This window comes from Streptomyces rectiverticillatus (assembly GCF_013394065.1).
Taxonomy (GTDB): domain Bacteria; phylum Actinomycetota; class Actinomycetes; order Streptomycetales; family Streptomycetaceae; genus Streptomyces; species Streptomyces rectiverticillatus.
In genome coordinates this window covers 5,705,448-5,936,133 of the sequence record NZ_CP040752.1, presented here as the reverse complement: position 1 = coordinate 5,936,133, position 230,686 = coordinate 5,705,448, and the positions used below count along the sequence as shown (strand labels likewise).

Genomic DNA, 230,686 nt, shown 5'->3' with positions numbered 1-230,686 from the left:
GACTCGTTGAAAACTGCGGGCCGGGGGGCGGGGATCGGGGTGGTGGGCACGACGATGCCGTCGAGACGGTGGTCCTCCAGGTATCCGCGCAGCAGCCGGTCGAGGTGTGCCCCCTGGTCGAGGGCTGCCGCGTAGGCGTCCTCGGTGCCCCCGCCGGCCAGGCCGCGCACCAGCTCAGCGACGTCGGAGCCGGCCACGCGCGCGGCGACATCGTGGAACCGCAGCGAGGTGGCGTGTGTCGCGAGGTAGCGATCGACACCGCGGGAGGTCTCGTACAGCAGGATCGGCAACCCGCACTTACCCGACACCTCCCACGTCCCATCGGGCAGGTCGCTCTCGACGATCCGGGCGCCTGCCTCTTCCAACACGGCAAGCCGGGCCTCGAACGCGGCTCGGAGCGCACTCGTCATGCCCTGACGAAACGTCGGTCGGGGGGAGGCCAGTCGCACCCCCCGCAGCCCCGGGCCTCGGCCTGCCGCCGGTGTGCCGGGTGAGCAACGGATGACGGCGTCCAGGACTCGGACGTCATCGACGCTGCGCGCCAGCACACCGACGGTGTCCCGCGTCCAGGACACCGTCACGACGCCCTCCGTCCGGTAGGCGCCCACGGTGGGCCGGAACCCGACCAATCCGCACAGCGCGGCCGGCAACCGCACCGAGCAGCCCGTCTCGGTACCCAGGGCCGCCGTCACCACCCCTGCGGCCACCGCGGCAGCCGAACCCCCGCTGCTGCCACCGGCGATCCGATCCGGCCGCACGGGATTGCCTACCAGCCCGAAGGTCGCGTTGTCGCTGGTCACTCCCAGGGCCAGCTCGTGCATGTTGGTCTTGCCCAGTACCACCGCCCCCGCCTCACGCAACACCCGTACCGCCGGGGCGTCGAGTGGAGGCCGGTGCGTACGGAGAGCCGGTGTTCCCGCTGTGGTGGCGAACCCGGCGGTATCGATGTTGTCCTTCACCGCCAGCACCACGCCCCGCAGCGGCAGCTCCGGCCTCTCACCGCAGTGGTCGAGCCGCTCGGCGGCGTCGAACGCCGCTTCCGTGTCCACCTGCGTGAAGGCGCGCAGGCGGCGGTGTCGGAGCTCGGCCTCCGCAGACCGGCGGACCTGCCCCACCACCGTGGAGCTGCCCCGCGCCACCGCCTCGATCACCTCCGCGACCGTGCGCGTATCCGCGTTCACGAGGCGCCTCCCCGGAGTTGTGGACCCGATGGCTCGGGACGCACGCGGGCACTGCCCTGAACCCTGACCATCACTCGCCTCCTGGGGTGGCTGGGATGCCATGCCGACGGGTCGCCGTGGCGGGAACCGGCGCGTCGCCCCCTACAGGACACGGGGGTGCCGGAGGACGACGGCGGCGTTGTGCCCGCCGAACCCGAAGGAGGTACTGACGGCGGTGTCGGCGCGGTACTCGCGAGGGGTCTTCGTGACGAGATCGATGTGGAAGGCGGGATCGGCGTGATCGGTGTGGGCGGTGGGAGGTACAAGGCCGCGTTCGAGGCTAAGGACGGTCAACGCGGCCTCGATCGCGCCTGCAGCGCCCAGCGCGTGGCCGAGACTGCCTTTGACGGAAGTGACGAGCGGCCTGTGAGGGAAGAGGCGTCCGATCATGAGAGCTTCGGCGGCATCACCGAGTCGGGTGCCGGTGGCGTGAGCGTTGACGTGCCCGATCGCCCCGGGAGCGAGGCGCGCATGCCGGAGGGCGGCCTCGACGGCCTGCTGGGCTCCGGCGGCGTCCGGGCGGGGGGAAGTGGGGTGATGGGCGTCGGTGCTCTGTCCGCAGCCGGCAAGAACCGCGCGGACGGGTGCCTTGCGGGCCCGAGCGGTCTCGGCGCGTTCGAGTACGAGGACGGCCGCACCCTCGGCGACGACCAGGCCCGAACGGTCGGGAGCGAAGGGACGGGACACGGCGGCGGGGTCGTTGTTGCTGACGGCCAAGGCCCCGCAGCGGTGGAACGCGGTGACGACAAGCGGGGTGGTACCCGCTTCGGCGCCTCCGGCGAGGACGATGTCGCACTGACCGGTGACGAGCAGGTCGTGCGCCACGGCCAGGGCGGTGGTGCCGGTGGCGCAGGCAGTGACGGGGGCGAGACTGGGGCCGCGGGCGCCGACGGCGAGTGCGACCTCACCACAGGGGGTGTTGGCCAGGAGCATCGGAAGGCAGGCGGCGGAAACCCAGCCAGGACCGTGGTCGGTCAGCTTGCCCAGTTGGTCGTGCCAGACCGCGGCGCCACCAAGGCTGGATCCGATGACGACACCGACGCGCGGACCCTCCCACGTGCCGGGGTCGAGGCCGGCCGCAGCAATCGCCTCCCGAGCTGCTGCCAAGGCGAGTTGCGAGCTGCGGTCCAGACGCCACAGGGCCATGGGGTCAACGGCATGCTCGACGTCCGGGGCACGGCAACTGAAGGTGACGGGCATTCCGGCCAGGGCCGGGTCGGTGGCGGCCGTGGAATCGCCCCGGCACACCCCTTCCCAAGTTGCTTCGATTCCGGAGCCGGCAGGGGTCACCGCGCCCAGGCCGGTGACGACCACGTGCGTCATGAGCTTCCTTCGGTGGGGGCGTTCCGATCCGGCGGTCGTACCTGCCCGGTGTCCGGGCCGGAGGTGCTTCTCAGCAAGCGGCGGCGGCGGAGGCCAGCGACATGCTCGGAAGGAGCTCGGTGTCCCCCTCGGTGTGCTCACTCACGATGACCGAGAGTTCGGCCACGGCGAGCGATTCCAACCCCACGTCGGTGAAGGTCGCCTCCGGGCGCATCCTGTCCCGCGCCACCCCGAACCTGGTCGCCAGCATTTCGGTGAGCTCGTGGTACGTCATGGTGACTGGTCCTATCGTCAGTGGGACAACGGGTTCCGACCGGGTTCCGACCTCCGACAAAAGGTCATCCCGAAAGACAAATGGATAAGTAATCAGTTCATTCCCATTTGCCTGGTCGAGGCGTGCGGGTCGCAACATAGCGGACCCTCGGGCGGTTATGTCAATGCCCCGGCCTCTCGCACGACGGGCCCATCGGGGCGACGATGTCAACGCCTCTGGGCTGCGATGCCACAGACGGGTGATCGTCGGTAGTTCAGGGGCCTTACCAGCGGATATTGGTGCACGATCACGAGCAGCGCCGCACCGCTTTCACTTCGACCGGTCCGCGGCGATCGCTCACTGCCTGAGCCACCGGGCGGGCAGCACCCGACCAACCCATGGAAGTATCGGATGGATTCCGAGTTGGACCCCCAGTTGACCCAGGAATACCTCGACCGGATCGGCGTCACGACCATCCGCGCTCCACAGCAGGAATTCCTCAGCGAGTTGCAGGAACGGCACCTGATGTCGGTTCCGTACGAGAACCTCGGCATGCATCTGGGAGAGCCCGCGCTGTTGGGCGATGGCGCCATCGACAAGGTAGTACGACAACGGCGCGGCGGCGGCTGCCAGGAGTTGAACGGCGCGGCGCTCTCGTCCCTCCTGCGTGCTCTCGGATTCCGAATCACCTTGCTGAGCGCCTACATGTTCAACGGCGGCCGCCCGAGTTTCGCGCTCTGCCACCCCTTGATCGTCGTCGACTGCACGTACCCGTGGTTCGTTGATGTCGGGTTGGGCGTATTCGGCCCTCGCCATCCGCTGCGGATGGATCTGACCGGCCCTCAGCACGATCCGCAGGGCACCTTCGAGTTCGTCGCCGGCCCTGACGGAGACACCGATCTCCTGCGCAACGGGTCTCCCATCCTCCGGATCGAGGATCGTCCCCGGGTTGAGAAGGATTTCATGCCCGGATTCTGGTGGGTCTGGAGTTCTCCTGAGTCCTACCACCGCACTCACGTGTACTGCACACGATTGACCGAGAACGGATCGCTCGCCCTGCGCGGCGATGTGCTGACCCGCATTGAGGGCACGCAGAAGGAATGGACCGCTTTGGCGGAATCCGAGCTCGCACCGGCCTACGAAAAGTACTTCGGAATGACGTTGGACCGGCTGCCACCCCTTTACCGGCAGAACTGAAGACCACACCGAGCTGTGTCCGCGCCCTCCGTCTGCTCTCTGCTCCGTGCGACGCAATGCGGCTCCATGGGGGCTGACTCGTCTCTCCCCGCCCAGGACAGGATCATCCATCATGACCTACGACGAGCTCGCCGAAGTGCTGGCTACCACGTTCCGAGTGGACCGGGAGCAGATGAGCCCTGCGGCGACCTTCGCCGAAGTGGGCCTCGAGTCCCTCGCTTTGGCCGAGCTCTCGGCCATCATCGGCGTTCGCACGGCCCGGGACATCGAGCTCCATCCGGCCATGCCCTTGCTCTCCGCGACCGGCAACTCCTGAACCGACGTCGAGAGGCGAGGAAAACCGTGCTGGCGATCCCCACCACCGAGCTGGGTGCCGGCGGTCCCGTCGTCGGCGTGCAAGGGCTCGGCTGCATGCCCATGAGCGGCTGCTACGGCAGCACTGATGCCGCCGAGGCGATGGCCACCCTGCAGCGCGCTCTGGAGCTGGGCGTCACGCTCCTCGACACCGCCGACATGTACGGCTTCGGAGGCAACGAAGAACTCATCGGCCCGTTCGTCCGGGCGCACCGCGATGACGTGGTGCTCGCCACGAAGTTCGGCGTCGAGCGGAGCGAGGGTGACCATCTGCGCTATGTGGTCCGCAACGATCCGGCGTACATCCGCCGGGCCGTGAACGCGAGTCTTCGCCGCCTCGGTGTGGAGCACATCGACGTGTACTACATGCACCGCCGTAACCCGCGGATTCCGCTGGCGGAGTCGGTGGGCGCCATGGCGGAGCTGGTCCGGGCCGGCAAGGTGCGGCACCTGGGCCTGTCCGAGGTCAGCGGCGACGAGTTGCGCGAGGCACACGCGGTTCACCCGATCGCGGCTCTGCAGTCGGAATGGTCCGTGTTCTCGCGCGACGTCGAACACGGCGCGGTACCGGCCGCGGCCGAGCTGGGCGTGGCGCTCGTGCCGTACTCGACACTCGCGCGAGGCTTCCTGGCCGGGACGTTCGGCAACGCCGATGACCTTCCGGTGAACGACCCCCGGCACTACCAGCCACGCTTCACGGGCGACAACGCCGCACACAACGAGGCGCTGCTGTTGCCCATGCGGAAGATCGCCTCAGCGCACGGAGTGACCCCGGCACAGGTGGCACTGGCCTGGGTGCATCAGCAGGCGCACGTACACGGGTTGACCGTGGTGCCGATTCCCGGTACCCGCAAGCACAGTCGCCTGAAGGAGAACACTTCGGCGACGGCACTGACGCTGAGCACGGAAGAACTAGCCGACCTGGACCCGATCGCGGACCGGGTGGCGGGCGACCGTTACGCGGACATGAGCAGCGTCTCGCGCTGACCGCGGCCCGGACGGTCCCGCAACCAACTGAGGGGACTGCTTGCAGTCGCCTTGAAGCGCGTTCCACAACCCGATCTAAGTTCGTATCCCCGGCGGCCTTCGGAGAGACGAACCCGTGCCGGTACCGATATGGCCGAGCTACACCGTGGTGTAGCTGATGCGGAACAGGTCCTGGGCTCGTTCCAAGTCCCGGTCCGTGCGCAGCTGGACCTCCAGGTCGCCCGTCCCGTGGTGGCCGAGCACCGTGACGTCCCGGGTGAATCCAGGGACGAGGTCGACCTCCTTGGGGTTGGCCTTGAGGTAGACGAGCAGTTTGTCCTTCTGCGGCGGAGCAGACGCAGGCAAAGTTCCGCAGCCGCTGGTACGCGCGGTAGGTCTTGCGCTGCACCTTGGTGATGTCATCGCCGAGACCCAGCAGGGCCTGGTCAACCTCCGCGAACAGCTCCTGCATCGCCCCCTTGAACACAGGAGCCCCGGGTGCCCCGGCCTCACTTGGCCGGCGGGTGCGCGGCACCGCCGTCTGAGCGGCGACGGAGGCGACCGTCTCCAGCCCGAAGTGGTCCTCCCCGAAGAAGCGGTAGCGGACCAGATCAATACTGCGCCGATACTCGCGGATAGCGTGCATGTCGTAGCGAGTGAAGTCACCGGCGACGCAGATCAGCCGGGGTGCGCTCCACAACACCTGGTCTGCGGCCGCCGCTCCGAGCCGGTCGCGGACCGGGGCTGGCTGGATTCCTTGATGAAAACCCTGGGGCGTCACCCAGAAAACCTGCCACTGACCCGCCCCCTTCCACACCCCTCACCAGCAAGGAGAACCCCAATGAAAATCGCAGTCCTGGGCACCGGCGGCGGTGGCCGCGCCCACGCCGCCAAGTTCGCCGACCTCGGCCACGAGGTCTACGTCGGCACCCGCGACGTCGAGGCCACCCTCGCCCGCAATGGTGCCACCCAATTCGACGTCACGGCGCGGCCCCGACGCCCTCGCCGCGTCGCAGTACGAGGGCGGCGTTGAAACCACCGTGACCGCGCGCGAGCACCAGCACATGCTCGTACCGGCCGACGCGCGGGGCGTCCCGGACTAGGTCGATCGAGTATTGCCGCGGGAGGCGTCGGACATTCTCCGTCGGCGGCAGTAGGCCGTCCCGCATCGCGAGCAGGGCTGTGACGACATCCAGCGGTCCGCCGCCGGAAAAGAGGCGACCGGTTGCTGCTTTCGGCGCCGTCACCGGGACGGCCATGGGCCCGAAGATGCCGCTGATTGCGTTTGCTTCCGCGATGTCCTGCTCAAGCGTGCCTGCGGCGTCTGCGAACACGGCGTCAATCTGAGAAGGGCCGATTCCCGCGTCTGCCATCGCCAGTTCTGCTGAACGACGCAAACCCGGCAGTCTCAACGAGCCCGGAGCCGGGTCGAAAGTCGCCGCATAGCCGGCGAGCTCACCGTAAGCGCTTCGTCCTCGGCGACGGGCCCTGTCGGCATTCTCCAGAAGCAGCATTGCGCCGCCTTCGCCAGGGATGTAGCCGTTCGCCCGCTCGTCGAACGGCAGATAGCCCTCGTCCACCGAGCAGGCTGAGCTGACCTTCCCACTCGCGATCATCGAGACCCAGCCCAGCGGATCGAGCGCTGAGTCGACGCCACCGCAGAGTATCAATGGAACGCCGCTGCGAACGGCCCGGCGAGCCTCGCCGATCGCGTCGAGCCCGCCGGCCTGTTCGGCAGACAGCGTGCAGCTGGAACCGCGCAGACCATGGCGGATCGAAATCTGGCCGGTGTTGACCGCGTAGAACCAGGCGATGCTGCCGTACACGCTGACCTCGTCGGGGTCTTGTGACCACAGGCGCTGCATGTCCCCGTGGATGTAGGCAAGGCCGCCGATCGCGTTCGCGGTGACGGCGCCGATATCGAACTCGCCGAACTCCTCCGGTGTCACTTGTGCGTCTTCGAGGGTTTGCGAAGCCGCGGCGAGGGCGTGGCGGGTGGAAGCGCAGGGCTTCTTGGGGCTGCTCGGCGCGTTCCATCAGTTCGCCCGCGAGCAAGGCGGTGTCTTCGATGCCCGCGGCGTCGGCCCGCAGGTGGAGCTGGAACGAGAGTCGGAAGAGGGCGCGGTCTCGAGCTTCCCAGGCCAGCGCGGCGAGATCATTTCTCTGTGCGTGTTCGGGCAGTGCACTCCAGAGCGAAGCAGGGGCAGTCGCGGTCGCGCGGCTCGATCGTCCGTGGTGGTCGAGATAGTCGGCAAGGCGGAAATGAGGTTCCGCGTGAACTGCCTGACCGGGACGGGGGGCGTACCGGATTGAGGGGACTGGTCGCACTGCGGCAGGGCTGTTGAAGTGTGGAGAGGGTTTGGTCGAACCAATCTTCCGTCAGGCCATCCCGTTCGTCATCGGTGAGGTAGCCGCCGGCGGCCAGTTCCAGCAGCGTGCGAGGCAGTGCTCCGCTGCATCCGATCCGGCGGGCGTCCCTAGCTGCGTGGATCACGGCCTGCGCGGCGGCCGGGGCGGTCGTGTGGCGCTCCATGAGGGCGAAGGCGGCGGAGAGGTACTGCACGATCCGTCCGTCTCCGGCTCGCTGAAGTGCCTCTGCCAGCCGGGTCTTCTCGACCGACAGGTCGACGTGGATCGGGCCGGACCACGTGCCCAGCAGGTGTAGTGGTAGACCCAGCAGCCATGTGGGCCCCGCCGGCACCGGACGGCTTCGGCCAGTGGTACGGCGCACCAGCCACGGGGGTCAGGCGGCACCGGCGAGATAGGGGCTCGACTTCGACCGAAGGTGGGCTCAGGCTCCCCAAGGCAGAACGGGCCCACGCCGGACGTCGCTCTGCACGCCCAGGTGGGTGACACCAGCCACCCAATAGAGGAGAAGCAGCGGACAGGTGTCGAGCCACCTGTCCATCGTCCCCGGATCGAACTGTCCCCGGGCGGGAGCAAGTTCAGTGTCCTGCATCTGGTCCCGAACCGCCCTGTCAACTCAGCCTGGTCGTCCTTGCTCGACTGCCACGGCAAGGCCAGGGCTACCACGTTCGTAAGCCGTGCCCGAGCGCCGTTGTGGGCACCCAGTGGGCACCTGTCTCCGTCGAGGACGCGCCCGTCGGTGGCGCCCAGAAGCCTCCGTGTTCTGGACGATCCCGGAGAGGCCCTGGAGCAGGTCGCTGACGCTGAAGAGATTGCCCGTGTGTAGTCTCTGGTCCAGTCGATAGCGTGGTGCACCAATCCTGGCAGAGCCGCAAGACAGCACAAGTGCGCTATGACCTCCGCCGTCGCCGCGTCGCCCTACGGTTCCGGCACGTGGTCCGCCTCCGAGTGCCTCTCCTGGTCGATGAACGGGCCGGTGGTTCGGCGGCCGCGCTCCCCGTCATCGGGGCTGAAGTTGAGCGTGGGCCGACGGAAGCCGCCCTGGAATCGGATCCAGCGGCCGGGGGCGTTACGGGCTCCTCGATCAATCCAGGACGGCTCTCACGCTATGCCTTCGGTACGCGGACGGTTGCCTGCCACTGCTATGCGTGTCATCACCGACTGGCCGTGCGCCATCCGTCACTATTGCGACAACGTCTCGCATGCTCGTGAACTAGGCATTTGCGGGCGATGAAGCTGCCCGATGTGATAAATCGCCGCCGCGTCACTGCCCTCGCTTCAGGTCACCGCACCAAGTGACGCCAATTCGGAGAACGGTCACCCGATCGCTCGTAGAAGTCCGCACGGTGAACCACTCCGGCTCGCCCCGTATTCAGCATGCAACCGGAGTTGACCGTGATCGAAGTCGCCGCGACCGCTACCGTAGCGCTGCCTGATCTTGTACGCGAGGTCGTCACCCCTGCTGCGGCAGCCGAAATCCTTGAGAAGACTCGCATGCACGGTTGCAACCCACGCAAGCTGGATTCCTCTCACGCCCGGCGGCTCGCTCGTGACATGTGCAACGGTAGCTGGGACGACTACAACCCCGACGTCCTGTCTCTGTGCGGTCATGGAGCCGCAATTCAGGGACAGCACCGCCTCGAGGCGGTCGTCATCAGCAAGACGCCCCGCAGCTTCCTTGTCGCCCGGGACCTGCCACACCAGACAGCCACCACTATGGACTGCGGCAAGGCGCGCTCCGCTGCCACAGCGCTGTCCCTGGTGGGTGTCGCGCGGCACCGCAAGGACATCTCGTCGACCGTCCGGCTGCTGCGACTCTACGACGCCGAACGCAAGAAGGTCGCCTGGCCCGCGTGGCGATCGGTCGTCTACACCAACGCCGAGATCGTAAGATTCTTCCAGTCGGAGTACCCCAACCTTCCGGACTTCCTGCCGCTGATGACCGCTCTGAAGAGCGGCGTGTACTCCGCCCCCGCAGCGTCACTGGCATGCGCGTACCTGGTCCACCGGGACGGCGGGAGCACCTCGCACGCGGACGACTTCTTCCAGGGCCTGATCTCCGGAGCCCACCTGGACACAGCCGACCCCAGATGGGTTGTCCGCCGATACTTTCAGACTCCGGCCCGGCCACGGCGCGGCAATACTGTCAGCTCACTTCAGCTGGGGCTGCTGCTCAAGACCTGGAATCTATGGATCTCTGACGGGGTCTGGGAGATGGCGTACTTCCGACCCAACGAGCGTATGCCCGAAGTCGTCCGCGCTGGCTCGGCGCGCAGATTCACTGAGGTGCATCACGAATCAGCCGACCCGGACAGTAGTAAAATGCCCTTGTCACCACGTCGCACTGCACGCCAGGCCCGTGTGCCCGACCAGAACACCAATACGGCTCAGGTACGCTCCTGAACCATCCGTGCCGGGCTTCCTCGGGATCGAGTCGGGGCAGCGTCAGGGCCACAAGGCGGCAGCCGCCACCGGCGCCTGGAGTACATCCGCGTCACCTGGAGCGGGACCGCGAGCGTCGAAGGCGCCGCCCCGGCGTTTGGCTTGTCGAGCTCGAAGGGCTACAGCCTTGTCCGCCGCGGGGAATTCCCCTGCCGCGTGCGGCCGATAGGCCGCACCGCCCGCGTCGTCACTGCCTCGCTCCTCCGCGTACTCGGGATGGTCGAGTCGGAGTGCAACGGAGCCTCCGGCACAAGCCAAATCCGCCTTGATCAACTGTACGACGACGCGCCGCCGGAGCAAGCCGACGGGGTCCTCACATGTCACAGCCCCTATGAGCGGGGTCCTGGCTGTAACTGTCTGACCAGGTCGAAGACCTCCGGGGCCGCATAGCGCTTGAGGCAACGGACGATTTCGCGACGGGTCTTACAACGCCTAACACAATGAGTTGATCTGTCTGAGGGTGATGTCTTGGTCGTAGCCACGGTCGGCGAAGAGGGAGTCCGACTTCCTGCGGGGATGGCCGACGCGTCCCCGCACCGGCGGGATGGCGTCGAGCAGGGGCAGCGTCTGGGTGACGTCGTTGCGGTTGCCGCCAGTGAGGAGGACCGCGAGCAGGGTGCTGCGGCCGTCGATATCAGGTGGTGCTTGGAGCCGGCCCGGCCCCGGTCGACCGGCGACGGGCCCGTACGGCCCCCCTTACGCCCGGACGTGGCTGGAGTCGATGACGCACCGCGACCAGTCCAGCTTTGCCGCAGCATTCAGCTCGGCCAGCAGGATCTCGTGAAGGCGCTGCCAGACCCCGGCCTCGTTCCAGTCCCGCAGCCGCTGCCAGCCCGTCATGTCCGACCCGAAGCCCGGCTCCTGGGGCAGATACTCCCACTGGATGCCCGTGCACAGCACGTACAGGCCACCGCACAGGACCTCCCAGTCCGGCAACGGCTTGCAGCCCGGGTACCGGAACCGACGCTCCCTGCCCGGCAGCAGCGGCTCGATCCGTCCCCACAGCTCATCCGACACGATCCACGGTGACGCCCCCACGATGCGGACAACGCTCAACTCACCGACCGGACAAACCCATCAGCGCCGCCCCACCTCATTGTGTTAGGCGTTGTTACGCAGGGCGAATCCAGCAACCGGGTCCTCGGGGCCAGTCGCCGCAGCAGCGCGGCGGGCTGCCCGGTGTGTTCGCTAGACCTCAATCATCTCAGCGCGCGTCATCACCCGTGATCGGAGAGTCCCCCCACCGAATCCACTGCCGGGCCGACCTGCCGACGCATCCTCGCTCCCCATGCGTTCCCCTTCGTCTCCCGCATTCACACACCTGCACCACATTTGACAGGTCGTCGCCTGGTGGTCACAGGGCCCTCACGTCTGCCGGAGGGGGCATCATGCCGGCCTTGAACCAGCTCATCGCTTGGGCCATCGACGGCACCGCAGCATTGCGTAAGGCACCTGCGGCCTTGGTCATCTAGCGCCCGACTCGCAGCGTTACGCCACCTCGCGGCTCCCGCAACCCCCTCCAGGAGGCAGTCGAACCCACCAGGTAAGCTGGGATATTTTGATGCGTAATAACGCTTATACTACGAGGTGATGTAGTATGCGGGAAGCCTGGAGTCACCGGGGGGTACGCTCAGGATGGACGACACCGGCGACCTCGTAGCAGACGCGGCCATGCCGGCCATTGCCCGCGCATCGCGCGGATGGCCCCAGGCTGACCTCGCATCAGAGATGGCGCGCCACGCAGAGGGCAAGGCGGTCTCGCAGGGGTACGTAAGTCGGGCCGAAGCCGGCCAGCTCATCGTACGCGGCGAGCACCTGGCCCTTTTTGCGACAGCTCTCAGGTACACGCCGCAGATGCTATGTCGCACCGCTGACAACGGCGGGGCAGGTGTTGGGGTCGTGCACCATCGAAAGCGTGCTTCCATGGGCGCGTTGACGCTCCGGCGCGTCCACGCAATGCCGGCCGTCACCGTTTCCAGGTGGAGGCATTGGTCACGGCTGACGATGATGGCGGCAAGCATCGGCTCCGCGCCATCCCGGTCGACGACTTCGATACGGCGGCGGACGCCGCAGAGACACCGCGCCTGGAGTGGAAGGTTCCTTTCGGTCCTCTCTCCAACGTCGTTGACGTGCTTGAGGCTGCGGGCGCCCTGCTCGTGGTGCGTGATCTGAAGTCACGTGAACTCGACGCTGTCAGCCAATGACATCCGGGCCAGCGGCCGTTGTTTCTCCTCAACTCGACCGTCCCGGGAGACCGATTCCGCTTCAGCCTCGCGCACGAGCTCGGGCACGTCGTGATGCACACTGGGCCTGGGGACCCACGCCTCCAAGAGCAACAAGCAGACCAGTTCGCAGCAGAGTTCCTCATGCCTCACGGGTCTGTCCTGGCCGATCTCCGCACCGGGGTGGGCTGCCGCGGCTGCTGGAACTCAAGAACCGCTGGGGAGTGCCGATGATGGCACTCACCCGGCGCGCCAAGTCCCTAGGCACTCTCACCGAATGGCAATACCCCTCGCTCATGGTGGAGATGTCCGCCCTGGGCCACCGCACCAATGAACCCGTGTCCATCGAACGCGAAACCCCTTACCACCTCGCCGAAGCCGTCACCCGACTGACGCACCAGCACCACCTCGACCTGTCCCAGGCAGCCCACCCGACCGGCCTGGAACTCGAGGAGTTCACCGAGATCTACTCGTGTCCTTCTCCACCCGGACGCCCCTGGGGCTCCGGGCTCACCAACAGGTAGGTGACCATGGCCAACCCACCACTCCCCGGCCGCACGCCCGCTCTGCGGGTTCTCGACGCGTCGGTACCGGCCACGCCGCTGCTACAGGGGCGTGTACTGCTGCACGAGAACGCACGCTTCGTCCCCCAGATGCGGGCCCCGCTCGACGATGACCTCGGCGGCATCGTCATGACCGGGGAAAAGGCAGGTGAACGCGCGTACCAGCTCCGAGCGTCCGGCTACGACGGCGCTATGCTGATCGACACCACCGCATACAAGACCCACACGGCAACCGCCGAGGAACCCTTCTTCCTGGACAGCGGCGATCTCTTCGGCACGGTCGACACGGTGCTCCAGTTGCAGAAGGCGCGGGGCGCCAGCGCCGCCCTGACCCCAACCGGGTACATTCCCCCTGGCGCTTCCAAGGTCCTCGAAACCGTCATCCGTCAAGCTCAGCTCATCGAGCGCGCAGACACGGTCATCAGTCTCCCCCTCAGCACGGTCTGGCTGACCGACGAATACATCTCCCAGCTGATCGCCGGGTGCGAGCGCATTCCGCACCCCAAGGCCATCACGCTGTTTCGCCAGTTCAACCCCATGGAACAGTCGAAGACTGTTCCCGCCAACCTGCGTCGCCTCGTCGCGGCACGGCCGGACATCGCCCTGCTGCGGAGCGATCTAGCAGCGCTGGACGCATTCGTCCATGGCGCCCTGTTCTCCGGCATCGGCGCCGACAGCACCAGCCGGCACAGCATCCCGCCGGGGGAAGTGACACTGGTCAGCAACAAGAAGAACCCTGGACCGATCTACCCCTACGTGTTGATGCCGAGCCTGATGACCTTCAAGGGCACGCGGTCCCTGGCGCGGATCTATGCGAATGATCCGCCGGCAACCTGCGACTGCGGTGTATGCGAGGGCCGCGGACTCGACCGGTTCAACGATCCCGGCAGGGAGGCACGACGCGAGTCCGAGAATCACAACATCAGCACCTGGAGCGACTGGATGCTCCAAAGCGTGGCCCGAAAGCCCGGGCTTGATCGCAAGACGTGGTGGCGGGACAAGTGTACTGCCGCCGTAGCTCAGTGCGCCCTAGAGAACCAGCGCCTGGGGCTGTCCGCAAACTCCAAGGCGGGTTTCAGCGTCCCGGACCACCTGCGGGCCTGGGCGACCCTACCCCTCAACCCGTGAGGCCAGCGCTCACCGGCACAACTGATCGTACGCCTCTTCAAGAAACTGCCAGCCCGCTGCTGTGTGCCGACGCCGTACGAACGGCCGAGGCGGCACCACGACCTCAACGTCGCGGCCCGTCGCCACAAGCAACCCGATCCCGTAGAACACGGCCTCCATCACCGCGTCGTCACGACGCCTGAGCGGCCGGTCCACCATGACTGCCCGAGCACAGAAAGGAGTGAACCATTCGGCCTTCTCCTTAGCTGCCGCCCAACTGCCCCCGGGCACTACAGCCAGATCCACGTACAGAGGGTGTGTTGCCTCACGCACAATCGCACCGACGTGTCTCATCAGCGCGCCGCTTGGTACCTGCCGCAGCACACGCTTCTCCCGGTCGCTGAGGGAAGCCCTCTCGACCGGCTCCCCCAACGGCAGGTTCATCAACAGCTCAAGTACGTGGAGCCTGTCCAGCCTCGCCATGCCCGCACGCGCACGCCGCTCGCATTCCTGCCCCTGCCGCCGATAGGCCACCACAGCTTCGACGCCGAACTTATTGAACATTCCGATGTCCGCGCCCGGAGGGAACAGCGTGTCAGGCGTCGCCACACGAGAGATCACCTCTGCCGGACCCGGCGACGCCACAGCCATGCCTCTCCCCTCGCCCCAAGGAAGACAATCCTTCTAGCAGGACTGCGCCCTTACCTACCGGTAGGAAACCTTTCACGGAAAGGGCAGCCGCACCAGCGCTAGAAGATTATCGGCGTTACTCTCGCCGCCATTCCAGTACGCGGCCTAACCGGGACCCCACTGTCCAGGTCACGGGTGCCGCCCCCACGCCGCCAAGCCAGGTTAGTGGGAGCCGCCCCAGCACCACGGGCTGAGCAACTGCGATGACCCTAATGCGGGGCCAGCCCGCTCCACAATGGTCAAATCGCCACGCACCCCGATCCCATTCCGGCTGTAGTCGCTCACGTACGGAGTTCCCCGCGGACCATGCTCCCCCACCACAAACGCATCTGCGGTGTCACCACAGACCACGCCTGCGGCGCCCAGCGTCCGCCTGCCCCATCCCCCGATCAGCTGCGAGCCGGTGCACAACGAGACCACTCTGCCAGCACCTGCCTGTCAGGGGCCTCAGTGACCATCACGTGTCACGTTGCTGTCACCAACACCATCGACACACCTGAACCACGAAGACCCCACCAGCGTGAACGGCAGCGATCTGGACCACGTGGACACCAGCAGACGCTTCCGCCTACATGTGCCAGGTGGTGCCGAGTGCGGGGCCGACGACCAGGACGGGCCCGTCCTCGGGGCCGTCGGTCCGGTACTGGAGGGGCTGCGGGGTCTGCTTCTCGCTCACCCGCGCCACGCTATCCGACGGCCCGGAAGGGCGATCAGGGCGTGGTCGTGGACACCACAAAAACCCGCGGGTACTTCGGGTCGTCGAGGTTGGCGGTGATCTCCAGGGAGGGCTTGGGCTTGTCCTGGTCGACGGTGATGCCTGCCCAGCGGTGCTCGCCGCCCAGGTCCCAGCCGACCTCGGCGGCCTCGTCCTCGTCGATGGTGACCTCGCCGTCCTCAAGCTCGGAGGCGCTGGTGCCGACGTCGGAGAGCCACTTGTCGAACCTCTCGCGCGTGGTCGTGAACTGCAGGAAGAGCGAGCTCGCCTTCCACGCGTTGGTCTCGTAGCTGGCGACGTCCTCCGCGTAGGGCGGGACGGTCACCTCGTAGAGGCGGCGCTGGAGCCGGGTGGGCCAGCCTTCCTCCAGGCCGGACGCGGCCGCCTGCTCCTTCTTGGATTCGCTGCCGCCGCGGCTCTGCATCGCGGAGATGTAGAGGTAGCCGGCGGGGATGGCGATGAGCAGGAAGACGATGACGGCCTTCAGGCAGCGGCGGCGGAAGCCGCCGTCCGGCTGCCCGGGGCTGTGCGGCGGCACCGTGCGCTCGGGGTGTTCCGTGGTGGCCATCAAGCGCGACCCGCCCTCGCGTACCGCTCGTAGCGCTCGACGCGGCGGCGGTTGGCGCGCCGGAAGCGGCGGGCGACGAGCCGGGCCAGGTCCGCGGCGCCGACCATGCCGGCCTCGGGGCCGAGCTGGGCCTTGACGATGCGGGCCTCGGGGCGGTAGCCGCGGCCGGTGAGGTGGCGGCGGAAGGCGTCCCGGGCGGGGCCGATCAGCAGGTCGTCGGCGGCGCTGACGCCGCCGCCGATGACGAAGCAGGAGGGGTCGAGGGCGGCGGCGAGGTTGGCGATGCCGACGCCGAGCCACTGGCCGATGTCCTGCAGCAGCTCGACGCACATGGCGTCGCCGGAGCGGGCCAGCTCGGTGATGAGGGGGCCGGTGATCTCGTGGATGTTGCCGCCGACGCGGTCGATGATCCCGTACGCGACGGGGGACTCGGCCGCGGCCAGCTCGCGGGCCTCGCGCACCAGCGCGTTGCCGGAGCTGTACTGCTCCCAGCAGCCGCGGTTGCCGCACGGGCAGCGGTGGCCGCCGGGCACGACCTGCATGTGGCCGAACTCGCCGGCGACGCCGAACTTGCCGCGCTTGACCTGGCCGTCCTCGAGGATCGCGCCGCCGATGCCCGTACCGAGAGTGATCATGACGAGGTGGTCCTCGCCGCGGCCTGCGCCGAAGCGCCACTCCGCCCAGGCGGCGGTGTTGGCGTCGTTGTCGACCATGACGGGGACGGCGAGGCGGCCGGCGAGGCGGTCGCGCAGCGGCTCGTTGCGCCAGGACAGGTGCGGGGCGAACAGGACGCGGTTGCGGTCGGCGTCGACCCAGCCGGCCGCGCCGATGCCCACGGCGTGGACGTCGTGCCGGTCGGAGAGGTCGAGGACCAGCTCGACGATGGTGTCCTCGACGACCTTGGGGCTCTTGGACTTGTCCGGCGTCTCGGTGCGGACCTTCTCCAGGATGGTGCCGTCGGCGTCGACGACGCCCGCCATCACCTTGGTGCCGCCGATGTCGATGCCGACGGTGGGGACGCGCGGAGCGGTCAGGTGCGAGCGGCGCTCGCGCGTGCCGACGGTCCGGAGCACGGTGGCCCTCGCCGCGCCCCGGTGGAGGTCGCGATACATGCTCATGACACCACCGCCACGGCGTGGAGCTGTGCGGTCCTACGGTCGCTCCGGTTGCGTGCTCGCAAGAGTCGTCGTCCCTGCGGTGGTCTCGGGAGGTCTCCGCCTCGTGGATACGGTCGTGGCCGATTGTGCCTCAAGGAAGCGTTGCGTACCGCATCGCGGGAAGCGGGCCCGCCACCGGCGGACCCGCTCGGTGAGAGCTGTGTCACCCCTCGCCGGAGACGACCGGTTTGCCGCCGATCACGTCCGGTCCGGGGGCCCGCTGCAGCTCGTGGCTGAGCTGTTCCAGCTCGCTGCCGCCCGCCATCTGGCGGGTGAGCTCGTCGAGGGCGATCTCCGACTTGGCGTGGCTGCCGGCCATCGCGCCGCGCTTGAGCAGCACGAAGCGGTCACCGACCAGATACGCGTGGTGCGGGTTGTGGGTGATCAACACCACGCCCAGGCCGGCGTCGCGCGCCGCGGCCACGTACTTCAGGACCACGCCCGACTGCTTGACGCCGAGCGCCGCGGTCGGCTCGTCGAGGACGAGCACCTTCGCGCCGAAGTAGACCGCCCGCGCGATGGCCACGCACTGCCGCTCACCGCCGGAGAGGGTGCCGATGGGCTGGTCGACGTCGCGCAGGTCGATGCCCATGCGCAGCAGCTCGCTGCGCGTGGTCTCGCGCATGTGCTGCACGTCGAGCCGTTTGAAGGGGCCTGCGCCCTTCGTCGGCTCGGAGCCGAGGAAGAAGTTGCGCCAGACCGGCATGAGCGGGACGACCGCGAGGTCCTGGTAGACCGTGGCGATGCCGCGGTCGAGGGCCTCGCGGGGGGAGGCGAGCTTCGTCTCCTCGCCCTCGATCTCGAAGCTGCCGGCGTCGTGCTGGTGCAGACCCGCGACGATCTTGATCAGGGTGGACTTGCCGGCGCCGTTGTCGCCGAGCACACAGGTGATCTCGCCCGCGTGGACCTCCAGGGAGACCCCTTCGAGGGCGCGGATGCTCCCGTAGAACTTGCTGACGCCGGTCAGCTTGACCAGGGCAGGGGCAGCACTCATTTGCGGGCCTCCGCCCTCTTGCGCACCCAGGCGTTCAGCAGCGTCGCCAGGAGCAGCATCGCGCCCAGGAAGAACTTGAACCAGTCGGGGTTCCACTGTGCGTAGACGATGCCCTTGCTGGCCATGCCGAAGATGAACGCGCCGACCGCGGAGCCGATGGCGGAGCCGTAGCCGCCGGTCATCAGGCAGCCGCCGATGACGGCCGCGATGATGTAGAGGAGTTCGTTGCCGACGCCCTCGCCGGACTGCACCACGTCGTACGACATGAGCAGGTGCTGGCCGGAGATCCAGGCGCAGAAGGCGACCGCCATATACAGGGCGATCTTGGTGCCCTTGACGGGGACGCCGACCGCGCGGGCCGCGTCGGAGTTGCCGCCCACCGCGAAGATCCAGTTGCCGGCGCGGGTGCGCAGCAGGACCCAGGTGGCCAGGGCCACCAGGCCGAGCCACCACAGGATGGTGACCTGGAGGTCCACGCCGCCGATCGTCAGGTGCGAGGCGAAGACCGCGCGGGCGGACTCGAAGCCCTCCATGTCCCCGATGGTCTTGGTGGAGACGGTGCCGCCGATCAGCTTGGTGAAGCCCAGGTTCAGACCGGTCAGCATCAGGAAGGTGGCCAGCGTGATGATGAAGCTGGGCAGCTTGGTGCGGGTGAGCACGAAGCCGTTGAAGAAGCCGACGGCGAGCATGGCGAGCAGCGAGACGCCGGCGCCGACCCAGACGTTGGCCGTCATCTGGTAGCTGAACATCGAGGAGACCAGCGCGGCGCTGGTCACCATCACACCGGCCGACAGGTCGAACTCGCCGCCGATCATCAGCAGTGCCACGGGCACGGCCATGATGCCGATGGTGGAGGAGGCGTAGAGCACCGTCGACAGGCTCGACGTCTGCAGGAAGCTGTCGGCGACGACCGAGAAGAAGACGAAGACCGCGACCGCGCCGACGACCGCACCGAGCTCGGGGCGGCCGAGCAGCCGGCGCAGGTGCGAGCGGTGCATCAGCCGTTCGTCGGGGGCGTCCTGGACGGGGGCCGTTGCGGGGGCGCTCATCGCGTGCCCCGCTTGGCGTACTCGGCGAGGGTCTTGGCGTCGTCCTTGGTGATGATCTGCGGGCCGGTCAGGACCGGGCGGCCGCCGCCGAGCATGTCGCGGTTGTAGCGGTAGAGCCAGAGCAGGTCGACGGCCTCGTAGCCCTGCAGGTACGGGTCCTGGTCGACGGCGAAGCCGAGCTTGCCGGACTGCAGGTCCTTGGCGACCTGGCCGTTGAGGTCGAAGGTGTCGACCTCGGCCTTGCTGCCGGCCTGCTCGGCGGCCTTGACGGCGGTGGGGGCGAAGGGCGCGCCGAGCGTGACGACGGCGTCGATGTCCTTGTCGGACTGCAGCTTCGCCTCGATGGACGACTGCACGCCGGGCATGTTCGTGCCCTCGACGTAGAGGTTCTGCACCTCGCCCTTGAAGGACTTCTTCACGCCGTCGCAACGCTGCTCGTGGCCGACGTTGCCCTGCTCGTGCAGGACGCAGACCGCCTTCTTCTTGCCGCGCTCGTTGAGCTGCTCGCCGACGGCCTCGCCCGCGACGACCTCGTCCTGGCCGATGTGGGTGAGCGCGCCGAACTCCTTGGACTTGTCGGAGCCCGAGTTCACGGTGACCACCGGGATGCCGGCCTTCTTGGCCTTGGCCACGACGTCCTTCATGGCGTCGGGCTTGGCGAGCGTGACGATCAGGCCGTCGACCTTCTGGTCGATCATGGCCTGCACGCTCTGCGCCTGCTTGTTGCCCTCGGCGTCGTGCGCGTAGAGGAAGTTGATGTTGTCCTTCGCGGCCGCCTGCTTGGCGCCGCTCTGGACGATGTCCCAGAAGTTGTCGCCATCGCCCGAGTGGGTGACCATCGCGAAGGTCCAGCGGGGCGTGTCGACCGCGGCGCGGCCCTGAGCGGCCTTGGCGGCCCGCTCCTCCGCGCGCTTGCCGCCCGTAGCGCTGCACCCCGCCAGGGTGGCGCCGAGCACCGCTGCCAGCACGGCGCTCACCGCACGTACGCCTGTCCGAACCCTTGCCACGAGGAGTTGCCCTTCTCACTGTCTGTCACGGTGCGGCCGGACCCCGATTCCACGATTCCACGGGCCCAACCGCCCAAGTATCCGTCACCATCCGTCACCGCTGACCGCGGGGGCTTCAGCGGGTACCGCCGGGGGCTGCTGCATGTGGGTGGAGTTCTAGTGGCGGGCGCCCCACCGCGTCAAGGCTTTGTCCGAACATTCTGACGGCATGACGTACGGCATGACGTAACGGAGCGGGCCGCTACGAGCGGACCAGCAGCTGGAACTCGAAGGAGTAGCGCGAGGCCCGGTAGACGTGCGAGCCGTACTCGACGGCGCGCCCCGTGTCGTCGTACGTCGTCCGCTCCATCGTCAGCAGCGGCGCTCCCTCCGGCTCGGCCAGCCGCTCGCCCTCCTCGGCGGTCGCGGCACGGGCGCCGACCGTCTGCCGGGCGCTGTGCAGCGTGATGCCGGCGGCACGGATGAGGCGGTAGAGGCCGGTCTCCTCCAGGCGGGCGGGGCCGGCGTCGAGGAGGCCCACGGGCAGGTGGTTGCACAGGTGGGCCATGGGCTCGCCGTGCGCGAGGCGCAGCCGCTCGATCCGCAGGACCTCGGTGCCCTCGGGGACGCCGAGGGCGGCGGCGACACCCGCCGTGGCGGCCTCGGTCTCGTGGCGCAGTACCCGGGTGGCGGGGTGCTGGCCCGCGGCTTCGAGGTCGTCGTAGAGGCTGCTGAGCTCCAGGGGGCGCTTGACCTGGCTGTGCAGCACCTGGGTACCGACGCCGCGGCGGCGGATGAGCAGGCCCTTGTCCACCAGCGACTGGATGGCCTGCCGGACGGTGGGCCGGGACAGGCCGAGCCGCGCGGCGAGGTCGATCTCATTGCCGAGCAGGCTGCCGGGGGCGAGCCTGCCCTGCTCGATTGCCGCTTCGAGCTGCTGGGACAGCTGGTAGTAGAGCGGGACGGGGCTGCTGCGGTCCAGGCTGAACTGGAGGGGTGGTTGGTTCGCCACGAAGGGAGCCTAGCCGTGGGACCGGATGACGGGAAGTTCGTAGGTCAGGTTGTCCGGACATGCAACGGTGCGTATCCGGCGTTACCGATACGAGTGACCGCGGCGTCAACCTCATGCCCCTTGCAGGCGTCTTGTGCAATACAGATGTCAGTACTGATGTCACTGGATATCCACTGATTTTCACCTATGCCTCCTACCTCCTACGGGGGCCGGTGAGGGGAGATGGGCTGCGCCGTGGAAGAGCTGGCTCTGGGGGTGGCGCTCGGCTTCAGCGCGGGGATCAGCCCGGGCCCGCTGCTCGCGCTGGTGCTGTCGGGGACCCTGCGCGGCGGGCTCGGCGTCGGGCTGCGGGTGGCGGCCGTGCCGCTGCTCACCGACCTGCCGGTGATCGTGCTGGCCGTGACCGTGCTGGCCGTGCTGCCCAAGCGGGCGATCGCCGGCGGCGGCGTGCTCGGCGGCCTCTTCCTCGCCTGGCTGGCCGTCTCGACCCTGCGCGAGGCCCGTACGGCCGAGGTGCCCGAGGTGAGCGACACCGCGGAGGCCCGGGTCCGCGGCCGGCGGACCCTGTGGCAGGGCGCGCTCGTCAACCTCCTCAGCCCGCACCCGTGGATGTTCTGGCTGACGACGGGGGCGCCGCTGCTCGTGGCCGCCTGGCGCGACGGCCCGCCCGGCGCCGGCGGCTTCCTCTTCGGCTTCTACGGGCTGCTGGTCGGCAGCAAGGCCGCGCTCGCCGTCGTGGTCGCCCGGGCGCGGCACCGGATCGGCACCCGCGGCTACCGGCTGCTGCTCGGCGGCTCGGGCGTACTGCTGCTGGCGGCCTCGGCCGTACTGCTGGTGGAGTTCGGCTCCGCACTGACGGCGTAGCCCGTCTGGTTCCGACAGCAGTCCGATAGAGACGCAAAAGTTCGATTCTGCCCCGATCGCTCAACCTCGGTCCCGGTCCGGTGAGTTTTTCCGACTGACAAGAGACCGTGACGGGGGGACAACCCATGAACCACGGAAACGATCACCGCACCCTCCCGGACGGCGGCGGGGCGGACTCCGGCCTCGCGCGCATCCGGCTCCACGACCAGCGGGAGGCCGCCGAGGAGGAGCTGCTGCGGCCCGTCCACGCATGGATGTCCGAGCACGTCGCCCGGCCCCACCCCGACCTCGGCCGCCGCGGGGCGGTCTGCCCGTTCGTGCCGCTCTCGCAGCGGCTCGGGCTGATCCGCTACGCGCTCGCCGAGCCACCGGTGCGCGACGAGGCCGGGCTCGTGGCCGCCGTCGCCGCGCTCAAGGCGCACTGGCTGGCCATGGAGCCGCGCAGCGGCCCGCACACCATCGACAAGACCATAGTCCTGGTCCTGCCCGGGGTGGCGGCCGCGACGGTGGTCCGCGTCCACGACCGGCTCAAGCCGGAGTTCGTGGCGGAGGGGATGATGCTCGGCGAGTTCTTCCCCGGGCACCCGGGGCCGGGCCTGCACAACCCCGACTTCCGCCCGCTGCACAGCGACACCCCGCTGCTCGTCGCCCGCAGCATGGTCGGCAACGACCTGCCGTTCCTGGCCGAGCAGCGCTACCCGGCCGCGCGGCGCGCCGGATTCGTCGAGTCCTTCCTCAGGCACCAGCCGGGGGCGAGCCCCGGCGCCCGGCAGCGGGCCCGCGCCGAACTGGAGCGCGCCCGCGACGAGCTGGGGCACCCGCCGCCCGCCTGAGGCCGGGGGCGGCCGGGCATCCTCAGAAGCGGACGGGCAGCCGGTGCGGGCCCCTGATGAGGAGCCCCTCGCGCCAGGTGAGGGCGTCCGGGTGGGCGTCCAGGGCGAGATCCGGGCAGCGCTCCAGCAGAGAGCCGATGGCGATCCGGGCCTCCAGGCGGGCCAGCGGGGCGCCGAGGCAGTAGTGGATGCCGTGGCCGAAGGCCACGTGACCGCGGGCGTCGCGGCGGATGTCGAACCGGCCGCCGTCCCGGAAGCGGGCCGGATCGCGGTCGGCGTCGGCCAGCACGGGCAGCACGAGCTCGCCGCCGCCGGGTATGGGCGTGCCGCCGATCTCCACGGGCTCGGTGGTGAAGCGGTACGTGGGGGTCTCCAGCGGCCCGTCGTAGCGCAGCATCTCCTCGACGGCGTTGTCCAGCAGGCCGGGGTCGGCGCGCAGGGCGGCCAGCTGGTCGGGGTGCTGCAAGAGGGCGAGGACGCCGTTCGAGATCAGGTTGGCCGTGGTCTCGTGGCCGGCGACGAGGAGCAGCCACGCCATGCCGAGGAGCTCCTCGGGCGAGAGCCGGTCGCCGTCCTCGTCCGCGGTGCTGATCAGGGCGCTCATCAGGTCGTCACCGGGCTCGTGGCGCTTGGCGGCGATGAGCCCGTTCAGATAGGCGGTGACCTCGCGGGAGACGATCGCCTTCTCCTCGGCCGGCCCCGCACCGACGCCGACGTTCGACCAGTGGCGGAAGGCCTTGCGGTCGAGGGACGGCACGCCGAGCAGGTCGCAGATGACGCCCATGGGCAGCGGGAAGGACAGGGCCTCCACCAGGTCGGCGCGGCGGCCGGGCGCCGCCAGCATGGCGTCGAGCAGCTCGTCCGTCATCTGCTGCACGCGGGGCGCCATCTCCTCGACGCGCCGCGGCGTGAACTCCTTGGCGACGAGCTTGCGCAGCCGGGTGTGGTCCGGTGCGTCCAGGACCAGCATGTTCGGCCCGGCGGAGGCCCGGATCAGGCCGATGTCCGAGGCGGCCTTCGCCCAGTCCTTCGTCAGCCGGGGGTCGTTGAGCGTGGCGCGCACCTCGTCGTAGCCGACGACGAGCCAGGCCTCGGCGCCCTCGGGCATGCGCACGCGGTGTACGGGTCCCTGCTCGCGCAGGCCGGCGTAGACCCGGTGCGGATGCCGGGCGAACTCCTCCCCCAAGGCCTCGAGATCGACGATCGCCCCTGCTTCGGCCGCTCCCATGGCGTCCCCCCTCGCTCCGGAAGATCATCATGGATTGCGGAGAGTGATCGACTCAAGGGCGTTTTCCGGACAGCCGTTCGACTTCCGGCCAGGAGCGGAGGGTGGCGACACGGGCCCGGGCGCCGGCCGGTCCTCCGGTGTCGTTGACGACGTGACGCAGCGTGCAGTCGCCGTCGAGCGAGACGGCGACGAGGCTGTGAAAGCGCACGCCGGGCCTGCGGGGCGCCGCGAAGGCGCGTTCGGCCGCGAGCCCGGGCGCGGCCGTGAAGTGGCAGTAGCTGCCCAGGCCCCAGGCCTCGTGGCGGGTCACGGAGGGGGCGACCCGGTAGGCGGGGTAGCCCGTGGCCCGGCCGTCGCTCCAGGCGGCGCGGCCGGGCGGGTCGTAGGGCAGCTCGTTCTGGAAGAAGTACGTGCGGCCGCCGTCGCCGTTCCACAGCGTCTGGTGCCGCTGGTAATGCTCCACGAACAGGCCGTACATCGTGACGTCCTCGCCGTCGACGACCAGCCCCTCGGCGGCGCTGTTGACGGTCCATCCGACCCCGCGGCCGTGGTCGGCGCGCCACAGCCACAGGTTGTCGCCGATCACGTCCGAGCTGTGCACCGCCAGGCTCCTGACGGCCCGTCCGGGACCGGCGCCGCCGATGCGGAAGAAGACGTCGTGCAGCGAGACGGGGTCGGCGGCGTGGCGGCGCCGGGCACCGGGTGGGCCGATCTCCATCAGCACCGGGGAGGCCGCGCGCCCCGCGTCGACGAGCAGGCCGGCGATGCGGACGCCGTCGACGTCGGCGACGGTCAGGGCGGCGGTGCCCCGGTCGGGCACGAGCGTGGCGAGCCCCAGGCCGAGGACGACGGTGCCGGGGCGGGTGACGCGCAGGGGCCGGTCGAGGTGGTGGACGCCGGGCGTGATCAGCAGGTCCCTGCCCCGCGCGAGCGCTTCGTTGATCCGGGCCGCGCCGGTCCCCGGCCGGACGACGAAGAAGCGGCCGAGCGGGCGGGAGGCGCCGGGCCCGGCCGCCCCGCCGGACCAGGTGGTGCCCCGGACGGCCCTGCGCAGGGCGGGGACGAAGACTTGGTAGGCGCCCGACCGGTCGATGTACAGGAAGGGCTTCTCGCGGACGGCGGGGGTGCGCTCGACGCTGGTGCGGGGCGGGTCGGGGAAGGTCGTCGGCGGGGCGCCCCGCACCCCGGCGAACACCATGTTCCAGATGGCGCCGGACCAGCCGCCGCGGAGCTCGCTGTTGCGCGTGAGCCACTGCTGCTGGGTTCCCGAGAGCACCCGCCCGTCGATCAGCGAGTCGGCGGTGAACCCGCCGCTCGACCAGCCGCCGTCGTCCAGGCGGAGGTCGCCCCGCAGGTGCATACGGCGGTAGGGGGCGGCCTGGGAGACGGCCCAGCGGTCGGCGCCGGAGGCGGGGGTGACGGAGAGGTTCTCGGCGGCGCGCCAGAAGTTCTGCGTCGCGTTGCCCTTGAACCAGTCGGCCTCGGCGTGCACCGCGCCCCTGACCGTGACGTCGTCGGGCCGCAGTCCCAGGCCCGCCACCTGCGTGTAGAAGCCGACGTTGACGTCCACGTCGTAGGTGCCCGGCTTGAACAGCAGCGCCTCGCGGCCGGGCCCGAACTGGGCGCGCTCCTGCCGCCGGAAGACCTCGTCCAGCGTGCGCTGGATCCGCTGCCGGGGCATGGCCGGGTCGAAGACGTGGACCCCGGGCCCGAGGTCGGGGGCGCCGGGTGCACGAGGCGCGGCAGACGCGCCGGGCACGGCAGACGCAGCGGGCAGCGCGGACGCGGCGGGCGCCGCGGGCGGCTGTTCCGGGGCGAGGGCGAGGGCGAGGCAGGCGGTGGCCACGGCGGCGAGGGCGAGGGTGCCGAGCCGGGCTCGGCACCCCGCGGGCCGGGTTCTGGACAAGGGCCGGTGTCTCCTCACACGTCGGTCGACTGCCCGGTGACCGGATCAACTCGTTTTCGAGCGTGAGGAGACGTTTGGTGAGCGGAATCCGCTCGGATGGCGCTGAGGTGACGACCGATCAGCAGCTGAAGTTGATCAGATTGAACGTCGCGTAGTGGTCGCCGGTGTAGTAGTCCTCGTGGTTCCCCTGGCCGGTGACGATGCGGCGGGCACCGCGGTCGGGCGAGCCGGGGGTCTTGACCGTGTACTCGTGGTAGTAGCCCGAGTCGTGCTTGGGCAGCACGCCCTCGCGGTTGGAGAAGACGGTGCCGTCCTTGGGGTACGGGAACGGGCCGCCGGCGTCGATCAGGCGCAGCGTGTCGTGGGCCTGGGACGGCAGGGCCGACTTGCAGATGTCGCCGACGGCCTTCACGGCGGCCGGTGCAGGCGCGGTGGCGGCCACGGGGGCCGCCGGGGCGGCGAGCGGCGCGGCGACGGCAGGGCCGCCGGCGAACAGGGCCGAGGCCAGCGCGGCGAGGACGGCCGTGCGGGCGAAGCGCGAAGGGCGCAGTGTGCGATGGGGGGTTGCCTTCATGAGGCCAGCATGACGCGCGTAGCGGTTGTCATGTCAACGACAACGCCGACAGTTTTCCAGGAGTTAACCGGGGACGCGATCCGGACGGGCGGAATCGTTGCTTCAGAGAGGCGCCGAGCGGGGTCTTTGCCTCAGAGGCAAAACTTTTGCCTTTCAGGCAGGAACGGTCCTATACCGGAAGCATGACACCGCTGCCCGACGAGCCCGCGGCCGACCTGCCCACCGTGGCCCCGCGCCTGCGTGACCTGCGCACCCGCAGTGGGCTGACCCTGGAGGCCGCCGCCGCCCGCGTCGGCCTCTCCCCCGCCCACCTCTCCCGGCTGGAGACCGGCCGGCGGACGCCGTCGCTGCCGATGCTGCTGGCCCTGGCCCGTACCTACGGAACAACGGTATCGGACCTGCTGGGCGAGGCGGCGCCGGAGCGCGATCCCATCGTGCGCGCGAGCCACATGGAGCCGCAGCGGGCCGGGGGCTGGACGTACTGGCGGGCCGGCGGCTCCGGCCGCGCCATGCAGGCCCTGCGCCTGCACGTGCCGCCGGAGGCGGGCGGCCAGGCGGAGCTGGTGCGCATCCATCCGGGCGAGGAGTGGCTGTACGTCACGGGCGGGCGGCTGCGCCTCACCCTGGGCGGGAGCACCCACCTCCTGGACCCGGGCGACGCCGCCCACTTCGACTCGCTCACCCCGCACCGCATCGCCGCCGCGTCGCGCGGCGGGGCCGACCTGCTGTTCATGCACACGCTGCTGCAGAGCGGCGCGACCGAGCTGTGCCTCGGGGGCGCCGCGCCCACTCGGAGGGACATGCCGTGAACGACGCCGTGAACGACGCATCCGCGCACACCGGCAAGCACATGGACGAGGAGGACCGGGCCCCCATGGGGATGACGGTCCGCGTCGTCATCTACCTCGTGGCCGTCCACTTCTTCGCCGGCTTCCTCTTCCTTCTCTTCTATCTCGCCGGAGGGTGAGACCGGGCCCGGGCATGCTCCGGGACTACGATCGCGGGAGGCAGCACGCGGACCGTCCCGGGACAGGAAGGCGGAGCGATGACCCGTACGGCCCAGGAAGTACTGGCGGACGCGGTGCGGGGGCTCGCCCCCGGCGAGGGCGCCAACCGGCTCGTCCCGCTGATCGCCGCCGGCGAGGCCCCGCGCGAAGTGATCGCCGCGTTCGCCCTGGAGCAGCATCACGTCATCGCCGCCGACCGGCGCAGCTTCGCGCACCTCGCCGGGCGCGCGGCGGGGGATCCGGCCGCGGCCCGGTTCTTCGCGTCCCTCGCCCAGGGGGAGGACCTCGCCCTGCCCCTGCTGGGGCCGCTGGCGCTCGCGTGCAGGCTGGACGAGGAGGCCGTCCGTTCCCACGAGCCGCGCCCGGGCTGCCAGGCCTACCCGTCGTACGTGGCCTGGCTCGCGCTCAACGCCGAGCCCGTGGACGTGGTGGTCGCCCTGACCGCCAACTTCGCGGCGTGGGGCGGCTACTGCGCCGCCGTCGGTGCGGCCCTGCGCGAGCACTACGGCTTCGACAACCCCGCGTGCGGCTTCTTCGACTTCTTCGCCGGTCCCGCCCCCGAGGTGGAGGAGCGGTCCGTCGAGGCCGTGGAGGCCGGCCTGGCGGGCGGGCGGCTGTCCGAGCCGCTGGCCCACCGTTACGGACGGCTGCTCCAGGCCTACGAGTTGATGTTCTGGGACGGACTCGCTGCACGGTGAAACCATGCCCGCAGCCCGGGCAATGCGGCCGTGGTGGAAGGCGGGACGGCCCTGTTCATGAGCCGTCCGCTGTGAGGCCCTTGAGGCTCTCCCCGTTCAGGCTGCGCGCCCCCGCCTCCGTCAGCGAGCCGTGGACGCGCAGCCGTGCCACGCCCCCGTCCGGGTGGATGTCCACGCGCACGTGGGTCGCCACCGGGGCGCCGTCCAGGGGGAACCGGTGCACCGCGTCGGGCTGGAGGCGGGTGCGGGGCACGATCACCGTCCAGCCGGTGGAGCCGCCGGCAGGGTCGGCGCCGGAGGCCGGGTCGGCGCCGGAGGCCGCGTCGAGGACGGACACCTCCGCCCAGCCCGCGGCATTGCCCTTGTAGCAGCCGGTGTCGATCTCCACGGCGCGCAGCACGGCCTGCCCGGCGAGGCGGTAGCGGACCCAGTCGTGTCCCCGGTCGCGGCGGCGGCGCGTCTCCCAGCCGTCGTCCATCTTCCGCGAACGGCCCGGCAGGACGGTGTTGAGCGGGGAGGAGTAGAAGCGGTCCGAGGCATCCTCGGGGCGCCCGCCGTTCTCCAGCGCGGCGAGGTCATAGGTGCCGAGGGCGGCGAGCCAGGCCGGGTCGGGGCGCACCTCGCCGTGCACCCGCAGCCGCGCGATGCCGCCGTCGGGGTACTGGCACAGCCTCAGGTGGGTGAAGCGCTTCTCGGAGCCGACGGCGAAGCCGTTGGCCGCGTGGCCGCCGACGGGCGTGCGCGGCACGAGGACCGTCCACTCGACGTCGTCGGCGAGGAGTTCGCCCGGCGAGGGCGTGCCCGGGAGTCCGGCGGCCTCGACGGAGACGGCCTGCGGGTGGTTGCCGCGGAAGTGAGCGGTGTCGACGACGATGCCGCGGATCACGCCGGGCGCGCCGAGGCGGATCAGCGCCCAGTCGTGGTCGTCGTCCGCGGGGTGCGGCCGGCCGGCGTCCGGCCCGCGCCGGCGGCGGGTCTCCCAGCCGTCCATGACCTTGCCCTTGTGGCCGAAGAGGGCGGGGTCGAAGTGCGCGGGGGCGGGGGTGAGGAGGTTCTCGCGGTCGGCGAAGAACTCGTCGTTGGCGGCGACGACGCTGCCGCCGAGGCGGCGGTCGGCGAGGTCGGGCAGGGAGGTGAAGGGGAGGTCCGCGGTGCGGTAGTCGGCGTACGGGTCCCCGCCCGCGTACGGTGCGGCGCCGCCCGCGAAGGAGGGTATGCCGGTGCCGCCGGGGCTGCCGTCCGGTGTGCTCGTCATGCGCTGCGCTGCCTTTCGAGGAGGAGGCCGGCGGGCCGCTCGGCGAGGGCGCCGTCGTGGGCGATCCTGCGGCCGCGCAGCCAGGTGGACCGCACGACGCCGTGGAGGGTCTTCCCGGCGTAGGCGGTGACGTGGTTGCGGTGGTGGAGTGCGCCCGGGTCGACCGTGAAGGCGGCCTCGGGGGCGAGGACGGTGAAGTCCGCGTCGCGGCCCGGCTCGACGGCTCCCTTGCGGTGCAGGCCGGCGAGGGCCGCGGGGCCGGTGGACATCCAGCGGGCGACGTCGCCCAGGGTGTGCCCGCGGCGGCGGGCCGCGGTCCAGACGGCGGGGAGGCCGAGCTGCAGGGACGCGATGCCGCCCCAGGCGGTGCCGAAGTCGGGGACCTTGAGGTCGGTGGTGCAGGGTGAGTGGTCGGAGACGACGCAGTCGATCGTGCCGTCGGCCAGGGCCGCCCACAGCGCGTCCTGGTTGGCGGCCTCGCGGATGGGCGGGCAGCACTTGAACTCGGTGGCCCCGTCGGGGACTTCCTCGGCCGTCAGCGTCAGGAAGTGCGGGCAGGTCTCGGCGGTGACCGCGACGCCCTCCGCCTTCGCCGCGGCGATCACCGGAAGGGCGTCGGAGGACGACAGGTGCAGGATGTGCACGCGGGTGCCCAGGCGCCGGGAGATGGCGACGAGGCGGGCGACGGCCTCGTTCTCCGCGGCGCGGGGGCGGGAGGCGAGGAAGTCGGCGTAGCGCGGGCCGCCGCGCTGCGGGGCGCGCTCCAGGTGGGCGGGGTCCTCGGCGTGCACGATCAGCAGGCCGTCCAGCCCGGCGACGCGCGCCGCGACCGCCTCCAGGTCGCCGGGGCCGAGGGCGGGGAACTCCTCGACGCCCGACGGCGACAGGAACGCCTTGAAGCCGAAGACGCCCGCGTCGTGCAGGGGGCGCAGGTCGCCCGTGTTCCCCGGCACGGCGCCGCCCCAGAAGCCGACGTCCACATGGGCGCTGGGGCGCGCCACGTCCTGCTTCACCCGCAGGTGGGCGACGGTGGTGGTGGGCGGGATGCTGTTGAGCGGCATGTCGAGGAGCGTGGTGACGCCGCCGGCCGCGGCGGCGCGCGTGGCCGTCCGGAAGCCCTCCCAGGCGGTGCGGCCCGGGTCGTTCACGTGCACGTGGGTGTCCACGAGGCCGGGGAGCAGGGCGTCGTCGCCCAGGTCCGCCACGGCGGCCCCCGGGGGCGGCTGCGCTTCGTACGGGCGGACCGCGGTGATCGTGCCGCCGGCGACGGCGACCGAGGCCGGGCGGGTGCCCTCCGGCGTGACGACGCGCGTCGAGCGCAGCACCAGGTCCTCCGTGGACACGCCGGCCACGTCCCCTCCCGGAAATTCAACGTTCTGTTGAACGACGGTGGGGGCAGTCTTCTGTCGCTCCCCTCACCCGTCAAGACCTCCGGGGGCGGAGGGGGGCCGCGGGAGCCCGGTAGGCTGCTCCCACCCCGTACCCGAAAGGACCCGCCCGTGCCCCCGTCCGCCGAGCCCCGCACCCCCGCCCCCAGCGGAGGCGTCCAGTCCCTGGAGCGCGCCTTCGACCTGCTGGAGCGGATGGCCGACGCGGGCGGCGAGGTCGGGCTGAGCGAGCTGGCCACGAGCAGCGGGCTGCCGCTGCCGACCATCCACCGGCTGATGCGCACGCTGGTCGCCTGCGGCTACGTCCGCCAGCAGCCGAACCGGCGGTACGCGCTCGGGCCGCGGCTCATCCGCCTCGGCGAGAGCGCCTCCCGCCTCCTCGGCACATGGGCGCGCCCCCACCTGGCGCGGCTGGTCGAGGAGACCGGCGAGACGGCGAACATGGCGCTGCTCGACGGCGACGAGGTCGTCTACGTGGCCCAGGTGCCCTCGCGGCACTCGGTGCGGATGTTCACCGAGGTCGGGCGGCGCGTGCTGCCGCACACCACCGGCGTGGGCAAGGCCCTGCTGGCGCAGAGCGCCGACGAGGAGGTGCGCTCGATCCTCGCCCGCACGGGGATGCCGGCCGCCACCGAGAAGACCATCACCACGCCCGAGGGCTTCCTGGAGGCGCTCGGGCGCGTCCGCGAGAACGGCTTCGCCGTGGACGACAACGAGCAGGAGATCGGCGTGCGGTGCCTGGCGGTGCCGGTGCCGGACTCCCCCACGACGGCGGCCATCTCCATCTCCGGCCCGGCGGGCCGCGTCACGGACGCGGCGACGGAGCGCATCGTCCCCCTCCTGAAGGAGGTCGCGGCGGCCCTGTCGACGGACCTCGCCGGAGCGAGCACCGGGCTCGCTTGACCCGCGTGCCCGCCGAGGGCACCTGACGGCGACTGACCGCCGCGCCCGCACACCGGGCCGTGGCAACGACGGCAGGCCTGCGGCTTGGCGCCGTCGCGACCGAAGAGCAGCGCCGAGCATCGACCACCGAAGCAGTTGCCCATCCCGAGCGCCCGGCTCAACAATCTCCCGCCGTCGCGGCGCGCCACCACAACGGCGGAGTTCGGCGGTGCCGCGCCCACGGCAAGCGCGGCGTCGCCGGAGCGGCCGGTTGTGGCTGAGTGCCGGGCCGGTCGCTCCTCCCGTCGTCGCGGTGCTACGTGCCGTCTCTCGGTGGGGGGACGCCGGCGTCCGGTGCGGGTGGTGCGAAGCGGTCCACCGCTTCTCTGAGGTCCGACAGGGTCGGCGACAGTGCGCTCACCGAGCCCACCGCCCCTGCGACCAGCAGCAGCGAGCGTCGCAGGCGCGAGATCTCCGGGTCGCCGGCCCGGGCCATCGCGTCGAGCGCCGCCAGCTCGTCCTCCGCGGCGTCGCGGTCGGGTAACGGCGCGGGGTGGCCCGCGAGCGCCCGGCGGAGCCGGGAGACCGCTCCCCGCAGCTCGCTCACCCTCGGATCTCCGGCCACTACGGCGCCTTCCGCCACGGCACTCCCCCTCCCACGCGCTCGCGCGGATCAGTTAACGCCACTTTCCGTACAGAGCGCCATACGCACAGCGAAATGAAGTCCGGAGGTCGCACGCACGGGTGATGGGCGGTCGCCCGTCGCACCGCCGTCAGCGATGCGATATGCAGGGGCCATGACACCCTCCTCACCCCCGGTCGCCGGGCTGCTGCTCGCCGCGGGCGGCGGACGGCGCCTGGGCGGGCGCCCCAAGGCCCTGCTCACGCTGCACGGCCGCCCGCTCGTGGAGCACGCGGCACGGGCCCTGCACGACGGCGGCTGCGCACCGGTGTACGTGGTGCTGGGCGCGGCGGCCGCGGAAGTGCGCGTACACGCCGGCCTCACCCACTGCACCTTGGTGGACAACCCCGACTGGCCGGACGGCATGGGCTCGTCGCTCCGGGCGGGCCTCGCGGCGGTCACCGCCTCGGACGCGGGGGCCGTGCTCGTCACCCTCGTCGATCAGCCGCGCGTCGGCGCCGCGGCGGTGTCCCGCGTGCTGGCCGCGCACCGCTCGGGCGCGCAGCTCGCCGCGGCCTCGTACGGCGGCGAGCGCGGCCACCCGGTGCTGTTCGCGCGCCCGCACTGGCAGGGCGTGGCCCGCGCGGCGTCCGGTGACCGCGGCGCCCGCACGTACCTGCGCGAGCACGCCGCGGCCGTGACGCTCGTGGAGTGCGGGGACGTCGCGGGGCCGGAGGACGTCGACACCCCGGTGGACCTGAGGCTGCTGGGCCGAGGCGGGCCGCCGATGGGCTGAGGCGGCCCGCTCAAAACCGCCGTCCGGCAACACCGCCCCACCCCCGCCCCATTGAACTTCCACTATGAGGAAACTAGCCTCCGGAAACACACACCACTGTCGCAGAGGGAGTGACCCACCCATGTCCGCACCAGCTCCGTCCTCCCCGGCCACCGTCACCGCCCGGCACCTGGAGCGGCAGGAGGAGGTCCTCACGGAGCCCGCGCTCGCCTTCGTCGCCGAGCTGCACCGCCGCTTCACGCCCCGCCGCGACGAACTCCTCGCCCGCCGGGCGGAGCGCCGTGCCGAGATCGCCCGCACCGGCACGCTCGACTTCCTCGCCGGGACCCGCGCCGTCCGCGAGGACTCCACCTGGCGCGTCGCCCCCGCGCCGCCCGCCCTGGAGGACCGCCGGGTGGAGATCACGGGTCCGACGGACCGCAAGATGACGGTCAACGCCCTCAACTCCGGCGCCCGCGTATGGCTCGCGGACTTCGAGGACGCCTCCGCGCCCACGTGGGAGAACGTCGTCCTGGGCCAGCTCAACCTGATCGACGCGTTCGAGCGGCGCATCGACTTCACCGACGCCCGGGGCAAGGCGTACGCGCTGCGGCCCGCCGGGGAGCTCGCGACCGTCGTCGTCCGCCCGCGCGGCTGGCACCTGGACGAGCGCCACGTCACCGTGGACGGCCGCCCCGTGCCGGGCGCCCTGGTCGACTTCGGCCTGTACTTCTTCCACAACGCCCACCGCCTGCTCGGCCTCGGCAAGGGCCCGTACTTCTACCTCCCCAAGACCGAGTCGCACCTGGAGGCCCGCCTGTGGAACGACGTCTTCGTCTTCGCCCAGGAGTACGCGGGCCTGCCGCGGGGGACCGTCCGCGCCACCGTGCTGATCGAGACGATCACCGCCGCGTACGAGATGGAGGAGATCCTCTACGAACTCCGCGACCACGCCTCGGGCCTCAACGCCGGCCGCTGGGACTACCTCTTCTCCCTCATCAAGAACTTCCGTGACGGCGGCGCCCGGTTCGTGCTGCCCGACCGCAACGCCGTGACGATGACGGCCCCGTTCATGCGCGCCTACACCGATCTCCTGGTGCGCACGTGCCACCGGCGCGGCGCGCACGCGATCGGCGGGATGGCCGCGTTCATCCCCTCGCGCAAGGACCCGGCGGTCAACGAGGCCGCGTTCGAGAAGGTCCGGGCCGACAAGGACCGCGAGGCGCGGGACGGCTTCGACGGCTCGTGGGTCGCCCACCCCGACCTCGTACCCGTCGCCCGCGCCTCCTTCGACGCCGTCCTCGGCGACCGCCCGCACCAGAAGGACCTGCTGCGCGAGGACGTCCGTGTGACGGCCGATCAGCTCATCGCCGTGGACTCGCTCGACGCCCGTCCGACCTTCGCGGGCCTGCGCAACGCCGTGGCCGTCGGCACCCGCTACATCGAGGCGTGGCTGCGCGGCCTGGGCGCCGTCGCCATCTTCAACCTGATGGAGGACGCGGCCACCGCCGAGATCTCGCGCTCGCAGATCTGGCAGTGGACCGCGGCCGGCGTCGTCCTCGACAACGGCGAGAAGGTCACGGCCGGGCTCGTCCGCGCGGTCGCCGCCGAGGAGCTCGCCGCGATCCGCGAGGGGGAGGGCGAGGAGGCGTTCGCGGCCGGCAAGTGGCAGCAGGCCCACGACCTGCTGCTGAAGGTCGCCCTGGACGAGGACTACGCGGAGTTCCTCACCCTGCCCGCGTACGAGCTGCTGGACTGAGGGCGCCGAGGCCACCGGGGCCTCACATCACGGCGCCCAGCGCGACGAAGCCGCAGATCAGCACCGACAGGAGCACCAGCAGCGGCCAGACGAAGCGCAAGTACTTGTCGTAGCCGACCTTCGCCAGCGCCACCCCGCCCATGATGACGGCGGTCGTCGGCACCCACAGGTTCATCACGCCGCTCGCCGACTGCCAGGCCGTGACCACCACGGAGCGCGGGACGCCCGCGAAGTCGGCGAGCGGGGCGAGGACGGGCATGGCGAGGGTGGCGTGGCCGGAGGTCGAGGGGATGAGGAAGGCCAGCGGGAGGTTGACGACGTAGACGAGGATCGCGAAGACCACGGCGGGCGTGCCGGAGACGGTGCTCTCGACGGTGTGCAGCACCGTGTCGATGATCTTCGCGTTCGTCATCACCACCGTGACGCCGCGGGCGAGGACGATGACCAGGGCGGGGGCGATGAAGTCGGCCGCGCCTTGCACGATCGTGGCGCTCAGCCGCTGTTCGCCCAGCCGGGCCAGCAGCCCGATCAGCACGGCGGCGACGATGAACAGCGCCGCAAGCTGGGCGAAGGACCAGCCCAGCTCCCACGCGTACGGGGTGGCGTCGGCCTCGCCGGTCAGGGCGCTCGCCCAGGGGATCACCGAGAAGATCATGAAGGCGAAGACCAGGGCCACCGCCACGAGCACGGCCTTCTGCAGCCCCGTCAGCTCCGGCGGCTCCGCGGCGGCCTCCGCCGCCAGCTCCCGGTCCCCCGGCAGAAAGCCTGTCAGGGAGCGGTCGGGGGCGGTGCGCACCCGGTGCGCGTACCGCAGGACGTAGCCGATGGTGACGGCCGTCAGGACGATCCACATGGTGAAGCGCAGGGCGATGCCGTCGCCCAGCGAGACATCGGCGGCCGAGGAGGCCACGCCCGTGGAGAAGGGGTTGACGGTCGAGGCGAGCACGCCGACGCCCGCGCCGAGGATGATCGTGCCGGTGGCGACCATCCGGTCGTAGCCGAGCGCGAGCATGAGGGGCACGATCAGCCCGTAGAAGCCGAGGGTCTCCTCGGCGAAGCCCTCGACGGTGCCCAGGAGCGAGAAGACGGTCATGACGCCGGCGATCAGCAGGGCGCCGCGGGTACGCAGCCGGTGGGCGAGGCGTTCGATGCCGCGGTCCAGGGCTCCGGTGGCGAAGACGACGGTGATGAACGCGCCGATCGCGAGGACGAAGAGGAAGACGCCGGCGCTGCCGTAGAGCGCGCCGACCGCGTCGGGGGCCACCTCGCCGGTGGCGGTGTCGCGGATGCCGTAGAGGCCGTTGGCGGGGGCGAGGAAGAGGTCGCCGAGCCGGTGCACGAAGCCGCCGGGCGCGGCCTCGTGGTGGTAGGTGCCCTGAATCGGGCGGCCCTCGGCGTTGCGCCTGTAGGTGCCGGCGGGGATGACGAAGGTCAGGATCCAGACGGCGATCGTCACGGCCGCGAGGACGGTCAGCGCGCTGGGGAAGACGAAGCCGCGGCGCCCGCCCGGCGCTTCGGGGCCGCCGGGTGCTGCGTCCTCGGCTTCCGCGTCCACGACGGAACCCCTCTCCGCACTGAGGGTGGTCAATTTGACCTTATTGTCGCGAAACGCGGTGCCGGGTCCTAGTCGCCACGCACGGGTGACGGTGACGGTGACGGCTCCAGTGGCGGCTCCGGTGACTTCTCGTCATGCCGACGCCTCCCCAGGTGGTTGAAGGCGAGGTTGAGCACCACCGCGGTCAGACAGCCCGCGCTCACCCCCGAGTCCAGGAGCGTCCGCAGCGTCTCGGGGACGCCGGCGCCGTCGTAGAACGTCCGCGAGACCACCGGTATCGTGCCGACGCCCAGCGAGGCCGCCGCCACCAGCAGGTTGTCCCCCTTGTCGAGGCCGGCGCCCAGCAGGACCTGGATGCCGCTTACCGCCACCGTGCCGAACAGCACGATCCCCGCCCCGCCGAGTACCGGCCGCGGCACGACCGCGATGAGCGAGGCGAAGGCGGGACTCAGACCGAGCAGGACGAACATGGCCCCGCACGTGGCGACCACGAAGCGGCTGCGCACCCGGGTGATCGCCACCAGGCCGATGTTCTGCGCGAACGCGCTGTTGGCGAAGCCGTTGAAGAATGGGCTGACGGCGGTGCCGAGCGTGTCCGCGCGCAGGCCGCGCGCTATCGTCCGCTCGTCCGCCGGACGGCCCACCACCTGGCCGAGCGCCAGCATGTCGGCGGTGCTCTCCGTCATGCACACCAGCATGAGCACGCACATCGACACGATCGCCGAGAGCGTGAACTGCGGGGCCCCGAAGTGGAACGGCGACGGGAAACCGACGAGGCGGGCGTGCGCGGCGGGCCCGAAGTCGACCGCCCCCATGGGGACGGCGATCAGCGTGCCCGCGGCCAGCCCCAGCAGGATCGCGATCTGCCGCAGGAACCCCCGCAGCACGCGGCGCAGCACGAGGACGATCACGAGGGTGGCCGCGGCCAGGCCGAGCCCGGTCGGCGTGGCGGGCCGGCCCGGGTCGCCGCCCTGGATCCAGCCGAAGGCCACCGGCAGGAGGGTGAGGCCTATCAGCGTGATGACGGTGCCGCTCACCAGCGGCGGGAAGAAGCGCACGAGCTTGCAGAACCAGGGTGCCAGGACGAAGCCCAGGGCCCCGGCCACCATCACGGCGCCGAAGATGACGGGCAGGGCGTCCCTCTTGTCGGCCTGGGCGTCGGCCACGGCGATCATGGGCGCGACGCCGGCGAACGAGACCCCGTTGACGAAGGGCATCCGTGCCCCGACCTTCCAGAACCCGATGGTCTGGAGCAAGGTCGCTATGCCCGCCGTGAAGAGGGCCGCGCCGACGAGGAAGGTCGTCTGGAGCGGGGAGAGCCCGAGGTACGCGCCGAGGACGAGCGGTGGCGCGACGACGCCGGCGTAGCTGGCGGCGACGTGCTGCAGCCCACCGGCGAGCAGCCGCCCCGGCCGGAGCACCTCGTCGACGGGGTGAACGGCACCCTCGGTGCAGGTGGCCTCGGCTTTGTCTACGGCCACGACGTGCCTCCTTCGCTCGCGTTTGCGGCGGGCTGAGTTGCCCCCGTCCGGGCCCTTGGCTCCGCCGCCACGGCACGCCGCGCAGCCACGAACCCGGCGGTGCCGTACGAGCCCGAGGCGGGCTCGGCACCGCCGGACACCACCGCGGTGGCCGATCGCCGTCGCGGCGGAGGGGAGGGTGCGAACCCGCCCCCTCCACCGGCCGGGGCAAGGGCCGGACCAGGCCCTTGGATCCGCCGCCACGGCGGAGGTCGGCGACCGCGGGCCCGGCCGAGGGCCGTCCCCCTCGGCCGGGGGTTCAGGGGGCGGCGGCGATCCGGGCCAGGCGGCGGGACTGCTCGCGCGCCCCGCGGGCCACCTCGTCCTCGTCGACGGTCACGAGCCGGCCGTTCTCGACCACGGGCCGGCCGTTGACGAGGGACAGGGTGACGGGCGCGGGGGCGCCGAGGACGAGCGCGGCGACGGGGTCGGCGATGCTCGAGTGGCCGAGCCCGTCGAGCTTCCACAGCACCAGGTCGGCGAGCTTGCCGGGTTCCAGCGAGCCGATCCCGTCCGCCCGGCCGAGGACCTGCGCGCCGCCGTACGTGCCGAGCCGCAGGGCCTGACGGACGTTCAGGGCCTTCTCCCCGCCGGCGAGCCGGTGGACGAGCAGGGCGTTGCGCAGTTCGGTGTGCAGCTCGCCGGACTCGTTGGAGGCGGTGCCGTCGACGCCGAGGCCGACGGGGACGCCGGCGCGCAGCAGGTCGGGCACGCGGGCGGTGCCGGCCGCGATCCGGGCGTTGGAGGATGGGCAGTGGGCGACCCCCGTGCCGGTGCGGGCGAAGGCCGCGATGTCGGCGTCGTTCATGTGGATGCAGTGAGCCATCCACACGTCCTCGCCGAGCCAGCCCGTGGACTCGAAGTAGTCCGTCGGGCCCATGCCGAACTTCTCCTTGCAGTACTGCTCCTCCTCGACGGTCTCGGAGCCGTGCGTGTGCAGGCGCACGCCCTTGCGGCGGGCGAGCGCGGCGGCTTCGCGCAGCAGCTCGGTGGTGACGGAGAAGGGCGAGCACGGCGCGACGCCGATGCGCAGCATGGAGTCGAAGGCGGGGTCGTGGTGGGTGTCGACGGCCTCCTCGGTGGCGGCGAGCGCGGCCTCGGTGGTCTCGACGGCGAAGTCGGGCGGCAGCCCGCCGTCGGAGGCGCCGAGGTCCATCGAGCCGCGCGTGGGGTGGAAGCGGACGCCCGTCTCGCGGGCCGCGCGGATCTCGGCGCCGAGGAGGTCACCGGCGCCCTTGGGGAAGACGTAGTGGTGGTCCATCGCGGTGGTGACGCCGCCGCGGACCATCATCGCGAGGGAGCCGCGCGCGGCCGCGTACACCATGGGTTCGTCGATGCGGGCCCAGGTGGGGTAGAGGGCGACGAGCCAGTCGAAGAGGTTGCAGTCCTGGGCGAGGCCGCGGGTGAGCCACTGGTAGAAGTGGTGGTGGGTGTTGACCAGGCCGGGGGTGGCCAGGTGGCCGGTGCCGTCGACGCGCCGGACGACGCCGGTGAGGCCCTCGGGCGCGGGCCCGGGGCCCACGGTTTCGATACGGTTGCCGGCGACGACGACGTGGCCCGAGGCGTGCTCGGTGTCGTCGGCGTCGACGGTGGCGATCGCGCAGTTCTCGATGACGATGCGCTCGGTGGCGCGGTGCGCGGTGACGTGGTGCGCGGTGACGTGGTGCGTGGTGCCGTCGGCTGTTCCTGCGGGGGGTGCGGCCACGGGGAGTCCTCGCTGTCGGTTCACGGAAGGTTCGTCAGGTCCTGCGGCACGGCGGCCTCCGCGCCGTCGCGCAGGACGGTGGCCTCTATGAGGCCGTAGGGGCGGTCGGCCGCGTAGTAGACCTCGTTGTCGTTCTTGAGGCCGAACGGTTCGAGGTCGGCCAGGAAGTGGTGCTTGTTGGGGAGGGAGAGCCGGATCTCGTCGATGCCGGGGCCGTGTTCGACGGCTCGTGAGCCCATGGCGTAGAGGGTCTGCTGCAGGGAGAGGGAGTAGGTCTCGGCGAAGGCGGCCAGCAGGTGGCCGCGGGTCCGTTCCCAGCTGCCGTCCCAGTCGGGCGGCGCAGCCCCGTCACTGCCGCCACCGCCACCATTACCGTCACCGCCGTCCCAGGCGTGCCGCCACCAGGCGTTGACCTCGGTGGCGAGGATCCGGTCGCGGGTCTCGGGGAGGGTGGTGTAGCGGTCCTTGACGTATCCGTGGAACTCGGAGTCGGTGGTGTTCATGACCGTGAGGCCCTTGAGGCCGGAGAGGACCTGCCACCGCCCGCCCGCGCCGTCGAAGCTGACCTGCGCGGTGCGGGCCTCCCGGCCGCGGCGGACGAAGGAGTGCGCGGCCGGGCCGGGCGTGGGGATGCGGTCCCAGCCGTACTCCTCGACGCGGATCCGGGCGGTGCGGATCGGCTCCTGGCCGGTGACGAAGTGGCGCGCCAGCCGCACGGCGAAGTCCTCGGGCGAGGCTATGCCGTACTCCTTGGCGAAGGCGAACACGGTGTTCTTGGTGGTGTCCGTCGGCAGGACGCGGGCGTTGGAGCCGGAGAGGTGGACCTCGTCCATGGCACCGGAGAGGGCTATGGAGATGTTGAGGTCCCTGATGCGGTGGACGGGCCCGTCGCGGGTGACCCGCACGACGCGGGTTTCGGCTTTGCCGTACTGGTTCTGGCCGAGAACGGTGGGCATGTGTGCTAGCTCCCTCGGTACACGGAATAGCCGAACGGACTGAGCAGCAGCGGTACGTGGTGGTGCTCGCCCGGCGCGACGGCGAAGGCCACCGCCACCTCCGGGAAGAACGCTTCCCGCCCGGCGGTCCCCCGGGCGGCGTACGGCCCCACGTCGAACCGGAGCCGTACGTGGGTCGTGCCCCGCGGTGGCGGCGGGAGCCCCCGGCAGCGCCCGTCCGCGTCCGTCACCGAGGTGCCGAACGCCGTCCAGGTCCCGTCGGCGCCGCTCCGTGCGGAGAGCTCGACGGCGACGCCCTCGGCGGGGCGGCCGGTGGCCGTGTCCAGGACGTGCGTGGACACGGAGGCGGACGCGGCGGAGACGGCCGGTGCGGTGGCGCTCATGGGCGGGCTCCTTCCTGCTCGCGTGCGTACGGGCCGGCCGGGTCCTCCAGCAGCCGGGCCAGCCGGATGCGGTTGATCTTGCCGAGTTCCTGCCGCACGATCTCGCGTTCGCGTTCCGGCGTGTTGTCGATGCGGTAACGGATCGCGTCGAGCATGTGTGCGGCGTCGAGGCCGGTGGCGCAGATCAGGAAGACGTGCCCGAACTTGTCCTGGTAGGCCAGGTTGAGTGCACGCATCTCGGCGCGGAGCCCGGGCGCGGCCTGCGCCATGCCGCGCTGCTCGCGGGCGGAGGCGGGATCGCCCGGCTCCGGGCGCCCGATCGGCGGGTGCGCCGCCATGGCCTCAGCCAGCCCGCCCGCGGTCAGTGCGGCCGTCGCCGCGTCACTCGCGGCGTAGAGCGCCTCGGCGGTGGGGTAGGGGCGCCCGCCGAGGACCGCGTCCGCCCATGCTCGGCCGGCACAGATCGCCTGCAGCGCGGCGCGGGCCGCGCCGTCGCCGGCCGCGTTGAACCGGGCGAGACCCGGCGTGGTCGGACTCGAAGACACGGGCGCCTCCGTGGTGGGGACGGGCTGCGCATGACTCTCGGGCTGCGCATAGCTAACGCCCCTCGGAACGCCGCGTCAACAGTTTGTTGAAGAACTCGGCTCCCGTGTCCGGCGTCCGGGCCCGGGATCCGAGGCGTCCAGGGCGGCGTCCAGGGCGGCGCAGAGCCAGTCGTAGGCGGCGCCGGGGGTCGGTTCCGGCGGGCCGGACGGCGGGGAGGTCAGTTCGGCGACGAGTTGCCAGTAGTGGTCGATGCGGGGCTCCGCGGCGAGTTGGGCGCCGAGGCTGCGGCGGAAGGCGGCCGTGTCCCGGGTGCCGCGGGCGCGGGCGTGGGCGGAGACGAAGCAGTCGAGCGCCTCGCCCGGGCGCGGCGCCCGCTGCGCCCTCAGGTCCGGCGCCGCCAGCGCGAAGGCCTCGCGGAGACCGTCGTAGAGCACGGCGGGGCGGTAGCCCTTGCCGGTCCGGTGGACCTCGGGCTGACCGCGGTCGTCGCCCGTGCAGGGGCCGGAGGTGAAGGCGTGCAGCCGGGCGAAGGCCAGGACCTGGGCCGGGGTCGGGTCGTCGGGCAGCTGCGGCACGGCCTCTTCGACGATCGCGGAGACCAGCCGGGCCGGGAGCCGCGGGGGCAGCCAGCGCCGCCAGAAGCCCGCCATCGCGGCCGTACTGGGCGGGGTGGACACGGCGCCGATCAGGCGCAGCCGCCCGGCGCGCTCCCCGGGCGGGCAGTCCTGGAGCAGCCGGAGGGCGGCCTCCCGCCAGCGCAGGGCCGTCAGCTGCGAGCCGAGTTCCCGCAGTTTGCCCGCGACGACGTCCTCCAGCGCGTCTTCCAGCACGTCGCCCCTCTCGAGGACCCGGCCGACGTCCGGGACCGGCACGTCGAGCGTGCGCAGGGAGCGGATCAGGCGGAGCCGGTCGAGCGCCTCGGGGCCGTACCGGCGGTGGCCGCCGCCGCTGCGGGCGGCTTCGGGCAGCAGGCCGCGGTCGGAGTAGAAGCGGACGGTCTTGACGGTGACGCCCGCGCGCTCGGCGAGCTCGCCGATGCTCCACGTGACGTCGGGGGACACGGCTCGGACCTCCCTCGGGGTCTCAGGGAGCTCTTACCGTACCGGCGGGTACGGACGGCCTGCCGGTCGGCCTGCCTGCCTGTCGGTCGGCCTGCGGTCCTAGCGCGAACCTCCGGACCCGCCGGACCCGCCCTCGCGATTGAGGTAGTTGTAGACCGTGAAGCGGCTGACGCCGAGCGCCGCGGCCACGGTCTCCACGCCGTGGCGCAGGGAGAAGGCGCCGCGCTCCTCCAGCGTGCGCACCACCGACTGCTTGGTCCTGCGGTCGAGTTCGGCCAGGGGCCTGCCGTGGCGGCGCTCCAGGTCGGCCAGGATGTGGTCGAGCGAGGCCGACAGGCGCGGCAGCCTCACGGCGACGACCTCGCGCCCCTCCCAGGACAGCATCACGTCGTCCGCCGCGGCCTGTCCGGGATCGACCATCTCCCCGCCCATGGCGTCGACCAGCGGCGCGACGGCGGCGCGGAGCGGGTGTGCGGCCGCCTCCCCCGTCACGGCGTCCCCTCCTCGTCGTCGACCACGCTGACCTGCAGTGACACCCGCGTGGCGCCGGCCCGCAGCGACGTGCTCAGCACCTGCTGCACGGCGGCGAGTACGGCGTCGCCGCCGCCCTCCGCGGAGTTCCCGAAGGGGCCGACGTCCACGGCGTCGAGACCGGCGCCCTGCAGGGCGTCCCGGGCGGCCTCGGCGTGGGGCGGCACCCGGTCGAGATCGAACGGTTCGGTCGTGAACTCCACTCGCAATCGCACGGTGGCCAACCTACTCGCCTTGACAGGGGCGGGGAACGGCAGCACGATTCCGTAAAGCAGAAATCTACTTCCACTATACGGAAAGCTGGTGAGATGGAATGCCTCTCCCCCGACACCGCTTCGCCGTCAACCTCTCGATGCTGTTCACCGAACTGCCGCTCCTGGAACGGCCCGCGGCGGCCGCGGCGGCGGGCTTCCGGGCCGTCGAGATGTGGTGGCCCTGGCCCGCGACGCCCACGCCGGAGGCGCGCGAACTCGACGCGCTGCGCGGGGCGCTGCGGGATGCCGGTACGCAGCTGGTGTGCCTGAACTTCTACGCCGGGCGGCTGCCCGGGCCCGACCGGGGAGCGCTCTCGCTGCCGGGGGCGGAATCCGGCCGCTTCCGCGCCAACGTCGGCGTCGCGGCGGACTTCGCGGCATCGCTGGGGTGCACGGCGCTCAACGCCCTGTACGGCAACCGCGTCGCGGCCACGGACGCCGGGGCCCAGGACGCGCTCGCCCTGGAGAACCTCGTCCTGGCGGCGCGGGCGGCCGGCCGGGTGGGCGCGACGCTCCTGATCGAGGCGCTCAACCCCGTGGAGTCCCCCGCGTACCCGATCACCGGTTCGGCGCGCGCCGTGGAGCTCGCGGGGCGGGTCAACGAGGCCTCGGGGCTCGGCAACGCGAGGTTCCTGATGGACCTCTACCACGTGGCGATGGCGGGCGAGGACCCGGCCGCGGCCATATCCGCGTACGCCGCCGCGCACACGGGCCACGTCCAACTGGCGGACGCCCCGGGCCGGGGCGAACCGGGCACGGGGACGCTGGACGTCCCCGTACTCCTCAAGCGCCTCGAACAGTCCGGGTACGACGGCTGGGTGGGCCTGGAGTACCGCCCGTCCGGCCCGAGCGGGGGTGCGTTCGGCTGGCTGGACGGGACACGGTGACCGGCACCGCCGAAAGCCGGCGCCGGGGTTTCCCGCCGCTGCGTACCCGGCGAGCGCGACGCAATGACCGCTCCCCCGGCACTCCCGCCGCCCGGCTCGGCACCGCCGAAAGCCGCCGTCGCGGCTTCGCGCCGCTGCGGCGGAAAGAAGTGTTCGGCGCAGCCGACGCGATGACCGGCCACCGCCGCCCCGGCCGCCCGGCCGCCCGAGGCCGGCGTCGTGGCGGGAGCAAGTGTTTGGCGCAGTCGGCGCGATGGCCTGCCTCCAGGCGGTCCGGGGGCGTCCCGGTGCTCGCTCCAGGTCATCCCCCTGACAGCCGTCCCCCTCCTCCCCTCCCCTCCGCCGAAAGGAAATCCCCGTGCTCTCTCCCTCCTCCCTCCCCCGCGTCGCGTGGATCGGTCTCGGGATCATGGGGCTGCCCATGGCTTCGAACCTTCTCAAGGCCGGGTACGAGGTCACCGGTCATACCCTCGAACAGGCCGGGCTCGACCGCCTCGCGGCCGTGGGCGGTACGCCCGCCGGCTCCGTCGCGGCGGCCGTCCGCGGCGCCGACGTCGTCGTCACCATGCTTCCTGCCTCACCGGAGGTGGAAGCCGTGGCGCACGGCGAGCACGGCGTCCTCGCGCACGCCGCGCCCGGCACGCTGTTCGTCGACATGTCGTCCGTCACCCCCCGGACGTCCGTCGAGCTCGCGGAGGCCGCCGCCCGCAGGGGCATCCGCGTTCTGGACGCGCCCGTGTCCGGCGGCGAGCCCGGCGCCGTCGAGGGTGTGCTGTCGATCATGGCGGGCGGGGAGCGGGCCGACTTCGAGCGGGCCCTGCCGCTCTTCCGTGTCCTCGGCACGACGGTCGTGCTGTGCGGCCCGCACGGGGCCGGCCAGACCGTGAAGGCCGCCAACCAGCTGATCGTGGCCGCGAACATCCAGGCGTGCGCCGAAGCCGTGGTCTTCCTGGAGAAGTCCGGCGTGAACCTGGAAGCCGCACTGGACGTGCTCGCCGGCGGGCTGGCCGGCTCCGCCGTGCTCAGCCGCAAGCGACACAACTTCCTCACCCGGCACTATCCGCCGGGCTTCCGGATCGACCTGCACCACAAGGACATGGGCATCGTCACGGACGCCGCCCGCGCGGTCGGCGCCGCCGTCCCGGTGGGCGCGCTCGTCGCGAGCCTGGTGGCCGCGGCGCGCGCCCAGGGCGACGGCGGGCTGGACCACTCGGCGCTGCTGCGCGGCGTCGAGCGGCTCTCCGGCATCGAGCGGACCTACGGCGCCGGACAGCCCTCCGGCGCCGACCAGCCGCCCGCCTCCTCCGAGGCCGGGAGGGCGCGGCGATGACGACGATGCCCGCCATGCACGCCGCGGTCCACATCCTCAAGGACGAAGGCGTGGACGTCGCCTTCGGCTGCCCGGGCGCCGCGATCCTGCCGCTCTACCAGGCGCTGGAAGCCGTGGGCGGCATCGAGCACCTGATCGTCCGTCACGAGGCGGGGGCCACGCACATGGCCGACGGCTGGGCGCGCACCAACGGCAGGCCCGGCGTCGCCATCGCCACCTCTGGCCCGGGCGGCACCAACTTCGTCACCGGCCTGTACACCGCGTTCGCCGACTCCGTCCCGATGGTGTGCATCACCGGGCAGGCGGTCTCCTCCAAGCTCCACCAGGAGGCGTTCCAGGCCGTCGACATCGTGGAGATCGTCCGGCCGGTCACCAAGCGGGCCGTACAGGTCAAGGAGGCGGCGCAGATCCCGTGGGCCTTCCGGGAGGCGTTCCGCACCGCGCGCGAGGGGCGCCCCGGCCCCGTACTGATCGACATCCCCGTGGACGTCGCCCGCCGCGAGATCCGCTACGACCCCGCGCTGGACACGCGGCTGCCGGTGCCCGTCGTCGCGCCGCACCCGCCGCGCGTGGAGGCCGCGCTCGACCTGCTCCTGGCCGCCGAGCGGCCGCTCGTCCTGGCCGGCGGCGGGGTGATCCTCTCCGGGGCGGCGGACGAGCTGCGGGAGCTGGTGGAGTTCCTGGGGGTGCCGTTCCAGGTGACGCTCATGGGCAAGGGGGCCGTCGAGGACGACCACGAGCTGCACATGGGGACCACCGGCATCCAGACCTCGCAGCGGTACGCCAACGCCTCCTTCCTGGAGTCGGACTTCGTCCTGGCCGTAGGCGCCCGCTTCGGCGACCGGCACACGGGGGCGGACCTCTCCGTCTACCGGGGGCGGCGGTCCTTCGTCCACGTCGACGTCGACCCCTCCCAGCTCGGCAAGGTCTTCGAGCCGGACCTGGGGGTCGTCTCCGACGCGAAGCTGTTCCTCGCCGCCCTGCTCGCCGCCGCGAAGGCCCGCCGCCCGGCCGGTGCCGGGCACGGCGCCGCGCACGCTGCCGGGCACGGCGCACAGCACGACACGCGGCGCGGCGCCTGGGCCACGCGCTGCCGGGAGCTGAAACGCACGCTCACCCGCCGCGAGGACTTCGCCACCGTCCCCGTGAAGGCGCCCCGCGTCTACAAGGAGATCAACGAGATCTTCGGCGCGGACACTTGGTTCGTCACGGCCATCGGCCTGTACCAGATCTGGGGCGGCCAGCATCAGAAGGCCCACCGGCCGCGCCACTACCAGGTCTGCGGGCAGGCGGGCCCGCTCGGCTGGGAGGTTCCGGCCGCGATCGGCGTCAAGAAGGCGCTGCAGGGCATGGGCAGGGGCGCGGAGGAAGTCGTCGGCGTGGTCGGCGACTACGGCTTCCAGTTCACGGTGGAGGAGCTCGCGGTGGCCGCGCAGTACGACGTCCCGTTCGTGCTGATCATGCTGAACAACGCCTACCTGGGCCTGATCCGCCAGGCCTCGGCCGGCTACGGGATGAACTACCAGGTGGACGTCCACTACGACGAGAGGGGCACGGACCACGTCAAGCTGATGGAGGCGTACGGCTGTTCGGGGCGGCGGGTGACGGACCCCGGGGAGATCCGGCCGGCGATCGAGTGGGCGCGCAAGGAGGCCGTCGCGACCTCGCGGCCCGTCCTGGTGGAGGTCATGATCGAGCGCGAGGCGGACACCCCGCACGGCCCGGACATCGACGCCGTCCGCGAGAGCGAACCCGTACCGGAGTTCTAGCGCACGACGAGCGTATGCGCCCTCGCACTCGGCGGCGACACGTGAGGCGCGGGGGGCGCGTCCGCCCGCTTCGGCATTCGCTCCCCCGGCGCGCCCGCATCGTGGACGATGGGCCCGTACCCCTCTACTCACGGACCCGTTGCTGGAGCCGAATATGGCCAAGAGCGTGCCGGTTCACTGCCCGACGTGCCGTCGCGAGCACTCCTTCACCCCGCCCACCTTCCCCTGCGCGTGCGGTGCGCCGCTCACGCTGCCGGTGCAGGCGGACGCCTCCCCCGAGTTATTGGCGCACCGCACCTGGCGCGACGCGTGGGTGGCCGTCCGCTGTCCCTCCTGCGACCGGCAGGACCAGTGGCCGCGGCCGGAATTCGGCTGCTCCTGCGGCACGGTGGTGCGCCTGCCCGTCCGCTCGCCGGCACCCGGGGACGGGGATGCGGACGCCGGCAGCGACGGCGGCGACGGCAGCGGGGACGGCGACGCCGGAACCGGAGCCGGAACCGGTGAGCAGCACGCCGCGGCGCAGCGCCCCGCCTTCCGGCCGGTGCCCATCCGGACCGCCGACGACGCACTGGCCGCCGCCGAGCGCTACCTGACGTGGCTGGGCTGCACGAGTGTCACCCGGCCGGGAGATCCGGAGGCCGCCGGCGTCGACCTGCGCGCGGGCGCCCTCGTCGCCCGGGTCGACCCGTCCACCGTGCCCACCTCGCTGCGCGCGGTCGAGTGCCTGTGGCTGCACGCCATGGTGGACTCCGCGTCCGGCGCCTTCTTCTCCCTCGCCGGCTACGCCCACGAGGCCCGCTCCCGGGCGGACGACCTGCGGCTTCCCCTGTTCGTGATGGACCTGACCGGCACTCCGCAGCCGCTGAACGGCCCGGCCGACGAGCTCGTCGAGCGCGGGCCCGCGTGAGCCGCCCGCACCGCCAAGCTCAATTTTTCCTCTGAACCACGCCCGTACGATGGCGAGTTCGGTGCCCGCGGGCGGAGACTTCGTACCGGGCCCGCGAAACATACGGGGGATCGCGGGCCCCTCCATCTCACGGGCGGAGCCCGGCACCTTCCTGCCGACCGCCCTGCCTCCCGGTGCCGGCGGTCACGCGTTCCGCCGGCCCGGTCCGGACCGGACCGGGCCGGGCCGGACCGGGCCGCAGCTCAGGCTTCCCCGGAGCCCCCGGAGCTCGCCACCAGGCTCATCCCCTGCTCGCGCAGCTCCACCTTGCGCACCTTGCCGCTGACCGTCATGGGGAACGCGTCCAGGATCCGCAGATAGCGCGGGATCTTGTAGTGCGCGAGCCGGCCGCGGCAGAAGCGGACGAGCTCGTCGCGGGTGAGGGGCCGCTCGGGGTCGCGGAGTATGACGCAGGCCATGATCTCCTCGCCGTACTTCTCGTCGGGCACCCCGATGACCTGTACGTCGGAGATCTTGGGGTGGGTGTAGAGGAACTCCTCGATCTCCCGCGGGTAGACGTTCTCCCCGCCCCTGATGATCATGTCCTTGATGCGGCCGACGATCCGCACGTAGCCGTCCTCGTCCATCACGGCGAGGTCGCCGGTGTGCATCCAGCGCTCGGCGTCGACGGCCTCGGCGGTGCGCTCCGGCTCGTCCCAGTAGCCGAGCATCACCGAATAGCCGCGCGTGCACAGCTCGCCCGGCTCGCCGCGGCCGACGGTCTCCCCCGTCTCCGGGTCGACGACCTTCACCTCGATGTGCGGCAGCACCCGGCCTACGGTTCCGGTGCGCCGCGCGATGTCGTCGTCGCGCCGGGTCTGGGTGGAGACCGGCGAGGTCTCGGTCATGCCGTAGCAGATGGCCACCTCGGACATGTGCATCTCGCCCATGACCCGCTTCATCACCTCGGTCGGGCACGGCGAGCCGGCCATGATGCCGGTGCGCAGCGAGGAGAGGTCGTACGTGGCGAAGTCGGGCAGCTCCAGCTCGGCGATGAACATGGTGGGGACGCCGTAGAGGGAGGTGCAGCGCTCGCGCTCGACGGCGTGCAGGGCGGCGGTGGCGTCGAAGGCCGGGGCCGGGATGACGGCGCAGGCGCCGTGGCTGGTGACGGCGAGATTGCCCATGACCATGCCGAAGCAGTGGTAGAAGGGCACGGGCAGGCAGACCCGGTCGGCCTCGGTGTAGCCGAGGAGCTCGCCCACGAAGTAGCCGTTGTTGAGGATGTTGTGGTGGGAGAGGGTGGCGCCCTTGGCGAAGCCCGTGGTCCCGGAGGTGTACTGGATGTTGACCGGGTCGTGGCAGCTCAGCTGCGCCTCGCGCTCGGCGAGCCGCTCGCGGGGCACGGTTTCCCCGATCCGGACGAGGCCCGCCCAGGTGGGGTCGCCGATGTAGACGACGTCGCGCAGCGCGGGGCAGTCGGCCCGGACCTGTTCGACCATGCGGCGGTAGTCGCCGGCCTTGTGCTCGACGGAGGCGACGAGCACGCCGATGCCGGCCTGGCGCAGCACGTAACCCAGCTCGTGGACGCGGTAGGCCGGGTTGATGTTGACCATGATCGCGCCGATGCGCGCCGTGGCGTACTGGACCATGACCCACTCGGGGCAGTTGACCGCCCAGATGCCCACGCGGTCGCCCTTGGCCACCCCCTTGGCCAGCAGCCCCAGGGCGATCTCCTCGACGGCCCGCCCGAACTCGGCGTAGGTCCAGCGGCGTCCGCTGGGGACGTCGACGAGGGCGTCACGGTCGCCGAAACGCTCGATGGTGAACGCGAGATCGGCACCGATGGTGTCGTCGATCAGCGGGATGGAGGTACTCCCGGCCGCGTACGAGGGTGTGGTCACCGGTGGTCTTCCTCTCGGTACTCGTCTCCGCCGCCGCGCGCGGTGCGCTCGCGCAGTTCGATGCGGCGGATCTTGCCGGACACGGTCTTGGGCAGCTCGGCGAACTCCAGTCGCCGGATGCGCTTGTACGGGGCGAGCGCGGCCCGCGAGTGGGCGAACAGGGCCTTGGCGGTCCCGGGGCCGGGCTCCCAGCCCTCGGCGAGGACGACGTACGCCTTGGGCACGGAGAGCCGCAGCGGGTCGGGAGCGGGGACGACGGCGGCCTCGGCGACGGCCTCGTGCTCCAGGAGCGCGCTCTCCAGCTCGAACGGGGACACCTTGTAATCGCTGGACTTGAACACGTCGTCGCTTCTGCCCACGTAGGTGATGTACCCGTCCGCGTCGCGGGAGCCGATGTCGCCGGTGCGGTAGTAGCCGCCGGCCATGACCTCCGCGGTGCGCTCCGGGTCGCCCGCGTAGCCCGTCATGACGCCGACCGGATGCCCGGACAGGTCGAGGGCGATCTCGCCCTCGGCTGCCGGTTCGCCCGTGCCGGGGTCGAGGAGGACGACGCAGAAGCCGGGGCTGGGGCGGCCCATGGAGCCGACCTTCAAGGGCTGACCGGGCGGGTTCGCGATCTGCACGGTCGTCTCGGTCTGCCCGAAGCCGTCGCGGATCGTCACGCCCCAGGCCCGCCGTACGGTCTCGATGACCTCGGGGTTGAGGGGCTCGCCCGCGGCCACGGCCTCGCGGGGCGGCGTGCGCAGCCCGCTGAGGTCGGCCTGGATGAGCATCCGCCACACGGTCGGCGGGGCGCAGAAGCTCGTCACGCCCGCCCGGTCCATCTCGGCCATGAGGCGGACGGAGTCGAAGCGGGTGTAGTTGTGCACGAAGACGGTGGCTTCGGCGTTCCAGGGGGCGAAGAGGCTGGACCAGGCGTGCTTGGCCCAGCCGGGCGAGGAGATGTTGAGGTGGACGTCGCCGGGCCGGAGCCCGATCCAGTACATGGTCGTCAGATGGCCCACGGGGTAGGAGATGTGGGTGTGTTCGACGAGCTTGGGGCGGGCTGTGGTGCCGGAGGTGAAGTAGAGCAGGAGGGGGTCGTCGGCGCGGGTGGGGCCGTCGGGGGTGAAGGTGTCGTCGGCGTGGGCGGCGTCGGCGTAGGGGATCCATGCCTCGCCGGGGTGAGGGACCCGTCGCTCGCCGGAGTAGGGGATCCGTCCCTCGCCGGCGTGGGAGATCCCTCCCTCGTCGGCGCGGGGGATCCGTCCTTCGTCGGCCTGGGAGATCCCTCCCTCGTCGGCGTGGGAGGGATCTCCCTCCCCTGTCCGCTCCCCGGCCGCGATCCGGGTGTAAGCACCGGGCACGTCCGCGAACTTGGCCGTGTCCTCGGCCCGTACGAGCACGTGGGAGACCCGTCCGCGCTCGACGCGGTCGACGAGGTCGGCCGTGCCCAGCAGCGGGGTGGCCGGGATGACCACGGCGCGCAGCTTCATCGCGGCCAGCGCGGTCTCCCACAGCTCGGCCTGGTTGCCGAGCATGACGAGGATCCGGTCACCGGCGCGTACGCCCTGCCCGCGCAGCCAGTTGGCGACCCGGTTCGAGCGGCGGCGCAGGTCGTCGAAGGACAGCCTGACCCCGGTGCCGTCCTCCTCGGCGATCCACAGGGCGGTGCGGCCGTTGCCCTCGGCGACGGCGTCGAACCAGTCCAGCGCCCAGTTGAACTCCGCGGGGCGGGGCCAGGCGAAGCCCTCGTACGCGGCCTGCCAGTCCTCGCGGTGCGCGAGCAGGAAGTCCCGGGCGGCGCGGAACTCCGCGGCGGAGCCCGGCGCTCCGGCGGCGTCCCCTGCGTTCCTCGGCTTCGATGACGTCACGTGTCCTCCAGATTGCGGGGCGCATCGCGGGCCCGCACGGTTAGCATCGTGCGACGGTGATCTGAGTCTCACCACCCCCGAACGGGGGTGGCCGCATTTCAGGGATACGGAGATTCCACCTCCGGATCCGGGACGGAGAGGCAGCGATGGGAGATCCGGACGGGACGGCCGAGGTGCGGGCGGCGCTGATGCGGATGCGCAAGGGCGCGGGACTGCCGGTCGCCTTCGGCGGACTGCTCACGGGAACACGGCAGTTCCGAATATCGGACATGACCGGGACGACGACGCCGGTCCTGCGCGGACTGGCGATCCGCACGGGCAGCGGACTGGGCGGCAAGGCGGCCGCCCTCACCCGCCCGCTGTCCGTGACCGACTACCACTCCTCGCACGTCATCACGCACGAGTACGACGCGGCGGTGGCGGCCGAGGGTCTGCGCTCCGTGCTCGCGGTGCCCGTGGTCGTACGGGGCCGGGTGCGCGGCGTGCTCTACGGCGCCCTGCGGCGCCCGCTCACCCTCGGGGACCGCTCCCTGACCGCCGCCGTCGACGCGGCGCGCGAGCTGGAACAGGCTCTCGCCGTCCAGGACGAGGTGCAGCGGCTGCTGTCCGTGGCCCATCAGCCCACCACCGCCGACCCGGCGATGTGGGAGGAGGTCCGCGAGGCGCACGGCGAATTGCGCGCTCTGGCACAGCGTGTCACGGACCAGCGCCTGCGCCAGGAGTTGCTCGCGGCGTGCGGACGCCTCGCGGCGGCCTCCTCCGCGGACCCGGCGGTACGGCGCGCGGGGCCCGGCGTGGACCTGTCGCCGCGCGAAGTGGACGTCCTCGCGTGCGTGGCGACGGGCGCGACGAACGCGACGGCGGCGGACCGGCTGGGCCTGCGCCCGGAAACGGTCAAGAGCTACCTCCGGTCGAGCATGCGGAAGCTGGGGGTGCACACGCGCCTGGAGGCGGTGGTCGCGGCGCGGCGGGCGGGTCTGCTGCCGTAACCGTTCACGCTTTCGCACCCTCGTTCACCCACCGCTCCCGGACTGTCAAGGAAACGTCAAAGGAGTGGCACCGAGGGTCAACAGGCTGTCAAGGAGGAGCTCGGCGGGGTTCGGTACGGGCATAGCGTGAACGGCGGCGCCGCGGCGCCGTCAGCGACGCTCCCATCCGACACCTCCCGAGCTTCCGAGGACCGTCATGCACCTGAGCCGTACCCCCGCCGAAGCCGCCGCAGTCGCCGCCGCCTCCGGCACGGCCGCCGAGAGTCCGCAGGCCGGCGACGGGGAACCCTCTGAACCCTCCCATCCCGCCGGCCGCGCCCCCGAGCAGCCGCTGTACGTGCCCGTGCGGCGCTGCACGTGCGGCTTCGCCCTGCGGGTCTTCCGCTCCCCCCTCGGCACGAGGACCGCCGTCGCCTTCACCACCGAGCGACGGCTTTCGGCCGTTCTGGGCCCCGACCAGCCTTCGGTCCGCCTGGCCCTGCCGGCCGTACGGGCCCTGGCGGCACCTCTCGGCGTAGCCACCGTCTCGGTGGACCCCCAACTGACGGCTCCACCGGTACGAACGGCTCCGGCGGATCCGGCTGATCCGCCGCTGACGACTCTTCCGGGCTGACTCGGCGGACCGGGCTGAGCCGGTGGACCGGGCCGACCCGGTGGGCGTGGTTGACCGGGTGGGCGTGGTTGACCCGGTTGCCGTCCGGGTGGGGCGGGTGCGCCGGCGAGGTCGGGGGTGCGCGGCACGGCCGGGGGTGCGCCGCGCGGCCGGGTTGCACCGCCGGGGACACTCATGGTCGCGGCCGACGTGTGCCCGGCACGGCTTCCCTGCGTCGCCAGGGGGACTCATGGTCTCGGCCGACGTATGCCCGGCACCCGCTTCCTGCGTCGCAGGGGACACTCACGGTCTCGGTCGGCATGTGCCCGGCACCCACTTCCCTGCGTCGCCGGGGGGACTCCGCCGCGCGAGGGTGCGTCCGGCACCGCCGGTCTGCACCGCGGGGGTTTCTCGCCGTCGCGGCGGAGGAGCCTTGCCCGGCGGCAAGAACGCCGGCCCGGGCGACGGAGGGGGCTCCCCCGCCGCGCGAGGGTGCGTCCGGCACCGCCGCTGCATCGCCGGGGTTCCTCACCGTCACGGCGGAGGGGTCTTGCCTGGCGGCAAGAATCTCGACCCGGGCGACGGAGGGGGCTTCCTCCTGCGGCCGACTTGTCCACCGGGCCACCTGCCGCCTGGGCGCCCGGGCGCCTTATCCAGCGGCAGCCCGGCCGACTGGCCGCGGCCGGAAAGCCCGCCGCGACGGCGACCAGCCACCACGGCGCAGCCCGGCGGTGCCGGACACACCCCGCCCCGGCCTCGCCGACGCCAGGCAAGTCCACCGCTCTCTCGCTCCCTTCCCTTGCCGCAGGCAAGAGATCCGTCGCAGAGGCGAGCAACCTCCCGCGGCACAGCCCGGCGGTGCCGAAGACACCCCGACCTCACCCGCACCGGCAAACCCACCACGCCCTCACCCCCTTGCCGCAGGCAAGAAAACCGCCGCAGCGGCGAGCAACCCCCGCGGAGCGGACCGGCGGTGCCCGAACCGGCCCGACCGCGTCGGCACCGCAGGGAGCCCACCCCGCACAGCAGCCACACCCCACACACAGCCAGCCCCACGCCGCTCCACAATCCCCCCGAAGGAGACCCCATGGCCATGCCGACCGCCCCCGTATCCCCGCCACCCCCGTCGAGCACACCCGCCGCGCCGGTGTGGCCCGCTTCCACGCGGGAGGCGCCCGGCGGCGGGCTCTCCGTGGGCGGGGTGCCGCTGGGCGAGATCGCCGACCGGTTCGGTACGCCCGTCTACGTCATGGACGAGGACGAGGTCCGGGCCCGCGCCCGCGCCTGGCGCACGGCTCTCCCCGGTGCCGACGTCGCCTACGCAGGCAAGGCGTTCCTCTCCCGCGCGATGATCCGCTGGATCGAGGCGGAGGGGCTGAGCCTGGACGTCTGCTCCGCCGGCGAGCTCGAACTGGCCGCGCACAGCGGCTTCCCCGCCGAGCGGATCGTGCTGCACGGCAACGCCAAGAGCCCCGACGACGTGCGGGCCGCCCTGCGCCTGGGTGTGGGCCGGATCGTCATCGACGGCACGGGCGAGATCGCCCGGCTCGCGGCCCTCGTGCCGCCGGGCGCCCGCCAGCGGGTGCTGCTGCGGGTCGTGCCGGGCGTGTCCGCGGGGGCGCACGCGGCCGTGCGGACGGGGGTGGAGGGCCAGAAGTTCGGCGTACCGGTCGCCGGCGGCGAGGCCGAGGAGGCGGTGGAGCGGCTCCTCGGCCGGCCACGGCTGGAGCTGGCGGGCCTGCACTGTCACCTCGGCTCGCAGATCGCGGGCCTGGGCCCGTACGTGACCGCCGTGCGCCGGCTCGTCCCGCTGCTGGCCCGCATCCGCGACCGGCACGGGGTGACCTTCCCCGAGCTGGACCTCGGCGGCGGCTTCGCCATCGCCTACCGCGAGGGCGACCCGGCCGTGGACCCGCGCACGTACGCCGAGCGGATCGGATCTGAACTCGCCCTGCAGTGCGCCCGGTTCGGACTCCCGCGGCCGCGGCTGACCGTAGAGCCCGGGCGGTGGATAGCGGGCCCGGCGGGTGTCGCGCTCTACCGGGTGCTGTCGGTGAAGACCACGGCTGGCCGGACGTTCGTGGCCGTAGACGGGGGCATGAGCGACAACCCGCGCCCGGCCCTGTACGGGGTCCGCTACACGGTCCGGCCGGCCGGGCGCACATCGGCGGCGCCCGCCCGCACGGTGACGGTGGTGGGGCGGCACTGCGAGGCGGGTGACGTGCTCGCCGAGGACGTGGAGCTCCCCGGCGACCTGCGGCCGGGCGACGTGCTGGCGGTGCCGGCGTCGGGCGCGTACCAGCTGTCGATGGCTTCGGCGTACAACCTCGTCGGCCGACCGCCGGTGGCCGCGGTGTCCGGGGGCCGAGCCCGGCTGCTCGTACGCCGCGAAACGCTGGACGACCTGCGCAGCCGGGACGTCGGCGAGTAGGGAGGACCGGCAGGGTCCGGGGCCGGGCTGGGGCTGAGGTTCGGCCTCGGGCTCGGGGCTCGGCCTCGGGCTCGGGGCTCGGCCTCGGGCTCGGGCTGAGGCCGGGTCCAGGGCCAGGGCCGCGACCGTCAGACGACCGGCATGACGCGTAGATCGTGGGCGGTGCCGGGCGCGGCCATGGCCAGGACCCGGGCGGCTTCCTCCTCCAGCCCGGCCCGGTCCGCGGGGCGGATCTCCTCGAACGGCTCGACCACGAGCGTCGTGGTCTCCGGGACGGCCCGGTCGAGGCGCCACACGGCGCGGATGAACCCGTCGAGGACGACGGTGGGCGCGGCCCGGTTGACACGCCGGACGCGGCGCAGGTGCGCGGGGGCGGCGATGCGGGCGCGGTCGGCGTGCGAGAGGGAGATGTTGTCGAACTCGGGCAGGAAACGCACCGGGGCCGGCGTGCCGGGATCGGGCAGCGGGGCGTCGGGCAGGTCGAGGAGTTCGGTGCCGTTCTCGTCGCGGAAGGTGCGCAGGCCGGGGCGGAGCCCGTCGACGACGCCGCGCAGCCCGGTCAGGCCGCACCACTGCTGCATGTCCTTGACGGAGGCGGGGCCGAAGGCGGCGAGATAGCGCAGGAGGGTGGCGCCGAGGTCGGGCGCGGGGGCGGAGGCCGGGCGGTCGCCGAGCCAGTGGTCGGCAGTGGTGTGGGCGGCGGGCCCGCTGCGGCCCCACAGCCCGCGCGGGGGCACCTGGACGAGCGGCAGGAGCGTCCGGGCCGCCATCGCCAGGTCCTGAGGGGCGTGATCCGGCCACACCCGGGTGAGTGCCAGGCCGAGGTGGTGGAAGGTGTACGGGCGCTCGGCGACGAGCCGGGCGGCGAACGCGGCCACGGCCTCCAGGTCGACGCCGCCGAGGCGCTTGCCGTGGTTGCCCTGGAAGGAGCGCTCCTGCACGACCTGGAAGAGGCTGCGCAGGGCGCGGCAGTCGCGGGCTCTGACCAGGTGGATCGTCGAGCGCATCACGGGGATGCGGACGGCCGCGCGCGAGGTGAGGAGGCCGGAGAGCTCCTCGGGGTCGAAGCCGTCGAGGCGGGCGGCGAGCGCGTAGTACGGGTCCTGGGGCGACTGCGCCTGGAGGCCGACCAGGTGTTCCACGGCGTCGAGGACCGGCAGCGCGGTGCGGCGCAGCAGCAGCTGGCGCTCCAGGAGAGCACGATTGAGGGCGCGGACGGTCAGAATCGGGGACCCGCTGGTTGTCATGTGATCAAGCTAGGCCGGGTTGCGCACACATCCGGTCCCGAACCGCACCGCGCGACCGAATTCGGCATGTATATCCTGTGCCTGGTCCTGCTAACAGCGCGAGGGAGTGCACCCGTGTCCGAAAACCCTCCGCGGAGCAGGCGCCCCACGCCCCGGAAGCACTCCCGGCTCCGCCCGGCGAACGGCCGGACGACCAGCCGCACGGACGGCGCCGCCGGCACGCCTCCGCCGCCCCCGCCCATGGAGGGCGCGGGCAGCATCGTGCACGCCGCGGTCTACCGCGACGGCCACCGCACCGCGACACCGGACTCGCTGGCGGACACCTACCGCCGGCTGCGCGAGCAGCCCGACAGCATGGCCTGGATCGGCCTGCAGCGCCCCACCGAGGGGGAACTCCTCTCCCTCGCCGAGGAGTTCGGCCTCCACGAGCTCGCCGTCGAGGACGCCCTGGAGGCCCACCAGCGCCCCAAGCTGGAACGCTACGGCGACACCCTCTTCGTCGTCCTGCGCGCAGCGCGCTACCTGGACGCCCCCGAGGAGGTCGACTTCGGCGAACTGCACGTCTTCGTCGGCCCCGACTTCGTGATCACCGTCCGGCACGGCGCGGCCCCGGACCTCTCGGCCGTCCGCCACCGCATGGAGGCCACCCCGGAGCTGCTGGCCCTGGGCCCGGAGGCAGTGCTGTACGCGATCCTCGACGCCGTGGTCGACGGCTACGCCCCCGTCGTGGCGGGCGTGCAGAACGACATCGACGAGATCGAGACCGAGGTCTTCAGCGGCGACCCCGCCGTCTCCCGCCGCATCTACGAACTCGCCCGCGAGATGGTCGAGTTCCAGCGCGCCACCCGCCCCCTGGTCGGCATGCTCCACGGCCTGATGGCGGGCTTCACCAAATACGGAACCGACGACGAACTCCAGCGCTACCTCCGCGACGTCGCCGACCACGTCACCCACACCAGCGAACGCGTCGACGGCTTCCGCTCGGCCCTGGCCGACATCCTCCAGGTCAACGCCACCCTCGTCACCCAGCAGCAGAACGCCGAGATGCGCGCCCTGGCGGAAGCAGGCTTCGAACAGAACGAAGAGATCAAGAAGATCTCCTCCTGGGCGGCCATCCTCTTCGCCCCGACCCTGGTCGGCACCATCTACGGCATGAACTTCACCCACATGCCGGAACTCACCTGGACCTTCGGCTACCCCTTCGCCATCACCCTGATGGCCCTGGTCTGCGTCAGCCTCTACTTCATCTTCAAGCGGCGGGACTGGCTGTAGGGCAGGCGAGACAGAAACACCGAGCAAGCAGCTTTGCATTTGCGAACATTCCCGAAATGGCTATTCCGGGGCCGGAGGGAGCCCGGGGCGAGTTCACACCACTGGGAAGTGAGACGTCATCGCCGCCGGTAGTCCCTCCCCACCTCTCGTGCGGGCGGCACCACCCTGCGGGCCCCGACCTCACCGATGGAGCCGCTCAATCACCAGGCCGAGTCACCGAGGTTCTGCGCATCGAGTGATGAACCCACTGTTGACTAGGTAGAGTTCGGGACCACTGGATCCGCGATGTCGGGTGGTGGGGTGGGCAGGAAATTCTTCATCGCCTTAGGGAGTGGCAAGTACTGCCACCTTCCGAAGGAAGAACAACTGGCTTCTGTCCCTACGGATGTGCGGGCAACAACCGAACTGTTCCAGGACTTCGGCTACGAGCTGGCGCTCCCAGGGTTGGGAGACTACGAAAGTGCCGACCAGGTACGTCGCAAGCTGACCCATTGGTCGTCCGACGTAGACCTGGCGGCTGATGACGTCGTCGTCATGTACTTCGCAGGTCACGGGTCCGTGGAGGAACGAGACCGGCACTACTTGCTCTGCTGGGACTCGCTGGAGGACGATCTCGTCTCCAGCGCCCTTGCAACCGAGGACCTGGTCCGCATCCTCTGTCGCGGGGAACTACGCCACCTGCTGCTGATCCTCGACACATGCTCGGCAGGGGTCGGAAACGCAGACGCCGCTGCGGTCGCGCTGCAAACGATCGCCTACCGGACCACCTCCGACCGAGCGTCCACCGGCCTGTGGTTCCTGGGCTCGGCCCGGCACAAGGACATCGCAGAGGACGGCCAGTTCGTCACGGCTCTGGTCAAAGCTGTCGAAACGACCGCAGAAAGAACCGGGCAACGCCAGCAGTACCTGGATCTCACCGAACTCGTCAAAGCGATCAACGAACAGTTCGACGCCGTGGGCACCGGCCAGCGTGCCGAGTTGGCCAGCAGCCTCGTGACCGGTCTGGCACCGTTCCTGGCCAACTCGAACTACCGGGATGAACTGCCGCCTTTGGGCTCCGATCTCCAGGTCCAGCGACGGGTGGCCGATCGTGACCTGAACGAACACTTCGGTCCTCGATCAAGGGGAGTGGAGTTCGAGTCCGAACAGGGCCTGTACTTCAGCGGCCGGATCCAGGTGTTGTCCGAACTGGTGGAGTGGCTCACCTCTGCCCGGGGCGACGGGCACGGCAGAGTGGTAACCGGCAGCCCAGGCTGCGGAAAGTCGGCGGTGCTCGGACGAATCGTCGCCCTTTCGGACACCGCGTACCGATCGCGTCTGGATCTCTACGATGTCGTCCCGTCGACCGTGCCTCCTGCAGGATGCGTGTCGGCCGCTGTCCATGCCCGGCATAAGCGGCTGGAGGAGGTGGTCGAACGCATCGCCATTGCACTGGACACCCAAACTGACGGCCCCGCAGCCCTGCTGCAGGAGCTGACCCGGCGTGGTCGTCAGGGGCCACCCATCATCGTCGTCGTGGACGCCGTGGACGAGGCCGGGTCGGATACCGCAGCAGACGCCGGCGGTCACGGAGAGCCTCGTCGAATCACGCGCGAGCTACTGCGCCCCATGTCGGAGATTCCCGGCGTGCGCCTACTAGTGGGCGCACGCCACGAACTTGTGGGGCCGCTGGGCCACACGTTCACAATTATGGACCTAGATCAGCACAGCTATCGGGCGACGCAGGAGGACGTGTCCGGCTACGTAGCGAGAGTGCTGCTCGCCGACGACGAACCTGACATTCCGACGCCCTACCGAGGGCAGGCCGACCGCGCCCGTACGGTCGCTTGCGCCGTAGCAGAAAAGGCGGCCGGCGTCTACCTCTACGCAAGAACTACGGCGCGCACTCTGCGCTCCGACAGGTCCCCCGTTGACACCAACCGCCTCGGATGGGCGGATGACTTGCCCAGTGAGATCGGCGAAGCCTTCGACGACTATCTGGCCCGCTTCGGCCCGGACGAGCTCCGAGTGCGCCGCATGCTACTCGCGCTGGCCTTCTCCGAGGGTAAGGGGCTGCCTCGAGGCCGGGTGTGGACCACGCTCAGCTCCGTGATCTCGGGGGTTCCCTGCACTGAAGCAGACGTGACCTGGGCGCTGGATGTGGCGGAAGCCTATGTTGCCGAGGTCATTGACGATGACCAAAGGTCTGCATACCGCCTATACCACAAAGCCCTTGCCGAGCATCTACGCGCCACCTCAGACCGGACGGCCGAGCAAGTCCAGAGGTTGATCGTTCGGGCCCTGCAGTCGCTGGTCACCAAGCCACGCGACGGCCCACCGGACTGGTTCGGCGCCGTCGGTTACGTCCGACGGCATCTGGCGACTCACGCAGCCGCCGGTGGGGTGCTGTCCGAGCTGGTGGAGGATCCGGGCTTCCTGCTGGCCAGTGATCCACGCTCGCTATTGACCGCCTTCGCCTCCATCGAGGGCGACACTGCACGGTGGATCCGTAGTGCATACGAGCAGGTGGCGCATCGGCTGACCCCGGAGCGACCACTCGGTGACCGAGCTGCGGAACTACAGCTCTCGGCGCGCCGGTGCGAGGCCGATCTGCTGGCGGACAGCATCGAAAACCTCTCCCTGGAGCGCCCCTGGGCTGCGAACTGGGCCTGGTGGTCGACAAGTGGCGTCCACCGGCTACTCGCCGGTCACACCAGGACCGTGAGCTGTGTCGCCGTCGGCTCGTTAGATGGTCGGCCGATCACGGTGACCGGCAGTATCGACGGTACGGCACGGATCTGGGACCTGACCGCTCAGCAACAGATCGGCGATCCGATGTACGTCGGCATCGCTGTGAGCGCCGTGGCTATCGGTGATCTGGGCGACTACACCGTGGCTTTCACCGGCGGTGAGGACGGCACGGTCACGGTCTGGGACCTGTCGGCCGGCCAAGAATACGGAGCGCCTCTTCGCGGGCACACCAACCGAGTGGCCAGTATCGCGGTGGGGGCCCTCCACGGTCATCCGGTCGTACTCTCCGCCAGCGCGGACGGAACCGCGCGGTTGTGGGACCTCCAGGACCGGCGCCAGTTGGGTGGCGAACTGACCGAGCACCGTCGTTCCGTACTTGCGGCCTGCCTCGGTGAACTCGACGGAAGGCCGATCGCCGTCACCGGCGGGGACGACAAGGCCGTGTACATCTGGGACCTGTCAGAGGTGGTGAAGGGCGGGAACGCCCGCGTGGACGGCAGTCCGCTCATCGGCCCTGCGATGGGCGTATCCGCAGTGTGCGTCAGCGAAGTCGACGGTCGGACCATCGCCCTGGTGGGCGACCAGGCAGGAATGCTCAGCCGTTGGGACCTGCATGACCGCCGTCAGGTCGGGGAGCCGGTCAGCGCGCACGTCTACTACAACCGAAGTGGTGTGGCCTCGGCCACCGCCGGCCGCTTGGGAGGTCGCCCAGTGGCAGTCACGTGCGGGCGTATGGAGGCACGGGTGTGGGACATCCGAACCCTTCAACAGCTCGGGCCGCCTCTGCGCGGTCACGTCGACGACATCACAGCAGCGGCGCTGTTCGATGAGGGGGATGTCGCCCTCACCGTGACGGTGAGCGAGGATAGGACAGCACGGATCTGGGACCTGACGGCGGACCAACCCGCGGAAGGCCACGCCAGACCGGTCCTGACGACGGCCTACCACTCGTACCGGGGCCAAGACCTCGCCGTCACCGGGGGTGAAGACGGATCCGCTCGTCTGTGGGACATGGCCACCGGCCAGGAGTGCGGTTCCCCGCTCGAAGGCCACACCGGCCAGGTCCTGGCTGTCGCAGCAAGCGAGGTGGGCGGTTCACTCATCGTGGCCACCGGCGGGTCAGACACCACCGTTCGATTGTGGGAACCGCTCCGCGCCGGAGCGCTGTTCGACCCGCTGCTCGGGCACACCAATGCGGTGCGTTGCGCCGCCTTCGGCGAGCTCGACGGACGGTCCATCCTGCTCACTGGCAGCGACGACGGAACAGTACGCCTCTGGGACACGCGGGACGGCAGCGAGCTCTGTCCGCCCCTGGCTGGACACATCGGAGGCATCCGGTACCTAGCGGTCCGAAGCGGCGGACAAACGCTCGAGGTCGCCCTCTGCACCTCGTTGTCCCACGGGTACTTGTGGCGCATAGGCTCAGGTCCTGACCGCCCTGTGACAGCGCTCCATGCCCATTTTGACGCGTCTGCCATCACGTCCGCCGCCCGGACTGTAGGAGTCGGATTCCATCAGGGGCGCCCCGTCGTTGTTGTGATCCTGGACGGAAACGCCGCCCACGCCCTGGACATGGAGACCTCCGCCGCCATCGGCGGACCCTATTTCGGCCACACCGGTTTCGTCGCTGCGGCCGCACTCGGCCACATCGGCAACAGGACACTCCTGACCACAACCTCGTACGACAACACTGTGCGCGTGTGGGACCTGGTGTCCGGTGCCGAGGAAGGTTCACCCCTGGAAGGTTGCACGAACCTCTCGCCGGGCTCGCAGGCTCCTCCTACCCTCGGCCGGATCGGAGACGTCCCGGTACTGATCGCCGTCGGCTCCCGACACGTCCGCCTATGGGATTTGACCAAGATGCAACCGCTGGGCGAACCCCTGTACGGCCTCGAACGACACCTTCTCTCGGCCGACATCGCACGGGCTCCCGACGACCGTGCCGTCGTTGTAACGGGAAGTATCGACGGCGCCGTACGCGTCCACGACCTGGACAGCGGCAGGCAGGTTGCCGCCCATCTGACCTCCGGGGTCTCAGCAATCTTCGGCGTTGCTACGGAGCCCCTCGATGGCGACATGGTCGTGGTCCGCAGTAGCTGGACCGACGTCGACGTCTGGAGTGTCAGCACACGTCGTAGGCTGGCAAAACGAGCCGGTTACGCGCAGCTCGCCCGCATCAGTGTGGTCGAAGGGCGGCCCGTCGTCATCGCCGTGGGAGGGGACTACACCCTCCATGCCTGGGATCTCGCCACGCAGGCCCCCACATGTCCGCCGATGTCCGGCCACACGGCCTCGGTCAGCGCTTTGCGGGCCGGGCAGGTATGCGGCATGTCAATCGTGGCGAGCGCCTCACTCGACGGATCCGTGCGCCTTTGGGACCTCCGGACGGGCCGACCCCACCGGCAGGTCAGAACCGGCTATGAGAGGGGGGCGACCGCCCTTGACCTTGCGGTAATCGGTGGGTGCGACCACCTGGTGATCGGGGCTGGCGACGGCCGGGTCAGCATTGAGCCGCTGAACGATCACACTCCGGCCGGCACCGAGCTGGACCGGTTCCCGGCACCTGTGCGACGCGTAAGGGTCGCCAGCATGGGCGGCACCCCGACCCTCGTCGCTGCCGACCAGTACGGTCTGGTACGCGTCTGGGACCTCGAAGTACGAGCTCTCCGAGCGGAGATCAATGTGGGAAGCGGGATTAACGGCGTCGCAGTCGACGAGGCCGGGCGCATCTGTGTCGCGACCGACATGGGATTGGCAGCCCTCCGGCTCAACCTCGCCGCCCCAACGAAGCAGGAGGATTCCCGTTGACCCGTGTTGTCCTCGTCCATGGCATCGCACAGCAGCTGAAGGGGCCCGAAACGGTTGCCGGTGCCTGGCTCCCGGCCCTCAACGACGGCCTCGCCATCTCAGGTTCCAAAACGCTGCCGCGTGACGACGTCTCGGTCGCCTTCTACGGCGATCTTTTCCGCCGCCCCGGTCACCGCGGCCTGGGTGAGCCGCCCCTGGACGCTTCCGATATGGAATCCGGGCTCGAGCACGAGCTGCTCCTCTCATGGTGGCAGGCAGCGGCGGGAGCGGAGGCTGGTGTGCCCGGCCCGGATGCCCCCGCTCGGGTGAGGACGCCCCGCGTCATCCAGCGGGCACTCCACGCGCTCAGCCACTCATCCTTCTTCGCCCGCCTCTCCGAGGGCGCAATGATCGGCAGTGCCCGCCAGGTCCGGCGCTACTTCACCGAAGCAGGGATCCGACACGCGGCCGAAGAGCGACTCACACGTGCTGTGACGGTCGAGACAACCACCATCGTCGCTCATTCCCTCGGCAGCGTGGTCGCCTACGAGACGTTGTGCGCCCACCCGCATTGGCAAGACCTCACACTGATCACGCTCGGATCGCCCCTCGCTGTGCGTGGCCTCGTGTTCGACCGGCTCCATCCCGTCCCACACGGCGGGACGGCCCGTTGGCCACTCCCTGTGAAGCGCTGGATCAACATCGCCGACCACGGGGATGCCGTGGCGCTGGTCAAGGAGCTCGCGCCCCGGTTCGGCTCCCGTATCCAGGACCTGACGGTCGACAACGGCGCCCATGTCCATGACGTACGCCCCTACCTGACCGCCCGTGAAACCGGTCTCGTTCTCGCGGAGGCGCTTGCCTAGCCTTTCGATGCCGCCGTCTCGGGTCGAGGCATGTCCTCTTAGTGGGCCTCCTTCGCCGCCGGCCGGGCGGTGAAGGGACGGCGGAAGGGGGCTGGCCATTCACAACGAATCATCTGTTGCACCGGGCAGGACCGCTGTTGACCGGATCGGTCATGGAGCCGCCCGGGTCAGCCGAGCTGGCGTCTGGCCAGTTCGTGGAAGAGGCCTGTTTTGTCGGCCAGGAGGGTGGCGGGTGGGCCCTGTTGGGTTGTGCGGCCTTCCGACATGACGATGACGCGGTCGGCGTCCATGACCGTGGACAGGCGGTGGGCGATCACGATGCGCGTGGCCCGTAGGGCGCGGGTGGATTCGATGATCACGCGCTGGGCCTCGTTGTCCAGTGCGCTCGTGGCCTCGTCCAGGAAGAGGACGCGGGGCTTGCGGATGAGGGCTTGGGCGATCATGAGGCGCTGGCGCTGGCCGCCGGAGACGGTGCCGCCGCCGTCGGAGAGCATGGTGTGCATGCCCATGGGCATCGCCTTGATGTCCTCGGCGAGGCCTGCCATCGCCGCGGCCTCCCACGCCTCTTCCAGGGTGAAGTCGCCGGCGCCGCGGATGCAGTCGAGGATCGAGCCCGAGAAGGGCTGGGCGTGCTGGAGGACGACGCCGCACTGGCGGCGGACCGCCGGACGGTCGAGGGCGGCGAGGTCCTGGCCGTCGTAGAGGACGCTGCCGGAGGCCGGTTTATCGAAGCCTATGAGCAGGCGCAGCAGGGTTGACTTGCCGCAGCCGCTGGCGCCGACGATCGCGACGAACTCCCCCGGCCGTACCTGGAACGACACGTCGTCGAGGACGAGCGGGCCGTCCGCGCTGTAGCGGTAGGACAGGCCCTTGGCTGCTATGGCGCCGCTCAGTTCGCCCGGCGGGGCGCTTGCGCCGCGGACCTCCACCTCGGCCCGGAGGATCGGCCTGACCTGTTCGAACATCGGCTGGACGGCGGCGGCCGACAGGAGGGCGCCGGTCAGCTGGGTCACGGAGGACAGCAGCATCGTCACGGCGGTGCTGAAGGTGAGGAAGTCCCCCGCGGACATGCTGCCCCGGGCCGGGCCCGCCAGGAGCATGAACATCACGAGCGTGCACAGGGGCAGGCAGACGGCGTTGAGCACCGTGACGACGTTCTTGAGCCGGCCGATGCGCTGCTGCAGGTCGCGCGTGCGGGCGAACTCCCGTGCCCAGGCGGCGTAGGCGAAGCTCTCGGCCGCGGCCACGCGCAGCTTCGGCAGTCCGCGCAGGGTCTGGAACGCCTGGTTGTTGAGCTTGTTGCTCAGCTTGATCAGCTGCCGCTGCCAGCGCAGCTGCCACAGCCCCAGGCCCAGGAAGACCGCCGCGATGACGGTGAGCATGGCGACGGCGGCCAGCGCCAGCGGCACGCTGTAGACGAGCAGCAGGACGAGGTTCATGGTGCCGACGGTGGCCGCCTGCAGGACGACCGGGCCGATGCCGGACAGCGTCCGGCGGACGGCGCTGATGCCCATGGCGGCACCGGCCAGTTCGCCGGTGGAGCGGCCGGTGAAGAACGTCGTCGGCAGCCGCAGCAGCCGGTCCCAGACGGCCGGCTGCAAGCTGGCCTCGATGCGGCCCTCCATGCGCAGGACGGAGAGGTTCTGCAGCAGCATGAAGACCGCCGAAACGACGCTCGTGACGACGAGCGCCAGGGCGGTCTGCACGATGAGGCCGGTCTCGGCGGCGGGTACGTACGTGCCGAGCACCCGCCCCGTGGCGACGGGCACGAGTGCGCCCAGGCCGACGGCGACCAGGCCGCCCAGCAGGATGCCGCGCAGGTCCCTGCCGGTACCGCGCACGCTGAAGCGCACCAGCCCCAGCGGCCCCAACGGCACGTCCGGCAGGGGGCGGTAGAACATCACGGCCCGCGGCTCGAAGGAGGACTCGGCGTCCTTCCCCACGCGCTCCCGCGTGCCGGTCGCCGGGTCGACCGCCTCGTAGCGGCCGCGCCGCCACAGCAGGGCGACCGGTGCCCCGTCCGCCGCGCGCCGGGCCACCAGGGGCCCGCTGTCCTCCTGCCACCAGCGGCCGCTCAGCCTGACGGTACGGGTGCGGATCCGTGAGGCGAGCGCGATGCGTTCGACGGGGTCCGCCCGGCCCGGCGAGGCCGCGCCGGGCTCGGACAGGGCGATGCCCGCCGCCCCGGCCACCAGCCGGCACACCTCGAACGTCGCGCCGTCGTCGCCGCCCGCACGCCCTGCGCGGGACCTCTTGCCGGAGCGGTCGATGGAGGCGAGCAGCGCCCGGTCCGCCTGGGTGCGGGCGGCCTCGCCCGCCTCGATGCCGGCGGCCGTACGGTCCTCGTGGGCGCGCTCCAGCTGCTCGATCCAGCGGTCGAGGGCGTACAGCAGGCGGTACTGCTGGTCGACCATGCCCTGCCACATCGCCGTGTCGACGAGGAGGCTCCCCGCGGCGTACCCCTCGTACGCGGCGCCGTACTGCACGCTGCCCGGGGCGATCTGCATCCACAACACGTCGTCGTCGGCACCGCTGCGCCCGGCGCCGGTCCTGTTGTTCTCCAGCTTGTTCTCCAGCTTGTTCTCCAGCGGCGCCTGGTACAGCACGTGCAGGCCGCGGCCGACGCCGAGGGCGAAGGCGTCCTCCAAGGGGCTCAGCGTCGCTTCGGGAGTGCCATACGTGCCGTAGGCCCCATACGTGCTGCCGTACCCCTGGTCGCCGTACGCGTACAGCTCGCCCAGTTCGATGCGGCGCAGCCGGCAGCCCTGCCGGGGGCGGCCGGTCAGCGTGTGTGCGGGGCCTTCCGCCGGGCCCAGCAGCAGCGTGCCCGGCTCCAGCCGGCCCAGGAAGTGCCAGTGGCCCGCCTGCGCGACGTCGACGGCGAACAGGTCCAGCTCGCCGTCCTCGACGAGCCACAGCACGTGCGGGCCCTCCAGCGGCAGGCTGCGCAGGCCGGTGCAGTCGACGGGAGTCCCGAGCCCGCCCATGGCGGCCACCACGGGATCGGCGACGACCGGGGCCTGGTACGGATACGGATGCTGATGCGGATCCGGATGCGGATACGGATGCTGATGCTGATGCGGATACGGATGCGGAGTCGTCACCTCAGTGCTCCTTGACCAGTTCCGCGTACGCGCCCTGCGCGGCCACCAGGTGCTCGTGCCGCCCGCGTTCGACGACCGTGCCCCGGTCGAGCACGACGATCTCGTCGCTGTCGCGCACGGTGCTCAGCCGGTGGGCGATGACGACGCAGGCGCAGCCGCGGCGCCGCAGGTTGTCCATGACGGTCTGCTCGGTGACCGCGTCCAGGGCGCTGGTCACCTCGTCCAGGACCATCACGCTGGGGCGGCGCACCAGCGCCCGGGCGATCTCCAGGCGCTGGCGCTGGCCGCCGGAGAAGTTGCGGCCGTCCTGCTCGACGCGGCTGTGGATGCCGCCGGGGCGGCGCGCGACGACGTCGTACACGGCGGCGTCCTCCAGGGCGGCGACGACGGCCTCGTCCGGGATCGACGGGTCCCACAGGGCGACGTTGTCGCGCACGGTGCCTTCGAAGAGGAAGACGTCCTGGTCGACGAAGGCGACGGAGGCGGCCAGCGCGCCGCGCGGGATGTCCTCCAGCCGCATCCCGTCGATACGGATGGCGCCTTCCCAGGGGGCGTAGAGGCCGGATATGAGCCGGGAGACGGTGGATTTGCCGCTGCCGGAGCCGCCGACGAGCGCGATCTGCTGCCCGGGGCCGACCGAGAGCGAGAAGTCCTTCAGCAGCGGGGCGTCGAGGGGGCTGTAGCCGAAGGTGACGTTCTCCAGCTCCACGTGGCCCTTGAGGCGGCGGGTGCCTGCGGGTGCCTCGCGCCGCGAGTAGACCGGGTCGGCGGGGAAGTTCTCGACGTCCTTGAGGCGGGCTACGTCGGCCGCGAAGTCCTGGATCCGCCCGGCGACGCCGTTGAGGCGCGTGATCGGCGCGGTGAAGCCGGTGATCAGGGCCTGGAAGGCGACGAGCAGGCCGACGGAGAGGTGACCTTCCACCGCCCGCACGCCGCCGATCATCAGGATCAGGGCGCTGTTGAGCGCGGCCAGCGCCGGTGCGACGACCGCCAGCCACGCGCTGGGCACGCCGAGCCGCTGCTGCACGTCGAGCGTGACCGCGTGCTGCCCGGCCCAGCGGCGGAAGAAGCCGTTCTCGCCGCCGGTGGCCTTCATCGTCTCGATGAGGGTCAGGCCGCTGTAGGAGGTGTTGGTGAGCCGGGCGCTCTCGGCGCGCAGCTTCTGTGTCCCGGTGGCCCGCACGCGGACCACGATGCGCATGGCCACGACGTTGAGCAGCGCCATCAGCACGCCGACGACGGTGAGCTGCGGGTCGTAGGTCCACAGCAGCACCGCGTAGAGCAGCACGACGACCGCGTCCACGCCGGCCGCGGCGAGGTCGCGCGCCAGGGTCTCGGCGACCGCGTCGTTGGACTGCAGGCGCTGGACGAGGTCGGCGGGGTTGCGCTGGGAGTAGAAGGTGACCGGGAGGCGGAGCAGGTGCCGCAGGAAGCGGGCGCTGCCCAGGGTGGAGGAGATGATGCGCCCGCGCAGCAGGTTGGCCTGCTGCAGTGCGGTGAGCGTCGCGGTGAGTACCAGGGCGGCGGCCATGGACGCGAAGAGCACGCCCAGCAGGGACGTCCTGCCGCCGATCAGGAACGTGTCGATGTACGTGCGGCTGAGCGCGGGCACCGCCGCGCCGACGACCACCAGCAGGAGGCTGGAGATCACGGCGGCGAGCAGGGTGCCGGAGGTGCCGCGCAGGCGGGCGGGCAGGGCGCCGGTGACGCCCGGCCTGCGGCCGGTGCGGCGGAAGTCGTCGCCGGGTTCGAAGGTGAGGACGACGCCGGTGAAGGCGTCGTCGAACTCGTCCATGGGGACGAACCGCCGGCCCTTGGCGGGGTCGTTGACGTACACGCCCCGGCGGCCGAAGCGGCGGCCCGTGCCGTCGTAGACGACGTAGTGGTTGAACTCCCAGAAGAGGACGGCCGGCGGGCGCACCCCGGCGAGCGCGCCGACGTCCATCTGCATGCCCTTGGCCTTCAGCCCGTGGCTGCGGGCGGCCTTGAGGAGGTTGCTCGCGCGGGAGCCGTCGCGCGAGACGCCGCACGCGATGCGCAGCTCCTCCAGGGGGACGAAGCGGCCGTAGTGGCCGAGCACCATGGCCAGCGCGGCGGCGCCGCACTCCACCGCCTCCATCTGCAGCACGGTGGGGGTGCGGACGGGCCGGGGCGTCCGGCCCCGGGGGGCGGGGGCGGGCGCGCGGCGGCGCGGAGCGGTCACGTCGGGTGCGGGCGCGCGGCGGCGGCGCGAGGCGGTCACGGCAGCAGCCAGTCGACGGGCCGCTGGTCGGCGAGGTGGACGGCGCCGGTGACCGGCGTCGTGGAGTCCACGGCGTACGGGGGGCCGTCGGACGAGGACCAGCGGTAGCCGGACCGGGCCGCGGGCGAGCGCTCCAGCCGCACGAGCACGGCGACGGGGTTGCCCTGCCGGGTGAACTGTGCGGCGAGCCGGCCGTCACCGAGGAAGCCGCCGATCTGCGCCGGGGTCTGGGGGGCGCGGCCGACGGCCTGGACGCGGCCGCGCAGCACGCCGAACTTCTCCCGGGGGACGGACTGGACGCTCAGGTCGACCAGGGCGCCCACGGGGATGGCGCCGCCGCTCCCGCCGGGCACGTACAGCATGGCCACCAGCGGCTCGTCGGGGTTCGTCACCTTTTCCACGGTCGCGACGTCCGCACCGGTCGTGACGACGGCGCCCGTCTTGGCGACGAGCGTCGTCACCCGCCCGCCGGCCACGACGCGCACGGTCCGCTCGCCCCGGTCCGTGCTGATGTGCAGCAGCGGGGCGCCCGGCGCCAGCAGCTGCCCCTCGCGCGCGAGGACTCCGGTGACCTGCCCCGCGTACGGGCTCTGCAGCAGATAGCTGCCCTCGGCCCGGGTGAGAACGCCGGGTGCGCTCACCCTGGACGACACCGTTCCGGTGAACGCCCAGAAAGCCGCCGCAGCGACGGCGGCGACCGTGACGGCCAGCACGAGCCGGCCCTGCGGGCGTGCGAATCGTACGGGCAGATCGAGCTCTTCGGGCGATTGCAGCTTGGAAAGCGCCTGCTGGCGGAACTGCACGGACTATTCCTTCTACTGCAGCGGTGACTCGGGTGCTGAAATACGCGGCGGAAATACGGGCAGCCGTGAACCCCGGAACAGGGGAGAAGTTCCGGGATTCACGGGTGGCGGTTTTCTCAGAGACCGGCGACGCCGGCGCGCACGCCGACGATGCCCTCGACCTGACCGGCCGCGCCCGGCACGGCCTGGACCGTCTGCAGCGAGGTCACGGTGCCCAGCACGTTGTGAACGTCGCCGGTCACGGCGCCGAGCAGGCCGCCGGAGATGCTCACACCGCCGGAAACGGCGTCCAGCTCGGCGTCGGCGATCTCACGGGTCTCGAGGTTGTCACGCATTATGGCGCACCCTTCTTTTGTCTGAATGTTTCTCAATTGACCGCGTCGGCCCGGCCGGAACCGGCCACCGTTCAAAGAGCCGTCGCGGTGCCGCAGATATAAGCACGCGAACGGGTGACACGGCCAACCGCATTGACGTCCGGAAGCCCTTTCCGAAGGTGCGCTTTCAGATTCCTTCGCCGGATCATCACAAGTTCTTCACAAGATCGAGTAACAGATACACGGACCCCGCGATCCGCGCGGAACATAAATGGACACACGCCCACCAAGCGCGTCGGGCATAACCGGCATATCCAGGGCCGGTGAACGGGGGCTACCGCCGGTACCCGGAGATTGTGGAGATTTTCCGGAGCGACGTTCGGTGACGGGACCGGCACGTCAGGTGCGGGCCGCAGCGCTTGCGGTCCTTCCCGTGACCGGCCGTCCGGGCCCGTCGTCACCTCCCCGTGAAGAAGTCCCGCACCCGGCGCCGGCCCCGGCGCTCCGCCGTGTAGTCGTCGTCCGCGTCGTCGTCGGGACCCTGCAGGACGGTCCAGCTGACGGCCGAGACCGCCGGTTCCAGGGAGAGGCGGCTGACGGCCTCCTCCAGGAGGCTGTCGTCGCGGCGCTCCGTGGTGAGGTCGGCCGACACCATCACCTTGCCGGGGGCCTCCGCGTCCGCGCTGTAGACCGAGCGCAGCCGGAAGCCGGGGCGGGCGACGGCCTGGACGATGAGGGTGCGGACGTGGGCCTCCTCGGGCTCGGTGCACACGACCTCGAAGTGGTAGTCGGTGGCCACTTCCGCGCCGCCGTGCGGCCCCCGGTCCAGGCCGCGCGCCAGCGGCCTCAGCAGGGTGTTGGCACCGACCACGCCCACGGTGCCGAGCGCGGCCACCACGTACAGCCCGGTCCCGGCGAGGGCGCCGACGGCGGCCGAACACCACAGGGTCGCCGCGGTGTTGAGGCCGCGCACGCTCAGCCCGTCGCGCATGATGACGCCCGCGCCGAGGAAGCCGATGCCGGAGACGATCTGCGCGGCGACGCGGGAGCCGTCGTAGCCGGTGGTGCTGGTGGCGGAGGCGAAGCCGTACTGCGAGAGGAGGACGAAGAGGGCGGATCCGGCCGCGACCAGCGCATTGGTGCGCAGACCCGCCATCCGGGCCCGCCACTGGCGCTCCAGTCCGATGATCGCACCGAAGCCCAGGCCGGCCGCGATGTTGGCCGCCATGTGCCACTCGTTGACCACAACCATGATCCACCTTCCTCGTCGGGTATCTCTATCGGCCGGTCACAGCCAGGTGTTGAATCGCCGGATGTACCAGGTCTTGACCGCCTGGGTCAGGGCGCAGTACGCCAGCAGGATCGCGATCAGCCACGGGAAGTAGCCCATCGGCAGCGGCTCCATCGAGAGCGCCGGGGCCAGCGGCGAGAACGGCAGGAAGATGCCGAACGCCATCACCACGGCGGTCATCACCATCACCGGGACCGAGGCCCGGGAGCCGATGAAGGGCACCTTGCGAGTGCGGATCATGTGGACGATGAGGGTCTGGGACAGCAGGCCCTCGATGAACCACCCGGACTGGAACAGCGTCTGACCCGCCTCGCTGTCCGCCCCGAAGACGTGCCACAGCACCAGGAAGGTGGTGATGTCGAAGACGGAGCTGATCGGGCCGATGAAGAGCATGAACCGGGCGATGCCCTTGGCGTCCCACGTGCGCGGCTCGCGCAGGTACTCCGGGTCCATGCGGTCCCAGGGCGTGGCCAGCTGCGAGACGTCGTAGGCGAGGTTCTGCACCAGCAGGTGGATCGCCAGCATCGGCTGGAAGGGGATGAAGGCGCTGGCCACCAGGACAGAGAAGACGTTCCCGAAGTTCGAGCTCGCCGTCATCTTGATGTACTTGATGGTGTTGCCGAAGGTGGTGCGGCCCTGCTCGACGCCCTGCTCCAGGACCGTCAGGTCCTTCTCCAGCAGGATGATGTCGGCCGACTCCTTGGCGATGTCGACGGCCGTGTCGACGGAGATGCCGACGTCGGCATCGCGCAGGGCGGCGGCGTCGTTGATGCCGTCGCCCAGGAAGCCCACCGTGTGTCCCTCGGCCTGGAGCGCCCGGACGATACGGGCCTTCTGCACGGGGTTGGTCTTGGCGAAGACCGTGGTGGCGCGGACCAGGGCGCGCAGCTCCGTCTCGTCCAGGGTGTCGACGACGGCCCCGGTCACGACGGCCCCGACGTCGATGCCGACGTCGGCGCAGACGCGCGCGGCGACGAGCTCGTTGTCGCCGGTGACGACCTTGACGGCGACGCCCTTCTCGGCGAGGGCCTGCAGGGCCGCCGCGGCGTCCGCCTTCGGCGGGTCGAGGAAGGCGAGGAAGCCGACGAGGGTCAGCCCGTCCTCGTCCGCGACGCCGTACGTCTCGCGCTCGGCGGGCAGCGTGCGCGTGGCGACCGCCAGCACGCGCAGCCCCTGCCGGTTGTTGTCCTCGGCGGTACGGGTGACGCGGCGGCGCAGTCCGGCGTCGAGCTCGGTGCGGCGGCCGTCCTCCGTCATGTGGGTGCACAGCGCCAGGACTTCCTCGACGGCGCCCTTGGTGATGAGGACGTGCTCGCCGGAAGCGGGCCCGTCCAGGTCGTTGCGGCTCAGGACCACCGACATGCGGCGGCGGGCGAAGTCGAAGGGGATCTCGTCGACCTTGGTGAAGCGGGCGTCGACGACAACCTCCTCGGCCTCGAGCACGCGGTCGATGACCGCCTGGTCCATGAGGTTGCGCAGCCCGGTCTGGAAGTGGCTGTTGAGGTAGGCGTATTCGAGGACCTCGGCGTCCTCGCGGCCGTGCACGCCGAGGTAGCGGGCGAGGACGATGCGGTCCTCGGTGAGCGTGCCGGTCTTGTCGGTGCACAGCACGTCCATGCCGCCCAGGTTCTGGATGGCGTTCAGGCGCTTGACGACGACCTTGCGGCGCGACATGGCGACGGCGCCGCGCGCGAGGTTGGTGGTGACGACCATCGGCAGCATCTCGGGCGTGAGCCCGACGGCCACGGCGACGGCGAACATGAACGCCTCGTTCCAGTCGCCCTTGGTGAAGCCGTTGACGGCGAACACCAGCGGGACCATCACGAGCATGAAGCGGATCAGCAGGAAGCTGACCTTCTTCACGCCCGCGTCGAAGCTGGTCTCGGGGCGCTCGCCGACGAGGGATCCGGCCATCGACCCGAAGTAGGTGTCCGCACCGGTGGCGACGACCACGCCGGTGGCGGTGCCGGAGGTCACCGAAGTACCCATCAGACAGAGGTTGTCGGCCTCTACGGGATCGGTGGTCGTGGACTGCCCGTAGTCGTGGGTGCGCGTGTCGGCCTTGGCGACCGGCAGCGACTCGCCGGACAGCGCGGCCTGGCCGACCATGAGGTCCTTGGCCGTGAGCAGGCGCAGATCGGCCGGGACGAGGTCGCCCGCGGCCAGGGTCACGACGTCGCCGACGACGACCCGGTCCATCGGGATCTCTACGGTGGCCGGGGCGGCGCCGTGGCCCTCGCGCCGGCGGACGGCCGTGGTCGTGGTGACGAGGGCGCGCAGGGCGGTCGCGGCGCCCGCCGAGCGGTGCTCCTGCCAGAACCGCAGCAGGCCGCTGACCAGCACCATCGCGCCGATGATGGGGATCTTGGGGTCGAAGGGCTCCTCGTCGGCGACCTGCAGCCACTGCACGTACATGATCACCACCAGGACGGCCAGGATCATGATGAAGGGGTTCCGGAAAGCTTTGGCGAGCCGGGCGTACCAGCGGGGGCCGGTGTCGTGCGCGACGACGTTGGCCCCGCCGCGCACGAGCCGCAGCTCGGCGTCGTCCTGGCGCAGGCCGTGGGGGGTGGCGCGGGCGTCCTGCAGGACCTGTGCGGCGGGCCAACCGCTGATCCTGGCCAGCCGGTCGCCGGCGGCGCGGGTGCGCGCCTCCAGCTCGGCGGCCTGACGCTCGCGGCGAGTGCGGCCCGGCGGAGCGAGCTTGCGGGGCGTGAGGGTGGTGTTGGTCATGGCGGAACCTCTCTCCGGGCACGACGGCATGGCGGCATGGCGGCATGGCGGTGCGGCCGGGCCGTGGGCACGGAAAAGTCGGTGGAGATGGGGGTGTACGGGTCGCTACGGCACGTCGCTACGGCTGCCGGAAGGCGGGAAAAAGCCGCACGGGCGACCGAAGGAAAGGCCGGTAAAGGCGATGTAAGGCTTACTAAAGGAAGTGCGCGCAACAGCGCCCGGGGTACACGACCCCGTACATCAGCTCAGTGGATCAGAGCGCTGCGCAAGCAGGAACCGCACTGAAGCGAGGACTTCCCTCGGGACTCCGACTGGTCATCCCGATCACCTCCTCGCTCGTACGAACAGTGCAGGCACCGCGCGAAATGCACGCCAAATGCGGCCGGAGCGGCACCTTCAGCGTCTAGCTTGCCATATGACGTCAAGCCGTCCGCAATCAGTAGGTAATACAAGGGTCAAAACCGTGGAGGAGGCCGTCACGGTGCCCGTGGCGGACCAGGCACCGCCGCCCTTCGTCCGGCACAAGGCCGCCCGCTGGTGCGCGGGCCTGCTCCTGCTGCTGGTGAGCGGGCCGCTGCTGTGCCGTGCCTGCGACGTGGACGGTGTCACGCCGATGCCCCAACTGCTGGCGTTCCTGCCGTGGTTGCTCGCTCCGGCCGCGACGGCGCTGGTCCTCTCGGCGGGCACCCGGTGGCTCGCCGGCTGCGCGTGGGCGCTGACCGCGGTCCTCGGCACGCTGTTCTTCCTGCCCCCGTACGCAGCCGACCGGGCGCCGTCCTCCGGTCCGGTGGTGGCCCGGCTGCGCATCCTGACGGCCAATCTGGAGTTCGGCGGGGCCACCCCGGCCCTGCTGGAGGCCCTGCGGCGCGAGAAGCCGGACCTGGTCTCGGTGCAGGAGTGCGCGCCGGAGGAGTGCGCACCGGCCCTGGAGGGCGCGCAGGTGCGGGCCGCCTTCCCGTACCGGGTGATCGTCGGCGGCGGCCGGGCGCAGGGGTCGGCGCTCCTGAGCAGGTTCCCGCTGCGTCCGGACGGCGCGGTGCGCGGCACGCTGGCGATGCCCCGGGCGCTGGTGCAGGTGCCGGGGGCGCGGTTGCTGTTCCAGGTGGCGCACCCGATGCCGCCGGTGGCGGGCGGGCTGGAGCTGTGGCGGACGGAGCTGGGCCGCGTCCGCGCCATGGCCGCCGGCCGCGGCGGGGACCCCACCGTCATCGCGGGGGACTTCAACGCCTCGCAGGACCATGCGGCCTTCCGCTCCGTGCTGGACACGGGGATGCGTGACAGCGCGGCCGTGCTCGGCCGCTCCCGGACGCCCACCTGGCCGTCGCTGACGGCGCCCCCGCTGGGCGCCCAGATCGACCACGTCCTCCTCAGCTCCGCCCTGCAGCCCGACCGGGCCCGCTTCCTGGACCTGCCGGGCACCGATCACCGGGCGCTGGTGGTGGACGCGACGCTGCACGGGTGAGGGCGGGCCGGGCCCCGGACGTCACACGGGCGGCAGGACGTCCGGCCCGATGACGGGCGTGTCGTCGTCGTGCAGCCCGCTGCACCGGGGGCGGTGCTTGCAGAAGAAGCCGCGGCCCGTGCAGTACGGGCAGAGGTGAGCCCCCGTCATGTGGCCGCCCCGGCCGGGCTGGTTCAGGTAGAGGACGGCGGCGTGGTAGTCGCCGCTTCCCCTGCACCCCTTGCAGAAGGCGTGGGGGCCGGGGCACGCCTCTTCAGGCTCGCTCATATCCGTGATGATGCGCGCCTGCCGCAGGAGCCGTACCCCACTTGGGCACGACTCCTCCTTTCTGCGTACGGCTCCCGACTTTCGTCGTACGTCCGGGATCCGGGAGCCGCGCGCTCAGCTCATGCGCAACGCCAGGAAGAAGTCCAGCTTGTCCTCCAGGCGCGACAGGTCGCGGCCCGTCAGTTGTTCGATCCTGCCGACCCGGTAGCGCAGGGTGTTGACATGCAGATGCAGCCGCGTCGCACACCGGGTCCAGGAGCCGTCGCAGTCGAGGAACGCCTCAAGCGTCGGGATGAGCTCGGCGCGGTGCCGGCGGTCGTAGTCGCGCAGCGGGTCCAGGAGCCGGGCCGTGAAGGCGCGGCGGACGTCGTCGGGGACGAACGGGAGCAGCAGGACGTGCGAGGCCAGCTCCTGGTGGCCCGCCGCGCACACCCGGCCCGGGCGGGCGGCGGCGACCCGCCGGGCGTGGCGGGCCTCCTCCAGCGCCCCGCGCAGGCCCTCCGCGGAGTGGACGGCGGCGCTGACGCCGAGCGTGAGGCGGCCGTCGCCGTCGAGCCCGCGGGAGAGCGGCTCGCGGACGGCCGCGAGGATCCGGTCCGCGTGCAGGCCGGGGGCGCGGCCCTCCTCGCCTCCCTCGGCTTCGGCCGGCACGGCGGGCAGCGGCACCAGTGCCACGGCCTCGTCGCCCATGTGGGCGACGGCGATGCGGTCGGACGGCTCGGGCCCGGCCGCCTCCGGGGAGACGAGCATCTCCTCCAGCAGGGCCTGGGCGACGGGCCCGCCCGGGATGTCGCCGTCCTCCCACTCGACACGGGCCACGACGACCTGCCAGTGCGGCGCCGTGCCGAGGCCGGGCAGCAGGACGGGCGCGGCGACGCGCAGGCGGGCGGCGATCTCGGCGGGGGCCGCCCCGGCCTGGACGAGTTCGAGGACCTCCTGGGCGAGCCGGCGGCGCACGGTGCGGGCGGCGTCGCGCCGGTCGCGCTCCACCGCGATCAGCTGGGTGACGCCGTCGAGCAGGTCGAGCCGCTCCGGCGACCAGTCCCCGGCGTCGGCCTCGACGGCCAGCAGCCAGTCCGACAGGACCGTCTCGCGCACGTCGCGGGCCGCCAGGGCGCGGCTGCTGTGGCTGATGGGGAAGAGCGAGTACGTGTCGCCGGCGACGGTCACCCGGTGCGGGCCGCGCCGGCCCGTGCGTGAGGCGGCCAGGTGTTCGCCGGCCAGGGCCGCGCTGACCGTGGCGGGCAGCTCGGGCCCGGCGCCCGCCAGCGAGGAGCCCGCGATGGGGCGGCCGGTCGGCGAGAGCACCCACGCCCGCAGGTCGAGGTCGGAGCCGAGCAGGTCGAGGACGACCTCGGGGCCGCCGCCCGCCGGGCCCGACGTCATCAGCCGGCGGTGCCGGTCGACGACGGCCGCCAGGTCCCCGGCGCGCTCGCTCGACACCTGCCGGACGACGTGCTCGGTGATGGAGGCGAACGAGACGTTCTCGTGGACCGCGAACAGCGGCAGGCGGTGGCGGTCGCAGGCCCGTACGAGGTCGTCCGGGATGGAGGCCATCTCGGCCTCGCCCGCCGCGAGCCCCGCCACGCCCGCGCCCGTGAGGATCCGCACGAACCGCTCGGAGTCCTCCGGCTCCCGCCGCCAGGCGAGCCCGGTGAGGACCAGTTCGCCGCCGGAGAGGTAGCGGCTCGGGTCGCGCAGGTCGGTCGTCATCACGCCGCGCACCGTGCGGTCCAGCTCGTCCTCGCCGCCGAGCAGTCGGAGGCCCAGCGCTTCGGTCTCCAGGAGTGCGCGCAGCCGCATCGTGGTCGCCGCCGATCTGTCTTGTTGTTACCAGTGGAATGCAGTGAGGTTTCCCAACCCCGTCTTTCGTTCGAATCTACAAGATGAGCGCTCTGGCCAGCCAACCGCTTCATGTTTTCGGTGACTGCACCGCCCCGCCGGGCGCTCTGTGTACTGGGCCCACAGCGTGCGGCACGGCCACGGAGCACGGCGGACCGCCACGCGGAATCCCCCCACCGGACCACCACCCGGCACACCCGGCACACCCCCGGCACATCCCTCGGACGACCGTGTGAGACCGATCGAGAAGAGAAGCCCCATGGAGTTCCTGCGCCCCGGCAGCTGGGAGGAGGCTCTGGCCGCCAAGGCCGAGCACCCGGAGGCCGTTCCCCTCGCGGGCGGCACGGACGTGATGGTCGAGATCAACTTCGATCAGCGTCGGCCGGATCACCTGCTGGACCTGAACCGCATCGGCGATTTGTACGAGTGGGAGACCGGGGAGGACGAGGTCCGGCTGGGCGCTTCCGTACCCTACGCACGGATCATGGAGGAGCTGCGGGCCGAGCTGCCCGGCCTGGCGCTCGCGGCGCACACCGTCGGCTCGCCGCAGATCCGCAACCGGGGCAGCGTCGGCGGCAACCTCGGCGCCGCCTCCCCCGCCGGGGACTCCCACCCGCCCCTGCTGGCGGCGGGCGCGCGGGTGGAGGCGCAGTCCGTGCGCGGCACCCGCCTGATCCCCGCCGAGGAGTTCTACACCGGCGTCAAGCGCAACGCCCTCGCCCCGGACGAGCTGATCCGGGCCGTGCGCATCGCGCGCGCCGACGGCCCGCAGCAGTTCTCCAAGGTCGGCACCCGCAACGCCATGGTCATCGCCGTGTGCGCGTTCTCCCTCGCCCTGCACCCGCGCAGCCGCACGGTGCGCACCGGCATCGGCTCCGCGGCCCCCACGCCGGTACGGGCCCGCGCCGCGGAGGACTTCCTCACCGCGGCCCTGGAGGAGGGCGGCTGCTGGGAGTCCGGGCGGCCCGTACCGCCCTCGGCCGCCCGGCGTTTCGCCGAGCTCGCAGCCGGGGCGTGCAACCCGATCGACGACGTGCGCGGCAGCGCCCGCTACCGCCGGCACGCGGTCGCCGTGATGGCGCGCCGCACGCTCGGCTGGACGTGGGACGCCTACCGCAGCGGGGGGAGGGACAGCCGATGCGCGTGAACTTCACGGTCAACGGCCGGCCGCAGCAGGCCGACGACGTGTGGGAGGGCGAGAGCCTGCTGTACGTCCTGCGGGAGCGGCTCGGGCTGCCCGGCTCGAAGAACGCCTGCGAGCAGGGCGAGTGCGGCTCGTGCACGGTCCGGCTGGACGGGCTGCCGGTGTGCGCCTGCCTGGTGGCGGCGGGCCAGGCCGAGGGGCGGGAGGTCGTCACCGTCGAGGGCCTCGCCGAGCACGCCCGGCGGCGCGCCGCGGGCGCCGGCACACCGCCGGAACCCGCGGGGACGGGCCTGGACGAGGCCCACCGCTGGACGCCTTCACCGGACGGCCGGGCGCCCTCACCGGACGGCGGCACGTGCGCCGCGGCGCTCTCCCCCGTCCAGCAGGCCTTCGTCGACGCGGGCGCCGTCCAGTGCGGCTTCTGCACCCCCGGCCTGCTCGTCGCCGCCGACGAGCTCATCGAGCGCAACCCCGAGCCCTCCGACGCGGACATCCGCGAGGCCCTGTCGGGCAACCTGTGCCGGTGCACCGGCTACGAGACGATCCTCGACGCGGTCCGCCTCGCGGCCGCCCGCGCCGGAGAGGCGGGCCCGCGATGAGCACCGCGCACACCCCCGCCGGCCTCGCCCCGGCCACCCGCGCCCACGGCGGCGTCGGCGAGTCCGCCCCGCGCCCCGACGGCACGCTCAAGGTCACCGGCGAATTCGCCTACGCCTCCGACCTGTGGCACGAGGACATGCTGTGGGGGTTCACCCTCCGCAGCCCCCACGCCCACGCCAGGATCCTCTCCGCCGACGTCTCGGAGGCGCTCGCCACCCCGGGCGTGTACGCGGTGCTGACCCACGACGACCTGCCCGCCGCGACCCGCTACGGGCTGGAGATCCAGGACACCCCCGTCCTCGCCGACGGCGTCGTCCGCTACCACGGCGAGCCCGTCGCCCTCGTCGCCGCCGACCACCCCGAGACGGCCCGCCGCGCCGCCGCCCGGATCCGTATCGCCTACGAGGAACTGCCCGTCGTCCACGACGAGGAGAGCGCCACCGCCCCCGGCGCGCCCCTGCTGCACCCGGCCCGCGACGACCTCCACGCCGCCCACGTCCCGCACCCGAACGTCGTCCACCGCCAGCCCGTCGTCCGCGGCGACGTCGCCGCCGCCCGGGCCCGCGCCGACGTCGTCGTCAGCGGCGACTACGAGGTGGGCATGCAGGACCAGGCGTTCCTCGGCCCGGAGTCCGGGCTCGCCGTGCCCGCCGAGGACGGCGGCGTCGACCTCTACACCGCCACCCAGTGGCTCCACGCCGACCTGCGCCAGATCGCCCCGGTCCTCGGCCTCCCCGAGGACAAGGTCCGCATGACCCTCTCGGGCGTCGGCGGCGCCTTCGGCGGGCGCGAGGACCTGTCCATGCAGGCCCACGCGTGCCTGCTCGCGCTGCGCACCGGCCGGCCCGTGAAGATGGTCTACAACCGCTTCGAGTCCTTTTTCGGCCACGTGCACCGCCACCCCGCCGGGCTCCACTACGAGCACGGCGCGAGCAGCGACGGGCGGCTGCTGTACGTGAAGGCGCGCATCGTCCTCGACGGCGGCGCCTACGCCTCCTCCTCCCCGGCCGTCGTCGGCAACGCCGCGTCCCTGGCCGTCGGCCCGTACGTCGTCGACCACGTCGACGTCGAGGCCCTCGCCCTCTACACCAACAACCCGCCGTGCGGGGCGATGCGCGGCTTCGGCGCCGTCCAGGCCTGCTTCGCCTACGAGGCCCAGATGGACCGGCTGGCCGAGCGGCTGGGCCTGGACCCGGTGGAGTTCCGGCAGCGCAACGCCATGGCACAGGGCGCCGTGATGCCGACCGGGCAGGTCGTGGACGCCCCCGCGCCCGTCGCCGAGCTGCTGCGCCGGGTCAAGGCCCGGCCGCTGCCGCCCGAGCGGCCGTGGGAGACCGCCGGGGGCGGGCCCGACGTCCGCGCCCTGCCGGGCGGGCTGTCCAACACCACCCACGGCGAGGGCGTGGTCCGCGGCGTCGGCTACGCGGTCGGGATCAAGAACGTCGGCTTCTCGGAGGGCTTCGACGACTACTCGACGGCCCGCGTACGGCTGGAGGCCGTCGCCGGGCAGCCGGTGGCCACGGTGCACACCGCGATGGCCGAGGTCGGCCAGGGCGGGGTGACCGTCCACGCCCAGATCGCCCGCACCGAACTCGGCGTCACCCAGGTCGTCCTGCAGCCCGCCGACACCCGCGTGGGCTCGGCCGGCTCCACGTCCGCCTCCCGCCAGACCTACGTCACCGGCGGCGCCGTCCGCCACGTCTGCCAGGAGGTGCGCGAGCGGGTCCTCACCCTCGGCCGCGCCCGGTTCGGCGCGCACCACCCGGCCTGGGAGCGGGCCGGACTCGTCCTGGAGGGCGGCAAGGTGACCACCGAGGCGGGCGAGGTGCTCGCCGCCCTCGCCGACGTCCTCGAAGACGAGGTGATCGACGTCGAGCGCGAGTGGCGGCACCGGCCCACCGAGCCCTTCGACCTGCGCACCGGGCAGGGCAACGGCCACGTCCAGTACTCCTTCGCGGCCCACCGGGCCGTCGTCGACGTCGACACCGAGCTCGGGCTGGTCAAGGTCGTGGAGCTGGCCTGCGCGCAGGACGTCGGCAAGGCGGTCAACCCGCTGGCGGTCACCGGCCAGATACAGGGCGGCACCGTCCAGGGGCTGGGCCTCGCGGTCATGGAGGAGATCGTCGTCGCCGCGGACGGGCGGGTGCGCAACCCGTCCTTCACCGACTACCTGATCCCCACGATCCTCGACACCCCCGCCATCCCCGTGGACATTCTCGAACTCGCCGACGAGCACGCCCCGTACGGGCTGCGCGGCGCCGGCGAGGCGCCCACGCTGTCCGCGACCCCGGCCGTCGTCGCGGCGATCCGGGCGGCGACCGGGCTCGCGCTCCAGCGGGTCCCGGTGCGGCCCGAACACCTCACCGGCACCTGAGCCCCCACCGCAATCCGAAAGCCCCTCGCAGGGCACCACCGGCGCCCTGTCCCGGGCCGCGGCCCTCAGCACCCCCCAGCGGCCGGTGACGTGCCGTCCTTCGTCTCGGGCCGTCCCCCGGGTCGTGCAGCCGAACCACCCACCCGGACCATGGGAGCAGGCACTCATGACCCAGCCAACCGTGGAGCCGAGAGGCGCGGCGCAGGACGCGGGCGCGGGCCCGCACCGCTCCGCCGGCACCTCCCGGCTCGACCGCTACTTCCACATCGGCGCACGCGGGTCCACCGTCGGGCGGGAGGTGCGCGGCGGCATCACCACCTTCATGGCGATGTGCTACATCCTCCTGCTCAACCCCCTGATCCTGTCCGGCCCGGACGCCGCCGGGAACCGGCTCGGGCACGCCGGACTGATCACGGCCACCGCGCTCGCCGCGGCGGTCTGCACCCTCCTCATGGGCCTCGTCGGCAAGGTCCCGCTCGCCCTGGCCGCCGGGCTGGGCGTCTCCGGGGTGCTCTCCACCCAGGTGGCGCCCCACATGACCTGGCCGCAGGCCATGGGGATGTGCGTGCTGTACGGCGCGGTGATCGTGCTGCTGGCCGTCACCGGCCTGCGCGAGCTGATCATGAACGCGATACCGCTCGCCCTCAAGCACGCCATCACCATGGGCATCGGCATGTTCATCGCCCTGATCGGGCTGGTCAAGGCCGGTTTCGTGCACGCCTCCAAGGGCGGCGGACCGGTGACGCTCGGCCCCGCGGGCGAGCTGGCGGGCTGGCCCGTGCTGGTCTTCTGCGTCACCCTGCTGGCCGTCCTCATGCTGCAGGCCCGCGACGTCCCCGGGGCGATCCTGATCGGCATCGTCGTCGGCACGGTGCTGGCCGTCGTCGTCAACGCCGCGGCCGCCCCGGGGCCCGCCGCCTGGCAGAGCGGCGCGCCCGAGCTCAAGGGCGGTGCCGTGTCCCTGCCGGACTTCTCCCTCCTCGGGCACGTGGAGTTCGGCGGCTGGGGGTCACTGGGCGTCATGAGCGTCGGAATGATCGTCTTCACGCTCGTCCTGGCCGGCTTCTTCGACGCCATGGCCACGATCATCGGCGTCGCCACCGAGGCCCGGCTGACCGACGAGCGCGGCCGGCTGCCGGGCCTGAGCAAGGCGCTCTTCATCGACGGCGCGGGCGGCGCGATCGGCGGGGTCGCGGGGGCCTCGGGGCAGACCGTCTTCATCGAGTCGGCGACCGGTGTCGGCGAAGGCGCCCGGACGGGCCTGTCGTCCGTCGTGACCGGGCTGTTCTTCACCGCCTGCCTGTTCTTCACCCCGCTGACGCGCATCGTGCCCGGCGAGGTCGCCGCCGCCGCGCTCGTCGTCATCGGAGCGATGATGATGAGCAACGCCCGGCACGTCGACTGGAGCGACCGGGCGATCGCCGTCCCGGCCTTCCTGACGGTGGTGCTGATGCCGTTCACGTACTCCATCACGGCGGGTGTCGGCGCCGGCGTCATCGCCTACACGGCGATCAAGGCCGCCCAGGGCAGGTGGCGTGAGCCGGGCGTCTTCATGTGGCTGCTGACGGCCGTGTTCACGGGGTACTTCGCCCTGCACCCGATCGAGAACTGGCTGGGCGTCAAGTAAGGAGTGGCTGGTCATGCTGGACATCGCCGAGGAGCTGCACCGCTGGTGCCGGGAAGGGCGCGCGTTCGCCGTCGCCACGGTGGTCGCCGTGGAGGGCAGCGCGCCCCGGCAGCCGGGCGCGGCCCTCGCCGTAGACGCCGGGGGCACGGTGGTCGGTTCCGTCTCGGGCGGATGCGTGGAGGGCGCGGTGTACGAGCTGTGCCGCGCCGCGCTGGAGAGCGGCGAGAGCGTGCGGGAACGGTTCGGCCGTCCGGGTGAGCACCCGGACGGGGACGGCGCCTTCGCCGCGGGCCTGACCTGCGGCGGCGTCCTGGACGTACTGGTCGTCCCGGTCCCGCCGGACGCTCCCGGGCGCGCCGTGCTGGCCGAGGCGCTGGCAGCGGCCGCCGCGGGCGAGCCGGTGGCGCTCGCCCGGGTGGTCGCGGGCCCGGACGGGCTGCTGGGCCGGGCCCTGCTCGTCCGGATGGACGGCACGTACGCGGGGGCGCTCGCGGAGTCCGGTGGGCTGGACCGGGCGGCCGCCGCGGAGGCTGCCGCGCTGCTGGCCGCCGGCCGGACGGGGACGGTGACGGTGGGCGCGGAGAGCGCGGCCGGGGTGCGCTGCGGGGATCCGGTGACCCTCCTCGTGGAGTCGTGCCTGCCGCCCCCGCGCATGATCGTCTTCGGGGCGGTGGACTTCGCCGCGGCGCTCGTCAGGGCCGGCAAGTTCCTGGGCTATCACGTCACGGTGTGCGACGCGCGGCCCGTGTTCGCGACGGCGGGGCGCTTCCCCGAAGCGGACGAGGTCGCCGTCGACTGGCCGCACCGCTACCTGGACGCCCAGGAGGCAGCCGGGGCGCTCGACGCCCGGACGGTCCTGTGCGTGCTGACCCACGACCCCAAGTTCGACGTGCCGCTGCTGGAGCGGGCCCTGCGGCTGCCGGTCGCCTACGTCGGCGCGATGGGCTCGCGCCGCACGCACGAGGACCGGCTGGGACGGCTGCGCGAGGCGGGCGTCGGCGAGCGCGCCCTGGCCCGGCTGCGCTCGCCGATCGGGCTCGACCTGGGGGCGCGCACCCCCGAGGAGACGGCCCTGTCCATCGCGGCGGAGATCGTCGCGCTCCGGCACGGGGGCACGGGCACGCCGCTGACGGGCGTACGGACGCCGATCCACCGCGAGCCGCGGCGGGCGCCGGCGCCCCCGGTGCGCACCGGCTGAGCCGCAGGACGGCGGACCACCGGCGCGGCGCCGCAGGACGACCGGCCACCGGCGCGGCGCCGCGGGGAAGCCGTTCCCGCGGCGCCGCGCGCCGTCTACGCCGGGGCCGCGTCCGGCCCGTCCGCCGCGTCCGGCGGCGCCCCGTTCCGCGCCGCCGTCAGATGCCGCAGGTACGCGGCCCTGTTGAGCGGGTTGCCGTCCGTGCGCGGGCGCACCGGCGGGCGGCCGTCGTGGGGACGGTCGGCGGCCGGGAGGGTCCACCAGAGGCCCTCGCCGCGGGTCAGGGCGGGCAGGCGGCGTTCGGCGGCGGGGGCGCTGCGGGCCGGGATCGTGCCCTTGAGGACGCACACCTCCGGGCCGGCCGCCGTGTCGTGGATGTCGGCCCCGAGCCCGGCCAGCAGGCCCGTGACGGCGCTCAGGGTGTCGGCGGGGGCCTCCAGCTCGTAGGAGTGGCAGGGCTCGTACACCCGCGTGCCCGCCTCGGCGAGGGCGGCCATCAGGACCAGCGGGGTGAGCCGGCGGAAGTCGGCGGCGGTGCTCACCGGCGCCGCGAAGCCCGAGCGCGTCAGCGTGACCACGCAGCCGGTGACCGGCCAGCCGTACAGGCCCTGGGCGAGGGTGTGGTGGACGCTCTCCTCGATCGCGCGGTCGAAGGCGGGAGGCAGGGCGCCGAGTTCGGTCTCGCGGCGGAAGACGGTGCCGGAGTCCGGCGCGCCCGGCTCGACGCGCAGGCCGACCGTCGCCCAGAAGGCGTGACCGCCGTGCCGGCCGATCTCCTCGTACGCCTCGCCCGTGCCGGTGACCCGCTCGCGGTGGACGGTGCTGCTCGGTTCGAAGACCGCGTCGACGCCGAACTCCCCGGCGAGCGTCGCCGCGACGATCTCCTTCTGCACCTCGCCGTAGAGCAGCACAGAGGTGCCGCCGCCCGCCGGCAGCGCGCGGGTGCCGATCAGCGGGTCCTGGTCGGCGAGGGCCGTGAGGGCGGCGTGCAGCCGGGCCGCGTCCTCGGGGCGCACGGGCCTGACCACCGCCTCCAGGCCGGGCGGGGCGAAGTGCGGCGTCCGCGCGCCCTCGCGCGCGGGGCCGAGGCGGTCGCCCACCCTGACCTCCGCCAGGCCCCTGATCCGGGCGATGTCGCCGGCCGTGGCGCGGCGCCGTACGGTGCCCGGCGCCCCGGCCTCGACCGCCACGAGGGAGGTGATGCGGCCGGTGTGCTCCGTGCGGCCGCCGCCGGCCTCCTGCCGGTGGAGCGTGATGCGGTCGCGCTCGGAGACCGCGCCCGAGAACAGGCGCAGGTAGGCGGTCTTCGCGCCGGAGGGCCCGCGCTCGACGGCGAAGACCGTGCCGGTGGCCTCGGCGCCGGAGCCGCCGCGCGAGGGCGGGAGGTGGCGCACCATGCCGTCGATCAGGTCCGCCACGCCCTCGCCGGAGACGGCCGAGCCGAAGTAGACGGGGTGGACGAGGCCGCGCGCGGTCTGCCGCGCGAGGGCTTCCCGCAGTTCGGGGGGCGTCACCTGCCGGTCGTCGACCAGCCGGGCGAGCAGCGCGTCGTCGTTCTCGGCCAGCACCTCGGCCACGGCCTCGCGGAAGGCGGGGTCCTCGTACGAGCCGGGGACGGTGCGGGCGCCGGGGGTGCCGATGCCGCGGACGGTGCTCATGGGAATCACGTGCGGGGTCAGCCTGCGGCGGACGGCGGCGAGCGTCTCCGCCTCCCGGGCGCCCGCGCGGTCGGTCTTGTTGACGAACACGAGGGTGGGCAGGCGCAGCCGCCGCAGCGTCTTCATCAGGACGCGCGTCTGTGCCTGCACCCCCTCGACCGCGGACAGGACGAGGACCGCGGCGTCGAGGACGCCGAGGGCGCGCTCGACCTCGGCGATGAAGTCGCTGTGGCCGGGGGTGTCGACGAGGTTGACGCGCAGGCCCCCGACGCGGAAGGGCGCGACGGCGGTGCGGATGGTGATGCCGCGGCGGCGTTCGAGCTCGCCGCTGTCGGTACGGGTGCTGCCGGCGTCGACGCTGCCGAGCCGGTCGATGGCGCCGGTGTCGAAGAGCAGGCGCTCGGTCAGGCTCGTCTTACCCGCGTCGACGTGCGCGAGGACGCCGATGTTCAGAACGGGCCGCACGGGCAGGCAGAGCCCGGAGAGCAGGGTGTGCGTACGCAAAGAAGTCCTCGGAAGGAGTCGTCCGGTCAGGGCGCTGGGGGTCACCGAGGCTCTGGCGCATGGGCGTGTCTCCCGAGGTGGGTGGGGGCTTCGCGGCACGCACGCGTGCGGGCCGCCGTCATCCTGGCAGCCGCCCGGCGGGGTGATCCAGCGAATTTCCCGGTAGCGCATATGAGCGCTGCCGCGCTCAGGAGCCGCTCACTCTTGGTAATGTGCACGTACCGCTGGGAGAGCATTTGTGAATTGGTTCACACCTGACCCTTGGCCGGGCCCTCGTCTTCGTGCTGAGATGCGGTCACGGCTTCCAGCTCGACGGCGCGCTTGGGGAGGGCACTGTGGCGGACACCGCCATGCGTAATGCGGGGTTGCCGGAGCCGCGGGGACCGCAGGGCGGGGATCCGCGGGGGGACGATCCACTGGAACGTGCCGTGTGGCGGTTGCGCTCACGCGCCTGCTGGGACGACGCCGCGGCCCTGCTCGCACCGCGCGCGGCCGCCGAGCCCGGGCCGGCCCTGCAGCGGGCGGCGGTGCTGACCGAGCGGTGCATGTTCACCAAAGAGGGCTGGGGAGCCGCCGAGGACGCACTGCGCGCGGCGGAGGCCCTGGCCACGGACGACGAGGAGCGCGGGGCGGCGGCCTGCGAGCGCGGCCACCTGGCCTACGCGTCCACCCTCCTGGGCGTCCGCGACCGGGCCGACGAGGCCCGTTCGGCCCTGGGCAGGGCCGCGGCCCTGCTCGCGCCGGGGTCACCGAACCGCCCCCTGCTGCACTTCCGCCGCGGCCTGATCGCCCAGCACCTGTCGGACAACCCGTCCGACGCGACGGCCGCCTTCGAGCGCGCCCACGCGGGGGCGACGGCGCAGGGCCAGCGCCTGCTGCTGTCCTTCACCTGGCGGCACGTGGCGGCCATGGCCGAGCACGAGGGCAGGTTCGCCGAGGCGCGCTACGGCTTCGCCGAGTCGCTTCGCATCCGGGAAGAGCTGGGCTATCTGGTGGGCATCGCCCCGGCACTGGCCTCGCTCGCCGCCGTCCTGGACGACCCGCGCGAGGCCGCCCGGCTGCGGGAGGAGGCCGCCCGGCTGGTCCGGCTGCTCGGCGGCGTCCCGGGCTGGCTGGCGGAACAGCTGACCACCACGGCGACGAGCCCGGACTGATCGCAGAGTCCCACTGATCCGCGGGGCCCCACTGATCCGCCGAGCCCCGGCGGCGCGGATCCACAAGCCGTCGCCTACCCACAAGCCGTCGCCTACCCGCAAGCCGTCGCCCGGGCGTCCTTCGGGCGCCGGGTGCCGGCACCGCTCACTCCGCTCCCGCGAAGTGGCCCCTCACCAGTGCCTCGGTCCGCTCCACGTCGTGCGCGGCCAGCGCCGCCAGCAGGGCGTGGTGTTCGGCCGCGTCGGCGACGAGGTCGGCCGCACGGTGCGGCCGGCCGTGGGCCGTCGGCCACTGCGCACGGCGGTGGAGCTCGTCGGCGACGGCGACCAGCTGGCGGTTGCCCGCGAGGCCCAGGAGCGCGCGGTGGAAGGCGCGGTCGGCCTCGGCGTAGAGCGCGCGGTCGCCGGTGGCCGCGGCCACGCACGCGGCCTCGGCGAGCGGCCGCAGCCCGTCCCAGCGGGCGGCCGGGACCGTACGGGCGAGCCGCAACAGCACCGGGACCTCCAGCAGGGCGCGCACCTCGGCGAGCTCGGCGAGGTCGCGGGCGGTGCGCGAGGTGACGCGGAAGCCGCGGTTGGGCACGACCTCGACGGCGCCTTCCAGAGCCAGCTGCTGCATCGCCTCCCGCACGGGCGTCGCCGACACGCCGAAGCGCTCGCCGAGCGCCGGGCCGGAGTAGACCTCCCCCGGCGTCAGCTCGCCGCTGACGAGGGCCTTGCGCAGGGCGTCCAGCACCTGCCCGCGCACGGAGTGACGCTGGGGAAGCCTGGGGGCGGGAACGGGCGCGGGCGCGCCACAGCGGCCCCCGTACGCCGAGTACTCCTGCTCGGCGTGGACGTGCTCGCCGCGGGCCCCCTCGCCGCGGACACCGGCACGGCCGCCGGCAGGAGCGGCGGCGGGAACGGCCTCGCCGCGCGCGGCCTGCGCCGGCACGCCGGCGAACGGCCCCGCGGCCGGCGGCGGGGCGGTGCGGGATCTTCCCTGCTCCATTGGGGTCCTCCTGATGTCCTTTCTGAACCATAGGCGGCCCCTCCGGCAGTTCAAACCCCGATCAACCGGGGTAAGGTAAGCCTTACCCGTAGAACGATCGCGATTCGGTGGTCCCGCATGACGTCCGCCCCGACTGCCCCGCCCCCGCTCTCGGACTCCTACACCCGCCTCGCCGAGGTCTTCCCCGCCCTTTCGGTGACCGCCGGGCCCCCGTGCACCGGCGAGGGCTGGGTGAGCGCCGCGGGGCTCGCGGAAGGCGGTGGCGAGCTGGACGCCTTCCTCGCGTGGGACGACGAGCAGATCCGGCGCGACCACGGCGCGCAGGCCCGCCCCGACGTCGTCGCGAGCGTCGGCCTGCACCGCTACGCGTGGCCGGCCTGCCTGCTCGTCACCGTCCCCTGGTTCCTGCACCGCAGGGTGCCGCGGCTGTCCGCCGGGGACGTCTCCTTCCACCGCGCCCTGGGCCGGATGACGGCCCGGGCGGCGGAGTTCGCGTGTTTGCCCGGCGACCCGGCCGCCGGCCTGCCGGGCGCCCGGACCGTCCCCGGCGAAGAGGCGCTGCGCGCGGAAGTCCGCGCTTCCATTGCCGCGCATTTCACACCCGTGCTGGTCGGCTTCCAGCCGCGGATGCGGCGTGGTCCGCGCGCTTTGTGGGGCATGGTGACGGACGAACTGGCCGAATCGCTGTGGTATGTGGGACAGCTGCTCGGCGAGGAGGAACGGGCGCGCCGCGAGCTGGCCCTGCTGCTGCCGGGGGTGACGCCGCCGTACGCCGGCGGCGCGGCCTTCCGGATGCTTACCGGCCGCCTGGGAGAGCCGATCCCGACCCGTGACCGCGTCAGTTGCTGCCTCTTCTACACCGTGCGTCCCGAGGACGCCTGTACGACCTGCCCCCGTACGTGCGACACGGACCGGGTACAGCGGCTGTCCGTAAGCTGACCGGCCTCACACCACTCGATCGGGTGAGGTGAAGGGAACGCAATTCCCTCTTCCCTTAATGACGTTCGAATTTCTTCGCACCTATCCGTATGCCGTTGCCCTCCATTGGCAGGCAGTTGGCGCGAAACCCCTTGGCGAACGCGCCGATTCCGCGAGGATGGCGCGCGAAAGGCTGTACAGCTATGCAAGGGACGCAAGATGAGAGTGACCGATATACCGCTGAATTGGATGCTCCCCAGTGTCGTGGCGCTCGCCGGGGCCGTGGTGGCGGTGACGGTGCTCGCACGCGGCCGGCACGGCGCGGACGACGCAGGAGGCGGCGCGGACTCCTGGGAGCGCAACGAGGAGCGCAGACGGCGCAAGGAGGCCATCTACGGAAGCGCCTCGTACGTCCTGCTGTTCTGCTGCGCCGCGGTGGCCGCCGCCCTCTCCTTCCACGGCCTCGTGGGGTTCGGGCGGCAGAACCTGGGGCTGACGGGCGGCTGGGAGTACCTGGTGCCCTTCGGCCTCGACGGGGCCGCCATGTTCTGCTCGGTGCTGGCGGTGCGCGAGGCGAGCCACGGTGACGCCGCGCTCGGCTCGCGCATGCTCGTGTGGACCTTCGCCAGCGCGGCCGCCTGGTTCAACTGGGTGCACGCGCCGCGGGGCCTGGACCACGCCGGGGCACCGCAGTTCTTCGCCGGCATGTCGCTGTCGGCGGCCGTCCTCTTCGACCGCGCGCTCAAGCAGACCCGCCGGGCCGCGCTGCGCGAACAGGGCCTGGTGCCCAGGCCGTTGCCGCAGATCCGGATGGTCCGCTGGTTGCGGGCTCCTCGCGAGACCTTCGGCGCCTGGTCCCTGATGCTCCTGGAAGGTGTCCGTTCGCTGGACGAGGCCGTGGAGGAGGTCCGCGAGGACAAACGGCAGCGGGAGCAGGCCAGAGCCCGCAGGAGGGAGGCCGGCAAGCTGGAGCGCGCCCGGCTCAAGGCGTACAACCGGCAGAACCGGGTGTGGGGCCGGGTCCGGGGCGGCCGGCAGGTCGAGGTCGGCGGGCCCGCCGTGCCCGCCGCCGCACAGCCGGCGCAGATCGGGTCGGACCCTTCCATAGTCGACCAGGGACAACTTCCCGTCCGTGCACGTCCGCTGCAGGCGGTCGGCCGCCCTGATCCGATCGACCTCACCGCGGAGGACGACACCCAGGCGATCCCCCGCCTGGACTCGCTCGAGGCCAAGCTGGCCCAGATCGAGCGGCAGTTCGGCTGAGCCCTGAGCCCTGGGTCGTCGCGCAGCGGCGGTTCAGGGCTCCTGGGCGGCCAGTTCGAACCAGACCGACTTCCCGACGCCGTGGGCGCGCACGCCCCAGCCGTCCGACAGGGCGTGGACGAGCAGCAGCCCCCGCCCCGACGTCGCCGCCTTCTCGATGTCGTTCATCTCCGGAACGACGTCCCCGACCGGAGGACCGATGTCCGTGCCCGGGCCGCCCAGCGCGGGATGGCCCGCCATGAAGTCCCGCACCTCCACGCGCAGCCGCCCCTTCGCGCGGCCCGCCGTGCCCGTGAACGCCGTGCCCGCCGCGCCCGTGAACGCGGCCTTGACCACGGCGCCCCCGTCGGTGTGCACCAGCGCATTGGTGACGAGCTCGCTCGCGAGCAGCTCGGCGGTCTCCGCACGGCCCGGCGCGCCCCAGCGGGCCAGAAAGCGCCGCAACTCGGCCCGGACTTCCCGGACTCCGGTGAGATCCCGGCGGCGGAGCCTCCTTTCGAATAGCGGCCCGGAATGCGCCGCGCCGTCCCCGAAACCGCTCCTGTGGTCCGTACGCTCCTCCCGCTCCCCCGCGTAGCCCTCCGCGCCCGCCCGGCCTGCTGCCTGCCGTTTCATCCTCCCTGCCCCGACCCCTCCCCGGCGCCCCGGCCTCGAACACGCTCGCGCTCACTCACCGCAATGCATGCCCCGGACCACGCTGGACAACGCCTGTTGAGCCATCAACATGGTGATATGACCAAAATCCCGGAGCCTCTTGTGCGGTGCGCGAATATGCCGTTGGCGTGCACCGGTCCGGGAATTTGTGCAGGGCTGGAGGGAATTCCCGGCGCGCCGGTCCGTACCTTGCCGCCACCGCTGCGCCGCACCGGGCCCGGAAACGACCGGGCGGGGCGGTGACCACGTCACCGCCCCGCCCCGGAACCGGCCCGGTTACGCCTCCCAGAGGGCACACGCCGTACGGTCGTCGGCGTATCCCTTGACCCGCAGCTGGGTGTCGGCGAGGAACGCCGCGAGCCCCGGCGGGCGCTCGCCCGCCCAGCGCTCGGCCAGCCGGCCGCCCAGCTCCTGTTCGCCGCGCATGGGATCGGCGAGGCCCGCCGTGCACAGCATCAGGGTGTCCCCGGGCCGGGCCACGGACGCCCGGAAGCGGAAGGGCTCGCCCGGCGGCGGGGCCTCGGCGGGCTCCACGGGCGGCGTGAGGCCCGGCGTCGGAATGCCGAGGTCCATCGTCATCAGGTCGGCGGGGGCCGAGCCGTAGCCGATGACCGGCTCACCCGTGCGCTCCGCCGGCGGGTCCGGCTCCAGATCCTGCCAGACCCCGTCCCGGAGGCGGAACAGGCCGCCCGCGCCGACGCCGAAGAACACGCGCGTACGGCACTGCGGGTCGGCGGTCAGCAACAGGCAGCGAACGGTGGCCGTGTACTCGTCCGGCCGCAGGCCCAGTTCGGCGGCGCGGGCGCGCAGCCGCCCGTAGGAGCGGTCGGTGAGCCGGTGCAGGCCCGACTTCAGCTCGCCGCGCCGGCCGCCGCGGATATCGTCGGCCAGCCGGGCGTGGCTGCGGCCGACGGCGCCGGCCAGCCACGCGCAGGCGTCCCGCGCCGCGCGCGGCGCCACGTTCGAACCGCGCGGGCCGCCGGCCATCGCCACGAGCAGCAGCGCGGCCTCCCCCTCACCGAAGCGGGCGGTCAGCAGCGCGTCGCGCCGGGGCTCGCCGCGGTAGCGCGCGGAGTCGCCGCGCAGGGACAGGGCCCGCAGCGTGACGGCGCCGTACTGCGCGCCGTCCAGGACCGTGTCCGGCACAAGACCGTCCAGGTCCTGCGGGTCGGCGGCGGGCCAGGCCGTCGGCTCCGCGTCGTACGTGGGCGGACGCTCGCCGACGTACTCCGCCGCGCGGCCCGCCCGTCCCGCCGGCTGCGGAGGCGCGGCCAGGGGGTGGTGCCGGGGCGGCGTGGATTCGCGGGAGACGACGGGCGGGCGGGAGGCCGGCTCCAGGGAGGCCGCCCCGGCGGCGGGCTCCACCGGCTCGGCGGGCTCGCCGCCGGGCTCGGGGGAGGCCGGCCGGGCGTCTCGCGCCGCGATGCGGGCGGGGCTCGCCCCGGGCGCCCTCCGGGCCGGCACGGCCGGGGCCGGGGGCTCCTCCCGGGGCTCCGGGAGCTCCGGGCGCTGCTGGGCGGGGATCCCGGAGAACTCCGGGCGCTCGTACGGCTCGGGGAGCTCCGGCGGCTCCAGGCGGTGCCGGGGCTGCGGGGCGGGCGGTTCGGGCAGGGGACGCCGCGGCGGCCGCAGGGGGCGCTCGGCCCGCACCGGCCGGGTCGGCCGTTCGAGCCGCGCCGCACGCTTGGCCCGCTCGGGCAGCCCCGGCTCGCCCGTCCCCTCGTATCCGCCTTGAGGCTCCCGCAGCGAGGGTGCCTGCGACCGGGCGGGGCCGTCCGGCCTGTCCGGGCCGTCGGCTTCGGGAAGACCCGGACGACCGGGAGCATCCCCACCCCCGTCGGAGCACTCGGCCGACTCGGAAACATCCGGATAGTCGAAGCCTCCTGCCCGTTCGGACGGACCCGCCTGCGCGCCACGGTTCGAACGGCCGGGAGCGTCCGGACAGTCGGATCGGTCCGGGCGGCCGCTCCGGGCGGCCTCGCCGTCGAAGCGGCCCGCCTGCTCGGAAGCGTCCGGGGAATCAGCACGGTCCGCACCCTCGGACGGGCCCGCCTGTACGGAGCGGTCCGGGCGGCCCTGGGCCTCCACGCTGTCGAAGCGGTTCACCGCCTCCGGAGCGTCCGGATACTCCACCGGCTCGGAACCGGCCGGGGCATCGGTGCGGTCAACCCGCCCCGTACGGCTCGCCGGTGCGGAACGGTTCGAGCGGCCGGAGCGATCCGTGCGATCGGGGCGGTCCGCTTGCTCCGCGTCGGGAGCGGCCGAGGCGTCGGAGCGGCTCACCCGTGCCGAGCGGTCCGGGCGGCCGGAGCGGTCGGCGCCGGCGCTGCGTTCGGAGCGGGTCCGGCGGTCGCCGCCGAAGAAGAGGTCCGCGCCTTCGCAGCGGTCCGAACGGGCCGGGCGGCCGGGGCGTTCCCCGGCGACGGGGCGGGCGGGGCGCCTGGAGCGGTCCGGGGCCGGGGCCGCCGTGCCGTCCGGCTCACGCCCGGCCGTCCGGGCGGGGCCGCCCGATGCCCCCAGGGATCCCGGCGGCAGATCCGGGCGCTCCTCCGGCGGGCCGTCGGCGCGGCTCCGGGGGTCCTGCCGCTCCGGGCCTGAGGGCCGCCCCGGCTGCCGCGGTACCTCCGCCTGCCTGCGGGGGTCGCTCTTGCGCCACTTCTGCGGTTTCTCCAGGAGTTCCGGAAGGAGCCCCGCCGAATGGAGATCCGGAGGTTTCGGAATCCTCGGCAGGGGGACCCTGGCCGCCCGGCCGGGCACGGGCCCGTCGGCGAGCCGCTCCGCGCGCGAAGGCGGGGGCAGTTCGGGCGGAGGTTCCGCTCCGGGCGGCGGGGGCGTGAATTCGGAACGCCCGGGCACTCCGCGCGAACGGGGTGCCCCATATCCCTTCGGCAGCGATGGAAGCCCGCTCGGGGGAACCGCGACGGGATCCGGGGGCCGCGGTGGATCGGGAGGCTCGGCTCTCGGCGCCCTCACCGTCCTCTGCGCCCTTTTCGGCCGTTCACCGCCCGCCTCGGCCCTCACCACCGCCGAGGCGGAGGTGAATCGCTCGTCCAGGCTGCTGTCGTCCCCGGCGGCGGTGCCGATATCCGGTGCATTCTTGTCGTACAACTCGCCCCACCAGGCGTCCTCTTGGCCGGTGTGCGGGTCCCCCTGCTGGCTCATGCCCTTATTGTCCATACTCTTGGGCATACGGGAAGAGTGCACGGCAGACCTCACCCGGGGATGATGACCGAGTCGAAAAGCGGTCGCGGGGAGGGATGTCGTGTGCTCGGTGCCATTGGACTGGAAGGGCCTGCCGCAGTCCGGGAGATGGGCCGTCGCGGAGGGACCGAAAGGGAACGGCAACAGCCCGCGGGACACAGTGGTGTGGAACTGGTGACGGGCGCACGCTGTGTTGACGAACGGCTGCTGCGCATACGCCGCGGCGCCTCCGTGGAGATATGCGCACTGCTGGCGGGAAGACCCTGGCGGACGGCCGACAGGGCCGTACCGGAGGGCTCGGGCGGCTCGGACGGCTCAGCCGTTTCATCGGACACAGCGTCCGGCATACCCCACCGCACCGTCGTCGAACGCGCCGGCCTCGCCGCGCTGCCGGATTCGGGGGATCCGGCCCTGATGCGCGTCGCGGAGCGCATTCCCGCCGAACTGGTGATCGCCGACCGCGCAGTTGCCCTGCTTCCGCTCACCCCCCGCACGGCCGGGATCGCCGCGCTTCCCGAGCTGTCCGAGCCGGCGGCCCTGGTCGTCCACCCCGGTCCGCTCCTCGCGTCGCTGGTGAACCTGTTCGAGGACATCTGGAACGAGGCCCTCCCCTTCCGGGTCTGTGCGGACGCGGCCCGGCGCGCGGCCGACGGCCCTGCGGCCGGTCCCGACGCGCTCGACCTGGCCGTGCTGTCACTGCTGATGGACGGCCTGACCGACGCGAGCGTCGCCAAGCAGCTCGGACTCGGGCTGCGCACGGTGCAGCGCCGGGTGAAGCGGCTGATGGAGCTGGCCGGGGTGACCACCCGGCTGCAGCTGGGCTGGCACGCCGCCGCGCACGGCTGGACCGCACGCCGCTGACGCGGACCCCCGTGGGCATCTCGGCCACGGTGGCCGCAATCGTCCGGGAGCGCCGCCGCCCGGCTTCCGGCAACCTTGGTGCATGGGGACGTGGCAGCTGGTCCTGGTCGGCCTCGTGATGTTGCTCGGCCTGCTCGGCGTCGTCACCCCCGGCGTGCCGGGGCCGCCGATCGTGTGGGCCGGCGTGCTGTGGTGGTCGATGACCGACCGGACCGCCCTCGCCTGGGCCGTGCTGGCGGGGGCGACGGGCGTGCTGCTGCTGGAGCGGGCCGTCGGCTGGCTGCTGCCGCACCGCAGCCTCCGGGGCGCGGGCGTCACGCGCCGCGCCTTCCTCGTGGCAGGGGCCTGCGGCATCGCCGGCTTCTTCGTGGTCCCGGTGCTGGGCGCGGTCCCGGGGTTCATCGCCGGGCTCTACGGCGTGGAGCGGAGGCGCCTGGGCGGGCACAGCGCGGCGTGGGCGTCCACCCGGAACGTGATGCGGGCGGTGGGCACGAGCGTCCTCGTGGAGCTGTTCGCGTGCCTGCTCGTGGTGGGGATGTGGATCGGCGCGGTCACCGCCGGGTGAGCCGGGAGCGGGGCGGCAGCCGGGGGCCGGGGCCTGGGCGGGACCCGGGCGGGACCCGGGCCGGGCTCCGGCTCACCGGCCTGCGGGTCCTCCGATGCCTCCGATGCCGCCGATGCCTTCGAGGGCGAGCAGGGTGCGCTTGCGGTCCAGGCCGCCCGCGTAGCCGGTGAGCGAGCCGTCCGCACCGATCACCCGGTGGCAGGGGCGCAGCACGAGCAGCGGGTTGGCGCCGACGGCCCCGCCGACCGCGCGGACCGCGGCTCGGGAGGCGCCGATGCGGGCGGCGAGCTCGCCGTAGGTGGTGGTGGCGCCGTAGGGGACGGCGTCCAGGGCGTCCCAGACGCGGCGGCGGAACTCCGTGCCCTCCGCGGCGAATTCGAGGCGGAATTCCCGGGACTCGCCCGCGAAGTAGGCGGTGAGCTGCCGCTCGGCCTCGGCGAAGGCGGCGGTGTCGCGCTGCCAGCCCGGTGCCACGGCGGGGGCGTTCTTCTGGCCGGGTACGGACAGGGAGGCGATGGCGGTCCCGCCGGGGGCGCCGGCGGAGGGCCGGCCGGTGACGAGGAGCGGGCCGAGGGGGCTGGTGATCTCGCTGTAGAGAATGGTCATGGTCAGGATTCCTTGCGGGTCGGGGCGGCCGTGGCCGCGAGGTGCCGGAGGTGGTGGAGGGCGTAGCTGCGCCAGGGGCGCCAGGCGTCGGCGGCGCCGGGTTCCGCGCCGAGCGCGGCGAGGCCGTGGCGGACGCCGGCGTCGTCGCCGAGGAGGACGTCGGGGTCGCCGAGGGCCCGCATCCGGATGTATCCGGCGGTCCAGGGGCCTATGCCGGGGAGGCCGAGGAGGGCCCGGGCCGCTTCTTCGCGGTCCGCGCCGGGGTCGAGGCGGACGGTGCCGTCGGCGAGGGCCGTGGCCGTCGCGCGCAGGGCGCGTTTGCGGGCGTCGGGCATGCCGAGCTCGTCGAGTGCAGCGTCGGCGAGGGTGGCGGGCTCGGGGAAGAGGTGCGTGAGGCCGCCGTCGGGGGCGGGCAGCGGCTTGCCGTAGGCGGCGACGAGGCGCTCGCCGAGGCGTGCCCCGGCGGCCACGGTCACCTGCTGCCCGAGCACGGCGCGCACGGCCAGTTCCTCGCCGTCGGCCGCACCGGGCGAGCGCAGGCCGGGCCGGGCCTCGACGAGCGGGCGCAGCAGGGGGTCGGCGCCGAGCCGCTCGGCGACGGCGTAGGGGTCGGCGTCGAGGTCGAACAGGCGGCGTACGCGCTGGACGGCGGTGGCCAGGTCGCGGGGGTCGGTGAGGTGGAGCCGGCAGTCGAGCCAGGGTCCGTGCCGGCCGGCCCCGGGGCGGGGTTCGTGGACCTCGGCGACGCCGGTGCCGTAGGGCAGCCGCAGGGTGCGGCGGTAGAGGCGGGCGCCCTCGCTGCCGAGGACCTCCTCGACGCCGGGGACGGCGCGCCGCTGCAGGAAGTCGAAGATCTCGGGGGCGGCGTAGGGGCCGCGGTGGGCCAGCCGCAGCGGTATGCCTGCGCCGGCGGGGCGGCGACTCCTGGAGCCGCGCAGGCCACTGGGGGTGGCGGCGTAGATCTCGCGGATGGTGTCGTTGAACTGGCGCACGCTCGCGAAGCCCGCGGCGAAGGCGATCCCGGTGACCGGCATGTCGGTGGTCTGCAGCAGGACGCGTGCGGTGTGGGCGCGCTGGGCGCGGGCGAGGGCGATGGGGCCGGCGCCGAGTTCCTGGGTGAGCTGGCGGTGCACCTGCCGGGCGCTGTAGCCCAGGCGGGAGGCGAGGCCCGCGACGCCGTCGCGGTCGACGACGCCGTCGCCGATCAGGCGCATGGCGCGGCCGACGAGGTCGGCGCGGACGTTCCACTCGGCGGAGCCGGGGGCGGTGTCTGGGCGGCAGCGGCGGCAGGCGCGGAATCCGGCGCCCTGCGCGGCGGCGGCCGAGGGGTAGAAGCAGGCGTTCCGGCGCTTGGGGGTGACCGCGGGGCAGCTGGGGCGGCAGTAGATGCCGGTGGTCTTCACGGCGAGGAAGAACTCGCCGTCGAAGCGGGCGTCCCTGCTGTGTACCGCCTGGTAGCGGGCCTCGTCGTCCATGCGTCCAGTCTGCGGCACGGAGCCGCGTGCGACTGGCGGAAATCGGACGGGGCCTTCGGGGGCGCGGCGGCGGCCTCCCCGCCCCGGGCGCGCTACTCGGGCCCTGGGGCACGAGGGCCGGGGGCCGAGGGCCGACGGCAGCCCGGCACCGCCGACAGCCGCCGCCCGACATCTCGCCGTCGCGGCGGAGAAGTACCCCGCCGCGACGGCACCCAGCCACGAGGGCGCACCCCGGCGGTGCCGGACCTGCCCGGGCCGTACGGTACGGCAAGGCTCCCGGAGCGGGGAACCCGTGCCTACAGGCCGACGCCCCGCTTGCGCGCGTACGCCTCGCGGCCCTCCGCCGACTTCTGCTTCCAGTCGCGGCGGATCTCCGCCCGCAGCCGGGCGTCGGTGCGGGAGGCGATCCACGCGTTCTCGCGCTGCAGCTTGCGGTAGCTGTCGAGGCGCCGCTGCCCCAGCTCCCCCGAGTCGACCGCCGCGAGGACGGCGCAGCCGGGCTCGGCGGCGTGCCCGCAGTCGTGGAACCGGCAGCGGGCGGCCAGCTCCTCGATCTCGGCGAACGTCTGCGAGAGGCCGCTCTCCGCGTCCCACAGGCCGACGCCGCGCAGCCCCGGGGTGTCGATCAGGACACCGCCGGAGGGCAGCTTGAGCATGTTGCGCGTGGTGGTGGTGTGACGGCCCTTGCCGTCCCGGTCGCGGGCGGCGTTGACGCCCTGGACCTCCTCGCCGACGAGGGCGTTGGCGAGGGTGGACTTGCCCGCGCCGGACTGGCCGAGCAGCACGGACGTGCCCCCGGTCAGGGAGGCGGCGAGGACGTCGACGCCCTCGCCGGTCTCCGCGCTGACGGCGAGCACCTGGGCGCCCGGCGCCACGGTGGCCGTGTCGGCGACGAGGTGGCCGAGGACGACGGGGTCGGGCACGAGGTCGGCCTTGGTGAGGACCACCATCGGCTCGGCGCCGCTCTCCCAGGCCAGGGCCAGGAACCGCTCGACGCGGCCCAGGTCCAGCTCCACGGCCAGCGAGACCGCGATGATCGCGTGGTCGACGTTGGCGGCGAGGACCTGGCCCTCGGAGCGCTTGGAGGACGTGGAGCGTACGAACGCGCTGCGGCGGGGCAGCAGGGCGAGCACCATTTCGCGGTCGGTGTCGACGGCGGCCCAGTCGCCGGTGCACATGATGTTCAGCGGGTCGCCGGTGGTGACGAGCGCGGTGTCGGCCTGCACGGTGTGCACGCCGGTGCCGTCCGGCGCGGGCACGACGACGTCGCAGCGGCCCCGGTCGACGCGGACGATGCGGCCGGGGACGGCGCCCCCGGCGGCGTGTGCGGTGAATGCGGTGAAGCTGTCAGCGAACCCTTCGTCCCAGCCGTAGGGGGCGAGAGGGTGTGAGAGCTCGGTCAAGACGGTGTTCCTTAAAGGAGAAGGAGGAGGGGGTGACGGACTTCTGCTGGGTGCGAGCCGTGACAGTCATCGGTCCTCGCCTCCTCTCCTGGGAACACGCGTCCTTCGCGCTGGGGTGAGCTTAAGCGGGGCGCACGGGCGTGCGCGAAAGGTTTTTCCCGTCGCCTTCTCTGCTCGTCGCTTCCCTGCTTCTCTGCTCGTCGCCTGCTCTAGTCCTCTAGTCGCGCCGCTTCGCGTGCCGCGCGTGCTTGGGCTGGTGGCCCTCCTTCTGGAGGCGGGAGCGGACGTCGTCCGGGGGCAGGAACTGGGCCCACCGCTCCGGGAACTCCGAGGGCGGCTCGCGGTCCTGGCCGATCACGCCCTCGTCCGGGCCGTAGTCGTCGAGGTCGTCCTCCAGGCTCGCCTCCAGGGCGCGGGCCGCGCGCTCGGCCGCCTCCTGCGCCGCGGCCGCGGCCCGGAGCCGGTCGACGTCGGCCCGCGCGGCGGCGGTGGCCACCGACGGCCACACCCGGTCGAGCGCGGCGTTGACGGCCGCGCCGACGAGCACGGCGAAGGCCGAGACGCCGATCCACAGCAGCACGGCGACGGGCGCGGCGAGGGAGCCGTAGATGGTCAGCCCCTCCACCGTGTGGGTGAGGTAGATCCGCAGCAGGAAGCTGCCGAAGACCCACATCGTCAGCGCGACGAGCGCCCCGGGGATGTCCTCCTGCCAGGGCGAGCGGACCGGCACGGACACGTGGTAGAGCGTGGTGAGGAAGGCGATGCACAGCAGGATGACGACGGGCCAGTACAGGAAGCGCACGACGTCGGCGCTCCAGGGCACGACGTCCACCACCGCCTCGGGCCCGGCGACCAGCAGCGGCAGCGCCACCGCCCCGATGAGCAGGGCGACGATGTAGAGGAGGAAGGCGAGCAGGCGGGTCCGGACGATGCCGCGCTTGCCCTCCAGCCCGTACATGATCGTGATGGTGTCGACGAAGACGTTGACGGCGCGCGAACCGGACCACAACGCGATGGCGAAGCCGACGGAGATGACGTCGGGGCGGCCCTTGGTGACGTCCCGCAGCAGGGGCCGGGCGATCTCGTTGACGCCCTTGTCGCTGAGGACCGTCGCGGACGCCTTGAGGATGTTCTCCTGGATGGAGCCGATGGTGTTGGTACCGGTCCAGTCGTCCAGGTAGCCCAGCAGGCCGAGGAGGCCCAGCAGCAGCGGCGGCAGCGACAGCAGGGTGAAGAACGCGGCCTCCGCCGCGAGCCCGGTCACGCGGTATTCGATGCAGGAGTTGACCGTGTCCTTCAGAAGAAGCCACGCCATCCTGCGTTTCGAGACATTTCGGTACAGGACGCGAGCCCTGTGCAGCCGGCCGGCCCGACGCCCCGGTGATTCGTTTGCTGCCTGCACGCTCTAACCGTATCCGCCCTGGCAGCATCGGCTCGCACGCCCGCCGAACAGACGGGCGACACGGGGCCGGACGAGACGGTACGGGGCGGACGGGCGTCCGGTGGAGGGTGATGCTGCGCCGACTCGGCACCACCCTCCGGCCGCTCTCCCACACCATCCGCCCGCGGCGCGCCCCCGCGCAACGGTTGCATGGAGTTGCAATCCTGCGGATGCCCCGGCGGACGGGCCCGCGGGACGGCACCATGGCAGCGTGAACCGCGGAACCACCGACGAACGCCTGCTGCCGGCCGTCCGGGAGGCCTGCCTGGGTGACGCACGGCCTCCCGTGCCCCCGCGCCCGGTCATCGGGCAGTCCTGGCACCGCGTCCGGCTGCGGGGCGTCGATCCGGAGAAGGGCGGTTCGTCCCCGCCGCTGCCGGCCGACGAGGTCGAGCAGCGGCGGCAGCGCTCGCCGCTGGCGGCGCTGCTCGGGCAGCTGCACGAGGGCCTGGGGTCGGTGGTCGACATCGAGCGGCACCTGATGGCCGTCACCGACGCCGAGGGGCGGGTGCTGTGGCGGCAGGGGAACCCCGGCGTGCTGCGCAGCGCCGACCGGCTCGGCTTCGACGTGGGGGCGTCCTGGGCCGAGGAGCTCGTGGGCACCAACGGCATCGGCACCTCGCTCGTCGAGCGGCGCCCGGTGCAGGTGCGCTCGGCCGAGCACTTCGTCCGCACCCACCACGCGTGGACGTGCGCGGCGGCCCCGCTGCACGATCCGCGCGACGGGCGGCTGCTGGGCGTGCTGAACGTCAGCGGGCCGGCACCGGTGTTCAACCCCGCCACGCTGCCGCTGGTCACGGCGGTCGCGAAGCTGGGCGAGGGGGAGCTGCGGGCCCGGCACTGGGAGTCGGTGGAGCGGCTGCGGGCGGTCGCGGCCCCCATGCTGGCCCGGGTGAGCGGGCGGGCTCTGGTGGTGGACCGCGACGGCTGGGCGGCGGCGGTGACCGGCATGGGGCCGGTGGGCCGGGTCGCCCTGCCCAAGTCGGTGCAGGCGGGGCGGGCGTGGCTGCCCTCGCTCGGTCCGTGCTCGCTCGCGCCCCTGCCGGACGGCTGGCTGGTGCAGGTGGAGGAGGCGCCGCGCACCGAGCTCGTGCCCAACCGCGTCGTGCTCGACGTGCGCGGCCCGCGCCGCTGGACGGTCACGGTCGCGGGCGCCGCCGGCGAGTGGTCGCAGGAGCTCAGCCCGCGCCACGCCGAGCTGCTGTACGTGCTGGCGCGGCACCCCGGGGGCCGCTCCGCCGCGGAGCTCGCGGCGGACCTGTTCGGCGACGCCTCCCGGACGGTCACGGTCCGCGCGGAGATGTCGCGCATGCGCCGCACCTTGGGGGGCGTGCTCAGCCACCGCCCGTACCGCTTCGCGGACGGCGTCGACGTCCACCTGCTGACCCCACCACGGGGCGAAGACCTCCTGCCGTCGTCAACGGCCCCGGTAGTCCTGACGGACCGCACAGACCTCCCAGGCGGGACGGCCTGACGCGGCCCCGCACCCACGGCACCGGGCGGTACCGCGGCAGCAAGAGAAAGAGCCGCTCCAGGATCGAAAGCCGCGGCAACCCACTCCCGCCGCGACGGCGATCAGCCCCCACGAGGCACCCGGCGGTGCCGAGCCGACCCGAGGCCCGCCCGGCACCGCCGGACCCCACCGCGACGGCTCAGCGCCGCGGCGGCGGGAAAAAGCTGCGGCCTCGACCGGATCGCAGCCGCGACCCACGCCCCACAGCGCCGCACGCTCGGCGCCAACCCACTTCCGCCGCAACGGCGATCAACCCCTCCCAAGGTTCCCGGCGGTGCCGAACCGCCCCCAAGGCCCGCCCGGCACCGCCGGACCCCACCGCGACGGCTGAGCGCCGCGGCGGCGGGATCAAACACGTGGGCGCACCGCGCGCCACCCTGTGCGTGGGATCGCCGGCCATGGCGGCCCCCGGCCGCCACCCGCCCCCCGCGCCGTGGTTCGCTGGGCGTATGAGTATCCGTACGACCACCGTGACCACCTGGTCCCTGGAACAGACCTCGCCCGCCGACCTCGTGCCCGTCCAGGTGCCGGACGCCGCGTCCGGCATCCGGATCGTCCGCGCCGAGGTGCCCTCGCCCGAGTTCAGCCGGTTCCTCTACACGGCCGTCGGCGGCGACGTGACCTGGCTCGACCGGCTGCCCTGGAGCTACGAGCAGTGGCGCGCGCACCTGGAGCGGCCCGGCGTGGAGACCTGGGTGGCCTACGAGCACGGGACGCCGGCGGGCTACATCGAGCTGGATCCGCAGCCCGGGGGCACGGTCGAGATCGTCTACTTCGGGCTGATCGCGGCGTTCCGCGGCCGCCGGATCGGCGGCCACCTGCTGTCGTACGGCACCACGCGGGCCTGGGACCTGGCCGACCGCTGGGAGGGCCTGGAGCCGACCGAGCGGGTCTGGCTGCACACCTGCAGCCTCGACGGCGAGCACGCGGTGGCCAACTACGAGAAGCGCGGCTTCCGTTTGTTTGCGACCAAGACCGAGGAGCAGCCGGAGACCGCACCGCCCGGGCCCTGGCCGGGCGCCCACGCCTGAGCACAGGCAGCGCACCCGTCACGGGCGGCACAGGCCGCCGAGCGAACCCGTCCCGTATCCCGGGACGGGTTCGTCCACATTACGGACAATGGTGGACTGGCCGGATCCCGCCGTGCCACGCTTCCCCCATGTCCGGAGCTGGAATCGTCTTGGTGAGTCGGCGTCACGTCGACCTCGTCCGCGTGTCCAGCGCCATCTGTCCGGCGGGCTGACGTCTCAGCACCAGCACTGCCGTTTCCTGACTTTCGCCCGCTCCCCCGCCGTCCCCGATGCCGCGGACGAGCGTCCCCCTTGCGCACCCGCGCCGCCCCGTGAGCACCCGCACCCGTACCCGTCCCGGTACACGTAACCCGTACCCGTACCCGTACTCGCACCTGTACCCGTACCCGTACGCAGGTGCCGGGCGCACCCGTGGGCGTACCCGCAGGCCACCGAAGGACATACCGCCATGGCTGCCACCTCGCACACCCCCTCAGCCGCCACGTCCCGCCGCAAGGCCGGCCGCCACCGCGGCGAGGGCCAGTGGGCCGTGGGCCACTTCACCCCGCTCAACGGCAACGAGCAGTTCAAGAAGGACGACGACGGTCTCAATGTGCGGACACGCATTGAGACGATCTACTCGAAGGCCGGCTTCGACTCCATCGACCCCGCCGACCTGCGCGGACGGATGCGCTGGTGGGGGCTGTACACCCAGCGCAAGCCGGGGATCGACGGCGGCAAGACCGCGATCCTGGAGCCGGAGGAGCTGGACGACGAGTACTTCATGATGCGGGTCCGCATCGACGGCGGCCGGCTCACCGTCGCCCAGCTGCGCGCCATCGGCGAGGTCTCGCAGACCTACGCCCGCGGCACGGCCGACATCACCGACCGGCAGAACATCCAGCTGCACTGGGTGCGCATCGAGGACGTGCCCGCCATCTGGGAGAAGCTGGAGGCCGTCGGGCTCTCGACGACGGAGGCGTGCGGCGACTGCCCGCGCGTGATCATCGGCTCGCCGGTCGCCGGGATCGCCGCGGACGAGATCCTCGACGGCACGCCCGCCATCGAGGAGATCGAGCGCCGCTACATCGGCAGCAGGGAATTCTCCAACCTGCCGCGGAAGTTCAAGTCGGCGGTCTCCGGATCGCCGGTGCAGGACGTGGTCCACGAGATCAACGACATCGCGTTCGTCGGCGTCGTCCACCCCGAGCACGGGCCCGGCTTCGACGTCTGGGTCGGCGGCGGGCTCTCCACCAACCCCCGCCTCGGGGAGCGGCTCGGCGCCTGGGTGCCGCTGGAGGACGTGCCGGACGTGTGGGCCGGCGTCGCCGGCATCTTCCGCGACTACGGCTACCGGCGCCTGCGCACCCGCGCCCGGCTGAAGTTCCTGATGGCGGACTGGGGCCCGGAGCGCTTCCGCGACGTCCTGGAGAACGAGTACCTGCAGCGGAAGCTCGCCGACGGGCCGCCGCCGGCCGATCCGAGCAATCGCTGGCGCGATCACGTAGGCGTGCACGAGCAGAAGGACGGCCGCTTCTACGTGGGCTTCGCCCCGCGCGTCGGCCGGGTGGACGGCAGCACCCTCACCAAGATCGCCGAACTGGCGGCGGCCCACGGCTCGGACCGGCTCAACACCACGGTCGAGCAGAAGATGATCATCTTGGACGTGGTGCGGGAGCAGGTGGACTCCCTCGTCACCGGGCTGGAGGCGCTGGGCTTCCAGGTCACGCCCTCCCCCTTCCGGCGCGGCACGATGGCCTGCACCGGCATCGAGTTCTGCAAGCTCGCCATCGTGGAGACCAAGGCGCGCGGCGCCTCCCTGATCGACGAACTCGAGCGCCGGATGCCGGACTTCGAGGAGCCGGTCACCATCAACATCAACGGCTGCCCCAACGCCTGCGCCCGCATCCAGACCGCGGACATCGGCCTCAAGGGCCAGCTCGTGCTGGACGCGGACGGCCACCAGGTCGAGGGCTTCCAGGTGCACCTGGGAGGCGCGCTGGGCCTGCAGGCCGGCTTCGGCCGCAAGGTCCGCGGCCTGAAGGTCACCTCCGAGGAACTGCCCGACTACATCGAGCGGGTGCTGACCCGCTTCGGCGAACAGCGCGAGGACGGCGAGCGGTTCGCGGCCTGGGTCGCGCGCGCCGGTGAGGCGGACCTGTCATGAGCGGACGCGCCGCCCCCTTCTACTGCCCCTACTGCGGCGACGAGGACCTGCGCCCGTCCGAAGAGGGGCACGGGGCCTGGGAATGCGCAGCCTGCAGCCGCGCGTTCCGCCTGTCGTTCCTCGGGCTGCTGGCCCCGGGCCACCGGGGCCCCGCGCCCGTACCCGGCGAAGGGGACGGCACCTCATGACCGCCACCGACCTGCGGGCGCTCGCCGAACGGGCGGGCCGCGAGCTGGAGGAGGCCCCGGCGCCGGAGATACTGCGCTGGGCCGCCGAGACCTTCGGGGAGCGCTTCTGCGTCACCTCCTCCATGGAGGACGCGGTCGTCGCCCACCTCGCCTCGCGCGCCCTGCCCGGCGTCGACGTCGTCTTCCTCGACACCGGCTACCACTTCCCGGAGACCATCGGCACCCGCGACGCGGTCGCCGCCGTGATGGACGTCAACGTCATCACCCTCACGCCCCGCGCGACCGTCGCCGAACAGGACGCCGCCCACGGACCCCGGCTGCACGAGCGCGACCCCGACCTGTGCTGCGCGCTGCGCAAGGTCGAGCCGCTGGAGCGCGGGCTCGCCGCGTACGACGCCTGGGCGACCGGGCTGCGCCGCGACGAGTCCCCCACCCGCGCGGGCACCCCCGTCGTCGGCTGGGACGAGCGGCGGCGGAAGGTGAAGGTCTCCCCCATCGCCCGCTGGACCCAGGAGGATGTGAACGCGTACGTCGCCGGACACGGCGTGCTCACCAACCCGTTGCTGATGGACGGCTACGCCTCCGTCGGCTGCGCGCCCTGCACCCGCAGGATCGCCGCGGGCGAGGACGCGCGCGCCGGGCGCTGGGCCGGAACGGCCAAGACCGAATGCGGGCTGCACGGATGACACAGGAGCAGGAGCAAAGGATGAGCGGGGCCACCATCTGGCTCACCGGCCTGCCGAGCGCGGGCAAGACCACGATCGCCCGGGCGCTGGCCGGACGGCTGCGCGACGAGGGACACCGGGTGGAGGTGCTGGACGGCGACGAGATCCGCGAGTTCCTCTCGGCCGGGCTGGGCTTCTCCCGGGAGGACCGGGACACCAACGTGCGGCGGATCGGCTTCGTCGCACAGCTGCTCGCCGCGCACGGCGTGAAGGTGCTCGTCCCGGTGATCGCACCGTACGCGGACTCCCGCGAGGCGGTGCGCAAGCACCACCAGGAGCGGGGCACGGGCTATCTGGAGGTGCACGTGGCCACACCCGTCGAGGTGTGCTCGGTCCGGGACGTCAAGGGCCTGTACGCGCGGCAGGCGGCGGGCGAGATCTCCGGGCTGACCGGGGTCGACGACCCCTACGAGGCTCCGGCCGACCCGGACCTGCGGATCGGGGCGCACGAGCAGAGCGTGGCGGAGTCGGCAGGGGCGCTGCACGCCCTGCTGGCGGGACGGGGGCTGGCATGAGCGCCGCCGGAAGCCCCTTCGCCCTGCCCCACCTGGAGGTGCTGGAGTCGGAGGCGGTGCACGTCTTCCGTGAGGTGGCGGGGGAGTTCGAGCGGCCGGTGCTGCTGTTCTCGGGCGGCAAGGACTCCATCGTCATGCTGCACCTGGCACTGAAGGCCTTCGCCCCCGCGCCCCTGCCCTTCGCCCTGCTGCACGTCGACACCGGCCACAACTTCCCCGAAGTCCTCGCCTACCGCGACCGCACCGTCGCCGAGCACGGACTGCGCCTGCACGTCGCCTCCGTCCAGGAGGCCATCGACACCGGACGCGTCCGCGAGCGCCCCGACGGCACCCGCAACCCCCTGCAGACCGTCCCCCTCCTCGACGCCATCACCCGCCACCGCTTCGACGCCGTCTTCGGCGGCGGCCGCCGCGACGAGGAGAAAGCCCGCGCCAAGGAACGCGTGTTCTCCCTGCGCGACGAGTTCGGCGGCTGGGACCCCCGCCGCCAGCGCCCCGAACTGTGGCAGCTCTACAACGGCCGCCACGCCCCCGGCGAGCACGTCCGCGTCTTCCCCCTGTCCAACTTCACCGAACTCGACGTCTGGCAGTACATCGCCCGCGAGAAGATCGAACTGCCCGCGATCTACTTCGCCCACGAACGCGAGGTCTTCGCCCGCAACGGCATGTGGCTCGCCCCCGGCGCCTGGGGCGGCCCCCGCGACGGCGAGGAGAGCCGGATACGCACCGTGCGCTACCGCACCGTCGGCGACATGTCCTGCACCGGCGCCGTCGACTCCCACGCCACCACCGTCGAAGAGGTCATCACCGAGATCACCGCCTCCCGCCTCACCGAACGCGGCGCCACCAGAGCCGACGACAGACTCTCCGAAGCCGCCATGGAGGACCGCAAACGCGAGGGGTACTTCTAACCATGAGCACTGTGACCGACACGACCACGACCGCGACCTCGCTGCTGCGCTTCGCCACCGCCGGATCCGTCGACGACGGCAAGTCCACGCTGGTCGGCCGCCTCCTGCACGACTCCAAGTCCGTCCTGGCCGACCAGCTGGAGGCCGTCGAGCACGCCTCCCGCAGCCGCGGCGCCGGCGCCCCGGACCTGGCGCTGCTGACGGACGGCCTGCGCGCCGAGCGCGAGCAGGGCATCACCATCGACGTCGCCTACCGCTACTTCGCCACGCCCCGGCGGCGCTTCATCCTCGCCGACACCCCCGGCCACGTGCAGTACACGCGCAACATGGTCACCGGGGCGTCCACCGCCCAGGCCGCCGTCGTCCTCGTCGACGCCCGCAACGGCGTCGTCGAGCAGACCCGCCGCCACGCCGCCGTCGCGGCGCTCCTGCGCGTCCCGCACGTCGTCCTCGCCGTCAACAAGATGGACCTCGCCGGCTACGCGGAGCCCGTCTTCGCCGCCATCGCCGAGGAGTTCACCGCCTACGCGAGCGGGCTGGGCGTCCCCGAGGTCACCGCCATCCCGGTCTCCGCGCTCGCCGGGGACAACGTGGTGGCGCCGTCCGCGCACATGGACTGGTACGGCGGCCCCACCGTCCTGGAGTACCTGGAGACGGTGCCCGTCGTCACCGACCCCACCGCCGACCCCGCGCGCTTCCCTGTCCAGTACACGATCAGGCCTCAGACGGCCGAGCACCCCGACTACCGCGGCTACGCGGGGCAGATCGCCTCCGGGGTGCTGCGCGTCGGCGAGCCGGTCACCGTCCTGCCGTCGGGGCGCACGAGCACGATCGCCGCCATCGACGCGCTCGGCCAGAGCGTCGACGTGGCCTGGGCGCCGCAGTCGGTGACCCTGCGCCTCGCCGACGACCTCGACGTCTCCCGCGGCGACCTCATCGCCCCCACCGCCGGCGCGCCGCAGGTCACCCGGGACGTCGAGGCGACCGTCTGCCACCTCGCCGACCAGCCGCTGCTCCCCGGCGCCCGCGTCCTGCTCAAGCACACCACCCGCACCGTCCGGGCCCTCGTCAAGGACATCCCCTCCCGTCTCACCCTCGACGACCTCTCCCAGCACCCCGCGCCGGGCCGCCTGGAGGCCAACGACATCGGGCGCGTCACGCTGCGCACCGCCGAGCCGATCGCCCTCGACCCCTACGCCGCCTCCCGCCACACCGGCTCCTTCCTCCTCATCGACCCCGGCGACGGCACGACGCTGACCGCCGGCATGGCGGGCGAGGCGTTCGCGGCGGGGCCCGGGGAGCCGTCCGACGACGAGGGATGGGATTTCTGAGATGACGGCCGCGATCGCGAACGGCTCGGCGGGCGGCATCGGCCGATGTGCGTGCTGACGCCCGTACCGACGGCGTCAGTGCCCCGCCTCTTCCCGTACCAGTCACTTCCCTTACGCCCCGCCGAAGCGCCGGGCGTCCCCTAGCCCTACCCCGGCCCGTCGAGAGGACCCCCCGTGCCCGCCGCCGCCCGCTCCGTCCGCCGCCGCGCACTCGCCGCCGTCGCCGCCCTGCCCCTGCTGATCGGCGCCCTCGGCGCCTGCGGCTACGGGTCGCAGAGGGACACCTCCGCCGCCGGGTCCGGGGCGGGCGAGGGGAAGGGCGCGCAGGGCAGGAAACTCTCCGCCGGCACCGTCCGGATCGGCTACTTCCCCAACATCACCCACGCCACGCCGCTGGTCGGCGAGCAGGAGGGGCTGCTCCAGAAGGAGCTGGGCGGCACCAAGCTCCGCTCGACGACGTTCAACGCGGGTCCGTCCGAGATCGAGGCGCTCAACGCGGGCTCGATCGACATCGGCTGGATCGGCCCGTCGCCCGCGATCAACGGCTACGTGAAGTCCAAGGGCAAGAGCCTGCGCATCGTCTCGGGCTCGGCGTCGGGCGGCGTGAAGCTGGTCGTCGACCCGAAGAAGATCTCCTCCCCGGACGACGTCAAGGGCAAGCGGATCGCCACCCCGCAGAAGGGCAACACTCAGGACGTGGCGTTCCTCCACTGGATCGCGGGCAAGGGCTGGAAGGTCGACCCGCAGAGCGGCAAGGGCGACGTCTCGGTCGTCCGCACGGACAACAAGGTGACTCCCGACGCCTTCAAGTCCGGCTCGGTGGACGGCGCGTGGGTGCCCGAGCCGACCGCCTCGAAGCTGGTCTCCGAGGGCGGCAAGGTGCTCCTGGACGAGTCCGGGCTGTGGCCGGACGGGAAGTTCGTCATCACCAATGTGATCGTGTCGCAGAAGTTCCTCGACGCGCACCCCGACGTGGTCGAGGCCGTGCTGCGCGGCTCGGTGAGGACCAACGCCTGGATCAAGGCGAACCCGGAGAAGGCCGAGGCCTCGGCGAACGCGGCGCTGAAGAAGCTCTCCGGCAAGAGCCTGCCCGCCGAAATCATCGCCCCGGCCTGGAAGTCCATAGAGGTCCTCGACGACCCGCTGGCCGCGTCGCTGGAAGCGGAAGCGGAACACGCCGTCAGGGCCGGGCTGCTGGAGAAGCCGGACCTTTCGGGGATCTACGACCTGACCGTGCTCAACAAGGTTCTCAAGGCCGAGGGCAGGCCCGCGGTGACCGCCGCGAAGCTCGGCAAGCAGTAGCCGCCCGCCCGTCGTATCCCGCCCCATCCCCAGGAGGTGACCGGATGGCCCCGGCACTGACGACCGACAAGGCCGGCCCGGCCGAGATCGCGGGCCGCGAGCCCGCGGCGGTCCGGATCGCGAACGTCCACAAGTCCTTCGGCCGGCCCGGCGCGGCCCAGCCCGTGCTGGACGACATCTCTCTGGAGGTGCGCCCGGGCGAGTTCGTGTGCCTCCTGGGGGCCTCGGGCTGCGGCAAGTCCACGCTGCTGAACCTGGTGGCCGGCCTGGACCGGCCGACCGCCGGCACCATCGACGTGCCCGGCGGCCGCCCGGCGCTGATGTTCCAGGAGCACGCGCTGTTCCCCTGGCTCACCGCGGGCCGCAACATCGAGCTGGCGCTGCGGCTGCGCGGGGTCGCGCGCGCGGAGCGGCGGCCGGAGGCGGAGCGGCTCCTGGAGCTCGTACGGCTCTCCGGCGCGTACGGCAAGCGGGTGCACGAGCTGTCGGGCGGCATGCGGCAGCGCGTCGCCCTCGCCCGCGCCCTGGCGCAGGACAGCCAGGTCCTGCTGATGGACGAGCCGTTCGCGGCGCTGGACGCGATCACCCGGGACGTCCTGCACCACGAGCTGACCCGCATCTGGTCCGAGACCTCGCTGTCGGTGCTGTTCGTCACCCACAACGTCCGTGAGGCGGTACGGCTCGCGGAGCGCGTCGTACTGCTGTCCTCGCGGCCGGGGCGGGTGGCCCGGCAGTGGGCCGTAGACATACCCCAGCCCCGCCGCATCGAGGACGCGGCGGTTGCGGACCTGTCCGTCGAGATCACCGAAGAACTGCGTGGGGAGATCCGCCGCCATGGCCGGCACTGAGACGGGCGCCCGGAGCGCCTCCGGCAGCCCGCACGACCTCTCCGGCCTGGAGGCCGGGCTCGACGCCCTGGACGCGGTGGAGGTCCGGCGCGCCCCCTTCACCCAGGTGCTGCTCCACAAGGTGCTGCCGCCCCTGACGGCCGTCGTCCTGGTCCTCGCGGTCTGGAAGCTGCTGGTCGTCGCGGAGGTCACCGACGACTACAAGCTGCCCGACCCGTCCGCGGTGTGGCACAACCTGGAGGAGCTGTGGCTGCGCGGCACGCTCCTGGACATCGTCTGGACGTCCGTCTCGCGCGGCCTGCTGGGCTTCGCCGCGGCGCTCGCCCTCGGCACGCCGCTCGGCCTGCTCGTCGCGCGCGTGAAGTTCGTCCGGGCCGCGCTCGGCCCCGTCCTGTCCGGGCTGCAGTCGCTGCCGTCGGTCGCCTGGGTGCCCGCGGCGGTGATCTGGCTGGGCATCACCGACGCGGCGATGTACGCGGTGATCCTGCTGGGCGCGGTGCCCTCCATCGCCAACGGCCTGGTGTCCGGCATCGACCAGGTGCCGCCGCTGTACCTGCGGGCGGGCCGCACCATGGGCGCCACGGGGCTGCGCGGCGCCCGGCACGTCCTGCTGCCCGCCGCGCTCCCCGGCTACATCGCGGGGCTCAAGCAGGGCTGGGCGTTCTCCTGGCGGTCCCTGATGGCCGCCGAGCTCATCGCCTCCTCCCCCGATCTCGGCCTCGGGCTCGGCCAGTACTTGGAGAACGCGCGCACCGACTCCGACATGCCGGGGGTGCTCCTCGGCATCCTCCTCATCCTCTTCGTCGGCATCGCCATCGACCTGGCCGTCTTCAGCCCGCTGGAGCGCCGGGTGCTGCGGACGCGCGGACTGGCCGCGGCGAACCGATGACCGCGGCGTCCCTGCTCCTCGTCGCCCACGGCAGCCGCGACCCGCGCCATGCGGCCACCGTCCTGGAGCTGCGCGCGCGGGTGGCCGCGGCGCGGCCCGGGCTCCGGGTCGAGGTGGGCTTCCTCGATTTCTGCGTGCCGAGCGTGCCGCGGGTGCTGGAGCGGCTGGCCGCGCAGGGGGTGCGCGACGTCGTCGCCGTGCCCCTGCTGCTGACCCGCGCCTTCCACGCCAAGGCCGACATCCCGGCCGTGCTGCGGGCGGCGACGGCGGGGCTGCCGGGCCTGCGCGTGACGCAGGCTCAGGTGCTGGGGCCCGCTCCCCTGCTGACGGCCGCCCTGGAGCGGCGGCTGCGGCAAGCCGGTCTGCCGCTCGGCGACCGGCGCCCGACCGGGGTCGTCCTGGCCTCGGCGGGCTCCTCCGACCCGGAGGCGAACGCGGTGATCGCAGACATCGCGCGGGAGTGGCGGCGTACCGGTTGGTGCGCCGTGCGGCCCGCGTTCGCCTCCGCCTCCCCGCCGCACGTGGCGGACGCCGTGCGGGCCCTGCGCGCCGAGGGGGCCCGCCGGGTGGCGGTCGCCCCGTACGTCCTCGCACCCGGCCGGCTGCCGGACCGCATCGCGCGGGGAGCGGCGGAGGGCGGCGCGGACGTCCTGGCGGACGTGCTGGGGGCGGCGCCGGAGGTGGTGGCGGTGGTGGTGCGGCGTTACGAAGAAGCAGCGGCGGGGGGCGTGCTCTCCCCGGCCCGGCCGGCCGCCCGCAGGCGTTCGGCCTGAGTGCGGCCGACCTCCGCGCCCTTGCGCAGGTAGTCGCCGATGACGGCGAGCTCCTCGTCCCCGTAGCCGTCGAGGACCGCCATGAAGGCGCCGCCCGGCACGTCCCAGGCCGCGCTGATACGGCTCTGCGCCGCGGGGGCCAGGGCCACCAGGGCGCGGCGGCGGTCGCCGGGGTCGGCGTGGCGCTCCACGAGGCCTGCCTTCTCCAGCCGGTCCACGAGGCGGGTGGCCGAGCCGGGGGTGAGGCCCGCGAGCCGGGCGACCTCGCCGGTGCTCAGCGGCTCGCGCTCCATGGCGAGCAGGCTGAGGCACTGCAGGTCGGTGGGGTGGAGTCCGAGGTGGTCGGCCATGGTCTGGTTCAAGAGCGTCCAGGCGGCGTAGTGCCGGCGGCTCTCTTCCTTGATCCGATCCACCAGCTCCGCACGCTTCGGCACCGGCCCGCTCCGCTCTTCCGGGAAATTGCTTGCGCGACGCAATGTCTGCGCACCACAATGATTGTGCGACGCAATGTGCGTCTCGCGGGCATTTTACGTACTCCTTGCACGCCGTGCATTCCCTGCACCGCCTGCGTTTCCCAGAAGGGCACCCGAGGACATGACCACCCTCGTCACCGGCAGCCGCGGCCGCGTCGGCCGCGCACTCGTCGACCTCCTGCACACCCGGGGCCACGCCGTCCGGGCCGCCTCCCGCACCCCCGGCGAGCTCACACTGCCGGACGGCGTCGCTTCGCCGCGCCTCGCGCTCGACGAGCCGGAGACCTTCCCCGCGGCGCTCGAGGGCGTCACGTCCGTGTTCCTGTACGCGGAGCCCTCGCACGCCGCCGCCTTCGCCCGGGCGGCCGCGGACGCCGGCGTCCGGCACATCGTGCTGCTGTCATCGAGCTCCGTGCACTACTCCGACGCCGCCACGCACCCCGTCGCCCGCCCGCACCTGGAGGCCGAGCAGGCCCTGGCCGCGGGGCCGGTCACCGCGACGTTCCTGCGGCCGGGCGTCTTCGCCACCAACGCGCTGGGCTGGTCCCGCGCCATCAAGGCCACCGGCACGGTGGACCTGCCCTACCCCGGCGCGTACTCCGATCCCATCCACGAACTGGACCTGGCCGAGGCGGCGTTCACCGTCCTCACCGACCCCGCGCGCCAGGGCGGCGCGTACACCCTCAGCGGCCCGGAGGCCTTGTCCTTCCTCGACCAGGCCGAGCAGATCTCGCGCGGCACGGGCGTGCCCGTGACCGTCAACCCCGTCTCGCCCGAGGCCTGGAAGGAGGCCGTGGGCCCCTATCTGCCCGGGCACTTCGCCGACGCGCTGCTCGCCTTCTGGAAGTCCTCCGACGGCAAGCCGGGCGCGCTCGCGGGAGGCGTCGAGGAGCTGACGGGGCGTCCGGCCCGTACGTTCGCCACGTGGGTGGAGGACCACGCCACCGACTTCCGCCCCTGACGCGGCCTCAGGCCGCCCCCACCGCCGTGCCGGTGCCGGGGGATCTCGCCCGGGAGCCCGGGAACGACCACGGCCGCCGCTCCCCGTGGGGGTGGGGAGCGGCGGCCGGCCGATGGGCTGGAGCTGCTACTCGGTGACCTTCAGCAGCTTGTTGGGCGTGCCCGTGCTCGGGTTGGAGACCTTGTCGGGGGTCGCGCCCTTGACGAGCGCACCCGCGACCTGCTCCGGGGTGGCGTCCTTGTGGGCGCCGAGGTAGACGGCGGCTGCGCCCACGACGTGCGGGGTGGCCATCGACGTACCGGAGATGGTCTTGGTGCCGGAGTCGCTGTCGTTCCAGTCGGAGGTGATGTCCGAGCCCGGGGCGTAGAGGTCGACCACGCTGCCGAAGTTGGAGAAGTCCGACTGCTGGTCGTCCTTGGTGGAGGAGGCGACCGTGATGGCCTCCTTCACCCGGGCCGGGGAGCTGTTGCCCGCGTCGGTGGACTCGTTGCCCGCCGCGACGGCGAAGGTGACGCCGGAGGCGATCGCCTTCTGCACGGCCGCGTCAAGCGCCTCGTCCGCGCCGCCGCCGAGGCTCATGTTGGCGACCGAGGGGCCCTTGTGGTTCTTGGTGACCCAGTCGATGCCCGCGACGACCTGCTCGGTGGAGCCGGAGCCCTGGCCGTCCAGGACCTTGACGGCCACGATCTTGGCCTTCTTGGCGACGCCGTGCGCCGTGCCGGCGATGGTGCCCGCGACGTGGGTGCCGTGGCCGTTGTCGTCCTCGGCCTTGTCGCTCTTGTCGACGGCGTTGAAGCCGAAGGAGGCGCGGCCCCCGAAGTCCTTGTGGCTGATGTGGACACCGGTGTCGATGACGTACGCGGTGACGCCCTCGCCGGCGCCGTCGGGGTAGGCGTACTTGCCGTCGCCCTTGGTCTCGGCCTGGTCGATGCGGTCCAGGCCCCAGGAGGGTGGGGCCTCCTGGGTGGCGCTGGCGGTGAAGCGGTGGTTCTGGACGACCTTCTCGACGGCGGGGTCGGCCGCGAGGCGCTTGGCCTCCGTCTCGTCGAGGCCACTGGCGGAGAAGCCGTGGATCGCCGAGTCGTAGGTGCGGCCGAGCTTGCCGCCGTAGCGCTGGGCGAGGTCACCGCCCTGCGCGGAGACGGACTTCGCGCCCGCGGCGCCCTTGCCGTCCTTCAGCATGACGATGTAGCTGCCCTCGATCGCGCCCTTGGCGCCGGCGCCGTAGACGGTCCCTTCGGGGGCGGGGGCGGCGCCGGCCGGAAGAGCCATGAACGTGGCTCCGGCCGTGACGGCGGCTGCGGCGGATATCGCCAGGACGGTCCGTCGCCGGCCGGTGCGCTTGTGTGCTGCCATGACGAGGTTTCCTCCTCGTGCTGTTGTTGTGGGGGGAATTGAGCATGTGTCACTGCACGCCCGAAGTGACGGAAGGGGCCGCTCCGGGGTGCTTCGAAACCCTGTCGGATTTGACGCGGGCAGTTCAACCCCCACGAGGTTTTGTGACATAGGCAACGTCGTTGCGTAATGCCAAACCCCTTTGAAGGAAGGCAATTTGGGCACTGACGGAACATCAATTGAGCGCAGGGCGGGCCCTGATGAGAATGGCGGACGGGCATCCGGCCCGAGAGTCAACAAGACGAAACGTATCGTCCAATGATCTCTATCCGGCCATGCGTGGCCGGCCGGGTAGCGTGACGGGTCGAAAGAGCAGGCGTGCGGCGATCGCCGCAGGTACAGGAGGTGCGGGCGCAGTGGCGGACGCGGTGGAGAGCACGGCATTCACGGAGCGGCGGGCGCGCGAGCTCCTCGCAGCGGCGGTGCCGGAGGCACCGGTGGCCGGCGCGGCCCTGCTCGCGCTCGGCGAGAACGCGGTCTTCGCCGCCGGCGGCCTGGTCGTCAAGGTGGGCCGCGACGCGTCACTGCTGGAGCGGGCGCGCCACGAACTGCGGGTCGCCGCCTGGCTGGCGGAGCAGGGCGTCCCTGCCGTGCGCGCCGCCGAGCCCGTGCCGCGGACGGCCGGAGGGCATCCCGTGACGCTCTGGCACCGGCTGCCCGAGGCCGTGCGCCCGGCCGGCGCGGCCGACCTCGCCGGGCTGCTGCGCGCCCTCCACGCCCTGCCCGCTCCGGAGTTCGCCCTGCCCCGGCGCGACCTGCTCGGCGGCGTCGAGCGGTGGCTGCGGCTGGCGGGGGACGCGATCGACCCTGCGGACGCGGCCTACCTGCGCGAGCGGCGGGACGGCTTCGCGGTGCGGGCCGCAGCCCTGACCCCGCACCTGCCGCCGGGTCCGATTCACGGGGACGCCCTCCCGCGCAACGTGCACATCGGCCCGGACGGGCCGGTCCTGGTGGACCTGGAGACCTTCGCGGGCGACCTGCGCGAGCACGACCTCGTCGTCCTCGCCCTCAGCAAGGACCGCTACGGCCTGCCTGCCGACGCCTACGACGCCTTCGTAGGGACGTACGGCTGGGACGTACGGGAGTGGGAGGGCTGCCCGGTCCTGCGCGGTGCGCGCGAGACGGCGAGCTGCGCCTGGGTGGCCCAGCACGCCCCGGGCAACGCGGGCGCTCGCGCGGAGTTCGCTCGCCGGGTGGCGTCATTGCGGGAGGGTGACGCCGCGGTGCGCTGGTACCCCTTCTGATCCCCTTCTGAGGGGTACTGCCGGTTCGGCTGTCGGCCGGCTGCGGGCTGTGTGTGGCTGTTCGCGCAGTTCCCCGCGCCCCTTATCGGGGCGCGTTCCCGCAGCGGGCTGCGCGGTCGCCCGCCAAAACCTCCCGCCGCGACGGCGAGAAACCACCGCGCCGAGGGTCCGGCGGAATACGAAGCCACCGGATCCGGTACGCGCATCAGGTCCACCAAGGAGCGGTCAGCGCAAAGGCCAGCGGCCGTCCACGGCCGCCGTCGCGTCCCCCTGGCGGCGCAGCCAGGACTCGTAGCCCCTCGCCCAGTCCGCGTACCAGCGGACCTGGTCCCGGTGGAGGTCCCAGGGGGCGGCCTCGGCCACCTCCGGATAGTGCTCGGCGAGGGCGCAGGCCACCCGGACGGCCGCGAGGGCGTCGGCGCCGGCCTCGTGGGCGTCCGCCAGGGTCACGCCGTAGACCCGGCAGACCGTCTCCAGGTTCCGCTTGCCCTTGCGGTAGCGGTCGAGGGCGCGGTCCATGGTGAGCGGGTCCACGACCGGGCCCGTGTCCTGCCCGCCGGCGGCCGCACCGCCCGCGGCCGACAGCCGCTCCCCGAGGGAGGGCAGCCCGTGCCGCCGGAGCTCCGCCGCGAGGATGGTGAGGTCGAAGGCGGCGTTGTAGGCGACGACGGCCGCGCCCGCCGACCAGTGGGCGACCAGGATGTCCGCTATCTCGTCGGCCACCTCGCGGGCGGGCCTGCCGAGGGCGGCGCGCTCGCTGGTGATGCCGTGGATGGCCGCGGCCTCGTCCGGGATGGGGACGCCGGGATCGGCCAGCCACTCCCGGCGGCCGACGGGCTCCCCGGCCTTGGTCTCGACGACGGCCGCCGTGACGATCCTCGCCTCGGCCGGATCCGTGCCCGTGGTCTCCAGGTCGAAGCCGATCAGCAGCTCCTGATGCCACCCCATCGCGGTCCCCCTTCGTGGTGCTTCCCCCGACTGGTCCCCAGCGTCGCACGGCCCACTGACAGCGCCCCGTCCCGGCCTGCGGGAACGCCGCCGCGGGCGCCGGACGGCCGGGCCGTCACGAGACCTGTCGCGAGTCCGCCCACACGCTCTCGAACTCCTCGCGGTAGGTCTCGAAGAGCCCGTGCTCGGGCTCGCGCCCGTCGCGGACCACGGCGGCGCCGCCGCGCAGCACCAGCACGGGGGCCTCCATGCCGCGGGCCTTGCGCAGGTAGGACTGGACGACGGCCAGCCCGTCCGGGCCGTCGCCGTTGACGAGGTAGGCGGTGAAGCGCGGCGTCTCGTCGAAGACGCGGATCTCGAAGGCGGCGGTGTCGCGCAGCCGGTCGCGCACGCGCCGCATGTGCATGATGTTCATCTCGACGGACCGGCTCATCTCGCCCTTCTTGATGCCCAGCTCCCGCTCCCGGCGCCGCACGGCGCTGCTGGCGGGGTTGAGGAAGAGCAGGCGGGCCCGGCAGCCGGCCTCGGCGAGCCGGACCAGCCGGCGCCCCGAGTAGTTCTGGACGAGCAGGTTCAGGCCTATGCCGACGGCGTCGAGGCGGCGGGCGCTGCCGAAGAGGTCCTCCACGGGCAGCTGCCGCTGCAGCCGGACCCGGTCGGAGTGGACGCCCACGACGTCGGCGTAGCGGTCGCCCACGATGTCCTCGACGGCGTCGACGGGCAGCCGGTCGGCGGAGCGGGCGCCCGTGCCGGCGCTGCCGCCGCCGAGGATCGTCAGCAGGCGGCCGGCGGCCCGCTCGGCCTGGGCGAGGACGGTCTCGGACAGGGCGCGGTTGCGGGAGACGACGTTGCGCGTCACCTCCAGCTCGTCCAGTGCCAGTTCCAGCTCGCGCCGGTCGTCGAGGTACGGCTCGAAGCAGGGCCAGTGCTGGACGAGGAGCTCGCGCAGCTGGGGCAGGGTGAGGAAGCTGAGGACGTTGTCGTCGGCCGGGTCCAGCAGATAGCCCTTGCGGCGGCTGACCTCGCGCACCGCCACGGCCCGCTGCACCCACTCCTGCCCGGCCGGACCGGCCGCGGCGACGACCCACTCGTCCTCGCCGTGCACCGGCTCGTAGACGGGCCGCAGGACGGCGGCGACGACGGCGCGCAGCCGCTGCTCCACGAGATTGAGCCAGATGTACGCCCGGCCGGCCCGCCGGGCGCGGGTGCGCACCTCGCTCCACGCCTCGGCGTCCCAGTCCAGTGCGGCGCCGATCTCCACGGGGCGTGCCACGGACACGGCGCCGGGAGGTGTGTCGGCCGAGCCGTCACCCCCGGGACTTCCGTCTCCGGAGGGCAGCTCCAGCCCGCCCGAGCTCACAGTGCACCGCCCTTCCGCCCCCGTCCAACGATCAAGGCAGACTACTGTGCGGGCGGCGGGCCCTGCACCCGGACGGGTCCGGTCCTCCGCCAACTCTCCCGTTCCGGAAACCTGTTGTCCGCCCGCCCGGCGCGGGGAGTGAGCCGTTTCATAGCGGCGGGGGCGCAAAACGCGCGGTGAGAGCCGTGCGAGCGCCCGTCCGGGCGCGCCGGGCCGCCGGTTTCCGGGGCCGGAGGGGAGGGGGCAAAGCGGGGGCGCGCCCCCGCCGGGTCACCCGGTCGGACGAGCCGAAGGGGGCTGTGGTTGCGCTCCTTTTGGGGAAGATCTGGCGAAAGGGCGCCCTGTCCGGTCCGATTGGGCGAGGATGCCGCTTCGGCCCGTACGCGCCTTCCGAACAGGAAGGCCGGCGCGTGCGGCGGCGAGGACGGCCCCCGAGTACAGCCTGGGACAACGGAAGAACGGAAGAGTCGATGCAGGTCTGGCCGGGACAGGCGTACCCCCTCGGCGCGACGTACGACGGCGCCGGCACCAACTTCGCGGTCTTCTCGGAGGTCGCCGAGCGGATCGAGCTGTGCCTCCTGCACGACGACGGCTCGGAGACGGCGGTGGAGCTGCGCGAGAGCGACGCCTTCGTACGGCACGCCTATCTGCCGGGGGTGATGCCGGGTCAGCGGTACGGCTTCCGGGTGCACGGGCCCTACGAGCCGGAGCACGGGCACCGCTGCAACTCCGCCAAACTGCTGCTGGACCCCTACGCCCGGGCCGTGAGCGGGGCCGTCGACTGGAGCGAGGCCGTCTACGGCTATCACTTCGGGCGGCCGGAGAAGCGCAACGACATGGACTCGGCGCCGCACATGATGACGTCGGTCGTCGTCAATCCGTACTTCGACTGGGGGGACGACCGCCCGCCGCGCACCGACTACCACCGCACGGTCATCTACGAGGCCCACGTCAAGGGCCTGACGATGCGCCACCCGGCGCTGCCGGAGGAGATCCGCGGCACGTACGCGGCGCTGGCGCACCCCGCGGTGATCGAGCACCTGACGGAGCTGGGGGTCACGGCCATCGAACTGATGCCGGTCCATCAGTTCGTCAACGACCACCGGCTGGTGGACGCGGGTCTGGCCAACTACTGGGGCTACAACACCATCGGCTTCTTCGCCCCGCACAACGCCTACGCCTCCTGGGGCGACCGGGGACAGCAGGTGCTGGAGTTCAAGTCGGCGGTGCGGGCGCTGCACGCGGCGGGCATCGAGGTCATTCTGGATGTGGTCTACAACCACACGGCCGAGGGCAGCCATCTGGGGCCCACGCTCTCCTTCCGGGGCCTGGACAACGCCTCGTACTACCGGCTGGCGGACGATCCGCAGTACTACATGGACACGACCGGCACCGGCAATTCCCTGCTGATGCGCAGCCCGCACGTCCTGCAGCTCATCATGGACTCGCTGCGGTACTGGGTGACCGAGATGCGGGTGGACGGATTCCGCTTCGATCTGGCGGCGACGCTCGCGCGCCAGTTCCACGAGGTGGACCGGCTCTCGTCCTTCTTCGACCTGGTGCAGCAGGATCCGGTGGTCAGCCGGGTGAAGCTGATCGCGGAGCCGTGGGACGTCGGCGAGGGCGGCTACCAGGTCGGGAACTTCCCCCCGCTGTGGGCCGAGTGGAACGGCAAGTTCAGGGACACGGCCCGGGACCTGTGGCGCGGCGAGCCGGCCACCCTGGCGGAGTTCGGATCCCGGCTGACCGGCTCCTCCGACCTCTACCAGGGAGACGGCAGGCGCCCCCTGGCCTCCGTCAACTTCGTCACCTGCCACGACGGCTTCACCCTGCACGACCTCGTCGCGTACGACGGCAAGCACAACGAGGACAACGGCGAGGACAACCGCGACGGCGAGAACCACAACCGGTCCTGGAACTGCGGGGCCGAGGGCGAGAGCGACGACGCGGAGGTGCTCGCGCTGCGCGAGCGCCAGATGCGCAACTTCATCGCCACCCTGATGGTGTCGCAGGGCGTGCCGATGCTCAGCCACGGCGACGAGTTCGCGCGCAGCCAGCGGGGCAACAACAACGCCTACTGCCAGGACAACGACGTCTCCTGGGTGCACTGGCCGCGTCCCGGGGACGACTCCTCCGCGCGCGCCCGGCGGATGCTCGCCTTCACCCGGGCGATGGTGTGGCTGCGCCGCGACCACCCGGTCTTCCGGCGCCGCCGCTTCTTCCACGGCCGCCCGGTGCAGGGCACCCACGACGAGCTGTCGGACATCGCCTGGTTCACCCACGAGGGTGAAGAGATGCGCGACAGCGACTGGCAGGCCGCCCAGGCCAAGTCGCTGACGGTCTTCCTCAACGGCGGGGCGATCTCCGAGCCCGGGCCGCGCGGCGAGCCGGTCGTCGACGACTCCTTCCTGCTGATGTTCAACGCGCACGACCAGCCGCTCGACTTCATCGTGCCCGCCGAGCACGGCAGGGTGTGGCAGGTCGTGGTCGACACGGCGGGCGCCGACGGCGTGGAGACGGACGGCCCGAAGGTCCGGGCGGGGGCCCGCCTGACGCTGGCCGGCCGCAGCCTCACGGTGTTGCAGCGCCCGGCGTAGTCCACTGCGGCAAGACCGCCCCGAGTGGGTACGTACGTTCCCATGAGGCTCCACAGCGCTGTGCCGACCGCGACCTACCGGCTCCAGCTCCAGCCGGCCTTCCCCTTCCGGGCGGCCGAGGAGGCCGTGCCGTACCTGGCCTCCCTCGGGGTGTCCCACCTGCACCTGTCGCCCGTCCTGGAGGCCGTCCCCGGCTCCACGCACGGCTACGACGTCGTCGACCACTCGGCCGTGCGGGCCGAGCTCGGTGGCGAGGAGGGCCTGCGGTCGCTGGCCCGCACCGCCCGGGAGCACGGGATGGGCCTGATCCTCGACATCGTCCCGAACCACATGGCCCTGCCCGCGCCCGCGGCGCTCAACGGCCCGCTCTGGGAGGTCCTGCGGGACGGCCCGGCCTCGCGCTACGCGCGCTGGTTCGACATCGACTGGGCCGAGCACGGCGGCAAGGTGCTGCTGCCCGTGCTGGCCGGCCCGCTCGGCGGGGAGCTGCGTCACTTCAGCGTCGCGGGCCGCGCGCACGGGTCCGAGGAGCGCGTCCTGCGCTACCACGACCACGCCTTCCCGCTGCGGCCCGGCACGGAGCGGCTGCCGCTGCCCGACCTGCTGGACGCCCAGTGGTACCGGCCCGCCTGGTGGCGGCTGGCCCGGACGGAGCTGAACTACCGGCGCTTCTTCACCGTCTCCGAGCTGATCGCGGTCCGCGTGGAGGACCCGGAGGTCTTCGCCGCCACCCACGGCAAGGTGGTGCAGCTGCTGCAGGACGGGGTGGCCGACGGGCTGCGCGTCGACCACCCGGACGGGCTCGCCGACCCCGCCGGCTACCTCCACCGCCTCGCCGAGGCCACGGACGGCCGGTGGACGGTCGTCGAGAAGATCCTCAGCCGCGACGAGCGCCTGCCCGGCGACTGGCCCGTCGCCGGGACCACCGGCTACGACGCCCTGCGCCACCTCGACGGCCTCTTCGTCGACCCCGCGGGGGCCGCCGAACTGGGGGCCCGCTACCGCGCCTTCACCGGCCTGCCGCCCGACCGCGGCGGCGACTGGCCCGCGACGGTGCGCCGCGCCGCGTACAAGGTGATCACCCACGAGCTGGCCGCGGAGACCGAGCGGCTGGTGCGCACCGCCGGCCGGATCTGCGAGGGCTCGCACCGGCTGCGCGACACCGCGCCCTGGGCCCTGCGCACCGCCCTGCGCGAGATCCTCGTGCGCCTGCCCGTCTACCGGCCCTACGCGCTGCCGGGGCGGCCCGCGGCCCCCGTCGACGCCGCCCTGCTCGACCAGGCCGCCCAGGACGCGCGCGGAGCCTTCGCCGTGCCCGAGGAGGCCGGCGCGGCCGAGGTCGTCCGGGACGCGGCCCTCGGCCGCCTGGGGCAGGGCCCGGACCAGCGGGACTTCTGCGCGCGGTTCGCGCAGACCGCCTCCGCGCTGCGCGCCAAGTCCGTCGAGGACACCGCCTTCTACCGGCACGCGCCCCTGCTGTCGGCCGCGGAGGTCGGCGGCGATCCCGGCCGGCCCGCCGTCTCCCCGGAGGACTTCCACGCCTACTGCGCCCGCCTGCAGCACGACTGGCCCGCGACCGGGACGGTGCTGTCCACGCACGACACCAAGCGCAGCGCCGACGTACGGGCCCGGATCGCGGCGCTGAGCGAGTGCCCCGGCCGGTGGGCGGACCTGATGGACCGGCTGGCGGCCGAGGCCGCCGAGCCCTGCGCGCCCGACCCGCACGTGGCGTGGCTGGCCTGGCAGAGCGCCTTCGGGCTCGGCCCGGCGAACCCCGTGGACGCCGCCCGGCTCGCGCCGGCCGTGCTGAAGAGCGTGCGCGAGGCGGGGCTGCGCACGACGTGGACCGAGCCGGACGCGGCCTACGAGGCGGCCGTGGAGGCCTTCGTCGCGGCACACCCGTGCGGCCCGGCCCGCACCGCCCTCGCGCCCCTGGAGGAGGCGCTGCGGCCGTCCGTGCGGGCCAATACGCTCGGCGCGGCCCTGCTGCACCTGACCATGCCGGGCGTGCCCGACCTCTATATGGGCACGGAGCGCGCCTACGCCGCCCTGGTCGATCCCGACAACCGGCGCCCGCCGGCCTTCCCGGCCGCCGGGGACGGGAGCACGGACGGGAGCGCGGACGGGGACCTGTCCGCCGAGAAGCTGCATCTGACGCGCACCGTGCTGGGGCTGCGCCGCTCGCGCCCCGAGTGGTTCGGCCCCGGCGCCTCGTACGAGCCGCTGGCCGCCGACGGCCCGGCCGCCGGGCACTGCGTGGCCTTCGCACGCTCCGGCGCCGCGGTCACCGTCGTCTCGCGGCTGCACGGACGGCTGGCGCGGGACGGGGGGCTGCGGGGGACGGTGCTGCCGCTGCCGGGCGGCGGCCGGTGGCGCGAGGTGCTGACGGGCGCCGCGTACGAGGGGCGTGCCGGGCTGGCCGAGCTGCTCGAACGGTGGCCGGTGGCGCTGCTCGTACGGGATTGAGCGCCGAGCCCTGCACGGGGTGCGCGGAAACTCTGTCGGCTGCGGGCCGCACAGGGCTGGTCGCGCCCACGCGGCGGAGCCGCAAATCGACACCGCCCCGCGCCCTTTACGGGGGCGTCATGAGACGCGAGACGCAGCGGGGCCCGGGCTGGGCCGGTCAGCGGGCACCGGTCCCGGAAACGCCAGTTCGCGGCAGAGCTCGACGAAGGCGGCGGTGGCGCCGGTGAGCTCCACGCGCGCGAAGGCGGTCTGCTCGCGGCGCCAGCGCGGGTCCACGGGGACCGTCACCGCGCCGGGCACGTCGCGCGCCATGTGCACGGGGGCGGCGACCAGGCCCAGCCCGGACACCGCCATCCGTACGGCGGTCGAGGAGTGTTCCGTCCAGACGGCCGTACGGGGGACGAAGCCGCCCTGCGCGCAGACCCAGTCGAGCCAGCGCCTGCCCTGCACGATGGGTTCGAGGGCGCAGCGCACCCAGTCGCGCTCGGCCAGCTCGGGCAGCGTGAGGGGTTCCGTACGGGCCGCGAGCGGGTCGTCCGCCGAGGTGATCACCATGACCTCCTCGTCGCCGAGGGAGACGACGGGGCCGTGCCAGCCCTCGGGGCGGGGGCCGACGGCGATGTCGGCCACGCCGCGCTCCATGTGGTCGCGCAGCTCCTCCGTGGTCGCGTACTCGTGCAGGTGGAGGCGGACGGCGGGGAAGGCGCGGCGCCAGCGCGCGAAGACGGGCGGCAGCACCCCGACCGCGAGGGCGTGCAGGGAGGCGATGTGCAGCTCGCCGCCGGCCGCTCCGGCGGCGGCCTTCGCCGCCCGGCGGGCCTGTTCGGCGCTGCGGACGGCGAGTTCGGCGTGGGGCAGGAAGGCGCGGCCCATGGGGGTCAGGCCGATGCCGCGCGGGCGGCGCTCCAGCAGCGGGCCGCCGACGTCCCGCTCCAGGGCCTTGATCTGGTGGGAGAGGGCGGACTGGGTCACGTTGAGCAGGTCGGCCGCGCGGGTGAACGACTCCTCCTCGACCACCGCGACGAGGTACTCCATCTGCCGCAGGCTCATGCCCGGCCCTCCCATGGCCCCATGACCTCAGCTCATGGGACCGATCGAAATATTGCGTTGGACTCATAATCCCTGACGGCACAGGGTGAAGACATGCACGAAACAGATGTGATCGTGATCGGTGGCGGCACCGGCGGCTACAGCACCGCCCTGCGGGCCGCAGCGCTGGGCCTCGACGTCGTCCTCGCGGAACGCGACCTGGTGGGCGGCACCTGTCTGCACCGCGGCTGCATACCCAGCAAGGCCATGCTGCACGCGGCGGAGCTGGTGGACGGCATCGCGGAGGCGCGCGAGCGGTGGGGGGTGAAGGCGACCCTGGAGTCGGTCGACTGGTCCGCGCTCACCGCGACCCGCGACGACATCGTCGCCCGCAACCACCGGGGCGTGGAGGGCCGTCTGGCGCACGCCGGCGTGCGCGTGGTGCGGGGGACCGCGATGCTGACGGGCCCGCGGACGGTGCGGATCGGCTCGGGCGCCGAGGCGGGCTCCGCGTGGACGGCCCGCCGGGGCGTCGTGCTGGCCACCGGCTCGCGTCCGCGCACCCTGCCGGGCCTGGAGCCCGACGGCGCGCGCGTGGTCACCAGCGACGACGCCCTGTTCGCGCCGGGGCTGCCCGGCTCGGTGCTGGTGCTGGGCGGGGGCGCCATCGGCGTCGAGTACGCCTCCCTGCACCGCTCCATGGGCGCCGACGTGACGCTGGTGGAGGCGGCGGAGCGGCTGCTGCCGCTGGAGGACGCCGACGTGAGCCGGTATCTGACGCGGGGTCTGAAGAAGCGGGGCATCGACGTCCGGGCGGGCGCGCGGCTGGAGGACGCCGTCGTCCACGAGGGCGGGGTGCGGGCCACGCTCCGCACCGCCCGGGGAGAGGTGCTCACGCTGGAGGCGGAGCGGCTGCTGGTGGCCGTGGGCCGGGTGCCGGTCACCGACGGCCTCGGCCTGGCGGCGGCCGGACTCCCCACCGACGCGCGCGGCTTCGTCCCCCCGGCCGACTGGACGCGCCTGGAGACGGCCGTGCCGGGCATCCACGTCGTCGGTGACCTGCTGCCGCCGCCTTCCCCCGGCCTCGCCCACGCCTCCTTCGCGGAGGGCCTGCTGGTCGCCGAGACCCTCGCCGGGCGTGCGCCGCGGCCTGTCGACTACGCCGCCGTGCCGCGCGTCACGTATTCCGCTCCGCAGACGGCCTCGGTCGGCCTGACGGAGGACCAGGCACGCGAGCGGGGCCACGACGCCGAGATCAACTCGATGCCGCTGACGGCCGTGGCCAAGGGCATGGTGCACGGGCAGGGCGGCGTGGTGAAAGTCGTCGCCGAGAAGGGCGGCGGCCGGGTGCTCGGCGTCCACCTCGTGGGCCCGCACGTCTCGGAGATGATCGCGGAGAGCCAGCTGGTCGTCGGCTGGGACGCGGACACGGCCGACGTCGCCCAGCACGTCCACCCGCACCCGACGCTGTCGGAGGCGGTGGGCGAGGTGATGCTGTCGCTGGCCGGGCGCGGGCTGCACCAGGCTTGAGAGAAATCGGTGGACGGGCGGGGGCCGCGTGGGCCTTCCTAGGGGGTGCGCATGCAGCGCAACAGCCTCTCCGGAAGGACCCCATGACCCGGTTGGTCATCCGTGCGCTCACCGAGCGCGACACCGAACTGTTCTCGGCCCTCGACGTGCCCGCCCTCGTCGGCAGGGGCGCCTTCGGCCACACCTACGTGCCCGTGCACCAGGGCGGGGAGTACCGCCCGGACTGGACCTGGGTGGCGCTGCGCGACGGCGAGGTCGTCGCCCGCGCCGCCTGGTGGGGCGGGCCCGGCGACGAGTCCCCCAAGGCCCTGGACTGGTTCGACTTCGCCGAGGGCGAGGAGGAGGCGGCCGCCCGCCTGCTGCGCACCTCTCCCCTGCGCTCCGAGTACTGCCTGATGGCCCCGCCCGGCTGGCGCGAGCTGCCGGAGGTGCGGGCCGCCGTGGAGGCGCGCATCGCGGTGGCCGAGGCCGCCGGGATGCAGGTGCTGGTCGAGCGCTTCCGCTACGAGTGGACGACCGGCTGCCCGCTTCCCGAGCGCCCCGGCCGGCTGGTCTTCCGCCCCGAGCCCGACGACGCCGTCATACGCGACGTGCTGGGCCGCACCATGGAAGGCACGCTCGACGCGCACGACCGCAAGAACGTCACGGAACGCGGCCCGGAGGCCGCCGTCGACGACGCCATGGCCTTCCTCACCTGGCTGCCCTCGCCCCGGGAATGGTGGCGGCTCGCCTTCACCCCCGGCGGCGAACTGGTCGGCCTCCACATCCCCGCGCACAACCCCGCCGGTCCGTGCGTGGGCTACCTCGGCGTCGTCCCCGGGCAGCGCGGCCGCGGCTACGGCTACGACCTGCTCGTGGAGTGCACGCACGACCTGGTGTCCCGGGGCGCCACGCGCATCGCGGCCGCCACCGACCAGGGCAACCTGCCCATGGCGGCCGGCTTCGCGAAGGCGGGCTACCCCGTCCTGCAGGAGCGGATCGACCTGCTTCCGGCCCGCGAGGCCTGACCCCGGGGCACCATGGACAGCACCGCCGACGGGAAGCCGACGGAAAGGAGCCGCCCGTGCTGTTCGAGGTGTGGGCGCCGCGGGCCGGCCGGGTGCAGCTGCGCGCCGGCGGCCGGGCGCACGCGATGGAGCGGGACCCGGCCCGGGACGGGTGGTGGCGCTGCGAGGCCCCCGGCGAGGAGGGCACCCGCTACGGCTTCGCCCTGGACGGCGGCCCCGTGCGGCCCGATCCGCGCTCGCGCCGCCAGCCCGACGGGCCCGACGGGCCGAGCGCCGTCACCGACCCCGGGCGCTTCCCGTGGCGGCACGAGTGGGCGGGCCGCCCGCTGTCCGGCGCCGTCCTCTACGAGCTGCACGTGGGCACGTTCACCCGCGAGGGCACCTTCGACGCCGCGGCCGCGCGCCTGGCGCACCTCGCCCGGCTGGGCGTCACCCACGTGGAGCTGATGCCCGTCTGCCCCTTCCCCGGCATTCACGGCTGGGGGTACGAGGGCGTGGCGCCGTGGGCCGTCCACGAGCCCTACGGCGGGCCCGGGGGGCTGTGCCGGCTCGTGGACGCGGCGCACGCGCTGGGCCTCGGCGTCGTCCTGGACGTGGTGCACAACCACCTCGGCCCCTCCGGCAACCACCTGCCCGCCTTCGGGCCGTACTTCACCGACACCCACCACACGCCGTGGGGCGCCGCCGTCAACCTCGACGCCCCCGGCTCCGACGAGGTGCGCGCGTACCTGACGGGCAGTGCGCTGGCCTGGCTGCGCGACTACCGGCTGGACGGGCTGCGGCTGGACGCCGTGCACGCGCTCGCGGACACCCGGCCCAAGCACTTCCTCGCCGAACTCTCCGGCGCCGTGGACGCCCTGGCCGCCCGGCTGGGCCGGCCGCTGTTCCTCATCGCCGAGTCCGACCTGAACGACCCGGCCACCACCACGCCGCGCGAGGCGGGCGGCCTGGGCCTGCACGCCCAGTGGAACGACGACTTCCACCACGCCCTGCACACCGTCCTGACCGGGGAGTCCCAGGGCTACTACGCCGACTTCGCCGCCGACCCGGCCGGGGCGCTCGGCAAGACGCTGCGGGGCGGCTTCTTCCACGACGGCACGCACTCCTCCTTCCGCGGGCGCCCGCACGGCCGGCCCCTCGACCCGGGCACCCCGGCCCGGCGCCTCCTGGGCTACGCCCAGAACCACGACCAGATCGGCAACCGCGCCCTGGGCGACCGGCTCTCCGCCCGCCTCTCCCCCGGGCTGCTGGCCTGCGCCGCCGCGCTCGTCCTCGGCGGGCCGTTCACCCCGATGCTGTTCATGGGCGAGGAGTGGGGCGCGCGCACCCCCTGGCAGTTCTTCACCGACCACACCGACCCGCAGCTGGCCGAGGCGGTCCGCACCGGCCGCCGGCGCGAGTTCGCCGCGCACGGCTGGGCCGCGGAGGAGATCCCCGACCCGCAGGACCCGGCCACCCGCACCCGCTCCTGCCTGGACTGGGACGAGCCGGAGCGCGAGCCGCACCGCGCCCTGCTGGAGTGGCACCGCCGCCTGATCGCCCTGCGCCGCGCCGAACCCGGACCCGGCCCGCTCTCCGCCACGGCGGTCACCATCGGCCCCGGCGCCACGGCCGTCCTGCGCCGCGGCGGCCTGTGCACGGCCGTCAACCCGACGGACGAGCCGGCCGCGCTGCCCCTGGGCGACGCCCCCGTGCGCGAGGTCCTGGCCGCCTGGCGACCCGTCGACCTCCCCGGCCCGGACGGCCTGCTGCACCTGCCGCCCGCCTCGGCGGCCGTGCTGCGGTGCGGCTGACCCCGCCGCGCCCGCATTGCGGCGGGGCGGGGCCGGAGAGACGCTGAGGGTGGGCGCATCCGCGCCTCAGTGAGCGCGGAGCCGGAGCGCCGGGCGCGGTGGGTCGCCCCGAGGGGACGATGAGCCATGCGCATGATGCTCAGGGCCCGGCTGGACACCCACACCTCGAACGAGGTCTACAAGAGCGGCAACCTCGGCAAGTTCGTGCAGGACCTGATGGACCGCACCAAGCCCGAAGCCGCCTACTTCGGCCCCATGGACGGCGGCCGCACCTGCACGCTCGTCTTCGACCTGGAGGACCCGTCGCAGATACCCGCCACGCTGGAGTCGCTCCTGCTGGAGATGGAAGCCGACGTCGAGCTGCTCCCCGTCATGAACTACGACGACCTGAAGAAGGGCCTCGCCGCGCGCAAGTGAGCCGGGCGCGGCCTTCCCCCGGTCTCAGCCCTCCGCAGGCTCCAGGCGCAAGGCGATGGAGTTGATGCAGTACCGCTGGTCCGTCGGGGTGGGGTAGCCCTCGCCCTCGAAGACGTGGCCGAGGTGCGAGCCGCAGCGGGCGCAGCGGACCTCGACGCGCACCATGCCGTGCGAGCGGTCCTCGATCAGCTCGACGGCGGACGAGTCCTTGGGGTCGTAGAAGCTGGGCCAGCCGCAGTGGCTCTCGAACTTCTCCGTGGAGCGGAACAGCTCCGCGCCGCAGGCGCGGCAGGAGTAGACGCCGGCGGTCTTGGTGTCCGTGTACTCGCCCCGGAAGGCGGGCTCGGTGCCTGCCCTGCGGAGCACCTGGTACTCCGCGGGGGAGAGCTCCGCCCGCCACTGCTCGTCCGTCTTCTCGACCTCGTACGCCATCTCGCACGCCTTCCGGGGGGTCGCGGCTGTCCGCCGGTGCGGTCAGCTCTCCAGGCGGGCCAGGATGCGCGGACCGAGGTCCGTCACGTCACCGGCGCCCATGGTCAGAACGAGGTCCCCGGGGCGGGCCATTCCCGCGACCACGTCCGGGATCGCCGCCATGTCGTGCTCGGCGCGCACGTCGGCGCCGGCGGCCGCCGCGGCGTCGATGATCAGGGCGCTGGTGACGCCCGGGACCGGGTCCTCGCGGGCCGGGTAGATGTCCAGGACGACCGAGGCGTCGGCGAGGGCGAGGGCCTGGCCCATCTCCGTGCCGAGCTCCTGGGTGCGGGAGAACAGGTGCGGCTGGAAGACGACCAGGAGCCGCGCGCCGGCGGCGGCGCCGCGGATGGCCTCCAGGTCGGCGGTCATCTCCGTGGGGTGGTGCGCGTAGGAGTCGATGACCTGCACGCCGCGGGCCTCGCCCTTGAGCTGCAGGCGGCGCTTGACGCCGGTGTACTTGCCGAGCGCCGAGGCGAGGTTGTGCACCGGGATGCCGAGGGCGACGCCCGCGGCGAGGGCCGCGACGGCGTTGTGCGCGTAGTGGCTGCCGGGCACGGAGACGGTGAAGGTCAGCATCTTGCCACCGAGCAGGACGGTGACCTCGCTGGTCAGGCCGCGCGGGTTGACCTTGAGGACGCGGACGTCGGCGTCCTCGGCGGTGCCGTAGGTGACGACCTCGATGTCGTAGCGGCCCGAGATACGCTCGGTCAGCTCGCGCGCGCCCGCCTGGTCGGCGGCGACCACGAGCGTGCCGCCCGGGCGGATCCGGCCGACGAAGGTCTCGAACGACTCGTAGATCTCGTCCATCGACGCGTAGTTCGCGTGGTGGTCCAGCTCCACGTTGAGGATGATCGCGACCTCGGGCGCGTACTTGTGGAAGCTGCGGTCGCTCTCGTCCGCCTCCGCCACGAAGATCTCGCCGACGCCGTGGCGCGCGTTGGAGCCGGGGGCGTCCAGGTCGCCGCCGATGGCGTACGACGGGTCGAGGCCCAGGGCGTCGAGGGAGACGGCGAGCATCGACGTCGTGGTCGTCTTGCCGTGGGTGCCGGCGACCGCGATCGGGCGCAGGCCGTCCATCAAGCGCGCGAGGGCGTCGGAGCGGTGCACGACGGGGATGCCGCGCTCGGCGGCGGCGGCCAGCTCGGGGTTGTCGGCGCGGATGGCGCTGGAGACGACGACGCAGGTGGCGTCCTCGGCCAGGTGCTCGGCGGCGTGCCCGATGTGCACCGTGGCGCCCAGGGCGCGCAGGGCCTCGGCGGTCGGGGAATCCTTGGCGTCGCTGCCGGCGACGGCCGCGCCGCGCTGCGCGAGGATCTTCGCGATGCCCGACATGCCGGCGCCGCCGATGCCGATGAAGTGCGGTCGGTCCATCGTCGTGGGGACGGCCGGTGCCATGTGCGGAGCTCCCTGGGGTCGGGGTACGGGAAAACGACTCACCGCGATTCTTGCACCCCGCGACGGCGGCCCCGCCCGCCCCCGTCATACGGACCGGATGAGCCCTCCCGCCAGCCCCGCCGCGATGGCGGCCGTGCGGCTGTCCACGCCGAGCTTGCCGTAGATGTGCACGAGGTGGGTCTTGACCGTGGCCTCGCTGATGAACAGGCGGCGCGAGATCTGCTTGTTGGCCAGGCCTTCGGCGAGCAGCCCGAGGATCTCGGTCTCGCGCGGCGACAGCGCCGGGCGGCCCGACCGCACGCGGCCGAGCAGGCGCGCGGCGACGGGCGGCGCGAGGACCGTCTCGCCGCGGGCCGAGGCGCGGACGGCCGCGGCGACGTCCTCGGGCGGGGCGTCCTTGAGGAGGTAGCCGGTCGCCCCCGCCTCGACGGCGGCCAGGATGTCGGCGTCGGTGCTGTACGTGGTGAGGATCAGCACGGCGGGCGGCTCCGGCAGGGCGGTGATGCGGCGGGTGGCCTCGACGCCGTGCATGCCGGCGCCCATCTGCAGGTCCATGAGGACGACGTCGGGCCGGGTCCCGCAGCCGAGCAGCCGCAGGGCCTCGGCGCCGTCGCCGGCCTCGCCGACGGCCTCCACGCCGGGGAGCTCGTCGACCATGGCGCGCAGCCCGCGCCGGACGACGGGGTGGTCGTCGACGATCAGGACGCGGACGGCCTCGCGGACGGCGCCTTCCGGGTGTGCCGGCCCGCTCATGCCGCGGCCCCCTTCCGCCAGGGGCGGGCCGCCGGGCCCGCCGGTGCCCCGGAACCCAGGGGCACCACCGGCACCACCGCTGCGATCGCCGTGCCCTCGCCGGGGGCGGACTCGACGGTGAGGGTGCCGCCGAGGGCGGCGATGCGTTCGCGCATGCCGTGCAGGCCGAAGGTCCGGCGGCCGTCGGCCGGGTCGGCTCCGGGGGTGAAGCCGATGCCGTCGTCGTAGACGTCGAGGGTCACCTGGCCGTCGAGGAAGGCGATGGTGACGGCGGTGTGGTCGGCGTGGGCGTGGCGGGCGGCGTTGGTGAGCGCCTCCTGGGTGAGGCGCAGCAGGGCGACTTCGGTCTCCATGGGGAGGGCGCAGGGGTCGCCGTCGAGGCGGAAGACGGCCCCCGGGACCGTCCGCTCGGTCACGCGGCGCAGCGCCTCGGGCAGCGGCGCCTCCTCCAGGGCGGGCGGGGTGAGGGCCCGGACGAAGCGGCGGGCCTCGGCGAGGTTGTCGGCCGCGGTCCGCCCGGCCTCCCGCATCCGGGCGCGGGCCGCCTCCGGGCTCGCGGTCTCCGCGGCGCGGGCGAGCAGGACGATGCTGGACAGGCCCTGGGCGAGGGTGTCGTGGATCTCGCGGGCGAGGCGCTGGCGCTCGGCGAGCCGCCCGGCCTCGCGCTGGGCGGCGGCGAGCTCGTCGCGCGTGCGCAGGAGGTCGTCGATGAGCTGCTGGCGCTTGCGGCTCTCCCGGTAGAGCGCGGCGTAGCCGTAGCCGGTCAGGATGGCGACCACGGCGCCGGCGACGGGCCCGATGACCTTGGCGGCGGTCAGCCCGCCCGGGGCGCCGGCCTGGGCGGCCACGACGGCGGCGGTGGCCGCGGCGACGGCCGGATGCGCCCAGCGGACCGGCATGGCGTGCAGGAACAGGAAGAAGAGCGGGAAGGCGACGTAGCTGAAGCCGTGGTCCATGGCCAGGAGCAGCAGCCACAGCGCGGTGACGGCGGCGAGCCAGGGGCCGGGGCGCCGGGTGCTGCGGACGATACCGAGCCCGTAGACGGCGGCGAGCACGGCGGCGGGCGGCAGCACGGCCACGGGGGCCGTCCCGGCCAGGGCGGGGCCGGCGGCGATGACGAGCAGCACGTAGAACACACCGTGCACCGCAAGCCGGACGAGCCGCAGGGAGGGCATCTCGGCACCGGCACCACCGAGGAGGTCGGACCGGTCCGCGGGGCCTGCCGGGCCGGTCCGGCCGGTCCGGCCCGCCGACCTACCCGGGACCACGCCGGTCCCGAGACCGCCCCGGGCAGACCCATCCGGCGCCGCGCCGCCCACGAGACCGTCCCGGGCAGGACCGTCCGCCAGGCCGTCCCCCGCTGCGCGACCCGCAGGGCCAGACCGCGCAGGACCCCCCGTAGGGCCGCCCGCAGGGCCGTCCAAGGTCGCGCCGTTCGTTGTGTCCTCCCGCTCGCCCGTGTCCGCGGCGGTTCCGGTTCCCGTGGTGCTTTCGGTGTTCGTCCCGTCGGACTGCGCGCCCCGCGGCTCGCTGCCGGTGCCGGGCCGCAGGGCGTGCCACCTGGAGCGGGCGGGTACGCGCGCGTGCCCGGTCGTGGTCTCGGGGGCGGGGAGGCTCGTTCGACTCACCCGATCGAGCGTACGGGCCCGCGCCCGGGGGACCCGGCCCGTAACCCTCAACCGTTCGATTGATTTTCGGGTGCACCGGACGTACGGGGTGCGGACCCGTCCTTGCCCTGATGGCGGCGGGGCGCCCGCGCGGGACCGTGGAGGCGTCCTGACAGAGCCCGGGAGGGGTCCTTGTTCGTCGCGCTTCGTGACATCCGTTTCGCCCGGGGGCGGTTCGCCCTGATGGGCGCGGTCGTCGCCCTCATCACCACGCTCGTGGTCTTCCTCTACGGCCTGACCGACGGCCTGGCGCGGGAGGCGTCGTCCGCCGTGGCCGGGCTGCCCGCCGGCCGGATCGTCTTCGCCGCACCCGCCGGGGCCGCGCCGGAGGTCTCGTTCTCGAACAGCTCGGTGGACGCCGGGCAGCTGCGCGCCTGGCGGGAGGCGCCGGGCGTCACCTCCGCCGAACCGGTCGGCGTGGCGATGACCCGGCTGACGGCGGGCGGCAAGGCGTCGTCGGTGAGCGTGTTCGGCACGCCGGACCGCCTGCGGCCCGCGCTCGTCTCCGGCTCCGCCCCGGACGGCCGCGGGGTGGCGGTGAGCGAGCGGCTGGCGCGCGAGACGGGGGTGCGCAGGGGCGACCGCGTCACCCTCGGTACCGAGGAACTGACCGTCTCGGGCATCACCGCCGACCGCAGCCACGGCCACGCCCCGAGCGTGTGGACCACCCTGCCCGCCTGGCACCACGTGACTCACCAGGCGCAGCCGACCGCGCTGGCCGTGAACGGCGGCGGCCGGCCGGACGGCCCCGCCGCGCGGACCACGAAGGCGGTCGGCGTCGGCGCGGCGCTGGACGGCATCGACGGGTACGCGGCCGAGCACGGCACCCTGCGGATGATCCAGGGGTTCCTGTTCGTGGTGAGCGCCCTGGTCGTCGGGGCCTTCTTCACGGTGTGGACGGTGCAGCGCAAACCCGACGTCGCGGTGCTCAAGGCCGTGGGCGCGAGCAGCGCCTACCTGGTGCGGGACGCCCTCGGACAGGCGGCGGTCGTCCTGGCCGCCGGGGCCGCGCTGGGCGCCGCGGCGGGCGCGGCCGGCGGAGCGCTGGCGTCGGCCTCGGTGCCGTTCGAGCTGGGTGCGGCGACCGTCGCCGTACCGGTGGCGGCGATGGTGCTGCTGGGTCTGGCCGGCTCCGCGCTCGCCGTGCGCCGCATCACGTCCGTCGATCCGCTGACCGCCCTGGGAGCCTCCCGTTGAGCACCGCGCCCGTTCCGTCCCCCGCCCTGTCGCTGGAGGCCGTCGGCCTCACCTACCCGGACGGCGACCGCAGGCTGACCGCCCTCGACGCGGTCTCCCTGGAGGTCGCGCCCGGGGAGCTCGTGGCCGTCGCGGGGCCGTCCGGCTCCGGGAAGTCGAGCCTGCTCGCGGTGGCGGCGACGCTCCTGCGCCCGGACGCGGGCCGCGTGACCGTGGCGGGCCGGGACACCGCGCGGATGAGCGCCCGGGCCCGTACGGCACTGCGCCGGGAGCGGATCGGCATCGTCTTCCAGCAGGCGAACCTGCTGCCGTCGCTGACCGCCGAGGAGCAGCTGCTGGCCGTGGAGCACGTGCGAGGCCGGAGCGTGCGGGGCGGGAGCGCGCGGGCCGCCCGGGCGCGGGTGGCGCAGCTGCTGGAGTCGGTGGGCCTGGATGCGGCGAAGCGGCGCCGCCGCCCGCACCAGCTGTCGGGCGGCGAGCGCCAGCGGGTGAACATCGCCCGGGCGCTGTCAGGGGGCCCGTCCGTCCTGCTGGTGGACGAGCCGACCTCGGCGCTGGACCGGGAGCGCGGCGAGCAGGTCGTGGAGCTGCTCGCCGAGGTGACGCGGGCGCACCGGACGGCGACGGTGCTGGTCACGCACGACCGGGAGCTGCTCGGCCGGGCGGACCGGGTGCTCACCATGGCCGACGGACGGCTGTCCATGGCCGACGGACGGCTGTCCATGGCCGACGGGCGGCTGCGCTGACCCCGCGGGCCCGGGACCCGCGGCGGGAGCCGCCCCCGCCGCGGCCGGGTCACGGCTCCTGCACGTCGCCCAGGGCGTAGTCCTCTTCGTCGTTGTGTGCGTAGAGCTTGAGCACGGGGACGCCGACCTTGTGCCGGGCCCGGGAGGCCCAGTCGCGGTGGAAGAACTCCTCTACCAGGTGCGGCGCGGTCAGCACGATCACCTCGTCGGCGTGGGTCTGTTCGACCACGGACCGCAGCAGGTCCAGCGGGTGGCCCTCGATGAGCTGTCCGACGGCCTCGCAGCCCGCGTCCCGGAGGCTGCGGAGCGAGTGCTCCAGGGCCAGGGCCGCCGGCCGGAGGGCCTGCTCGCCCTCGGGTTCGTCCGCCTCGTGCACGGCCTGCTCCAGCTCGCCGAGCGCGACGTCGTCGATGGCCCGGAGCAGCCGGTCCTCGGCGCCTCTGGGCTGCATGAGGACCACGAAGGACATCTGGTCGTCGTGCAGGGTGGTGACGAAGTCGACGTCGGTGGCGGACAGCGGCTGCTCGATCATCAATACGCTCGTGAACACGGTGGAAGCCCTTCTCCTTCGTGGGCCACCGGCCCAACGGCCAAAAGAAACCATCCTGCGTGCCCCCTGGGCCCGCCTGTTCCGATCATGTGCCCCCTGGGGAGCGTCCGATTCAATTCTGCCCACCGACGGCTAACCGGAACGGGATATTCCGCCGATTGTCAGATCCTGTGGTACCTGCTGAAGAGAAATCCTGCCTCTTCGAGGAGCGAGGCGAGGACGAATCGTTCCGGCAAGGGCATGTCCGGGCCGTTCACGATCCGGGTCGCGGTGCCCCCGGCGACCATCGGGGCGAGCGTCAGGCACAGCTCGTCCAGCACCCCGGCCGCCGCGAACTGCCCCAGCAGCCGCGGGCCGCCCTCGGTGAGCAGCCTGGTCAGCCCCCGTTCCGCCAGCACCTGCGGCACCCGCTCCGGGTCCACCCGGCGCCCCTCGCCCGCCACGAGCACCTCGGCCCCGGCCCCGCGCGCCGCGGCGACCCGGTCCTCGGGGGCGTCCTCGCCCGTCAGCACGAGGGTGGGCACCAGGGGCTCGGTGAAAAGCGGAAGAGAGAAGTCCAGGTCGAGCCCCGCGCTCACGACCGCGATCGCCGGCGCGGGCCCCTGGCCGAGCGCCGCCCGGCGCGCCGCGAAGGCCTCCCGGGCCCGCGCGGGCCGGTAGCCCTCCTGCCGTACGGTCTCCGCGCCCACGATGACGGCGTCGGCGAGCCCGCGCAGCGTCCCGAAGATACGCATGTCGGCGTCGGAGGACAGCGGCTGCGAGCGCCCGTCGTGGTGGGCCGCGCCGTCCAGCGAGGAGACCATATTCGCGCGCAGCCAGGCGTGGCGGGCCGGGCCCGGCTCCTCCGGGTACGCGTAGACCTCGGCCAGTTCGTCCAGCTCCCAGGTGCGGTCCTCCTGCGCGGAGGCCCGGGCCGCGGCCGAAGGGGAGGGCGAGGCGGAGGAGGTGGAGGGTTCGAGCGGGAACAGGCGTCGCATAGGCCGCAGTGTGACATGCCTCGCTCTTCCGGCGGCCGCCGGCCGGCGGACAGCGGCTACGCTGGAGAGCTGTGTCAGCCACCACCGCCTCCGCTTCCGGCGCAGCCGCCTCGCCGGCCCCGTCGGCCCCGTCCGACGCCCCGGGCCCGATATCCGGCGCCGGTACCGGCTCCCCCGTCGCGCTCACCTCACGTGCCCCGCACGTGCCGGCCGACCGCCTGGTCGCCGAGATGGTGCCGCCCCCGCGCTTCGGCACGGTGCGCTTCGACAACTACATACCGGCGCCCGACCAGCCCAGCCAGGCCGAGGCCGTCCAGGTCCTCGGCGGCTTCGCGGCCGGCCTCGGCGCCGCCCCCGGCGGCGGCCGCAAGCGCTGGTTCCGGCGCGAGGCGAAGCCGGCCGCGCCGTCCGGCCCCCGCGGCGTCTACCTCGACGGCGGGTACGGCGTCGGCAAGACCCACCTGCTGGCCTCCCTGTGGCACGCCACCCCGGCCGCCCCGGAGCAGAAGGCCTTCGGCACCTTCGTGGAGCTGACCAACCTCGTCGGCGCCCTGGGCTTCCAGCAGACCGTCCGCACCCTGAGCGGCCACCGCCTCCTGTGCATCGACGAGTTCGAGCTCGACGACCCCGGTGACACCGTTCTCGTCTCCACGCTGCTGGGCAAGCTGGTGGAGGCGGGCGTCGCGCTCGCCGCGACCTCCAACACGCTGCCGGGCAAGCTCGGCGAGGGCCGCTTCGCCGCCGCCGACTTCCTGCGCGAGATACAGGGGCTGTCCGCCCACTTCCGCCCCCTGCGCATCGACGGCGAGGACTACCGCCACCGCGGCCTTCCGCAGGCCCCCGCCCCGTACGACGACGACACCGTCACCCGTACGGCTGAAACGACCGAGGGCGCGTCGCTCGACGCCTTCCCCGCACTGCTGGACCACCTCTCCAAGGTCCACCCCAGCCGCTACGGCGCGATGTGCGACTCCCTGCAGGCGGTGTGCCTGACCGGCGTCGAGCCGGTGCCGGACCAGTCCACGGCCCTGCGCCTGGTCGTCCTGGCCGACCGGCTCTACGACCGCGAGATACCGGTCCTCGCCTCCGGGCGGCCGTTCGACGAGCTGTTCAGCGAGGAGATGCTGAACGGCGGCTACCGCAAGAAGTACTTCCGGGCGATATCCCGCCTCACCGCGCTCGCCCGCGACGCGAAGCCGTTGGTGACGCAGCCGCAGTAGCGACGGCCGTCCGGCCGTCCGGCGGATCCGTGCCCGGCCGTGGCCGTGGCCGTAGCCGCGCCATCGCAGGATGCCCGCCGCTGCCGCGGAAGGACTGCACCGACTGCACTGCCGCTACGGCGGAGGCCGCACGGCGAGGCCCGGCGGAAGGCGCAGCGGAAGGCACAGCCGCCCCGGCCGGAACGACCCGGAAGCGGAGCCGCCCCATCCGGAGCCACCCGGAAGCGGAGCCGCCCGCCCGGCCCGCTCCACAAGCGGTGAGCCCGCCCCGCGCGCACCCTCGCGCCAGCGCCTACGGCCTCCCGCCCGGTGCGCCCGCGAGCCGCCGCGGCGGGACTGCCGTGCGGCGGCCCGGAGAGGGAGGGTGTGTCCGGGCCCGGCCCCGGGCTTTCCGCCACCGCCACCGCCAGGAGCACACCATGGCCGTCATCGTCACCTTCGACGTCCCCGACGGGGGACAGGACCTCTACGAAGCCGTCATCGCCCGCGTCACCGGCGGGCAGGGCTTCACCAGCCTCGCCGACATCCCCGCCGCCGGGCTCATCGCCCACATCGCCGGCCCCCTGGAGGGCGGGGGATGGCGGGTGACCGACGTCTGGGAGTCACCCGAGGCGCTGGAGGCCTGGGCCAAGACCCTCGGCCCCGTCCTCGCCGACCTCGGCCACGCCGACCTGCAGCCCGTCATCACCCCGGCGCACAACGTCGTCGTCGCCTGACGGCCGGCGGGCGCGAGGGCCCCGCGCACCGGGCATGCGGTGCGGCATACAGTGCCGTGGTGATCCCCATCCCCCGCCGTCGGCCGGCCCGTCACGCCCTCGCGCCCGCACTCGCCGCACTGCTCTGCCTGCCCCTCGCCGCGTGCGGCGGCGGCAGCTCCGACGCGGCCGAGCGCACCAAGAACCCGCCGCCCCCGAGGACTTCGGCCCCGGCGCCGCAGCCGCCCTCCGCGCAGTCGCCCTCCGCACCGCCGTCGGCCGCGCCCACGCTCCCTGCGGGCCCCGGCGGCACCACCCCCGTCTTCTCCCACGGAAGGCGCGACGGCGCAAAGCGCGTCGCGCTCACCTTCGACGCCGATATGACGGCGGATCAGGACGGGCGCGCCGCACGCGGGGAGCGGTTCGACAACCCGCAGCTGATCACCACGCTGCGGCGGCTGAAGGCCCCCGCCACCGTCTTCATGACCGGCAAGTGGGCCGAGCAGTACCCCGACCAGGCCAGGTCCATCGGCAGCGACCCGCTCTTCGAGGTGGCCGACCACTCCTACAGCCACCACGCCTTCTCCACCCCCTGCTACGGCCTGCCCGCCGTCGCACGCGGCACCGCCCGCCAGGACGTGGAGCGTGCCTTCGCCGCCTTCCGCAAGGCCGGAGTGGAGCGCATCGTGCCGTACTTCCGCTTCCCCGGCGGGTGTTACGACCAGGCGGTCCTGCGCGAGCTCGCACCGGCGAAGGTGACCGCCGTGCAGTGGGACGTGGTCAGCGGGGACGCCTTCGCCAAGAAGGCCGGCCCCGTCGCGGACCAGGTGCTGGCGCAGGTGAAGCCCGGCTCCGTCGTGGTGATGCACTGCACGCGCAGCGCGGCGCCCGTCACCGAGGAGGCGATCCGGCGCATCGTGCCGGAACTGCGGGCCCGTGGCTACGAGCTCGTCCGGGTCTCGGACCTGGTCTCGGACCTCATCGCCGGGGGCTGACCGTCAGCCGGAGCACGCCGTGCGCTGGGCCTCCTGCCACTCGCAGACGGGGCACAGGGTGATGCCGGGGCGGTCGGCGGGGTGCTCGGTGGGCTTCGCGCACTGCACGCAGTCCGCGAACGCCTCGTCCTTGTGGTCGCTCATGCCCCCATCGTCCCCCATGAGGCATCTCTCCATGAGGCGTCTCCCCATGAGGCATATCCCCATGGGGTACAGAGCTCACGTGCGCCGGGAGGCGAGCGCGCAGGCCACCGCGACGGCTCCGGCCGCCAGGGCGCCCGCCGCGGCGAGCGGCAGCCACGGGATGCTCACGACACCGGTGCGGGAACCCGTGACCAGTCCGGTCACGGCGGCCCTCGCGGGCGACACCCCGGCGAACAGCACCAGGAACGCGGCGAGCACCGTGGACGGCACCGCCCACGCGGTGCTGCGCAGCAGCGGGCGGTTGCACAGCGCCCCGACCGCCGTCCCCAGCAGCGCGCAGACCACCGCGGCCGCCAGCCCCGCGGCGATGGCGGACCCCATGGGGACGACCGCCCGCCGGCCGGTGGTGTGCGGGTCGCCGACCGCCGCGACGACGGCGCTGCCGGCGACGGCCAGCAGCAGCGACGCGCACAGGGCGACGCCGACCGCGGCGAGGTGCGCCCGCCAGGGCCCCGCCGCGGCGGCGCTGCAGTCCCTGGCGGCGGCCGGCTCGTTGGTCACGCACACCCGGACGAGCCACGCGGTGACGGGCAGCAGCGTGGCCGCCGCCCACCCGGCACAGTCGAGGACCGGCTGCCCGCCCTGCACCCCGACCCCCATGGAGGCGCCGTACAGGAGCAGCGGCGGCAGCCAGCGGTGGGACCGCAGGAGGAGGGCGGCCTGGTAGCCGAGCAGGGCGATCACGGGTGCGGTACCTCCGTCACGGAGCGGATGTGCCACGGCGGGCGGGCGGTGAGAAGCGCGCGGAGCAGGGCGTCGGAGTGCGGGGCGGCGACGGTGAGCGCGACGGCGCGGTCGCGGGCCGGCTCCACGGTGGGGGTACCGGGGAGATCGGGGGGAAGGACGGCTCCGGGCGGGCCTTCGGCGACGATGCGGCAACCACTCGGCCCGTCCGGCGTTTGAGGACCAGGGTCCGGGGCGGAGCCCCGGTCAGGGAAGACCGCTCCCCCCTCCACCCGCAGCACCGCGTCCGCCGCCCCCGCCAGCCGCCCCGGATCGTGGTCGACGAAGACCACCCGCGCCCCGCCCGCCACCCGCTCCCGGACCGCCTCGTCCAAGAGGCCCCGTGACGCCGGGTCCAGTCCCGTCCACGCCTCGTCCAGGACGAGCAGCCCGGGCGTGCCCATGAGGCCCTGCGCGACGGCGACCTTCTGGCTGGTGCCCTTGGACAGCTCGGACAGCGGCGTACCGGCGTACGCACCGGCCCCGAACCGCTCCAGCCAGTCCAGCGCGCCGCGCGAGGCGGCCGCGCGGCCGAGGCCGTGGATGCGGCCCAGCCGTGTGAGGTACGCGCCCGCGGTCATCGGCAGCGCGGCGGGGAAGCGTTCGGGGACGTAGGCGGTGCGGGGACGCCCGGTGATCCGGCCGGCGCTGGGGGCGTCGATGCCCGCGAGCAGGCGCAGCAGCGTGGACTTGCCGCTGCCGTTGGCGCCCTCGACCCGCAGCAGGCTGCCCTCGGGAATGCCGAGGTCGACGTCGCGCAGTATCCACGGCCCGCCCGGTCCGTAGCGGCGGCCCACCCCCGTGAGTCTCATCCCCTCACCTTAAGGGGCTCTGCCGGGCGGCTGGCAGACTGGTGGCCGTGACCAGCCCTGACGCACCCCAGTTCGTCCTGCCCCTCGTCGTACGGATCGAGAAGGACGTCCCGCCCGCCCGGACCGACGCTTTGGAGACCGCGGCGCGTGCCGTGCTGACGCTCCTGGCGGACGAGCGGTCCGGCACCGGCAGCGACGGCGAGGACGGCGAGTGGGCGCGGGCGGTACGGGACTGGCAGGACTCCCGGATCCGCAAGGTGGTGCGCAGGGCGCGCGGCGCGGAGTGGCGCAAGGCGTCGGCGCTGCCGGGCATCACGGTGACCGGTGAGCGGGCGGAGGTGCGGGTCTTCCCGCCGGTGCCCCTCGACGGCTGGCCCAAGGAGCTGGTGAAGCTGCAGGTGTCGGGCACGGACCTGGACGACCCCGGGCCGCCGGCGGCCGCGGACCCCGCGCGGCCGGTGCTGTGGATGAGCCCGGAGCTGGAGATGTCGGCGGGCAAGGCGATGGCGCAGGCGGGCCACGGCGCCCAGCTGGCGTGGTGGGGGCTGGACGACGCGGCTCGCGCGGCCTGGCGCGAGAGCGGGTTCGCGCTGTCGGTGCGCACGGCGGATCCGGAGCGCTGGGCGGAACTGGCGGCGAGCGGGTTGCCGGTGGTGCGGGACGCGGGCTTCACGGAGATCGCGCCGGGCTCGTGCACGGTGGTCGCGGAGCACCCCACGCTGCGCTGCGGAAGTGTCCGGAGGGGCTGACGGGGCTCACAGAGAGACCTGTGATACTGACGGGCAGAACATCTGTTTTGGCGCCAGGGGGTAAGAAGTTGTCGAAAAGGACCGCGCGCGGCGCGACGGCTCTCGTCACCGCGGGCGCCGTCGTCGCGCTCGCGATGGGCCTGACCGCCTGCGATCCCGACGAGCAGAAGGACGGCGGCAAGTCCTCCGCCCCGGCCTCCTCCCAGGGCTCCGGGCAGAGCGCTCCGGCGGACGGCGGGGCGGAGGAGAGCAAGAAGCCCGAGGAGAAGTGGGACGGCAAGGTCAAGGTGCTCGGGGACGGGTCGACGTCCTACACCGGCCCGCAGCCGGACCAGCCCAAGCCGGAGAAGCTCAAGCCGGGTGAGAAGCCGCCGCAGTTCGTGGTCTTCTCCTGGGACGGCGCGCTGGAAGGCGACGACCGCCAGTTCTCGCACTTCCGCCAGGTCGCCAAAGAGAACAACGCGAAGATGACGTTCTTCCTCACCAGCATGTACCTGCTGCCGAAGTCGAAGGCGTCCCTGTACAAGCCGCCGCAGCACAAGCCCGGCGACGCGGCGATATCCTTCGCGACCGACCCGCACATCAAGGACACCCTGGTCCAGCTGCGCGGCGCGTGGCTGGACGGCAACGAGATCGGCACGCACTTCAACGGCCACTTCTGCGGCGGCAAGGGCGGCGGCGACTGGAGCGTCGCCGAGTGGAAGAGCGAGATCGAGCAGTCGTACTCCTTCGTCGAGAACTGGAAGACGAACACCGGCCTGAAGAGCCTCCCGCCGCTCCCCTTCGACTTCAAGAAGGAGCTGGTCGGCGGCCGCGCCCCGTGCCTGGAGGGGCAGAAGAACATGCTGGCCGCGGCGCAGCAGTTCGGCTGGCGCTACGACGCGAGCTCGCCGGGCGACTTCCAGATCTGGCCGTCCAAGATCAACGACATCTGGAACTTCCCGCTGCAGCTGCTGCCGTACCCCAAGAGCGAGAAGCAGGTCCTGTCGATGGACTTCAACTTCCTCTACAACCAGTCCGGCGACAACACCAAGGGCGACCCGGCCAAGTACGCGGAGTGGCGCAAGCTCACCCGGGACGGCTACCTCAACGGCTTCGAGCGCGTCTACAACGGGAGCCGGGCGCCGATGTTCGTCGGCAACCACTTCGAGGACTGGAACGGCGGCATCTACATGAAGGCCGTCGAGGACGTCGTGAAGTCGGTCTGCAAGCGGGAGGGGGTGCGCTGCGTGTCCTTCAAGCAGCTCGCCGACTGGCTGGACGTCCAGGACCCCAAGGTCCTGGCGAAGTTCCGCGGGCTGGACCCGGCGCAGTCGCCGGACTGGTCCACGCTGGTCAAGTAGGGCGACACCGGTCACGTAAGGCGCAGGGCGCGGGGCCGCGGGCCGCGGGGGGCGCAGGGCAGGAGCCCGGCGCCCCCCGCCCCCCCGCGGCGTCAGTGCCGCTGCGCCCCCGCCATGTACTTCGTCCAGATGTCGAGGGGGAAGGTGCTGCCGGCGGCGTCCTTAGGGGCGCCGCCGAGGCCGTCCAGCGCCAGCAGCTCCTGCGTCTTGGGGTCGATGCGGGAGAGCGACACGGCGGTCGACACCTTGCCGCGGTAACCGGCGAACCACGCGGACTTGTTGCCCTGCCCGGTGCCGGGCTTGCCGGCCGCATCGGTGCCGGCCGCCCTGGCCGTCGTCGCACTGCCGCGCCGCACCGCCTCGCGCAGGGCGTCGTCCACGGCGGCGGCCACCGGCTGCGGCAGGACGCGCTCGGCCTTCGGCTTCTCGACGGGCACCTCGTTGCCGTTGCGGCTCAGCCGGTCGACGGAGAACGGCTCGCTGTGCAGCCCCCGGGCCGCGAAGGTGCCGTACGCGCCGGCCATGCGGATGGCGCTGGGGGTCGCGGTGCCCAGGGAGAAGGCCGGCAGCTTCGTGCCCAGGCTGCTCTCCAGCAGGCCCGCGTCGACGGCCGCCCTGCCCACCCGGTCCAGGCCCACGTCCATGCCGAGCTGCATCACCGGGGTGTTCACGGACTGCGCCACCGCCTCTTTCAGCGTCACCTTCCCCCAGGACTTCCCACCGTCGTTGGCCGCCTTGACGATCTTCCCGGAGCGGTCCCAGTACGGGCCCTCGGGGGTGCGCAGGCTCACCTTGTTGTCGCCGTTGTAGACCGTGGCCGGGGAGACCGGGGTGCGGGGCTTGCCGCGCTCCAGCTGGACACCGTCGCGCAAGGCCGCCGCGTAGACGAACGGGGCGAAGGCCGTGCCCGCCGGGACGACGGAGGAGTTCGCGTCGTTGAAGCCCTGCTGGAGGTAGCCGGGGCCGCCGTAGAGGGCGACGATGCGGCCGTCGGTGGTGACCGACGCCGCCCCGATGCGCACGTCCTTGTCCGACTCGCGCTTGTCGGGGTCGAGCCGGCCCTTCACGTCGTCCGCGGCCTTCGTCAGGGCCGCCATGGACGACTTCTCGAAGGTCGTGCGGATCTGGTAGCCGCCGAGGTCGAAGTCCTTCTCGGTGACGGGGGTGTGGGCGCTGACGTACGCCCGCGCCGTCTCCACGAGGTAGCCGGTCTGCCCGGTCAGGCCGGCCGGCTTGGGCGGGGCCTTCGGCTCGGGGAAGGACGTGTAGCGGGCCCGCTCCTCCTTGGACAGCTTGCCGCCGTCGACCATCCGGTCCAGGATCCAGCCCCAGCGCTCGACCGCCCGCTCGTGGTTCTTCTTGCCGAGCGCCGGGTCGTAGAGGCCCGCGCCCTTGAGCAGCGAGGCGAGGAAGGCTCCTTCGCTCACGTTGAGCTGGGAGACGTCCTTGCCGTAGTAGGCGTGGGAGGCGCGCTGGATGCCGTAGGTGCCGCGGCCGAACCAGCTCGTGTTGAGGTAGCCCTCAAGGATGTCGTCCTTGCTCATCCGGTTGTCGAGCTTGATCGCGATGAACATCTCGGTGAGCTTGCGGGTGAAGGTCTGCTCCTGGTTGAGGTAGGCGTTCTTCACGTACTGCTGGGTGATCGTCGAGCCGCCCTGGGTGCTGCCGCCGGTCACCATCCGGGTGACGGCGCGGACCATGCCGCTGGGCGAGATCCCGCTGTCGGAGTAGAAGGTCTGGTTCTCGGCCGCGAGCACGGCCCAGCGCACCTTCTCCGGGACCTTGTCCAGGTCGGTGTCCTGCCGGTTCACCTCGCCGGTGCGGGCCATCTCGGTGCCGTCGGCCCAGTAGTAGACGTTGTCCTGCTGGGTGGCGAAGGCGTTGAGGTCGGCGGGTATGTCCGTGCGCGCGTACATGATCGCCACGAGTGCGGCGACGGCGCCTACGACGGTCGAGAAGAGTCCGAGCACCTGGCGCCACGACGGGACCCAGCGCCGGAAGCCCTGCCGGCCCGGGCGCGGGTAGACGGGGCGCAGTTTGCGCAGGCCTCGCATACCCTGCATCCCGCGCAGACCGCGCTTCCGGGGGGCGGCGCGTCTGCGGCGGCCCGGGCCGGAGGAACGGCCGACGGGAGCGGATGGTTTCCGGGCATGCGCGGCATGCGTCCCTTTTCGTCGTTCGAACACCGCTCGACCATATGATGTCCGCTCCCATAGCGTAATGTTTTACTTCAATGTAAAAGCAGAAGATCTCGGGTCATACCCATTGAAAGAAGCAGAAGGAACGCCGGAACGCCATGGAAACAGCCACACCCACCGTCGCGGTGCGCCATCCCCGACGCCGGGCGAACGGGGCGCTGGAGGGGGAGGTCCTCGCCGCGCTGCAGCGGGCGGAGGGTCCGCTGACGCCGCGCGAGGTGCAGGCCCGGCTGTCCGGTGAGCTCACCTACAGCACGGTGGTGACGATCCTGTCGCGGCTCCACGGCAAGGAGGTCCTCACCCGGACCCCGCGCGGGCGCGCCTACGCGTACGCCCCCGTCACCGACGAGGCGGGCCTCGCCGCCCGCCGCATGTGCCGCATCCTCGACGCCCTCCCGGACCGCGAAGTGGTGCTGGCCCGCTTCGTGGCGGAACTCCCGGTAACGGACGCCCTCCTGCTGAGGGCCCTCCTGACGGACGGCACCCTCCCGGCCCCGAGGTAGTCCTGCGCCCGGCGATGCGGCCTACCCGCCCCGGGCTCGCCCGGCACCGCCGGACGCCTCGCGGCGGAGGGCCCCGGGGCTCAGCCCCGGCCGCGGGCTCGGCGGTGTAGTAGGGCGGCCGCTGCCACGCCACCGCACAGCGCCGTGCCGCCCGCCGCCAAGGCGACCCGCGGGGCGGCCGCGGACGCCACCGGCGCGCCGCCGGCGGTGATCTTCGTGCGCACGGGGGCGACGACCCCGAGGCGCCCGGCCGAGCGCACGGAGCCGTCCGCGTTCAGCAGCACCCGCTTCCCGTTCGGGCGCGCGAAGTCGAACATGTTCAGCAGCGATCCGGCGCGGGTGTCGAAGGACGAACCGCCGACGGGAGCGGTGTCCCAGTTCCACTCGATGAAGCGGAGGATCGACGTCTGCTCGGTCGGCGTGTGGTCGACCGCGTTGACCTTGCTGTACGGCGAGATCACCAGCAGCGGCTGCCGCGGCCCCGGCCCGCACCGCCCCGCGTGCCCCCCGGCCGCGGCGGGCCCGGCCCGGCAGGCGGGGCTGTCCAGCGGCTTGCCGTGCGGCCCCTCGCCCCCGAGGCGGGAGCCGTTGCGCGGCGCGGCGTAGGCGTGGTCGTACCAGCCGTCGGAGTCGTCGTAGGCGATGACGACCGCCGTGCTCCCCCACTGCGGCGCGCTCTGGATCTTGTTGATCCACTCCACGAGGAAGCGCTGCTCGTCGACGGGCCCGGAGTAGCCCGCGTGCCCGTCCCGCGCGGCGGGAGCCTTGAGGAAGCTCACGGCGGGCAGCCGCCCGGCGCGCAGCACCGCGTCGAAGTCGGTGAGGTCGTACTGGTGGTTCGCCCGCCCGTCCCGGCCGATCTCGGCGACGGACCGCGGCGGGAGGTGGTGCGGGTTGGCGGTCGACCGGTAGTACTGGAACGGCTCGTGGTGCGGGCTGTAGTCGATCACCCGCACACCCCCGGCGTTGGCGTGCGTCCGGCCGGAGCAGCGTGCGTGGTGCCCGGGCCGCCCGTCCCAGGGGGTGCTCGGGCGGAATCCGCCCTGGAACCAGCCCCACGTGACGCCCTCCTCGCCGAGCACGTCCCCGATGTTCCGGCCGGTCATGGCGGCGAGGGCGCCGCGCCCGGCGCGGTCCCTGTTGGAGCAGTCGTCGTACGCCGGGTCGGGGTCGGTGAGGATCGTGCCGACGCCGTCGGCGCCCGGCGCGGTCACGACGCGCGGGTCCGGCTTCGCGGTGCGCCGCGGCCGCTCCGTGCCGGAGGCGGGGTCGGTGGAGACGACGCCGTGGGTCTGACCGGAGACGAGGTTGATCGCGCCGGGTGTGGACGGCCCGTAGGTGGTGCTGAAGGAGCGGTCGTTCAGGGCGTAGTGCTGGGCGTAGTTCCACAGGGCGGTGACGGTGTTCCCGTCGTAGTAGTCCATGACGAGGCCGGGCTCGCCGAACAGCCGGCCGGAGCACTTGCCGGAGTCGGTGTTCTGGACGAACTTGTCGGCCTTGCCGCCGTTGGCCGCGTACTGCTCGGGGCCGTAGGAGTGGTTCTGGTCGCAGGTCAGGGCCTGCCGGGAGGACAGGCGGCGGGGCGGGTACTGGTTGGGGTTGCGCTGCAGCAGCCCGGCCGTGCGCAGGTTGTCGATCCGGGCGGGCGTCGCGCGGGAGGCCTCGAAGCGGGTGCCGTCGGTGTTGGCGGCCCGCGGGTAGGTGGCGAAGTAGTGGTCGAAGGAGACGTTCTCGTCGAAGACGACGACGAGGTGCTCGATCGGCGACTCGGTCCCGGTCCGGTCGCCGGGGAACGGCAGCGCGGCCGCGGGCGGGGCGGCGGCCGCGGCGCCGGCCGTGGCGAGGACGGCGAAGGCGGCGGCGCCGAGGCGGGCGGCTCTTCTCGTACGGGTACGGGTACGGGTACGCGTGCGCGCACGCGTAAGGATGCGGATACGGGTACAGGTCATGCGTTTCCTCCCGTTCGGCCCGTGCCACCGGCCAGCAGGGCCCGGCCGTACCAGTCCGCGCGGTCCCGCACGCCGGGGAAGGCGAAGAACCAGCCGCCGCCGAAGGGGGTGACGTAGTCGGTCAGCGGCTCTCCGGCGAGTCGTTTCTGCACGGTCGTGAACTGGCGTACCGGGTCGCGCTGGTAGCAGCAGAAGAGCAGGCCCTGGTCGAGGGTGCCGTTGCTGTCGACGCCGCGGTCGTAGTTGTACGAGCGGCGCAGCAGCCGGTGCGCCTCGCTGCCGGGGGTGCGCGGGTGGGCCAGGCGGATGTGGCTGTCCAGCGGGGTCACCTCGCCCTCGGGGTCGTGGGCGTAGCGCGGCGGGTCGCTCTCGCGGGCGCCGTCGAGGGGGGCTCCGGTGTCGCGGGTGCGGCCGATGACGCGCTCCTGTTCGGAGAGCGGGATGCGGTCCCAGAACTCGGTGAGCATGCGGATCAGCCGGACGACCTGGTAGCTGCCGCCCGCGGCCCAGGGCGGTTCGCCGGAGTCCGCGGCGGTCCACACGAGGCGGTCCATGAGGCGCGCGTCGCGGGGGTCGGGGCCGGAGGTGCCGTCCTTGAAGCCGAAGAGGTTGCGGGGCGTGCCCGAGGGGCGGGGCGGGGCGGTGTGGCCGTCGAGCCGCCAGCGGATCTGCATGCCGCCGCGGGTGTGGCGGGTGAGGTCGCGCAGGGCGTGCAGCACGGTGTCGGGGCTGTCGGCGCACAGCTGGAGGCCGAGGTCGCCGTGGCACCAGGCGGGGTCGAGGTCGTCGTCGGGGAAGACGGGCATGGTGCGCAACAGGTGCGGGGCGCGGTCGGCGAGGCCGTAGCGGCCGTCGAAGAGCGAGGCGCCGGCCGACAGGGTGACGCCGAGTCCGCCGTCGGCCGGGACGTACGGGCCGAGGATGCCGGAGTCGGGGGGCGGCGCGGTGATGCCGGTGGGGGCGGGGGTGCCGCCGGTGGTCAGGAAGCGGGCGCGGTCGGTGAGGGTGCGCAGGAGGTCGGCGAGCTCGCGGCGGTCGGCGGCCGTGACGTCGAAGGAGGTGAAGGCCGTGGCGCGGGCGGGCGGGGTGAGGATCGCGGCTTGGTGGGGGCCGTGGAAGCGGGGGCCGGCGGGGGCCCGGGGGCCGTCGGGGGGCGCGGGTGCGGGTGCAGGTGCGGGTTCGGGGGCGGGGGCAGGGGCGGCGAGCGTGGCCGCGGCGCCTGCCGCCAGTGTGCTGCGCAGGAGCCCGCGCCGGGGGACGTGCCGGAGGACGCGCCTCATGGCGTCCTCCGTACGTCGCAGAGCGCGGCGACGGACGCGAGGCGCTCCGTGAGATCGCCGACGGCGGCGTCGACGCGCGCCCGCTGCGCGCGGTCCAGGCGCCCGAGCGGCGTCCACTTTCCGCGGCGGGCGTGGGCGTGGGCGTCGAGGATCCTGGCCGTGCGGGCCAGGCGGCGGTCGAGGGCGGGCAGGCCCGGGTAGCGGGTGCGCAGGAGGGGACGGAGGGGGCGGAGGACGGCACGGGTGGCGTCGAGGTGCGCGCGGGCGGTGGCGAGGCCGCTCCCGCTGCCGTAGTCGGTGCGGCCGGTCAGCTCGGCCCGCAGGGTGTCCTCGAGGATCTCGTGCGCGCGCCGGCCGAGGTCGGCCGGGTCCATCCGGGTGTGCGCCCAGCCGGCGCGCAGGGAACGGACGTCGCGGGCGAGCCGGTCGGCGGCGCGGCGCAGGCCCGGGGCGCGCTCGTGGTGCCACAGGCCGTGCTCGACGCGGTGGAAGCCCGTGAAGCCGGGGTCGCGTACGCCGCGGGGCAGGCCCGCGGTGGTGCGGTCGAGGGCGTCGCCTGCGTCGCCGAAGGCCCCGTAGGCGGCGCCGAGGCGCGCGTAGGCCAGGTGGGCGGTGAGCCAGCGGGAGCGGGCGGCGGCGCGGTCGCCGGTTCGGTCGCCTGTGCGGACGGCCGTGCGCAGGGCGTCGGTGGCGGCTACGAGGCGGGTCATGCTGCGGCCCACCCACCGCTGGTAGTCCAGGGCGGGCGGGATGAGGTCGTGCACGGACACCGGGACGGCGGCGGGGCCGCTGCGGGTGCGGCGCGGGTCGCCGGGGACGCGGACGGCGGGGCCGGTGACGGGGTCGGTGTCGTCCCCCAGGCACACGAAGGCGTACGTGCCGGCCCCGAGCCGCACCGGGAGTCCCCGCGCGGCCCCGGGCGCCAGCCCCTCGACCTCACCGAGGACGGCACCGGTGCGGGCGTCGGTGAGCTGGACCTCGGTGGGCGTGCCGGAGGTGTTGTGCAGGGTGAAGGTCTGCGTGCCGGGCCGGGGATGACGCCAGCCGTCCCCGCACCGGCCGGGGGAGGCGTCGACGCGGTCGCCGGGCCCGGAGGGGTGAGGCACCGCCGGCGCGCACCCGGCGAGGACGACCACGGCACCACCGACCACGAGGCCGGTCGCCCGCCGCGCCGCCGGCCGGCCACCGCCACTCACCACCACGCCGGTGGCACCCCGCCGCGGCGGACGGCAACCGCCCGGGCCCCGCGGACCGGCCCCACGCATCGCGCTGGCGCACCGCCACGGCGACCAGGTGCTGCCGCGGCTGCCCGCAGGCCTCCACCCGCGCCTCCCCACCGCAACGGCCGAAGCCCGCCGAGCCACCGAAAACCGGGCCGGCCACCTTCCCACCGCCGCAGCGGCGACCAACCCGCCACGACCACCCCGGCAACGCCGAACCAGCAGCCAACACCACCCCTCACGACCCACCGCAGCGCCCAAAGCCTCCCGAGCCACCGAGGCCAAGGCCCGCCGCTTCCCGACCGCCGCAGCGGCACGCAACCGGCCACGACCACCCCGGCAATGCCGAACCGGCAGCGAACACCACCCCACACAAACCACCCACCTCCCACCCACCGGACACCACCGCCACACGCGCGCACCACCGCAGCGGCCGAAGCCCGCCGAGCCACCCAGAACCGGCCCGCGTAGACGCCGCCGTCGGCGATCTCACGGAGCGCCTCGCGTCCGTCGCCGCGCTCTGCGACGTACGGAGGACGCCATGAGGCGCGTCCTCCGGTACGTACCCCGGCGTGTTCCCCGGCGCGGGCTCCTGCGCAGCACACTGGCGGCAGGCGCCGCGGCCACGCTCACCGCCCCTGCCCCCGCACCCGCACCCGCGCCCCCCGACGGGCCCCGGGCCGCCACCGGCCCTCGCTTCCACGGCCCCCACCAGGCCGCGATCCTCACCCCGCCCGCCCGCGCCACGGCCTTCACCTCCTTCGACGTCACCGCCACGACCACCCCGACAGTGCCGGACCGGCAGCCGACACCACACACGAACCACCACCCACCTCCCACCCACCGGACACCACCGCCACACGCGCGCACCGTCACGGCGGCCAAAGCCCGCCGAGCCACCGAGGGCAAGGCCCGCCACCTTCCCACCGCACGGCGGCCAAAGCCTGCCGAGGCACCGCGTACCGGGCCCGCACCCTTCTCCCGCCGCAGCGGCGCGCAACCACCGGCAACCTGTCCGGCGGTGCCGAGCCGACCCTCTGCCGCACGGCCGGTCGGGTCCGGCCCTCCGCCGCCCGGCCGGTCCGGTCCGAGCCGAGCCGAGCCGAGTCCGGTCCGAGTCCGGTTCGGCTCCGCCGGGGACCACCCGGCGTGTTGAGCCGGGCCGGCTTCGCCGGACACCGCGGCGGAGCCCGGTCGCCCGGGCGGCGCGGAGGCGCCGGCCCGCGGCGAAGACAAACGCGGTCGAGTTACGGGGCGGCAGCCGTGCGTGCCGGCGCCCGGCGCAGGGGTTCCCGGGGGAACCCCTGCATCCCCGAGCGTCCGCCGGGCGCAGCGCACCGCACCGCAGCCTTCCCGTGGTCCTCGACCGCATGATCAAGGCTACGCAGCGACCGGCCGCCCGGTCGGGAAATACGCCCGGAATTCACCCGTCTGACGGTACGTCAGTACGTCCGGCCAACACACCGCCGCACCGACACCCCGTCACGCCCACAGCCACACCCGCCGATTGCGCGCCACCGTATGGATGCGCCGCGCCCGGTCCGGATGCAGCACCCCGCCCAGCGCGCCGAGCCCCGGCACCTCCCCCTCCCCCAGCACCCGGACGTCGTCGAGCTCCGGCGCGGCCTCCACGCTCCGCGCGCCGACGAACACCAGCACCGGCTGCACCGGCACGAGGAAGCCGCAGCCGCGGGAGAGGACGAGGGACGCGCGCGCCGCGTCGTGCCGCGTCTCGCGGACGTACGGGCAGGGCCGCCGCTCCCGGTCCGTGCGCACCTGCGACTCGCCGGCGCGGATGCGCGCCCGCCGCCCGGGCTTGGCGGAGATGCCGAAGACCCCGCCGGGACCGATCAGCAGGTGCGAGATGATCGCGTCCCCCGGCAGGACGATGGAGTGCACCACGTCCCAGCCGCCCAAGCCGCCCTCGGCGAGCCCTTCGAGCACCGCGCCGACGCACTGCTCGGCGGCCAGCGCCCGCCGCCAGGCGTCCTCCACGGGCCGCCGGCCGAGCAGGCGGGCGAGCACCAGGCGCACCCGCCCGGGCGCTCCCGCCGCCGCGGAGCCGTCGAGCCGGGCGCGGAGCGTCTCGCCGGGGCGGTTGGGGGCGAGGTCGTCGTCGGGCGGCAGGAACAGCCGCTCGGGATCGTAAGTCTTCCCGTTCGCACTCCTCTTGCCGTCCGGCCGCTCCGGCACGCACACCACCCCCACCGCCATATTGCCGCAGAAGCGGGGGAACCAACCCGGCCGTCCGGCCGTTGACGCGGACAGAGGCCCCGCGACATCCCCCCGATCGCGGGGCCTCGTCCATGCCGCGCGCCCGCGCCCGCACCTGCACCCACCCGCGCCCGCGCCCCACTCCCACGCACCCCTCCCCCTTCGGCCGCATTCCGGCGACACCGGCCGCCGGTGCTTTACTTCGCCGAACCCCGGGCCAAATATCCCTTTTGTCACATTAACGCCGGGAAGGGATGGTCAGTGAGAGCAGTCGCGTTGTACGGAGCCCTCGGGTCCCTGGTCCTCACCACACTCGTCAGCGCCCCGGCCGATGCCCTCGCCCCGGGGCACACGCCGGGCGGCCACGCCGAAGCCCTCGGCGTGACCGAGGCCGCCCAGCAGGCCGCCGCGGCCGGCATCCGTTTCGGGGCGTGCCCCGCGGCCGAGGGCCTGCCCGCCCCCTTCGAGTGCGGCACCGTGTCCGTACCGCTGGACTACGCCCACCCCCACGGCAAGCACATCACCCTCACCGTCAGCCGCGGCCGCGCCACCGGCCAGGCGTCCGAACGGCAGGGCTCGCTCGTCTTCAACCCCGGCGGGCCGGGCGGCTCCGGCATGTTCTTCCCGCTGCTCGCCGCCATCCCGCAGTGGAAGAACCTGGCGAAGGCCTACGACTTCGTCGGCTACGCGCCCCGCGGCGTCGGCCGCTCCGCCCCGCTGTCCTGCGTGGCCCCCGCGAGCTTCGTGAAGGCCCCCACCCGCGCCCCGCAGCACCCCTCGGCCGCCTACAAGCGCAAGAAGATCGCCGAGGCCAAGGCCTACGCCCGGGGCTGCGCCCGCAAGGCCGGCGCAGCCCTGCCGTACTTCACCAGCCTCAACAACGCCCGCGACCTGGACGTGCTGCGCGCCGCGCTCGGCGAACGGCGGCTGACGTACATGGGCGCGTCCTACGGCACGTACTTCGGCGCGCTCTACGCCACGCTCTTCCCCGGGCACGTGCGCCGCATGGTCTTCGACAGCGTGGTCGACCCCGACCCCAGGAAGATCTGGTACCGCAGCAACCTGGACCAGTCCGCGGCCTTCGAGAGGCGCTGGGCCGACTGGCGGCGCTGGGTCGCCCGGCACGACAAGGTCTACCACCTCGGGCGCACCGCGGGGCAGGTGCTGGCCTCCTACGACCGCGCGAGCAAGCGGCTCGGGCGCCGCCCCGCCGGCAAGGTCGGGCCCGGGGAGCTGCAGGCCGCGCTCCTCCAGGTCGGCTACACCGACACCTACTGGGCGCGCGGTGCGAACGCCCTGGCGGCGTACCTGCGCGGGGACGCCAAGCCGCTGCGCGTCCTCGCGGAGCCGGACGCCTCGGGCGCCGTCGCGAGCGAGAACGCCAACGCCGTCTACACCGCCGTCGAATGCAACGACGCGCGCTGGCCGCGCTCCTGGCGGGTGTGGGACCGCGACAACACGCGGCTGGCGGAGCGGGCCCCGTTCGAGACCTGGCAGAACGCCTGGATGAACCTGCCGTGCGCGTTCTGGAAGACGTACTCGCAGCGGCCGCTCGACGTCCGCGCGCCGCGCGGCGCCCTGCCGCCCACGCTGCTGCTGGCGTCGGAGCGGGACGCGGCCACCCCCTACCGGGGGGCGCTGCAGCTGCGCCGCAGGCTGGCGGGCTCGGCGCTGGTGACCGAGCGGGGCGCGGGCACGCACGGCATCGGGGGCGGCCCCAACCGCTGCGTCAACCGCCACCTGGACACGTACCTGCTGACGGGCGCGGTCCCGGCGCGGGGCGCGGAGTGCGCTCCGCGCCGGGAACCCTCGGCGACGGCGGGCAAGGGCCTCAAGCAGGGCCCGCAGCAGCTCTAGCCGGGCCGGAGCCCGCGCCGGTCCTAGGCGAGCCCCGCCACCAGCTCCGCCACGGCCTTGCGGCGGCCGGTGTAGAACGGCACCTCCTCGCGCACGTGCATCCGTGCCTCGGACGCGCGGAGGTGCCGCATCAGGTCGACGATGCGGTAGAGGTCGTTCGCCTCGAAGGCGAGGATCCACTCGTAGTCGCCCAGCGAGAAGGACGCGACCGTGTTGGCACGCACGTCCGGGAAGCCGCGGGCCATCTTGCCGTGGTCCGCGAGCATGCGGCGGCGGTCCTCGTCGGGCAGCAGGTACCAGTCGTACGAGCGCACGAAGGGGTAGACGCTGACGTAGTCGCGCGGGGTCTCGTCGGCGAGGAACGCCGGGATGTGCGACTTGTTGAACTCGGCGGGGCGGTGCAGCGCCATGTTCGACCACACCGGCTCCAGCGCACGGCCGAGGCGGGTGCGGCGGAAGAGGCTGTAGGCGTCCTGGAGGGCGTCCGAGGTCTCGGAGTGCCACCAGATCATGACGTCGGCGTCGGCGCGCAGGCCCGAGAGGTCGTACGTGCCGCGCACGGTGACGTCCTTCTCGGCGAGCTGGGCGAACAGCTCCTCCACCTCGTCGGCCCAGCCGGCGCGGTCCTGCGGCAGGACGTCACGGAGCTTGAACACCGACCAGAGGGTGTAGCGGATGACCTCGTTGAGGTCCTTGGCCTTCTTGCCGGCGTTCGGGATCTTCTGCGCGTCAGTCATGGCCCCTATTCTCCCCTGTCGTCCCTCGCGCCCTCGGCCAGGGTCGCGATGAGCCCGTCGGCCGCGCGGTGGGCGCTCGCGATGCAGGCCGGGATGCCCACGCCCTCGTAGACGGCGCCGCAGACCTCCAGGCCGGGCAGGCGGGCGACGTGCTCGCGGATGCGCGCCACGCGCGCGAGGTGGCCGACCGGGTACTGCGGCAGCCCGTCGTCCCAGCGGGTGACCCGGGTCTCGACCGGGGCGGCGGCCAGGCCCACGGCGCTGCCGAGGTCCTTGAGCGACATGGCCACCAGCTCGGCGTCCGGGCGCGTCAGGTCGCCCTCGTCGCCGTACCGCCCGATGGAGGTGCGCAGGACGAACAGGTCCGGGTCGGCGTCGGCGTTCCAGCGCCACTTGTTGCTGGAGAACGTGGACGCCTTGATCTTCCGCCCGTCGACGGGCGGGACGAGGAAGCCGCTGCCGCTCAGCAGCCCCTCGACGTCGGAGCGGCGGAAGGCCATGGTGACCAGCGCCATGGAGGCGTATTCGACATCGGCGAGGGCGTCGACGGCGGCGCCGGCCCCGGCGGCGCCGCAGGCGCGGGCGATGATGCGGGCCGCGTCGTGCGCGGGCGTGGCGACGACGACGGCGTCCACCGCGAGCGTCTCGTCCTCCAGCTCGACCAGCCAGCCGTCCGCGGTGCGCGCGATCCCGGTCACCGGCGCGTGGGTGCGGATCTCGCCGCCCGCGGCGCGTACCGCGTCCGCGACGGCGAGCGGCAGCCGGCCGATGCCGCCCTCGATGCCCATGAAGACCGGCCCGGTCTGCTGCCGGGCGGCGGCGCGCGCCTGCAGCTCCCGCACGCCCTCGCCGAGCGAGCGGTGGGTGCGGGCGGCCTCGAAGAGCGGCGGTACGGCCGCCCGCATCGAGATGCGGTAGGCGTCGCCCGCGTAGACGCCGCCGAGGAGCGGCTCGACGAGGCGGTCGACGACCTCGCGGCCCATGCGTTCGGCGATGTACGCGCCGATGGCGACGTCCTCGCCGGGGTCGGTGTGCGGCAGCTCGGCGTCCCGGGCGACGCGGGCGAGCCCGTCGGCGGAGAGGATGCCGGCGGCGGCCAGCGGGGCGAGGTCGCCGGGGACGCCCATGGTGTGCCCGGTGGGCAGCGGGCGCAGCTCGCCGCGGGTCCACAGCATCGCGGTGGCGGCGGGCGGCTGCAGCTGGTCACCGAGGCCGGCGGCGCGGGCGAGCTCCACGGCCTCGGGGCGGCGGGCCAGCACCGATTCGGCGCCGAGGTCCACGGGCATGCCCGCGATCTCGCCCGCGTGCAGCTTGCCGCCGACGCGGCCTTCACTCTCCAGCAGCGTGACGCGGACGCCCGCCCGTGCCAGCCGCAGGGCCGCTGCGAGCCCCGAGATCCCCCCGCCGACGACGGCCGCGTGCCGCCGTGAACGGTCCGCCGAAATGTCCGCTGCGCTCATGGCACCACTCTCTCAAACGCCCCCGCGCGGACCGGCGGCCGGTCCACGCGAACGGCTCCCGTCCGAACGGTCGGGCGGTTACCCATTGACAGCGGACGGCCGCAGCCCGAAGACTCGACTGCGGCCGACCATGAACACCAGTTCACAGGGCGGACCCCGGTGGTGGGGCGCCGCGGGAGGAGCAGCCATGAACGACCGCATCCGGGACGTGTACGTCGTCGACGCCGTGCGCACCCCGGTCGGCAAGTACGGCGGCGCCCTCGCCTCCGTCCGGCCCGACGACCTCGCGGCGCACGTGGTGCGCTCCGTCGTCGGCCGCAGCCCCGCCCTCGACCCCGCCCTGATCGACGACGTCGTCTTCGGCAACGCCAACGGCGCCGGCGAGGAGAACCGCAACGTCGCCCGGATGGCCGTCCTGCTGTCCGGCCTGCCGGTGACGGTGCCGGGCCTGACGGTCAACCGGCTGTGCGCCTCGGGCCTGGAGGCCGTCGTCCACGCGTACCGCGCGATCGCGCTCGGCGACGCCTCGGTCGTGGTGGCGGGCGGCGTCGAATCCATGACGCGCGCGCCCTACGTGATGCCGAAGCCGGAGCGGGCCTTCCCCGCGGCCCACCAGGAGCTGTACTCGACCACGCTGGGCTGGCGGATGACCAACCCGGCCATGCCCGAGCGGTGGACGACGTCGCTGGGCGAGGGCGCCGAGCTGATCGCCGACAAGTACGGCATCACCCGCGAGCAGCAGGACGCCTACGCGCTCGCCAGCCACCGCAAGGCCGCGCGGGCGTGGGAGCAGGGCGCGTACGCCGCCGAGGTCGTCCCGGTGCCGGGCGTGGAGCTGCCCCGCGACGAGACCATCCGCGACAACACCTCCATGGAGGCCCTCGCCCGCCTGAAGCCGGCCTTCCGCAAGGACGGGGGCACGGTCACCGCAGGCAACGCCTCGCCGCTCAACGACGGCGCGGCGGCGGTGCTGCTGTGCGACGAGGAGGGGCTGCGGCGCACGGGCCGCGAGCCGCTCGCGCGCGTACGGGCCTCGGCCGTCACCGCGCTGGAGCCGGACCTGTACGGGCTCGGGCCGGTGGAGGCCGTACGGCGGGTCCTCGCCAAGGCCGGGCGCTCGCTGTCGGACGTGACATATTTCGAGCTCAACGAGGCCTACGCGGCCCAGGTCCTGGGATGCTTCGCGGAGTGGCCGGACCTCGACCCCGGGATCGTCAACCCCCGCGGCGGCGCGATCGCCATCGGCCACCCGCTCGGATGCTCCGGCGCGCGCCTCGCAGGGGCCGTGGCCCATCAGCTCGCGGCTGCGGGCTCGGGCACGGGGCTGGCCGCGCTGTGCATCGGCGTCGGGCAGGGGCAGGCGCTGGTCCTCGAACGCTGAGGCCGCCGGCCCGGAGGAGCGCGCACGCCGGGGCCCGTACGGCGCGCTCGTTCTCCGGGGAGGTTGCCCGCCCATGCGTACCACCGTCGCCATCATCGGAGCCGGTCCCGCCGGCCTGCTGCTCGCCCGGCTGCTGCACCGGGCCGGAGTGGACTGCGTCGTCCTCGAGGCCCGCGACCGGGCGTACGTGGAGCGGCGCCAGCGCGCCGGGATGCTGGAGCAGGGCGCCGCGGACGTCCTGCGGGAGTGCGGTGCGGGCGACCGGCTGGACCGCGAGGGCCTGGTCCACCGCGGCTTCGAGCTGCGCTTCGAAGGCGAGGCGCACCGGGTGGACCTGCCCTCCATGACCGGCGGCCGGACCGTGACGCTCTATCCGCAGACCGAGGTCGTCAAGGACCTGATCGCCCTTCAGCTGGCGGACGGCCCGCCGCTGCTGTTCGGCGCGCGGGTGGTGGCCGTGGAGAAGACCGACGGGGAGCAGCCGCTGGTCCGCTTCGTCACGGGCGGGACGGACGGTCCGGACGGGACGGACAGGATGGATGGTCCGGACAGGACGGGCAGGCCGTACGGCCTGGACGGTCCGGGCAGGACGTACGGTCCGGAGCAGACGCTGGAGTGCGAGTACGTGGCCGGCTGCGACGGCTCGTACGGGGCATCCCGGCGCGCCCTGCCCCCGGGCGCGGTCCGGATGCACACGCGCACCTACCCCTACTCCTGGCTCGGCATCCTCGCGGACGTCGCGCCCTCCAGCGACGAGCTGCTGCTCGCCGGCCACGAACGGGGCTTCGCGCTGCACAGCATGCGCACCCCCGCCCTCTCCCGGCTCTACATCCAGGTGCCCAACGGCACCTCGCCCGGCGACTGGCCGGACGACCGCATCTGGGACGAGCTCGACGTCCGGCTGGCCGCCGGAAACTGGCGGCTGCAGCGCGGCCCCGTCCTCACCAAGTCCGTGAGCGGCCTGCGCAGCCAGGTCATCGAACCCATGCGCCACGGGCGGCTGCTGCTCGCCGGGGACGCGGCGCACATCGTGCCGCCGAGCGCGGCCAAGGGCCTCAACCTGGCCTTCGGGGACGTCGTCACGATGGCCCGGGCGTTCACCCACTGGCACCGCAGCGGCTCGGTCTCCCTCATCGACCGCTATTCGGACAACTGTCTGCGCCGGGTGTGGCAGGCCCAGCACTTCTCGCACGAGATGACGACCCTGCTGCACACCCCGCCGGGCGCCGACGCCTACGACCGCGCGATGCAGCTCACCCGGCTGCGCCGGCTCACCGGGCCCACGGCGGCCGCTGCGGAACTGGCCGAGAACTATGCGGGCGCACCGCTGAACTGACCCGGCGGCAGGCCGGGCGGGATCACCGCGGACGGCACGGGGTAGATCGGTCCCATGGCCCTCTCTGAACCCGCACAGGAACGGATACGCCCTACGGACCCCGACGACACCCTCTCCCTCGCCGCACGCGCCGTCACCCTCCGCGTGCCCCTCAGGCCGCCCGTCCGCGTGCCCGTGCCGCTGCCGCCCCTGCCGGACACCGTCGAGCTGACGGGTCCGGTCTTCGGGGCGGCCGACGTCGGCCCCCTCGACCACGACCTCACCCGGCAGCACCGCGGCGAGCCGATCGGCGAGCGCATCGCCGTCGGCGGCCGGGTCACGGACCGCCGCGGGCGGCCGGTGCGCGGCCAGCTCGTGGAGGTGTGGCAGGCCAACGCCGCCGGCCGCTACGCCCACCCGCTCGACCGCCACCCCGCCCCGCTCGACCCCAACTTCACCGGCGCGGGACGCTGCCTGACCGACGACGACGGCCGCTACCGCTTCGTCACCGTCCGGCCCGGCGCCTACCCGCTGGGCGGCCCGCAGGCCCCCTGGCGCGCCTCGCACCTGCACTTCTCCCTCTTCGGCACGGCGTTCACCCAGCGCCTGGTGACCCAGATGTACTTCCCCGGCGACCCGCTCCTGCCGCACGACATCATCTGGCACACCGTCAGCGATGCGGCCGCGCGGTCCCGGCTGGTCTCCGCCTTCGACCCGGCGCTGGGCGAGCCCGGCCGGTCGCTCGGCTACCGCTGGGACATCGTCCTGGACGGCCCGTCCGCCACCTGGGCCGAGGAGGGCCGCTGATGCTGCCTCCGACGCCCTCCCAGACCGTCGGCCCCTACTACGGCACCGCGCTGCCCTTCCCCGGCGGCGGAGACCTCGTACCCCCGGGACATCCGGAGGCGGTGACCCTGCACGGCCACGTCTACGACGGCGAGGGCGCGCCCGTGCCCGACGCCCTGCTGGAGTTCTGGCAGGCCGCCCCCGACGGTTCGCTCGTCGGGGCGCCGGGCAGCCTGCGCCGCGACGGCAGGGCGTTCACCGGTTTCGCCCGCGTCCCGACCTGCCGGGACGGGCACTACCGGCTGCACACGCTGCTTCCGGGCGGCGCACCGTACCTCGCCCTGTGCGTCCTCGCGCGCGGGCTCGACCATCACCTCTTCACCCGGGTGTACGTCACCGAGCCGCCCGGGGACGCCCTGCTGTCCGCGCTGCCGCCGGACCGGCGGGCGACGCTGCGGGCACGGCCGGAGCCCGGGCAGCGGAACACGTACCGCTTCGATGTCAAGCTGCAGGGGGAAGACGAGACGGTGTTCCTGGACTACGGAGCGGACCGGGACCCGTACCGGTACCGGTACGGGAACGGGAACGGGAACGGGAACGACGAAGGCTGAAAGGAGCGGCCCATGGCCGTGCAGCGACTGGTGGTCGTCGGAGGCGACGCCGCGGGCATGTCCGCCGCGTCCCGGGCGCGCAGGCTCCGCGGGCCCGGCGAGCTGGAGATCACCGCGTTCGAGCGCGGCCGGTTCACGTCCTACTCCGCGTGCGGCATCCCGTACTGGGCCGGCGGCGTGGTCGACGGCCCGGACGCGCTGATCGCCCGCACCCCGCAGGAGCACCGCGACCGCGGCATCGACGTACGGATGCGCACCGAGGTGACCGGGCTCGACCTCGCCCGGCAGCGCGTCCTCGCCCGCGACCTGGAGTCGGGCGAGGAGCGCTGGCACGGCTTCGACCACCTCGTCCTCGCCACCGGCGCCCGCCCGGTGCGCCCGCCCCTGGAGGGCATCGACGCGCCGGGCGTGCACGGGGTGCAGACCCTGGAGGACGGCCGTGCGCTCGTCGCCGCCCTCGACGGCGGCGCGGCCGGCCGCCGGGCCGTCGTGGTCGGGGCGGGCTACATCGGCGTCGAGATGGCGGAGGCGCTCGTCCGGCGCGGCTACGCGGTGACCGTCGTCGAGCGCTCCTCACAGCCGATGGCCACCCTCGACCCCGACATGGGCGCTCTCGTGCGCGACGCCATGACCGCCATGGGCATCGAGGTGGTGACGGACACCGAGGTCACCGCCGTGCGGACCGGCCCGGACGGCACCGCCCGGGCGGTCGCCACCGATGCCGGCGACTTCCCCGCCGACGTGGTCGTCCTCGGGCTCGGCGTGCGCCCCGAGACGACGCTGGCCCGCGCGGCGGACCTGCCCCTGGGCGCGTCCGGCGGGCTGCTCACCGACCGGTCCATGCGGGTGCGCGGCCACGAGAACGTCTGGGCCGGCGGCGACTGCGTCGAAGTCCTCGACCTCGTCTCCGGCCGCACCCGGCACATCGCCCTCGGCACCCACGCCAACAAGCACGGCCAGGTCATCGGCGCCAACGTGACCGGCGGCCGTGCCACGTTCCCCGGCGTGGTCGGCACGGCCGTCAGCAAGGTCTGCGACCTGGAGATCGCCCGAACGGGCCTGCTGGAGTCCCAGGCGCGCGAGGAGGGCCTGCGCTACGTGACCGCCACCATCGAGTCGACGAGCCGCGCCGGCTACTACCCCGGCGCCCGCCCCATGACGGTCAAAATGCTCGCCGAGCACGGCACGGGCCGCCTCCTGGGCGTTCAGATCGTAGGGCGCGAAGGCGCGGCGAAGCGGGTGGACGTGGCGGCGGTCGCCCTCACCGCGGGCATGACGGTCGATCAGATGACGTCTCTGGACCTGGGATACGCCCCGCCGTTCTCACCGGTGTGGGATCCGGTACTGGTGGCGGCGAGGCGGGCGGTGGCCGCGGTCGAGGGCGGCCGGTAACGATCGAGTGACCGGGGGGAGGAGGGGGGCACCGTGAACTCGCACATAGCCGCGTTCACCCATGAACTCACCTACGCGGACCTGCCCGGGAGCGTCATCGGTCAGGCCCGGCGTTGCCTGCTCGACCTCGTGGGCGTCGCCGCGGCGGGCACACGGACGGACCTGTCCGCAAAGATCTACCGCCACGCCACCCGGTACCACCTCACGGACGGCCCCCGGGCACGCCTCCTCTTCGACGGCCGGGGGGTCGCGCCACCGGGGGCGGCCCTCGCCAACGCCGCCACGATCGACAGCATCGACGGCCACGACGGACACCGGCTCACCAAAGGCCACGCCGGTGCCGCGTTGCTGCCTGCGGCACTCGCCTTCCTCGACTCCTCGAGCGCGTCGACCGCGTCGGCCGCTGCGACGACCTGCGAACTGCTCACCGTCCTCGCGCTCGGCTACGAGATCGCGACACGGGCGGGCATCCACCTGCACGCCACTGCGGCGGAGTACCACAGCTCGGGAGCCTGGAACGCCCTGGGAGCCGCCGCGATCGGCGCCCGGGCCCTCCGCCTCGGCCGGGACGCCACCGCGCACGCGCTCGGAATCGCCGAGTACCACGCCCCCAGGGCGCCCATGATGCGGTGCATCGACCACCCCACCATGGTCAAGGACAGCTCCGCCTGGGGAGCCCTCGCCGGGGTCTCGGCGGCCCTACTGGCCGACGACGGCTTCACCGGAGCACCGGCGGCGCTGGCGTCCCCGGGGACGGACGGCGGACCGGATGTCTGGGCCGACCTGGGCCGGCGGTGGCTGATCCTCGACCAGTACTTCAAACCCTTCCCGGTCTGCCGGTGGGCCCACCCGGCCGTGCAGGCCACCATCGACCTGGTGACACGGCACGGCATCGGCCCCGGACACATCGACCGGATCGTGGTGACCACCTTCCACCCGGCCACGAGGCTGACCCCCAGAGCACCGCGCACCACGGAGGAAGCCCAGTACAGCCTCCCCTTCTCGGTCGCGGCAGCAGCCGTCCACCACGACGTGACTCCCCACGTGGTGGCCCGGCCGCACGAGGCCGACCGGCAATTGCACAGACTGGCTTCCGGCTTACGGATCCGGGAGTCGGCCACCATGACGAAGGCATTCCCGGAGGAGCGCCGAGCCGACGTCCGCCTGTTCCTCGTCGACGGGAGAAGCCTGTCGTCGGGCCCGACGGTGGCGACCGGAGACCCCGAGAACCCGCTGTCCGACCCGGCCCTGGACGCCAAGTTCCTGGACTCGGCCGCCCCGGCGATCGGCAAGGAACGTGCCGGGGGCCTGCTGGCGCTGCTGCGCGACGTCGAGAACCACGATCTCCGCGAGGTCCTCGACGCCTTGTTCGCGCCCGTCGAGTGATCAGACAGATGTCAGACCGGCGGCAGGGTGTCAGGGCCGATGGCCGGCGTCCTGTCGTCGTGGAGATCCGTGCACGAGGGACGGTATTTGCAGAAGAATCCCCGGCCTCGGCAGTACTGGCAGATGTGGGCCGACGTCATGCTTCCGGCCTGACCCGACTGAGACACGTAAAGGACTGCAGCGTGATAGTCGCCGCTCCCCCTGCACCCCTTACAGAACGCATGCGGCCCAGGGCAAGGGGAGTCGACATCACTCACTACCGGCTCCCGCCCTCGCCGCACTGCACTCGTTCATGCCGTGCATGATGAACCTCACCGGGAATCGGCGTGCCGTTATCGCCCGCGGCTCCTCGTAATGACGTAGCCGCAGCAGTGCGCCGCCCCTCACCAGGTCCAAGGCGGAGGCTCAGGTGCCGGGCGCCAGGGCACGAACGAGGAGCGTGCCGGTCTGCCAGCCGTCGGGTGGGGTGATCTCGTTCGCCACCGCATGGCGGAACCCGTACTGCTTCAGGCGGTCGGCCCACATGCCGGGGGGGTAATCCCAGCGCTTGACGACCAGGGGGTTCGGGTCGTCGGCCTGGTTGATGTACGAGGCCTGACAGCCGTAGCAGCCTTCGACCGGGGGCCGCTGGGAGAAGGCCAGGACTCCGCCGGGCTTGAGGACCTGGCTGATTGCGGGGAGCAGCTGGTCCGGGTCGGTGAACCAGACGGCGCCGAATACGGAGTAGACGGCGTCGAAGCGCTCGCAGGTCTCGCTCATGAAGTCGAGCGCGCCCCGTTGGTGGAGTTCCAGGCTCGGCAGGCCGCCCCAGCGTTTGCGGGCGGCGTCGAGCTGGACGGGCGAGACGTCGACGCCGACGGCACGGTGCCCGAGAGTGGCGACGTGGGCCAGATTGCCCCCGGTGCCACACCCCAGCTCCAGGAACGCCGCCTTGCCGGGCCCTCCCAGAACCTCCGCACCGGGGCCGTGGTCGGGGTACTGGGTCCAGTTGAACCAGGTGGTCTCGCCCTTGGCGTTCTTCTCCCGCCGACCGCCGGGCTTCCTGCGGGCGTAGGTGTCCCACGCCGTCGTGTCGGTCACGCGCTCCTCCTCCGTCGTATTCATGGGCGCGGTCGGCCGCACCCCAGGGGGTACGGCCGACCAGAACGCCTGTGCGCTGATCAATCGGCCTTGTCTGTGGCGTGCTTCGGGCTGTTGTGGCAGTTCGCGTGGCACTGCGAGCAGTCGGCGATGTCCAGCTCCGGCCAGAACTCCGGATCCAGGAGATACCCGGCCGCGTGGATGGCCTCCACGGTCCGCGCCCGCAGCCCCTTGCCCCCGCCGTGCTCCTGCCGGTCCAGGAAGCCGGGCTGGTGGTGGACGAACTTCCCGAAGGCCTCGTGGCAGAAGTCGGCGTACGCCTTGGTGCGCAGGACGAACGCGTGCCAGAAGTCGTCCACCAGCGGGGACGGGCTCAGAGGCTTCGCGCTGGCAGCGCTGGCGGCCACGAACGCCAGCATCTGGCCTACGCCACGACGAGCCATGTCGGCGGTGATGTGGTCGTACTTCGCTCGTACGTCGGCGGCGAGGGTGTCGCGCAGCTCGGCGCTGACGAGGGTTCCCGCGTCGACCGCGGGGCGCTCATCCACGATGGTCACGGCCTTACCTCCTCTTTCGGGTCGTGCTCGGACGTGAGCCCGCCCAGTGCGGCCTTGTCGCCCGGCATCGGCTGTGCGCTGTTTGCCATGCCGACACGCTAGGGACGCGGTCACCCGGACCCCAACAAGGTTCTACGAAGTTCCACGCCAATCAGCTCAGAGCGTCCACGGCGGAGGTGATGAGGGCGCGTGCCTTCGCGCCGTACACGGCGAGGTCGGCGAACTCCCCGAACGCCTTCAGATACTGGGCAATCTCGGTGGGGGCAGTCACGTTCACCTGCGCTGTCAGCAGTTCGACTTGTGCCATGTCTTCGTCGTACACGCTGAACGTCTCGATCATCCACATACGCCGTGATGCGGAGAACGGGATGACCCCGAGAGAGACGGATGGATAGGCCATCACCGACAGCAGATAACCAAGCTGCCCCGCCATGGTTTCGGCGTCTCCGACTCGGTGGCGCAGGACCGATTCCTCCACCAGCAACGCGAAGCGGTGGTTGCCCTCCCGGACCACGTGCGACCGAGCCAGCCGTGCCTCGACCGCTTCCGCGACGTCGTCGGGGGTGCCGTGGAAATCTGTGATCGCCCTCATGAGCGCCGTGGCGTAGGCATGGGTCTGGAGCACGCCCGGAATGACGTTCGAGCAGTAGATGCGAAACACCCGGGTGCGCTCAAAGAGAGGGACGTACGACTCCTGGAGTCTGCGCAGCCCTGTGCGCTGAACCCGCCTCCACTCCACGTACATGTTGTCAGCGGAGCGGGAGGCGGCGATCAGGTCGACGGCGACGTCATCCGCCCCGCATGCGCCACACCATGCGCGAATGTCAGCGTCGGACGGCGGCGTCACGGCGTTCTCCAGGCGCGACGCCTTGGAGGGGTACCAGCCGACCCGCCGGGCCACCTCCTTGGCGGTCAGCCCGGCATCCCGGCGGATCTCCCTGAGACGGTCGGCAACGGCCTTCCGGGCTGCCTGAACACTGGATGAGGGTGGGGTGGGCATCTCTGGGAGCGCTGATCAGATCCGGTACTCCTCGTGGGGCGTCGCCCGCTCCCACACGGCCTCGAAGGCTGTAGAGCACAGCTTCGCCACGTCGGGACGCTCATCCAGCTCCGGCCCGGCGGACCCGCCATCTCCCGTGAAGTGGTTCCACATGATGACTCGCTCATCGAACAGCCAGAAGTCGTTGCCGGGAAGGGCGATGTCCGACGCGCTGCGGCGAGGCAGCCAGCGCACCAACTCCCCCGCCGCAACGTTCTGGTAGGTGCAGCTGTGTTCGTACCGAATGTAGTCACTCACCGGCTCCGAGACGACCCGCGCACGGCGGAGCACAACGCCGCGTGCCACAGCGTCGCGGACCATCGTGTGAAAGTCGTTCCACCACGTCCCCAGTTCGCGGGAAGGCCGCCAACCGGCCCGCCACTCTGCGAACTCAGCTGCTTCCTCGCCAATGCCGTACGAGTCACGCATCTCAAGGTGGACGGCGGAGTGCCGGGTGTTCGCCAGAAGGTCAGCGAACGCCAAGTCGGTCTGCGACATCACAAGCCTCCCTGATGGCGGGCACCATGCGGATCGGCAGCCTCACCACCGCTTCGCTCTCCGGAATGGGGCCAGCCTCCGTCGGCTTGCCGGTTCTGCAGACGTCTACGAGGCTGGCTCTGCCTCAACGGTGTCGTCAAGGGCGCATGGCAACACCGTGCAGGGCGACAGCGGTGTCAGTGCCGGGCTCGATGATCTTCGACGTTGACTCGGGCCGGGCCCTGCCGGTCTAATGAGCGCGTGGCACGTGGCGCCGGCCAAAGAGAAGTGGGCCGGCCGGCAGCCGGGCGACCACCCGTTGTGCAGGGGTCTTCCCATGAATTCACGCTCCGCAGGCTGAGCCTGACGTAGGCGCGCCCGTTCGCGCGCCCCAGCGCGCTCTGCGCGCCCTTTTCCTCCGCCTCGTGCGGATCTTCCCGTCTTCAGGTGTTCCCGCGCCGATGTGCCGCGCGGTCCTGCATTTTTCCGGAGAGCCCACCCGTATGTCTCACGCGTCTTCCTTCAACCAGTCCTTCAACCAGTCCGTCATCGACGAGTTCCGCGCCCGCGGCGGAAAGGTCGGCGGCCCCTTCGAGGGCGGCGACCTGCTGTTGCTGACCACGACCGGTGCGCGGTCCGGCGTGGAGCGCACCACGCCGCTCGGCTACGTGCGCCACGACGGCCTGCTCATGGTCGTCGGGTCCAACCTCGGCGCCCCTCGGCACCCGGACTGGTACCACAACCTGCTGGCCCACCCCGTCGTGCGGGTGGAGATCGGCACCGAACAGTACGAGGCGGTCGCGGTGCCCGCCGAAGGGGAGCGCCGCGACCGGCTGTTCGCGCACGTGGTGAACGCCGCGCCCGGGTACGGCGCGTACCAGGAGAAGACCACGCGCACCCTGCCGGTCGTGGTCCTGGAGCGTGCCGCGGCCGATGCCGGGGCAGGCGCCCCCGCCTTCCCGGTGAGGACCCTCGCCGACAAGCTCCTGGAGGTGCACGTCTGGCTCCGCGCGCAGCTGCAGCACGTCCGCGAGGAGACCGACGCCCACTTCGCCGCGCGGGCGGCGCACCAGGGGCCGGGCGAGCCGCCGGCGCCGGGCCTCGGGCTGCAGATCCGCCAGCACTGCCTGGCGTTCTGCCAGTCGCTGGAGTTCCACCACGTCAGCGAGGACCGGCACATGTTCCCGGCGATGGAGACCCACCACCCCCACCTCGGCGACGCCTTCGCCCGGCTGCGCGCCGAGCACCGCACGGTCGCCCGCATCCAGCAGGAGCTGAGCGCCCTCCTGGCAGACGTCGCCGGCGCCGACCCCGAGCGGTTCCGCACGGAGCTGGAGCGGATGTCGGCGGAGCTGACGGTGCACCTCGACTACGAGGAGGAGACGCTCCTGCCGCTCCTGGCCGGGGTCCCCTTCCCGCCGGTCCCGTAGCGACCGGCAGCCGGGCGCGCGCTACCGCGCGGTCTGCTCGTGTACGTACTCCACCAGGCGCGTCAACGCTTCCGGGTTCGTGGTGGGCAGGACGCCGTGGCCCAGGTTGAAGACGTGGCCCTCCAGGCCGGACGCCGCGTCCAGGACCTCACGGGCCTTCAGCTCCACCGCCTCGTGGCCGGCGAAGAGGACGGCCGGGTCGAGGTTGCCCTGAAGGGCCTTGCCGGGGCCGACGCGGCGGGCGGCCTCGTGCATCGGGACGCGCCAGTCGACGCCGACGACGTCCGCGCCGGCCTCGCCCATGAGGCCGAGGAGTTCGCCGGTGCCCACGCCGAAGTGGATGCGGGGCACGCCGTGGCGGGCGACCGCGTCGAAGACCTTGGCCGAGGCCGGCATGACGTACTTGCGGTACTCGGCCGGGGCGAGGGCACCGGCCCAGGAGTCGAAGAGCTGGACGGCGGAGGCGCCGGCCGCGATCTGGACGTCGAGGAAGGCGGAGGTGATGCCGGCCAGGCGGTCGACGAGGTCGGCCCACAGCTCCGGGTCGCCGTACATCATGGCCTTGGTGTTCTCGTACGTCCGCGAGGGGCCGCCCTCGATGAGGTAGCTCGCGAGCGTGAACGGCGCACCGGCGAAGCCGATGAGCGGGGTCGTGCCGAGCTCGGCCGTCAGCATGCGCACGGCCTCGGTGACGTAGGAGACGTCGGAGGCGTCGAGCGGGCGGAGCCGGTCCAGGTCGGCGCGGGTGCGGATCGGGTCGGCGACGACCGGGCCCACGCCCGGCTTGATGTCGAGGTCGATGCCGACGGCCTTCAGCGGCACCACGATGTCGCTGAAGAAGATCGCGGCGTCGACGCCGTGCCGGCGCACGGGCTGCAGGGTGATCTCGGTGACCAGCTCGGGCCGCATGCAGGACTCCAGCATCGGAATGCCCTCGCGCACCTTGCGGTACTCCGGCAGCGACCGTCCGGCCTGCCGCATGAACCACACCGGTGTGTGCGGCACCGGCTCGCGCCGGCACGCCCTCAGGAACGCCGAGTCGTACGCCGCCGTGCGGCCGGTCTGCTGCTGGCCGGCGGGCTGGCCGGCATCCCTGCGCTCACTCATGTCCCAAATCTTCGCACGGGCCGAACGAGTGACCCGCCCATGTGGGTGTCCCTACCCGGAACCGCGCCCCCTTCCGCCTAGTCTTCCGGGCATGGCTGCGGCGCAGGGACACCTCTCGGACGGTCCGGACGACGCGGATGGGGAGGGCTCCCCGTCCGTCTTCCGGCAAGCGGTCGCCGGGCTGCAAGGGGTGCGCCTGCGGCCGGAGATCGAACTCGACGCGACCCCGCCGCCCCAGCGGCTCGCCCCCTACTCGTATGCGCTGGAGGCCGCGGTCGTCGTCGACGATCAGGAACTGGCCGACGGGCGGCTGATCCTGCTGCACGATCCGGCCGGTCACGAGGCCTGGGGCGGCACCTTCCGGCTGGTGACGCTCGTCCACGCGGACCTGGAGCCGGAAATGGCGGCCGACCCGCTGCTGCCCGAGGTGTGCTGGTCCTGGCTGACCGGCGCCCTGGAGGCGCGCCGCGTGCCCTACGAGGCGCCGAGCGGGACGGTGACGCGTGCGGGGTCGCACTACTTCGGCGGGCTGCGGGACCGCGAGCCGTCGACGCGCATCGAGATCCGGGCCTCGTGGTCGCCCGTGCCCCCCGCCGCGGCGAAGCCCGTCCGGGCGGTCCGCGGAGGGGAGGCCGGCCCGGCCGAGGGCGACGAGGGAGAGGGCGCCGGGGTTCCGGACACGGCGGCCCACCTGGCTGCGTGGTGCGACCTGCTGTGCCAGATCGCGGGCCTGCCGCCGGGCGGGGGCCCGGACGCGGGGGTAGTGACACTCCCCCAACGCAGGGACCCCCAAAGCCGCTGACCGCGGGGCGGGCCCGCCGGGTCAAGGATGCGCCGCATCCTTGAATCCGCCGCGACGGCGACCGGCCACGACGGTGGAGACCGGCGGTGCCGTACGGGCTCAGGTGGGCCCGGCACCGCCGGATGCCACCGCTGTGGCTGATCGCCGCGGCGGCGGATGTGAAGGGGCAGGCCCCTTCACCGCCTGCGACGGCGCGGCGGGGTGGAAGGGGCGGGCCCCTTTACTGTCGGCTGCTGCGCGGCGGGATCGAAGGGTGGGCCCCTTCGCCGGTTCTCGCCGCGCAGGCCCGCCGGTCAAGGATGCGCCGCATCCTTGAATCCGCCGCGACGGCGACCGGCCACGATGGCGGGGCCCGGCGGTGCCGTACGGGCTCAGGTGGGCCCGGCACCGCCGGATGCCACCGCTGTGGCTGATCGCCGCGGCGGCGGGGGCGCTCCGCGCAGCGGAACGGTCACCCGGATGCCGGACCCGTGATCGGTTTCTGCCGGTCGCGGGCAATGTTTCGATCGGTAATTTGATCGGTTGTTGATCGATCGCATCCGAATTGCCCGAATTGTTACTCATCAATTCGTGATCATTCCCTAAAGCCGGAACGCTTCGGTGCCGAAGAGGCTTGTGACCCTTCCCATACGGATCGCCCCGGCTTACCCCGAATAGCCGGCACCCGTCCCCCCGCCACTCCCCCCTGGAGGCTTGGTGTCCGTTCTCCTCGAGCAACCTGCGAGCCTCGCCTACCGCCCCAATAAACCGACGGCCATGGTCGTCGTCGCCGACCCCCGCGTCCGCTCCACCGTCACCCGGCACCTGTGGGCGCTGGGGGTGCGAGATGTGATCGAGGCGTCGTCCATCGCGGAGGCCCGCCCCCGTGTCGGCAACCCGCGCGACATCTGCGTGGCCGACGTCCACCTCCCCGACGGCTCCGGGCTCACCCTCCTGTCCGAGACCCGCGCCGCCGGCTGGCCCAACGGCCTGGCCCTGTCCGCCGCCGACGACATCGGCGCCGTGCGCAACGCCCTCGCGGGCGGCGTCAAGGGCTACGTCGTCACCGGCACCCGTACCAACCTCGGCGTCCCGGGCCGCCCCGGCGCCGCCCCCATCGGTTCCGCGGCCGCTGCCCGGCTGCACCGCCGCCCGCCCGGCGCCCCCGGTCACCCCGGCGGCTACCGCGAGCTCTCCGGCCGCGAGGTCGAGGTGCTGCGGCTGGTCGCGGAGGGCCAGTCCAACAAGGCCATCGGCGTCTCCATGGGGCTGTCCGCGCTCACCGTCAAGAGCCACCTCGCCCGGATCGCCCGCAAGCTCGGCACCGGGGACCGAGCCGGCATGGTCGCCGTGGCGCTGCGCACCGGCATCATCCACTGACGCGAAGATCCGCCGCGGCTCCCCCGAAGCCGAAGGATCACCCGGACGGCAGCCCCGCCGGCGGACCCGCGGACAACCCCGCGGGCAGCCACGGGCGCACGCCCGCCCGTACGCCCGCACGCACCCCCTCCCACCCACCGGACCCACACGCCGCGCCCGTCGACGGGACGTTCCGTCGACGGGCGCTTGCCATACACAGATACCCTTGACCGGTGACCGACGCCCAAGAAACCGCAGCAGACACACCACTGCGAACCACCGGGGGCGCTCCCCCGGACGACGTCGTTTCGGCGCCGATCCCCCTACTGGAGCCACGCGAGGGCATCCCGCCGGTCGTCGCTGACAACGATGCCCTGGAGCGGGTCGTCGCCGCGTTCGCAGCCGGCACCGGCCCCGTCGCCGTCGACGCCGAGCGCGCCTCCGGATACCGCTACGGCCAGCGCGCCTACCTCGTCCAGCTGCGCCGTGACGGTGCCGGCAGCGCGCTCATCGACCCGGTCGGCTGCCCCGACCTGTCCGCGCTCGGCGACGCCATCGCCGACGCCGAATGGGTGCTGCATGCAGCCACCCAGGACCTGCCGTGCCTGCGCGAGATAGGGATGACGCCGACGCGGCTGTTCGACACCGAGCTGGCCGGACGGCTCGCCGGGTTCGCACGGGTGGGTCTCGGAGCCATGGTGGAGAACGTCCTGGGGTACGCCCTGGAGAAGGGGCACTCCGCCGTCGACTGGTCGACCCGCCCCCTGCCCGACCCCTGGCTGCGCTACGCCGCCCTCGACGTGGAGCTCCTCGTCGACCTGCGCGACGCGCTGGAGGAGGAGCTGGACCGCCAGGGCAAGCTGGAGTGGGCCCGGCAGGAGTTCGACGCCATCGCCTCCGCCCCGCCCGCCCCGCCGCGCAAGGACCCCTGGCGCCGTACGTCCGGGATGCACAAGGTGCGCAGGCGCCGCCAGATGGCGGTGGTGCGCGAGCTGTGGACCGCCCGTGACCACGTGGCGCAGCGGCGCGACGTCTCCCCCGGCAAGGTGCTGGGCGACGCCGCGATCGTCGAGGCCGCGCTCAACATGCCGCCGAACGCGCACGCCCTGGCGGCGCTGCCCGGTTTCGGGCACCGCATGAGCCGCAAGCAGCTGGAGCAGTGGCAGGCGGCGATCGACCGCGCCCGCGCGATCCCGGACGCCGAACTGCCGCAGCCCGGCCAGCCGCTGACCGGCCCCCCGCCGCCGCGCGCCTGGGCGGACAAGGACCCGGAGGCCGCAGCCCGGCTCACCGCGGCCCGCACGGCCGTCTCCGAGCTCGCCGAGCGCCTCACCATGCCGCAGGAGAACCTGATCACTCCGGACACGGTGCGGAGGCTGTGCTGGGAGCCGCCCGCGCATCCCACGCCGGAGGCGGTGGCGGACGTCCTCGCCGCGTACGGGGCGCGTCCGTGGCAGGTGGAACAGGTGACCCCGGCCCTGGTGAAGGCCCTCACGGAGGGTGCGGCCTGAACCGCGTCCCCTTCCCGAGGCTGCGCCCCGGCCCCTCTCCGGGGCCGGGGCACAGCCTTTTCGTCACCGGCGGTGCCGAACCCGCAGTAGCCGCGGACGCACACGGAATGTGACCTTCGCCGCTCCCGCCGAGGGGTCTGTGCAGCTTGGTTACCCGCAAGTAGCATGACGGTGTCAGCCCGCACCGCGGCGGAGCCGTCCCGGCATGCCCGCGCGCGCAGCGATCCCGCACAGGAGGAGAGCCAAGTGCCTCGTACCGCTAGGGACGTCGTTTTCGTCGACGGCGTCCGCACCCCGTTCGGCAAGGCGGGCCCGAAGGGCATCTACCACGAGACCCGCGCCGACGACCTCGTCATCAAGTGCATCCGTGAGCTGCTGCGCCGGAACCCGAACCTGGACCCCGCCAAGATCGACGAGGTCGCCATCGCCGCGACCACGCAGATCGGCGACCAGGGCCTGACCCTGGGCCGTACGGCCGGCATGCTCGCGGGCCTGCCCCAGACCGTGCCCGGCATGTCCATCGACCGCATGTGCGCCGGTGCCATGACCGCCGTGACGACCGTCGCCGGCGGCGTCGCCTTCGGTGCGTACGACATCGCGCTCGCGGGCGGCGTCGAGCACATGGGCCGCCACCCCATGGGCGAGGGCGTCGACCCCAACCCGCGCTTCCTCTCGGAGAAGCTGGTCGACGAGTCCGCCCTCGTCATGGGCATGACCGCGGAGAACCTGCACGACCGCTACCCGCACCTGACCAAGGAGCGCGCGGACGCCTACGCGGTCCGCAGCCAGGAGAAGGCCGCCAAGGCCTACGCCGACGGCAAGATCCAGGCCGACCTCGTGCCGATCTCCGTGCGCCGCACCACCCCCGAGGGCGGGGAGCTGGGCTGGGGCCTGGTCACGGCCGACGAGCCGATGCGCCCGGGCACCACGATGGAGGGCCTGGCGGGTCTCAAGACGCCGTTCCGCCCGCACGGCCGGGTCACCCCGGGCAACGCCTCGGGCCTCAACGACGGCGCCACCGCCTCGCTGATCGCCTCCGAGGACGTCGCGCGCGAGCTGGGCCTGCCGGTCCGCATGCGCCTCGTCTCGTACGCCTTCGTCGGCGTCGAGCCCGAGGTCATGGGCTACGGCCCGATCCCGGCCACCGAGAAGGCCCTCGCCAAGGCCGGCCTGACCATCGACGACATCGGCCTGTTCGAGCTGAACGAGGCCTACGCCGTGCAGGTGCTCGCGCTCCTGGACCACTACGGCATCGCGGACGACGACCCGCGCGTCAACCAGTACGGCGGCGCCATCGCCTTCGGCCACCCGCTGGCCTCGTCCGGCGTCCGCCTGATGACCCAGCTGGCCCGGCAGTTCGAGGAGCAGCCGCACGTCCGCTACGGCCTCACCTCGATGTGTGTCGGCCTCGGCATGGGCGGAACGGTCATCTGGGAGAACCCGCACTTCGAGGGAGACGACAAGTGAGCACCACCGCTGAACTTCTCAAGGGCGCGGCGGAGCTGTTCCCCGACGAGGTCGTGACCCAGGCGCACGTACGCCACTTCGACCTCCCCTCCGGCGCCGGGCGCTTCGCGCTCATCACGCTGGACAACGGCCTGGACCACACCAAGCCGACCACCTTCGGCCCCCAGTCGCTCGCGAACCTCAACGCCGCGATCGACCAGGTCGAGAAGGAGGCCGCCGAGGGCGCGATCACCGGCATCGGCCTCACCGGCAAGCCGTTCATCTTCGCCGTCGGCGCCGACCTCAAGGGCGTCGAGCTGCTGAAGAAGCACGAGGAAGCGCTCGCCATCGGCAAGGGCGGCCACGACGTCTTCAAGCGCCTGTCGTCCCTCGCCGTCCCGACGTTCGCGTACTACAACGGCGCGGCCATGGGCGGCGGCGTCGAGGTCGGCCTGCACTGCACCTACCGCACCGTCTCGAAGGCCATCCCGGCCTTCTCCCTCCCCGAGGTCTTCCTCGGCCTGGTCCCCGGCTGGGGCGGCTGCACCCTGCTGCCGAACCTCATCGGCGCCGACCGCGCGGTCTCGGTCATCATCGAGAACTCGCTCAACCAGAACCGCCAGCTCAAGGGCAAGCAGGTCTTCGAGCTCGGCATCGCCGACGCCCTCTTCGAGGGCGCCGACTTCCTGGAGCAGTCCCTGCTGTGGACGGCCTCCGTCCTCAAGGGCGACACCCAGGTCGACCGCGCCGAGATCGACCGCGGCGAGGCCTGGGACCAGGCCGTCGAGCGCGGCCGCTCCATCGCCGACTCCAAGGTGCACGGCGCCGCCCCGGCCGCCTACCGCGCCCTGGACATCATCTCCGCGGCGAAGAACGGCGACCTGCGTCAGGGCTTCGACGCCGAGGACCAGGCCCTCGCCGACCTGATCATGGGCGAGGAGCTGCGCAGCGGCATCTACTCCTTCAACCTGGTGCAGAAGCGCGCCAAGCGCCCGGCCGGTGCCCCCGACCGCTCGCTGGCCCGCCCCGTCACCAAGGTGGGCGTCGTCGGCGCCGGCCTGATGGCCTCCCAGCTCGCGCTCCTCTTCGCGCGCCGCCTGGAGGTCCAGGTCGTCCTCACCGACATCGACCAGGAGCGCATCGACAAGGGCGTCGGCTACGTCCACGGCGAGATCGACAAGCTCCTCGCCAAGGGCCGCATCGGCAACGACAAGGCCAACCGCCTCAAGGCCGCCGTCACCGGCTCCCTCGACAAGGCCGCCGGCTTCGGCGACGCGGACTTCGTCATCGAGGCCGTCTTCGAGGAGATGGGCGTCAAGCAGCAGGTGTTCGCCGAGGTCGAGGCGGTCGTGCCCGCGCACACCATCCTCGCCACGAACACCTCCTCCCTGTCCGTCAGCGAGATGGCGTCCAAGCTCAAGCACCCCGAGCGGGTCGTCGGCTTCCACTTCTTCAACCCGGTCGCCATCCTCCCGCTGCTGGAGATCGTCCGCGGCGAGAAGACCGACGACGCCTCCCTGGCCACGGCCTTCGCCGTCGCCAAGAAGCTGAAGAAGAGCGCGGTCCTGGTGAAGGACGCCCCGGCGTTCGTCGTCAACCGCATCCTCACCCGCTTCATGGGCGAGATCCAGAACGTCATCGACGAGGGCACGCCCGTCGCTGTCGCGGAGAAGGCCGTCGAGCCGCTCGGCCTGCCGATGTCGCCTCTGGTGCTCCTGGAGCTCGTCGGCCCCGCGATCGGCCTCCACGTCTCCGAGACGCTGGCCGGTGCGTTCCCCGACCGCTTCAAGGTCTCCCCGAACCTCGCCGCCGTGGTGAAGGCCGGGAAGCGCGGTTTCTACGTCTACGACTCCGGCAAGCCGGAGCTGGACCCCGAGGTCGCGGCGCTTCTGGTGCAGGGCGACTCCGTCCTGACCGAGGAGCAGGTCCGGGCCCGCGTCCTTGAGGCCGTGGCCCAGGAGATCGGCCTCATGCTGGACGAGGGCGTCGTCGCCGAGGCCCAGGACATCGACCTGTGCCTCATCACCGGCGCCGGCTGGCCCTTCCACCTGGGCGGCATCACGCCGTACCTGGACCGGTCCGGCATCGCCGAGAAGGCGAACGGCAAGCGGTTCCTGCCGGTGGGTGTTGCTTCCGTTCCCGCGTAGCGGGACGTAAGCCTGAGGGCCGTACGGGGTTTCCCCGTACGGCCCTCGCTGTTTGCGTCAGGCGTTGCCGTTGCGGACGGCGTGGACGAAGGCGTCCCAGGCCGCGGGCGGAAAGGTGAGGACGGGCCCGTCCGGGGTTTTACTGTCGCGGACGGGGACGATGCCCGGGGGGCCGGACCGTGCCCATTCGAGGCAGTTGTCACCGCCGTCACCACTGTGGCTGGACTTGACCCAAGTCGTGGGGACCCATTCCAGGCAGTTACCTGCTCCGCTGCCGCTGTAGCTGGACTTGGTCCATGCCGCGCCGGATATGTCAGGGTCGATGCTCATCGGGTAATGCCTCCAGGGCGCTCCGGATAAATGCTGACGATTCTGCTGGTGACAGGGCGCAGGATCTGAGGTGGTCGTACGCGCGCTGCCGTTTGCCGACCCGGTCGAAGTCCTCCATCAGCGTCCCACTGTCGCTGCCCTCTTCCCAAGCCACTTGGGTGCCATCGTCGAGGGTGAACAAGGCGAGAGATCCGCCCATTAGCGCATGCCCTCCGTGAGCGAACGGCAGGACCTGCATGACGCTTCTGGGCCCCTGATTCAGCTCGATCAGCCGGGTCAGCTGTTCCCGCATGACCGCGGGTCCGCCGAATCCGCGGCATAGGACCGCCTCGTCGACGATCACGGAGAAGTCCGGCGGGTCGTCGGCCTGGAACAGAGCCTGCCGACTTATCCGCGCCGCCACCATGTCCTCGATCTCGGCCTCTGTCGACCTCGGATTGTGTGTCCTGAAGAGGAGACGGCAGTAGTTCTCCGTCTGCGCGAGACCCGGCATCAGCTGGCCGGTGTACTCAGCGATGACGCGCGCCTGCGCCTCCAGCTCCATTCGGCGCCGGAACTGTTCCGGGTGGATTTCCCGGCGAGCCAGCTCATACAACTCTACGAAAATGCCGTCGGTGTTGAACGCGGCGTCCAGCAGCGCCGGAAGCTCCGGCGGCGGCATGGATTGCGCCGTCTCCACCCGCGCCAAGTGGCTCTTGCTGAAGTTCACGATCTCGGCGAGCCGCTCCAGGCTCATGCTGCCGCGGTACGCGCGCATCTTCGCGCCGAACAGGTGCCGGGCCGACCGGTCGGGCGTCAGCGTGCGTGGTCGTGCGGGCATGCACGTACCTCCCATCTCCCCTGCTCACGCCGGGGACATCAAGTCCTGGTGGTCGAGGCCTCTGCCCGGCAACCCTAGTTACCTGAAGGGGAGTTGCCCGCTGGCAACGAGCAAGACACAACGGAGGCCGGACATGATGAACGCGCGTGCGAATGCCCACCCGTACGACGAAGAGGGCACCCGCGCGGACACCTCGTGCCTGACGTGCGCCGTTCTCGTCATGAAGCGCGCCGCCGCCCTGCGGCAGGGGCCCGCGGCGGTGGAGGAGGTCGAGAGGCGACGCAAGGAACATCTCCGGCAGGGGTGCCGGTAGGCATTGGCCCACGATCTGTGCGGGGCAGTGGACCTGCCAGCCGGTCCACCTCCCCCCCCCCCGTAGGCTCATGGTCATCACACAAAGTGGACTTCTACTTCGACCGTTCCTAATCAGTAAGCAGGAGTGAGTCTTGGACCCACTGCCTGGCACTGCGCGCATCCCGACCGGTTTTGGATGTGCTGGTCGCCCGCTTGCCTTGTTTTGTCCCCGTGCGGGCGTGTGGCTCCTGGCCACGGTCCGCGACGGGGCGGCGGGTTTCCTCACGCCCAGGAGCACGCGGGCCGGCCTGGACGGTCCGATGCCCGCATCCATCGCTCTGGTGGATGCGGGGCGGTGCCGTCCGTCGCCGGATCGGGTGCCCTTGGGCGCGTCGTCCAATCGCGATGCTAGCCGCATCGTGACGGGTGGTTGTGCGGTTCTTGCTGGTCAGTGGGCGCTGCCAGTGCTGCGCGCCCCACTTGGAGGTGTACGCGGGGTCCACGCCGATGATCGCAATGCCGGTTGCGTCAGCCATGGAGGTGAGGCGGGTACGGAGCTTGCCGGTGGGCATGCCGGAGATGAGCTGCCGGAATCGGCGCTTGCGTCCGTGCTTCTCCCGTGTCTTCTCGGCCTGGAAGTCCAGGTCCTCGACCGCGATGGCCTTCACCCCGCAGGTCTTGGTCCAGTTCAGCAGTCGGGACAGGGCATGCCGGACCTGGGCGTCACGATGATCGGCGGAACCGCTGAGGTCGTAGGAGAAGCGGCGGGGCTGCCCGATCGGGTTGCCGTGGCCATCGAGCCGCCACGCGGCCAAGTGGTCGGCGTTGGTGTCCACACCGATCACACCGCCAGCGAGCGCGGACTGGATCGGGATCGTCTTCGTGACCGGGCAGGACCAGGACGCAGTGAGGTACCAACGCCCTCGTTCCACGTCCAGGTGGATACGGTAGGCCACGGCCCGGTTGGCTTCCACCCGGTCGGCCCACTCGGCGCCCCGGTGCGGGAAACGCACCTTGGAGGCCAGCACGTATCGGCCATGACGGGCGTTGGCGTGCTCGGCGAGCGGGGCCGGGAGCTTGATCGACACTTCGCCCTCGGGCGTGATGCGGATCGTCTCGTTCCCGAATCGCTTGCCGGACTCGCCATCGGCCTGGAGAAACCAGCGTTCCGCTTCCCACCGCTCACGCCACTGTGCCTCGGTCAACTCGGCGGCCCGGAGATGGTGACGGGTGTTCAGTAAGCGCTTCCCGCCCCGCACGACATGCACGACACCGGCCTCACGGTCATTCCGAACCTGGTTGAGCCGGTCCTTAAGAACATGCAGACGACGCGCCTTGTGGAACCACTCGTGTGCGGTGCGGTAGCCGCCGGGACCCCCCTTGGTGCCCTTCTCCCCGACCGGGAGGGACAGCCGGTGCGCGATCGTACGGATACCGGCCTCAAGGGACCCGACGTGGGCGAGCTGCCCGCGCCGGGCCAGCGCCCACTGATCATGCGTGCGCTTCGTGATGCTGCCTGCCCACCGTGACGACGAGAGCGCCGTCAGGTCCCGCTTACGTGCCGCCCACGTGTCCGTGGAGTGCTCCAGCGCATCCACGCAGCGTGCTCTGAGATCACGGGAGGCCAGCGTCCCCAAGTACGCGCCGACCAGGCGCAGTACCTTCTCGTCCTCGGGAGCGAGGCGCTTGAGCCGGTCGCGTATCGCCACGCCGGACGGGCCGGGAGCAACGAAAGCAGGGGCGATGACGCGGAGTTGCTTCTTCGTCTCAGTCACCGGACGCCGCCGCTTCCAGCGCCTTCTCCGCCCGGTTCTTCGCCGACCGGCGGCCGTACAAGCGAGCGCAGAACGAGGTCAGTATCTCGATCATGTCCCGCACGAGATCGTCATCGGCCTCGCCGTCGTCCAGAACGACCAGACGACGCCCGGTCGCAGACAGCGCGGCTTCGACGAGCTCCACGTTCATCCGGCCGAGCCGGCCCTTGTGCTCCACCACCACGACCGTCACGTCCGGATCGGCCAACAGCCGCTTGGCCTTCACGCGGCTGCCGTTCATCCCGGATGCGATCTCGGACTCAATCCGGACCACCCGGTGACCGGCCCTGGCCGCCCACTCGGACAAACGGGCAACCTGACGTTCCAGGTCCGGCTGCTGGTCATGCGACGACACGCGGGCATACAGGCCCAGACCACCGATGACCTCGGGCGTGGTGTTCACCCCGACGTTCACCAAGATCGTGCGCGGCCCTACCCGCCGAGCCGGCACCGGCAACGTCCCCTCACGGAACCAGCGATATGCGGTCTGCGGATGCACGCCCTGCATCTTCGCCCACTCCGTCAGATTCACACCCTGACAACGACACTCACTCATACATGGTTACGCTCACTTACCCGACTTTGGGGGCCAGCAGGTGAAGACCCCGTCTGCCCCTTCGCCTGGATCACCTCCCGCTGGATCCTGGAGGTCGAGCGCCACCGCGACCTCGATCTGCGGTTCCGCGTCATGAGCCTGTCCGTGCTCAACGAAGGCCGCGCCGACCTGCCGGAGCGCTACCGCCGGCTGCTCGACGTGGGCTGGGGGCCGGTGCGGGTGTGCACGGCCGCGGCGCAGGAGCACGGGGAGGGCGTGCTGCGCGACCTGTACACGGCTCTCGGCACGCGCATTCACAACGGCGGCGGCGAGGTCTCCGACGAGCTGATCAGGAAGGCGTTGACCGACGCCGGACTTCCGGAGTCGCTGGCCGGCGCCGCCCGTTCGGCCGGCTACGACGAGGCGCTGCGCAAGAGCCATCACGAGGGCATGGACCCGGTCGGTGAGGACGTCGGCACGCCCACGATGCACATCGACGGGGCCGCCTTCTTCGGGCCCGTCCTGACCGCGATCCCGCGGGGCGAGGAGGCCGCCCGGATCTTCGACGGCGTGCGGCTGCTGGCCGGTTACCCGAACTTCTTCGAGCTCAAGCGCACCCGTACGGGCGGCCTCGACTTCAGCTGATTTTGCATGGCATGCACATGCCCGGATAGCGTGGTGATCATCTCGGTGCCCCCACCCGGGTGCCGAGGAACGTCATCGACCACGACGGGGAACTACGCATGAATATAAGGAAGTTGGCCGCCACCGCCATCACCGCCGCCACCCTGGTCGGAGCCACCGCCCTGACCGGCGGCGTCGCCACGGCCGACGCGCGGGTCGCCGCCGCCTCGTCCTGCAGCTACAACACGCTCACGGCGCTGGAGAGCGTGAAGATCCGTACGACGACGAAGCTCGACGCCACCGCCGTCGGCCTGCTTCCCAAGGGCAAGTCGGGCCGCGGCTGCGACTCCACCGGCACGGGCCAGAGCGGTCAGTCCTACAACCTCTGCGGGAAGAAGGACAACAGCTGGGTGCTTCTGAGCTACGCGGGACACGAGGGCTGGGTGCCCACGACGTGCATCAAGCAGTGGCGCTGACAGCCGGGCCGACTGCTGCTGACTGACGGCTGGCTTGACATCCGGTGTGCTGCGAGCGGGACTTCCGCTCGCAGCACACCGCTGTATTTCACGGCACCGGCGCCGGAGCCGCCCGGCGCTCGTCATCCTCCGCGGCCCCCGCGAGCCGCTGCTGAAGCCGCAAGTGCCGGAACTCGTAGTGCGCGCCCGACTGGCGCAGCACCCCGCGCCGGTGGGCCTCTTCGAGGAAGGCCATAAGCCGCCACGGCGCGCGCCCGGTGACGGCCAGCCAGATCCGGGCCGTCCCGAGCCGGCCCCAGGCGCTCAGCGCGAGCGCGGACGTGCCGAGCGGCACCCATAGTTCGGTGTGCATGGTGCCCAGCGCGCCGCCGTTGCCGACGACCCGGATCAGCGCCAGGCAGACCCCGCCCGCGAGGACGGCGGCGATGGCGCTGCGTGCCGCGGTGGCGGCGCGGTCGGTGCGCAGGGTGCTCTGGGGGCCGGCGGCCCGGAGGGTGTCGGAGGGGGTGCTCAGGGCGCGGTAGACGCCTGAGGCGCAGCCTCCGATGGCACCGATCAGCACGCCGAATTCGGCGAGCGGGACCACGACGTCACCGATGACCTCCGGCGCGCTGCGGTACGCGAGCCACAGCCGGACGCCGTGCGGCAGTTCGGACACCACGTTCCAGGCGTCGGCAGGGGGACGGCCGGCCGTGATGAGCACCGGCCCGCCGCGCTCCATGCGGATGCGGACCGGCTGGTGGAAGGGTTCGGGCGTGCGCCCGTTGTACGCGATGTCGCCGTGGCGCGGTACGGCGAGCGGCTTGGTGTGCGGGCCTCGGGGCAGCAGCTCGCCCGCGTACGGCTTCCGGGAGTCGATGGTGCGGATGCCGTCGGGCGTCACCCGGGCGTACCAGCCGTCGATCCGCTGACCGTTCGTCAGTGTGGGAGCCGAGCGGACCTCGTACGCCGCGAGCGCGCCCACGATGCCTCCGACGACCGCGGAAACGCACACGCCGATGAGCGAGCAGACGAGGAACCCGCGCAGGAGACCGCTCGCGAAACCGCGGAGAACGGCGGCGGGGCCCGTGAACGGGGCGGCGGCCCGCTCCCCGTGGCGCAGTCCGGCCAGGAACAGGAGCAGCCCGGCCGCAAGGCAGGTCACGGCCGGTAGGACCAGCCGGACGGTCAGGAGGACCGGCCCGGCGACGGCGAGGCCACTCGCCAGCGCGCGGACGACCCCGAGGCCGCTCGCGCTGCCGGCCCACGGCAGGCCCAGCGGGGGCGGGCGCCGGGGCAGGCCGGCGACGGCGAAGAGCATGGAAAGGATCAGCCCGAAAGCACATCCGTTGAAGAACCAGGCGGGCCGGGGCGTGATCGCGTCCCCCAGCCTCAGGCCGAAGAGCGGCGGCGCCAGGAGGCCCGCCACCACGGCGAGGGGCGCGGCGACGGCGGTCAGCGTCACCGCCATGCGGGCCAATCGGCGCGGTCCTTGCGGCGTGTCCGCCCTTGCGGGCAGCAGGCAGGAGAATCCGCAGCACAGTCCCAGGAAGACGCCCGCGAGGTGAAGGACCATCGACAACGTGCTGTCCCAGTCGCCGACGACGCCCTTGCCGTACCAGGCCAGCGGCACCAGCAGCGCGGCCGTCGCGAGAAGCGCCGTCAATGCGGGACCGATCACGCGCAGCGCCCTCGGCATCGCGTCCGGCAGCTCCCACCAGGCGAGCCGCCACGTGCCGCGCCGGCGGTCGTGACCGTCCGGGGCGGGCCGGTTCGGGGCATGCCGGTGCGGGGTATGCCGGTGCGGGGCCCGGCCGTCCAGGTCGCGGGCGAGGCGGCGGAGCCAGCGGTGGGCCGCGTCCGGCCGCCAGGTGCTTCCGGGCTCGTCGCCGAAGGCCGCCGGAACGAAGGCCTCCAGCAGGTGTTCCTCGATGCTCTCCGCCGTGGGGAAGCGTGCCGCATCCAGGAGTTCGGCCGGGTCGCGGGAGGTGTCTCCGTAGACGGTGCGGGCCAGGGCCACCATCAGGGGCGTGCCCAGCACCTCGGCCAGCGGCCCGGGCGGCGCCTCCAGCACCGGTGTCCACGAGGTCGAGCCCCGGCCGTCCGGCCGTGCAGTGCGCTCCAGGTAGTGACGTGCCGTGTCGAAGTCGAGCCGTCGCAGCTCCACGACCTCAGCGGCGGTCAGGACGTCGCCGGCCTCTACGGCGCGGCTCCAGGCGGTGGTGCGGCAGGTGAGCAGGACGGGCAGCCGTTCGTCCAGCTCCCTGTTGAGCCGCCGCATCGCCTCGCCCTGCACCGGCGGGGGAAGCTCGTCGAAGCCGTCGAGCACGGGCAGGATGAGACCGGTCTGCAGCAGCTCGTAGGCCAGCATGTGGTCGCCGGCCGAGGCGGCCAGCGTGGGGTACTCCGCGGAGAGCCGTTCGGCCAGCCACGCCCGCAGGGTGAAGGCCTGCGGATCCCACCCGGCGAGCGGGAAAAGGACCGGCACCGGGCCGCCCGGCTGCCGGGCGGCGAGCATGCCCAGGACGAACTGCACGGCGAGGATGCTCTTCCCCGCCCCCGGCCCGCCCAGAACCACCAGCCGGCGCGACGGCACCGCCTCGTAGGCCTCGACGATCCGGCCGAGCTGCTGATCGTCGTCGCGCGGCGGGGGCACCGGTCCCCCGTGGACGTTGCTCTGGTGGTCGGCGAGCGGCGGGCCGACGCGGGACCAGCGGACGCGGAGCGGCGCCGGGTCCTGGAGCCGGCGCAGCTGCGCCTCCGCCGCCCACTGGCTGTGTACGGCTTCGGCGAGGGCGTCGGCAGGATGTACGGATTCGGCTCCATCGCCGGAGCCGTTCAGGAGATCGGCGGCGAAGGCGCACGCCGAGACCACGGCCGAGACCACGGAGATCCACGTCGCGGTCCCGGGGCTTTCGACGTCGCCCCGCCACAGCACGACGGCCAGCGTGACCAGAGCCGCGCAGGCCAGCCCCAGCCCGATGCGCCGTTGGACGCGCACGCGCACCCGGCGCAATGGCGCCCCCATAGGCTCCCACCCCCGCATCCGATTCCCGCCTGCTCCGGTGAACGGCTCCTACCCGCCCCGGGCCACCGGCACCTGAATCAGGTAACCCCTCCCCCACGGTCCCCGGGGCGGAATCGGCGGAAGGCCACCCGGCGGAGCGAACCGCCGCCGGAGCGAACCACTGCCGGAGCGAACACTGCCGGAGCGGATCATCGAGGCGCGGATCACCGCCGGAGCGGACCGCGGGCAGTGCGGATCACCGGCGAAGTGAAGCGCCGCCGGGGCGGATCGCCGACGGGCCCGATCACCGGGAGGTCCGATCACCGGCGTGGCCGATCGTCAGCCCCGCCCCGTCCCCCACCGCCCGGCCACCTCCGCCAGCGCCCGCACCGCCTTCGCCAACAGAGCGTCGTCGTCCCGTATCCGGCGGTTGTGCTCCACGTGCAGGAACGGCACGCCCACCTCCTCCGCGTCCTCGCCCTCCACGTTCGTGCGGCCCTCCAGGCGGCCGCAGTAGCGCTCCCAGACCTCGCAGACGCGCAGGCCCTGGGTGCGGTAGGCGGCGGCGAGGCGGACCGCGGAGGGGAGGCCCTCCTCGCCCTTGCCCGGGGAGACGACGACGTCGTGGTCGGGGAGGCTGCTGTCGGCGAAGCCGTGGACCTGGACGGCGGGGAGGCGGCGTTCGGCGAGGGCGCCTGCGACGGCGGCGAAGACGGAGTCGCGGCGGTGGGCGACGTCCGCGGAGTCGGGTCCGCCGCCGGAGTCCGCCGCGCGGTGGGCGCCGGCCAGGACGAGCACGCCGCCCGGGGTGCCGCGCAGGAGCCCGATGCCGAGCTGTTCGGTGCGCTGGTCGGCGGAGGGGTGCGGGACCTGGACCTGCCAGCGGACCGGTCCGCGCAGGTCCACGTAGACGCGGCCCCAGCCGCGCCGGACCTCGCCCTCCCGGGTGGCGTCGGCGATCTCCGCGTACCGGGTGCCGCCGCTGCTGTCGACGAGGGTGTGCACGGCGTATCCGACGCCGCCCAGCCGGCGCCCGGCCGCGGTGCGGTCCCCGTCGAGGAGGGCGCGGACGCCGTCGGCGACGGCGCGGCGCTCGCGCTCGGTGGGGATGCGGTAGCTGCCGTCGGCGGTGATGCCGTCGGTGTAGTCGGTGATGCGCCGGGCGAGGTCGACGGTGCCGGTGGGCTGGGGCGCGGCCCTGTGGGACCTGGTCGTGTCCTTACGGCCGTCCGCGTCCCCGTTCCCGTCCGCGGCCGACGGGCCACCGCAGCCGGCCGCCCCGGCCAGGGCCGGCACGCAGAGCACCAGGCAGAACAGCACCGCACGCACGCTGCGGACCGTGCGCACGCTGCGCGCGGTCTCCGGCTGGCTCGTCATGCCGGCAAAAGTACCCCGGAGCCGCACGCTTTCCCGCCTCTACTTCAACTGCACCCGATACACACGCACATGGGGTACATGTCGTCAAGATTTTGTCAATACTTTATCTTCCACTTAGAATTCTGCAGTTCCCGTCAGTCCATCCTGATGAGCGGCAAGCTGAACAAGGTATTCCGCCGTCCCGGGCAGCAATGCCGTGCCGCGGCCGAAAGGAATACCCAGGAATGCCGCCCACCGCTCCGCGCGGCGCGCGTCGGCGCAAGATACGCCGGCGCGCCGACATGCCCCTGCTCGGCGGCGCCCGCCCGCCGATCGCCGCGCTCCTGGCGCTGCTGCTGCTGGTGGCGGGGGCGACCGCCCTGGTACTGGGCGACCACGACCGGGCCGCCGCCGACAAGGCCGTGCTCAGCTCGCAGCAGCGGGTGGCGGAGGACGGCGCGCTCGCGCTGCGGGCCTCCCTGGACGAGAGCGTCACCGATCTCCAGCGCGCCGCCGCGCTGTTCACGGGGCCCGAGGCCGTACCGGCCGACACCGTCCTGGACAAGCTCGGCAAGGTCTACAACAAATGGCGCGGCCTCGCGGTCATCGACCCCGCCGGGGGCGGCCTCCTCGCCGCACGCGGCGAAACGATCCCGCTGGCCGACGTCCTCAAGGACGGATCGAACAAATCCGCCAAGAGCGGAGACAACGGAGACAAAGGCGGCGACAAGGACGGCGGCCTCGCGCCCCGGCTCGTGAAGCTCCCCTCCGGCGAGACCCGCATGCTCGTCACCGCCGCCCTGCGCGACGGCGGCAAACTGCGGCTGCTCGTCGCCTCCGGCACCCTCAACGTGCCGGGGATCTCCACCGGCGAGAACCGCTCCCTGCTCGTCGTCGACTCCGCCGGCACGTTCCTCGCCAAGGACGGCCCCTCGATCACCCGCACGGCGTGGGCCAAGCGCGCCGCGAAGACGGCCGCCGCGGCCTTCGGCAAGATCCCCGAGCCCGGCGGCCACCCGGGCGCCAGTGGCCACCTCATGGGCGGCTCGGGCAAGGCGCACCGCACCGCCGTGGGCTACGCGGCGGCGGGCCGCTCCCCCGGCGAGAGCAGCCCCGCGGGCGGCCTCGGCCTGTCGGTGGTCACCTCCGTCAAGGTCACCGAGGACGCCAAGGCGGTACGCACCCAGGCCTTCGGGCTGGTGGCCGCCGCCGTGCTGCTCGTCCTCGCCGTGCTCGTCACCTGGATCCTGGTCCGTACCGTCCAGCGCCCGCTGATCCAGCTGTACCTGGAGAGCCGCAGGATCGGCCGCGGCGAGCTCGACCGGCCGGTGCGCAAGTTCCGCGGCCGCGAACCGGCCCGGATCGGCGCCGCCCTGGAGAGCCTGCGCGGCCAGCTGCTCGGCGGGCGGCCCACCCGCACCGGCCGGGCGCGCGGCGGCTTCGGCACCCGCGCCACCGTCATCGTCTGCGGCGTCGTCCTGCTCGCCTGGGCCGCACCGCTCCTGCTGCTCCTCAACCGCGCCGGCAGCGGCGTGACCGTGCCCAAGCAGCTCGTCGAGGACCAGCGCCGGCGTACGGACACCGCCGCCGACCGCGTCCGCAAGGCGCTCAACGAGGGCTGGGCCGACGTCGCCTCCGTCGCGCAGATCGTCGGAGCGGGCGGCGGCAAGGACGACGCCGGCGACAAGGCCGTCCTGCAGACGACGCTGCGCGAACACCCCCGCTACCGCGCCGTCTACGTCCTCGACGCCGACGGCAAGGTCCTCACCCGCGCCGGGGCCTCCCCGCGCCATCCCGGCGGCCGGAAGCCGTACCCGGACTCCGTCGCCCAGCTCAACACCTCGGGCAAGGAACCGGCGGTCGCCGCGTACGCGGCCGTGCCCGGCGGCAAGGGCCGCACCGTCGTCGGCGAGTACGACCCGCAGTTCCTGATCTCCATGGTCACCCGGCCCGGCCTCGGCCAGGTCTGGCTGGTGGACGACAAGCACCGCGTCCTCGCCGCCGACCGGCAGCACGGCTTCCGCGCTTTCTCGAAGCTGCCCGGCCGGCACCTGGACACCCTCGCGGTCAAGGCGCGCAAGGCCAGCAACGGCACCGCGCTGCTGCACCGCACCGCAGACGGCTCCTCCTTGGCGGCCGCTGCGCCCTTCACCGGCGGCGGAGCGGTCCGCGACCTCGGCTGGCAGGTCGTCAGCGAACAGCCGGCGTCCTGGCTGGAGCTGCCCGAGTACACCGCGCAGCGGCACACCATGCTCGCCGGCCTGCTCGGCGTCACCGCCGCCGTGGCCTGCCTGGGCTGGCTGCACATCCTCGTGATCCGCCCGCTGCGCACGCTCGCAGGGCAGGCCGAGGCGCTGGCCGCCGGCGACCGCAAGACCGTGCTGTTCCCGCAGCACCACGACGAGGCGGGCGCGGTCGTCCGCAACCTCGAACTGATCCGGCAGCAACTGACCCATGCCCAGAAGCAGCCGGCGCGCCCCTCCGGAAGGAACTGACCCGGTGCTCTTCCTCTACACGGTCCTGGTGATCTGCTGTGCGATCGTCCTGGTCGCGGGCGTCGTCGAGCAGCGCCGCCACTTCACCAACCTGGACATGATCCCCACCCGGGTACTGATCAACGGCATCCGCGGCAAGAGCTCCATCACCCGGCTGTGCGCGGGCGCGCTGCGCGGCGGCGGCCTGGTCACGGTCGCCAAGACCACCGGCACCGCGGCGCGCTTCATCCACCCGGACGCCACCGAGGAGCCCGTCTACCGCAAGTTCGGCATCGCCAACGTCGTGGAGCAGATCGGCATCGTGCGGCGCGCCGCCGCGTACCGCCCGCACGCGCTCGTCATCGAGTGCATGGCCGTCATGCCGGCCCTGCAGGAGGTCAACCAGACCAAGCTGATCCGCTCCACGATCGGCGTGCTGTGCAACGTCCGCGAGGACCACCTGGCGGAGATGGGCCCCACCCTGGACGACGTGGCCCGCTCGCTGAGCCGGTCGATGCCGCACGGCGGTATCTGCGTCACCGCCGAGCGCGACCGGCTGGACATCCTGCGCGAAGAGGCCGCCAAGCGGGACTGCCGGCTGATCGCCGTGGACCCGGAGACCGTCACCGACGCCGAGCTGCGGGGCTTCAGCTGGTTCACGTTCAAGGAGAACGTGGCCATCGCCCTGGCCGTCGCCGAGCTCCTCGGCGTCGAGCGGGCCACCGCGCTGCAGGGCATGTACGACGCGCCGCCGGACCCCGGCGTGCTCTCCGTAGAGCGCTACCTCACCCCCGAGGGCATGCCGTTCCGCTTCGCCAACATCTTCGCGGCCAACGACCCCGAGTCGACGCTGATGAACGTCGAGCAGCTGCTGAGCCTGGGCGCGGTCGAGCGCCCCTTGCACGTCCTCATCAACTGCCGCCCGGACCGCGTCGAGCGCAACGGGCAGATGGGCGAGCTGATCCCCCGCCTCGAACCGGAATCGGTCTTCCTGATCGGCCACCCGACGAAGAGCGCCGCCGACGCGATCCCCGCCGAGTGGCGCTCGCGCATTGTCGACCTCGGCGGTGACCGCCGCGACGCCGCCGAGCTCGAAGAGGAGATCCTCGGCCGGCTCGGCCCGGGCGCCTCGCTCGTGGCCATCGGCAACATCCACGGCCAGGGCGAGCTGCTGCTGGAGCGGCTCGCCGGACTGCCCGCGGACGAGACGTCGCAGACGCAGCGGGCGGAGGAGCCGCCGCAGCAGCAGCCGGAGCCCCCGGTGTACGTCCCGACCTACATTGATCCCACAGGAGACTTCCGTTGATCCCCGCCGTCCTCACCCCGGAGATCGCCGCCATCGGGATCGCCCTCGGCCTGCTGTTCTCCCTGGTCTGCTACCTCACGACCAACCTCTCCCCCGGCGGCATGATCACCCCGGGCTGGCTGGCCCTCACCCTCGTCGAGAGCCTGCAGCGCGCCGCCATGGTCGTCGGCATCACCGTCCTGACGTACCTGGCCACCCTGCTGCTGCAGCGCTACGTGATCCTCTACGGCAAGCGGCTGTTCGCGGCGGTCGTCCTGACCGGCGTGGTGCTGCAGGCGACGCTCCACGTCATCCTGCAGCAGCAGTTCCCGCTGATGTACGCCAACCAGACGCTGGGCTTCATCGTCCCCGGCCTGATCGCCTACCAGCTCGTGCGCCAGCCGCGCGGCGCGACCCTGCTGGCCACCGGCACCGTCTCGCTCGCCAACTACGTCGTCCTGACCGCCGGCATCCTGCTGGGCTTCATGCCCACCGCCTGAGCCTTCCCGACCCCACGGAGCGCAGCCCCATGACGAAGGACCGGAGCAAGGGCCCGAAGAAGGGCCCGAAGAAGGGCCTGACCGGCCGCCACGCCGTCCACACCCTGGTCGTGCTCGGCCTGCTCGGCACCAGCGCGTACCTCACGGTGGAGCTGCGCGAGAAGCAGGACACCACCGCGCCGCCGGTGGCGTCCGTCTCCGACGCCGGAGGGACGACCGGCAGCAAGCCGGCCTCCGGGGAACGCCGCTTCGAGCGGCTGGCCAACCCCGCCCGCACCGTCGTGCGCGCGGCCGACGGCGGGGTGCTCGCCACCTTCACCGACGGCGCCCGCACCGCCGTCCTCACCGGCGCGAGCCGCACCTTCACCGAGCCCAAGTACACCTCGGCCAAGGTCACCACGGACAGCTGGGTGCGGCTGCTGCCGGAGGCGTGGAAGGAGGGCTCCGAGAAGGCCGCCTGGTTCAAGGACTGGTTCAGCAAGTCCCTGGGCAGCAAGGACCCCGACGTCTTCGCCTTCGCCATGGAGTACCTCGAGGGCGCCCCGCAGAAGAAGGACGCACAAGGCGTCCCGTACTCCGGCGACGCCCAGTTCGGCCCCCTGAACCCCAACGGGACCGCGGCCGGCGACCTCCGCCTGGAACAGTCCGACTTCTACGACTACCTGGGCATCCCCTACCGCTTCCGCGACGGCACCGTCGAGCGGCCCGAGCCGGCGCGCTTCCGGGCCATGGACTGCTCGGGCTTCATCCGGACCGTCTTCGGCTACCGGGCCCGCTACCCGCTGATGGCCAAAGACGTCAAGGGCGACGGCCTGCCCCGCACCGCCAACGGCATGGCACGGCTCTCCCCCGGCGTACCGGTCCTGGAACTGACCGGCAAGCGCCCCGAGGCCACGGACCGGCTGCAGCCGGGCGACCTGGTCTTCTTCGACATCGACAAGCGCACCGGGGACCGCCTGGACCACGTCGGCATCTACATGGGCCTCGACACCGACGGCAAACCCCGCTTCATCTCCAGCCGCGAAGAGGCCAACGGCCCCACCTTCGGCGACAAGGGCGGCACGGCCCGCCTGGACGGCAACGGCTTCTACGCGGCGGGGCTGCGGAGCGCGAAGCGGTTGTAAGCAGCCGCCGACCCTGCACAATTCGAGCCCGTCCGGCGTTTGAGGACGAGCGCGTTCAGCGCGATACAGGGGCCCGGGGGCGTGCCCCCGGTTCGGGAAGGGGCGGGTAGGGGAGAAGCCCCCGCCCCCTAGACCCGCTGCCAGGGCCCGAGTGCCAGCCCCGGCACGTCGGCCCGCTGCCGAGCCACCCGCAAGTGACCATCCATACCCAGCACCGCCACTGTGACACGCCCCGCCGCGTCCAGGGCCAGCGCCGGCGCGCCGGCGAACTCCTCCCCCGTCTCCGACCACTGCGCGGCCAGCACCTCGTCCCCGCTGGGGCACACGGCGACGGCCGGCAGCCCGGAAGCCGCCCGCTGGGCCAGCACCGTGCACTCATGGCCGTCGAGAACGGCGTGCAGCACGGCGACCGCTCCGCTGCCGGTGCCGCCGACCGAGGCGGTGGCGGGCTCGGCGTCGGTGTCGGCGTCGCCGCCGGCCTCACCGGCAACGGCCTCCGGCGCCAGCGTCTGCAGCTCCCCGTCGACCGCGTCCCGCCAGAAGTGGGTGACCCGGTCGTCGCCGGTGACCCCGGCCGTCGCCGAGCAAGCGCCCGGCTTGGCCGGGACGTTGCGTACGCGCCGCACGGGGCCGCCGGGCTGTTCCTGGCGCCAGCGCAGGACGAACTCGCTCGCGGGGGCGAGCAGTTCGATGCGCCCCGACGGCGTGGCGGAAGCGGTCAGGCCGTCGAGGACGTGGCTGCCCTTCATGTCGGTCCAAGGGCCCCAGATGCCGCGGGCGTCCTGCCGGCGGCCGCAGACGCCGCCGCCGGAGTTGCGGACGAAGACCTGCAGGCCGACGGAGTCGACGGCGGCGGTGGGGACGCCGAGCTGGGCGGAGCGCGCCCGGTCGGGGCCGTGGGGCGAGCCGAGCGAGCGCCAGTTCGTGGGCGGGCGGCCGGGCTGGAACTGGGTGGCGTACACGATGTCGGTGTCGATCTCGCCCGCATCGGTCTCGCGCTGCCGCACGCCGACGAGGAACACGTAGCCCTGCGGGCTCTGCGCTATGGACAGGCACGGCTCCAGGCCGGGCACCGCGAGCAGCTCCGGGCCCGTCCACTGCGGGCCGCCGGGCCGGGTCTCGGTCCAGCGCACGACACCGCCCTCGGCCGGTGCGTAGGCCGTCAGACGGCCGTCGCTCCCCCTCAGTAGCCAGCCGGTGACCGGGGTGGCCGTACGCACTGCCATGACTCGCTGCCAGCCTTTCTCGCATTCGGCCTCGGTCGCGCTGCGCTCGGAGCCCGTTTGTCGACCCTCGACAATAACATCGTGGCCGGTCAGGGCCTCCGCCCGCAGTTGGCGTGCGAGGCTGTGGGCATGAGTGACCTCCTCCCCGTTCTCCTGGTCGTGGACTCCGCGAACGTCGTCGGCTCGGTGCCGGACGGCTGGTGGCGCGACCGCCTCGGGGCGGCGATACGGCTCCGCGACCGTATCGCCGCCTACGCGGCGGCCGGGGAACGGACGCTGTTCACGGGCGCGCCGGAGATCGTCCTGGTGGTCGAGGGGGCCGCGCGGGGCGTCGGGCCGGTGCCGGGCGTGCGCGTCGAGCGGGCCGTCGGCAGCGGCGACGACAAGATCGTCGAGGTGGTGGCGGCGCGGGCGCAGGGGCGCCCCTGCGTGGTCGTCACGGCCGACCGTGAGCTGCGGGCACGCGTCACGGCCCTGGGCGCGGAGGTCGCCGGGCCGAGCCTGCTCCGGCCGTAGGCCGGACATGCCCCGAGACCCCGAGACCCCGAGACCCCGAGACTCCGGGGCACGAAGCCCCGGCATTCCCGGCATCCCCCGCAGGGCTACGGCACCCGGCTGTGCTGCCGCCCGTACACGAAGTAGACGACGACGCCGACGGCCATCCACACGGCGAACCGCAGCCACGTCTCGGCCGTCAGATTGAGCATCAGCCACAGCGAGGACAGGACCGACAGGAGGGGCACCGCGGGCACGAGCGGGGTGCGGAAGGCCCGGGGCAGGTCGGGCCGTGTGCGGCGGAGGATGACGACGCCGAGGGCCACGACGACGAACGCGAAGAGCGTGCCGATGTTGACGAGTTCGGCGAGGACGTCGATCGAGGTGAAGCCCGCGAGCACGGCCACGACCACACCGAGCAGGATCGTGGACCGGTAAGGCGTGCCGTAGTGCGGGTGGACTCGGGAGAAGATCCTCGGCAGCAGCCCGTCGCGGCTCATCGCGAAGAACACCCGGCTCTGGCCGAGCAGCAGGATCATGCAGACGGTCGTGAGGCCGACGGCCGCGCCGAAGCTGATGAGCCCGGCCCAGAACGGGTGCCCGGTGGCCTTGAAGGCGTCGGCGAGGGGCGCGTCCGTGGACAGCTCGGTGTACTTCTGCATGCCGGTGACGACGACGGACACGGCCACGTAGAGCAGCGTGCAGATGGCGAGGGAGCCGAGGATACCGCGCGGCACGTCGCGCTGGGGGTTGCGGGTCTCCTCGGCGGCGGTGGCGACGATGTCGAAGCCGATGAAGGCGAAGAAGACGACGGCGGCGGCCGAGAAGATGCCCATGATGCCGAAGTTCGACGGGGAGAAGCCGAACATGAGCTGGACGAGCGGGGCCTGGATGTCGCTGCCGGCCGTGGTGCCCTGGGAGTCCGGGATGAACGGCTCGTAGTTGGAGCCGGTGATGAAGAAGGCCCCGACGATGATCACGATCAGGACGACGGTGACCTTGATCGCGACCACGACGGCCGTCACGCGCGAGGACAGCTTCATGCCGAGGACGAGGATCGCCGTCAGCACCAGGACGAGGATGCAGGCGAGGAGGTCGAAGCCGAAGCGGCCGTCGTGCGTGCCCTCCAGGACGGTGGGCAGGTGCCAGCCCGCGTTGTCCATCAGGGAGCGGATGTAGCCGGACCAGCCGACGGAGACGACGGCGCAGCCCAGCGCCAGCTCCAGGATCAGGTCCCAGCCGATGATCCAGGCGGGCAGCTCGCCGAGGGAGGCGTAGGAGAACGTGTACGCGGAGCCGGCGACCGGCACGGTGGAGGCGAACTCGGCGTAGCACAGCGCCGCGAGCCCGCAGACGATGCCGGCGAGGACGAAGGCCAGTGCCACCGACGGGCCGGCGTTCTCCTTGGCGACCTTGCCGGTGAGGACGAAGATGCCGGTGCCGATGACGACACCGACGCCGAAGACCGTCAGGTCGAGGGCGGTGAGGGACTTCTTGAGGGCGTGCTCGGGCTCCTCGGTGTCCCGGATGGACTGCTCCACCGTCTTGGTCCGGAAGACACCGCGCTTGCCGCGGGGCTCCCCGAGAGGTTGCTGTTCGCTCGTGCTCATCGGCCCACCTCCACCTGTCCACCTGCTCGCGTGCTCACCATGACGTGCTCACCATGAACTGAGCGAGTGTCCGCGATGATCCGGGCCGGGCAGGGGCCTGACCGGCCGCCCTCAACAGGATTCACCCGATGGGATGCACCGGTCCATATGCAGACGGACCGGTCGGACCACCCGGATAGGGGGTCCGACCGGTCCGTGAGGAGCGGTGACCGCGCCCCGTAAGGGGCACGGGGAACTGTGCCCGTAAGGGGCGCGGGGAACCGCGCGACCAGCCACGCACGGCCCGCAGCCGAGCGGACCGCAGATCGAGCGCAGAGCGCTCAGTCGCGCGCGGGCTCCGCAGCGGCCTCGGCGGCCTCAGGGCCCGCCACGGGCGCCTCGGGGACGTCCTCGAGCCGCCCGTCGAGCTTGGCGACGAGCCCGGTCACCTGGCGGGCGATGTCCGGCGCGGTCAGCCCGATCTCGGCCATGACCTCCTTGCGGGAGGCGTGGTCGAGGAAGCGCGGCGGGATGCCGAAGTCGCGCAGCGGCAGGTCCACGCCGGCGTCGCGCAGCGCCTGCGCGACCGCCGAGCCGACGCCGCCGACGCGGCCGTTGTCCTCGACGGTGACGACGACGCGGTGCTCGGCGGCCAGGCCCGGCAGCGCCTCGTCGACGGGCTTGACCCAGCGCGGGTCGACCACGGTCGTGGAGATGCCCTGCTTGTCGAGGAGGTCGGCGATCTCCAGGCACATCGGGGCGAGCGCGCCGACGGAGACGAGGAGGACGTCCGGCCGTACGACGTCCTCGGCGGGGCGGCGCAGCACGTCCATGCCGCCGATGGTGCCGACGGCCTCGACGGCCGGGCCGACGGTGCCCTTGGAGTAGCGGACGACGGTGGGGGCGTCCGTGACCTCGACGGCCTCGCGCAGCTGGGCGCGGACCTGGTCGGCGTCGCGCGGGGCGGCGATCCGCAGGCCGGGGACGACCTGCAGGATCGACATGTCCCACATGCCGTTGTGCGAGGCGCCGTCGTCGCCGGTGACGCCGGCGCGGTCCAGGACGAAGGTGACGCCGCACTTGTGCAGGGCGACGTCCATCAGCACCTGGTCGAAGGCGCGGTTGAGGAACGTGGCGTAGACGGCGAAGACCGGGTGCAGACCGCCGGTGGCCAGGCCGGCCGCGGAGGTGGCCGCGTGCTGCTCGGCGATCCCGACGTCGTAGACGCGCTCGGGGAAGGCCTTGGCGAACTTGCCGAGGCCGACCGGCTGCATCATGGCCGCCGTGATGGCGACGATGTCCTCGCGCTCCTTGCCGAGCTCGACCATCTCGTCGGCGAAGACGGAGGTCCAGCTGGCGCCGGAGGAGGCGACGGGCAGGCCGGTGTCGGGGTGGATCGCGCCGATGCCGTGGAAGCGGTCCGCCTCGTTCTGCTCGGCGTGCTTGTAGCCGCGGCCCTTCTGGGTCAGGCAGTGCACGAGGACGGGGCCGCCGAAGCGCTTGGCGCGCTGCAGGGCGGACTCCAGGGCCTCGATGTCGTGGCCGTCGATCGGGCCGACGTACTTCAGGCCCAGGTCCTCGAACATGCCCTGCGGGGCGATGAAGTCCTTCAGGCCCTTCTTCGCGCCGTGCAGCGTCTCGTACAGCGGCTTGCCGACGACCGGAGTGCGCTCGAGGATGTCCTTGCCGCGGGCCAGGAAGCGCTCGTAGCCGTCCGTGGTGCGCAGGGTGGCCAGGTGGTTGGCGAGGCCGCCGATGGTGGGCTCGTAGGAGCGCTCGTTGTCGTTGACGACGATCACGAGCGGCCGGTCCTTGGCGACGGCGATGTTGTTCAGCGCCTCCCAGGCCATGCCGCCGGTGAGTGCGCCGTCACCGATGACCGCGACGACGTGGTCGTCCTTGCCCAGGACCTGGTTGGCCTTGGCGAGGCCGTCGGCCCAGCCGAGCACGGTCGAGGCGTGGCTGTTCTCGATGACGTCGTGGGCGGACTCGGCGCGCGAGGGGTAGCCCGACAGGCCGTCCTTGGCGCGCAGCTTCGAGAAGTCCTGGCGGCCGGTGAGCAGCTTGTGCACGTACGCCTGGTGCCCGGTGTCGAAGAGGACCTTGTCCTTCGGCGAGTCGAAGACCCGGTGAAGGGCGATGGTGAGCTCGACCACGCCGAGGTTGGGCCCGAGGTGTCCGCCGGTCTTGGAGACGGCGCCGACGAGGAAGGTGCGGATCTCCGCGGCGAGCCGGTCGAGCTGCTCCGGGCTGAGCCGGTCCAGGTCGCGCGGTTCCCTGATGCGGGTCAGCAGGGCCACCCGTGCCTCCTCTTCGTCGAGCTGTCGGCTTGTAGAACGTGTAGAAGTCTTGAGGAACCTCTAGATCCGTCGAGTCTAATGTTCCGCCCGCGGTGGCGATGAACGGGTGATGCGACCTGAGTCACCCGACCGGACGCATGAGCGACCGACGACACGGCAAAACGCCTCATAGGGCACGGTCCGGGCGGGTCGACGAAGACCGGACGGACGACTCGTACGTACGACTGTATGACGACCGGCAACCGGGCGGCCCGGGCGAAGTCCCTGCGGCTCGGCCGCGCCCTGAAACCCGGCAAAGGGGCGGGGGAAACCGAAGTCCACTGCGGCTCGGCGCGCCCTGAAACCCTGGCAAAGGGGCGCGGGGAATCGAAGTCCACTGCGGCTCGGCCGCGCCCTGAACCTGGCAAGGGGGCGGGGGGGAACCGACTCCACTGCGGCTCGGCCGCGCCCTGAAAGGGGCGCGGGGAACTGCGCGACCAGCCACAACGCGCGGGTCGCCGGCGACGGCGGCAGCGGGCGGACCGGCGTGCACGTACGGCAGGCATGCACGTACGGCAGGCGCACCCGTACGGCCGCGCACCCGTACGCAAAGGCACCGCCGCCCGCCACCCCAGGCGGGCGGCGGGCGGCGGTATGCCGAAGCCGGCGGCAGGCCCTACGCCCGGCCGGCGGTCTTCTGGGTCTTCCGGGAGACCGAGTCGATCACCACCGCGGCCAGCAGCACCGCGCCCGTGATCATGTACTGGACCGCCGAGGCGATGCCCAGCAGCGCCATGCCCGACGCGATCGACTGGATCACCAGCACGCCCAGCAGGGCGGACCAGGTCTTGCCGCGCCCGCCGAAGAGGCTGGTGCCGCCGATGACGGCCGCGGCGATCGCGTTCATCAGCAGGCTGCCGGCCCCGGAGGACTGGTTCGCGGCGTTGATCTGCGACGCCAGGAACATGCCGCCGACGGCCGCCATCGTCCCGGAGAGGGCGAAGACGGAGATCCTGACCGCGGCGACGTTGATGCCGGCGCGGCTCGCCGCCTCCACGCTGCCGCCGAGGGCGAAGACCTTCCGCCCGTACGCCGTGCGGCGCAGTACGAGGTCGAGCGCCACGACGACCCCGAGGAAGATCACCACGGCCAGCGGCAGGCCCTTGTACTGGTTGAAGAGCCAGGCCACCACGTAGGCGGGCACGGCCAGCGCCACCGTGCGCAGCACGATCTCGCTGAGCGGCCTGCTGGGCACGCCCGCGGCCTCGCGGCGCCTGCTGTCGCGGAAGGACACCAGGAAGAACGCGGCCACGGCGAGCGTCGCCAGCCCGTAAGCGGCGGAGATGTCGGTGAAGTAGTGGTTGGTGAGACCGGCGACGATGCCGGAGTCGTCGAGGTTGATGGTGCCGTTGGAGCCGAGCACCTGGAGCATGAGGCCGTTCCAGCCGAGCAGGCCGGCCAGGGTGACGACGAAGGCGGGTACGCCGATCCGGGCGAAGAAGAAGCCGTGCAGGGCACCGATGAGGGTGCCCGAGAGGATCGCGAGGATGAGCGCCAGCCACTCCGGCATGCCGTGGCTCACGTTGAGTACGGCGAAGACGGCGGCCGCGAGCCCGCTGACCGAGCCCACGGAGAGGTCGATCTCGCCGAGGATCAGCACGAAGACGATGCCGACGGCGATCAGGCCGGTGCCGGCGGCGGTGACGAAGAGGTTGTTGAGGTTCTCCGCGCCGAGGAAGGCCGGGTCCCGCAGCTGGAAGACCAGGGCGATGACGATCAGGCCGACGACCACGGGGAGGGAGCCGAGCTCGCCGCTGCGGAGCTTGCGGAGGCCTTCGGTCCAGTAACCGGCGAAGCCCTCCACGCGGACGAGGAGACGGGGGTCGACGGCGGGGACGGCGTCGTGGGCGGGGGCCTGGCCGTTGCCGTTGGCGGCCGGGCCGCCGCTGGTGGGGAGCTTGGTGGTCATGCGCCCGCCTCCTTCTCGGGCTTGTCGGGGTGGCCGGCCTGGGTGGCCCTATCGGACTCGGCTGCCTTGTCGGCGTTGTCGGTGTGGGGGTCGGCCTTGTCGGCCGGGGTGACCGGGGCGGCCTCGGCGGCACCGGGCGCACCGGGCGCACCGGGCGCACCGGCAGCCTTCGCCGCTTCCATGGCCTTCGCAGCCTCCGCAGCCTCCGCCGCCTCCGCGGAGCGGGCCCGCCGCCGGGTGACAGCGTTGTCGGTGGCGCCGGTGATGGCGGAGATGATCTCTTCCTGGGTGGTGCTCGCCACCGGAAACGTGCCGTTGTTGCGGCCGAGGCGCAGAACGGCGACGCGGTCGGCGACGGCCTTCACGTCGGCCATGTTGTGGCTGATGAGGATGACGCCGAGCCCGCGCTCGCGCAGCCGCTCGACCAGGTCAAGGACCTGCGCGGTCTGCTCGACGCCGAGCGCCGCGGTCGGCTCGTCGAGTATGACGATCTTGGGCTCGCCGAGCAGCGAGCGGGCGATGGCGACGGTCTGCCGCTGCCCGCCGGAGAGCGAGGCGATGGGGATACGGACGCTGGGGATCCGGATGGACAGGGTGGAGAGCAGCTCACGGGCGCGGCGCTCCATCTCGACCTCGTCGAGCACCCCGGCGCGGGAGATCTCGCGGCCGAGGAAGAGGTTGCCGACGACGTCGAGGTTGTCGCAGAGCGCGAGGTCCTGGTAGACGGTCGCGATGCCGAGCTCCTGGGCGGCGTGCGGCCGGTCGACGGTGACCGGCCGCCCCTCCCACTCGATGACACCGTCGTCGGCGGGGCCGACGCCGGCGATGGTCTTGACGAGGGTGGACTTGCCGGCGCCGTTGTCGCCGACGAGGGCGACCACCTCGCCGGCGTGGATCTCCAGGTCGACGTCGGTGAGCGCCTGGACGGCACCGAAGCGCTTGGAGATCCCGCGCAGGGCGAGGACGGGGGTGGCGCCCTTGGCTTGTGTGACGGGTGTGGCGGACATCTACGAAACCCCTACTTGATCCCGGCGGAGTCGCACTGAGCCTTGTACTTCTCAGTGCAGATCTCGTCGCGGTTGAAGAAGCCTTCCTGACCGACGTACTTCCCGATGTCGGCCTTGGTCAGCGCGAAGGGGGTGACGATGATGGAGGGGATCTTCTTCTGGGTGCCGCTGTCGACGGTGCTCTTGGCGATTCCGTCGAGCGACTTCCCCTTGGCGAGCGCAACAGCCATCTCGGCAGCGGCATCGGCCTCGGGCTTGTACGGCTTGTAAACGCTCATGAACTGCTCGTCGGAGAGGATCCGCTGGACGGCGGAGAGCTCGGCGTCCTGGCCGGTGACGGGCGGGAGCTTGTCGAAGCCGGCGCTCTTGAGGGCGGTGATGATGCCGCCGGCCATGCCGTCGTTGGCGGAGTAGACGCCGACGATGTTCTCCTTGCCCAGCGAGGAGATCGCGCCCTTCATGTTCTCGTTGGCGTTCTCCGGCTTCCACTCCTTGGTGTCGTACTCCTTGCCGACCTTGACCTTGCCGTCGAGTACGGAGTGGGCGCCATCCTTGTACATCTTGGCGTTCGGGTCGGTGACCGACCCGTTCATCATGACGATCTGGCCCTTGGAAGCGTTGTCGCCGAGCTCCTTGAGCAGCGACTCGCCCTGGATCTTGCCGACGCGCTCGTTGTCGACGGAGGTGTAGGCCTTGATCGGGCCCTCGGCGAGCCGGTCGTAGGCGACGACGGGAATGCCCTTGTCGTTCGCCTTCTTCACGGAGGAGGCTATCGACTTCGCGTCCACGGAATCGACGATCAGCGCGTCGACCTTCTTGGTGATCATCGTGTCGACCTGCTGCTGCTGGACGGAGGCGTCCTGCTTGGCGTTCTCGTAAAGGACGACGGTGTCGGCGCCCGCCAATTCCTTGATCTTCTTCTCGATCAGCGGCTTGTCGAAGCGCTCGTAGCGTGCGGTCTGGTTCTCCGGAAGGAGGAGCCCGATGGTGAGCGGGCCCTTCTTGTCCTTCTTGGTCTCCCCGCCACCGGCCTCCTTGGCGCTGCCACAGGCGGCGAGACCGGCCGCCATCGACATGGCCGCAACGGCCACGGCTGCACGACGCAGATGCGTGTTCACTTGCAGAAACCTCCCTGACGAGGCCGCGTCATTGCGGCCGAGGTGGCTGGAAGTCAACTCGGCGCCTGGAGCACCGTCAAGAAGTAAATCCCTAACGAGACGGCAACGATGCCATTCGTTATCTACGTAAACTCAAGAGGGTTCCGGCCACAAATGGGCCGATGCCTGCCGGACCCTCAGGCAGGCAAGGGCGAACCGGCCGGAACGGGTGTGTCGAGCAGGGTGGAATCACCCATCTCACTCAGCACGAGCGCGAGCGCACCGAGCACCTCGGCCCGGCCGCCGAGCGCACCGGGGACGACCTCCAACTGCCGTGCGGCGCTGGGGATCGCGTACCGGGAGACGGATTCGCGGATGGGCGCGAGCACGAGCTCGCCGGAGTCGGCAAGATCGCCGCCGAGGACGACGCGACGGGGGTTGAGCAGATTACAGAGATTGGCCACCCCGCTCCCGATATGCCGCCCGACATCCGAAATGACCCTCCGGCATCCGGGGTCGCCTTCGCGCGCGAGCTGCACCATGCGGGTGACGGTGAGGTCGGTTCCATGAGCCGAATGAAGCAGGGGAAGGACATACCGGGCGGCAGTGAAGGTCTCAAGACACCCACGATTGCCACAGCGGCAAACGGGCCCGGACTCATCAAGCGTGATATGCCCGATTTCCCCCGCAGTGCCCCCCGGCCCACGGTAAATCTGCCCATTAATAACAAGCCCTGCCCCGACACCACTGGCGACCTTGATGTACGCAAGATCGGAGGCCCCGCGCCCGGCCCCCCACACGAGCTCGCCGAGCGCACCGAGGTTGGCATCGTTGTCGACGTGAACAGGCACCTTCAACCGGCCCGCGAGCTCGTCCCGCGGATTGGTCCCGGCCCACCCGGGCAGGATGGCGGTCGACCCGAGCGTGCCGGTCTCGACGTCGATGGGCCCGGGCACACCGAGCCCGACCCCGATGATCTTCCCAGGCTCGATCCCGGCATCGTCGATCAACCGCCTGACCAGCTGCTCAGCCCGGTCGAGCCCCTGCGCGGCGGAAGCGTCCACATCAAGCGGCTCGGCGTCCTCGGCAAGCACCCGCTGCGCGAGGTTCCCAATGGCCACCCGCAGGTGGGTATGCCCGAAGTCAACACCGACAACGATCCCGGCATCCCCGGACAGCGACACACTCCGGGCCCGCCGCCCCCCGGAGGAGGTGGGCGTGACCTCGACGGTCCCGCCGTCCTTCAGCTCCCGAACGATATTGGAGACCGTGGCGGCCGACAGCCCGGTAGCCCGGGCGATCTCCGCCTGCGTGAGCGACCCCGCCCTGCGCACCGCACGCACGACCCGCTCAAGGTTGGCCCGGTGCAGCGACGACTGCGACCCCGGAGTCTCCACGCCCATCCACTCCCGCCTAGCCGGACACGGCACGCCGGCCGTCCCCTCAACCGGACCACAACCCTGGAGCCCGGCCATCCATACAACACATGAACTCTAAGCTGAGCCGTCGGAGGCAGACCCCGTCAAGGCCTTGAACCGTTTCGCGAACTTCACGGGCCCACCGGAGCGTCCGTCTTGCCGCGAGGGAAAGACGGACACACACCCCACATCCCCTAAATACGCCATACTCCCATTTTTCCGGGAGCGGCGGAGTCTGAATCCGTTGGGACCGCTACCCGGCGCAGACCGGGGCTCCAGTGGCGGCTCGACCGGGCTCGACCGGTCCGGCGATCAGTCGATCACGCGCAGTTCGATCAACGTGGTGGGTGCGCCCGGCACTCGCGCGCCCACGCCGACCCCCGCAGCGTCGTTCTTGCCCAACACGACGGGGTCCTGGCGCTTACCCTCAGCGCTGAGCGTCGCCTGGACAGCAACGTCATCGGTCATGATGCCGTAGACGCCGGGGACCTTCAGCTCAAGGTAGCCGGACTTGCCGTTTCCGGTGACCTTGAAGCAGTACAGACCCGGCTTGCTCTGCCCGGGGTGGTTCACCGAGGTCGAGATCTGGATGGTCTGCGAGACCTTGCAATCTGCGAGCAGAATGCGCCCGTCCCCCTTACGGAGCTCGATGCCTTGCTCCTGGAGGATCTTCGCTGCGTTCGGGTAGTCGAAGGTCTCCACAGCGAACGGAGGCACGTCGTCATCCGTAGGTGCAGGAGCGGGGGCGGCGGTGGCGACACCCAGAGCCGAGATACCAGCGATGACGGATCCGGCCCCGATGGCACCGGCGATCAGCATGCGGCGCGTGCGAAGTAACACCAGTGAATCCTTCCGATGGTTACGCATCGGCGAAGGCCGCGCGTAACGGCGAAATAAAGACAACTGCGCGGGAACCTATCACCCATGCCGACTTTGCACGCGCTTGACAATCCATCACTGTGATTCACCAGTCCTCCAAAGGCCTACCGCCAGTAAGCGATGGACGCGTACATGACACCTACCCGCTCCGCGAGCATTCGAAATGGCGCACAAACAGCGACCATGACGGCCCGTCACCTCGTGTGCACTGACTATGCTCACGCCGCCGAAGTGCGGCGATTTGCAAGTGATCGGGAAGAACCGACTGGTGAGAGAGAACCTCCTCTTGACGAGAGGCAGAAGTACGCACAGGCTCGGCATACGTTCCCTGAGCCTCTACGTGCTGCCTTGCACGCTTCTTGCAGGTCTGCTCGGGGCCTCCCCGGCAGCAGCGGATGAACCTGCGACTCCGGCGACCGATCGCGGTCGAGTCGTACAGTTGTGGACGTCGGGCGGCCCAGCGGTCAAGGCTGCGGCCGAGGCAGCGCTCATGGGTACCGACGAGGACGTCCGCAAATTCCTTGGCAGTGAGAAGGACTTCGCCGAGTACACCGACGACCGCGCCGATGTGACACGCCTCTTCATGGCCGGCGGCGTGACAGTACGCGAAGTGGCCTACGAGGCGCTGCGATCCGGCTCGGCGGAGAAGTTACGTGCATTCCTCAAAGACGGCTGGAAGGCACCCTTCGAGACGGACATGCGGATCCGGGCCACGCAGATCATGGAGTCGGACGGTCCGGTTTCCAAGGAAGCTGCCCAGACGGCGCTGCGAGGCTCGAGTGACGACGTCCGCAAGTTCCTCGACCAGGGCCAGTACACGGCTCGCAGCAATGACGACCGGCTGAAGGTCACGCAAATCATGAGTGCGGGCGGGCCGGCGACCAAGGAGGCCGCGAGGGTCGCACTCCAAGGATCGGCGAACGACATACGCGAGTTTCTCGCGGTAGGGCAGAACATCGCCCGCTCCCGTGACCAGGAGCGCGCCACTGCCGCCCAGTTGGCTCAGCAGGCCAAGGATGCGGGCGAAGTGGCCAAGCAGCAGACGAATGCCGCCAAGAGCGCCTCGGCCCGTGCGGTGAAGGCGTCCGAGTTGGCCAAGGACGACGCGAAGAAGGCCGCCGCGGAAACCAAGGCGGCAGGCAAGGACGCCGGCCGAGCGGCCGACTGGGCACGGAGTGCGGCGAAGTCCGCAAAGGGTGCCGCGAGCGCCGCGCAGGAGGCCATCGGCGCGGCGCAGGCAGCCAACTATGCGGCGCGCATGGCCGCAAATGCTGCCGCGAACGCCGCTGCCGCGGCCTCGGCAGCGGCTTCGGCAGCTGCACGGGCCCGAAATGCGGCTGCAGACGCCGCGTCGGACGCCGGAATGGCTTCGGCCGCCCGCCATGCAGCCGAGGAAGCGGATGCGGCCGTACGCGCGGCGCAGGCGGCGGAAAGGGTAGCCGGGGAGGTGGAGGCGGCGGCTCGGGCCGCAGGTCTCGCTGCCGACGCGGCGCTCAGTGCCAGTGCCAACGCAGACGAAGCGGCTAACGCTGCCGACGAAGCCGGGGGTTACGCCGGCGAGGCCGGCGCGGATGCGGCCGAGGCCAAGGCATGGGCGGCGAATGCCCGTAGCCAGGCAAGGGAATCTCGCCGGGCGGCCGTCGCAGCACGGGACCTCGCCTACGAAGCGGCAGGTGCTGCGGGTGAGGCCCGAAAGGCCGCTCACTCGGCCGCTGGTCATGCTCAGCAAGCAGCCGCAGCCGCACGGCGGGCTGCGGAGCACGCGGGCGAGGCGACCACCGCCGCGAAGGAGACTTCGGAGCACGCCAAGGCCGCGAAGGAAGCCGCGGACAAGGCGTCGGATGCAGTCGCCGCCGCCAAGAAGGTTCACGACGTCGCGACGAAGATCGAGGCCGAGGAGTTGAAGGCCAGGACGGCGGCCGGGATCGAGATTGCCCGGGCCGAGAAGAAGTCCGAGGAGCTGGAGGCCGCGAAGGCGGACCAAGCGGCCCGAACGACGAAGGACCTCAACGCCGAAGCCACGCGTCTCGTCGCCGAGGCGGTCAAGCCCGGCACCGGGGTCAAGGAAATGACCGCCAAGGGCCGCAAGGTCGCGGTTCTCGCCCTCAAGACTCGCGGACCGTGGAGCCAGTCGGCCGCCAAGTCCGCACTGGCCGGTTCGGATGAGGCGATGCTCAGCTATCTGCGCCTCGGTTGGCAGCAGGCCTCGACTGAGGACCAGCGCGCAAGAGTCGAACGCCTGGCGAGTATCAGTGATGTGGAGAGCGTACGTACGGCGGCTGCGGCAACGCTCAAGGGTGATGCCAAGCAGATCAGCGAGTTCTTGACAACCGGCCAGTACGATGTCGCGCTGACCGACTACCGCATCCGCGTGAATCAGATCATGGGAAGTGGTGGCCAGGAACTCAAGAGCGCCGCTCAAGCCGTCCTGCGGGACGGCTCGATCGGCAAGCTCCGCGCCTTCGTCGAGGAAGGCCAGTACACCGCCCAGGCCACGGACGACCGGATCATCGCCAGCCGCCTGCTCAACAGCGACGGTGCCGAGACCAAGGCGGCGGCCCGGATCGCCCTCGAGGGAACCGACAGCGCCTTGCACGATTTCGTCAAGATCGGTCAATACTCGACAGCCCGACGAGATCAGCTGACGGCCACGCATGTGGCCACGGTCCAGCAACTCATCGCCGGGGCAGCAGGAGTTGCCGCCCTCGCGCACAAGAACGCTGCTGAGGCCGCCATCGTCGCGGTCAAGGCAAATAAGGCCGCCGATCAGGCCAAGGCCTATGCCGAACAGGCCGCCAAGTCGGCGGGAGAAGCCAAGGCCTTCGCCGAACAGGCGAACGCGTTCGCTCAGCAGGCCGAGGCATCAGCAGTAGAAGCACTCAAGTCGGCACGTGTTGCTGACGCGGCGGCGACAGCGGCTGAGCACGATGCCGACGAAGCTGCCTACTCCGCAACACGCGCCGACATCTCCGCAGGCCAAGCAGCACTGTCGGCGAGTGCGGCTTATTCCTACGCCGATGCGGCCCGGACTTCCGCAATGACCGCCGGCAAGGACGCTACTGCCGCTGACGGCGCCTTCCAGGACGCCTACAAGCATTTTCGCTACCTGCAGATGCAGGAGGAAGAAAAACGCCGCCAGGAGCAGGAGGAACTGCGGAGGGAGCGCGAAAAGCTGCCGGTGGAAGTGCGGATGCAGCTCGCCATGATGACGACGACGGATCTATCCGCTTCCAAGGACAAGCCGGGTCCGTTCATGACGGGCCTGCAGTGGCTGACCGGCATCGGTGGTGAGAATCACACACAATACGGCCCTGACGACGAGTTCACCAAGCAACTGCGCAAGGACCATTCGATGGACGTGGTCCGCAGGAGGATTCGCGAGGAGGTCAGCGCAGGACGAGACACCCCCGACCCCGAACGCAGCCACGGTTACAATCTCTTGAAGGAAGAAGGCTGGACCCGGCCGATCGACGATGCCATCGACGTGTTGACGTTGGGCGGCTCCGCGTGGGTGGTGAGGAAGTTCTCCCACGGCCGTTACGGCAGTGCAGGGAACCTCTTCATCGGTTCGTACAGCTACAAGTTCAATGTGGTCTCGCGAGATCAGAAGACGAGTACTGCACAGGTGAGGATCACCATCGAAAACGAGACGAGCCTCAACTCCTTCATGCATCCCCCCATCCCGGGACTGAACGGCTTGTGGGACAAGTACCTGGGTGACAAGGTCAACGGCGTTCCCAACTGGCTCGGTCCGATGAGGACGAGGTCACAGAGTTTCTCCTGGACCGAGTCCATGGACTACTGACGCCCTGCCGGTTGGACAGGACGGAACCCAGGGCTAGGAGAGCGAGGAGCATCAGCATGACGGGCGAGCAGGCCGACAGTTCACGGGAAAGGCTGGATGAGGTGGATGGACCGGCACAGCCCAGGCCGTTCGCAGTGCCGTTGGGGCTCGCCGCGATCTTCGCCTGGTTCGTCTACATCACCTGGTTCGTCGCCCCGTTTTTCGCTGCAACCAGCCTCATATGCGCCGTTCGCGAGTTCCGTAATGCCAGGCATACGGGACACAGGCGGAATGGGGCGGCCTGGGGGCTCGGGGTGGCCTGTCTGGCCGTAATCATCAGTGCCCTCGCTTGCTACGGTCTGGCGACCCAGAGCAACTAGTGCTTGCGCAGTATGCCGCGAGCCCCCGGCTCGCGCACATCGACCATCTATTCGCTCGGCCTGTCCGGTTGGCCGAGTCTCACGTTCGAACAAGAAAGAAACTGATGTCTGACAGACGCCAACGCCTTGCGTGGTTTGCAACATTGGCTTTAAGCGCGGTCACGGCGAGCACTCTGACGGCGACGTCCGCGTACGCCGTCGCCGGCCCGCCCGCCAATGACTCCTTCGCGTTCACAGCCAAGCTCGATATTGCCGGGAAGCGCAGTTGCTCGGCAGCGCTGGTGTCGACGCAGTGGCTGATAACCGCCACCAGCTGCTTCGCCGACCATCCTGCTGAGAGTCTCGAGCTCCCTGCCGACATGCCCAAGACGACGGCCACCATTGGTCACGCCGGCCTGACCCCGGAGACCGGCAGCGTCGTGGACGTCGTGGAGCTCGTTCCCCGCGAGGGCCGGGATCTGGTGCTGGCGAGGCTGGCCAAGCCGGTCACCGGGATAGCTCCTGTGGACCTCGGCGTCAACGTCCCGCTTACCGGCGAGGAACTGTGGGTCTCGGGCTACGGCCGCACCAAGGCCGAGTGGACGCCCGACCGTCTGCACTACGCGAAGTTCTCCGTGAGCAACGTGAAGGAGACCTCGGTCGGCCTTTCGGCGAAAACCGAGGGCGCTGCGATATGCCAGGGAGACAACGGCGGGCCCGCCTTCCGCGACATCGGCGGACGGTTCGAGCTCGTCGCTGTCAACAGCCGATCCTGGCAAGGCGGCTGCCTCGGCACTGACGAGAAGGAGACCCGTACCGGGGCCGTGGATACCCGGACCGACGACATCGCCGATTGGATTCGCCGACGCGTAACCCCGCCGGTACCCAACACCGACGCGCCGGGGGACGCCAGTGTCGACATCGACGGTGACGGCAAGGTGGACTATCTGGTCGTCGAGGACAACGGCGCCGTCCGCGCATGGGTGAACAAGGGCGGCGACGGCCGGGGTGGCTGGGCCGACTACGGCACCATCGCCAAGGGCGCCGGAGCACCCGGCAGCAAGGTCCGCTTCGCCGACATCAACGCCGACGGCAAAGCCGACTACCTCATCGTCGAGGACAACGGCGCCGTCCGCGCATGGGTGAACAAGGGCGGCGACGGCCGGGGTGGCTGGGCCGACTACGGCACCATCGCCAAGGGCGCCGGAGCACCCGGCAGCAAGGTCCGCTTCGCCGACATCAACGCCGACGGCAAAGCCGACTACCTCATCGTCGAAGACAACGGCGCCGTCCGCGCCTTCATCAACGACGGCGGCGACAACCGCGGCGGCTGGACCAACTACGGCACCATCGCCAAGGGCGCCGGAGCACCCGGCAGCAAGGTCCGCTTCGCCGACATCAACGGCGACCGCAAAGCCGACTACCTCATCGTCGAAGACAACGGCGCCGTCCGCGCCTTCATCAACGACGGCGGCGACAACCGCGGCGGCTGGACCGACTACGGCACCATCGCCAAGGGCGCCGGAGCACCCGGCAGCAAGGTCCGCTTCGCCGACATCAACGGCGACCGCAAAGCCGACTACCTCATCGTCGAAGACAACGGCGCCGTCCGCGCCTTCATCAACGACGGCGGCGACAACCGCGGCGGCTGGACCAACTACGGCACCATCGCCAAGGGCACCGGAGCCCCTTCGAGCAAGGTCCACATCTGACCTGGCCTCGCCTTCCGTCTCGATCCGCCGGACCATCCGGCAGATGAGACCGAGCCCCGCGCCGCCGAACCGGCGCGGGGCTTCGCATTCGTCCCGGCTGCCTCTCGATTCCTCAGCAGCCCTCATGGAAAGTCCGCCGCACCATGTCCCGTATTCACCAGCGTCGTCGCTCCGCAGCACGGCTTCTCGCTCCCGCACTGGCTGCCGCGCTGACGACGAGCCTGGCGGCGATCGCAGCCACTCCCCCCGCCGTCGCGTCTCCCTCCCCGCCGGCCTCGGGGGCTGCCCCGGCCAGCGCGCAGAACTGGAAGGTGCCGCGCCTCGCGGTCATGCCCCTGGGAGACTCGATCACCAGGGGCGCCGGTAGCTCCACAGGCAACGGTTATCGCATCGCCCTGCACGACAAACTGGCCGCTCATTCCGGCTCCCTGCAGTTCGTAGGCTCAGTGCGCACCAACGGTGCAGATCATGAGGGCCACTCGGGATGGCAGATCAACGACCTCTCCGAGAACATCGAACGCTGGCTGCCGGCGGCAGACCCGAACGTAGTCCTCCTCAACATCGGCACCAATGACATAGACCGCAACAACGATGTGGACGACGCTCCCGCCCGGCTCGGCCGCCTGATCGACAAAATCACCCGGGCGGCGCCCGAGATGACAGTGCTGGTTTCCTCCCTCGTGCCGTCGCAGTCGGCGCAGGTGCAGAAGCGCGTCGAGAAGTTCAACTCCGACGTGCCGCGCCTGGTCGCCGAGCGGCGGAACAAGGGATTCAAGGTGGGGTACGTGGACATGAGTGCCGTGACTGCCCCCGACCTCAACGACCGCCTCCACCCCAACGACAGCGGCTATGCAAAGATGGCGACCGCCTTCTACGAGGGGCTGGCAAACGCAGCCGACAATGGCTGGGTACGCGAACGCGTGGACATCAAGCCCGCCCCGCCTCGTGAGGCCCCGCTCGGCGACTACCAGGTGGACTTCAACGGCGACGGCAAGGCCGACTACCTCGTCACCGAAGACAACGGCGCCGTCCGCGCCTACGTCAGCAACGGCGGGGACGGCCACGGCGGCTGGATCAACAAGGGCATCGTTGCTGCGGGCGCGGGAGCCCCGGGCAGCAAGGTCCGCTTCGCCGACATCAACGGCGACCGCAAAGCCGACTACCTCATCATCGAGGACAACGGCGCCGTCCGCGCCTTCATCAACAACGGCGGCGACGGCCAAGGCGGCTGGACCGACCGGGGTATCATCGCCACCGGCACCGGGGCCCCTGCGAGCAAGGTCCGCTTCGCCGACATCGACGGCGACGGCAAGGCCGACTACCTCGTCGTCGAGGACAACGGCGCCGTCCACGCATGGATCAACAACGGCGGCGACAACCGCGGCGGCTGGACCAACTACGGCACCATCGCCAAGGGCACCGGAGCACCTTCGAGCAAGGTCCGCTTCGCCGACATCAACGCCGACCGCAAGGCCGACTACCTCGTCCTGGACGACAACGGCACAGTGCGCGCCTGGGTCAACAACGGCGGTGACGGCCAAGGCGGCTGGACCGACCAAGGCCGGGTCGTCTCGCGCACACCGGTGCCCGGCGCCGGCATACGCTTCGCCGACATCGACGGCGATGGCAAGGCCGACCACCTGATCGTCCACGACAACGGAGCCATCGACGCCCTCCTGAACCAGGGCGGCGACGGCCACGGCGGCTGGGCCGACCATGGCCGCATCGCCGCCGGCGCCGGCCCCGGATTCCGAGTCCACATCTAGCGCTCCGACCGGGACGGTTTGCCGCGTCAATTCTTCTCAGGGGCAGCTGCGCACTGGTAGCGGCAGCGGTGAGAAGCGTCACCGCATCGCCGTAGAACCGCATCTCACGAGCTGCCCCCGAGGCGCTACCAGAAGGTGACGGGCAGGCCGAGGTCGTCACCGATATCAACGAGACAGTCGACCAGTCGGGCACCTATATTCCAACATCCAACCGCCGGAACCGCCAGCCCGGCCACCTTCCCGGTCATTGCACTGGCAGAGGGTGGCAGGGCCCTCCTGGTAATCGGCAGTCATCGGTGAAGCCCAGCTACGACGTGGCTGGGCTTCTCGTCATCCACCCGGCCTTCCGGCGACTACCCTCGGCTGCCTGCCTTTTCGTCCTTGTCACGAGCCTCGTACTGGCCGAACTCAAGGAAGCGGACACGGTCCTCAGCAGTGCCCTTGAGCGCAGCCTTACCGGCTTCCTTCACCGCGGGGCCACCATAGGAAATGGCCCGCGCGACCAGAACTTGGTTGTCAATGTCCCGCTGCTGGAACTGAGTGTCCTCAAGGAAGCGGACGCGATCCTCCGGCTTCCCCTTCAGCGCGGCCTTGGCAGCCTCCTTCACTCCAGGACCGCTGATAGAGATGTACCCCGAGACCAGAACCTGGTTGTCGATGTCCCGCTGCTGGAACTGACCGACCTCGAGGAAGCGGACGCGGTCCGCAGGGGTTCCGTTCAGCGCCGTCTGCCCGGCCTCCTTCACCCCCGGGCCGCCGGTGGAGACGATGCGCGCGATCTGAACTCCGTTATCCTTGTCCCGGGCCGCATACTGACCGCGCTCCAGGAATTCACGCATTGCTGCGGCATCACCGTCGAGCGCCCTCTTGGCGTCATCGCCCAACACGGAACCCGCCCGCGCGACGCTGATGATGCTCTGGATCTCGGCCCGGTCCTTCTCGGCCCGCTGGTCCTTGCCCGTGGGCTCTTCACCCCACTGCCCGGTGGACTTCTGTGCCACGGCCGACCGGGTGGGCGAAGACGAGCCGGCGTCGGTCGCAAAGGACGGGCCAGCGAAGAGAACAGCCGGAACGACGGCGGTCGCAGCGGCCATCGCGGCGATTCGGGTTGACCTCATGACAGGAACCACTCTCTTTCCCCCATCTAACTTTCTGTATATCCGTCAACTCTATGAGTTACCAGTAACTTTAGTCCACTGCTTAGAAGGACCCTTGGGAGCACACGGCGCGAGCGGACCGAGCCCGACGCGGGTTCCTCGACTCTGGGCCTATAGCCCGGAGCACCTGGAGTTGCTGTGCCGACTCGTCCAGTCGTCCTTGCGGGAGCAGGGCGCCGAGGCCGCCGCCGACCGCCTGATAGTCCACCCCTATATCGAAAGTCACATTTGACGTCTAACGCACCACAATACGCATTCATGTGGTTTGGTGTGGATACGTCACAGCTGATCACCTTTCCTTCGCCATCGTGGTTCTCCCCGGGTCGTGTGACAGCACGGCCCCTCGATGACTGAAGGGTGATCCGATGCGAAATCTTGCGCGTGCAGCGCTGGTGGTGCTCTGTGCCGCCGGTGCCGCCTTGCCCATCGTGCCGGTGGCGCAGGCCGCTTCTTCCTCGGCCCCCGCCGACTGCCGGTACTTCTTCACCAGCGGGCGGCCCGGCCCGAACGGGGAGACCAGAGGCAGTGGCGTCTACGACGAGGGCGATCGTGACGGCGACGGGCGTGTCTGCCGCAACGGCTGGTGGGTGCGTCCCCACGAGGTGCACCACCACCACGACGACGACCACGGGGATGACGGCCACCGCTGGGACGGTCACCGGGACGACCGCCGCTGGGACGACGGCCGTCGTGATGACAGCCACCACCGGGGCGACCAGCACCGCGACGACGACCGGCGTGACGACCACCGCCACGACCACGACGACCGCCACGACCACGACCACTCCCACGGGCGCCGCCCGTAGCCGCTCGTGGGCCGGGACGGGCCGTCCCCCGGTGTCCGTGGCACCGGGGGACTGGACCTTCTCCGGCGCGGCCCTACTTCAGCGCCCCCGCCGTGAGTCCCGCCTGAACCTGCCGCTGGAAGACGATGTACGCCGCCAGCACCGGCAGCATCGCGATGACCAGGCCCGCGAAGAGGCCCGACCAGTCGCCCTTGTAGCCCTGGCTGACGGCCAGCGCCACCAGGCCCTGCGGAAGCAGTTTCTTGTCCTCGTCGCCCACGTTCAGGACCGCCGGCAGCAGGTACTGGTTCCACTGGCCCAGGAAGTTGAAGATCCCGACGCTGATCAGGCCCGGCTTGGCCATCGGGAGCATCACCTGGAAGAAGGTCCTCGTGTGCGAAGCGCCGTCGATCATGGCCGCCTCCGCGACCGACGAGGGAAGCGTTCTGAAGAAGCCGCTGAGGAAGAAGATCGTGAAGGGCAGCGAGTAGGCGATGTACACCAGGATCAGGCCGTGGTAGGTGTCCAGCAGCTGCATGTTCTTCAGGACGAAGAACAACGGCACCAGAGCGAGGATCACCGGGAAGCTCATCCCGCCCACGAACAGGTAATAGACGAAGCGGTTCCCCGGGAATTCGAAGCGGGCCAGGACGTATGCCGCCATGGAGCCCAGCAGCATGGTGCCGAACAGGGAACCCGCTACCACCACCACCGAGTTCATGAAGTACTCGCTCATGTGCGCCTGCGACCACGCCCTCGACCAGTTGTCGAAGTGCAGGCTCGTGGGCAGCGCCCAGGGCGACGTGAAGATGGCCTTGTCGTCCTTCAGCGCGCTCATCACCGCCCATAGGAGCGGCAGCGTCACCATCAGGGCCCACAGGATCAGCACGCCGTGCGAGAAGACGTTCAGCACCCTTCCCTCGGTGCCGATACGTCCCTCCGGCGAATCGACGTTCCGGTTCGGAGCGCCGGCCCTCTCCGGCTGTTCGTCCACCGGTACCGCCTCGGTCGTCTCTGCGCCGCTCATCAGAACTCCAGCCGTTCGCGCCGGCCCAGCTTCATCACGATGCCGGCGAAGATCATGGTGACGATGAGGAGGGCGACGCCCAGCGTGGTCGCATATCCCGCCTGCCCGTCGCGGAACGCCTTCGTATAGAGGAAGTACGCGAGCACCTCGGTCGAATAGTCCGGGCCACCCGGGCCGACCGTCATGATCTGGACGACCGCGAAGCCGTCGAGCGCCATGATGCCCATGTAGACCCAGCCGGTCTGGACGGTGTCCCAGAGGAGCGGGAGCGTGATCCGGAAGAACGTCTGGATGCGGTTCGCGCCGTCCAGCAGCGCGGCCTCGTAGAAGTCCTTGGGGATGGAGCTCATGCCGGCCGAGAAGAGCACCACGTAGAAGCCGACGTTGCTCCACACCATCACCGCCATCACGCACCACAGCGCGAGATCCGGGTCCCCCAGCCAGTCCGGACGGACGGAATCCAGACCTACGGCGTCCAGGAACGAGTTCAGCGCGCCGCTGTTCGGGTTGTACGCGAACTGGAACAACAGGGCCACGATCGCGATCGACAGCACCTGCGGGAAGAAGTAGACGACCTTGTAGAAACCGGAGCCGCGGACGCCCGCCACCGCCGCGTTCTTCCTCCGCCGCCCGCCCACGTTCAGCATGAACGCGAAGAAGAGCCCCAGCCCCAGCGTCACCAGCGGCAGGACCAGCAACAGCAGGACGTTATGGCCGACGGACTTCCAGAACACGTCGTCGGCGAACATCTTCCGGTAGTTCTTGAACCCGACCATCTTGAAGTCGGGACTCAGTCCGGTCCAGTCCGTGAAGGAGTAGTAGATGGCCTGGAGGAACGGCGAGATCACGAACACCGCGTAGATCGCCAGGGGTACGGCCAGGAACCCCACGATGAACCGGTACTTACCGTGCTGCATTGCTTTCGACCCCGATCTCCCGCAGACGCGGAGCGGCGGGCGGGCGGGCCGGCTGGCTGGCTGGCACGGGCACGTGGCCACACCCGCCGCCGGTGACCCGACCTGACCCGACCTGACCCGACCCGACCTGAACCCGCCCCGACCCGACCTGATCCGACCTGCCTCAGTACGTGTTCCGTACGAGCTACTTGTGCCGGTACTTCTTGATCGAGTCGTCCGCGCGGGCCTCGTCCGCGAACTTCTGGATTTTGGTGACCGTCTCGTCCGGGGTCATCCGGCCCGCCATCATCTCGCCCAGCGCCGCCACGCCGATCTTCTCCTTCTGCAGCGCGGTGTACCAGTCCCCGATCCGCGGGTTGATCACGTTCTGGCCCGCCTTCGCGAGGGCTTCCTGCGAGGAGCTCAGGCCCGGCGGCAGCGACAGCCCCTCCGTGCCGCCGTTCAGCGACGTCAGGGACGAGACCTGCTTGATGAAGTTCTGCGAGGACTTCTTGCCCAGCATGATGCGGAGCAGTTCCATGCCGCCCTGCGGGTTCTTGGCGTTCTTCGGGACGATGAAGGGCTCGCCGCCCGACGCCCAGATCGTGCCGAAGGGCATCTTGTCGCGCTTCGCGTCCAGGCTCGAGGGCGCCCCGACCGCCATCTTGAAATCGGCGGGCGTGGTCTTCTTCGACTCGTTCTCCACCCACGATCCGTTCGGGATGAACAACGCCTTGCCCTGGTTCCAGGCCGTCTGCGCCTCGATATGGGTGAGGCCGGGGGTGCCCTGGAGGATGTAGCCCTTCTTGTAGAGCTCGTAATAGGCCTCGAAGGCGGCCTTGACGGCCGGGTCCTTCCAGGCGTTCGGCTCCAGGTTGTCGATCCGGTCGATGACCTCCTTACCGCCGATCTTCGCGATGAACGGGTAGAGGCTGAACGGCAGGTAGTACGGGTGCTTACCGGGGTACGTCCAGCCGGCGATGCCCTTCTTCTTCGCCTTCTCGCAGACGGCGAGCATCTCGTCCCACGTCTCGGGGTACTGCGCGTCCAGCTTCTCCAGATTGGTCTTCGAATACCAGACGCCGTAGACGGTGTAGGCGTAGAAGAGGACCCACGTCTCCTGCCCGTCGAACTGACCCATTTCCACGACGCCCGGCCGCAGCGTGTCCCGCACCTTCTTCGACGGGTCGTCGATCGACGGCGCGTCCAGCAGGGCGTTCAGATCGGTCAGCTGCTTCTTCCCCACCAGGGTGCCCATGTCCATCTGCTTGGCACCGGAGTTGTCGATCAGGTCGGGCGGAGTGCCGCCGTTGAAGCGGGGCTGGAGCTGGGTCTGGATCTCCTGCGTGGCGCCGTGCTGGACCTTGGCCTTCGGGAAAGCCGCCTTGTACTCGGCCTCGGCGTCCTTGGCGTACTGCTGGCCGAAGCCGCCGTCGAAGATGACGACGTCGAGCGGGGCGGACTCATTGACCGCGAGCGGGTTCTTATCGGTCTTCGTCCCCTTGTCGACCTTGTTGTCACTGTCGCCGTCCCCGCTGGCGCAGGCGCTCAGCACGCCCATCGACGGCACCGCGATCAGGCCCAGTGCAGCCGCTCTCTTGATCAGGTCGCGCCGGCCGAATTCCCCTGTGGATCCCGTGCTCGATCCCATGCTCAAGTCCTCGCCTTCTCCAGGACTCAGGCGGTGCACCGGTACTTCCCCTTGTTCACAAGAGTTGACGAAGGGCCCGACACCGCGGGTCAGTTGAAGCTGGGTGTGCTGGACGTGCTGGACGTGCTGGGTGTGCTGGGTACTCTGGTGTGCTGGACGTACTGGGTGTTCTGGTGTTCTGGTGTGCTGGACGTCTGCATGCGCTTGCGTGTTGGGTACGTGCGCCGGGAGCGGTGACGTGCCCGCGGCGTTCTCCCCCCGCCGCTCTCCCCCGGGGCCGCCGCGGCGGCCCTCAGGACCTCCCCGGTCGCCGACAGGTATAGTCCACTTCTCACCAACTGGGCAAGATCGGAAGCAGCTTTGGGCTTCAGTCTTTCCCTAGTTGAGACCTCCTACGGTACGAGGTCCCGCCCGCCCGGCGGCCGCCGACGACCGCCGGCGACCCCGGCACTCCCGGCACCCCCCGACGACCGCGACACCAACCCCGGGACCCTTGACACCACCCGCCTCCCAAGTCCTACTTATCTACGCCTTATCTACGCGCGGCTCACTTGACAACGTTGTCGGCTTCGTTGGGAGACTTGAGATGCGGCAGGGAAGACAGCGGCACAGGCCCCGACACCGATGGCCTGGTCTCACCCGTTCGCTCACGCTCCTCCTCGCGTTCCTCCTGGCTTCCGGTCTCATGACGGCCATTCAGCTGCCCCAGCCCCTTGCCGCCCATGCCGCCGCCCCCGCCTCCTTCACCTCCTCCTTCGAGCCGGGCCAGCCGCGCCCCGACTGGCGCAACACCGTCGAGACCGCTCCCGGCGGGCACAAGCGCTCCTCCGGCGTCGACGGCAACGACGAGCGCGGCATCCCCGGCAACGTCACCGACTCCGTCACCGCCGTCCGGGCGAGCAACGAGAACGCCGGCTCGGCCGAGGTCAAGGAGAACGTCGTCGACGGCGAGAGCACGACCAAATGGCTCACCTTCGAGACGTCCGGGGCCTGGCTGGAGTTCGACCTCGCCGAGCCGGTCACCGCCGTGCGCTACGCGCTGACGTCCGCCAACGACGCGCCCGGCCGCGACCCGCGGGACTGGACCCTCCAGGGCTCGCAGGACGGCAAGGCCTGGGTCCCCCTCGACTCCCGCAAGGGCGAGACCTTCGAAAAGCGCTTCCAGACCCGTGAGTTCTCCTTCCTCAACTCCACCCCCTTCCGGCACTACCGGCTCGACATAGCCCGTAACAGCGGCGCGGACATCACCCAGCTGGCCGAGGTGCAGCTGGCGCCGCTCTACACCGGTCCGCCGCCCCCGTCCGACATGCGCAGCTACGTCGACAGCGGCCCCCCGGGCTCCCCCACCGCCAAGGCCCGCGCCGGCTTCACGGGCACCCACGCCCTGCGCTACGGCGGCGTCCACCAGAGCAGGGACCGCGCGTACTCGTACAACAAGGTCTTCTCGGTCGGGAGCGGCGGTCTCCGCGTGACCCCGCGGACGGTCCTCTCGTACAAGGTCTTCCCGTCCATGCCGGAGGTCGACCAGCGCTATCCGGCCACGCACGTGGCCCTGGACCTCGCCTTCACCGACGGCACCTATCTGAGTGACCTCGGCGCGGTGGACCAGCACGGTGCGCCGCTGACTCCGCGGGGCCAGGCCGATTCCCGGACGCTCTACGCCAATCAGTGGAACAACAGGGAGTCGCGCATCGGCGCCGTCGCCGCGGGGAAGAGCGTGGCGCGGGTGCTCGTCGCGTACGACTCCCCGGCCGGTCCGGCGAAGTTCCGCGGCTGGGTGGACGACGTCTCCCTCGCCCCCGCGCCCGCCGAGAGGCCCCCGGCGCACCTGGCCGACTACGCCGTGACGACGCGCGGCACCCACTCCAGCGCGAGCTTCTCGCGCGGCAACACCTTCCCCGCGACCGCCGTCCCGCACGGCTTCAACTTCTGGACCCCGGTGACCAATGCGGGCGCCATGGACTGGCTCTACCAGTACGCCGCCGCCAACAACGCCGACAACCTCCCCACCATCCAGGCGTTCAGCGCGAGCCACCAGCCGAGCCCCTGGATGGGCGACCGGCAGACGTTCCAGGTGATGCCGATGGTGCTGCCCTCGAGCACCGCCGGATCCGGCTCCGGCTCCCGTCCCCCGAGCACCGCCGGCCCCGGCTCCGGCTCCCGTCCCCCGGACACCGCCGACTCCGGGGCCGGAGTCGGATCCGACTCCGGCTCCGGCCCCCCTGACATCGGGCGCACCGCCCGGGCCCTCCCCTTCCACCACGCCAACGAGACCGCGCGCCCCCACTACTACGGCGTGACCTTCGACAACGGTCTCAAGGCCGAGATCGCGCCCACCGACCACGCCGCGGTCATGCGCTTCACCTATCCGGGGGACGCCACCGGCACCGCCGCCCTCGTCCTCGACAACGTCCGCAACCAGGGCGGCCTCACCCTCGCCCCTGAGAGCCGCTCCTTCACCGCCTGGTCGGACGTGCGCAGCGGGCTGTCCGTCGGCGCGAGCCGGCTCTTCGTCTACGGCGTGCTCGACGCGCCCGTGACGGCGAGCGGCAAGCCGGGCCCGGGCGGTGAGGAGGGCACGACCGGCTACCTGCGGCTGACCCCCGGCCGGGACCGCACGGTGACGCTGCGCATCGCGACCTCCCTCATCGGCACCGAGCAGGCGAAGGCCAACCTGGAGCAGGAGATCCCGGAGGGCGCGGGCCGCGCCGCCTTCGGCCGCGTCCACGACCGCGCCCGCGCCGCGTGGGACGCCGTCCTGGGCCGGGTCGAGGTCGAGGGCGCGACCCGGGACCAGCTCACCACGCTCTACTCGAACCTCTACCGGCTCTACCTCTATCCCAACTCCGGCTTCGAGAACACCGGCACCCGGACCCGCCCCCGCCACCGCTACGCGAGCCCCTTCTCGCGCCCGGAAGGTGAGAGCACACCCACACGGACGGGCGCGCGGGTCGTCGACGGCGAGGTGTACGTCAACAACGGCTTCTGGGACACCTACCGCACCACCTGGCCCGCTTACTCCCTCCTGACCCCCAAGCAGGCCGGCCGGCTCGTCGACGGCTTCGTCCAGCAGTACAAGGACGGCGGCTGGATCTCGCGCTGGTCCTCCCCCGGCTACGCCGACCTGATGACGGGCACGAGCTCCGACGTGGCCTTCGCCGACGCCTACGCCAAGGGCGTCCCCTTCGACGCGGAGGCCGCCTACGAGGCCGCGCTCAAGAACGCGACGGTGGTGCCGAACCAGCCCGGCGTCGGCCGCAAGGGCATGGAGACCTCGCCCTTCCTCGGCTACACGAGCACGACCACCCGCGAGGGCATGTCCTGGGCCCTGGAGGGCTACCTCAACGACTACGGGCTCGCGACGATGGGCAAGGCGCTCTACGAGCGGACCCGCAAGCCGCGCTACCGGGACGAGGCCGCGTACTTCGCCAACCGCGCACGCAATTACGTCCAGCTCTTCGACCCCGCCGTCGGCTTCTTCCAGGGCCGCAACGCCGACGGCTCGCGGCGGCTGCCGCCAGGGCGGTACGACCCGCGCGTCTGGGGCCACGACTACACCGAGACCAACGGCTGGAACTTCGCCTTCCACGCCCCGCAGGACACCCGCGGGCTGGCCGGGCTGTACGGCGGACGGGCGGGCCTGGCCGACAAGCTCGACCAGTTCTTCGGCGCGCCGGAGACGGGGGCGCCGGAGTTCGCCGGTTCGTACGGCGGCGTCATCCACGAGATGACGGAGGCGCGGGACGTCCGGATGGGCATGTACGGCCACAGCAACCAGGTCTCGCACCACATCGCGTACCTCTACGACGCCGCAGGGCAGCCCTGGAAGACGCAGGAGAAGGTGCGCGAGGTGCTGTCCCGGCTCTACCTCGGCAGCGAGATCGGCCAGGGCTACCCGGGCGACGACGACAACGGCGAGATGTCGGCCTGGTACCTGTTCAGCGCGCTCGGCTTCTACCCGCTGGTGATGGGCGCCGGCGAGTACGCGGTCGGGTCGCCGCTGTTCACCAAGGCGACGGTCCACCTGGAGAACGGCCGCGACCTGGTGGTGAAGGCCCCGCGGAACAGCACCCGCAACGTCTACGTGCAGGGGCTGCGCGTCAACGGCAAGGCCTGGCGGTCCACCGCGCTCCCGCACTCCGTCCTCGCGAAGGGGGCGACGCTGGAGTTCACCATGGGCCCGCGGCCGTCGTCCTGGGGCAGCGGCAGGAACGACGGGCCGGGCTCGCTGAGCAAGGACTTCGAGGCGCCCGTCCCGGACGGTGACGTGACCCTGCCCGGTGTCTCTCCCCTCACCGACGACACCTCGCTCACGGAGGCCCCCTTCACGACGGCCCTGCTGCAAGTGCCGTCCGGCGCGCGCGTGGCCTCCTACACGCTGACCTCGGCCGACCGGGCCGAGGCGCCCGGGGGCTGGGTCCTGGAGGGTTCGCCGGACGGCGAGCAGTGGCAGGAGGTGGACCGGCGCTCGGGCGAGGCCTTCTCCTGGGACCGGCAGACCCGCGTGTTCTCGGTGGCACGGCCCGGTTCGTACCGCCACTACCGGCTGCGGCCGGCGGGTGAGAGCACTCTGGCGGAGATCGAACTATTGGGGTCGAGATCCACATAATTGGCCATTGACTTGTAAAGAGAGTGTGAAACGATCACGTGGATCCAGTGGCGTGCCCCTGTCAGGGGCGCGCCGCTCTTCGCTGAGACCCTCTTGGAGAACCCACGTGGCTCACCTTCCCGGCCGCCCGCGCACCCGCGCGGTGCAGCGCATCGCCACCGCCGCGATAGCCGCCGCCCTGGTCGGCACCACCGCCGGCACCGCCCTGGCCGACGGCCCCAGGACGTCGCCCGCCGGCACCGCGGCGGAGCGCGCGGCGAAGCTGCCCGCCGACACGTCGTTCAAGCACCGGTCCGAGGCCCTGCGCGGCGAGGCGAAGTCCGGCGACTACCCGAAGTCCGGCCCCCTCGCCCCCAAGGCCCCGTCGGCCGGCCACACCCCGGGCCTCGCGGCCCCGCGCAAGGGCGTCAAGGCCGACGGCCCCGCCGCCGAGGCCCCCTTCCTGCCGCTGAGCGCCGTCAACGGCGACGACCTGTACTTCTACTGGCCCGACGGCAAGGGCGGCATCACGCCCAAGGAGTACGTCACCAACGGCTGGAACGCGATCAACGCCGCGGCCCGTGTCGACCACGACCGGGACGGCATCGCCGACGGTCTGTACGTCCGCGACAACGACCAGAACATCATCTTCGCCCCCGCGGGTAAGAGCCCGAGCATCGTGGCGGACGACTGGGGCCAGTACGACCAGTTCATGTCCCCCGGCAACCTGGGCGGCGGCAAGGAGTCGGACATCCTCGTCCGCGACCGCGAGGGCGTCCTGTGGCTCTACCTCGCCTACCCGGACGGCACGCTGACCGGCCGCAAGAAGGTCGGCCCGGGCTGGGGCCAGTTCACCGAGATCGCCGGCCGCGGCGACCTGACCGGTGACGGCAAGGCCGACATCGTCGCCCGCGACAAGGACGGCGTGCTGTGGCTCTACAAGGGCACCGGCGACTACACCAAGCCGTTCGAGTACAAGCAGCGCATCGGCGGCGGCTGGAACCAGTTCAACAAGCTGGTCGGCACCGGCGACGTCGACCTGGACGGCAAGGCCGACCTGATCGCGCGCGACAAGGACGGCGCGCTGTGGCTGTACCGCGGCACGGGCCGTACGGACCAGCCGTACGACTACAAGGTCAAGATCGGCAACTCGGGCTGGAACCAGTTCCGCATGATGTACTGACGCGACGCGACGCGAAGGGCCGCGCCCCGGTGGGGGTGCGGTCCTTCGCGACTTTCGGCGCGGCTGTCAGCAGCCAGCCGCGGCCGCAAGTCGCGCCGAGGGCGGCGAACAGGCTCCTGCCAGGCCTTCTCCATGTGGCGAGGGCGCCCGCCGCCATGACGGAGCTGATCCCCAATTACTTGAATTCCCCCAGTAGTTCGACTTTTCGCGATTCCAGGCGACCAAGCAGAAATGACCGGTGGCGGGGGCTACGGTGGGCAGGTGACCCAGCCAAGGAATACCGACCCGTACAGCGATCCACGGGCGTTCTACGGGTCCGAGCTCCGGCGCCTGCGGGAGGCTGCTGGCCTGACGCAGGATCAGCTCGGACGTCGCGTCTTCTGCTCCGCCGCGTACATCGGACAGTTCGAGACGGCTATCCGTCGACCTCAGTTGGAGCTCTCGCAGCTGCTCGATGACGTGCTGGGCAGCGGTGAGCATCTCCAGCGGCTTTGCCACCTGGCTCGTAATTCGAAGGTCGCGGAGTACTTCGCGGATGCGGCGGAGTTTGAACAGCAAGCAAGAATGATCAGCGAGTACGCGCCGGTGCTCATCCCCGGCGTACTGCAGTCAGAGGCGTACGCGAGGAGCTTGATCCGAGAAGCGCAGCGGTTCGCGCCCCAGCAGGTAGTCGATACCTACGTCGCCAATCGGATGGCCCGCGCACAACTACTGGACGGACCAACCGCCCCCGTCTTTTGGGCAATTCTTCACGAGACCGCACTGCGGGTGCCCATCGGTGGTCCCGAAGCCATCAGCGAGCAGCTCGCCCATCTCGCCACGACGGCTCGCTCCCGGCACAATGTCGTGCTCCAAGTGTTGCCATTCGCAGCCGGAGCACACCCATTCCTGAACACCATGGTGTCCCTGATGCACTTCAGTGACGCGCCGCCTGTCATCTACACCGAAGGTGCCTATAGCGGCCAACTCATCGACGATCCACCTCTGGTCGCGAAGTTTCAATCGGCATACGATCTGGCCAGGGCCGCCGCACTGTCGCCGCAGGCGTCCCTGTCCCTGATCGAGTCGGCGGCGAAGGACTGGGCGACGCATGAGCACCGCATCTGACTTAAGTACGGCGGAATGGCGTAAGTCGTCCTACAGCAACGGTGACAACGGCAGCTGTGTCGAAGTGGCCGTCACCATCCCGGGCGGCATCCCCGTCCGGGACAGCAAAACCCCCGGCGGCCCCGTGCTCCTCTTCCCTCCCACTGCCTGGATGGCCTTCATCCGCGCAGTGAGTCCTCCCTGCTGTACAGCGCCTCGCCCATAGGCGAGTCCTCCCCGGCGACGTGCGCCCGGACCGAGGCGAGGTAGGCGTCGCGGCCGACGCGACCGGCGCCGGCTCCGTCCAGCGCGGAGAAGGCCGCTTCGATGTTGCTGACCGGGTTGCCCAGCGCTGTGCGCAGCGTCGTGAACTCCTGCAAGCTCAGGGCGCCGTCCTTGTCGGTGTCGGCGAGGTCGAAGAGGGCGCCGAGCACGGGCTCGCAGACGGTGTCGAACGCCTCGGCGCCGGCCCATGCCGCGTACTCGTCGAAGGTCACCCCTCCGTCGCCGTTCGCGTCCATCGCCGCCCACGCCCGCGCGCCGACTTCCCGGGCGGCGATGACCAGGGGATCGTCGTTCGTCCGACCCGTCGCCCGTGTCACCCGCTCGACCCGCGCAGAGTATTCGGCCTTCGAGATGACGCCGTCCCCGTCCGTGTCCAGCATGGCGAAGACGAGTCGTTTGGCGGCGGTCGCGTTCATTGAGGCACCTTCCATCGATTTCGGCCGACAAGTCCCTACCCGGATCATTGGAGTTGAAGACTCCCGGGGCGGCTCGTGCTGTGGAGACGTCGTGCACGGGGTGCCGGGCCCGCGCGCGGCACGGGATGTGCGCGGTCGGTCTACTGCGAGAGCCTGGGGAGGGTGGAGGCGCCCGGGGGTAGCCAAGGGCCGGTAGTGGATCCGGATTCCTGGGAGGGTGCATGGTCAGCAGGCGCAGTGCGGCGGTGGTCTTGAGTTCCCTGCTCATGATGGGCTCGGCATGGGGGTGGGCACCGGCGGGCCAGGCCCACGAGGGGCGGCACAGAGGGGGTGTCCTGTGTCAGGGCACCAGCGTCAGCGCGTACGACCCGCCCCTGACCCTCGTTTCACGCAGTACCCGCGTCCACACGGACGCCTGGTACACGTGCACCGTCGAACCCGGCCGGACCGTACAAGCCACCGGTTCCCTGGACGGGATCTCGCCGGAGGGATCCTGTAACGGCTTGAGCAACCCGCGCGTCAGGGAAGTCGTGCAGTATGACGACGGCGAGCAGTCGTTGATCCTCTACGACAGGGGCACCACCGTCCGTACGGCCGGCGTTCTCGACGTCACGCTGTCGGGCCGGGTCGTCGAGGGGCGTGGAAAGGGGCAGGCGGCGCGGCGAGACGTGATCCTCGCACTACCGCAGCAGCTGCCCACGGAGTGCCTCTCCCCCGGCCTCCGATGGAACACCGGCCAGGCCCAGCTGAAGATCCAGCCATGACCCGGCCCCCGGTAACCCCCGTGACGATCCCCACCGAGCCCATCGGCAGCATCCCCCGGCCCGCCGAGCTCCTCGCGGCCATGGCGGACCATGCGGCCGGCCGGATCGGCGACGACGAGCTCGCGACCGCCCAGGACCGGGCGGTCCGCGACACCATCCACCGCCTGGAGGAGATCGGCTCGCCGGTCGTCACCGACGGCGAGCAGGCCAAGCCCAGCTTCGCCACGTACCCCCTGGGCGGGCCGGACGGGCTGGCGCCCGACGGGGCGATCATCCCCTTCGCCGACGGGCACCAGCGGCAGCTGCCGCGTCTGACGGCGGGTCCGCTGCGCTATGCCGTGCACGCCGACCGCTACCTGCGCTCGGCCCTGCGGCACGCGACGGTCCCCGTCAAACAGGCCGTGATCGCCCCTTCGGCGCTCAGCCTGCTCTACCCGCAGACAGGCATCGACGGGTATCCCCGCGAAGCCTTCCTCGACGATCTCACTGCCGAGGCCGAGGCCGACATCCGCGGCTGCCTGGAAGCCGGAGCGCATGTCGTCCAGCTCGACTTCACCGAGGCCCGCCTCTCGCTGAAGCTGGACCCGTCGGGGGGCCTGCTGGAGCAGTTCGTCGCGCTCAACAACCGTGTTCTGGAACGTTTCTCCGCCGCCGAGCGGGCCAGGATCGGAGTGCACACCTGCCCGGGCGGCGACCAGGACTCCACGCACAGTCTCGATGTGGACTACGCGGCTCTCCTGCCCGCCCTGCTGCAGCTCAGGGCCGGGGCGTTCTACGTCCAGCTGGCCGGTGAGCCGGATCCGGACAAGGTCCTCGGCGTGCTCGCCGACCACCTTCCCGGCGACGCGCGCGTCTTCGTCGGGGTCACCGACCCGATCGACCCGGGCGTCGAGTCCCCCGAGCTGGTCCGCGACCGGGTCCTGGCCGCTGCCCGCCACCTGCCTGTCGACCGTCTGGGCACCTGCGACGACTGCGGCTTCTCCCCCTTCGCCGACGACACCTCCACCTCCCGCGACACCGCCTTCGCCAAGATCCACGCCCGGATCGAAGGCACCGCCCTGGCCGCCCGCGAGCTGAGCGGCTGAGCCGTTGAGCGGCTCACCGGTACGTGCCTGATCGCCGACTGAAACGCCCGGGGCTGAGAAACAGCCCCGGGCGTTCTGGTCAGCAATCAGGACATCCGGCGCCTGACACCACGGACCAGTGAGCGCACAGGCCTCCCCAGCACCAGCGCCAGTCCGGCCAGCGGCAGCGTGAGCAGGACGATCTGCAGGCACGTCGCGACCGTGCCGAGGACCGGATAGCCGGCCGTGCCGGCGTTCTCCATCAGCAGGTTGACGGTGTGCCAGTCCGTACGGAGCAGCTGCGGCAGATTGGCCAGCACCATGCCCAGCTGCAGCGTGAGCGCGGGCACCAGGAACAGGACCCACGCCGCGACCACGATCTGCGGCCACCGCTTCAGCGCCTTCAGGCGCTCGTCCTCCGGGCGGCGGAGGACGACCCGCTTCAGGATCGGGGCGATGTACTTGAACAGGTCGGGGATCCCGACGAGGTCGGCCACGATGTAGTAGCCGTCGAACCGCAGCGTGGGCAGCAGCTGCTGGACCATCTCCACGTGCACGGAGAAGATCGCCACCAGCAGGAGCGGGCTCCCGGTCGCCTCGTACAGCGCCAGCAGGCCCAGCACGAACAGGGCGTTGAAGTAGACGCCGCCCAGGTCCGCGCGGATGCGCCCGGCCCGGCCGAGCCGGTACGAACTGGTGATGTCGGTGTAGAAGGCGGGCCACACCAGATAGATGCCGCAGCCCATCGCACCGGGCCGCACACCGCCGTAGCGGCAGGCCGCCCCGTGGCCCATCTCGTGGAACACGCAGGAGACGACGGCCAGGAGGACGACGAGGACGACGTCGGCCGGGGAGGAGAGCACAGACTGCAGCGCGGCACCCGTGTCCTGGGTCATCCACAGCCAGACCTCGCCGAAGGCGAAGGCGCCCAGGGCGAGCAGGACCAGCAGGGGCCGGAACAGCCACGCGAAGAGCCCGGCCAGGAGCCACGTGGCGCGCTCCGGGAGCACCGCCAGGCGGAACCGGAAGGCGAGGAACGGGTCGCTCTTCTGCGCGGGCGGAGGCGGCGAGCCGTCGCTGTAGGTCGTGATGCCGAGCGGGGCGAGCTTCTTGTCGATGACGTAGACGACGTGGTCCGCGGTGAACTGCCGCCCCGTCGCCCGGCTGACCTGCTCGGCCACTCGCGCCACGGGCCGGCCGTCCAGCGCCCGCGCGACCTGGTACAGCAGAGGGGGGAGCCGGACGATCTGCCCGTCGGGCCGGCAGACCAGGTGCGGCGGCTCGCGGTAGCCGGAGTCCTCGAACTCGCCGACCAGTTCCGTACCGGCCACCAGCGCGGGCAGTGTCATGGGCGCTCTCCGTGGAGGGGCTCTTCGCAGGAGGGGGGACGGAGTGCGGGGAAGGACCGGGCGTGCCCGGCCCTTCCCCGCTGCGTACGGCGGGCCGCTACGCGATCAGTGGCTGGAGACGGCCGCCGGGATGCAGTGCATGCCGGTGGCGGGGTTCTGCGAGTGCAGGCTGAGCGAGCTCAGCAGGCCGGCCGGCTGCTGCCGGTCCACGGACTGGCAGGCCGACAGCATGGTGGTGCCGTGGTCGGAGGCCGGCGGAGCGTACACGCCGCCGCCCGAGGCCGTCGCGGCGCTGCTGCTGGAGCTGCCGGCACCGGCGCCGGCACCGCCGTCGCCGTCCCCGGCGGGGCCGTACGCGAGCGGGGCGGCCACGATGCCCATGACCGTGCGCTCGGGC

At 72.2% G+C, this 230,686-nt stretch carries 190 protein-coding genes and 5 pseudogenes (2 of these 195 only partly in view); 101 read left to right on the top strand and 94 right to left on the bottom strand.

Annotated elements, in window-relative coordinates; translation table 11 throughout:
* The 3 genes from FGW37_RS25825 to FGW37_RS25815 all read right to left on the bottom strand — a co-directional run.
* On the bottom strand, positions 1-1,181 hold the 5' portion of the coding sequence (locus FGW37_RS25825) for an amidase family protein (RefSeq protein ID WP_179083232.1). Its footprint begins 244 nt before the window's first position; 1,181 of the gene's 1,425 nt are visible here — the first part of the coding sequence; it begins with the start codon at positions 1,179-1,181; its stop codon lies off the left edge, out of view.
* Positions 1,182-1,322: 141 nt separating this feature from the next.
* Complete coding sequence (locus FGW37_RS25820) at positions 1,323-2,543, bottom strand: beta-ketoacyl-[acyl-carrier-protein] synthase family protein (RefSeq protein ID WP_179083231.1); 1,221 nt, start codon at positions 2,541-2,543, stop codon at positions 1,323-1,325.
* 70 nt (positions 2,544-2,613) lie between these two features.
* Entirely contained in the window at positions 2,614-2,817 is a 204-nt protein-coding gene (locus tag FGW37_RS25815; RefSeq protein ID WP_179083230.1) for an acyl carrier protein, read from the bottom strand.
* Positions 2,818-3,207: 390 nt separating this feature from the next.
* Here FGW37_RS25815 and FGW37_RS25810 point away from each other — a divergent pair, with 390 nt between their 5' ends.
* From FGW37_RS25810 to FGW37_RS25800, 3 genes are all read left to right on the top strand, one after another.
* Positions 3,208-3,993, top strand: a complete 786-nt coding sequence (locus FGW37_RS25810; RefSeq protein WP_179083229.1) for an arylamine N-acetyltransferase family protein — start codon at positions 3,208-3,210, stop codon at positions 3,991-3,993.
* Positions 3,994-4,105: 112 nt separating this feature from the next.
* Positions 4,106-4,309, top strand: a complete 204-nt coding sequence (locus tag FGW37_RS25805; protein ID WP_179083228.1) for an acyl carrier protein — start codon at positions 4,106-4,108, stop codon at positions 4,307-4,309.
* A 29-nt stretch (positions 4,310-4,338) separates the two neighbouring features.
* Complete coding sequence (locus tag FGW37_RS25800) at positions 4,339-5,334, top strand: aldo/keto reductase (RefSeq protein WP_246430860.1); 996 nt, start codon at positions 4,339-4,341, stop codon at positions 5,332-5,334.
* A gap of 138 nt (positions 5,335-5,472) precedes the next feature.
* Here FGW37_RS25800 and FGW37_RS25795 read toward each other — a convergent pair.
* Positions 5,473-6,052: pseudogene (locus FGW37_RS25795) on the bottom strand (DUF5655 domain-containing protein); the annotation flags it as partial.
* A gap of 102 nt (positions 6,053-6,154) precedes the next feature.
* Here FGW37_RS25795 and FGW37_RS25790 point away from each other — a divergent pair.
* Positions 6,155-6,307, top strand: a pseudogene (locus FGW37_RS25790) (NAD(P)-binding domain-containing protein); the annotation flags it as partial.
* On the opposite strand, the gene FGW37_RS25785 reads toward FGW37_RS25790, so the two are convergent.
* Positions 6,294-7,262, bottom strand: a complete 969-nt coding sequence (locus tag FGW37_RS25785) for a beta-ketoacyl synthase N-terminal-like domain-containing protein (RefSeq protein WP_246430560.1) — start codon at positions 7,260-7,262, stop codon at positions 6,294-6,296. The pseudogene FGW37_RS25790 and the gene FGW37_RS25785 overlap by 14 nt on opposite strands.
* Positions 7,263-7,308: 46 nt before the next feature.
* Between FGW37_RS25785 and FGW37_RS25780 the strand changes: the two genes are divergently transcribed.
* Positions 7,309-7,626, top strand: coding sequence for a hypothetical protein (locus FGW37_RS25780; RefSeq protein WP_179083227.1), 318 nt, complete (start codon positions 7,309-7,311; stop codon positions 7,624-7,626).
* A 1,449-nt stretch (positions 7,627-9,075) separates the two neighbouring features.
* A complete protein-coding gene (locus FGW37_RS25775) occupies positions 9,076-10,083 on the top strand; it encodes a hypothetical protein (RefSeq protein ID WP_179083226.1) in 1,008 nt (335 codons plus the stop codon).
* A gap of 486 nt (positions 10,084-10,569) precedes the next feature.
* On the opposite strand, the pseudogene FGW37_RS25770 reads toward FGW37_RS25775, so the two are convergent.
* A pseudogene (locus FGW37_RS25770) lies at positions 10,570-11,163 on the bottom strand (IS5 family transposase); the annotation flags it as partial.
* Positions 11,164-12,101: 938 nt separating this feature from the next.
* Here FGW37_RS25770 and FGW37_RS33445 point away from each other — a divergent pair.
* The 4 genes from FGW37_RS33445 to FGW37_RS25760 are packed head-to-tail and all read left to right on the top strand — an operon-like array spanning position 12,102 to position 14,035.
* Entirely contained in the window at positions 12,102-12,326 is a 225-nt protein-coding gene (locus FGW37_RS33445) for a hypothetical protein (RefSeq protein ID WP_246430559.1), read from the top strand.
* A gap of 18 nt (positions 12,327-12,344) precedes the next feature.
* Entirely contained in the window at positions 12,345-12,578 is a 234-nt protein-coding gene (locus FGW37_RS33440) for an ImmA/IrrE family metallo-endopeptidase (protein ID WP_246430558.1), read from the top strand.
* Positions 12,575-12,868 (top strand): hypothetical protein, encoded by a 294-nt coding sequence (locus FGW37_RS33435; protein ID WP_246430557.1) that lies wholly within the window; start codon positions 12,575-12,577, stop codon positions 12,866-12,868. Before FGW37_RS33440 ends, FGW37_RS33435 begins: the two co-directional genes overlap by 4 nt.
* 6 nt (positions 12,869-12,874) lie before the next feature.
* The gene (locus FGW37_RS25760; RefSeq protein ID WP_179084912.1) at positions 12,875-14,035 is read left to right on the top strand and encodes a hypothetical protein; all 1,161 of its coding nucleotides are present in this window, start codon (positions 12,875-12,877) and stop codon (positions 14,033-14,035) included.
* A 9-nt stretch (positions 14,036-14,044) separates the two neighbouring features.
* Here FGW37_RS25760 and FGW37_RS25755 read toward each other — a convergent pair whose 3' ends face one another.
* The 7 genes from FGW37_RS25755 to FGW37_RS25725 all read right to left on the bottom strand — a co-directional run bounded on the left by FGW37_RS25755 (position 14,045) and on the right by FGW37_RS25725 (position 21,185).
* On the bottom strand, positions 14,045-14,665 hold the full coding sequence (locus FGW37_RS25755; protein ID WP_246430556.1) for a hypothetical protein: 621 nt from the start codon (positions 14,663-14,665) through the stop codon (positions 14,045-14,047).
* Positions 14,666-15,414: 749 nt separating this feature from the next.
* Positions 15,415-15,987, bottom strand: a complete 573-nt coding sequence (locus tag FGW37_RS25750; RefSeq protein ID WP_179083225.1) for a hypothetical protein — start codon at positions 15,985-15,987, stop codon at positions 15,415-15,417.
* Positions 15,987-17,105 (bottom strand): ROK family glucokinase, encoded by a 1,119-nt coding sequence (locus tag FGW37_RS25745; protein WP_179083224.1) that lies wholly within the window; start codon positions 17,103-17,105, stop codon positions 15,987-15,989. The genes FGW37_RS25750 and FGW37_RS25745 overlap by 1 nt, the downstream gene beginning before the upstream one ends.
* 202 nt (positions 17,106-17,307) lie before the next feature.
* Positions 17,308-18,138 carry an ATP-binding cassette domain-containing protein gene (locus tag FGW37_RS25740; protein ID WP_179083223.1) on the bottom strand — a complete coding sequence of 277 codons (831 nt, stop codon included), beginning with the start codon at positions 18,136-18,138 and terminating at the stop codon, positions 17,308-17,310.
* Complete coding sequence (locus FGW37_RS25735) at positions 18,135-19,187, bottom strand: ABC transporter permease (protein ID WP_179083222.1); 1,053 nt, start codon at positions 19,185-19,187, stop codon at positions 18,135-18,137. Before FGW37_RS25735 ends, FGW37_RS25740 begins: the two co-directional genes overlap by 4 nt.
* On the bottom strand, positions 19,184-20,194 hold the full coding sequence (locus FGW37_RS25730) for a sugar ABC transporter substrate-binding protein (RefSeq protein WP_484600427.1): 1,011 nt from the start codon (positions 20,192-20,194) through the stop codon (positions 19,184-19,186). Before FGW37_RS25730 ends, FGW37_RS25735 begins: the two co-directional genes overlap by 4 nt.
* A gap of 241 nt (positions 20,195-20,435) precedes the next feature.
* Positions 20,436-21,185, bottom strand: coding sequence for a GntR family transcriptional regulator (locus FGW37_RS25725; RefSeq protein WP_179083220.1), 750 nt, complete (start codon positions 21,183-21,185; stop codon positions 20,436-20,438).
* Positions 21,186-21,419: 234 nt separating this feature from the next.
* Here FGW37_RS25725 and FGW37_RS25720 point away from each other — a divergent pair, with 234 nt between their 5' ends.
* Together FGW37_RS25720 and FGW37_RS25715 are read left to right on the top strand one after the other, a co-directional pair.
* Positions 21,420-22,049: a LysE family transporter gene (locus FGW37_RS25720; RefSeq protein WP_179083219.1), complete on the top strand. Its 630-nt coding sequence runs from the start codon at positions 21,420-21,422 to the stop codon at positions 22,047-22,049.
* A gap of 125 nt (positions 22,050-22,174) precedes the next feature.
* Positions 22,175-22,882, top strand: a complete 708-nt coding sequence (locus FGW37_RS25715) for a DUF6875 domain-containing protein (protein WP_179083218.1) — start codon at positions 22,175-22,177, stop codon at positions 22,880-22,882.
* Positions 22,883-22,904: 22 nt separating this feature from the next.
* On the opposite strand, the gene FGW37_RS25710 is transcribed toward FGW37_RS25715, so the two are convergent.
* From FGW37_RS25710 to FGW37_RS25700, 3 genes are all read right to left on the bottom strand, one after another.
* Positions 22,905-24,110 (bottom strand): cytochrome P450 family protein, encoded by a 1,206-nt coding sequence (locus FGW37_RS25710; protein ID WP_179083217.1) that lies wholly within the window; start codon positions 24,108-24,110, stop codon positions 22,905-22,907.
* A 52-nt stretch (positions 24,111-24,162) separates the two neighbouring features.
* Positions 24,163-26,016: a coagulation factor 5/8 type domain-containing protein gene (locus tag FGW37_RS25705; protein WP_179083216.1), complete on the bottom strand. Its 1,854-nt coding sequence runs from the start codon at positions 26,014-26,016 to the stop codon at positions 24,163-24,165.
* Between the two features lie 118 nt (positions 26,017-26,134).
* Positions 26,135-26,590: a guanyl-specific ribonuclease gene (locus FGW37_RS25700; protein WP_179083215.1), complete on the bottom strand. Its 456-nt coding sequence runs from the start codon at positions 26,588-26,590 to the stop codon at positions 26,135-26,137.
* Between the two features lie 182 nt (positions 26,591-26,772).
* Here FGW37_RS25700 and FGW37_RS25695 point away from each other — a divergent pair, with 182 nt between their 5' ends.
* From FGW37_RS25695 to FGW37_RS25685, 3 genes are all read left to right on the top strand, one after another.
* On the top strand, positions 26,773-27,399 hold the full coding sequence (locus FGW37_RS25695) for a helix-turn-helix domain-containing protein (protein ID WP_179083214.1): 627 nt from the start codon (positions 26,773-26,775) through the stop codon (positions 27,397-27,399).
* Positions 27,396-27,557, top strand: coding sequence for a DUF6126 family protein (locus tag FGW37_RS25690; RefSeq protein ID WP_179079117.1), 162 nt, complete (start codon positions 27,396-27,398; stop codon positions 27,555-27,557). Before FGW37_RS25695 ends, FGW37_RS25690 begins: the two co-directional genes overlap by 4 nt.
* Positions 27,558-27,635: 78 nt before the next feature.
* Positions 27,636-28,295, top strand: coding sequence for a thiaminase II/PqqC family protein (locus FGW37_RS25685; RefSeq protein ID WP_179083213.1), 660 nt, complete (start codon positions 27,636-27,638; stop codon positions 28,293-28,295).
* Positions 28,296-28,350: 55 nt separating this feature from the next.
* On the opposite strand, the gene alc is transcribed toward FGW37_RS25685, so the two are convergent.
* Both alc and allB read right to left on the bottom strand, forming a co-directional pair.
* Positions 28,351-29,550, bottom strand: a complete 1,200-nt coding sequence (gene alc / locus FGW37_RS25680; RefSeq protein WP_179083212.1) for an allantoicase — start codon at positions 29,548-29,550, stop codon at positions 28,351-28,353.
* On the bottom strand, positions 29,547-30,893 hold the full coding sequence (allB, locus tag FGW37_RS25675; RefSeq protein ID WP_179083211.1) for an allantoinase AllB: 1,347 nt from the start codon (positions 30,891-30,893) through the stop codon (positions 29,547-29,549). Before allB ends, alc begins: the two co-directional genes overlap by 4 nt.
* A gap of 156 nt (positions 30,894-31,049) precedes the next feature.
* Here allB and FGW37_RS25670 point away from each other — a divergent pair, with 156 nt between their 5' ends.
* On the top strand, positions 31,050-31,841 hold the full coding sequence (locus FGW37_RS25670; RefSeq protein ID WP_179083210.1) for an IclR family transcriptional regulator: 792 nt from the start codon (positions 31,050-31,052) through the stop codon (positions 31,839-31,841).
* A 295-nt stretch (positions 31,842-32,136) separates the two neighbouring features.
* Here FGW37_RS25670 and FGW37_RS25665 read toward each other — a convergent pair whose 3' ends face one another.
* Positions 32,137-32,427, bottom strand: coding sequence for a DUF5955 family protein (locus tag FGW37_RS25665; protein WP_246430555.1), 291 nt, complete (start codon positions 32,425-32,427; stop codon positions 32,137-32,139).
* Between the two features lie 190 nt (positions 32,428-32,617).
* On the opposite strand from FGW37_RS25665, the gene FGW37_RS25660 reads away from it, so the two are divergent.
* Both FGW37_RS25660 and aceB read left to right on the top strand, forming a co-directional pair.
* Positions 32,618-33,238, top strand: coding sequence for a nucleotidyltransferase family protein (locus FGW37_RS25660; protein WP_179083208.1), 621 nt, complete (start codon positions 32,618-32,620; stop codon positions 33,236-33,238).
* Positions 33,239-33,359: 121 nt separating this feature from the next.
* Complete coding sequence (aceB, locus tag FGW37_RS25655; protein ID WP_179083207.1) at positions 33,360-34,976, top strand: malate synthase A; 1,617 nt, start codon at positions 33,360-33,362, stop codon at positions 34,974-34,976.
* 22 nt (positions 34,977-34,998) lie between these two features.
* On the opposite strand, the gene FGW37_RS25650 is transcribed toward aceB, so the two are convergent.
* The 9 genes from FGW37_RS25650 to FGW37_RS25610 form a co-directional block, all read right to left on the bottom strand.
* Positions 34,999-36,531 (bottom strand): YfcC family protein, encoded by a 1,533-nt coding sequence (locus FGW37_RS25650; protein WP_179083206.1) that lies wholly within the window; start codon positions 36,529-36,531, stop codon positions 34,999-35,001.
* A gap of 68 nt (positions 36,532-36,599) precedes the next feature.
* Positions 36,600-38,012, bottom strand: coding sequence for a nucleobase:cation symporter-2 family protein (locus tag FGW37_RS25645; protein WP_179083205.1), 1,413 nt, complete (start codon positions 38,010-38,012; stop codon positions 36,600-36,602).
* Between the two features lie 298 nt (positions 38,013-38,310).
* On the bottom strand, positions 38,311-39,756 hold the full coding sequence (locus tag FGW37_RS25640; RefSeq protein WP_179083204.1) for an 8-oxoguanine deaminase: 1,446 nt from the start codon (positions 39,754-39,756) through the stop codon (positions 38,311-38,313).
* A gap of 20 nt (positions 39,757-39,776) precedes the next feature.
* Positions 39,777-40,712: a factor-independent urate hydroxylase gene (gene pucL / locus FGW37_RS25635; protein WP_179083203.1), complete on the bottom strand. Its 936-nt coding sequence runs from the start codon at positions 40,710-40,712 to the stop codon at positions 39,777-39,779.
* Between the two features lie 5 nt (positions 40,713-40,717).
* Complete coding sequence (gene uraH / locus FGW37_RS25630) at positions 40,718-41,095, bottom strand: hydroxyisourate hydrolase (RefSeq protein WP_179083202.1); 378 nt, start codon at positions 41,093-41,095, stop codon at positions 40,718-40,720.
* Positions 41,092-41,640 carry a 2-oxo-4-hydroxy-4-carboxy-5-ureidoimidazoline decarboxylase gene (gene uraD, locus FGW37_RS25625; RefSeq protein ID WP_179083201.1) on the bottom strand — a complete coding sequence of 183 codons (549 nt, stop codon included), beginning with the start codon at positions 41,638-41,640 and terminating at the stop codon, positions 41,092-41,094. The genes uraH and uraD overlap by 4 nt, the downstream gene beginning before the upstream one ends.
* A gap of 75 nt (positions 41,641-41,715) precedes the next feature.
* On the bottom strand, positions 41,716-42,702 hold the full coding sequence (locus tag FGW37_RS25620) for a helix-turn-helix domain-containing protein (protein WP_179083200.1): 987 nt from the start codon (positions 42,700-42,702) through the stop codon (positions 41,716-41,718).
* Positions 42,703-42,801: 99 nt separating this feature from the next.
* Positions 42,802-43,194, bottom strand: a complete 393-nt coding sequence (locus FGW37_RS25615; RefSeq protein WP_425506592.1) for a helix-turn-helix domain-containing protein — start codon at positions 43,192-43,194, stop codon at positions 42,802-42,804.
* On the bottom strand, positions 43,191-43,448 hold the full coding sequence (locus FGW37_RS25610; protein ID WP_179083199.1) for a hypothetical protein: 258 nt from the start codon (positions 43,446-43,448) through the stop codon (positions 43,191-43,193). The genes FGW37_RS25615 and FGW37_RS25610 overlap by 4 nt, the downstream gene beginning before the upstream one ends.
* Positions 43,449-43,546: 98 nt before the next feature.
* Here FGW37_RS25610 and FGW37_RS25605 point away from each other — a divergent pair, with 98 nt between their 5' ends.
* The 4 genes from FGW37_RS25605 (at position 43,547) to FGW37_RS25590 (ending at position 48,380) form a co-directional block, all read left to right on the top strand.
* Positions 43,547-44,374 (top strand): TIM barrel protein, encoded by an 828-nt coding sequence (locus tag FGW37_RS25605; RefSeq protein ID WP_179083198.1) that lies wholly within the window; start codon positions 43,547-43,549, stop codon positions 44,372-44,374.
* A 358-nt stretch (positions 44,375-44,732) separates the two neighbouring features.
* On the top strand, positions 44,733-45,704 hold the full coding sequence (locus tag FGW37_RS25600; protein ID WP_281394905.1) for a 2-hydroxy-3-oxopropionate reductase: 972 nt from the start codon (positions 44,733-44,735) through the stop codon (positions 45,702-45,704).
* Positions 45,701-47,473, top strand: a complete 1,773-nt coding sequence (gene gcl / locus FGW37_RS25595) for a glyoxylate carboligase (protein ID WP_179083197.1) — start codon at positions 45,701-45,703, stop codon at positions 47,471-47,473. Before FGW37_RS25600 ends, gcl begins: the two co-directional genes overlap by 4 nt.
* A 154-nt stretch (positions 47,474-47,627) precedes the next feature.
* On the top strand, positions 47,628-48,380 hold the full coding sequence (locus FGW37_RS25590; RefSeq protein WP_179083196.1) for a hypothetical protein: 753 nt from the start codon (positions 47,628-47,630) through the stop codon (positions 48,378-48,380).
* 242 nt (positions 48,381-48,622) lie between these two features.
* On the opposite strand, the gene FGW37_RS25585 is transcribed toward FGW37_RS25590, so the two are convergent.
* Complete coding sequence (locus tag FGW37_RS25585) at positions 48,623-50,263, bottom strand: AMP-binding protein (protein WP_179083195.1); 1,641 nt, start codon at positions 50,261-50,263, stop codon at positions 48,623-48,625.
* Entirely contained in the window at positions 50,260-52,116 is a 1,857-nt protein-coding gene (locus FGW37_RS25580; protein WP_179083194.1) for an AMP-binding protein, read from the bottom strand. Before FGW37_RS25580 ends, FGW37_RS25585 begins: the two co-directional genes overlap by 4 nt.
* Positions 52,117-52,262: 146 nt before the next feature.
* On the opposite strand from FGW37_RS25580, the gene FGW37_RS25575 reads away from it, so the two are divergent.
* The 3 genes from FGW37_RS25575 (at position 52,263) to lysA (ending at position 56,128) form a co-directional block, all read left to right on the top strand.
* A complete protein-coding gene (locus FGW37_RS25575; RefSeq protein WP_179083193.1) occupies positions 52,263-53,105 on the top strand; it encodes a helix-turn-helix transcriptional regulator in 843 nt (280 codons plus the stop codon).
* Positions 53,106-53,301: 196 nt separating this feature from the next.
* A complete protein-coding gene (locus FGW37_RS25570; RefSeq protein ID WP_179083192.1) occupies positions 53,302-53,718 on the top strand; it encodes an SAV_915 family protein in 417 nt (138 codons plus the stop codon).
* 1,066 nt (positions 53,719-54,784) lie between these two features.
* On the top strand, positions 54,785-56,128 hold the full coding sequence (gene lysA, locus FGW37_RS25565; RefSeq protein ID WP_179083191.1) for a diaminopimelate decarboxylase: 1,344 nt from the start codon (positions 54,785-54,787) through the stop codon (positions 56,126-56,128).
* A 128-nt stretch (positions 56,129-56,256) separates the two neighbouring features.
* On the opposite strand, the gene FGW37_RS25560 is transcribed toward lysA, so the two are convergent.
* The gene (locus FGW37_RS25560; RefSeq protein ID WP_179083190.1) at positions 56,257-57,375 is read right to left on the bottom strand and encodes a winged helix DNA-binding domain-containing protein; all 1,119 of its coding nucleotides are present in this window, start codon (positions 57,373-57,375) and stop codon (positions 56,257-56,259) included.
* 240 nt (positions 57,376-57,615) lie between these two features.
* Here FGW37_RS25560 and FGW37_RS25555 point away from each other — a divergent pair, with 240 nt between their 5' ends.
* The 3 genes from FGW37_RS25555 (at position 57,616) to FGW37_RS25545 (ending at position 65,030) form a co-directional block, all read left to right on the top strand.
* Complete coding sequence (locus FGW37_RS25555) at positions 57,616-58,647, top strand: magnesium and cobalt transport protein CorA (protein WP_179084908.1); 1,032 nt, start codon at positions 57,616-57,618, stop codon at positions 58,645-58,647.
* Between the two features lie 300 nt (positions 58,648-58,947).
* Complete coding sequence (locus FGW37_RS25550) at positions 58,948-64,185, top strand: caspase family protein (RefSeq protein ID WP_246430554.1); 5,238 nt, start codon at positions 58,948-58,950, stop codon at positions 64,183-64,185.
* On the top strand, positions 64,182-65,030 hold the full coding sequence (locus tag FGW37_RS25545) for a hypothetical protein (protein WP_179083188.1): 849 nt from the start codon (positions 64,182-64,184) through the stop codon (positions 65,028-65,030). The genes FGW37_RS25550 and FGW37_RS25545 overlap by 4 nt, the downstream gene beginning before the upstream one ends.
* 167 nt (positions 65,031-65,197) lie before the next feature.
* Here FGW37_RS25545 and FGW37_RS25540 read toward each other — a convergent pair whose 3' ends face one another.
* From FGW37_RS25540 to mgtA, 6 genes are all read right to left on the bottom strand, one after another.
* Complete coding sequence (locus FGW37_RS25540; protein ID WP_179084907.1) at positions 65,198-68,017, bottom strand: NHLP bacteriocin export ABC transporter permease/ATPase subunit; 2,820 nt, start codon at positions 68,015-68,017, stop codon at positions 65,198-65,200.
* A gap of 118 nt (positions 68,018-68,135) precedes the next feature.
* The gene (locus FGW37_RS25535) at positions 68,136-70,253 is read right to left on the bottom strand and encodes an NHLP family bacteriocin export ABC transporter peptidase/permease/ATPase subunit (RefSeq protein WP_246430857.1); all 2,118 of its coding nucleotides are present in this window, start codon (positions 70,251-70,253) and stop codon (positions 68,136-68,138) included.
* Between the two features lie 119 nt (positions 70,254-70,372).
* Positions 70,373-71,179 carry an HlyD family efflux transporter periplasmic adaptor subunit gene (locus FGW37_RS25530; RefSeq protein WP_179083187.1) on the bottom strand — a complete coding sequence of 269 codons (807 nt, stop codon included), beginning with the start codon at positions 71,177-71,179 and terminating at the stop codon, positions 70,373-70,375.
* A 116-nt stretch (positions 71,180-71,295) separates the two neighbouring features.
* Positions 71,296-71,514, bottom strand: a complete 219-nt coding sequence (locus FGW37_RS25525; protein ID WP_058042404.1) for a hypothetical protein — start codon at positions 71,512-71,514, stop codon at positions 71,296-71,298.
* 436 nt (positions 71,515-71,950) lie between these two features.
* Positions 71,951-72,745 carry an MgtC/SapB family protein gene (locus FGW37_RS25520; RefSeq protein ID WP_246430553.1) on the bottom strand — a complete coding sequence of 265 codons (795 nt, stop codon included), beginning with the start codon at positions 72,743-72,745 and terminating at the stop codon, positions 71,951-71,953.
* Between the two features lie 36 nt (positions 72,746-72,781).
* Positions 72,782-75,517 (bottom strand): magnesium-translocating P-type ATPase, encoded by a 2,736-nt coding sequence (gene mgtA, locus FGW37_RS25515; RefSeq protein WP_179083186.1) that lies wholly within the window; start codon positions 75,515-75,517, stop codon positions 72,782-72,784.
* A 463-nt stretch (positions 75,518-75,980) separates the two neighbouring features.
* Here mgtA and FGW37_RS25510 point away from each other — a divergent pair, with 463 nt between their 5' ends.
* Entirely contained in the window at positions 75,981-76,979 is a 999-nt protein-coding gene (locus FGW37_RS25510) for an endonuclease/exonuclease/phosphatase family protein (RefSeq protein WP_246430552.1), read from the top strand.
* Between the two features lie 21 nt (positions 76,980-77,000).
* Here FGW37_RS25510 and FGW37_RS25505 read toward each other — a convergent pair whose 3' ends face one another.
* Complete coding sequence (locus tag FGW37_RS25505; protein WP_179083184.1) at positions 77,001-77,246, bottom strand: hypothetical protein; 246 nt, start codon at positions 77,244-77,246, stop codon at positions 77,001-77,003.
* A 114-nt stretch (positions 77,247-77,360) separates the two neighbouring features.
* Complete coding sequence (locus FGW37_RS25500; protein ID WP_179083183.1) at positions 77,361-79,049, bottom strand: PucR family transcriptional regulator; 1,689 nt, start codon at positions 79,047-79,049, stop codon at positions 77,361-77,363.
* Positions 79,050-79,347: 298 nt separating this feature from the next.
* Here FGW37_RS25500 and FGW37_RS25495 point away from each other — a divergent pair, with 298 nt between their 5' ends.
* The 5 genes from FGW37_RS25495 to FGW37_RS25475 all read left to right on the top strand — a co-directional run bounded on the left by FGW37_RS25495 (position 79,348) and on the right by FGW37_RS25475 (position 86,031).
* Positions 79,348-80,235: an FAD binding domain-containing protein gene (locus tag FGW37_RS25495; protein ID WP_179083182.1), complete on the top strand. Its 888-nt coding sequence runs from the start codon at positions 79,348-79,350 to the stop codon at positions 80,233-80,235.
* Complete coding sequence (locus FGW37_RS25490; protein WP_179083181.1) at positions 80,226-80,831, top strand: (2Fe-2S)-binding protein; 606 nt, start codon at positions 80,226-80,228, stop codon at positions 80,829-80,831. Before FGW37_RS25495 ends, FGW37_RS25490 begins: the two co-directional genes overlap by 10 nt.
* Positions 80,828-83,206 (top strand): xanthine dehydrogenase subunit D, encoded by a 2,379-nt coding sequence (gene pucD, locus FGW37_RS25485; protein ID WP_179083180.1) that lies wholly within the window; start codon positions 80,828-80,830, stop codon positions 83,204-83,206. The genes FGW37_RS25490 and pucD overlap by 4 nt, the downstream gene beginning before the upstream one ends.
* Before the next feature lie 166 nt (positions 83,207-83,372).
* Complete coding sequence (locus FGW37_RS25480; RefSeq protein WP_179083179.1) at positions 83,373-84,833, top strand: NCS2 family permease; 1,461 nt, start codon at positions 83,373-83,375, stop codon at positions 84,831-84,833.
* A gap of 13 nt (positions 84,834-84,846) precedes the next feature.
* The gene (locus FGW37_RS25475) at positions 84,847-86,031 is read left to right on the top strand and encodes an XdhC family protein (RefSeq protein WP_179083178.1); all 1,185 of its coding nucleotides are present in this window, start codon (positions 84,847-84,849) and stop codon (positions 86,029-86,031) included.
* 95 nt (positions 86,032-86,126) lie between these two features.
* Here FGW37_RS25475 and FGW37_RS25470 read toward each other — a convergent pair whose 3' ends face one another.
* The gene (locus FGW37_RS25470; RefSeq protein ID WP_246430551.1) at positions 86,127-88,193 is read right to left on the bottom strand and encodes an elongation factor G; all 2,067 of its coding nucleotides are present in this window, start codon (positions 88,191-88,193) and stop codon (positions 86,127-86,129) included.
* A 350-nt stretch (positions 88,194-88,543) separates the two neighbouring features.
* Between FGW37_RS25470 and FGW37_RS25465 the strand changes: the two genes are divergently transcribed.
* On the top strand, positions 88,544-89,347 hold the full coding sequence (locus FGW37_RS25465; RefSeq protein WP_179084904.1) for a hypothetical protein: 804 nt from the start codon (positions 88,544-88,546) through the stop codon (positions 89,345-89,347).
* A 145-nt stretch (positions 89,348-89,492) separates the two neighbouring features.
* Here the strand turns inward: FGW37_RS25465 and FGW37_RS25460 are convergent, their stop codons facing one another.
* Positions 89,493-90,338, bottom strand: coding sequence for a GntR family transcriptional regulator (locus FGW37_RS25460; protein ID WP_179083176.1), 846 nt, complete (start codon positions 90,336-90,338; stop codon positions 89,493-89,495).
* A gap of 117 nt (positions 90,339-90,455) precedes the next feature.
* On the opposite strand from FGW37_RS25460, the gene FGW37_RS25455 reads away from it, so the two are divergent.
* Positions 90,456-91,277, top strand: coding sequence for a (2Fe-2S)-binding protein (locus FGW37_RS25455; RefSeq protein WP_179083175.1), 822 nt, complete (start codon positions 90,456-90,458; stop codon positions 91,275-91,277).
* Positions 91,278-91,475: 198 nt separating this feature from the next.
* Positions 91,476-92,519 carry a DUF2637 domain-containing protein gene (locus FGW37_RS25450; protein WP_179083174.1) on the top strand — a complete coding sequence of 348 codons (1,044 nt, stop codon included), beginning with the start codon at positions 91,476-91,478 and terminating at the stop codon, positions 92,517-92,519.
* A gap of 33 nt (positions 92,520-92,552) precedes the next feature.
* Here FGW37_RS25450 and FGW37_RS25445 read toward each other — a convergent pair whose 3' ends face one another.
* Together FGW37_RS25445 and FGW37_RS34210 are read right to left on the bottom strand one after the other, a co-directional pair.
* Complete coding sequence (locus FGW37_RS25445) at positions 92,553-92,963, bottom strand: ATP-binding protein (RefSeq protein WP_343067189.1); 411 nt, start codon at positions 92,961-92,963, stop codon at positions 92,553-92,555.
* Between the two features lie 486 nt (positions 92,964-93,449).
* Positions 93,450-96,029 carry a protein phosphatase 2C domain-containing protein gene (locus FGW37_RS34210; protein ID WP_425506591.1) on the bottom strand — a complete coding sequence of 860 codons (2,580 nt, stop codon included), beginning with the start codon at positions 96,027-96,029 and terminating at the stop codon, positions 93,450-93,452.
* A 519-nt stretch (positions 96,030-96,548) separates the two neighbouring features.
* Here FGW37_RS34210 and FGW37_RS25435 point away from each other — a divergent pair.
* Both FGW37_RS25435 and FGW37_RS25430 read left to right on the top strand, forming a co-directional pair.
* Complete coding sequence (locus FGW37_RS25435; RefSeq protein ID WP_179083172.1) at positions 96,549-97,235, top strand: helix-turn-helix transcriptional regulator; 687 nt, start codon at positions 96,549-96,551, stop codon at positions 97,233-97,235.
* Positions 97,236-97,317: 82 nt separating this feature from the next.
* The gene (locus tag FGW37_RS25430; RefSeq protein WP_179083171.1) at positions 97,318-97,800 is read left to right on the top strand and encodes a DUF456 domain-containing protein; all 483 of its coding nucleotides are present in this window, start codon (positions 97,318-97,320) and stop codon (positions 97,798-97,800) included.
* A 72-nt stretch (positions 97,801-97,872) separates the two neighbouring features.
* Here the strand turns inward: FGW37_RS25430 and FGW37_RS25425 are convergent, their stop codons facing one another.
* From FGW37_RS25425 to FGW37_RS25410, 4 genes are all read right to left on the bottom strand, one after another.
* Positions 97,873-98,406 (bottom strand): methylated-DNA--[protein]-cysteine S-methyltransferase, encoded by a 534-nt coding sequence (locus tag FGW37_RS25425; RefSeq protein WP_179083170.1) that lies wholly within the window; start codon positions 98,404-98,406, stop codon positions 97,873-97,875.
* A 2-nt stretch (positions 98,407-98,408) separates the two neighbouring features.
* Positions 98,409-99,881 carry a DNA-3-methyladenine glycosylase 2 family protein gene (locus FGW37_RS25420; protein WP_179083169.1) on the bottom strand — a complete coding sequence of 491 codons (1,473 nt, stop codon included), beginning with the start codon at positions 99,879-99,881 and terminating at the stop codon, positions 98,409-98,411.
* A gap of 296 nt (positions 99,882-100,177) precedes the next feature.
* Positions 100,178-101,284, bottom strand: coding sequence for a ribosome small subunit-dependent GTPase A (gene rsgA / locus FGW37_RS25415; RefSeq protein ID WP_179083168.1), 1,107 nt, complete (start codon positions 101,282-101,284; stop codon positions 100,178-100,180).
* 217 nt (positions 101,285-101,501) lie between these two features.
* Positions 101,502-102,686 carry a YihY/virulence factor BrkB family protein gene (locus FGW37_RS25410; RefSeq protein ID WP_179083167.1) on the bottom strand — a complete coding sequence of 395 codons (1,185 nt, stop codon included), beginning with the start codon at positions 102,684-102,686 and terminating at the stop codon, positions 101,502-101,504.
* 250 nt (positions 102,687-102,936) lie between these two features.
* Between FGW37_RS25410 and FGW37_RS25405 the strand changes: the two genes are divergently transcribed.
* From FGW37_RS25405 to FGW37_RS25350, 13 genes are all read left to right on the top strand, one after another.
* Positions 102,937-104,199, top strand: coding sequence for a helix-turn-helix domain-containing protein (locus tag FGW37_RS25405; RefSeq protein WP_179083166.1), 1,263 nt, complete (start codon positions 102,937-102,939; stop codon positions 104,197-104,199).
* Positions 104,200-104,687: 488 nt separating this feature from the next.
* Positions 104,688-105,269: a GNAT family N-acetyltransferase gene (locus tag FGW37_RS25400; protein ID WP_425506590.1), complete on the top strand. Its 582-nt coding sequence runs from the start codon at positions 104,688-104,690 to the stop codon at positions 105,267-105,269.
* Between the two features lie 128 nt (positions 105,270-105,397).
* The gene (locus tag FGW37_RS34205; protein WP_353620284.1) at positions 105,398-105,481 is read left to right on the top strand and encodes a putative leader peptide; all 84 of its coding nucleotides are present in this window, start codon (positions 105,398-105,400) and stop codon (positions 105,479-105,481) included.
* A gap of 236 nt (positions 105,482-105,717) precedes the next feature.
* Positions 105,718-107,415: a nitrite/sulfite reductase gene (locus FGW37_RS25395; protein WP_179083165.1), complete on the top strand. Its 1,698-nt coding sequence runs from the start codon at positions 105,718-105,720 to the stop codon at positions 107,413-107,415.
* A complete protein-coding gene (locus FGW37_RS25390) occupies positions 107,412-107,603 on the top strand; it encodes a hypothetical protein (protein ID WP_179083164.1) in 192 nt (63 codons plus the stop codon). The genes FGW37_RS25395 and FGW37_RS25390 overlap by 4 nt, the downstream gene beginning before the upstream one ends.
* A complete protein-coding gene (locus tag FGW37_RS25385) occupies positions 107,600-108,289 on the top strand; it encodes a phosphoadenylyl-sulfate reductase (RefSeq protein ID WP_179083163.1) in 690 nt (229 codons plus the stop codon). Before FGW37_RS25390 ends, FGW37_RS25385 begins: the two co-directional genes overlap by 4 nt.
* Positions 108,290-108,309: 20 nt before the next feature.
* Positions 108,310-108,843: an adenylyl-sulfate kinase gene (gene cysC / locus FGW37_RS25380; RefSeq protein ID WP_246430550.1), complete on the top strand. Its 534-nt coding sequence runs from the start codon at positions 108,310-108,312 to the stop codon at positions 108,841-108,843.
* Entirely contained in the window at positions 108,840-109,754 is a 915-nt protein-coding gene (gene cysD, locus FGW37_RS25375; protein WP_179083161.1) for a sulfate adenylyltransferase subunit CysD, read from the top strand. Before cysC ends, cysD begins: the two co-directional genes overlap by 4 nt.
* Positions 109,755-109,756: 2 nt before the next feature.
* Positions 109,757-111,085 (top strand): sulfate adenylyltransferase subunit 1, encoded by a 1,329-nt coding sequence (locus FGW37_RS25370; protein WP_179083160.1) that lies wholly within the window; start codon positions 109,757-109,759, stop codon positions 111,083-111,085.
* 174 nt (positions 111,086-111,259) lie between these two features.
* Entirely contained in the window at positions 111,260-112,387 is a 1,128-nt protein-coding gene (locus FGW37_RS25365; RefSeq protein ID WP_179083159.1) for an aliphatic sulfonate ABC transporter substrate-binding protein, read from the top strand.
* A 44-nt stretch (positions 112,388-112,431) separates the two neighbouring features.
* Positions 112,432-113,235: an ABC transporter ATP-binding protein gene (locus FGW37_RS25360; RefSeq protein ID WP_179083158.1), complete on the top strand. Its 804-nt coding sequence runs from the start codon at positions 112,432-112,434 to the stop codon at positions 113,233-113,235.
* Positions 113,222-114,124, top strand: coding sequence for an ABC transporter permease (locus FGW37_RS25355; protein ID WP_179083157.1), 903 nt, complete (start codon positions 113,222-113,224; stop codon positions 114,122-114,124). Before FGW37_RS25360 ends, FGW37_RS25355 begins: the two co-directional genes overlap by 14 nt.
* Positions 114,121-114,897 carry a sirohydrochlorin chelatase gene (locus tag FGW37_RS25350; RefSeq protein WP_179083156.1) on the top strand — a complete coding sequence of 259 codons (777 nt, stop codon included), beginning with the start codon at positions 114,121-114,123 and terminating at the stop codon, positions 114,895-114,897. The genes FGW37_RS25355 and FGW37_RS25350 overlap by 4 nt, the downstream gene beginning before the upstream one ends.
* Here the strand turns inward: FGW37_RS25350 and FGW37_RS25345 are convergent.
* Positions 114,828-115,331, bottom strand: coding sequence for a MarR family winged helix-turn-helix transcriptional regulator (locus FGW37_RS25345; protein ID WP_246430549.1), 504 nt, complete (start codon positions 115,329-115,331; stop codon positions 114,828-114,830). The genes FGW37_RS25350 and FGW37_RS25345 overlap by 70 nt on opposite strands.
* A gap of 160 nt (positions 115,332-115,491) precedes the next feature.
* On the opposite strand from FGW37_RS25345, the gene FGW37_RS25340 reads away from it, so the two are divergent.
* Positions 115,492-116,331 carry an NAD(P)H-binding protein gene (locus FGW37_RS25340; RefSeq protein ID WP_179083155.1) on the top strand — a complete coding sequence of 280 codons (840 nt, stop codon included), beginning with the start codon at positions 115,492-115,494 and terminating at the stop codon, positions 116,329-116,331.
* 126 nt (positions 116,332-116,457) lie between these two features.
* On the opposite strand, the gene FGW37_RS25335 is transcribed toward FGW37_RS25340, so the two are convergent.
* The gene (locus tag FGW37_RS25335) at positions 116,458-117,687 is read right to left on the bottom strand and encodes a S8 family peptidase (RefSeq protein WP_179083154.1); all 1,230 of its coding nucleotides are present in this window, start codon (positions 117,685-117,687) and stop codon (positions 116,458-116,460) included.
* A 395-nt stretch (positions 117,688-118,082) separates the two neighbouring features.
* Here FGW37_RS25335 and FGW37_RS25330 point away from each other — a divergent pair, with 395 nt between their 5' ends.
* Positions 118,083-118,970 carry a phosphotransferase enzyme family protein gene (locus tag FGW37_RS25330; protein WP_246430548.1) on the top strand — a complete coding sequence of 296 codons (888 nt, stop codon included), beginning with the start codon at positions 118,083-118,085 and terminating at the stop codon, positions 118,968-118,970.
* A 225-nt stretch (positions 118,971-119,195) separates the two neighbouring features.
* Here the strand turns inward: FGW37_RS25330 and FGW37_RS25325 are convergent, their stop codons facing one another.
* Both FGW37_RS25325 and FGW37_RS25320 read right to left on the bottom strand, forming a co-directional pair.
* The gene (locus FGW37_RS25325; protein ID WP_179083152.1) at positions 119,196-119,918 is read right to left on the bottom strand and encodes a 3'-5' exonuclease; all 723 of its coding nucleotides are present in this window, start codon (positions 119,916-119,918) and stop codon (positions 119,196-119,198) included.
* 115 nt (positions 119,919-120,033) lie between these two features.
* Complete coding sequence (locus tag FGW37_RS25320; RefSeq protein WP_179083151.1) at positions 120,034-121,278, bottom strand: SAV2148 family HEPN domain-containing protein; 1,245 nt, start codon at positions 121,276-121,278, stop codon at positions 120,034-120,036.
* A gap of 470 nt (positions 121,279-121,748) precedes the next feature.
* On the opposite strand from FGW37_RS25320, the gene glgX reads away from it, so the two are divergent.
* Both glgX and treY read left to right on the top strand, forming a co-directional pair.
* Positions 121,749-123,875 (top strand): glycogen debranching protein GlgX, encoded by a 2,127-nt coding sequence (gene glgX / locus FGW37_RS25315; RefSeq protein ID WP_179083150.1) that lies wholly within the window; start codon positions 121,749-121,751, stop codon positions 123,873-123,875.
* Between the two features lie 42 nt (positions 123,876-123,917).
* Complete coding sequence (treY, locus tag FGW37_RS25310; RefSeq protein ID WP_179083149.1) at positions 123,918-126,341, top strand: malto-oligosyltrehalose synthase; 2,424 nt, start codon at positions 123,918-123,920, stop codon at positions 126,339-126,341.
* A 117-nt stretch (positions 126,342-126,458) separates the two neighbouring features.
* Here treY and FGW37_RS25305 read toward each other — a convergent pair whose 3' ends face one another.
* On the bottom strand, positions 126,459-127,391 hold the full coding sequence (locus FGW37_RS25305) for a LysR family transcriptional regulator (protein WP_179083148.1): 933 nt from the start codon (positions 127,389-127,391) through the stop codon (positions 126,459-126,461).
* 93 nt (positions 127,392-127,484) lie between these two features.
* On the opposite strand from FGW37_RS25305, the gene lpdA reads away from it, so the two are divergent.
* The 4 genes from lpdA to FGW37_RS25290 all read left to right on the top strand — a co-directional run bounded on the left by lpdA (position 127,485) and on the right by FGW37_RS25290 (position 132,117).
* Positions 127,485-128,900 (top strand): dihydrolipoyl dehydrogenase, encoded by a 1,416-nt coding sequence (gene lpdA / locus FGW37_RS25300; protein WP_179083147.1) that lies wholly within the window; start codon positions 127,485-127,487, stop codon positions 128,898-128,900.
* 83 nt (positions 128,901-128,983) lie between these two features.
* A complete protein-coding gene (locus tag FGW37_RS33430; protein WP_246430547.1) occupies positions 128,984-129,907 on the top strand; it encodes a GNAT family N-acetyltransferase in 924 nt (307 codons plus the stop codon).
* A 56-nt stretch (positions 129,908-129,963) separates the two neighbouring features.
* Positions 129,964-131,700, top strand: coding sequence for a malto-oligosyltrehalose trehalohydrolase (treZ, locus tag FGW37_RS25295; RefSeq protein ID WP_246430546.1), 1,737 nt, complete (start codon positions 129,964-129,966; stop codon positions 131,698-131,700).
* Positions 131,701-131,826: 126 nt separating this feature from the next.
* Positions 131,827-132,117 (top strand): hypothetical protein, encoded by a 291-nt coding sequence (locus tag FGW37_RS25290; RefSeq protein WP_179083145.1) that lies wholly within the window; start codon positions 131,827-131,829, stop codon positions 132,115-132,117.
* Positions 132,118-132,141: 24 nt separating this feature from the next.
* On the opposite strand, the gene msrB is transcribed toward FGW37_RS25290, so the two are convergent.
* The 4 genes from msrB to FGW37_RS25270 form a co-directional block, all read right to left on the bottom strand.
* A complete protein-coding gene (gene msrB / locus FGW37_RS25285) occupies positions 132,142-132,549 on the bottom strand; it encodes a peptide-methionine (R)-S-oxide reductase MsrB (protein ID WP_179083144.1) in 408 nt (135 codons plus the stop codon).
* A gap of 42 nt (positions 132,550-132,591) precedes the next feature.
* Positions 132,592-133,986, bottom strand: coding sequence for a UDP-N-acetylmuramate--L-alanine ligase (gene murC, locus FGW37_RS25280; protein WP_179083143.1), 1,395 nt, complete (start codon positions 133,984-133,986; stop codon positions 132,592-132,594).
* Positions 133,987-134,070: 84 nt separating this feature from the next.
* A complete protein-coding gene (locus FGW37_RS25275; protein WP_179083142.1) occupies positions 134,071-134,739 on the bottom strand; it encodes a response regulator in 669 nt (222 codons plus the stop codon).
* A complete protein-coding gene (locus FGW37_RS25270) occupies positions 134,736-135,914 on the bottom strand; it encodes a sensor histidine kinase (protein WP_179083141.1) in 1,179 nt (392 codons plus the stop codon). Before FGW37_RS25270 ends, FGW37_RS25275 begins: the two co-directional genes overlap by 4 nt.
* Positions 135,915-136,538: 624 nt before the next feature.
* Here FGW37_RS25270 and FGW37_RS25265 point away from each other — a divergent pair.
* Together FGW37_RS25265 and FGW37_RS25260 are read left to right on the top strand one after the other, a co-directional pair.
* The gene (locus FGW37_RS25265) at positions 136,539-137,603 is read left to right on the top strand and encodes an FtsX-like permease family protein (RefSeq protein WP_179083140.1); all 1,065 of its coding nucleotides are present in this window, start codon (positions 136,539-136,541) and stop codon (positions 137,601-137,603) included.
* Complete coding sequence (locus FGW37_RS25260) at positions 137,600-138,349, top strand: ABC transporter ATP-binding protein (protein ID WP_246430545.1); 750 nt, start codon at positions 137,600-137,602, stop codon at positions 138,347-138,349. The genes FGW37_RS25265 and FGW37_RS25260 overlap by 4 nt, the downstream gene beginning before the upstream one ends.
* A 49-nt stretch (positions 138,350-138,398) precedes the next feature.
* On the opposite strand, the gene FGW37_RS25255 is transcribed toward FGW37_RS25260, so the two are convergent.
* A complete protein-coding gene (locus FGW37_RS25255) occupies positions 138,399-138,899 on the bottom strand; it encodes an indole-3-glycerol phosphate synthase (protein ID WP_179083139.1) in 501 nt (166 codons plus the stop codon).
* Between the two features lie 161 nt (positions 138,900-139,060).
* Positions 139,061-139,876: a pyrimidine reductase family protein gene (locus tag FGW37_RS25250; protein WP_179083138.1), complete on the bottom strand. Its 816-nt coding sequence runs from the start codon at positions 139,874-139,876 to the stop codon at positions 139,061-139,063.
* A 71-nt stretch (positions 139,877-139,947) separates the two neighbouring features.
* Between FGW37_RS25250 and zapE the strand changes: the two genes are divergently transcribed.
* The 3 genes from zapE (at position 139,948) to FGW37_RS25235 (ending at position 142,786) form a co-directional block, all read left to right on the top strand.
* Positions 139,948-141,096, top strand: a complete 1,149-nt coding sequence (gene zapE / locus FGW37_RS25245) for a cell division protein ZapE (protein ID WP_179083137.1) — start codon at positions 139,948-139,950, stop codon at positions 141,094-141,096.
* A 419-nt stretch (positions 141,097-141,515) separates the two neighbouring features.
* Positions 141,516-141,812, top strand: a complete 297-nt coding sequence (locus FGW37_RS25240; protein ID WP_179083136.1) for an antibiotic biosynthesis monooxygenase family protein — start codon at positions 141,516-141,518, stop codon at positions 141,810-141,812.
* A 59-nt stretch (positions 141,813-141,871) separates the two neighbouring features.
* Positions 141,872-142,786: a polysaccharide deacetylase family protein gene (locus FGW37_RS25235; protein WP_179083135.1), complete on the top strand. Its 915-nt coding sequence runs from the start codon at positions 141,872-141,874 to the stop codon at positions 142,784-142,786.
* Positions 142,787-142,789: 3 nt separating this feature from the next.
* On the opposite strand, the gene FGW37_RS25230 is transcribed toward FGW37_RS25235, so the two are convergent.
* From FGW37_RS25230 to FGW37_RS25220, 3 genes are all read right to left on the bottom strand, one after another.
* Positions 142,790-142,930, bottom strand: a complete 141-nt coding sequence (locus FGW37_RS25230; RefSeq protein ID WP_179083134.1) for a hypothetical protein — start codon at positions 142,928-142,930, stop codon at positions 142,790-142,792.
* 75 nt (positions 142,931-143,005) lie between these two features.
* Positions 143,006-143,674 carry an ABC transporter gene (locus FGW37_RS25225; RefSeq protein WP_179083133.1) on the bottom strand — a complete coding sequence of 223 codons (669 nt, stop codon included), beginning with the start codon at positions 143,672-143,674 and terminating at the stop codon, positions 143,006-143,008.
* Positions 143,671-144,525, bottom strand: coding sequence for an ATP-binding cassette domain-containing protein (locus FGW37_RS25220; RefSeq protein WP_179083132.1), 855 nt, complete (start codon positions 144,523-144,525; stop codon positions 143,671-143,673). The genes FGW37_RS25225 and FGW37_RS25220 overlap by 4 nt, the downstream gene beginning before the upstream one ends.
* A 47-nt stretch (positions 144,526-144,572) precedes the next feature.
* Between FGW37_RS25220 and FGW37_RS25215 the strand changes: the two genes are divergently transcribed.
* Positions 144,573-145,274, top strand: coding sequence for an aminoacyl-tRNA hydrolase (locus FGW37_RS25215; RefSeq protein WP_246430544.1), 702 nt, complete (start codon positions 144,573-144,575; stop codon positions 145,272-145,274).
* A gap of 68 nt (positions 145,275-145,342) precedes the next feature.
* The gene (locus FGW37_RS25210) at positions 145,343-146,617 is read left to right on the top strand and encodes a polysaccharide deacetylase family protein (RefSeq protein WP_246430543.1); all 1,275 of its coding nucleotides are present in this window, start codon (positions 145,343-145,345) and stop codon (positions 146,615-146,617) included.
* 92 nt (positions 146,618-146,709) lie between these two features.
* Here the strand turns inward: FGW37_RS25210 and FGW37_RS25205 are convergent, their stop codons facing one another.
* Positions 146,710-148,671: a transglycosylase domain-containing protein gene (locus FGW37_RS25205; protein WP_343067188.1), complete on the bottom strand. Its 1,962-nt coding sequence runs from the start codon at positions 148,669-148,671 to the stop codon at positions 146,710-146,712.
* Positions 148,672-148,913: 242 nt separating this feature from the next.
* Here FGW37_RS25205 and FGW37_RS25200 point away from each other — a divergent pair, with 242 nt between their 5' ends.
* Positions 148,914-149,318 (top strand): BlaI/MecI/CopY family transcriptional regulator, encoded by a 405-nt coding sequence (locus FGW37_RS25200; protein WP_179083130.1) that lies wholly within the window; start codon positions 148,914-148,916, stop codon positions 149,316-149,318.
* Between the two features lie 80 nt (positions 149,319-149,398).
* On the opposite strand, the gene FGW37_RS25195 is transcribed toward FGW37_RS25200, so the two are convergent.
* The 4 genes from FGW37_RS25195 to FGW37_RS25180 form a co-directional block, all read right to left on the bottom strand.
* Positions 149,399-151,267, bottom strand: a complete 1,869-nt coding sequence (locus tag FGW37_RS25195) for a phospholipase C (RefSeq protein WP_179083129.1) — start codon at positions 151,265-151,267, stop codon at positions 149,399-149,401.
* Entirely contained in the window at positions 151,264-152,547 is a 1,284-nt protein-coding gene (efeB, locus tag FGW37_RS25190) for an iron uptake transporter deferrochelatase/peroxidase subunit (protein ID WP_179083128.1), read from the bottom strand. Before efeB ends, FGW37_RS25195 begins: the two co-directional genes overlap by 4 nt.
* Positions 152,544-153,749 (bottom strand): EfeM/EfeO family lipoprotein, encoded by a 1,206-nt coding sequence (locus FGW37_RS25185; RefSeq protein ID WP_246430542.1) that lies wholly within the window; start codon positions 153,747-153,749, stop codon positions 152,544-152,546. Before FGW37_RS25185 ends, efeB begins: the two co-directional genes overlap by 4 nt.
* 1,500 nt (positions 153,750-155,249) lie before the next feature.
* Positions 155,250-155,960 carry a nuclease-related domain-containing protein gene (locus tag FGW37_RS25180; RefSeq protein WP_179083126.1) on the bottom strand — a complete coding sequence of 237 codons (711 nt, stop codon included), beginning with the start codon at positions 155,958-155,960 and terminating at the stop codon, positions 155,250-155,252.
* Between the two features lie 282 nt (positions 155,961-156,242).
* Here FGW37_RS25180 and FGW37_RS25175 point away from each other — a divergent pair, with 282 nt between their 5' ends.
* Complete coding sequence (locus tag FGW37_RS25175; RefSeq protein ID WP_179083125.1) at positions 156,243-157,838, top strand: alpha/beta hydrolase; 1,596 nt, start codon at positions 156,243-156,245, stop codon at positions 157,836-157,838.
* 23 nt (positions 157,839-157,861) lie between these two features.
* Here the strand turns inward: FGW37_RS25175 and hemQ are convergent, their stop codons facing one another.
* Together hemQ and hemG are read right to left on the bottom strand one after the other, a co-directional pair.
* Positions 157,862-158,575 carry a hydrogen peroxide-dependent heme synthase gene (hemQ, locus tag FGW37_RS25170; RefSeq protein ID WP_179083124.1) on the bottom strand — a complete coding sequence of 238 codons (714 nt, stop codon included), beginning with the start codon at positions 158,573-158,575 and terminating at the stop codon, positions 157,862-157,864.
* A 5-nt stretch (positions 158,576-158,580) separates the two neighbouring features.
* Positions 158,581-160,035, bottom strand: a complete 1,455-nt coding sequence (hemG, locus tag FGW37_RS25165; protein WP_179083123.1) for a protoporphyrinogen oxidase — start codon at positions 160,033-160,035, stop codon at positions 158,581-158,583.
* A gap of 187 nt (positions 160,036-160,222) precedes the next feature.
* Here hemG and FGW37_RS25160 point away from each other — a divergent pair, with 187 nt between their 5' ends.
* From FGW37_RS25160 to FGW37_RS25135, 6 genes are all read left to right on the top strand, one after another.
* A complete protein-coding gene (locus tag FGW37_RS25160; RefSeq protein ID WP_179083122.1) occupies positions 160,223-161,416 on the top strand; it encodes a thiolase family protein in 1,194 nt (397 codons plus the stop codon).
* A gap of 73 nt (positions 161,417-161,489) precedes the next feature.
* On the top strand, positions 161,490-162,752 hold the full coding sequence (locus FGW37_RS25155) for a 4-hydroxybenzoate 3-monooxygenase (protein ID WP_179083121.1): 1,263 nt from the start codon (positions 161,490-161,492) through the stop codon (positions 162,750-162,752).
* 54 nt (positions 162,753-162,806) lie between these two features.
* Positions 162,807-163,538, top strand: coding sequence for a protocatechuate 3,4-dioxygenase subunit beta (gene pcaH / locus FGW37_RS25150; RefSeq protein WP_179083120.1), 732 nt, complete (start codon positions 162,807-162,809; stop codon positions 163,536-163,538).
* Positions 163,538-164,128 carry a protocatechuate 3,4-dioxygenase subunit alpha gene (gene pcaG / locus FGW37_RS25145; protein WP_179083119.1) on the top strand — a complete coding sequence of 197 codons (591 nt, stop codon included), beginning with the start codon at positions 163,538-163,540 and terminating at the stop codon, positions 164,126-164,128. The genes pcaH and pcaG overlap by 1 nt, the downstream gene beginning before the upstream one ends.
* 12 nt (positions 164,129-164,140) lie before the next feature.
* A complete protein-coding gene (locus FGW37_RS25140; protein WP_179083118.1) occupies positions 164,141-165,520 on the top strand; it encodes an FAD-dependent oxidoreductase in 1,380 nt (459 codons plus the stop codon).
* A 33-nt stretch (positions 165,521-165,553) separates the two neighbouring features.
* Positions 165,554-166,906: an MmgE/PrpD family protein gene (locus FGW37_RS25135; protein ID WP_218650604.1), complete on the top strand. Its 1,353-nt coding sequence runs from the start codon at positions 165,554-165,556 to the stop codon at positions 166,904-166,906.
* A gap of 405 nt (positions 166,907-167,311) precedes the next feature.
* On the opposite strand, the gene FGW37_RS25130 is transcribed toward FGW37_RS25135, so the two are convergent.
* The 4 genes from FGW37_RS25130 to FGW37_RS25115 form a co-directional block, all read right to left on the bottom strand.
* A complete protein-coding gene (locus FGW37_RS25130; protein ID WP_179083117.1) occupies positions 167,312-167,986 on the bottom strand; it encodes a class I SAM-dependent methyltransferase in 675 nt (224 codons plus the stop codon).
* Positions 167,987-168,066: 80 nt separating this feature from the next.
* Entirely contained in the window at positions 168,067-168,543 is a 477-nt protein-coding gene (locus tag FGW37_RS25125) for a glycine-rich domain-containing protein (RefSeq protein WP_179083116.1), read from the bottom strand.
* A gap of 151 nt (positions 168,544-168,694) precedes the next feature.
* Positions 168,695-169,543, bottom strand: a complete 849-nt coding sequence (locus FGW37_RS25120) for a helix-turn-helix domain-containing protein (protein WP_179083115.1) — start codon at positions 169,541-169,543, stop codon at positions 168,695-168,697.
* Between the two features lie 15 nt (positions 169,544-169,558).
* On the bottom strand, positions 169,559-170,080 hold the full coding sequence (locus FGW37_RS25115; protein WP_179083114.1) for a DUF6879 family protein: 522 nt from the start codon (positions 170,078-170,080) through the stop codon (positions 169,559-169,561).
* 482 nt (positions 170,081-170,562) lie between these two features.
* Here FGW37_RS25115 and FGW37_RS25110 point away from each other — a divergent pair, with 482 nt between their 5' ends.
* Complete coding sequence (locus FGW37_RS25110; RefSeq protein ID WP_179083113.1) at positions 170,563-171,489, top strand: nitroreductase/quinone reductase family protein; 927 nt, start codon at positions 170,563-170,565, stop codon at positions 171,487-171,489.
* 21 nt (positions 171,490-171,510) lie between these two features.
* On the opposite strand, the gene hemE is transcribed toward FGW37_RS25110, so the two are convergent.
* Complete coding sequence (gene hemE / locus FGW37_RS25105; protein ID WP_179083112.1) at positions 171,511-172,596, bottom strand: uroporphyrinogen decarboxylase; 1,086 nt, start codon at positions 172,594-172,596, stop codon at positions 171,511-171,513.
* Positions 172,597-172,687: 91 nt separating this feature from the next.
* Between hemE and FGW37_RS25100 the strand changes: the two genes are divergently transcribed.
* From FGW37_RS25100 to FGW37_RS25080, 5 genes are all read left to right on the top strand, one after another.
* Positions 172,688-173,398: a DUF3000 domain-containing protein gene (locus FGW37_RS25100; protein WP_179083111.1), complete on the top strand. Its 711-nt coding sequence runs from the start codon at positions 172,688-172,690 to the stop codon at positions 173,396-173,398.
* 696 nt (positions 173,399-174,094) lie between these two features.
* Positions 174,095-174,757: a response regulator transcription factor gene (locus tag FGW37_RS25095; RefSeq protein ID WP_030369345.1), complete on the top strand. Its 663-nt coding sequence runs from the start codon at positions 174,095-174,097 to the stop codon at positions 174,755-174,757.
* Positions 174,758-174,969: 212 nt separating this feature from the next.
* Positions 174,970-176,247, top strand: a complete 1,278-nt coding sequence (locus tag FGW37_RS25090) for an HRDC domain-containing protein (RefSeq protein WP_179083110.1) — start codon at positions 174,970-174,972, stop codon at positions 176,245-176,247.
* A gap of 246 nt (positions 176,248-176,493) precedes the next feature.
* The gene (locus FGW37_RS25085) at positions 176,494-177,714 is read left to right on the top strand and encodes a thiolase family protein (RefSeq protein WP_179083109.1); all 1,221 of its coding nucleotides are present in this window, start codon (positions 176,494-176,496) and stop codon (positions 177,712-177,714) included.
* Entirely contained in the window at positions 177,711-179,840 is a 2,130-nt protein-coding gene (locus FGW37_RS25080) for a 3-hydroxyacyl-CoA dehydrogenase NAD-binding domain-containing protein (protein ID WP_179083108.1), read from the top strand. Before FGW37_RS25085 ends, FGW37_RS25080 begins: the two co-directional genes overlap by 4 nt.
* Positions 179,841-179,897: 57 nt before the next feature.
* On the opposite strand, the gene FGW37_RS25075 is transcribed toward FGW37_RS25080, so the two are convergent.
* Positions 179,898-180,170, bottom strand: coding sequence for a DUF397 domain-containing protein (locus FGW37_RS25075; protein ID WP_179083107.1), 273 nt, complete (start codon positions 180,168-180,170; stop codon positions 179,898-179,900).
* Positions 180,154-180,990, bottom strand: coding sequence for a helix-turn-helix domain-containing protein (locus tag FGW37_RS25070; protein WP_179083106.1), 837 nt, complete (start codon positions 180,988-180,990; stop codon positions 180,154-180,156). Before FGW37_RS25070 ends, FGW37_RS25075 begins: the two co-directional genes overlap by 17 nt.
* A 133-nt stretch (positions 180,991-181,123) precedes the next feature.
* On the opposite strand from FGW37_RS25070, the gene FGW37_RS25065 reads away from it, so the two are divergent.
* Complete coding sequence (locus FGW37_RS25065) at positions 181,124-181,303, top strand: hypothetical protein (protein ID WP_179083105.1); 180 nt, start codon at positions 181,124-181,126, stop codon at positions 181,301-181,303.
* A 109-nt stretch (positions 181,304-181,412) separates the two neighbouring features.
* On the opposite strand, the gene FGW37_RS25060 is transcribed toward FGW37_RS25065, so the two are convergent.
* Together FGW37_RS25060 and FGW37_RS25055 are read right to left on the bottom strand one after the other, a co-directional pair.
* Positions 181,413-183,059 carry a transposase gene (locus tag FGW37_RS25060; RefSeq protein WP_179083104.1) on the bottom strand — a complete coding sequence of 549 codons (1,647 nt, stop codon included), beginning with the start codon at positions 183,057-183,059 and terminating at the stop codon, positions 181,413-181,415.
* Positions 183,052-183,630, bottom strand: coding sequence for an IS607 family transposase (locus FGW37_RS25055; RefSeq protein WP_179083103.1), 579 nt, complete (start codon positions 183,628-183,630; stop codon positions 183,052-183,054). Before FGW37_RS25055 ends, FGW37_RS25060 begins: the two co-directional genes overlap by 8 nt.
* Before the next feature lie 69 nt (positions 183,631-183,699).
* Between FGW37_RS25055 and FGW37_RS25050 the strand changes: the two are divergent.
* A pseudogene (locus FGW37_RS25050) lies at positions 183,700-184,278 on the top strand (mycothiol-dependent nitroreductase Rv2466c family protein); the annotation flags it as partial.
* 98 nt (positions 184,279-184,376) lie between these two features.
* Positions 184,377-184,733, top strand: a complete 357-nt coding sequence (locus FGW37_RS25045; protein ID WP_179083102.1) for an SH3 domain-containing protein — start codon at positions 184,377-184,379, stop codon at positions 184,731-184,733.
* A gap of 88 nt (positions 184,734-184,821) precedes the next feature.
* Here the strand turns inward: FGW37_RS25045 and FGW37_RS25040 are convergent, their stop codons facing one another.
* Positions 184,822-187,740 (bottom strand): NACHT domain-containing protein, encoded by a 2,919-nt coding sequence (locus tag FGW37_RS25040; protein WP_179083101.1) that lies wholly within the window; start codon positions 187,738-187,740, stop codon positions 184,822-184,824.
* Positions 187,741-188,058: 318 nt separating this feature from the next.
* On the bottom strand, positions 188,059-189,096 hold the full coding sequence (locus tag FGW37_RS25035) for a hypothetical protein (protein ID WP_179083100.1): 1,038 nt from the start codon (positions 189,094-189,096) through the stop codon (positions 188,059-188,061).
* Positions 189,097-189,320: 224 nt separating this feature from the next.
* On the opposite strand from FGW37_RS25035, the gene FGW37_RS25030 reads away from it, so the two are divergent.
* Genes FGW37_RS25030 through FGW37_RS25015 form a run of 4 tightly spaced genes read left to right on the top strand, consistent with a single transcriptional unit; the run spans position 189,321 to position 194,458 of the window.
* Positions 189,321-191,570, top strand: coding sequence for a HAMP domain-containing protein (locus tag FGW37_RS25030; protein ID WP_246430541.1), 2,250 nt, complete (start codon positions 189,321-189,323; stop codon positions 191,568-191,570).
* A 4-nt stretch (positions 191,571-191,574) separates the two neighbouring features.
* A complete protein-coding gene (pgsB, locus tag FGW37_RS25025; protein WP_179083099.1) occupies positions 191,575-192,855 on the top strand; it encodes a poly-gamma-glutamate synthase PgsB in 1,281 nt (426 codons plus the stop codon).
* The gene (locus tag FGW37_RS25020) at positions 192,852-193,334 is read left to right on the top strand and encodes a poly-gamma-glutamate biosynthesis protein PgsC/CapC (protein WP_179083098.1); all 483 of its coding nucleotides are present in this window, start codon (positions 192,852-192,854) and stop codon (positions 193,332-193,334) included. The genes pgsB and FGW37_RS25020 overlap by 4 nt, the downstream gene beginning before the upstream one ends.
* Before the next feature lie 29 nt (positions 193,335-193,363).
* On the top strand, positions 193,364-194,458 hold the full coding sequence (locus tag FGW37_RS25015) for a C40 family peptidase (RefSeq protein WP_179083097.1): 1,095 nt from the start codon (positions 193,364-193,366) through the stop codon (positions 194,456-194,458).
* Positions 194,459-194,586: 128 nt separating this feature from the next.
* Here the strand turns inward: FGW37_RS25015 and FGW37_RS25010 are convergent, their stop codons facing one another.
* Positions 194,587-195,684: a PLL family lectin gene (locus FGW37_RS25010; RefSeq protein WP_179083096.1), complete on the bottom strand. Its 1,098-nt coding sequence runs from the start codon at positions 195,682-195,684 to the stop codon at positions 194,587-194,589.
* 129 nt (positions 195,685-195,813) lie between these two features.
* Between FGW37_RS25010 and FGW37_RS25005 the strand changes: the two genes are divergently transcribed.
* Positions 195,814-196,200 (top strand): PIN domain-containing protein, encoded by a 387-nt coding sequence (locus FGW37_RS25005; protein WP_179083095.1) that lies wholly within the window; start codon positions 195,814-195,816, stop codon positions 196,198-196,200.
* Between the two features lie 86 nt (positions 196,201-196,286).
* On the opposite strand, the gene FGW37_RS25000 is transcribed toward FGW37_RS25005, so the two are convergent.
* The 7 genes and pseudogenes from FGW37_RS25000 to FGW37_RS24970 form a co-directional block, all read right to left on the bottom strand.
* On the bottom strand, positions 196,287-197,789 hold the full coding sequence (locus FGW37_RS25000) for an amino acid permease (protein WP_179083094.1): 1,503 nt from the start codon (positions 197,787-197,789) through the stop codon (positions 196,287-196,289).
* A 320-nt stretch (positions 197,790-198,109) separates the two neighbouring features.
* Complete coding sequence (gene dxs / locus FGW37_RS24995; protein WP_179083093.1) at positions 198,110-200,068, bottom strand: 1-deoxy-D-xylulose-5-phosphate synthase; 1,959 nt, start codon at positions 200,066-200,068, stop codon at positions 198,110-198,112.
* Positions 200,069-200,723: 655 nt separating this feature from the next.
* Positions 200,724-202,016 carry a sugar ABC transporter permease gene (locus tag FGW37_RS24990; protein WP_179083092.1) on the bottom strand — a complete coding sequence of 431 codons (1,293 nt, stop codon included), beginning with the start codon at positions 202,014-202,016 and terminating at the stop codon, positions 200,724-200,726.
* A 209-nt stretch (positions 202,017-202,225) separates the two neighbouring features.
* Positions 202,226-203,023, bottom strand: a pseudogene (locus tag FGW37_RS24985) (ATP-binding cassette domain-containing protein); the annotation flags it as partial.
* A gap of 11 nt (positions 203,024-203,034) precedes the next feature.
* Positions 203,035-204,141, bottom strand: coding sequence for a substrate-binding domain-containing protein (locus tag FGW37_RS24980; protein ID WP_246430540.1), 1,107 nt, complete (start codon positions 204,139-204,141; stop codon positions 203,035-203,037).
* Positions 204,142-204,317: 176 nt separating this feature from the next.
* Positions 204,318-205,517 carry an ROK family transcriptional regulator gene (locus FGW37_RS24975; RefSeq protein ID WP_343067226.1) on the bottom strand — a complete coding sequence of 400 codons (1,200 nt, stop codon included), beginning with the start codon at positions 205,515-205,517 and terminating at the stop codon, positions 204,318-204,320.
* A 333-nt stretch (positions 205,518-205,850) separates the two neighbouring features.
* Positions 205,851-206,378 (bottom strand): hypothetical protein, encoded by a 528-nt coding sequence (locus FGW37_RS24970; protein WP_246430539.1) that lies wholly within the window; start codon positions 206,376-206,378, stop codon positions 205,851-205,853.
* A 379-nt stretch (positions 206,379-206,757) separates the two neighbouring features.
* Here FGW37_RS24970 and FGW37_RS24960 point away from each other — a divergent pair, with 379 nt between their 5' ends.
* The 4 genes from FGW37_RS24960 to FGW37_RS24945 all read left to right on the top strand — a co-directional run bounded on the left by FGW37_RS24960 (position 206,758) and on the right by FGW37_RS24945 (position 214,038).
* Positions 206,758-210,222: an ALF repeat-containing protein gene (locus tag FGW37_RS24960; RefSeq protein WP_425506663.1), complete on the top strand. Its 3,465-nt coding sequence runs from the start codon at positions 206,758-206,760 to the stop codon at positions 210,220-210,222.
* Positions 210,223-210,278: 56 nt separating this feature from the next.
* Positions 210,279-210,581 carry a hypothetical protein gene (locus FGW37_RS24955; protein ID WP_179083089.1) on the top strand — a complete coding sequence of 101 codons (303 nt, stop codon included), beginning with the start codon at positions 210,279-210,281 and terminating at the stop codon, positions 210,579-210,581.
* Between the two features lie 104 nt (positions 210,582-210,685).
* Positions 210,686-212,272: an FG-GAP-like repeat-containing protein gene (locus FGW37_RS24950; protein WP_246430537.1), complete on the top strand. Its 1,587-nt coding sequence runs from the start codon at positions 210,686-210,688 to the stop codon at positions 212,270-212,272.
* Positions 212,273-212,415: 143 nt separating this feature from the next.
* The gene (locus tag FGW37_RS24945; RefSeq protein ID WP_179083087.1) at positions 212,416-214,038 is read left to right on the top strand and encodes an FG-GAP-like repeat-containing protein; all 1,623 of its coding nucleotides are present in this window, start codon (positions 212,416-212,418) and stop codon (positions 214,036-214,038) included.
* 353 nt (positions 214,039-214,391) lie between these two features.
* Here FGW37_RS24945 and FGW37_RS24940 read toward each other — a convergent pair whose 3' ends face one another.
* The gene (locus tag FGW37_RS24940) at positions 214,392-215,132 is read right to left on the bottom strand and encodes an ALF repeat-containing protein (protein ID WP_179083086.1); all 741 of its coding nucleotides are present in this window, start codon (positions 215,130-215,132) and stop codon (positions 214,392-214,394) included.
* Between the two features lie 428 nt (positions 215,133-215,560).
* Here FGW37_RS24940 and FGW37_RS24935 point away from each other — a divergent pair, with 428 nt between their 5' ends.
* Positions 215,561-216,001, top strand: coding sequence for a hypothetical protein (locus FGW37_RS24935; RefSeq protein WP_179083085.1), 441 nt, complete (start codon positions 215,561-215,563; stop codon positions 215,999-216,001).
* 73 nt (positions 216,002-216,074) lie between these two features.
* On the opposite strand, the gene FGW37_RS24930 is transcribed toward FGW37_RS24935, so the two are convergent.
* The 3 genes from FGW37_RS24930 to ngcE form a co-directional block, all read right to left on the bottom strand.
* Positions 216,075-217,007 (bottom strand): carbohydrate ABC transporter permease, encoded by a 933-nt coding sequence (locus FGW37_RS24930; RefSeq protein WP_179083084.1) that lies wholly within the window; start codon positions 217,005-217,007, stop codon positions 216,075-216,077.
* Positions 217,007-217,924, bottom strand: coding sequence for a carbohydrate ABC transporter permease (locus FGW37_RS24925; protein WP_058042309.1), 918 nt, complete (start codon positions 217,922-217,924; stop codon positions 217,007-217,009). The genes FGW37_RS24930 and FGW37_RS24925 overlap by 1 nt, the downstream gene beginning before the upstream one ends.
* A 184-nt stretch (positions 217,925-218,108) precedes the next feature.
* Entirely contained in the window at positions 218,109-219,554 is a 1,446-nt protein-coding gene (gene ngcE, locus FGW37_RS24920; RefSeq protein WP_179083083.1) for an N-acetylglucosamine/diacetylchitobiose ABC transporter substrate-binding protein, read from the bottom strand.
* A 51-nt stretch (positions 219,555-219,605) separates the two neighbouring features.
* Between ngcE and FGW37_RS24915 the strand changes: the two genes are divergently transcribed.
* The 5 genes from FGW37_RS24915 (at position 219,606) to FGW37_RS24895 (ending at position 226,637) form a co-directional block, all read left to right on the top strand.
* Positions 219,606-219,791 carry a hypothetical protein gene (locus tag FGW37_RS24915; protein WP_179083082.1) on the top strand — a complete coding sequence of 62 codons (186 nt, stop codon included), beginning with the start codon at positions 219,606-219,608 and terminating at the stop codon, positions 219,789-219,791.
* A 349-nt stretch (positions 219,792-220,140) separates the two neighbouring features.
* Positions 220,141-224,163, top strand: coding sequence for a GH92 family glycosyl hydrolase (locus FGW37_RS24910; RefSeq protein WP_179083081.1), 4,023 nt, complete (start codon positions 220,141-220,143; stop codon positions 224,161-224,163).
* 106 nt (positions 224,164-224,269) lie between these two features.
* Complete coding sequence (locus FGW37_RS24905) at positions 224,270-225,325, top strand: FG-GAP repeat domain-containing protein (protein ID WP_179083080.1); 1,056 nt, start codon at positions 224,270-224,272, stop codon at positions 225,323-225,325.
* Positions 225,326-225,586: 261 nt separating this feature from the next.
* A complete protein-coding gene (locus tag FGW37_RS24900; protein WP_246430535.1) occupies positions 225,587-226,432 on the top strand; it encodes a helix-turn-helix domain-containing protein in 846 nt (281 codons plus the stop codon).
* On the top strand, positions 226,416-226,637 hold the full coding sequence (locus tag FGW37_RS24895; RefSeq protein WP_179083078.1) for a DUF397 domain-containing protein: 222 nt from the start codon (positions 226,416-226,418) through the stop codon (positions 226,635-226,637). Before FGW37_RS24900 ends, FGW37_RS24895 begins: the two co-directional genes overlap by 17 nt.
* Here the strand turns inward: FGW37_RS24895 and FGW37_RS24890 are convergent.
* On the bottom strand, positions 226,591-227,112 hold the full coding sequence (locus FGW37_RS24890; protein ID WP_179083077.1) for an EF-hand domain-containing protein: 522 nt from the start codon (positions 227,110-227,112) through the stop codon (positions 226,591-226,593). The genes FGW37_RS24895 and FGW37_RS24890 overlap by 47 nt on opposite strands.
* A gap of 503 nt (positions 227,113-227,615) precedes the next feature.
* Between FGW37_RS24890 and FGW37_RS24885 the strand changes: the two genes are divergently transcribed.
* Both FGW37_RS24885 and FGW37_RS24880 read left to right on the top strand, forming a co-directional pair.
* Positions 227,616-227,876 (top strand): hypothetical protein, encoded by a 261-nt coding sequence (locus FGW37_RS24885; protein WP_179083076.1) that lies wholly within the window; start codon positions 227,616-227,618, stop codon positions 227,874-227,876.
* Between the two features lie 20 nt (positions 227,877-227,896).
* Positions 227,897-228,961, top strand: a complete 1,065-nt coding sequence (locus FGW37_RS24880) for a cobalamin-independent methionine synthase II family protein (protein WP_179083075.1) — start codon at positions 227,897-227,899, stop codon at positions 228,959-228,961.
* A gap of 86 nt (positions 228,962-229,047) precedes the next feature.
* Here the strand turns inward: FGW37_RS24880 and FGW37_RS24875 are convergent, their stop codons facing one another.
* Entirely contained in the window at positions 229,048-230,289 is a 1,242-nt protein-coding gene (locus FGW37_RS24875; RefSeq protein ID WP_179083074.1) for a zinc metalloprotease, read from the bottom strand.
* 105 nt (positions 230,290-230,394) lie between these two features.
* Positions 230,395-230,686: the 3' portion of a hypothetical protein gene (locus FGW37_RS24870; RefSeq protein WP_179083073.1), read on the bottom strand. It continues 53 nt past the right edge of the window; 292 of the gene's 345 nt are visible here — the last part of the coding sequence; its start codon lies off the right edge, out of view; its stop codon occupies positions 230,395-230,397.

Coding starts and splice junctions, on each gene's coding strand:
- FGW37_RS25820 (WP_179083231.1), bottom strand. CDS start 2,543: ATGACGCACGTGGTCGTCACCGGCCTGGGCGCGGTGACCCCTGCCGGC.
- FGW37_RS25815 (WP_179083230.1), bottom strand. CDS start 2,817: ATGACGTACCACGAGCTCACCGAAATGCTGGCGACCAGGTTCGGGGTG.
- FGW37_RS25810 (WP_179083229.1), top strand. CDS start 3,208: ATGGATTCCGAGTTGGACCCCCAGTTGACCCAGGAATACCTCGACCGG.
- FGW37_RS25805 (WP_179083228.1), top strand. CDS start 4,106: ATGACCTACGACGAGCTCGCCGAAGTGCTGGCTACCACGTTCCGAGTG.
- FGW37_RS33435 (WP_246430557.1), top strand. CDS start 12,575: ATGATGGCACTCACCCGGCGCGCCAAGTCCCTAGGCACTCTCACCGAA.
- FGW37_RS25760 (WP_179084912.1), top strand. CDS start 12,875: ATGGCCAACCCACCACTCCCCGGCCGCACGCCCGCTCTGCGGGTTCTC.
- FGW37_RS25755 (WP_246430556.1), bottom strand. CDS start 14,665: ATGGCTGTGGCGTCGCCGGGTCCGGCAGAGGTGATCTCTCGTGTGGCG.
- FGW37_RS25750 (WP_179083225.1), bottom strand. CDS start 15,987: ATGGCCACCACGGAACACCCCGAGCGCACGGTGCCGCCGCACAGCCCC.
- FGW37_RS25745 (WP_179083224.1), bottom strand. CDS start 17,105: ATGAGCATGTATCGCGACCTCCACCGGGGCGCGGCGAGGGCCACCGTG.
- FGW37_RS25740 (WP_179083223.1), bottom strand. CDS start 18,138: ATGAGTGCTGCCCCTGCCCTGGTCAAGCTGACCGGCGTCAGCAAGTTC.
- FGW37_RS25735 (WP_179083222.1), bottom strand. CDS start 19,187: ATGAGCGCCCCCGCAACGGCCCCCGTCCAGGACGCCCCCGACGAACGG.
- FGW37_RS25715 (WP_179083218.1), top strand. CDS start 22,175: ATGAACCACGGAAACGATCACCGCACCCTCCCGGACGGCGGCGGGGCG.
- FGW37_RS25710 (WP_179083217.1), bottom strand. CDS start 24,110: ATGGGAGCGGCCGAAGCAGGGGCGATCGTCGATCTCGAGGCCTTGGGG.
- FGW37_RS25700 (WP_179083215.1), bottom strand. CDS start 26,590: ATGAAGGCAACCCCCCATCGCACACTGCGCCCTTCGCGCTTCGCCCGC.
- FGW37_RS25695 (WP_179083214.1), top strand. CDS start 26,773: ATGACACCGCTGCCCGACGAGCCCGCGGCCGACCTGCCCACCGTGGCC.
- FGW37_RS25685 (WP_179083213.1), top strand. CDS start 27,636: ATGACCCGTACGGCCCAGGAAGTACTGGCGGACGCGGTGCGGGGGCTC.
- alc (WP_179083212.1), bottom strand. CDS start 29,550: ATGACGAGCACACCGGACGGCAGCCCCGGCGGCACCGGCATACCCTCC.
- FGW37_RS25660 (WP_179083208.1), top strand. CDS start 32,618: ATGACACCCTCCTCACCCCCGGTCGCCGGGCTGCTGCTCGCCGCGGGC.
- aceB (WP_179083207.1), top strand. CDS start 33,360: ATGTCCGCACCAGCTCCGTCCTCCCCGGCCACCGTCACCGCCCGGCAC.
- pucL (WP_179083203.1), bottom strand. CDS start 40,712: ATGCCCACCGTTCTCGGCCAGAACCAGTACGGCAAAGCCGAAACCCGC.
- uraH (WP_179083202.1), bottom strand. CDS start 41,095: ATGAGCGCCACCGCACCGGCCGTCTCCGCCGCGTCCGCCTCCGTGTCC.
- FGW37_RS25605 (WP_179083198.1), top strand. CDS start 43,547: ATGCCTCTCCCCCGACACCGCTTCGCCGTCAACCTCTCGATGCTGTTC.
- gcl (WP_179083197.1), top strand. CDS start 45,701: ATGACGACGATGCCCGCCATGCACGCCGCGGTCCACATCCTCAAGGAC.
- FGW37_RS25590 (WP_179083196.1), top strand. CDS start 47,628: ATGGCCAAGAGCGTGCCGGTTCACTGCCCGACGTGCCGTCGCGAGCAC.
- FGW37_RS25575 (WP_179083193.1), top strand. CDS start 52,263: ATGGGAGATCCGGACGGGACGGCCGAGGTGCGGGCGGCGCTGATGCGG.
- FGW37_RS25570 (WP_179083192.1), top strand. CDS start 53,302: ATGCACCTGAGCCGTACCCCCGCCGAAGCCGCCGCAGTCGCCGCCGCC.
- lysA (WP_179083191.1), top strand. CDS start 54,785: ATGGCCATGCCGACCGCCCCCGTATCCCCGCCACCCCCGTCGAGCACA.
- FGW37_RS25560 (WP_179083190.1), bottom strand. CDS start 57,375: ATGACAACCAGCGGGTCCCCGATTCTGACCGTCCGCGCCCTCAATCGT.
- FGW37_RS25555 (WP_179084908.1), top strand. CDS start 57,616: ATGGAGGGCGCGGGCAGCATCGTGCACGCCGCGGTCTACCGCGACGGC.
- FGW37_RS25540 (WP_179084907.1), bottom strand. CDS start 68,017: ATGGGCGGGCTCGGGACTCCCGTCGACTGCACCGGCCTGCGCAGCCTG.
- FGW37_RS25535 (WP_246430857.1), bottom strand. CDS start 70,253: ATGGAGGCGGTGGAGTGCGGCGCCGCCGCGCTGGCCATGGTGCTCGGC.
- FGW37_RS25525 (WP_058042404.1), bottom strand. CDS start 71,514: ATGCGTGACAACCTCGAGACCCGTGAGATCGCCGACGCCGAGCTGGAC.
- FGW37_RS25520 (WP_246430553.1), bottom strand. CDS start 72,745: ATGGTTGTGGTCAACGAGTGGCACATGGCGGCCAACATCGCGGCCGGC.
- mgtA (WP_179083186.1), bottom strand. CDS start 75,517: ATGACCAACACCACCCTCACGCCCCGCAAGCTCGCTCCGCCGGGCCGC.
- FGW37_RS25505 (WP_179083184.1), bottom strand. CDS start 77,246: ATGAGCGAGCCTGAAGAGGCGTGCCCCGGCCCCCACGCCTTCTGCAAG.
- FGW37_RS25500 (WP_179083183.1), bottom strand. CDS start 79,049: ATGCGGCTGCGCGCACTCCTGGAGACCGAAGCGCTGGGCCTCCGACTG.
- FGW37_RS25495 (WP_179083182.1), top strand. CDS start 79,348: ATGGAGTTCCTGCGCCCCGGCAGCTGGGAGGAGGCTCTGGCCGCCAAG.
- FGW37_RS25490 (WP_179083181.1), top strand. CDS start 80,226: ATGCGCGTGAACTTCACGGTCAACGGCCGGCCGCAGCAGGCCGACGAC.
- pucD (WP_179083180.1), top strand. CDS start 80,828: ATGAGCACCGCGCACACCCCCGCCGGCCTCGCCCCGGCCACCCGCGCC.
- FGW37_RS25480 (WP_179083179.1), top strand. CDS start 83,373: ATGACCCAGCCAACCGTGGAGCCGAGAGGCGCGGCGCAGGACGCGGGC.
- FGW37_RS25475 (WP_179083178.1), top strand. CDS start 84,847: ATGCTGGACATCGCCGAGGAGCTGCACCGCTGGTGCCGGGAAGGGCGC.
- FGW37_RS25465 (WP_179084904.1), top strand. CDS start 88,544: ATGCGTAATGCGGGGTTGCCGGAGCCGCGGGGACCGCAGGGCGGGGAT.
- FGW37_RS25460 (WP_179083176.1), bottom strand. CDS start 90,338: ATGGAGCAGGGAAGATCCCGCACCGCCCCGCCGCCGGCCGCGGGGCCG.
- FGW37_RS25455 (WP_179083175.1), top strand. CDS start 90,456: ATGACGTCCGCCCCGACTGCCCCGCCCCCGCTCTCGGACTCCTACACC.
- FGW37_RS25450 (WP_179083174.1), top strand. CDS start 91,476: ATGAGAGTGACCGATATACCGCTGAATTGGATGCTCCCCAGTGTCGTG.
- FGW37_RS25430 (WP_179083171.1), top strand. CDS start 97,318: ATGGGGACGTGGCAGCTGGTCCTGGTCGGCCTCGTGATGTTGCTCGGC.
- FGW37_RS25425 (WP_179083170.1), bottom strand. CDS start 98,406: ATGACCATTCTCTACAGCGAGATCACCAGCCCCCTCGGCCCGCTCCTC.
- FGW37_RS25420 (WP_179083169.1), bottom strand. CDS start 99,881: ATGGACGACGAGGCCCGCTACCAGGCGGTACACAGCAGGGACGCCCGC.
- FGW37_RS25400 (WP_425506590.1), top strand. CDS start 104,688: ATGAGTATCCGTACGACCACCGTGACCACCTGGTCCCTGGAACAGACC.
- FGW37_RS34205 (WP_353620284.1), top strand. CDS start 105,398: ATGTCCGGAGCTGGAATCGTCTTGGTGAGTCGGCGTCACGTCGACCTC.
- FGW37_RS25395 (WP_179083165.1), top strand. CDS start 105,718: ATGGCTGCCACCTCGCACACCCCCTCAGCCGCCACGTCCCGCCGCAAG.
- FGW37_RS25390 (WP_179083164.1), top strand. CDS start 107,412: ATGAGCGGACGCGCCGCCCCCTTCTACTGCCCCTACTGCGGCGACGAG.
- FGW37_RS25385 (WP_179083163.1), top strand. CDS start 107,600: ATGACCGCCACCGACCTGCGGGCGCTCGCCGAACGGGCGGGCCGCGAG.
- cysC (WP_246430550.1), top strand. CDS start 108,310: ATGAGCGGGGCCACCATCTGGCTCACCGGCCTGCCGAGCGCGGGCAAG.
- cysD (WP_179083161.1), top strand. CDS start 108,840: ATGAGCGCCGCCGGAAGCCCCTTCGCCCTGCCCCACCTGGAGGTGCTG.
- FGW37_RS25370 (WP_179083160.1), top strand. CDS start 109,757: ATGAGCACTGTGACCGACACGACCACGACCGCGACCTCGCTGCTGCGC.
- FGW37_RS25360 (WP_179083158.1), top strand. CDS start 112,432: ATGGCCCCGGCACTGACGACCGACAAGGCCGGCCCGGCCGAGATCGCG.
- FGW37_RS25355 (WP_179083157.1), top strand. CDS start 113,222: ATGGCCGGCACTGAGACGGGCGCCCGGAGCGCCTCCGGCAGCCCGCAC.
- FGW37_RS25350 (WP_179083156.1), top strand. CDS start 114,121: ATGACCGCGGCGTCCCTGCTCCTCGTCGCCCACGGCAGCCGCGACCCG.
- FGW37_RS25340 (WP_179083155.1), top strand. CDS start 115,492: ATGACCACCCTCGTCACCGGCAGCCGCGGCCGCGTCGGCCGCGCACTC.
- FGW37_RS25335 (WP_179083154.1), bottom strand. CDS start 117,687: ATGGCAGCACACAAGCGCACCGGCCGGCGACGGACCGTCCTGGCGATA.
- FGW37_RS25325 (WP_179083152.1), bottom strand. CDS start 119,918: ATGGGGTGGCATCAGGAGCTGCTGATCGGCTTCGACCTGGAGACCACG.
- glgX (WP_179083150.1), top strand. CDS start 121,749: ATGCAGGTCTGGCCGGGACAGGCGTACCCCCTCGGCGCGACGTACGAC.
- treY (WP_179083149.1), top strand. CDS start 123,918: ATGAGGCTCCACAGCGCTGTGCCGACCGCGACCTACCGGCTCCAGCTC.
- FGW37_RS25305 (WP_179083148.1), bottom strand. CDS start 127,391: ATGAGCCTGCGGCAGATGGAGTACCTCGTCGCGGTGGTCGAGGAGGAG.
- lpdA (WP_179083147.1), top strand. CDS start 127,485: ATGCACGAAACAGATGTGATCGTGATCGGTGGCGGCACCGGCGGCTAC.
- FGW37_RS33430 (WP_246430547.1), top strand. CDS start 128,984: ATGACCCGGTTGGTCATCCGTGCGCTCACCGAGCGCGACACCGAACTG.
- FGW37_RS25290 (WP_179083145.1), top strand. CDS start 131,827: ATGCGCATGATGCTCAGGGCCCGGCTGGACACCCACACCTCGAACGAG.
- msrB (WP_179083144.1), bottom strand. CDS start 132,549: ATGGCGTACGAGGTCGAGAAGACGGACGAGCAGTGGCGGGCGGAGCTC.
- murC (WP_179083143.1), bottom strand. CDS start 133,986: ATGGCACCGGCCGTCCCCACGACGATGGACCGACCGCACTTCATCGGC.
- FGW37_RS25275 (WP_179083142.1), bottom strand. CDS start 134,739: ATGAGCGGGCCGGCACACCCGGAAGGCGCCGTCCGCGAGGCCGTCCGC.
- FGW37_RS25270 (WP_179083141.1), bottom strand. CDS start 135,914: ATGCCCTCCCTGCGGCTCGTCCGGCTTGCGGTGCACGGTGTGTTCTAC.
- FGW37_RS25250 (WP_179083138.1), bottom strand. CDS start 139,876: ATGCGACGCCTGTTCCCGCTCGAACCCTCCACCTCCTCCGCCTCGCCC.
- FGW37_RS25240 (WP_179083136.1), top strand. CDS start 141,516: ATGGCCGTCATCGTCACCTTCGACGTCCCCGACGGGGGACAGGACCTC.
- FGW37_RS25230 (WP_179083134.1), bottom strand. CDS start 142,930: ATGAGCGACCACAAGGACGAGGCGTTCGCGGACTGCGTGCAGTGCGCG.
- FGW37_RS25220 (WP_179083132.1), bottom strand. CDS start 144,525: ATGAGACTCACGGGGGTGGGCCGCCGCTACGGACCGGGCGGGCCGTGG.
- FGW37_RS25205 (WP_343067188.1), bottom strand. CDS start 148,671: ATGCGAGGCCTGCGCAAACTGCGCCCCGTCTACCCGCGCCCGGGCCGG.
- FGW37_RS25200 (WP_179083130.1), top strand. CDS start 148,914: ATGGAAACAGCCACACCCACCGTCGCGGTGCGCCATCCCCGACGCCGG.
- FGW37_RS25195 (WP_179083129.1), bottom strand. CDS start 151,267: ATGACCTGTACCCGTATCCGCATCCTTACGCGTGCGCGCACGCGTACC.
- efeB (WP_179083128.1), bottom strand. CDS start 152,547: ATGAGGCGCGTCCTCCGGCACGTCCCCCGGCGCGGGCTCCTGCGCAGC.
- hemQ (WP_179083124.1), bottom strand. CDS start 158,575: ATGACTGACGCGCAGAAGATCCCGAACGCCGGCAAGAAGGCCAAGGAC.
- hemG (WP_179083123.1), bottom strand. CDS start 160,035: ATGAGCGCAGCGGACATTTCGGCGGACCGTTCACGGCGGCACGCGGCC.
- FGW37_RS25160 (WP_179083122.1), top strand. CDS start 160,223: ATGAACGACCGCATCCGGGACGTGTACGTCGTCGACGCCGTGCGCACC.
- FGW37_RS25155 (WP_179083121.1), top strand. CDS start 161,490: ATGCGTACCACCGTCGCCATCATCGGAGCCGGTCCCGCCGGCCTGCTG.
- pcaH (WP_179083120.1), top strand. CDS start 162,807: ATGGCCCTCTCTGAACCCGCACAGGAACGGATACGCCCTACGGACCCC.
- pcaG (WP_179083119.1), top strand. CDS start 163,538: ATGCTGCCTCCGACGCCCTCCCAGACCGTCGGCCCCTACTACGGCACC.
- FGW37_RS25140 (WP_179083118.1), top strand. CDS start 164,141: ATGGCCGTGCAGCGACTGGTGGTCGTCGGAGGCGACGCCGCGGGCATG.
- FGW37_RS25120 (WP_179083115.1), bottom strand. CDS start 169,543: ATGCCCACCCCACCCTCATCCAGTGTTCAGGCAGCCCGGAAGGCCGTT.
- FGW37_RS25115 (WP_179083114.1), bottom strand. CDS start 170,080: ATGTCGCAGACCGACTTGGCGTTCGCTGACCTTCTGGCGAACACCCGG.
- FGW37_RS25110 (WP_179083113.1), top strand. CDS start 170,563: ATGTCTCACGCGTCTTCCTTCAACCAGTCCTTCAACCAGTCCGTCATC.
- hemE (WP_179083112.1), bottom strand. CDS start 172,596: ATGAGTGAGCGCAGGGATGCCGGCCAGCCCGCCGGCCAGCAGCAGACC.
- FGW37_RS25100 (WP_179083111.1), top strand. CDS start 172,688: ATGGCTGCGGCGCAGGGACACCTCTCGGACGGTCCGGACGACGCGGAT.
- FGW37_RS25075 (WP_179083107.1), bottom strand. CDS start 180,170: ATGAGCATCGACCCTGACATATCCGGCGCGGCATGGACCAAGTCCAGC.
- FGW37_RS25070 (WP_179083106.1), bottom strand. CDS start 180,990: ATGCCCGCACGACCACGCACGCTGACGCCCGACCGGTCGGCCCGGCAC.
- FGW37_RS25065 (WP_179083105.1), top strand. CDS start 181,124: ATGATGAACGCGCGTGCGAATGCCCACCCGTACGACGAAGAGGGCACC.
- FGW37_RS25045 (WP_179083102.1), top strand. CDS start 184,377: ATGAATATAAGGAAGTTGGCCGCCACCGCCATCACCGCCGCCACCCTG.
- FGW37_RS25040 (WP_179083101.1), bottom strand. CDS start 187,740: ATGGGGGCGCCATTGCGCCGGGTGCGCGTGCGCGTCCAACGGCGCATC.
- FGW37_RS25035 (WP_179083100.1), bottom strand. CDS start 189,096: ATGACGAGCCAGCCGGAGACCGCGCGCAGCGTGCGCACGGTCCGCAGC.
- FGW37_RS25030 (WP_246430541.1), top strand. CDS start 189,321: ATGCCGCCCACCGCTCCGCGCGGCGCGCGTCGGCGCAAGATACGCCGG.
- FGW37_RS25015 (WP_179083097.1), top strand. CDS start 193,364: ATGACGAAGGACCGGAGCAAGGGCCCGAAGAAGGGCCCGAAGAAGGGC.
- FGW37_RS25010 (WP_179083096.1), bottom strand. CDS start 195,684: ATGGCAGTGCGTACGGCCACCCCGGTCACCGGCTGGCTACTGAGGGGG.
- FGW37_RS25005 (WP_179083095.1), top strand. CDS start 195,814: ATGAGTGACCTCCTCCCCGTTCTCCTGGTCGTGGACTCCGCGAACGTC.
- FGW37_RS25000 (WP_179083094.1), bottom strand. CDS start 197,789: ATGAGCACGAGCGAACAGCAACCTCTCGGGGAGCCCCGCGGCAAGCGC.
- FGW37_RS24990 (WP_179083092.1), bottom strand. CDS start 202,016: ATGACCACCAAGCTCCCCACCAGCGGCGGCCCGGCCGCCAACGGCAAC.
- FGW37_RS24955 (WP_179083089.1), top strand. CDS start 210,279: ATGACGGGCGAGCAGGCCGACAGTTCACGGGAAAGGCTGGATGAGGTG.
- FGW37_RS24950 (WP_246430537.1), top strand. CDS start 210,686: ATGTCTGACAGACGCCAACGCCTTGCGTGGTTTGCAACATTGGCTTTA.
- FGW37_RS24945 (WP_179083087.1), top strand. CDS start 212,416: ATGTCCCGTATTCACCAGCGTCGTCGCTCCGCAGCACGGCTTCTCGCT.
- FGW37_RS24940 (WP_179083086.1), bottom strand. CDS start 215,132: ATGGCCGCTGCGACCGCCGTCGTTCCGGCTGTTCTCTTCGCTGGCCCG.
- FGW37_RS24935 (WP_179083085.1), top strand. CDS start 215,561: ATGCGAAATCTTGCGCGTGCAGCGCTGGTGGTGCTCTGTGCCGCCGGT.
- FGW37_RS24930 (WP_179083084.1), bottom strand. CDS start 217,007: ATGAGCGGCGCAGAGACGACCGAGGCGGTACCGGTGGACGAACAGCCG.
- FGW37_RS24925 (WP_058042309.1), bottom strand. CDS start 217,924: ATGCAGCACGGTAAGTACCGGTTCATCGTGGGGTTCCTGGCCGTACCC.
- ngcE (WP_179083083.1), bottom strand. CDS start 219,554: ATGGGATCGAGCACGGGATCCACAGGGGAATTCGGCCGGCGCGACCTG.
- FGW37_RS24910 (WP_179083081.1), top strand. CDS start 220,141: ATGCGGCAGGGAAGACAGCGGCACAGGCCCCGACACCGATGGCCTGGT.
- FGW37_RS24895 (WP_179083078.1), top strand. CDS start 226,416: ATGAGCACCGCATCTGACTTAAGTACGGCGGAATGGCGTAAGTCGTCC.
- FGW37_RS24890 (WP_179083077.1), bottom strand. CDS start 227,112: ATGAACGCGACCGCCGCCAAACGACTCGTCTTCGCCATGCTGGACACG.
- FGW37_RS24875 (WP_179083074.1), bottom strand. CDS start 230,289: ATGACACTGCCCGCGCTGGTGGCCGGTACGGAACTGGTCGGCGAGTTC.